General features: G+C 59.9%; 205 protein-coding genes, 5 tRNA genes, 3 rRNA genes, 9 pseudogenes and 1 riboswitch (2 of these 223 cut by a window edge). Of the genes and pseudogenes, 83 read left to right on the top strand and 139 right to left on the bottom strand.

The annotated features are described in order from the left end of the window. Positions 1-601, bottom strand: partial view of an efflux RND transporter periplasmic adaptor subunit gene (locus PSH91_RS05420; RefSeq protein WP_305467528.1) — the 5' portion only. Its footprint begins 500 nt before the window's first position; the window shows 601 of its 1,101 coding nt (coding positions 1-601); its start codon is at positions 599-601; the stop codon falls past the left edge of the window. Positions 602-695: 94 nt separating this feature from the next. Between PSH91_RS05420 and PSH91_RS05415 the strand changes: the two genes are divergently transcribed. After that, complete coding sequence (locus PSH91_RS05415; RefSeq protein ID WP_047227543.1) at positions 696-1,340, top strand: TetR/AcrR family transcriptional regulator; 645 nt, start codon at positions 696-698, stop codon at positions 1,338-1,340. A gap of 120 nt (positions 1,341-1,460) precedes the next feature. Here the strand turns inward: PSH91_RS05415 and PSH91_RS05410 are convergent. Further along, positions 1,461-2,245, bottom strand: a pseudogene (locus tag PSH91_RS05410) (class I SAM-dependent methyltransferase). Positions 2,246-2,353: 108 nt separating this feature from the next. On the opposite strand from PSH91_RS05410, the gene PSH91_RS05405 reads away from it, so the two are divergent. After that, positions 2,354-2,974: an energy transducer TonB gene (locus PSH91_RS05405; protein WP_107321564.1), complete on the top strand. Its 621-nt coding sequence runs from the start codon at positions 2,354-2,356 to the stop codon at positions 2,972-2,974. 1 nt (position 2,975) lies between these two features. Here the strand turns inward: PSH91_RS05405 and PSH91_RS05400 are convergent, their stop codons facing one another. The 7 genes and pseudogenes from PSH91_RS05400 to ppc all read right to left on the bottom strand — a co-directional run bounded on the left by PSH91_RS05400 (position 2,976) and on the right by ppc (position 10,323). Continuing rightward, a complete protein-coding gene (locus tag PSH91_RS05400; protein ID WP_047227540.1) occupies positions 2,976-3,674 on the bottom strand; it encodes an extensin family protein in 699 nt (232 codons plus the stop codon). Between the two features lie 16 nt (positions 3,675-3,690). Next, positions 3,691-4,512 (bottom strand): oxaloacetate decarboxylase, encoded by an 822-nt coding sequence (locus tag PSH91_RS05395; protein ID WP_305467526.1) that lies wholly within the window; start codon positions 4,510-4,512, stop codon positions 3,691-3,693. A 33-nt stretch (positions 4,513-4,545) separates the two neighbouring features. Continuing rightward, positions 4,546-5,406 (bottom strand): DUF72 domain-containing protein, encoded by an 861-nt coding sequence (locus tag PSH91_RS05390; protein ID WP_305467524.1) that lies wholly within the window; start codon positions 5,404-5,406, stop codon positions 4,546-4,548. Beyond that, entirely contained in the window at positions 5,406-5,714 is a 309-nt protein-coding gene (locus PSH91_RS05385) for a hypothetical protein (RefSeq protein ID WP_047227537.1), read from the bottom strand. The genes PSH91_RS05390 and PSH91_RS05385 overlap by 1 nt, the downstream gene beginning before the upstream one ends. Before the next feature lie 261 nt (positions 5,715-5,975). Then, positions 5,976-6,653 carry a tRNA (adenosine(37)-N6)-threonylcarbamoyltransferase complex dimerization subunit type 1 TsaB gene (gene tsaB, locus PSH91_RS05380; protein ID WP_047227536.1) on the bottom strand — a complete coding sequence of 226 codons (678 nt, stop codon included), beginning with the start codon at positions 6,651-6,653 and terminating at the stop codon, positions 5,976-5,978. A 94-nt stretch (positions 6,654-6,747) separates the two neighbouring features. Continuing rightward, on the bottom strand, positions 6,748-7,398 hold the full coding sequence (gene adk, locus PSH91_RS05375) for an adenylate kinase (protein ID WP_047227535.1): 651 nt from the start codon (positions 7,396-7,398) through the stop codon (positions 6,748-6,750). A gap of 290 nt (positions 7,399-7,688) precedes the next feature. Beyond that, positions 7,689-10,323, bottom strand: a pseudogene (gene ppc / locus PSH91_RS05370) (phosphoenolpyruvate carboxylase). Positions 10,324-10,512: 189 nt separating this feature from the next. Here ppc and PSH91_RS05365 point away from each other — a divergent pair. From PSH91_RS05365 to PSH91_RS05355, 3 genes are all read left to right on the top strand, one after another. Continuing rightward, positions 10,513-10,857 carry a hypothetical protein gene (locus tag PSH91_RS05365; RefSeq protein ID WP_047227533.1) on the top strand — a complete coding sequence of 115 codons (345 nt, stop codon included), beginning with the start codon at positions 10,513-10,515 and terminating at the stop codon, positions 10,855-10,857. 340 nt (positions 10,858-11,197) lie between these two features. Next, positions 11,198-11,611, top strand: a complete 414-nt coding sequence (locus tag PSH91_RS05360; RefSeq protein WP_047227532.1) for a DUF4398 domain-containing protein — start codon at positions 11,198-11,200, stop codon at positions 11,609-11,611. Between the two features lie 51 nt (positions 11,612-11,662). Next, a complete protein-coding gene (locus tag PSH91_RS05355; RefSeq protein ID WP_305468505.1) occupies positions 11,663-12,451 on the top strand; it encodes an OmpA family protein in 789 nt (262 codons plus the stop codon). Between the two features lie 179 nt (positions 12,452-12,630). Here the strand turns inward: PSH91_RS05355 and PSH91_RS05350 are convergent, their stop codons facing one another. The 15 genes from PSH91_RS05350 to PSH91_RS05280 form a co-directional block, all read right to left on the bottom strand. Further along, complete coding sequence (locus PSH91_RS05350; RefSeq protein WP_047227531.1) at positions 12,631-12,960, bottom strand: hypothetical protein; 330 nt, start codon at positions 12,958-12,960, stop codon at positions 12,631-12,633. Continuing rightward, positions 12,957-13,862, bottom strand: coding sequence for an alpha/beta hydrolase (locus PSH91_RS05345; protein ID WP_076386204.1), 906 nt, complete (start codon positions 13,860-13,862; stop codon positions 12,957-12,959). Before PSH91_RS05345 ends, PSH91_RS05350 begins: the two co-directional genes overlap by 4 nt. Positions 13,863-13,999: 137 nt before the next feature. After that, a complete protein-coding gene (locus tag PSH91_RS05340; RefSeq protein ID WP_047227529.1) occupies positions 14,000-15,277 on the bottom strand; it encodes a flavohemoglobin expression-modulating QEGLA motif protein in 1,278 nt (425 codons plus the stop codon). 36 nt (positions 15,278-15,313) lie between these two features. After that, positions 15,314-15,868: a hypothetical protein gene (locus tag PSH91_RS05335; protein ID WP_076386205.1), complete on the bottom strand. Its 555-nt coding sequence runs from the start codon at positions 15,866-15,868 to the stop codon at positions 15,314-15,316. A gap of 154 nt (positions 15,869-16,022) precedes the next feature. Continuing rightward, positions 16,023-16,739, bottom strand: coding sequence for a TetR/AcrR family transcriptional regulator (locus PSH91_RS05330; RefSeq protein WP_047227527.1), 717 nt, complete (start codon positions 16,737-16,739; stop codon positions 16,023-16,025). Positions 16,740-16,841: 102 nt separating this feature from the next. Beyond that, positions 16,842-18,344: a lysine--tRNA ligase gene (lysS, locus tag PSH91_RS05325; protein ID WP_107321556.1), complete on the bottom strand. Its 1,503-nt coding sequence runs from the start codon at positions 18,342-18,344 to the stop codon at positions 16,842-16,844. A 109-nt stretch (positions 18,345-18,453) separates the two neighbouring features. Beyond that, positions 18,454-19,549 (bottom strand): peptide chain release factor 2 gene (gene prfB / locus PSH91_RS05320; RefSeq protein ID WP_107321555.1). Its coding sequence is split into 2 segments (ribosomal slippage): positions 18,454-19,476 and positions 19,478-19,549, totalling 1,095 coding nucleotides; the frame shifts between segments, so codons are not numbered across the junction. Between the two features lie 256 nt (positions 19,550-19,805). Beyond that, complete coding sequence (locus PSH91_RS05315; RefSeq protein WP_047227524.1) at positions 19,806-20,807, bottom strand: diguanylate cyclase domain-containing protein; 1,002 nt, start codon at positions 20,805-20,807, stop codon at positions 19,806-19,808. Positions 20,808-20,853: 46 nt separating this feature from the next. Continuing rightward, complete coding sequence (locus PSH91_RS05310; RefSeq protein ID WP_107321553.1) at positions 20,854-21,864, bottom strand: chemotaxis response regulator protein-glutamate methylesterase; 1,011 nt, start codon at positions 21,862-21,864, stop codon at positions 20,854-20,856. Next, positions 21,861-24,122, bottom strand: coding sequence for a hybrid sensor histidine kinase/response regulator (locus PSH91_RS05305; RefSeq protein WP_305467518.1), 2,262 nt, complete (start codon positions 24,120-24,122; stop codon positions 21,861-21,863). The genes PSH91_RS05310 and PSH91_RS05305 overlap by 4 nt, the downstream gene beginning before the upstream one ends. Beyond that, positions 24,119-24,790 (bottom strand): chemotaxis protein CheW, encoded by a 672-nt coding sequence (locus tag PSH91_RS05300; RefSeq protein WP_047227521.1) that lies wholly within the window; start codon positions 24,788-24,790, stop codon positions 24,119-24,121. The genes PSH91_RS05305 and PSH91_RS05300 overlap by 4 nt, the downstream gene beginning before the upstream one ends. Next, positions 24,787-26,052, bottom strand: coding sequence for a protein-glutamate O-methyltransferase CheR (locus tag PSH91_RS05295; RefSeq protein ID WP_047227520.1), 1,266 nt, complete (start codon positions 26,050-26,052; stop codon positions 24,787-24,789). The genes PSH91_RS05300 and PSH91_RS05295 overlap by 4 nt, the downstream gene beginning before the upstream one ends. Further along, positions 26,049-26,585, bottom strand: coding sequence for a chemotaxis protein CheW (locus PSH91_RS05290; RefSeq protein ID WP_305467516.1), 537 nt, complete (start codon positions 26,583-26,585; stop codon positions 26,049-26,051). The genes PSH91_RS05295 and PSH91_RS05290 overlap by 4 nt, the downstream gene beginning before the upstream one ends. Beyond that, complete coding sequence (locus PSH91_RS05285) at positions 26,585-28,207, bottom strand: methyl-accepting chemotaxis protein (protein ID WP_076386211.1); 1,623 nt, start codon at positions 28,205-28,207, stop codon at positions 26,585-26,587. The genes PSH91_RS05290 and PSH91_RS05285 overlap by 1 nt, the downstream gene beginning before the upstream one ends. A 271-nt stretch (positions 28,208-28,478) precedes the next feature. Further along, positions 28,479-29,192 carry a tellurite resistance TerB family protein gene (locus tag PSH91_RS05280; protein WP_047227517.1) on the bottom strand — a complete coding sequence of 238 codons (714 nt, stop codon included), beginning with the start codon at positions 29,190-29,192 and terminating at the stop codon, positions 28,479-28,481. 196 nt (positions 29,193-29,388) lie between these two features. On the opposite strand from PSH91_RS05280, the gene PSH91_RS05275 reads away from it, so the two are divergent. Continuing rightward, positions 29,389-30,813 (top strand): gamma-aminobutyraldehyde dehydrogenase, encoded by a 1,425-nt coding sequence (locus PSH91_RS05275; protein WP_047227516.1) that lies wholly within the window; start codon positions 29,389-29,391, stop codon positions 30,811-30,813. 267 nt (positions 30,814-31,080) lie between these two features. Here PSH91_RS05275 and PSH91_RS05270 read toward each other — a convergent pair whose 3' ends face one another. Beyond that, complete coding sequence (locus PSH91_RS05270) at positions 31,081-31,266, bottom strand: hypothetical protein (RefSeq protein WP_047227515.1); 186 nt, start codon at positions 31,264-31,266, stop codon at positions 31,081-31,083. Between the two features lie 364 nt (positions 31,267-31,630). On the opposite strand from PSH91_RS05270, the gene PSH91_RS05265 reads away from it, so the two are divergent. Then, on the top strand, positions 31,631-33,256 hold the full coding sequence (locus tag PSH91_RS05265; RefSeq protein ID WP_047227514.1) for a glucan biosynthesis protein D: 1,626 nt from the start codon (positions 31,631-31,633) through the stop codon (positions 33,254-33,256). 202 nt (positions 33,257-33,458) lie between these two features. Here PSH91_RS05265 and PSH91_RS05260 read toward each other — a convergent pair whose 3' ends face one another. From PSH91_RS05260 to PSH91_RS05250, 3 genes are all read right to left on the bottom strand, one after another. Beyond that, positions 33,459-34,565 carry an NADH:flavin oxidoreductase/NADH oxidase gene (locus PSH91_RS05260; protein WP_047227513.1) on the bottom strand — a complete coding sequence of 369 codons (1,107 nt, stop codon included), beginning with the start codon at positions 34,563-34,565 and terminating at the stop codon, positions 33,459-33,461. Between the two features lie 346 nt (positions 34,566-34,911). Continuing rightward, positions 34,912-36,621, bottom strand: a complete 1,710-nt coding sequence (gene recJ / locus PSH91_RS05255; RefSeq protein WP_305467512.1) for a single-stranded-DNA-specific exonuclease RecJ — start codon at positions 36,619-36,621, stop codon at positions 34,912-34,914. Between the two features lie 171 nt (positions 36,622-36,792). Further along, positions 36,793-37,335, bottom strand: coding sequence for a YaeQ family protein (locus tag PSH91_RS05250; protein WP_305467510.1), 543 nt, complete (start codon positions 37,333-37,335; stop codon positions 36,793-36,795). A gap of 146 nt (positions 37,336-37,481) precedes the next feature. On the opposite strand from PSH91_RS05250, the gene PSH91_RS05245 reads away from it, so the two are divergent. Continuing rightward, a complete protein-coding gene (locus PSH91_RS05245; RefSeq protein ID WP_047227510.1) occupies positions 37,482-38,681 on the top strand; it encodes a CaiB/BaiF CoA-transferase family protein in 1,200 nt (399 codons plus the stop codon). A gap of 332 nt (positions 38,682-39,013) precedes the next feature. Here the strand turns inward: PSH91_RS05245 and PSH91_RS05240 are convergent, their stop codons facing one another. The 11 genes and pseudogenes from PSH91_RS05240 to ffh all read right to left on the bottom strand — a co-directional run bounded on the left by PSH91_RS05240 (position 39,014) and on the right by ffh (position 49,580). Beyond that, a complete protein-coding gene (locus tag PSH91_RS05240) occupies positions 39,014-39,301 on the bottom strand; it encodes a DUF3509 domain-containing protein (RefSeq protein WP_047227509.1) in 288 nt (95 codons plus the stop codon). A gap of 185 nt (positions 39,302-39,486) precedes the next feature. Continuing rightward, positions 39,487-40,857, bottom strand: a complete 1,371-nt coding sequence (locus tag PSH91_RS05235; RefSeq protein WP_305467507.1) for a transporter substrate-binding domain-containing protein — start codon at positions 40,855-40,857, stop codon at positions 39,487-39,489. A 120-nt stretch (positions 40,858-40,977) separates the two neighbouring features. Then, a complete protein-coding gene (thrC, locus tag PSH91_RS05230; RefSeq protein WP_047227507.1) occupies positions 40,978-42,387 on the bottom strand; it encodes a threonine synthase in 1,410 nt (469 codons plus the stop codon). 103 nt (positions 42,388-42,490) lie between these two features. After that, complete coding sequence (locus PSH91_RS05225) at positions 42,491-43,795, bottom strand: homoserine dehydrogenase (protein ID WP_305467504.1); 1,305 nt, start codon at positions 43,793-43,795, stop codon at positions 42,491-42,493. A 132-nt stretch (positions 43,796-43,927) separates the two neighbouring features. Beyond that, positions 43,928-44,659 (bottom strand): bifunctional protein-disulfide isomerase/oxidoreductase DsbC, encoded by a 732-nt coding sequence (dsbC, locus tag PSH91_RS05220; protein ID WP_076386216.1) that lies wholly within the window; start codon positions 44,657-44,659, stop codon positions 43,928-43,930. A 321-nt stretch (positions 44,660-44,980) separates the two neighbouring features. Next, complete coding sequence (gene xerD / locus PSH91_RS05215) at positions 44,981-45,877, bottom strand: site-specific tyrosine recombinase XerD (RefSeq protein ID WP_047227504.1); 897 nt, start codon at positions 45,875-45,877, stop codon at positions 44,981-44,983. A gap of 131 nt (positions 45,878-46,008) precedes the next feature. Continuing rightward, positions 46,009-46,359: a 50S ribosomal protein L19 gene (gene rplS / locus PSH91_RS05210; RefSeq protein ID WP_003175895.1), complete on the bottom strand. Its 351-nt coding sequence runs from the start codon at positions 46,357-46,359 to the stop codon at positions 46,009-46,011. 9 nt (positions 46,360-46,368) lie between these two features. After that, the gene (trmD, locus tag PSH91_RS05205; RefSeq protein ID WP_171061421.1) at positions 46,369-47,178 is read right to left on the bottom strand and encodes a tRNA (guanosine(37)-N1)-methyltransferase TrmD; all 810 of its coding nucleotides are present in this window, start codon (positions 47,176-47,178) and stop codon (positions 46,369-46,371) included. Beyond that, complete coding sequence (gene rimM, locus PSH91_RS05200; protein WP_047227502.1) at positions 47,160-47,696, bottom strand: ribosome maturation factor RimM; 537 nt, start codon at positions 47,694-47,696, stop codon at positions 47,160-47,162. Before rimM ends, trmD begins: the two co-directional genes overlap by 19 nt. A 5-nt stretch (positions 47,697-47,701) precedes the next feature. After that, positions 47,702-47,953 (bottom strand): 30S ribosomal protein S16, encoded by a 252-nt coding sequence (rpsP, locus tag PSH91_RS05195; protein WP_003198088.1) that lies wholly within the window; start codon positions 47,951-47,953, stop codon positions 47,702-47,704. Positions 47,954-48,202: 249 nt separating this feature from the next. Further along, a pseudogene (ffh, locus tag PSH91_RS05190) lies at positions 48,203-49,580 on the bottom strand (signal recognition particle protein). Positions 49,581-49,787: 207 nt separating this feature from the next. Here ffh and PSH91_RS05185 point away from each other — a divergent pair. The 8 genes from PSH91_RS05185 (at position 49,788) to cmoB (ending at position 58,937) form a co-directional block, all read left to right on the top strand. Continuing rightward, positions 49,788-50,600, top strand: a complete 813-nt coding sequence (locus tag PSH91_RS05185) for an inner membrane protein YpjD (protein ID WP_047227500.1) — start codon at positions 49,788-49,790, stop codon at positions 50,598-50,600. Positions 50,601-50,612: 12 nt separating this feature from the next. Beyond that, positions 50,613-51,854, top strand: coding sequence for an HlyC/CorC family transporter (locus PSH91_RS05180; protein ID WP_305467501.1), 1,242 nt, complete (start codon positions 50,613-50,615; stop codon positions 51,852-51,854). 172 nt (positions 51,855-52,026) lie between these two features. Continuing rightward, on the top strand, positions 52,027-53,340 hold the full coding sequence (locus PSH91_RS05175; RefSeq protein WP_047227498.1) for an MFS transporter: 1,314 nt from the start codon (positions 52,027-52,029) through the stop codon (positions 53,338-53,340). A 150-nt stretch (positions 53,341-53,490) separates the two neighbouring features. Next, a complete protein-coding gene (lon, locus tag PSH91_RS05170) occupies positions 53,491-55,905 on the top strand; it encodes an endopeptidase La (protein WP_047227497.1) in 2,415 nt (804 codons plus the stop codon). 209 nt (positions 55,906-56,114) lie between these two features. Next, positions 56,115-56,507, top strand: a complete 393-nt coding sequence (locus PSH91_RS05165; protein ID WP_107321546.1) for a protease inhibitor I42 family protein — start codon at positions 56,115-56,117, stop codon at positions 56,505-56,507. Positions 56,508-56,509: 2 nt separating this feature from the next. Next, on the top strand, positions 56,510-57,145 hold the full coding sequence (locus PSH91_RS05160) for a lysoplasmalogenase (RefSeq protein ID WP_047227495.1): 636 nt from the start codon (positions 56,510-56,512) through the stop codon (positions 57,143-57,145). Positions 57,146-57,240: 95 nt separating this feature from the next. After that, complete coding sequence (gene cmoA / locus PSH91_RS05155; RefSeq protein ID WP_139051087.1) at positions 57,241-57,984, top strand: carboxy-S-adenosyl-L-methionine synthase CmoA; 744 nt, start codon at positions 57,241-57,243, stop codon at positions 57,982-57,984. Beyond that, the gene (cmoB, locus tag PSH91_RS05150; RefSeq protein WP_305467498.1) at positions 57,981-58,937 is read left to right on the top strand and encodes a tRNA 5-methoxyuridine(34)/uridine 5-oxyacetic acid(34) synthase CmoB; all 957 of its coding nucleotides are present in this window, start codon (positions 57,981-57,983) and stop codon (positions 58,935-58,937) included. Before cmoA ends, cmoB begins: the two co-directional genes overlap by 4 nt. Before the next feature lie 235 nt (positions 58,938-59,172). On the opposite strand, the gene tadA is transcribed toward cmoB, so the two are convergent. The 4 genes and pseudogenes from tadA to PSH91_RS05130 form a co-directional block, all read right to left on the bottom strand. Next, positions 59,173-59,670 carry a tRNA adenosine(34) deaminase TadA gene (tadA, locus tag PSH91_RS05145; protein WP_047227492.1) on the bottom strand — a complete coding sequence of 166 codons (498 nt, stop codon included), beginning with the start codon at positions 59,668-59,670 and terminating at the stop codon, positions 59,173-59,175. Continuing rightward, positions 59,670-61,046: a multicopper oxidase family protein gene (locus tag PSH91_RS05140; protein ID WP_047227491.1), complete on the bottom strand. Its 1,377-nt coding sequence runs from the start codon at positions 61,044-61,046 to the stop codon at positions 59,670-59,672. The genes tadA and PSH91_RS05140 overlap by 1 nt, the downstream gene beginning before the upstream one ends. 168 nt (positions 61,047-61,214) lie before the next feature. Further along, complete coding sequence (locus PSH91_RS05135) at positions 61,215-61,739, bottom strand: AlpA family transcriptional regulator (protein WP_047227490.1); 525 nt, start codon at positions 61,737-61,739, stop codon at positions 61,215-61,217. Positions 61,740-61,742: 3 nt separating this feature from the next. Beyond that, positions 61,743-62,017, bottom strand: a pseudogene (locus tag PSH91_RS05130) (hypothetical protein). A gap of 494 nt (positions 62,018-62,511) precedes the next feature. On the opposite strand from PSH91_RS05130, the gene PSH91_RS05125 reads away from it, so the two are divergent. Together PSH91_RS05125 and PSH91_RS05120 are read left to right on the top strand one after the other, a co-directional pair. Continuing rightward, positions 62,512-63,411: an alpha/beta hydrolase family protein gene (locus PSH91_RS05125; RefSeq protein WP_047227594.1), complete on the top strand. Its 900-nt coding sequence runs from the start codon at positions 62,512-62,514 to the stop codon at positions 63,409-63,411. A gap of 268 nt (positions 63,412-63,679) precedes the next feature. Beyond that, entirely contained in the window at positions 63,680-65,977 is a 2,298-nt protein-coding gene (locus PSH91_RS05120; protein ID WP_173407358.1) for an autotransporter outer membrane beta-barrel domain-containing protein, read from the top strand. 183 nt (positions 65,978-66,160) lie between these two features. Here the strand turns inward: PSH91_RS05120 and guaA are convergent, their stop codons facing one another. From guaA to PSH91_RS05105, 3 genes are all read right to left on the bottom strand, one after another. Continuing rightward, on the bottom strand, positions 66,161-67,738 hold the full coding sequence (gene guaA / locus PSH91_RS05115; RefSeq protein WP_047227488.1) for a glutamine-hydrolyzing GMP synthase: 1,578 nt from the start codon (positions 67,736-67,738) through the stop codon (positions 66,161-66,163). Positions 67,739-67,817: 79 nt separating this feature from the next. Continuing rightward, on the bottom strand, positions 67,818-69,287 hold the full coding sequence (gene guaB / locus PSH91_RS05110) for an IMP dehydrogenase (RefSeq protein ID WP_047227487.1): 1,470 nt from the start codon (positions 69,285-69,287) through the stop codon (positions 67,818-67,820). 243 nt (positions 69,288-69,530) lie between these two features. Continuing rightward, on the bottom strand, positions 69,531-70,079 hold the full coding sequence (locus PSH91_RS05105; RefSeq protein WP_107321541.1) for a sugar ABC transporter ATPase: 549 nt from the start codon (positions 70,077-70,079) through the stop codon (positions 69,531-69,533). A 151-nt stretch (positions 70,080-70,230) separates the two neighbouring features. Here PSH91_RS05105 and xseA point away from each other — a divergent pair, with 151 nt between their 5' ends. From xseA to leuA, 3 genes are all read left to right on the top strand, one after another. After that, positions 70,231-71,610, top strand: coding sequence for an exodeoxyribonuclease VII large subunit (gene xseA / locus PSH91_RS05100; protein WP_107323227.1), 1,380 nt, complete (start codon positions 70,231-70,233; stop codon positions 71,608-71,610). A gap of 3 nt (positions 71,611-71,613) precedes the next feature. Continuing rightward, positions 71,614-72,435 carry a peptidoglycan DD-metalloendopeptidase family protein gene (locus PSH91_RS05095; protein ID WP_047227485.1) on the top strand — a complete coding sequence of 274 codons (822 nt, stop codon included), beginning with the start codon at positions 71,614-71,616 and terminating at the stop codon, positions 72,433-72,435. Positions 72,436-72,902: 467 nt separating this feature from the next. After that, the gene (gene leuA, locus PSH91_RS05090) at positions 72,903-74,582 is read left to right on the top strand and encodes a 2-isopropylmalate synthase (RefSeq protein WP_047227484.1); all 1,680 of its coding nucleotides are present in this window, start codon (positions 72,903-72,905) and stop codon (positions 74,580-74,582) included. Between the two features lie 206 nt (positions 74,583-74,788). Here leuA and PSH91_RS05085 read toward each other — a convergent pair whose 3' ends face one another. From PSH91_RS05085 to trmJ, 22 genes are all read right to left on the bottom strand, one after another. Then, the gene (locus PSH91_RS05085) at positions 74,789-75,205 is read right to left on the bottom strand and encodes a hypothetical protein (RefSeq protein WP_047227483.1); all 417 of its coding nucleotides are present in this window, start codon (positions 75,203-75,205) and stop codon (positions 74,789-74,791) included. 70 nt (positions 75,206-75,275) lie between these two features. Continuing rightward, entirely contained in the window at positions 75,276-76,067 is a 792-nt protein-coding gene (locus PSH91_RS05080; protein WP_076386229.1) for an amidohydrolase, read from the bottom strand. After that, positions 76,055-77,203, bottom strand: coding sequence for a pyridoxal phosphate-dependent aminotransferase (locus PSH91_RS05075; RefSeq protein WP_139051094.1), 1,149 nt, complete (start codon positions 77,201-77,203; stop codon positions 76,055-76,057). The genes PSH91_RS05080 and PSH91_RS05075 overlap by 13 nt, the downstream gene beginning before the upstream one ends. A gap of 151 nt (positions 77,204-77,354) precedes the next feature. Beyond that, the gene (der, locus tag PSH91_RS05070) at positions 77,355-78,827 is read right to left on the bottom strand and encodes a ribosome biogenesis GTPase Der (protein WP_076386232.1); all 1,473 of its coding nucleotides are present in this window, start codon (positions 78,825-78,827) and stop codon (positions 77,355-77,357) included. Between the two features lie 199 nt (positions 78,828-79,026). After that, entirely contained in the window at positions 79,027-80,178 is a 1,152-nt protein-coding gene (gene bamB, locus PSH91_RS05065; RefSeq protein WP_047227480.1) for an outer membrane protein assembly factor BamB, read from the bottom strand. Then, positions 80,171-80,812 (bottom strand): tetratricopeptide repeat protein, encoded by a 642-nt coding sequence (locus tag PSH91_RS05060; RefSeq protein WP_047227479.1) that lies wholly within the window; start codon positions 80,810-80,812, stop codon positions 80,171-80,173. The genes bamB and PSH91_RS05060 overlap by 8 nt, the downstream gene beginning before the upstream one ends. Positions 80,813-80,852: 40 nt before the next feature. Beyond that, positions 80,853-82,142, bottom strand: a complete 1,290-nt coding sequence (hisS, locus tag PSH91_RS05055) for a histidine--tRNA ligase (protein WP_047227478.1) — start codon at positions 82,140-82,142, stop codon at positions 80,853-80,855. Between the two features lie 24 nt (positions 82,143-82,166). Then, positions 82,167-83,276, bottom strand: coding sequence for a flavodoxin-dependent (E)-4-hydroxy-3-methylbut-2-enyl-diphosphate synthase (gene ispG, locus PSH91_RS05050; protein ID WP_003185136.1), 1,110 nt, complete (start codon positions 83,274-83,276; stop codon positions 82,167-82,169). Positions 83,277-83,279: 3 nt separating this feature from the next. Next, positions 83,280-84,314 carry a RodZ family helix-turn-helix domain-containing protein gene (locus tag PSH91_RS05045; protein ID WP_305467493.1) on the bottom strand — a complete coding sequence of 345 codons (1,035 nt, stop codon included), beginning with the start codon at positions 84,312-84,314 and terminating at the stop codon, positions 83,280-83,282. After that, positions 84,314-85,072, bottom strand: coding sequence for a type IV pilus biogenesis/stability protein PilW (pilW, locus tag PSH91_RS05040; RefSeq protein WP_047227476.1), 759 nt, complete (start codon positions 85,070-85,072; stop codon positions 84,314-84,316). The genes PSH91_RS05045 and pilW overlap by 1 nt, the downstream gene beginning before the upstream one ends. A gap of 12 nt (positions 85,073-85,084) precedes the next feature. Next, positions 85,085-86,233, bottom strand: coding sequence for a 23S rRNA (adenine(2503)-C(2))-methyltransferase RlmN (gene rlmN / locus PSH91_RS05035; protein WP_047227475.1), 1,149 nt, complete (start codon positions 86,231-86,233; stop codon positions 85,085-85,087). A gap of 28 nt (positions 86,234-86,261) precedes the next feature. Then, positions 86,262-86,687 carry a nucleoside-diphosphate kinase gene (gene ndk / locus PSH91_RS05030; protein ID WP_042727994.1) on the bottom strand — a complete coding sequence of 142 codons (426 nt, stop codon included), beginning with the start codon at positions 86,685-86,687 and terminating at the stop codon, positions 86,262-86,264. 88 nt (positions 86,688-86,775) lie between these two features. Then, positions 86,776-86,976, bottom strand: a complete 201-nt coding sequence (gene iscX / locus PSH91_RS05025; protein WP_274090881.1) for a Fe-S cluster assembly protein IscX — start codon at positions 86,974-86,976, stop codon at positions 86,776-86,778. Positions 86,977-86,989: 13 nt separating this feature from the next. Continuing rightward, positions 86,990-87,331 carry an ISC system 2Fe-2S type ferredoxin gene (fdx, locus tag PSH91_RS05020; RefSeq protein ID WP_046063912.1) on the bottom strand — a complete coding sequence of 114 codons (342 nt, stop codon included), beginning with the start codon at positions 87,329-87,331 and terminating at the stop codon, positions 86,990-86,992. Between the two features lie 3 nt (positions 87,332-87,334). Beyond that, positions 87,335-89,197 (bottom strand): Fe-S protein assembly chaperone HscA, encoded by a 1,863-nt coding sequence (hscA, locus tag PSH91_RS05015; protein ID WP_305467489.1) that lies wholly within the window; start codon positions 89,195-89,197, stop codon positions 87,335-87,337. A 50-nt stretch (positions 89,198-89,247) separates the two neighbouring features. Continuing rightward, positions 89,248-89,769: a co-chaperone HscB gene (gene hscB / locus PSH91_RS05010; protein WP_047227472.1), complete on the bottom strand. Its 522-nt coding sequence runs from the start codon at positions 89,767-89,769 to the stop codon at positions 89,248-89,250. A gap of 8 nt (positions 89,770-89,777) precedes the next feature. Then, positions 89,778-90,101, bottom strand: a complete 324-nt coding sequence (gene iscA / locus PSH91_RS05005; protein ID WP_047227471.1) for an iron-sulfur cluster assembly protein IscA — start codon at positions 90,099-90,101, stop codon at positions 89,778-89,780. Between the two features lie 24 nt (positions 90,102-90,125). Further along, on the bottom strand, positions 90,126-90,512 hold the full coding sequence (gene iscU / locus PSH91_RS05000) for a Fe-S cluster assembly scaffold IscU (protein ID WP_003185157.1): 387 nt from the start codon (positions 90,510-90,512) through the stop codon (positions 90,126-90,128). Positions 90,513-90,555: 43 nt separating this feature from the next. Next, entirely contained in the window at positions 90,556-91,770 is a 1,215-nt protein-coding gene (locus tag PSH91_RS04995) for an IscS subfamily cysteine desulfurase (RefSeq protein WP_305467486.1), read from the bottom strand. Positions 91,771-91,820: 50 nt separating this feature from the next. After that, positions 91,821-92,312, bottom strand: coding sequence for a Fe-S cluster assembly transcriptional regulator IscR (iscR, locus tag PSH91_RS04990; protein ID WP_047227469.1), 492 nt, complete (start codon positions 92,310-92,312; stop codon positions 91,821-91,823). Positions 92,313-92,579: 267 nt separating this feature from the next. Next, positions 92,580-93,356 carry a serine O-acetyltransferase gene (gene cysE, locus PSH91_RS04985; RefSeq protein WP_139051097.1) on the bottom strand — a complete coding sequence of 259 codons (777 nt, stop codon included), beginning with the start codon at positions 93,354-93,356 and terminating at the stop codon, positions 92,580-92,582. A gap of 2 nt (positions 93,357-93,358) precedes the next feature. Then, positions 93,359-94,129 carry a tRNA (cytosine(32)/uridine(32)-2'-O)-methyltransferase TrmJ gene (trmJ, locus tag PSH91_RS04980; RefSeq protein WP_047227467.1) on the bottom strand — a complete coding sequence of 257 codons (771 nt, stop codon included), beginning with the start codon at positions 94,127-94,129 and terminating at the stop codon, positions 93,359-93,361. A gap of 144 nt (positions 94,130-94,273) precedes the next feature. Between trmJ and suhB the strand changes: the two genes are divergently transcribed. Then, a complete protein-coding gene (gene suhB, locus PSH91_RS04975; protein ID WP_003185165.1) occupies positions 94,274-95,092 on the top strand; it encodes an inositol-phosphate phosphatase in 819 nt (272 codons plus the stop codon). Positions 95,093-95,382: 290 nt separating this feature from the next. On the opposite strand, the gene PSH91_RS04970 is transcribed toward suhB, so the two are convergent. The 6 genes from PSH91_RS04970 to queA form a co-directional block, all read right to left on the bottom strand. After that, entirely contained in the window at positions 95,383-95,931 is a 549-nt protein-coding gene (locus PSH91_RS04970; RefSeq protein WP_047227466.1) for a glycine zipper 2TM domain-containing protein, read from the bottom strand. A gap of 116 nt (positions 95,932-96,047) precedes the next feature. After that, complete coding sequence (gene secF, locus PSH91_RS04965) at positions 96,048-96,962, bottom strand: protein translocase subunit SecF (protein WP_305467484.1); 915 nt, start codon at positions 96,960-96,962, stop codon at positions 96,048-96,050. Between the two features lie 9 nt (positions 96,963-96,971). Next, positions 96,972-98,840: a protein translocase subunit SecD gene (secD, locus tag PSH91_RS04960; RefSeq protein WP_047227464.1), complete on the bottom strand. Its 1,869-nt coding sequence runs from the start codon at positions 98,838-98,840 to the stop codon at positions 96,972-96,974. Positions 98,841-98,903: 63 nt separating this feature from the next. After that, the gene (yajC, locus tag PSH91_RS04955) at positions 98,904-99,239 is read right to left on the bottom strand and encodes a preprotein translocase subunit YajC (RefSeq protein WP_007956696.1); all 336 of its coding nucleotides are present in this window, start codon (positions 99,237-99,239) and stop codon (positions 98,904-98,906) included. 43 nt (positions 99,240-99,282) lie between these two features. Beyond that, positions 99,283-100,398 carry a tRNA guanosine(34) transglycosylase Tgt gene (gene tgt / locus PSH91_RS04950; protein WP_160891620.1) on the bottom strand — a complete coding sequence of 372 codons (1,116 nt, stop codon included), beginning with the start codon at positions 100,396-100,398 and terminating at the stop codon, positions 99,283-99,285. 14 nt (positions 100,399-100,412) lie between these two features. After that, a complete protein-coding gene (gene queA, locus PSH91_RS04945; protein WP_027913127.1) occupies positions 100,413-101,462 on the bottom strand; it encodes a tRNA preQ1(34) S-adenosylmethionine ribosyltransferase-isomerase QueA in 1,050 nt (349 codons plus the stop codon). Positions 101,463-101,570: 108 nt separating this feature from the next. Here queA and PSH91_RS04940 point away from each other — a divergent pair. The 3 genes from PSH91_RS04940 to PSH91_RS04930 all read left to right on the top strand — a co-directional run bounded on the left by PSH91_RS04940 (position 101,571) and on the right by PSH91_RS04930 (position 103,448). Continuing rightward, positions 101,571-101,655, top strand: a tRNA-Leu gene (locus tag PSH91_RS04940). Between the two features lie 369 nt (positions 101,656-102,024). After that, complete coding sequence (locus PSH91_RS04935; protein ID WP_265072743.1) at positions 102,025-102,354, top strand: hypothetical protein; 330 nt, start codon at positions 102,025-102,027, stop codon at positions 102,352-102,354. Positions 102,355-102,398: 44 nt separating this feature from the next. Beyond that, entirely contained in the window at positions 102,399-103,448 is a 1,050-nt protein-coding gene (locus PSH91_RS04930) for a hypothetical protein (protein WP_305467480.1), read from the top strand. 33 nt (positions 103,449-103,481) lie between these two features. Here the strand turns inward: PSH91_RS04930 and PSH91_RS04925 are convergent, their stop codons facing one another. Beyond that, on the bottom strand, positions 103,482-103,808 hold the full coding sequence (locus tag PSH91_RS04925) for a low molecular weight protein tyrosine phosphatase family protein (RefSeq protein WP_305467478.1): 327 nt from the start codon (positions 103,806-103,808) through the stop codon (positions 103,482-103,484). Beyond that, on the bottom strand, positions 103,805-103,999 hold the full coding sequence (locus PSH91_RS04920; protein ID WP_116831511.1) for a hypothetical protein: 195 nt from the start codon (positions 103,997-103,999) through the stop codon (positions 103,805-103,807). The genes PSH91_RS04925 and PSH91_RS04920 overlap by 4 nt, the downstream gene beginning before the upstream one ends. 418 nt (positions 104,000-104,417) lie before the next feature. On the opposite strand from PSH91_RS04920, the gene PSH91_RS04915 reads away from it, so the two are divergent. From PSH91_RS04915 to yidD, 3 genes are all read left to right on the top strand, one after another. Beyond that, complete coding sequence (locus tag PSH91_RS04915; protein WP_305467477.1) at positions 104,418-106,247, top strand: AAA family ATPase; 1,830 nt, start codon at positions 104,418-104,420, stop codon at positions 106,245-106,247. Between the two features lie 260 nt (positions 106,248-106,507). Then, positions 106,508-106,750, top strand: coding sequence for a hypothetical protein (locus tag PSH91_RS04910; protein ID WP_010457973.1), 243 nt, complete (start codon positions 106,508-106,510; stop codon positions 106,748-106,750). After that, complete coding sequence (yidD, locus tag PSH91_RS04905) at positions 106,675-106,953, top strand: membrane protein insertion efficiency factor YidD (protein ID WP_370695175.1); 279 nt, start codon at positions 106,675-106,677, stop codon at positions 106,951-106,953. The genes PSH91_RS04910 and yidD overlap by 76 nt, the downstream gene beginning before the upstream one ends. Positions 106,954-107,934: 981 nt before the next feature. Here the strand turns inward: yidD and PSH91_RS04900 are convergent. Together PSH91_RS04900 and PSH91_RS04895 are read right to left on the bottom strand one after the other, a co-directional pair. After that, entirely contained in the window at positions 107,935-108,573 is a 639-nt protein-coding gene (locus PSH91_RS04900) for a hypothetical protein (RefSeq protein WP_305467474.1), read from the bottom strand. Positions 108,574-108,835: 262 nt separating this feature from the next. Beyond that, positions 108,836-109,195 carry a DUF6124 family protein gene (locus PSH91_RS04895; RefSeq protein WP_139051114.1) on the bottom strand — a complete coding sequence of 120 codons (360 nt, stop codon included), beginning with the start codon at positions 109,193-109,195 and terminating at the stop codon, positions 108,836-108,838. Positions 109,196-109,689: 494 nt separating this feature from the next. On the opposite strand from PSH91_RS04895, the gene PSH91_RS04890 reads away from it, so the two are divergent. Next, positions 109,690-110,880 carry a colicin E3/pyocin S6 family cytotoxin gene (locus tag PSH91_RS04890; protein ID WP_305467472.1) on the top strand — a complete coding sequence of 397 codons (1,191 nt, stop codon included), beginning with the start codon at positions 109,690-109,692 and terminating at the stop codon, positions 110,878-110,880. After that, positions 110,880-111,110, top strand: coding sequence for a hypothetical protein (locus PSH91_RS04885; protein ID WP_305467470.1), 231 nt, complete (start codon positions 110,880-110,882; stop codon positions 111,108-111,110). The genes PSH91_RS04890 and PSH91_RS04885 overlap by 1 nt, the downstream gene beginning before the upstream one ends. 41 nt (positions 111,111-111,151) lie before the next feature. On the opposite strand, the gene PSH91_RS04880 is transcribed toward PSH91_RS04885, so the two are convergent. Further along, positions 111,152-111,859 (bottom strand): class I SAM-dependent methyltransferase, encoded by a 708-nt coding sequence (locus PSH91_RS04880; RefSeq protein ID WP_305467469.1) that lies wholly within the window; start codon positions 111,857-111,859, stop codon positions 111,152-111,154. A 231-nt stretch (positions 111,860-112,090) separates the two neighbouring features. Between PSH91_RS04880 and PSH91_RS04875 the strand changes: the two genes are divergently transcribed. After that, entirely contained in the window at positions 112,091-112,489 is a 399-nt protein-coding gene (locus tag PSH91_RS04875; RefSeq protein ID WP_305467467.1) for a DUF488 domain-containing protein, read from the top strand. Positions 112,490-112,624: 135 nt separating this feature from the next. Further along, positions 112,625-114,133, top strand: coding sequence for a hypothetical protein (locus tag PSH91_RS04870; RefSeq protein ID WP_305468502.1), 1,509 nt, complete (start codon positions 112,625-112,627; stop codon positions 114,131-114,133). Positions 114,134-114,193: 60 nt separating this feature from the next. Here PSH91_RS04870 and PSH91_RS04865 read toward each other — a convergent pair whose 3' ends face one another. Together PSH91_RS04865 and PSH91_RS04860 are read right to left on the bottom strand one after the other, a co-directional pair. After that, positions 114,194-114,793: a hypothetical protein gene (locus PSH91_RS04865; protein ID WP_139051119.1), complete on the bottom strand. Its 600-nt coding sequence runs from the start codon at positions 114,791-114,793 to the stop codon at positions 114,194-114,196. Between the two features lie 319 nt (positions 114,794-115,112). Then, entirely contained in the window at positions 115,113-115,658 is a 546-nt protein-coding gene (locus tag PSH91_RS04860) for a DUF4256 domain-containing protein (protein ID WP_160891570.1), read from the bottom strand. Positions 115,659-115,846: 188 nt separating this feature from the next. Here PSH91_RS04860 and PSH91_RS04855 point away from each other — a divergent pair, with 188 nt between their 5' ends. From PSH91_RS04855 to PSH91_RS04845, 3 genes are all read left to right on the top strand, one after another. Next, positions 115,847-116,824: a hypothetical protein gene (locus tag PSH91_RS04855; RefSeq protein WP_305467464.1), complete on the top strand. Its 978-nt coding sequence runs from the start codon at positions 115,847-115,849 to the stop codon at positions 116,822-116,824. A 77-nt stretch (positions 116,825-116,901) separates the two neighbouring features. Beyond that, on the top strand, positions 116,902-117,318 hold the full coding sequence (locus PSH91_RS04850) for a VOC family protein (RefSeq protein WP_139051123.1): 417 nt from the start codon (positions 116,902-116,904) through the stop codon (positions 117,316-117,318). A 657-nt stretch (positions 117,319-117,975) separates the two neighbouring features. Continuing rightward, positions 117,976-118,287 carry a hypothetical protein gene (locus PSH91_RS04845; protein WP_160893502.1) on the top strand — a complete coding sequence of 104 codons (312 nt, stop codon included), beginning with the start codon at positions 117,976-117,978 and terminating at the stop codon, positions 118,285-118,287. A 129-nt stretch (positions 118,288-118,416) separates the two neighbouring features. Here the strand turns inward: PSH91_RS04845 and PSH91_RS04840 are convergent, their stop codons facing one another. After that, on the bottom strand, positions 118,417-118,788 hold the full coding sequence (locus PSH91_RS04840; RefSeq protein WP_047229441.1) for a PH domain-containing protein: 372 nt from the start codon (positions 118,786-118,788) through the stop codon (positions 118,417-118,419). A 449-nt stretch (positions 118,789-119,237) separates the two neighbouring features. Between PSH91_RS04840 and PSH91_RS04835 the strand changes: the two genes are divergently transcribed. From PSH91_RS04835 to PSH91_RS04815, 5 genes are all read left to right on the top strand, one after another. Beyond that, positions 119,238-120,233 carry a TRAP transporter substrate-binding protein gene (locus PSH91_RS04835; RefSeq protein WP_047229440.1) on the top strand — a complete coding sequence of 332 codons (996 nt, stop codon included), beginning with the start codon at positions 119,238-119,240 and terminating at the stop codon, positions 120,231-120,233. 66 nt (positions 120,234-120,299) lie between these two features. Continuing rightward, positions 120,300-120,932 carry a TRAP transporter small permease gene (locus PSH91_RS04830; RefSeq protein WP_107322914.1) on the top strand — a complete coding sequence of 211 codons (633 nt, stop codon included), beginning with the start codon at positions 120,300-120,302 and terminating at the stop codon, positions 120,930-120,932. Continuing rightward, a complete protein-coding gene (gene dctM, locus PSH91_RS04825; protein WP_047229438.1) occupies positions 120,929-122,212 on the top strand; it encodes a C4-dicarboxylate TRAP transporter large permease protein DctM in 1,284 nt (427 codons plus the stop codon). The genes PSH91_RS04830 and dctM overlap by 4 nt, the downstream gene beginning before the upstream one ends. Positions 122,213-122,320: 108 nt before the next feature. Further along, the gene (locus PSH91_RS04820; protein ID WP_160893504.1) at positions 122,321-123,316 is read left to right on the top strand and encodes a TRAP transporter substrate-binding protein; all 996 of its coding nucleotides are present in this window, start codon (positions 122,321-122,323) and stop codon (positions 123,314-123,316) included. A gap of 147 nt (positions 123,317-123,463) precedes the next feature. Further along, on the top strand, positions 123,464-125,371 hold the full coding sequence (locus PSH91_RS04815) for an alkaline phosphatase D family protein (protein ID WP_076386267.1): 1,908 nt from the start codon (positions 123,464-123,466) through the stop codon (positions 125,369-125,371). A gap of 147 nt (positions 125,372-125,518) precedes the next feature. On the opposite strand, the gene PSH91_RS04810 is transcribed toward PSH91_RS04815, so the two are convergent. The 5 genes from PSH91_RS04810 to PSH91_RS04790 all read right to left on the bottom strand — a co-directional run bounded on the left by PSH91_RS04810 (position 125,519) and on the right by PSH91_RS04790 (position 134,396). After that, a complete protein-coding gene (locus PSH91_RS04810) occupies positions 125,519-126,019 on the bottom strand; it encodes a methylated-DNA--[protein]-cysteine S-methyltransferase (RefSeq protein WP_281459537.1) in 501 nt (166 codons plus the stop codon). Between the two features lie 47 nt (positions 126,020-126,066). Continuing rightward, positions 126,067-128,796 (bottom strand): LuxR C-terminal-related transcriptional regulator, encoded by a 2,730-nt coding sequence (locus PSH91_RS04805; RefSeq protein WP_305467457.1) that lies wholly within the window; start codon positions 128,794-128,796, stop codon positions 126,067-126,069. A 326-nt stretch (positions 128,797-129,122) separates the two neighbouring features. Further along, positions 129,123-130,487, bottom strand: coding sequence for a DUF1329 domain-containing protein (locus PSH91_RS04800; RefSeq protein ID WP_047229433.1), 1,365 nt, complete (start codon positions 130,485-130,487; stop codon positions 129,123-129,125). A gap of 25 nt (positions 130,488-130,512) precedes the next feature. Further along, the gene (locus tag PSH91_RS04795; RefSeq protein ID WP_305467455.1) at positions 130,513-132,378 is read right to left on the bottom strand and encodes a DUF1302 domain-containing protein; all 1,866 of its coding nucleotides are present in this window, start codon (positions 132,376-132,378) and stop codon (positions 130,513-130,515) included. A 335-nt stretch (positions 132,379-132,713) separates the two neighbouring features. Then, positions 132,714-134,396, bottom strand: coding sequence for a fatty acid--CoA ligase (locus PSH91_RS04790; RefSeq protein WP_076386273.1), 1,683 nt, complete (start codon positions 134,394-134,396; stop codon positions 132,714-132,716). Positions 134,397-134,665: 269 nt separating this feature from the next. Between PSH91_RS04790 and PSH91_RS04785 the strand changes: the two genes are divergently transcribed. Further along, positions 134,666-135,580 carry a glycosyltransferase gene (locus PSH91_RS04785; protein ID WP_305467452.1) on the top strand — a complete coding sequence of 305 codons (915 nt, stop codon included), beginning with the start codon at positions 134,666-134,668 and terminating at the stop codon, positions 135,578-135,580. Then, positions 135,577-136,194 (top strand): CatB-related O-acetyltransferase, encoded by a 618-nt coding sequence (locus PSH91_RS04780; RefSeq protein ID WP_305467450.1) that lies wholly within the window; start codon positions 135,577-135,579, stop codon positions 136,192-136,194. Before PSH91_RS04785 ends, PSH91_RS04780 begins: the two co-directional genes overlap by 4 nt. Positions 136,195-136,240: 46 nt before the next feature. Here PSH91_RS04780 and PSH91_RS04775 read toward each other — a convergent pair whose 3' ends face one another. Continuing rightward, complete coding sequence (locus PSH91_RS04775; RefSeq protein WP_305467449.1) at positions 136,241-136,870, bottom strand: LysE family translocator; 630 nt, start codon at positions 136,868-136,870, stop codon at positions 136,241-136,243. Positions 136,871-137,010: 140 nt separating this feature from the next. On the opposite strand from PSH91_RS04775, the gene PSH91_RS04770 reads away from it, so the two are divergent. The 3 genes from PSH91_RS04770 (at position 137,011) to PSH91_RS04760 (ending at position 139,855) form a co-directional block, all read left to right on the top strand. Next, the gene (locus tag PSH91_RS04770) at positions 137,011-137,976 is read left to right on the top strand and encodes a 2-hydroxyacid dehydrogenase (protein ID WP_047229429.1); all 966 of its coding nucleotides are present in this window, start codon (positions 137,011-137,013) and stop codon (positions 137,974-137,976) included. A gap of 33 nt (positions 137,977-138,009) precedes the next feature. Beyond that, complete coding sequence (locus tag PSH91_RS04765) at positions 138,010-139,008, top strand: class I SAM-dependent methyltransferase (protein ID WP_305467448.1); 999 nt, start codon at positions 138,010-138,012, stop codon at positions 139,006-139,008. Positions 139,009-139,059: 51 nt separating this feature from the next. Next, positions 139,060-139,180: riboswitch (yybP-ykoY riboswitch) on the top strand. A gap of 90 nt (positions 139,181-139,270) precedes the next feature. Beyond that, complete coding sequence (locus tag PSH91_RS04760; RefSeq protein ID WP_047229427.1) at positions 139,271-139,855, top strand: TMEM165/GDT1 family protein; 585 nt, start codon at positions 139,271-139,273, stop codon at positions 139,853-139,855. A 195-nt stretch (positions 139,856-140,050) separates the two neighbouring features. Here the strand turns inward: PSH91_RS04760 and PSH91_RS04755 are convergent, their stop codons facing one another. After that, positions 140,051-140,866 carry a M48 family metallopeptidase gene (locus PSH91_RS04755; protein WP_305467446.1) on the bottom strand — a complete coding sequence of 272 codons (816 nt, stop codon included), beginning with the start codon at positions 140,864-140,866 and terminating at the stop codon, positions 140,051-140,053. Positions 140,867-141,083: 217 nt separating this feature from the next. On the opposite strand from PSH91_RS04755, the pseudogene PSH91_RS26685 reads away from it, so the two are divergent. Together PSH91_RS26685 and PSH91_RS26680 are read left to right on the top strand one after the other, a co-directional pair. Beyond that, positions 141,084-142,316, top strand: a pseudogene (locus tag PSH91_RS26685) (methyl-accepting chemotaxis protein); the annotation flags it as partial. Positions 142,317-142,379: 63 nt separating this feature from the next. Further along, entirely contained in the window at positions 142,380-143,222 is an 843-nt protein-coding gene (locus PSH91_RS26680) for a methyl-accepting chemotaxis protein (RefSeq protein WP_370695187.1), read from the top strand. Between the two features lie 113 nt (positions 143,223-143,335). On the opposite strand, the gene PSH91_RS04745 is transcribed toward PSH91_RS26680, so the two are convergent. From PSH91_RS04745 to PSH91_RS04735, 3 genes are read right to left on the bottom strand one after another with little or no spacing between them, the layout of a single operon-like run. Continuing rightward, positions 143,336-143,959, bottom strand: a complete 624-nt coding sequence (locus tag PSH91_RS04745) for an SOS response-associated peptidase (RefSeq protein WP_047229424.1) — start codon at positions 143,957-143,959, stop codon at positions 143,336-143,338. Between the two features lie 35 nt (positions 143,960-143,994). Then, complete coding sequence (locus tag PSH91_RS04740) at positions 143,995-144,255, bottom strand: putative signal transducing protein (protein ID WP_014340166.1); 261 nt, start codon at positions 144,253-144,255, stop codon at positions 143,995-143,997. Between the two features lie 12 nt (positions 144,256-144,267). Continuing rightward, positions 144,268-144,450: a CPXCG motif-containing cysteine-rich protein gene (locus PSH91_RS04735; RefSeq protein ID WP_047229423.1), complete on the bottom strand. Its 183-nt coding sequence runs from the start codon at positions 144,448-144,450 to the stop codon at positions 144,268-144,270. A 139-nt stretch (positions 144,451-144,589) separates the two neighbouring features. Here PSH91_RS04735 and PSH91_RS04730 point away from each other — a divergent pair, with 139 nt between their 5' ends. After that, positions 144,590-145,756 carry a 1-acyl-sn-glycerol-3-phosphate acyltransferase gene (locus tag PSH91_RS04730; protein WP_047229422.1) on the top strand — a complete coding sequence of 389 codons (1,167 nt, stop codon included), beginning with the start codon at positions 144,590-144,592 and terminating at the stop codon, positions 145,754-145,756. A 99-nt stretch (positions 145,757-145,855) separates the two neighbouring features. Here PSH91_RS04730 and PSH91_RS04725 read toward each other — a convergent pair whose 3' ends face one another. After that, on the bottom strand, positions 145,856-146,137 hold the full coding sequence (locus PSH91_RS04725) for a hypothetical protein (RefSeq protein ID WP_047229421.1): 282 nt from the start codon (positions 146,135-146,137) through the stop codon (positions 145,856-145,858). A 332-nt stretch (positions 146,138-146,469) separates the two neighbouring features. Here PSH91_RS04725 and PSH91_RS04720 point away from each other — a divergent pair, with 332 nt between their 5' ends. Next, complete coding sequence (locus PSH91_RS04720) at positions 146,470-146,676, top strand: hypothetical protein (protein ID WP_047229420.1); 207 nt, start codon at positions 146,470-146,472, stop codon at positions 146,674-146,676. 129 nt (positions 146,677-146,805) lie between these two features. Here the strand turns inward: PSH91_RS04720 and PSH91_RS04715 are convergent, their stop codons facing one another. Continuing rightward, positions 146,806-147,390: a YajG family lipoprotein gene (locus tag PSH91_RS04715; RefSeq protein WP_047229419.1), complete on the bottom strand. Its 585-nt coding sequence runs from the start codon at positions 147,388-147,390 to the stop codon at positions 146,806-146,808. A gap of 205 nt (positions 147,391-147,595) precedes the next feature. On the opposite strand from PSH91_RS04715, the gene PSH91_RS04710 reads away from it, so the two are divergent. The 3 genes from PSH91_RS04710 (at position 147,596) to PSH91_RS04700 (ending at position 151,221) form a co-directional block, all read left to right on the top strand. Beyond that, the gene (locus tag PSH91_RS04710) at positions 147,596-147,829 is read left to right on the top strand and encodes a hypothetical protein (RefSeq protein ID WP_092402475.1); all 234 of its coding nucleotides are present in this window, start codon (positions 147,596-147,598) and stop codon (positions 147,827-147,829) included. Positions 147,830-148,566: 737 nt separating this feature from the next. Then, positions 148,567-150,075, top strand: a complete 1,509-nt coding sequence (mqo, locus tag PSH91_RS04705) for a malate dehydrogenase (quinone) (RefSeq protein ID WP_047229417.1) — start codon at positions 148,567-148,569, stop codon at positions 150,073-150,075. Between the two features lie 120 nt (positions 150,076-150,195). Then, the gene (locus PSH91_RS04700; protein ID WP_047230568.1) at positions 150,196-151,221 is read left to right on the top strand and encodes an IS110 family transposase; all 1,026 of its coding nucleotides are present in this window, start codon (positions 150,196-150,198) and stop codon (positions 151,219-151,221) included. A gap of 327 nt (positions 151,222-151,548) precedes the next feature. Here the strand turns inward: PSH91_RS04700 and PSH91_RS04695 are convergent, their stop codons facing one another. Further along, positions 151,549-151,836: a PA4642 family protein gene (locus PSH91_RS04695; protein WP_047229416.1), complete on the bottom strand. Its 288-nt coding sequence runs from the start codon at positions 151,834-151,836 to the stop codon at positions 151,549-151,551. Positions 151,837-151,899: 63 nt separating this feature from the next. After that, positions 151,900-152,385 carry a hypothetical protein gene (locus PSH91_RS04690; protein ID WP_092402479.1) on the bottom strand — a complete coding sequence of 162 codons (486 nt, stop codon included), beginning with the start codon at positions 152,383-152,385 and terminating at the stop codon, positions 151,900-151,902. 319 nt (positions 152,386-152,704) lie between these two features. Between PSH91_RS04690 and dauA the strand changes: the two genes are divergently transcribed. Next, entirely contained in the window at positions 152,705-154,444 is a 1,740-nt protein-coding gene (gene dauA, locus PSH91_RS04685; protein ID WP_047229414.1) for a C4-dicarboxylic acid transporter DauA, read from the top strand. A gap of 128 nt (positions 154,445-154,572) precedes the next feature. Here dauA and PSH91_RS04680 read toward each other — a convergent pair whose 3' ends face one another. Next, positions 154,573-155,046: a WbuC family cupin fold metalloprotein gene (locus PSH91_RS04680; RefSeq protein WP_076386290.1), complete on the bottom strand. Its 474-nt coding sequence runs from the start codon at positions 155,044-155,046 to the stop codon at positions 154,573-154,575. Positions 155,047-155,049: 3 nt separating this feature from the next. Continuing rightward, positions 155,050-155,607, bottom strand: coding sequence for a hypoxanthine-guanine phosphoribosyltransferase (locus tag PSH91_RS04675; protein WP_047229412.1), 558 nt, complete (start codon positions 155,605-155,607; stop codon positions 155,050-155,052). Positions 155,608-155,782: 175 nt separating this feature from the next. Here PSH91_RS04675 and upp point away from each other — a divergent pair, with 175 nt between their 5' ends. Both upp and PSH91_RS04665 read left to right on the top strand, forming a co-directional pair. Then, on the top strand, positions 155,783-156,421 hold the full coding sequence (upp, locus tag PSH91_RS04670; protein WP_030138594.1) for a uracil phosphoribosyltransferase: 639 nt from the start codon (positions 155,783-155,785) through the stop codon (positions 156,419-156,421). 2 nt (positions 156,422-156,423) lie between these two features. Next, the gene (locus tag PSH91_RS04665; RefSeq protein WP_076386292.1) at positions 156,424-157,698 is read left to right on the top strand and encodes a uracil-xanthine permease family protein; all 1,275 of its coding nucleotides are present in this window, start codon (positions 156,424-156,426) and stop codon (positions 157,696-157,698) included. A 129-nt stretch (positions 157,699-157,827) separates the two neighbouring features. On the opposite strand, the gene hemH is transcribed toward PSH91_RS04665, so the two are convergent. Both hemH and PSH91_RS04655 read right to left on the bottom strand, forming a co-directional pair. Next, positions 157,828-158,853: a ferrochelatase gene (gene hemH, locus PSH91_RS04660; protein ID WP_107322925.1), complete on the bottom strand. Its 1,026-nt coding sequence runs from the start codon at positions 158,851-158,853 to the stop codon at positions 157,828-157,830. Between the two features lie 13 nt (positions 158,854-158,866). Beyond that, positions 158,867-159,766: a TIGR01777 family oxidoreductase gene (locus PSH91_RS04655; RefSeq protein WP_047229409.1), complete on the bottom strand. Its 900-nt coding sequence runs from the start codon at positions 159,764-159,766 to the stop codon at positions 158,867-158,869. A 196-nt stretch (positions 159,767-159,962) separates the two neighbouring features. Here PSH91_RS04655 and PSH91_RS04650 point away from each other — a divergent pair, with 196 nt between their 5' ends. From PSH91_RS04650 to PSH91_RS04625, 6 genes are all read left to right on the top strand, one after another. Beyond that, the gene (locus PSH91_RS04650; protein WP_305467434.1) at positions 159,963-160,949 is read left to right on the top strand and encodes an NAD(P)/FAD-dependent oxidoreductase; all 987 of its coding nucleotides are present in this window, start codon (positions 159,963-159,965) and stop codon (positions 160,947-160,949) included. A 171-nt stretch (positions 160,950-161,120) separates the two neighbouring features. After that, positions 161,121-162,083, top strand: coding sequence for a DUF523 and DUF1722 domain-containing protein (locus PSH91_RS04645; protein WP_305467432.1), 963 nt, complete (start codon positions 161,121-161,123; stop codon positions 162,081-162,083). Continuing rightward, positions 162,083-163,021, top strand: coding sequence for a MerR family transcriptional regulator (locus PSH91_RS04640; RefSeq protein WP_305467430.1), 939 nt, complete (start codon positions 162,083-162,085; stop codon positions 163,019-163,021). Before PSH91_RS04645 ends, PSH91_RS04640 begins: the two co-directional genes overlap by 1 nt. Beyond that, positions 163,022-164,455, top strand: coding sequence for a deoxyribodipyrimidine photo-lyase (phrB, locus tag PSH91_RS04635; RefSeq protein WP_305467428.1), 1,434 nt, complete (start codon positions 163,022-163,024; stop codon positions 164,453-164,455). Positions 164,456-164,582: 127 nt separating this feature from the next. Further along, positions 164,583-165,356 (top strand): SDR family oxidoreductase, encoded by a 774-nt coding sequence (locus tag PSH91_RS04630; RefSeq protein WP_173407382.1) that lies wholly within the window; start codon positions 164,583-164,585, stop codon positions 165,354-165,356. A 28-nt stretch (positions 165,357-165,384) separates the two neighbouring features. Beyond that, positions 165,385-165,690 (top strand): YkgJ family cysteine cluster protein, encoded by a 306-nt coding sequence (locus PSH91_RS04625; protein WP_047229403.1) that lies wholly within the window; start codon positions 165,385-165,387, stop codon positions 165,688-165,690. Between the two features lie 99 nt (positions 165,691-165,789). Here PSH91_RS04625 and PSH91_RS04620 read toward each other — a convergent pair whose 3' ends face one another. From PSH91_RS04620 to hemA, 6 genes and pseudogenes are all read right to left on the bottom strand, one after another. Then, complete coding sequence (locus PSH91_RS04620; protein ID WP_047229402.1) at positions 165,790-166,308, bottom strand: acyloxyacyl hydrolase; 519 nt, start codon at positions 166,306-166,308, stop codon at positions 165,790-165,792. Positions 166,309-166,421: 113 nt separating this feature from the next. After that, complete coding sequence (gene murI, locus PSH91_RS04615) at positions 166,422-167,213, bottom strand: glutamate racemase (RefSeq protein ID WP_047229401.1); 792 nt, start codon at positions 167,211-167,213, stop codon at positions 166,422-166,424. Further along, positions 167,206-167,964 (bottom strand): molybdopterin-synthase adenylyltransferase MoeB, encoded by a 759-nt coding sequence (locus PSH91_RS04610; protein WP_047229400.1) that lies wholly within the window; start codon positions 167,962-167,964, stop codon positions 167,206-167,208. The genes murI and PSH91_RS04610 overlap by 8 nt, the downstream gene beginning before the upstream one ends. Next, positions 167,958-168,788: a peptide chain release factor N(5)-glutamine methyltransferase gene (gene prmC / locus PSH91_RS04605; RefSeq protein WP_305468500.1), complete on the bottom strand. Its 831-nt coding sequence runs from the start codon at positions 168,786-168,788 to the stop codon at positions 167,958-167,960. The genes PSH91_RS04610 and prmC overlap by 7 nt, the downstream gene beginning before the upstream one ends. A 243-nt stretch (positions 168,789-169,031) precedes the next feature. Continuing rightward, positions 169,032-169,886: pseudogene (prfA, locus tag PSH91_RS04600) on the bottom strand (peptide chain release factor 1); the annotation flags it as partial. Further along, positions 169,883-171,172: a glutamyl-tRNA reductase gene (gene hemA / locus PSH91_RS04595; RefSeq protein WP_047229397.1), complete on the bottom strand. Its 1,290-nt coding sequence runs from the start codon at positions 171,170-171,172 to the stop codon at positions 169,883-169,885. The pseudogene prfA and the gene hemA, both read right to left, overlap by 4 nt. Before the next feature lie 171 nt (positions 171,173-171,343). Between hemA and PSH91_RS04590 the strand changes: the two genes are divergently transcribed. The 8 genes from PSH91_RS04590 (at position 171,344) to ychF (ending at position 178,264) form a co-directional block, all read left to right on the top strand. Continuing rightward, a complete protein-coding gene (locus PSH91_RS04590; protein WP_305467425.1) occupies positions 171,344-173,068 on the top strand; it encodes a tetratricopeptide repeat protein in 1,725 nt (574 codons plus the stop codon). Between the two features lie 4 nt (positions 173,069-173,072). Continuing rightward, the gene (gene lolB / locus PSH91_RS04585) at positions 173,073-173,690 is read left to right on the top strand and encodes a lipoprotein insertase outer membrane protein LolB (RefSeq protein ID WP_047229395.1); all 618 of its coding nucleotides are present in this window, start codon (positions 173,073-173,075) and stop codon (positions 173,688-173,690) included. A 1-nt stretch (position 173,691) separates the two neighbouring features. Continuing rightward, positions 173,692-174,543: a 4-(cytidine 5'-diphospho)-2-C-methyl-D-erythritol kinase gene (gene ispE, locus PSH91_RS04580; protein WP_047229394.1), complete on the top strand. Its 852-nt coding sequence runs from the start codon at positions 173,692-173,694 to the stop codon at positions 174,541-174,543. 36 nt (positions 174,544-174,579) lie between these two features. Next, positions 174,580-174,654 (top strand) — tRNA-Gln (locus tag PSH91_RS04575). Positions 174,655-174,701: 47 nt separating this feature from the next. Continuing rightward, positions 174,702-175,643: a ribose-phosphate pyrophosphokinase gene (locus PSH91_RS04570; protein ID WP_003171603.1), complete on the top strand. Its 942-nt coding sequence runs from the start codon at positions 174,702-174,704 to the stop codon at positions 175,641-175,643. 143 nt (positions 175,644-175,786) lie between these two features. Continuing rightward, on the top strand, positions 175,787-176,389 hold the full coding sequence (locus PSH91_RS04565; protein ID WP_047229393.1) for a 50S ribosomal protein L25/general stress protein Ctc: 603 nt from the start codon (positions 175,787-175,789) through the stop codon (positions 176,387-176,389). A gap of 167 nt (positions 176,390-176,556) precedes the next feature. After that, entirely contained in the window at positions 176,557-177,141 is a 585-nt protein-coding gene (gene pth / locus PSH91_RS04560; RefSeq protein ID WP_047229392.1) for an aminoacyl-tRNA hydrolase, read from the top strand. A 22-nt stretch (positions 177,142-177,163) separates the two neighbouring features. Further along, positions 177,164-178,264, top strand: a complete 1,101-nt coding sequence (gene ychF / locus PSH91_RS04555) for a redox-regulated ATPase YchF (protein ID WP_047229391.1) — start codon at positions 177,164-177,166, stop codon at positions 178,262-178,264. Between the two features lie 159 nt (positions 178,265-178,423). Here the strand turns inward: ychF and PSH91_RS04550 are convergent, their stop codons facing one another. The 7 genes and pseudogenes from PSH91_RS04550 to PSH91_RS04525 form a co-directional block, all read right to left on the bottom strand. Then, positions 178,424-179,971, bottom strand: a complete 1,548-nt coding sequence (locus tag PSH91_RS04550) for a TerC family protein (RefSeq protein ID WP_047229390.1) — start codon at positions 179,969-179,971, stop codon at positions 178,424-178,426. Between the two features lie 374 nt (positions 179,972-180,345). After that, entirely contained in the window at positions 180,346-181,371 is a 1,026-nt protein-coding gene (locus tag PSH91_RS04545; RefSeq protein ID WP_274091315.1) for a HAMP domain-containing sensor histidine kinase, read from the bottom strand. A gap of 9 nt (positions 181,372-181,380) precedes the next feature. Continuing rightward, entirely contained in the window at positions 181,381-182,841 is a 1,461-nt protein-coding gene (locus tag PSH91_RS04540) for an ATPase domain-containing protein (RefSeq protein WP_173407384.1), read from the bottom strand. Continuing rightward, positions 182,838-183,272: a hypothetical protein gene (locus PSH91_RS04535; RefSeq protein ID WP_047229387.1), complete on the bottom strand. Its 435-nt coding sequence runs from the start codon at positions 183,270-183,272 to the stop codon at positions 182,838-182,840. The genes PSH91_RS04540 and PSH91_RS04535 overlap by 4 nt, the downstream gene beginning before the upstream one ends. Before the next feature lie 173 nt (positions 183,273-183,445). Next, positions 183,446-184,234, bottom strand: coding sequence for a methyl-accepting chemotaxis protein (locus PSH91_RS26675; RefSeq protein WP_370695186.1), 789 nt, complete (start codon positions 184,232-184,234; stop codon positions 183,446-183,448). 159 nt (positions 184,235-184,393) lie between these two features. After that, positions 184,394-184,603: pseudogene (locus tag PSH91_RS26670) on the bottom strand (chemotaxis protein); the annotation flags it as partial. 1,538 nt (positions 184,604-186,141) lie between these two features. After that, positions 186,142-187,359 (bottom strand): MFS transporter, encoded by a 1,218-nt coding sequence (locus PSH91_RS04525; protein ID WP_139051150.1) that lies wholly within the window; start codon positions 187,357-187,359, stop codon positions 186,142-186,144. 327 nt (positions 187,360-187,686) lie between these two features. On the opposite strand from PSH91_RS04525, the gene PSH91_RS04520 reads away from it, so the two are divergent. The 3 genes from PSH91_RS04520 to ggt all read left to right on the top strand — a co-directional run bounded on the left by PSH91_RS04520 (position 187,687) and on the right by ggt (position 191,909). Further along, positions 187,687-189,744: a methyl-accepting chemotaxis protein gene (locus PSH91_RS04520; protein WP_274091314.1), complete on the top strand. Its 2,058-nt coding sequence runs from the start codon at positions 187,687-187,689 to the stop codon at positions 189,742-189,744. Between the two features lie 103 nt (positions 189,745-189,847). Continuing rightward, a tRNA-Met gene (locus PSH91_RS04515) sits at positions 189,848-189,924 on the top strand. A 143-nt stretch (positions 189,925-190,067) separates the two neighbouring features. Next, positions 190,068-191,909, top strand: a complete 1,842-nt coding sequence (ggt, locus tag PSH91_RS04510) for a gamma-glutamyltransferase (RefSeq protein ID WP_305467417.1) — start codon at positions 190,068-190,070, stop codon at positions 191,907-191,909. A gap of 73 nt (positions 191,910-191,982) precedes the next feature. Here the strand turns inward: ggt and PSH91_RS04505 are convergent, their stop codons facing one another. The 4 genes and pseudogenes from PSH91_RS04505 to PSH91_RS26660 form a co-directional block, all read right to left on the bottom strand. Beyond that, a complete protein-coding gene (locus PSH91_RS04505; RefSeq protein ID WP_047229383.1) occupies positions 191,983-192,207 on the bottom strand; it encodes a helix-turn-helix transcriptional regulator in 225 nt (74 codons plus the stop codon). 7 nt (positions 192,208-192,214) lie between these two features. Beyond that, a complete protein-coding gene (locus PSH91_RS04500) occupies positions 192,215-192,769 on the bottom strand; it encodes a DUF2975 domain-containing protein (protein ID WP_305467415.1) in 555 nt (184 codons plus the stop codon). Positions 192,770-192,860: 91 nt separating this feature from the next. Beyond that, positions 192,861-193,292 (bottom strand): annotated as a pseudogene (locus PSH91_RS26665) (methyl-accepting chemotaxis protein); the annotation flags it as partial. Between the two features lie 156 nt (positions 193,293-193,448). Then, positions 193,449-194,021, bottom strand: a pseudogene (locus tag PSH91_RS26660) (PAS domain-containing protein); the annotation flags it as partial. A 376-nt stretch (positions 194,022-194,397) separates the two neighbouring features. On the opposite strand from PSH91_RS26660, the gene PSH91_RS04490 reads away from it, so the two are divergent. The 3 genes from PSH91_RS04490 to PSH91_RS04480 all read left to right on the top strand — a co-directional run bounded on the left by PSH91_RS04490 (position 194,398) and on the right by PSH91_RS04480 (position 197,787). Continuing rightward, positions 194,398-195,816: a short-chain fatty acid transporter gene (locus PSH91_RS04490; protein WP_076386741.1), complete on the top strand. Its 1,419-nt coding sequence runs from the start codon at positions 194,398-194,400 to the stop codon at positions 195,814-195,816. Positions 195,817-195,927: 111 nt separating this feature from the next. After that, a complete protein-coding gene (locus PSH91_RS04485; protein WP_047229380.1) occupies positions 195,928-197,085 on the top strand; it encodes a hypothetical protein in 1,158 nt (385 codons plus the stop codon). 174 nt (positions 197,086-197,259) lie between these two features. Then, positions 197,260-197,787, top strand: coding sequence for a lysine methyltransferase (locus PSH91_RS04480; RefSeq protein ID WP_160893574.1), 528 nt, complete (start codon positions 197,260-197,262; stop codon positions 197,785-197,787). Between the two features lie 10 nt (positions 197,788-197,797). Here PSH91_RS04480 and can read toward each other — a convergent pair whose 3' ends face one another. Continuing rightward, positions 197,798-198,442, bottom strand: coding sequence for a carbonate dehydratase (can, locus tag PSH91_RS04475; protein ID WP_047229378.1), 645 nt, complete (start codon positions 198,440-198,442; stop codon positions 197,798-197,800). A 132-nt stretch (positions 198,443-198,574) separates the two neighbouring features. On the opposite strand from can, the gene PSH91_RS04470 reads away from it, so the two are divergent. After that, entirely contained in the window at positions 198,575-198,979 is a 405-nt protein-coding gene (locus PSH91_RS04470; RefSeq protein ID WP_076386330.1) for a serine kinase/phosphatase, read from the top strand. 280 nt (positions 198,980-199,259) lie between these two features. Here PSH91_RS04470 and rimI read toward each other — a convergent pair whose 3' ends face one another. Both rimI and PSH91_RS04460 read right to left on the bottom strand, forming a co-directional pair. Continuing rightward, positions 199,260-199,712 (bottom strand): ribosomal protein S18-alanine N-acetyltransferase, encoded by a 453-nt coding sequence (gene rimI / locus PSH91_RS04465; RefSeq protein WP_047229376.1) that lies wholly within the window; start codon positions 199,710-199,712, stop codon positions 199,260-199,262. Beyond that, entirely contained in the window at positions 199,705-200,490 is a 786-nt protein-coding gene (locus PSH91_RS04460; RefSeq protein WP_107322935.1) for an energy transducer TonB, read from the bottom strand. Before PSH91_RS04460 ends, rimI begins: the two co-directional genes overlap by 8 nt. Positions 200,491-200,670: 180 nt before the next feature. Here PSH91_RS04460 and mksB point away from each other — a divergent pair, with 180 nt between their 5' ends. From mksB to mksF, 3 genes are read left to right on the top strand one after another with little or no spacing between them, the layout of a single operon-like run. Next, complete coding sequence (gene mksB, locus PSH91_RS04455) at positions 200,671-201,951, top strand: Mks condensin complex protein MksB (protein ID WP_047229374.1); 1,281 nt, start codon at positions 200,671-200,673, stop codon at positions 201,949-201,951. Continuing rightward, entirely contained in the window at positions 201,941-202,642 is a 702-nt protein-coding gene (gene mksE / locus PSH91_RS04450; protein WP_047229373.1) for an Mks condensin complex protein MksE, read from the top strand. Before mksB ends, mksE begins: the two co-directional genes overlap by 11 nt. Next, positions 202,639-205,479: an Mks condensin complex protein MksF gene (gene mksF / locus PSH91_RS04445; RefSeq protein WP_047229372.1), complete on the top strand. Its 2,841-nt coding sequence runs from the start codon at positions 202,639-202,641 to the stop codon at positions 205,477-205,479. The genes mksE and mksF overlap by 4 nt, the downstream gene beginning before the upstream one ends. Positions 205,480-205,656: 177 nt before the next feature. On the opposite strand, the gene PSH91_RS04440 is transcribed toward mksF, so the two are convergent. From PSH91_RS04440 to PSH91_RS04375, 14 genes are all read right to left on the bottom strand, one after another. Beyond that, positions 205,657-207,960: a PqiB family protein gene (locus PSH91_RS04440; protein ID WP_047229443.1), complete on the bottom strand. Its 2,304-nt coding sequence runs from the start codon at positions 207,958-207,960 to the stop codon at positions 205,657-205,659. Further along, entirely contained in the window at positions 207,953-208,576 is a 624-nt protein-coding gene (locus PSH91_RS04435) for a paraquat-inducible protein A (protein WP_047229371.1), read from the bottom strand. Before PSH91_RS04435 ends, PSH91_RS04440 begins: the two co-directional genes overlap by 8 nt. After that, entirely contained in the window at positions 208,563-209,222 is a 660-nt protein-coding gene (locus PSH91_RS04430; RefSeq protein ID WP_047229370.1) for a paraquat-inducible protein A, read from the bottom strand. The genes PSH91_RS04435 and PSH91_RS04430 overlap by 14 nt, the downstream gene beginning before the upstream one ends. Positions 209,223-209,371: 149 nt before the next feature. After that, positions 209,372-209,487, bottom strand: a 5S ribosomal RNA gene (gene rrf / locus PSH91_RS04425). A 150-nt stretch (positions 209,488-209,637) separates the two neighbouring features. Next, a 23S ribosomal RNA gene (locus PSH91_RS04420) occupies positions 209,638-212,525 on the bottom strand. A gap of 247 nt (positions 212,526-212,772) precedes the next feature. Then, positions 212,773-212,847, bottom strand: a tRNA-Ala gene (locus PSH91_RS04415). Positions 212,848-212,874: 27 nt separating this feature from the next. Continuing rightward, positions 212,875-212,951: transfer RNA gene (locus tag PSH91_RS04410), tRNA-Ile, on the bottom strand. A 65-nt stretch (positions 212,952-213,016) separates the two neighbouring features. Beyond that, positions 213,017-214,552: ribosomal RNA gene (locus tag PSH91_RS04405) — 16S ribosomal RNA — on the bottom strand. The 16S, 23S and 5S rRNA genes sit together here with 2 tRNA genes alongside, the layout of an rRNA operon. Positions 214,553-215,092: 540 nt before the next feature. Then, complete coding sequence (msrQ, locus tag PSH91_RS04400) at positions 215,093-215,713, bottom strand: protein-methionine-sulfoxide reductase heme-binding subunit MsrQ (protein WP_047229828.1); 621 nt, start codon at positions 215,711-215,713, stop codon at positions 215,093-215,095. After that, entirely contained in the window at positions 215,713-216,726 is a 1,014-nt protein-coding gene (msrP, locus tag PSH91_RS04395) for a protein-methionine-sulfoxide reductase catalytic subunit MsrP (RefSeq protein ID WP_107322936.1), read from the bottom strand. Before msrP ends, msrQ begins: the two co-directional genes overlap by 1 nt. Before the next feature lie 63 nt (positions 216,727-216,789). Next, complete coding sequence (pssA, locus tag PSH91_RS04390; RefSeq protein ID WP_076386334.1) at positions 216,790-217,647, bottom strand: CDP-diacylglycerol--serine O-phosphatidyltransferase; 858 nt, start codon at positions 217,645-217,647, stop codon at positions 216,790-216,792. A 143-nt stretch (positions 217,648-217,790) separates the two neighbouring features. Continuing rightward, positions 217,791-218,807, bottom strand: a complete 1,017-nt coding sequence (gene ilvC, locus PSH91_RS04385; protein ID WP_003228216.1) for a ketol-acid reductoisomerase — start codon at positions 218,805-218,807, stop codon at positions 217,791-217,793. A 45-nt stretch (positions 218,808-218,852) separates the two neighbouring features. Beyond that, on the bottom strand, positions 218,853-219,344 hold the full coding sequence (ilvN, locus tag PSH91_RS04380; RefSeq protein WP_003205610.1) for an acetolactate synthase small subunit: 492 nt from the start codon (positions 219,342-219,344) through the stop codon (positions 218,853-218,855). A 2-nt stretch (positions 219,345-219,346) separates the two neighbouring features. Continuing rightward, on the bottom strand, positions 219,347-221,071 hold the full coding sequence (locus PSH91_RS04375; RefSeq protein WP_047229879.1) for an acetolactate synthase 3 large subunit: 1,725 nt from the start codon (positions 221,069-221,071) through the stop codon (positions 219,347-219,349). A 400-nt stretch (positions 221,072-221,471) separates the two neighbouring features. Here PSH91_RS04375 and PSH91_RS04370 point away from each other — a divergent pair, with 400 nt between their 5' ends. Further along, positions 221,472-221,894 (top strand): DUF4124 domain-containing protein, encoded by a 423-nt coding sequence (locus tag PSH91_RS04370; protein ID WP_047229831.1) that lies wholly within the window; start codon positions 221,472-221,474, stop codon positions 221,892-221,894. Between the two features lie 7 nt (positions 221,895-221,901). Here PSH91_RS04370 and PSH91_RS04365 read toward each other — a convergent pair whose 3' ends face one another. The 3 genes from PSH91_RS04365 to mrcB are packed head-to-tail and all read right to left on the bottom strand — an operon-like array spanning position 221,902 to position 225,285. Further along, a complete protein-coding gene (locus PSH91_RS04365) occupies positions 221,902-222,231 on the bottom strand; it encodes a YqcC family protein (protein WP_047229832.1) in 330 nt (109 codons plus the stop codon). Beyond that, positions 222,231-222,950, bottom strand: coding sequence for a M48 family metallopeptidase (locus PSH91_RS04360; RefSeq protein WP_047229833.1), 720 nt, complete (start codon positions 222,948-222,950; stop codon positions 222,231-222,233). The genes PSH91_RS04365 and PSH91_RS04360 overlap by 1 nt, the downstream gene beginning before the upstream one ends. A gap of 16 nt (positions 222,951-222,966) precedes the next feature. After that, complete coding sequence (gene mrcB, locus PSH91_RS04355; protein WP_047229834.1) at positions 222,967-225,285, bottom strand: penicillin-binding protein 1B; 2,319 nt, start codon at positions 225,283-225,285, stop codon at positions 222,967-222,969. A gap of 127 nt (positions 225,286-225,412) precedes the next feature. On the opposite strand from mrcB, the gene PSH91_RS04350 reads away from it, so the two are divergent. The 3 genes from PSH91_RS04350 (at position 225,413) to PSH91_RS04340 (ending at position 227,884) form a co-directional block, all read left to right on the top strand. Beyond that, entirely contained in the window at positions 225,413-226,969 is a 1,557-nt protein-coding gene (locus tag PSH91_RS04350) for a bifunctional aminoglycoside phosphotransferase/ATP-binding protein (protein ID WP_305467405.1), read from the top strand. A 91-nt stretch (positions 226,970-227,060) separates the two neighbouring features. Further along, positions 227,061-227,402, top strand: coding sequence for a pentapeptide repeat-containing protein (locus tag PSH91_RS04345; RefSeq protein ID WP_047229836.1), 342 nt, complete (start codon positions 227,061-227,063; stop codon positions 227,400-227,402). Between the two features lie 209 nt (positions 227,403-227,611). Then, a complete protein-coding gene (locus PSH91_RS04340; RefSeq protein WP_047229837.1) occupies positions 227,612-227,884 on the top strand; it encodes a TfoX/Sxy family protein in 273 nt (90 codons plus the stop codon). Positions 227,885-228,067: 183 nt separating this feature from the next. Here PSH91_RS04340 and PSH91_RS04335 read toward each other — a convergent pair whose 3' ends face one another. Continuing rightward, positions 228,068-228,955: a ChaN family lipoprotein gene (locus PSH91_RS04335; RefSeq protein WP_305467404.1), complete on the bottom strand. Its 888-nt coding sequence runs from the start codon at positions 228,953-228,955 to the stop codon at positions 228,068-228,070. Between the two features lie 21 nt (positions 228,956-228,976). After that, on the bottom strand, positions 228,977-229,208 hold the final stretch of the coding sequence (locus PSH91_RS04330) for a heme ABC transporter ATP-binding protein (RefSeq protein WP_305467402.1). 536 nt of this gene lie beyond the right edge of the window; the window shows 232 of its 768 coding nt (coding positions 537-768); its start codon lies beyond the right edge, outside the window — the gene reads right to left on this strand; its stop codon occupies positions 228,977-228,979.

Here is a 229,208-nt window from a genome sequence, read left to right as displayed (position 1 = left end):
CGTCAGTGGCGAGGGTGAAGACCGTTTGACCGGCCGATACCACCTGCCCGACCTCCACGGAACGCCGGGCAACCACGCCATCCTGTGGCGCACGCAGCACCGAGTAACTGGCCTGGTTGCTGGCGACATCGTATTCAGCCTTGATCTGCTTGAGCCGCGCGGCACCGGAGCGGTAGAGGTTTTCTGCGTTGTCGTACTGGGAGCGGCTGACCATCTGCCGCTCCATCAAGGTTTTGTAGCGATCACGTTCAGCGCGCACCAGGTTCAGGTTGGCTTCGGCGGCGGCGACTTGGGCACGGGTGGCTTCCAGCTGCAGGCGCACGTCCTGGGGATCGAGCTCGGCCAGGGGCTGGTTGGCCTTGACTCGCTGGCCCTCTTCGACCAGTCGTCGGCTTACTTTGCCGCCGATGCGAAAGGCCAGGTCGGGCTCGAATCGCGCCCTGACTTCCCCCGGATAACTTTCCATCGCCTGGCCCGAAGGCTCTGGCTGCACCACCATGGCGGGGCGCACGGCAAGGGACACGGGTTCGTCCTGACCACACGCAGACAATAAAAAAACCAGGCTCACTGGCAGGGCGAGGGGCAAGGCATAGCGGAACATGGCGAGTGACCTTTCGCTAATGGTGCTTGGAATAATTATACTGACGAGTATGTTATTAATAGCAAACTCACCAGTCCAGTATTAAAAGCGAATAATGTCGAACAATCTTTCACCTCCCAACGGCCCAGGCCGTCCGAAGGATCTGGCCAAGCGCCAGGCCATTCTCGACGCGGCAAAAAAACTCTTCGTCAGCCTGGGGTATGCCAACACCAGCATGGACGCGGTCGCCACCGAGGCCGGTGTGTCGAAGCTGACGGTCTACAGCCACTTCAACGACAAGGAAACGCTGTTTTCCGCTGCCGTGGTGGCTAAGTGTGAAGAGCAAGTGCCGCCGCTTTTCTTCGAATGGCCTGACGGCGTACCGATCGAACATGTGTTGCTGAACATTGCCCGTGGTTTTCACCAACTGATCAACAGCGACGAATCGGTGAACCTGCATCGGTTGATCATGGCCTTGGGCAGTCAGGACCCGCAGCTGTCGACGATCTTCTTTGAAGCAGGCCCGCAACGCATGCTCTCAGGCATGGAAAGGCTGCTGAACAAGGTCAACCAGAGCGGCGCCCTGAGCATCGACAAACCGCGCAATGCGGCGGAACACTTCTTCTGCCTGATCAAGGGTGCGGCGAATTTCCGCTTGCTGTATGGCTGCGGCGCACCGTTGGAAGCCGCAGCGGCCGAGGCTCATGTCGAGGAAGTGGTGGGGTTGTTTATGCGCGCTTATCGGCCGCAGATCATCTGATAGATTCTCGCCGGCTGGGCGGGCCTCATCGCGAGCAGGCTCGCTCCCACAGGGTAAGGTGTAGTTAACACAACACACATCTGTGGGAGCGAGCCTGCTCGCGATGGAGGCGACGCGGTCTCAGGCCTTGAGCGCCTTCTTGGGATAGATGTCGTAGCGGCTGGATTTACCCTCGAGCCCGTGGCTGGGTTTTGGCCCTTCGATGCACGGTGCCTTGCGCGGGCGCTTGACCACGACGCGGTGAGTCGCCAGGGCCAGGGCCGCGGCCAACAACGCCGGAGCGTCCAGGTCGTCGCCCACCAGCGGCCGGAACAGGCGCATTTCCTTCTTCACCAGGGCCGTTTTCTCACGATGAGGGAACATCGGGTCCAGGGTAGATCACCTGGGGCGGCTCGCCTTGCCAGTTGCGCATCACCTCGATGGAATTGCCCTTGAGCAACCGCATGCGGGCGACGATCGGCGCCACGTCGAAGTCCTCCGAGCCTCGGGCCAGGCCATCCTCGAGCAATGCGCCGATCAGCGGCTGGCGCTCGATCAGGCTCATTTCACAGCCCAGGCTGGCCAGCACAAACGCATCCTTGCCCAACCCGGCCGTGGCATCCAGCAACACGCGGACGTACGCCCTGGGCCACACCGACGGCTTTGGCGATCATCTGGCCGCTACCGCCGCCGTACAAGCGGCGATGGGCCGCGCCGCCTTCGACGAAGTCCACCCGCACCGGTCCCGGCGCATCCGGCCCCAGTTGCTGCAATTGCAACCCCTGCTCACCGACCTGCAAGGCAAACTCGCCATCGTCCACCTGCAACGGCAGGTCAAGGCGCTGTGCCCAGTGCTCGGCCTGCGGCTGGAAGGCCGGGGCCAGGGCCTCAACATGGATGCGGCAGGCCGCGGGTTGATCACTCATGGAAGTTGTTCATTCTTGGAAACATGCTCAAAAAATTAAGGATCGGCAAAAACGGCCGATAACAACGGTGAACGGCATTTTGCCAGAGCTGAGCGTCGACCGAGAAAAATGTCAGACATTCAATCCACATCGATAGGCGTCATCTCCCCTTACGGCGATTACAGCCTGCGCAACACCCAAGCCCTGAGCGGCGTCAGTCACCTGTGGCAGGATTTTTTTGCCCGGGCCCTGGCCGATCAACTGGGTGATAACGCACCGGCGCCTGGCAGCTACCAGCCAGTTGCCCTCGATGAGGCTGTTGAACCGACCCTCGGCGCCGAATTGCTCGAGCACATTGTCAGCCAGCGCAACTGCCAAGTGACAGAAACCCAAGTCAAACCGCCTGAGCCGCTGTTCCTGCCAATCGCTGAATTTGAACTCGACCTGCTGGACAAACCCTTCCCGCCGTTCCCGCCGGAAGAAATCGCCACCCAGCAAAAACAGCAGACCTTCGAAAGCAACTGGGTTCGCCCTCTGGTGCTTGCCGCCGGCCAACCGCTGCCAGAACCGGGACCTGCGCCTCAGCCACGTCCTCTGCACCTGCCGATTGCCGAATTCGAACTGGACCTGCTGGACAAGCCGTTCCCGCCGTTCCCGGAAGAGGAACTGGTGGCACAGCAGAAGCAACTGGACTTCGATACCCGCTGGGCACGCCCGATCGTGTTGCAGAACCTGCGCATCGCCGCCTGAATCAACGGCAAATCCACCACGGCCCGACATCCAGATGAAAATGGTTGCGGTGCGCCGCGTTGTAATCCGGACTCAAGACCACATTGAACACGTCACAGGCACCGTCGCGCACCTGGCGCAGGAATTGGGCGTGGGTGTTGTCCTTCGGCCAGTCCTTGAGCACGTTCACGCGACGGCCGTCCGCCAGGCGAAACCCGGCGATATCCAGCGCACTGGCCGTGGCATGCTGGCTGCGCGCCCCGCTCTCCCGACCGTACATATTGCGACAGGCGAAACTGCCCAGATGATCGACCTGCACCACTTCCTGCCCATAGGTCGCCAGCGCCGCCGGCTGCAGCGCGTGACGTTCAAACAAGGCGAACGCCACCGCCAGCGGGCAACTGGCCAGGAAGCTGCTGCTCAACGCCACCTCGCCGCCCTGCACCCTCAGCACATTGCTCAGCGGGCAACTGGCCTGGGGACTGCTGTCGGCCTGGCGGGTGGCCCGCAGCCCCGAGGTCGCGAGCGCCTGGTCGCATAACTGCGGATCGTTGCGCAGGGCCATGAGTTTGTAACGGGTCAGCAGGTTCGGCGGCGCATTGACGTCCAGGGGCGCCCAGGGATTCCATTGTGGCGGCACCGACAGCCAACCGCGCCATACCCCCAGCACTGCGACGCCAACAACCAGCACCAATAGCGTAAAACCTTTCAAAACCCGCACGACAATGCCTCGGGCCTCAACCCTTGAATAATTGGTTGGCCTGGTTGAAGGGCATCGAACGACGGGTGAAGGTGAACGAGCCCTGTTCGCGGATTTCCTCGGCGGCGCGGAAAAACTCGCCATACGCCGCCAGGGCCAGCGCGGACCCGACACTGATGCGCTTGACGCCCATCTCGCTCAGCTGCGCAACCGTCAGGTCCAGCGCCCCGGACATCAACACATTCACCGGTTTCGGCGCCAGCGCCCGGACCACCGCCAGCACCTGCTCGGCCGAGCGCAAGCCTGGGGCATAGAGCACGTCGGCACCGGCATCGGCGAACGCCTTCAGGCGGGCAAGGGTGTCATCCAGGTCGGGCTTGCCGTGCAGAAAATTCTCCGCCCGGGCGGTCAGCACAAAGGGATACGGCAGACTGCGCACCGCGTCAGCCGCAGCTTTAACCCGCGCCACGGCATGCTCGAAGCCATAGATCGGGCTGTCTTCGCGCCCTGTGGCATCTTCGATCGAGCCACCCACCGCGCCGGCCTGCGCCGCGCGGATCAGGCTGCTGGCGCACGCCTCGGGGGCATCGGCGAAGCCGTTCTCCAGATCGACCGCCACTGGCAAGTCAGTGGCCGCCACAATCGCCCGGACATTGGCCAGGGTGTCATCCAGCCCCGCCGCACCATCGGGCCGTCCCAGGGAAAAAGCGTAACCGGCACTGGTGGTGGCCAGGGCCTCGAAGCCGAGACTGGCAAGCATCTTTGCCGAACCGGCGTCCCACGGGTTGGGAATGACGAACGCGCCTTCGCGTTCATGCAAGGCTTTGAAGGCCTGGGCTCGACGGGTTTGCGCATCCATGGAAATCACTCCTGGGCAGAGGAAATTTTCGCCTCAGAGCAAACCCAGTTGCTCGGCGGCGGGCTCTCTGTATAGCTCAGGCAGGGCCGGCAAGCCAGGCAAACGGCTCATCAATCGGCGATGAAAGTGTCGCGCGAGTTTGGCCGCCAGCACGTTGTCGGCGGTGTGCAGAAAGATATAAGGCGTGCGCCCCTCTTCGATCCACCCGGCGATTTTTTCCACCCAGGGGGTCAGGAACGGTTCGTTGGCCTCCAGCACTGGATGGCCGATGAAACGCACCTGCGGGCAGTGGGTGAACGCGGTCGGCCGGGGCGGTACGCGCGGTTTCTTCGATTGAGCATGGAGCACGGCAGGATCGGTCGAGGTGCAACTGAACAATGCCCGGGGATCCAGACAGATGCGTTCTACCCCGCGATCAAGGAGCAGGCGGTTGAGCTGTCGTTCTGCATCGCCCTTGGCAAAGAAGTCACCGTGACGGACCTCCACGGCCAAGGGTCGCTCAAAGGCATCGATGAAGCCCGCCAGCTCCGGCAAGCGATTCGGGGTAAAGGCCTTGGATAGCTGCAACCAGAACGGTGAAACCCGTTCGCCCAGGGGGCTGAGCAATTGCACGAAGGTTTCGATGGCCGTCAGGTGCTCACGCAAATCGCCATTGTGGCTGATGTCACCGGGCAACTTGGCGGTGAAGCGAAACTGCTCGGGCATGGTCTGCGCCCAGCGCTGAACGATGGCCGCAGAGGGGCTGGCGTAGAAGGTCGTATTGCCTTCCACGGCATTGAACACTTGAGAATAGAGGTTCAGGAAATCGGAGCTTTTGGCGTCTTGCGGATAAAGATAATCGCGCCAGGCGTTTTCGCTCCAGGACGGGCAGCCCAGGTAGTAAGGCAACCCCATCAGATGTAGAGATCGAGTCCCAGCACTTCCATATCCCAGTCAACGAAACCGGCAGTGCTCAGGTAGCTGGCCAGGGCCGCGGATACACTGCGGCTCATCGCGCGGTGATACAGCATGTCTTGCTGACGGGCCGGAAGATTGCTCAGGCGTTGCGCCGAGGCTTTGGCAGCGCGAGCGGCCAACTGCTCTTCGGACGGAAATTCCAGTTCGCCATCGATGTCATCGAAGGACTCATCCGCAGCAACTTTGCCTGCACGAGGCCTGCGTTTGATGGGGTAGGACTGGGATGAAACGCCGTCTATACGCATAACAGAATGCTCGGTATCAATGATGGCAATTTAGCGGCACTTTCACAGCCGCGCAAATGCGCAAGTGATAACTAGAGCACATAAAGTCAAAAAGGTTTAAAACCGGCTCGAAAAAATGACGACTGGTAATATTGGGCGTGACTTTTGGGGGAGCAAATGACTTTGTAGGAGCAAGGCTTGCCCGCGATGAAGATGACGCGGTCCGCCGGAGAACCGGGGCCCCCGTATCGCGAGCAAGCTTTGCTCTCACAACGCCTGGGTCTACCGTTCGGATTTGGGTGTTGCAACCTTGTCCCGTAAGTACACCGGTTGTGCATCGTCGGCCGGGATGGCTTCGCCGCGCTCCCAGGCGAAGCGGGCCAGGGTCAGCAGGTCTTCGGCATGGGGCAGCATCGAGGCGTCCTGGCCGCTGAGGGGGACGGCAATCCGCTCGCCGTAGCCCCAACCGGTCCCGGCGCCGAACCAGTCGCCGCTGGCGTTGGCAGGCAACGCCGCCGCTTCGGGGGGGAGCACCGCTTCGGCGCCCACCAGGCGCATCTCACCCTCGGACTCGCGGTAGCAGCCCCAATACACCTCATCCATGCGCGCATCGATGGCCGCCGCGACCTGGCTGACGCCCTGTTCACGCAAGGCGCGCTGGGCGAGTACCGCCAGGTTGGACACCGGCAACACCGGCCGCTCCAGGGCAAACGCCAGGCCCTGCACCACGCCGACGGCAATGCGCACGCCAGTGAACGCTCCCGGCCCACGACCAAAGGCAATCGCATCCACCGCCTGCAAGGTGGTCCCTGCATCGCTGAGCAATTGCTGGATCATCGGCAGCAGCTTCTGGGCGTGCAAGCGCGGGATCACCTCGTAATGGCTCGTGACCTTGCCGTCGTGCAGCAAGGCAACGGAGCAAGCTTCAGTCGCGGTATCCAGGGCCAGCAAGGTGCTCATCGGTGTGTCCGTAAATCAGATGGGGAAAAGTGCGCCAGTATAAACAACTACGGCCCGCAAGCGGGCCGTTGTTATTTGCTGCACAGCAGACTTGTCAGCTCAGTGCTTCAAGCACCTTGCCGGTGATCGCTTCAACCGAACCAACGCCCGCGATGTAGCTGTACTTGGGCTTGCCCTGGGTCTTGGCGGACAGCTTCTGGTAGAACTCCACCAGCGGCTTGGTCTGGGAATGGTAGACCGACAGGCGATGGCGCACGGTTTCTTCGGTGTCGTCCTTGCGCTGCACCAGTGCTTCACCGGTGATGTCGTCCTTGCCGGCGAGTTTCGGCGGGTTATAGACGGTGTGGTAGACACGGCCGGACGGCTCGTGGACACGACGACCGGCAATGCGTTGAACGATCTCTTCGTCGTCGACGGCGATTTCGACAACGTGATCCAACTCCACGCCAGCCGTAACCAAGGCTTCGGCCTGCGGAATGGTGCGCGGGAAACCGTCGAACAGGAAGCCGTTGGCGCAATCGGCTTGAGCGATGCGATCCTGGACCAGCGCGATGATCAGGTCATCCGACACCAGGCCGCCGGCATCCATGATGCTCTTGGCCTTGACGCCCAGCTCGGTGCCGGCCTTGACCGCGGCACGCAGCATGTCGCCAGTGGAGATTTGCGGGATACCGAATTTTTCGGTGATGAACTTTGCCTGAGTACCTTTACCGGCCCCGGGAGCTCCCAGCAGAATGACGCGCATCGATGTGCTCCTCAATTTTTTTATGTAAACGCTCGGATTCGCCTCGTGGGGCCAATCTCGGAAAACAGGATCGTGACCGCCCAAACGGCCAAAGGCTGATCAAGATACACAGCAGGCCCGACCCACACAAGCCGCCGAAAGTCGAAGGAACCCGCGCCTGACGCGACCTTGGGAGGAGGTGGCGATCGTCGCAACCGGACAACAAACTGTCGCCCGACCGACCTCCTCCCTGCCCACCCGGCCTCCGCCCGGGGGATACCGGGCGGGCCGTTTCGGTACGCCGCTTAACCTTAGCCGGTGTTGCGCAAACCGGCGGCAATCCCCGCCACAGACACCAGAAGCGCCTGTTCCACGGGGCTGCCCTGGGCAACTTCCTGCTGCCGCGAACGGGCAAGCAGTTCAGCCTGCAACAGGTGCAACGGGTCGAGGTAGGTGTTGCGCAGGCGAATGAATTCCAGAGTGTCAGGGCTATGTGCCAGTAGCTGCGACTGACCGGTCAACCCCAGGACCACCGAGCACGCCTGCGACAATAGGTCGCGTAAATGCTCGCCCAACGGTAGCAACCCAGGTTCGACCAAACGCTCATCGTAGGAGCGCGCGATGTCCGCGTCGGCCTTGGCCAGCACCATCTCCAGCATGTCGATGCGGGTGCGGAAAAACGGCCATTGTTCGCGCATCTGCCCCAGCAACTCGCCCTCGCCGCGCTCCAGCGCCTTGCCCAGGGCGGTTTCCCAGCCGAGCCAGGCCGGCAGCATCAGGCGCGTCTGGGTCCAGCCGAAGATCCACGGGATCGCCCGCAGGCTTTCGATGCCTCCGGCCCGGCGCTTGGCCGGCCGGCTGCCCAGCGGCAGACGGCCCAGTTCCTGCTCCGGTGTGGACTGGCGGAAATACTCGACGAATTGCGGATTTTTCCCGCACCACGGCGCGGTAAGCCTTGACCCCGTCGGCCGCCAGTTCATCCATCAGATGACGCCACTGAGGAGTGGGCGGCGGCGGTGGCAGCAGTGTCGCTTCCAGCACGGCGGCGAGGTACAGATTGAGATTCTGTTCGGCGATGTCCGGCAGGCCAAATTTGAAACGAATCATTTCACCCTGCTCAGTGGTACGGAACCGCCCGGCCACCGAACCCGGCGGTTGCGACAGAATCGCCGCGTGAGCCGGACCGCCGCCACGCCCCACGGTGCCTCCGGCCCGGCCATGGAACAACAGCAGTTCGACTTGCTGTTCGCGACAAATGTCCACCAGCCGTTCCTGGGCTCGATACTGTGCCCAGGCCGCCGCTGTCGTGCCGGCATCCTTGGCCGAATCGGAATAGCCGATCATCACCTCCTGAGGCCCTTGCAGCCGCGAGCGATAGCCCGGCAGCAGCAACAATTGCTCGATCACCGGCCCGGCGTTGTCCAGGTCGGCCAGGGTCTCGAACAGCGGCACCACCCGCATGGGTCGCAACACGCCGGCCTCTTTCAACAAGAGCTGCACCGCGAGCACATCGGAAGCGGCGCCCGCCATCGAGATCACGTACGAGCCCAGGGACGCCGCCGGCGCCGCCGCCACTTCCCGGCACGTGGCCAGGACTTCCGCCGTATCGGCCGACGGTTTGAAATGAGCGGGCAAAAGCGGACGCCGGTTGTTCAGCTCCTCCAGCAGAAAGCTGATGCGCTGCTCCTCGCTCCAGTCCTCATAGCGGCCCAGGCCCAGGTAGTCAGTGATTTCAGTCATGGCTGCGCTGTGGCGCGTGGAGTCCTGGCGTACATCGAGGCGCACCAGGAACAACCCGAACGTCACCGCCCGGCGCAAGCAGTCGAGCAGCGGCCCGTCGGCGATCACGCCCATACCGCACTCGTGCAGGGACTGGTAGCAAAGCTCCAGCGGGTCCAGCAGTTCGCGGTTGTTCTGCAACACATCGGCAGAGGCTGGGGTGGTGACTTTCAGGGACGCGTGCGCCCAATTGCGCGTGGCGCGCAGGCGTTCACGCAATTGCTTGAGCACGGCACGGTAGGGTTCAGCGCTATCACCGGCCTGGGCGCGCAAAGCCTCGCTGGCTTTTTGCATGGACAGCTCAGCCGCCAGATGATCAACGTCGCGCAGGTACAGATCTGCCGCCATCCACCGCGCCAGCAACAGCACTTCGCGGGTTACCGCAGCGGTGACATTGGGGTTGCCATCCCGGTCGCCGCCCATCCACGAGGCAAAGCGGATCGGTGCAGCCTCCAGCGGCAGGCGCAAGCCGGTGGCGGCATGCAGGGCCTGATCGGCCTTGCGCAGGTAGTTGGGAATGGCTTGCCACAGCGAATGTTCGATCACCGCAAAGCCCCACTTGGCCTCGTCCACCGGGGTCGGCCGGGTGCGGCGTATTTCTTCGGTATGCCAGGCTTCGGCGATCAGCCGTTGCAGACGCTCGTGGATCTGCGCACGCTCGGCGCTGGTGAGATCGCGGTGGTCCTGGGCCGCCAGTTGCGCGGCGATGGCATCGTATTTCTGGATCAGCGTGCGCCGGGCCACTTCCGTGGGGTGGGCGGTGAGTACCAGCTCGATTTCCAGCCGTCCCAATTGCCGCGCCAGGGACTCGGCGCCATGGCCCTCGGCCCGCAACCGAGCAAGCAGTTCGGGCAGCACCCGCGCCTCGAACGGTGCCGGTTTGGACTCTTCGCGTCGGTGGATAAGTTGATACTGCTCGGCGATGTTGGCCAGGTTGAGGAACTGATTGAACGCCCGCGCCACCGGCAGCAGTTCGTCCTCGCCCAACTGATTGAGGCTGGCGCTCAGTTCGGCGTCCATGGAGCCGCGTCGATCGGCCTTGGCACCCTTGCGGATCTGCTCGATCTTGTCGAGAAACCTGTCCCCGTACTGTTCGCGGATGGTGTTGCCCAGCAGCTCGCCGAGCAGGTGAACATCCTCGCGCAAGCGTGCATCGATATCGGTCATCAGCAGTTCTCCAGCAAAAGGTCCGGACAGCTCTTGGGTTAGACGTTTTACAGAGAGTGCCGACGCAAGACGTTTATGACAAGCGACGAGGGGACATTAAACCTTGTCGGACAAAGCTAGTCTTAACAGTAAGCCACACAACGGCTTGTCACTCTGCGCGCCTGCCATCCGCGGGCTATTGAGGCCATCATGAAAATCCGTGAGCTCGCCCAACACTGGGAAGAAAACGCCAAGGGTTGCCTGACCCAGACCGGCTACACCATTCACCTGGACGTGGAGGCCGCCGCACGACTGGCGGCGATCTGCGAGATGTACCCCAAGCGCCAACCCGAGGAACTGCTCGGCGAATTGATCGGGGCGGCGCTGGAAGAACTGGAAGCCAGCTTCCCTTACATCAAGGGCTCGCAAGTGGTGGCCACCGATGAAGAGGGTGACCCGCTCTACGAAGACGTCGGCCCGACCCCGCGTTTTCTCGCTCTGTCGCGGCGTCATCTGCATCAACTCTCCTCGCAGAATGACAAGTCCAAGCACTAATTTTCTTTAGGAGCGGGGCTGCGATCTTTCCCAGACGCCAGGTCAAAAGATCGCAACCTTCGCCAGTTCCTACACGCGTCCCCCACAAAAAACGCACGGCTCCTACGCCGGGAATACCGCTACGCGCCTTGAAAGTTCAGCTTTTCTGGCGCTGACCAATCAGTCAGCAAAACTTTTGGCGATTGGCCATCCTCGCTGAACTTTTGAAAAACGCCTCAGGTCACACCGAGTAACCATACTGGAACGGTCGTTTAAATAAACGCGCCCCGGCGCCAGCGCCGAAACAGACGTCCCGGCTTCGGTCCCAGCATGGATCTGTAGTTTTTTCAGGAGTTTTCCAATGGAGTTGAAGCCTATGAATACCTGCACTGCCAAACCCTCATCCACTGGCCTGCGCGGCCTGAAGTTGGCTGCCCTGGCTATCGGTAGCAGCTTCATCCTCGCCGGTTGCGCCGGCAACCCGCCCTCGGAGCAGTACGCGGTGACCCAATCGGCGGTCAACAGCGCCGTCAGCGCCGGCGGTACCGAATTCGCCGCCGTGGAAATGAAGTCGGCCCAGGACAAGCTCAAGCAGGCCGAGATCGCGATGCACGACAAGAACTACGAAGAAGCCAAGCGTCTGGCCGAGCAGGCCGAGTGGGACGCCCGCGTCGCTGAGCGCAAGGCCCAGGCCGCCAAGGCCGAACAGGCTCTCAAGGACTCCCAGAAAGGGGTTCAGGAACTGCGTCAGGAAGGCATGAACAAGCTTCAGTAAGCCGTTCACGCCGCGACGTACTTCTCATTGATAAAAGGACGACAGACTATGATGCACAAACACTTGATGATCCCCGCCCTGCTGGCCGCCTGCGTCTCGCTGGCCGCGTGTTCCACAGATCCGAACGCTAATCTGGAACAGGCCCGTACCAACTACAACGGTCTGCAGGCTGACCCGGCGGCGACCAAGGTTGCGGCTCTGGAAACCAAGGACGCCGCCGACTTCCTGGCCAAAGCCGACAAGGCTTATATGGACAAGGAAGATGAAGCCAAGGTCGACCAGTTGGCCTATCTGACCAACCAGCGCGTGGAGGTGGCCAAGCAGACCATCGCCCTGCGCACCGCCGAAGCCGAGCTGAAAAACGCCGGTGATGAACGCGCCCGCGCATTGCTCGAGGCCCGTAACGCGCAGATCAAGCAACTGCAAGACAGCCTCAACGCCAAGCAGACCGAACGCGGCACGCTGGTGACCTTCGGTGACGTGCTGTTTGCCACCAACAAGTCCGAGCTGCGTTCCAGCGGCCTGGTCAACGTGAATAAACTGGCCCAGTTCCTCCAGGAAAATCCCGACCGCAAGGTGATTGTCGAAGGTTACACCGACAGCACCGGTTCGGACTCCTACAACCAGTCGCTGTCCGAGCGCCGCGCCAGCTCCGTGCGTATGGCTCTGGTGAAAATGGGCGTCGACCCGGCGCGCATCGTGACCCAGGGTTACGGCAAGGAATTCCCGGTAGCGGACAACACCAGCGTCTCGGGCCGTGCCATGAACCGTCGGGTCGAGGTGACCATCTCCAACGACAACCAGCCAGTCGCCCCGCGCTCGACCATTAGCGCCAACTGATCGGCTGACTGCAAGCAAAAGCCCCGCCTGACGTGATCAGGCGGGGCTTTTTTATCGGCCAACACATTTCCCTTGTGGGAGCGAGCTTGCTCGCGATAGCGGTGGGTCAGTCAATGCAGTTGCAACTGGTCCACCGCTATCGCGAGCAGGCTCGCTCCCACAGGGAAATTGAGGCTGGGTTATGGCTCAAGCTTCTGCGGCGTCTCCTGCCCCATGCAGCGCACCGCACGCTTCTTCTCATTGATCAGCACGCCGGTCAGGCCTTTCTGTTCGGTGTCGAACAGCACCAGTACGCCATCGATGCACTGGGCAACTTGTGGAGCCGGCTCCAGGGCGACTTTGTAGTCTTCGCCCGGCACGGTCTTGAGCATGGTGAACTCGTTGAGCAGCAACGCATCCTCGGGCTTGGCGAAGTGCAGGTAGCCGTAGTACCAGAGCACCGCGACGGTGCCGAGGATGCTGCAGATACCGGTGATGATCAGGGGGATGGCGTTACGTTCTTCGCTCATTGCGGGCTCTCTGAAGATTCAACGGATGATTTCGGATAATTCGGGATCTCGCCCAGGCGGCGCAGGCCGTCAAAGTGCCAGGGGTCGTCGAGATAGCGCAGCATCACCGTTCGCCAGACCGGGTCGGCGAATGTCTGCACATGCCCACCGCGAGTCAGTTGCAGGACCCGGGGCGGCGGCGCAGCTTGATACAGACGGATGCCGTTGGAAAGAGGCACGATGGGGTCATCGAGGCTGTGGTAGATCAATTTCGGTACGCCCTTCAATTGCGCCACCGAACCGATTGCACTGTCACCGTCGGGCACCAGCCAGGACAGCGGCACCTGCAATGCCCAGGTCAGCCATGAAGTACTCAGGGCGAAACGCCCTACGTCGCGATAACTGGCGGGCACGCCATCGAGCACCAAGGCCTTGAGTTGCGGCTGACGCTCGGGATGATCGGCCAGGTAATGCACCGCCAGCGCGCCGCCCAGGCTCTGGCCGAGCAGCACCAGAGGCTTGCCTTGAACCTGTGGCGCCTGGTCGAGCCATTTGAACGCCGCGTCGATGTCCTGATAGATCGCCGGCAGGCTCGGCTCGCCTTCGGAGCGGCCGTAACCGCGGTAATCCACCATCAATACCTGGTAACCCTGCTCGGGCAACCACCAGCTCCCCCCCAGATGCCAGGCCAGGTTGCCGCCGTTGCCGTGCAAGTGCAGTACCGTGCCCTTGACCTCCACCCCTGGTTTGACCGGCAGCCACCAGCCGTGGAGCCTGACACCGTCGGCGGTGGTCAGGGTGACGTCGCGGTAGTCGAGCTTGGCCCGTTCCGGGGTAAAAGGCAGGCCGCGTTCGGGGTAGAACAGCAGGGAACTGCAACCGCTCAGGGTCAGCAGCAGGCATAAGATGCCGAGGGTTCGCATCCGGTGAAACCTCGCAAGTCAGAAGTGAAACGCAGTCCCCCCTGTGGGAGCGAGCTTGCTCGCGATAGCGTCAGTACAGTCAATACGGCTGTGACTGGCCCGCCGCTATCGCGAGCAAGCTCGCTCCCACAGGGTGCTCAAAGGATATTGGAATAATCCGCTTCGATCCGGTCCAGGCTCAGGTGGTTGAGGAAGTTGGAGAAACACATCCAGGCCGACAGCGCGTTCATGTCGCGGAACTGTTCCGGCAGGTATTTGGGCGGCACGACCAGGCCTTCGTCCACGAGTTGGCGCATCGTGCGCATGTCTTCAAGGGTGGTTTTACCGCAGAACAACAGCGGCACCTGCTCCAGCTTGCCTTTGCGTACGGCCAGCTGAATGTAGTTGTAAACCATGATGAAGCCCTTGAGGTAGGACAAGTCTTTGGTGAATGGCAGACCCGTCGGCACCGAACCACGGAAAACCCGGCTGGCGTTGCCGTAGCTTTCGCCCATCTCAAAGCCCTGCTCACGGAAGAACTCGTATATCTGCAGAAAGTCCGCCCCCTCCTCCACCATGTGAATGGCCCGGGTGCGATTGGTCAGCTTGCGCAGGCGACTTGGGTAAGAGGCGAAGGTAATGATCTCCATCAGGATCGCCAGGCCTTCCTGGGTCACCGTGGACGAGGGTGGCCCCTTGGACAGGAAGGTGCAGATCGGCTGATTCAGGCCATTGAGGGTGGTGCCGACGTGCACCAGACCTTCATGGACTTCCAGGGCCCGAACGTCACGGTCGTTGAACATCGCATCGGTGCGAATCTTGATGTAATCGGCGCCAGCCGCCGCATCGGCCACGATCCCGTCGGACTCGAACACCCGGATGGTTTCCTCGGCCTCGCCAAAGACCCGGTTGAGGCGATGCTGCAGCAGGCTGACAGCGTCCTGGGCGGTCAGAATCTTCGGCTCATCCTTCAGATCGCCACGGCCGTCAATGTTGTTCAGGTAATCGGACAGCATCAAGCCCAGGTCAGCCAGGGTCGGGTCGCCGGCATGGAACGCATCGGAGGCGGCACCATACAACTCCTGGGAGATCAGCCCGAAATCCTCGGTGCCGCGTGCTTCGAGCATGCGCACCACCATGCGGTATTCCTTGCACATGCGACGCATGATCTGGCCGACCGGGTTGAACTGCCCGAGTTGACGGGTGATGTCGCGTTCGATGTTCTGGAATTCGAGTTTCACTTTGCTGGAATCGAACGACAGGGGCCGGTTGAGGTAATAGTCGCGGTCCACGGCGGGCATTTCCTTGCCCTTGGCCTTGAGGAAACCCTTGCGGATGCTTTCGTCCCACTTTACTGCGTCGAGAATGCGAATCGGCGTTTGCGCCAGCACAATGCGATCGGACAAGGTGCGTATCGTCTGCTGGTAATCGTCCACCCGGAACTCCTGTGAAAAAACGTCCGCTTGTTGCAATTATTGGGATTTGACCAGCCGCTGGTAGCGCACGGCCTCCGAGAACACATCGGAGTTGGCCGGGTCGTCGAGGTAACGGAAAACCGTCCCCATGTCGCTGTCCACCAGCACGCCGTCACCTTCTTCGCTCTGGTTCGGCTGGCCACTGAGGATCTTCTGGCTGATGGCCTGGTTGATCTGATCCATATCCAGGTTGTAGATCACCAGTTCCTGCTTGTCGGTCAGTTCAAAACCGGCGATCACGAAATGCCCTCCAAAGCGGGCCGGCACCTTGGCCGACAGATACCAGCGGCTGCCGTGACGGGAGACGGTCACCGGGATGGCTTCGCGCTCCAGAGGCCTGGCCCTGAAGTAGGTGACGGCTTGATAACGGCGGGGGCCCACTTCGACCAACTCCAGATTGAGCGGCTCGCCCCAGGCGTTGGTACTGGTCCAGTGGCCGACCAGCCCTTGGGGCGCGGCTTCGCTGTCGGGCAACGGCGCCTTGAAGGACACCAGGCAGCCACTGAGCAGCAGCAACGACACGGCCATTACAACGGCACGCCAGGCTTTCATTTGAACTCCCTATGGCATACGGCGCCTAGTCTTTGTGAGGAGCCTTTGTGGCGAGGGAGCTTGCTCCCGCTTGAGTGCGCAGCGCTCACAAAAGGGGCCGCTACGCAGCCCAGCGGGAGCAAGCTCCCTCGCCACATGTGGTGCTCCTGAAAAACTAAACCGACGCCAATACCAGATGCATGTAGCGGGTCAGGATGCCGAGCATTTCTTCTGCCGCTACCGGCTCGGCGCCATTGAGCAAGCCTTGATATTCCATCCGTCCGATAATCGCCGTCAACACTTTGGCATCCTGCTGGGGTTCACGCGAGCCCAAAACCTGGAAAAACTGACAAGTGCCGTGCAACAGGATCTGCTGGTGAGAGCGCACCAGCTCCGCCAGGCGCGGGTTGAGCAGCGCTTCCTGACGAAAAGCCTGTTCCGCCATCAGGTATTCGCGCCGGCTGTGCAATTGATGCTGCACGTAGTCGGCGGTCATCCGGGCGATGTCGTCCGCCAGCTGCGAGCGGGATTCGGCGCTGCCGTCTCCGTAGGCAACCATCTCCCGCAGCAGGCCTTCATTGTTGGTCCACAACTTGGCCATGAACGCCGCGCTGCGCTCCACGTACTGGGCGAAGGTATCGGTCAACAGGTCATCGATGTCCTTGAAATAATAAGTCGTGGCCGACAGCGGCACACCCGCTTCGGCGGCCACGGCGCGGTGGCGTACCGCCCGCACACCATCACGCACCACAATGCGCATGGCCGCATCGAGAATCTCCTGGCGACGCTGTTCACTGCCCTGCCGGCTGGCCTTGCGACCCTGGTACTGAACACTTTCAGCGACAGCAGTGGCGACGCCCGCCGCACCTTCTGGAGCCATTACACGATTCACGACAGGTCTTTCCTCGCTATTTCAAAATTAACCAATTGATACGTTTGTACCAGACAGGCAATAAAAAGCCGCCTGTTCGAGGCGGCTTTTTAATTGAAACACTTACGCTTGGGGCCGCATGTGCGGGAAAAGAATGACATCCCGGATCGACGGTGAGTTGGTCAGCAACATCACCAGGCGATCGATGCCGATGCCTTCGCCGGCCGTCGGCGGCATGCCGTACTCAAGGGCGCGAACGAAGTCGGCATCGTAGTGCATGGCCTCGTCGTCGCCGGCGTCCTTGTCGGCCACCTGGGCCATGAAACGCTCTGCCTGATCTTCTGCGTCGTTGAGCTCGGAGTAGGCGTTGGCGATTTCGCGACCACCGATGAACAGCTCGAAACGGTCGGTCACGCTTGGGTTCTCGTCATTGCGACGGGCCAGCGGCGACACTTCGAACGGGTACTGGGTGATGAAATGCGGCTGCTCCAGCTTGTGCTCGACCAACTCTTCGAAAATCATCACTTGCAGCTTGCCCAGACCCTCGAAGCCGAGCACCTTGGCGCCGGCCTTCTTGGCGATGGCGCGGGCCTTTTCGATGTCCTGCAGGTCGGCCGCGGTGATGTCCGGGTTGTACTTGAGGATCGAGTCGAACACCGACAGGCGCACGAACGGTTCGCCGAAATGGAACACCTTGTCGCCGTACGGCACGTCGGTGGTCCCGAGCACCAGCTGCGCCAGTTCGCGGAACAGCTCCTCGGTCAGGTCCATGTTGTCTTCGTAGTCGGCGTAGGCCTGGTAGAACTCGAGCATGGTGAACTCGGGGTTGTGCCGGGTCGAAACGCCTTCGTTACGGAAGTTGCGGTTGATCTCGAAGACTTTCTCGAAGCCACCCACCACCAGGCGCTTGAGGTACAGCTCTGGCGCGATACGCAGGAACATTTCCATGTCCAGGGCGTTGTGGTGGGTTTCGAACGGCTTGGCCGCCGCACCGCCGGGGATGGTCTGCAGCATCGGCGTTTCGACTTCAAGGAAGTCACGCTTCATCAGGAAGCTGCGGATGTGGGCGATGACCTGCGAGCGCACGCGGAAGGTCTGGCGCACGTCTTCGTTGACGATCAGGTCGACGTAACGCTGACGATAGCGTTGCTCGGTGTCGGTCAGGCCGTGGTGCTTGTCCGGCAGTGGGCGCAGGGACTTGGTCAGCAGGCGCACGTTGGTCATTTCGACGTACAGGTCGCCCTTGCCGGAACGGGCCAGGGTGCCTTCGGCGGCAATGATGTCGCCCAGGTCCCAGGTCTTGACGGCGGCCAGGGTTTCTTCCGGCAGGGTCTTGCGGTTGACGTAGACCTGGATGCGCCCGGTCATGTCCTGGATCACCATGAACGAACCACGGTTGAGCATGATACGACCGGCCACCTTGACTGGAATCGCCGCCTCGGCCAGCTCTTCCTTGGTCTTGTCCGCATACTGCTTCTGCAAGACGTCGCAGTAGGCGTCGCGGCGGAAGTCGTTGGGGAAGGCCTGGCCCTTGGCGCGCTCGGCAGCAAGCTTTTCCTTGCGCAGGGCGATCAGGGAGTTTTCTTCCTGTTGCAGGGCTTGCGGGTCGAGTTCTAGGTCGCTCATGTCTTTAAAGATTCCATCACAGGTTCGTTGCCCCCGGCCCCGGGCCGGAGTTTGCGGCCAGGCCTCGCTCCTGGTTGGAAGCGTGCCTGTCCGCCGCATGGGGGTCGCGTTACAGCCCTTGTTTGAGGCTGGCGATCAGGTATTCGTCGATGTCGCCGTCGAGCACCTTGTCACAGTCGCTGCGTTCGATGCTGGTGCGCAGGTCCTTGATCCGCGAGGCGTCAAGTACATACGAACGGATCTGGTGACCCCAGCCGATGTCCGACTTGGTGTCTTCCAGGGCCTGGGACGCCGCGTTGCGCTTCTGCACTTCCTGCTCGTACAAACGGGCCCGCAGCATTTTCATCGCGGTGTCTTTGTTCGCGTGCTGGGAGCGTTCGTTCTGGCAACTGACCACGGTGTTGGTCGGTACGTGGGTAATCCGTACGGCCGAGTCGGTGGTGTTAACGTGCTGGCCACCGGCCCCGGAGGAACGGTAAGTGTCGATGCGCAGGTCCGACGGGTTGATGTCGATTTCGATGTTGTCATCGATTTCCGGCGAAACGAACACCGCCGAGAACGACGTGTGACGACGGTTACCGGAGTCGAACGGACTTTTGCGCACCAGGCGATGGACGCCGATCTCGGTGCGCAGCCAGCCAAAGGCGTATTCGCCCTTGATGTGCACGGTGGCACCCTTGATTCCGGCGACTTCACCGGCCGACAGTTCCATGATGGTCGCGTCGAAGCCGCGTTTGTCGGCCCAGCGCAGGTACATGCGCAGCAGGATGTTGGCCCAGTCCTGGGCTTCGGTGCCGCCGGAACCGGCCTGGATGTCCAGGTAGGCGTTGTTGGCATCCATCTCGCCACTGAACATGCGCCGGAATTCCAGCTTGGCCAACGCCTCCTCGAGGCGTGTCAGCTCGGCGACGACATCGCCGACGGCACCTTCATCGTTTTCTTCGACAGCCATGTCCAACAGGTCGCGGCAGTCGGCCAGGCCGCTGGACATTTCATCCAGGGTCTCGACGATCTGCGCCAGCGCAGCGCGCTCGCGGCCCAGTTCCTGGGCGTACGACGGGTTGTTCCAGACATTCGGATCTTCAAGCTCGCGATTGACTTCGGTCAGACGCTCATGCTTTTGATCGTAGTCAAAGATACCCCCGAATAGTTTCGGAGCGCTCGGACAGGTCCTTGATGGTGTTCAGGATCGGGTTGATTTCCATGGCGGGCAGCACTCGTTGGCGAACTTTTGAAAGCCGGCGAGTATAACGTAATCAAGCGCCAGCGGCAGCCCGCCTGGCGGCTTTAGGGACACCAATTCTTGTGGCGAGGGAGCTTGCTCCCGCTGGGCTGCGCAGCAGCCCTAAAAAAACACAGCTCAGTCAACTGACTCACCGAGTTATCTGGTTTAGGGGCCGCTACGCGCCCCAGCGGGAGCAAGCTCCCTCGCCACAAGAACTCTCCAGCCGGCCGGACGCACTACTCGATACCCACCCGATTACGCCCATTGTGCTTGGCCGTGTACAGCCCTTTGTCCGCCGCCGAAATCAGCTGGCGGCAATCGCCACCTTGCTGTGGCGTGAAGGTCGAGACGCCAACGCTGACAGTCAGGTTCGCCCCCTCATGAGGCGTGATGTGGGGGATGTTCAGGGCAACGACGCTCTGGCGCAGCTTTTCGGCCATCAACCGCGCGCCGCCAGCCGAGGTGCTGGGCAAGACCAGGGCGAACTCCTCGCCGCCGTAACGGGCCGGCAGGTCGGACGGACGACTGCACGCATCACGGATCGCCGTGGCGACCTTGCGCAGGGCTTCGTCCCCCTCCAGGTGGCCGAAATTGTCGTTGAAGGACTTGAAGTAATCCACGTCGATCATCAACAGCGAGAGCTGGGACTGGTCCCGCAGCGCCCTTCTCCACTCCAGCTCCAGGTATTCATCGAAGTGCCGGCGGTTGGACAGCCCGGTCAGACCGTCGGAATTCATCAGCCGTTGCAGCACCAGATTGGTGTCGAGCAGTTGCTGCTGGCTGACCCGCAGGGCGCGATAGGCCGCATCGCGTTGCAGCAGCATCATGTAGGACCGCGAGTGGTAGCGAATGCGCGCCACCAGTTCGATGTTGTCCGGCAACTTGACCAGGTAATCGTTGGCCCCGGCGGCGAACGCCGCGCTTTTGACCAGCGGGTCCTCCTTGGTGGACAGGACAATGATCGGAATATCCCGGGTCGCCGGATGGTTACGGTATTCGCGCACCAGGCTCAAGCCATCAAGACCGGGCATCACCAGGTCCTGGAGGATCACCGTTGGCTTGATGCGGACCGCATGGGCGATGGCCTGGTGTGGGTCGGCGCAGAAGTGAACGTCGATGTTCTCTTCATTGGCCAGCCCGCGCCGCACCGCCTCGCCGATCATCGCCTGGTCGTCGACGAGCAAGACCATGGCCGCGTTCTCGTCACGCTTGAAATCGTCGAGCTGTAAATCACTCATGGGAACTCACCTGAATACGGCTGGTGGACAAGGCTGCCGGGGTTCTTCATTGGGTAAAAATCTCCACTAACCGTGGCGCTATATGGTCCAGCGCAAGAATCTGCGCAGCCGCGTCGATGGCCGCGGCCGCTTTGGGCATGCCGTACACCGCGCTGCTCTGCTGGTCCTGGGCGATGGTCAGATAGCCCTGCTGGCGCATGAGTTTAAGCCCTTGGGCACCGTCGCGGCCCATGCCAGTGAGCAAAACGCCTACCGCGTCACCGCTCCAGAAGTGGGCGACGCTCTCGAAAAATACGTCGATGGACGGCCGGTAGATCTCGTTGACCGGCTCGGCGGTGTAGGCCAGGGTGCCGTTTTTCAATAGGCGCAGATGGTGGTTGGTGCCGGCCAGCAGCACCGTACCGCTTTGCGGCGGCTCGCCGTGCCGGGCCAGGCGCACCTGGTGGCCTGACGCACTGCTCAGCCATTGGGCCATGCCCGCAGCAAACACCTCGTCCACATGCTGGACCAGCACAATGGCCGGGGCGAAATGACGGGGCAGGCCCTTGAGCAGGATCTCCAGCGCGGCCGGCCCACCCGCCGACGACCCGATGGCAATCAGGCTATTGCGTGACACCGACATCCGCTGCGCAGCCGGCGCAGCGCGCTCACCGTGATTGCGCTCACCGATCAGCCAACCGATGTTGGTGATCTTGCGCAGCAGCGGTGCCGCCGCATCCGCGGGGTTGCCCACCCCCAAGGTAGGGGTATCAACCACATCCAGCGCGCCATACCCCATGGCTTCGAACACCCGGTGAACGTTCTGCTGGCTGTCACCGGTGACAATCACAATGGCGCACGGGGTTTCGGCCATGATCCGCCGGGTCGCCTCCACGCCATCCATGATGGGCATGAGCAGGTCCATCAGAATCAGGTCCGGGGTGTATTCGGCGCAACGCTGAACCGCCTCGGCACCGTTGGCGGCCACCCAGACCAACTGGTGCGCCGGCTCGAAAGCCAGGGCACGGCGCAGGGCTTCGACCGCCAGGGGCATGTCATTGACGATGGCGATCTTCAAGCGCGTGCTCCTCCGATCAATTCGACGACGGCATCAAGCAAGGCGTCGTCATGGAAACTGGCCTTGGCTAGATAATAGTCAGCGCCGGCATCCAGGCCACGGCGACGATCTTCTTCACGATCCTTGTAAGACACCACCATCACCGGCAGCGACTGCAGACGGTTATCGCGCCGCAACAGCGACACCAGCTCGATGCCGTCCATGCGCGGCATGTCGATGTCGGTGATCAGCAGGTCGAAATCCTCCGCTCGCAGCGCGTTCCAGCCGTCCATGCCGTCCACGGCCACCGCCACGTCATACCCACGATTGAGCAACAGCTTGCGTTGCAGCTCGCGCACGGTCAGGGAGTCGTCCACCACCAGGATCCGCTTGCGCGGTGTCTGCGTCTGGTTCTGGCGGGCGATGCGTTCCAGGCGCCCGGTGTCGAGCAACTTGTCCACCGAGCGCAGCAGGTCTTCGACATCGACGATCAGCACCACCGAACCATCGTCCAGCAAGGCCCCGGCGGAGATGTCCTGGATCTTGCCCAGGCGTTCGTCCAGGGGCAGGACCACCAGCGTGCGCTCGCCGATGAACCGTTCGACCGCCACGCCGTAGATGGCCTCGCGCTCACGGATCACCACGACCTTGAGCGCCTGGCTGCTGTTCTGTGATGCCGGACGATTGAGCAACTGACTGACGGCGACCAGCCCGACATGCCGCCCTTCGTGCCAGAAGTGCTGGCGCCCTTCGACCTGCACAATGTCCTCAGGAGCGAGATCGCACATGCGCTCGATGTGAGCCAGGGGAAAGGCGTAGGCTTCACCGCCGACTTCCACCACCAGGCTGCGCACCACTGAGAGCGTCAGCGGCACCTCAAGATGGAAGCGGCTGCCCTCGCCCGCTGTCTGCTCCAGCACCACCGCGCCGCGCAACTGCCGGACCATATGCTGGACGGCGTCCAGGCCGACGCCGCGCCCGGACACTTCAGTGACGGTGTCGCGCAGGCTGAAGCCGGGCAGGAACAGGAACGTCAGCAGTTCCTCTTCGCTCAAATTGGCTGCGGTCTGCTCAGGGGAAAGCCCTCGTTCGACGACGCTGCGCCGCACCCGCTCCAGGTCCACACCGGCGCCGTCGTCCGCCAGTTCCAGCACCAGCAGGCCAGCCTGATGGGAGGCGCGCAAGCGGATCAGGCCTTCGGCGGGCTTGCCGGCCAGCACCCGTTGCTCCGGAGATTCGATGCCATGGTCCACGGCGTTGCGCAGCAGATGGGTCAGCGGCGCTTCGAGTCTTTCCAGCACGTCGCGGTCGACCTGGGTTTTATCGCCCTCAATCTCCAGGCGCACCTGCTTGCCCAGGCTGCGCCCCAGGTCACGGACCATCCGGGCCTGGCCGGATAGCACATCGGCAAACGGTCGCATGCGACAGGCCAGCGCCGTGTCGTACAACACCTGTGCTCGCTGACCGGCCTGCCAGGCGAACTCGTCCATCTCCGCGGTTTTCTGCGCCAGCAATTGCTGGGTTTCGGCCAGCAAGCGGCGGGCGTCGTTGAGCGCTTCCTCGGCCTGCAAGCTCAACGCGTGTTCCTTGAGGTGCACATTCAGCTCTTCCAAGGCCCGCAAGCCGTTGCTCTGCTGGCGCTTGAGCCGTTGCATCGTCGCCAGCCAGGGCTTGAGGCGCTGGGTTTCCACCAAGGATTTACTGGACAGGTCCAACAGGCTATTGAGGCGCTCGGCGGTGACCCGCAAGACCCGCTCGCCCCCTTCGGTGACCCGCTTACCCTTGGGCAGCGGTTCCGTTGCCGCGAGCGGTTCTGCCTCGGCCGGCTCAACGCGAAAAGCCTCCGCTTGCATCTCGATTCGCGGCGACCCGGCAGGCGTGCGCGCAGCGGCAGGATCGAGCAGTTGCCCCATCAACGCCACATACGCATCGACGTCCTGGGCTCCGATGCTGTTGCCTGGCGTGGCAATTCGCGTCAACAGGTCGGTGCCTTGCAGCAAGGCGTCGATGTGCTCGGCGCGCAGGACCAGACGGCGCTCCTGGGCGCTGACCAGGCAATCCTCCATGACATGGGCCACGCTGACCCCGGCGTTCACTCCAACGATCCGCGCCGCGCCCTTGAGGGAATGGGCCGCGCGCATGCACGATTCAAGATAATCGGCCTGGGTCGGGTCGCGTTCCAGGGCCAGCAGGCCGGCGCTGAGCACCTGAGTCTGGGCTTCGGCTTCCAGGCTGAACAACTCCAGCAACGAGGCGTCACGCATTTGATCAGGGGTCATGACAGGCTCCGGGTCATGGCGGACAACAACTGTTCTTCGTCCAGCCAGCGCAGGCTGCGGCCCTTGAACTTCAATACGCCACGGGTGTACTTGGCCGCCGATTGCGAGGCCGCGCCCAGGACGCGCTCATCAATGGCGTGAATGCCGTCCACCTCGTCCACCGGCACCACCACCGGACCGCCCTGGGCCGCGACGATCAACATGCGCGGCATGACCCGCGCGCCGGCAACCACTGCCCCGCCGGGTTCCAGGTCCAACAGTTCCACCAGCGACAGGCAGGCCACCAAGGCCCCGCGCACATTCGCCACGCCCAACAAGGCCCGCGAACGCTGGTGGGGCAGCGAGTGAATCGGCTGCAACGGCGCCACTTCCACCAGACTGCGGGTGGTCAGGCCCAGCCACTCTTCGCCCAGTCGGAACATCAACAGCGATCGTGTGACGATATCGGTGTCCAGCGGCGCGTGGGCCAAGTCCCGGTCGTCGTGCTGCAAGGTGTAGCGATCGAGCAAACGGGTGGCAGCCGCCGAATACACCGCGCAGTTGCGGCAGTGAATATGCTCGGCCAGCAACGGACAGGATTTATCGCCATGCACCCCGATGCGATTCCAGCAATCGTCGATGGCCTGGGCATCGTCATGGGTCAGGTTGTCATTAGCCGAACCACTCATTGTTTACGCTCACTGTCAGCCATGCGCCCGCTGCGAGCGGCGCGGTCCTGCAATCGACGGGCACCGGCCGCGTCTCCCTGGGAAGCCAGCAACGCCGCCAGATGCACCAGGGCCTCGGCGTGTTGCGGTTCAAGATAGAGCGCCTTGCGATAAAAACCCTGGGCCTCAAGCGCGCTACCGGCCATGTCACTGAGCAGCCCCAGCCAGTAGAACACTTGGGCCGCCGGCGCATGATTGCGCAGGTACTGCTGGCAGGCCGCACGGGCTTCGGCGCTTTTGCCAGCATTGGCCAGCGCCGCGATATTGGCCAGTAAGGTAGTGGCGTCGCTGTTTTTCGGCTCAGTGATCGGAGCCACGCTTGCTGCGAACGGCCGGGGCCGGACCACCGGTGGAATGACTCGAGGCGCGACCTGGCCAAGCGGCAGCGGAGTCGACATCAACGCGGGCACTGGCTGTGGCTGCGGGGCACCTTGGCGACTGAAAGCGAACGACTGGGCAATCCCGATTGAACGCATGCCCAACCGCCCCAGCAAACTGCCCTCGGCGGGGCCGATAAACAGCACGCCGTCCTGGTGGGTCAGGCGCTTGAGCACCTCGAACACCTGCTGCTGGGTCGGCTGGTCGAAATAGATCAGCAGATTGCGGCAGAACACAAAATCGTAAGGGGCCTCGTTCACCAGCAAGGTCGGATCCAGCAGGTTGCCCACTTGCAGACGCACCTGTTCACTCACCCGCTCGCTGAGGCGATACCCCTCTGCCTCGGCGCTGAAATATCGCTCGCGAAAGCCGAGGTCGGCGCCACGGAACGAGTTCCTGCCGTAAAGCGCTTGCCTGGCACGTTCTATCGACAGCGGACTGACGTCCAGCGCGTCCACCTTGAACTGATGCGGTCCCAGGCCCGCGTCGAGCAACGCCATGGCAATGGAGTAAGGCTCTTCGCCAGTGGAGCAGGGCAAGCTGAGGATGCGCAGCGCACGCAGGTGCTTGATCTCGGCCAGACGCTTGATGGCCAGCCTGGCGAGGGTGGCGAAGGACTCGGGATAACGGAAGAACCAGGTCTCCGGGACAATCACCGCTTCGATCAGCGCCTGTTGCTCCTGGGCAGAATGTTGCAGGCATTGCCAGTACTCATCTGCCGTACGCCCAGGCACGGCAATGATGCGCTGGCGCACGGCCCGCTCGATGATGGCGGTGCCGACGGAGGTGACATCCAGGCCGATGCGCACCTTGAGAAAATCGAAAAACCGCTGGTCGCTGTTCATGCCCGTCCCTCGAGGTTATCGAAGTTCAAGGGCGGCGTGGGAAACAGCACGGCACGGACCGACTCGTCGAGCAGGTCATTGACCCGCACCCATTGCAACAGGCCTTGCGCGTCTTCGCGCACCGGGCCCAGGTACGGCGCCTGTGGGTTATCCAAGCCATAAGGTCGGAAATCCGCCGGATCGCAACGCAAGGTGTCGGTGGCCTGTTCCAGAATCAGCCCCAGAACCTGCCCCGCCTGCTGCGCGTCGGGTCGGTAATGCACCAGCACCAGTCTCGTACTGGTACGCGTCTGGGCGCTCTGACCGAAGGTCAGCGTGCACAGATCGATCACGGGCACCACCGCGCCGCGCCAGGCAAACACCCCCGCCACCCAGGACGGTGCCTGGGCAATCGGTTTGAGGGGCAAGCGCGGCAGCACTTCCACCACATCGATGGCTTGCAGGGCGTAGCGTTCGTTGCCGATGCAAAACACCAGGAACAACGACTGACGGGCCGCCGACACGGCGCCACGTCTGGCCTCGAACTCGCTCATCAGACTTTGAAACGCGAGACGCCACTGCGCAGCCCCACGGCCACCTGGCTCAGTTCATCGATGGCAGAACTGGCCTGGCGCAGGGACTCCACCGTCTGACTGCTGGCATCGCCCAATTGCACCAGGGCATGGTTGATCTGCTCGGCGCCGGTGGCCTGGGCCTGCATACCTTCGTTGACCATCAACACCCGCGGCGCCAGCGCCTGTACCTGGTGGATGATCTGCGACAGTTGCTCGCCGACCTGCTGCACCTCGGCCATGCCACGGCGCACTTCTTCGGAAAACTTGTCCATGCCCATCACTCCAGCGGATACGGCGGACTGGATCTCGCGCACCATCTGCTCGATGTCGTAGGTCGCCACGGCTGTCTGATCCGCCAGGCGCCGAACCTCAGTGGCGACCACGGCAAAACCGCGGCCATACTCTCCCGCCTTCTCGGCCTCGATGGCGGCATTGAGGGACAACAGGTTGGTCTGGTCGGCCACCTTGACGATGGTCACCACCACCTGGTTGATGTTGCCGGCCTTCTCGTTGAGGATCGCCAGCTTCGCGTTCACCAGATCCGCCGCGCCCATCACCGAGTGCATGGTTTCTTCCATGCGTGCCAGGCCTTGCTGGCCGGAACCGGCCGCCACCGAGGCCTGGTCGGCGGCGCTGGAAACTTCGGTCATGGTGCGCACCAGATCCCGGGACGTGGCGGCAATTTCCCGAGAGGTCGCGCCGATCTCCGTAGTGGTAGCGGCGGTTTCGGTGGCCGTGGCCTGTTGCTCGCGGGAGGTGGCGGCGATCTCGGTGACCGAGGTGGTGACCTGCACCGAAGAGCGCTGGGCCTGGGACACCAGCGATGTCAGCTCGGCCATCATGTCGTTGAAGCCGGTTTCCACCGCACCGAACTCGTCTTTACGCGCAAGGTTCAGGCGCCCGCTCAGGTCGCCGCTGCGCATGATGCCGAGGATTTCCACAATGCGGTTCATCGGCGCCATGATCGCGCGCATCAACAACAGGCCACAGAGCATGGCAATGAGCACCGCCACGAGAAACGACAGCCCCATGGCAACTTCAGCGGCGGTTACCGACTGACTGATGGTCAGGGCGGCTTTTTCCGCCAGCTCCCGGTTGCGTTCGATGATCTGGTTCAAATGCCCGCGACCGTCGAGCCATGCCGGCGTCAGCTCCTTCTCCAGCGCCAGCTGTGCCCCTTCGAAATCCTTGCGTTCATACAGGTCCAGAACCTTCGCCAGGGCCTTGTTGAAGTCCTGATGATTGACCTCGAATTCGTCGAAGGAGACTTGGTCGGCAGGGTCCTGGATCAGCTTTTGATAGTGCTGGATTTCCTCGCGCAGATGCTGCTCGTAGCCCTGGTAGAGGGCCTTGTCCTCGGCAGTGATTTCCCGCTGGCCCGAGAGGCCGACGATCTGCTGGGTCTTGACGTAGCTGTCGACCCAGCCACCGCGAATCATGGAACTGTAATACACCCCCGGCACCGCGTAGACGCGTACTTTTTCTTCGCTGGCCTCGATCCTCAATAACCGCGAATACGTGACGACCACCATCAGCAGCATGATGGCGATGATCACCGCAAAACTCGCCAGGATGCGTTGGCGCAACGTCCAGTTCTTCACAGTACAACCTCGGGCATTTTGAAATGCTGGGGAGTATAGCCGAGGGCGACGTTGCGGCTGTATGGCGGTGAGGAAGGAGTTTGGTGATTCGCTCAGCTGTTCAAACAGCTCAAGCCAGGCATCAATGTGGCAGTCGATGCAAAAGTTCTATGGGAGCGAACCTGCTCGCGATTGCGGTGCATCGGTCAATAATAGTGTCGACTGACATACCGCTATCGCGAGCAGGCTCGCTCCCACAGGGGGTGATATTTACCTTGGGGTCAGGCCTGACTCAAAGAGACGCCTGACGTACCTGCTTCTCCAGCTCAGTCTTCAACCCCGGCTCCAGTTTGAGCTGGCGCGCCAGTTCATCGAGGTAGGATTTCTCCATGAAGTTTTCCTCATCCACCAGCATCACACTGGCGATGTACATCTCGGCGGCCATTTCCGGCGTGCTGGCGGCCCGGGCGACATCGGCGGGGTCCAGGGGTTTGTTGAGCTCGGCGTGCAGCCAGTGTTGCAGCTCCTGATCGTTGTCGAGCTTGGTGAACTCGCCTTCGATCAACTGCTTTTCACGCTCGTCGACGTGGCCATCGGCCTTAGCCGCTGCCACCAGGGCCGTGAGGATCGCCTGGCTGTGCTGCTCGACCTGGGCCGGGGGAAGACGATCCAGCGTCTGCGGTTCAGTTTTCGGCGCACTGCCCTGCTGGGCTTGCCAATTGCCATAGGCCTTGTAGGCGATCACGCCCAATGCCGCCAGACCACCATAGGTCAGGGCCTTGCCGCCAAACTGGCGAGCCTTCTTGTTGCCCAGCAACAGGCCCATGGCTCCGGCGGCCAGCGCCCCGCCACCCGCGCCGGAGAGCATCCCGCCCAAATTGCCAGCACCACCGCCGAGCAAACCGCCCAGGCCGCCGGATGACTTGCCTTGGGAGCCGCCAGCCTTGTTCTGCAACATTTCCTGACCGGACTTGAGAAGCTGATCGAGCAATCCACGGGTGTTCATTTGCTGCCTCCACGCATTCGGGTAACCGGATCATTAAGGCAATCAGCCTAGTTCGAAAGTGCCCGAGTCTGTCGGTGAGAGTGCTTCGAGATGTTGCTTGCCAATTTTCCTGTGGCTGCGGCGAACCCGATAAAACGATATAGACTCGAATCAACTGAAAAACCGCAGCAAAAACAGCTTTGACGAGGGCTTGGACATGCAAACCAAACTGCTGATCAATGGTCACCTGGTGAACGGCGACGGGCCCGGCCAGGCCGTGTTCAACCCCGCGCTCGGCCGGGTGCTGGTGGAAATCAACGAAGCCAGCGAAGCTCAGGTCGATGCCGCCGTGCGCGCGGCCGACAGTGCCTTCCAAAGCTGGTCCCAGGTATCGCCCAAGGACCGCTCCCTGCTCCTGCTCAAGCTGGCCGACACCATCGAAGCCCACGGCGAAGAACTGGCCAGGCTCGAATCGGACAATTGCGGCAAACCTTTGAACGCCGTGCTGAACGACGAGATCCCGGCAATTGCCGACGTGTTCCGTTTCTTTGCCGGCGCCAGCCGTTGCATGAGCGGCTCGGCGGGTGGCGAATACCTGCCGGGGCACACGTCGATGATCCGCCGCGATCCGGTGGGCGTGATCGCCTCCATCGCGCCGTGGAATTACCCGTTGATGATGGTCGCCTGGAAAATCGCCCCAGCCCTGGCCGCCGGTAACACCGTAGTGCTCAAACCCTCGGAGCAGACTCCACTGACGGCGTTGCGGCTGGCGGAACTGGCGTCGGAAATTTTCCCCGCGGGTGTACTCAACGTGCTGTTCGGTCGTGGTCAGACGGTCGGGCAACCGTTGGTCACTCACGCAAAGGTGCGCATGGTTTCGCTGACCGGCTCCATCGCCACAGGCGCGAACATCATTTCCAGCACCGCCGACAGCGTCAAACGCACCCACATGGAACTGGGCGGCAAGGCCCCGGTGATCATTTTCGACGATGCCGACATTGACGCAGCCGTGGAAGGCATCCGCACCTTCGGTTTCTACAATGCCGGCCAGGACTGCACCGCTGCCTGCCGCATTTACGCCCAACAAGGCATCTACGACAGGTTCGTCGAGAAACTCGGTGCGGCGGTGGCCAGCATCAAATACGGTCTGCAAACCGCCCCGGACACCGAGATGGGTCCGCTGATCACAGCCCAGCACCGCGACCGCGTTGCCGGCTTTGTCGAACGGGCCATCGCCCAGTCGCATATTCGCCTGATTACCGGTGGCAAGGCCGTGGACGGCAACGGATTCTTCTTTGAACCAACGGTATTGGCCGACGCCCAGCAGGACGACGAAATCGTGCGCCGCGAGGTTTTTGGGCCGGTGGTGTCCGTCACGCCGTTCATCGACGAAGCGCAGGTGCTGGCCTGGGCCAACGACTCGGACTACGGCCTGGCGTCTTCAGTCTGGACCGCCGACATCGGCCGCGCCCATCGCTTGGCGGCACGCCTGCAATATGGCTGCACCTGGGTGAACACCCACTTCATGCTCGTCAGCGAAATGCCCCATGGCGGTCAGAAACGTTCCGGTTATGGCAAGGACATGTCGATGTATGGACTGGAGGACTACACAGTAGTGCGGCATGTGATGTTCAAGCATTGAACCAAAGAACGACTACCACGGCCGGACGGCAGAGTCTGGTCGTGGCGGTTCAAGTGTCATGACGGCACTACCAACGCCACTGAGGGAAAATAACTTCGGTAGCGTTTGGCATCACGAGTGAGCAAAGGCAGGCCATTCACAGCCGCATGGGCACCGATAAAAAAATCGGCCAGCACGTTATTTTTTCCGCCTCCTACTGGCTGATGTGAAACCAGAAAGATGGATAAAGGCGCAATCCGAGCTCTCTACGAGCTGATCCGCACTCATTCAAAACCTCGAAACACTGCGCATCGCATCCATCAGGCAACGCATGGCGATCCGGTCGTTTTCCGACAGTTCGCGATAGCGTTCCACCAGTCTTAGTTCGTCCATGCTGAGCGGCCGGGTCCGGCGCGCGCTCGTCAAGCATGGAAGGATCCCCAGCAATTGGGTGATGCCCTGTATTTTTGTCATTGAGCCTTGTCCTTCTGTACGTCGAATTGACCGATAGCACCTGCTGAATCCGCGGGTTCAACCTCTATCACGCTAAAGGATAGGGAGGATTCACACCGTGAACAGGGAGTTTTAGAGTAATTAGTCAAAAAATGCAGAGTTACCCGTTAAAAAAGGAAATATCTGTAAGGAAATTTAACTAAACCACGCTTTCCTCTCTCTCCCGTGCCACGTATCCCCTATGATTTTGCGCCTCGGTGAACCGATCCAGCTCTCAGGTATCTGTTCTAACGTCCGTCGCGTTTGGCCAAAGGCATGTCCGAACTTCTTTACCAGTCTCTGTTGCCAGGAAAGGCTCGGGATTGTTTCCAGAAAGGTTGTATTTATGCACCGCAGGAATCTGCTCAAGGCGTCCATGGCTTTCGCTGCCTACACCGGGCTTTCGGCCTCAGGGCTTATGGCCGCACGCGCCTGGGCTGCTGACCGGACCGCCGACGGCGAGGCCCGTCCTTTCGATTTCAATGGGTTGAAAGAACAGGCCCGGGAACTGGCCAAGAGCCGTTACGTCGACACCAAGCAAGTTTTGCCGCCGACACTGGCGATGATGTCCCCGCTGCAATTCAACGCCATCCGCTACGACGCCAACCACTCGCTGTGGAAGGAGCTGGACGGTCAACTGGACGTGCAGTTTTTCCACGTCGGCATGGGCTTCAAGCAACCGGTGCGCATGTACAGTGTCGATGCCAAGACCCGCATGGCCCGTGAAGTGCACTTCCGCCCGGAGTTGTTCAACTATGAGAAAACCACGGTCAACACTTCGCAGTTGACCGGTGACCTGGGCTTCTCAGGGTTCAGGGTGTTCAAGGCGCCGGAGCTGGACCGGCACGATATCGTTTCGTTTCTGGGGGCCAGTTATTTCCGCGCCGTGGACAACACCGGCCAGTACGGATTGTCGGCCCGGGGCCTGGCCATCGACACTTACGCCAAGAAGCGTGAGGAATTCCCGGACTTCACCAAGTTCTGGTTCGAAATCCCGGACAAGAACAGTACCCGTTTCGTGGTCTACGCCCTGCTCGACTCGCCCAGCGCCACCGGCGCCTATCGTTTTGACATCGATTGTCAGCCCACCCGCGTCGTGATGGAAATCGATGCGCACATCAATGCCCGTACCGCCATCGAGCAATTGGGCATCGCGCCGATGACCAGCATGTTCAGCTGCGGCACCGTTGAGCGGCGCATGTGCGACACCATCCACCCGCAAATTCACGATTCCGACCGGCTGGCGATGTGGCGCGGCAATGGCGAGTGGGTTTGTCGCCCGCTGAACAACCCCGCCACCCTGCAGTTCAACGCCTTCGCCGACAACAACCCCAAAGGCTTCGGCCTGGTGCAGACCGATCACGACTTCGCCAGCTACCAGGACACCGTGGACTGGTACAGCAAGCGCCCGAGCCTGTGGGTCGAACCGACAACGGCCTGGGGCGAAGGCTCGGTCGACCTGCTGGAAATTCCTACGACCGGTGAAACCCTGGACAACATCGTCGCCTTCTGGACGCCGAAGAAGCCGGTCGCTGCCGGTGAATCGCTGAACTACGGTTACAAGCTCTATTGGAGCGCCTTGCCACCGGTGAGCACCGAGCTGGCCCAGGTCAACGCGACCCGTTCAGGCATGGGCGGCTTCATCGAAGGCTGGGCACCGGGCGAGCACTACCCCACCGTCTGGGCCCGACGTTTTGCCGTGGACTTCAACGGCGGCGGCCTCGATCAGCTCCCCCCAGGCACCGGTATCGAACCGGTAGTGACCTGCTCCCACGGCGAAGTGAAGGACTTCAACGTGCTGGTGCTCGATGCGATCAAGGGTTACCGGATCACCTTCGACTGGTACCCGACCGACGATCGCGTGGACCCGGTGGAGATGCGCCTGTTCCTGCGCACCAATGACCGGACCTTGAGCGAGACCTGGCTGTACCAGTACTTCCCGCCGGCGCCGGATAAGCGTAAATACCCTTGATCCTTGCGCGTCAGGGATGACGCCATTGCGAGCAGGCTCGCTCCCACAGGGTGGGGTGTGGATCACAAATTCTGTGAACAACACCAATCCACTGTGGGAGCGAGCCTGCTCGCGATGAGGCAAGTACAGACGCCGTACCATCCAGCCAAATAAACAAAAGCCCCGGCCAAAACGACCGGGGCTTTTTGTTTCAAGCTAACCCTTAATCGCGCAAATCCGACTCATGAATCGGCTGGTCCCGATGCGTGGCTCTCTGATACTGCGCTGGCCACGTGGCCTTGCGGCCCCCCAGGTCATCATCGGCATGCAACGCCCAGTACGGATCACGCAACAGTTCGCGGGCCAGGAAAATGATGTCGGCCTGGCAGGTCCGCAAGATGTGCTCGGCCTGGGCCGGTTCGGTAATCATGCCGACAGTGCCGGTGGCGATTTCCGACTCCTTGCGCACCCGTTCGGCAAAGCGCGTCTGATACCCCGGACCGGTGGGAATTTCCGCATTCACAGCGGTGCCGCCCGATGACACATCGATCAGGTCCACCCCCAGCGCCCTGAATCGCCGCGCCAGCTCCACGGTTTCATCCGGGTTCCAGCCATCCTCGACCCAGTCGGTGGCTGATACGCGCACGAACACCGGCAATTCCTCAGGCCATACCGCCCGGACCGCTTCGGTCACCTGCAGCACCAGCCGGATGCGATTCTCGAACGAGCCGCCGTATTGATCGCGCCGCTGATTGCTCAAGGGAGACAGGAATTGATGCAGCAGATAGCCGTGGGCTGCGTGGACTTCCACGACTTTGAATCCGGCCGTCAGGCTACGTTTGGCCGCCTCCACGAACGCCTGGATGACACCGGCAATCTGCCCCTCGTCCAGTTGGATCGGCTGGGTGTGCTGCGGATCGAAGGCAATCGGCGACGGGCCGACCGGAACCCAGCCGCCCTCCTCCGGTTTTACGCTGCCATGCTTACCGAGCCAGGGTCGCCAGGTGCTGGCCTTGCGTCCGGCGTGGGCCAGTTGAATGCCGGGCACGGCCCCTTGGGCGGTGATGAAGCGGGTGATGCGTTGCAGGGGGCCGATCTGTTCATCGTTCCACAACCCCAGGTCCTGATCAGTAATGCGACCGTCGGCAGTGACGGCAGTGGCTTCGGTGAACACTAGGCCGGCACCGCCCACGGCGCGGCTGCCGAGGTGTACCAGGTGCCAGTCATTGGCCAGGCCATCGGCACTCGAATACTGGCACATCGGCGACACCGCGATGCGATTGGGCAGGGTCAATTGACGAAGGGTATAGGGTTCCAGCAGCAGACTCATGGGGCACCTCTCGAATCAGTGGGCAGGCTCCAGGGTTCTGTTTGAAAAGTCGACGAGTGACAAAAGGTGCAACACCCGCCCCCGCGGGCAAAGAAATCCGACAAGACGTCACAAGGGCTATCAAGCAGTGCTTAGAGCCTAGTCGACAACCTGGGAGGCGGGAGGGTTCAGAACTTAAAAATCGACGGTGTGACGCAATGGTGTACCCCTGTGGCGAGGGAGCTTGCTCCCGCTGGGCTGCGAAGCAGCCCCGGCATTGCAGCCATCACATCGCAAGGGGACGCTGGCGCGTCCAGCGGGAGCAAGCTCCCTCGCCACAGAGTACGAACGCAAGATGGCGGCGTGTCTACCGCGGTTCGATATGGGCAATCATCAACTGCACCGTTTCCTGGCCGCGAAACTCGTTGAGGTCGAGTTTGTAGGCCAGTTCCACCCAGCGCACAGTGGGGTTTGGCCAGATATCGCGGTCGATGCCGAAGGCGATACCGTCCAGTTTCACCGAGCCGCATTCGCTTTTGAGGACGACCTTGAGGTGCCGTTCGCCCACCACGCGCTGTTCGACCAACTGGAACACACCGTGAAACATCGGCTCCGGGAAATGCTGGCCCCAGGGCCCGGCGTGACGCAGCGCCCGAGCCAGCTCCAGGTGAAACTCTTCCACCGCCAGGGTGCCGTCCGACAACAGGCGTCCGGTCAGGTCTTCTTCGCGCAATTGGCGGCGCACTTCAGCGTCGAACGCCTCGGCGAACAGTGGAAAATTCTCTTGCGCCAACGTCAGGCCCGCCGCCATGGCGTGGCCGCCATACTTGCTGATCAGCGTTGGATGTTGCGCCGCCACCACACTCAGGGCATCACGAATATGAAAACCCGGCACCGAGCGCCCCGAGCCCTTGAGCAGGCCGTCTCCGGCATCGGCAAAAGCAATGGTTGGGCGGAAATACCGCTCCTTCATCCGCGAGGCGAGGATCCCGATAACGCCCTGGTGCCACTGAGGATCGAACAGACATAAACCGAACGGCATGGACTCCAGCGGCAAGTCCTTGAGCTGGGCCAGCGCTTCACGCTGCATGCCCTGTTCGATGGATTTGCGATCCTGGTTCATGCCGTCCAGTTGCGCCGCCATCTCCCTCGCCAAGGCCGGATCGTCAGTGAGCAGGCATTCGATGCCCAGGCTCATGTCGTCCAGACGCCCGGCTGCGTTCAGGCGCGGGCCGAGGATAAACCCGAGGTCCGTGGAAGTGATACGAGAATGATCGCGCCTAGCCACTTCCAGGATCGCCTTGATGCCGGGTCGGGCGCGCCCTGCACGAATGCGTTCCAGGCCCTGATGCACCAGGATCCGGTTGTTGGCGTCCAGAGGCACCACATCCGCCACGCTGCCCAGTGCCACCAGATCCAGCAGTTCGCCGATGTTTGGCTGGGGGCTGCTGGCATACCGGCCCAGGCTGCGCAGACGCGCCCGCAAGGCCATCAGCACATAAAAGATCACACCGACACCGGCCAATGCCTTGCTCGGGAACTCACAGCCCGGCTGGTTCGGGTTGACGATGGCATCCGCCGCCGGCAGTTCGAGGCCCGGCAAATGGTGGTCGGTAACCAGCACCTTGAGCCCCGCCGCTTTCGCCGCTGCCACACCTTCGACACTGGAAATGCCGTTGTCCACGGTGATCAGCAACTGCGGCTCACGGGTCAGGGCGACCTCGACAATTTCCGGGGTCAGTCCGTAGCCATACTCGAAGCGATTGGGTACCAGATAATCGACATGGGCCGCACCGAGCAAACGCAGGCCCAACATGCCCACCGTGCTGGCTGTCGCCCCGTCGGCATCGAAGTCGCCGACGATCAGGATGCGCTGGCGCTGCTCCAGCGCCACCACCAACAGATCCACGGCCGCGTCGATACCCTTGAGTTGCTGATAAGGAATCAAGCGCACCAGGCTCTTGTCCAGTTCAGCCTCGGACTGCACGCCACGGGCCGCATACAGGCGCGTCAACAGGGGTGGCAGGTCACCGAGGAATGGCAGGGTGTCGGGTAGCTGGCGGGGTTCTATGCGCATGGGGTGACAAAGTTTTCTCTGGAAATCGTGAAGGTTGTGGCAAGGAAAGCTTGGGTGGGAGCGGGCTTGCTCGCGAAAGCGGCGGCACATTCAACATCAATGCAAACTGATCTGCCGCCTTCGCGAGCAAGCCCGCTCCCACAAGGGCTCACTCAATACCGGGTCAATGGCTCAGCCGCGCTCACCCAGCAACCATTGCAATTGGACTTCATGCTGGCCGCGATCATCGGTCACGAAAATCGTCCCCTCGCTGATCATCACATCCCACTTGATCACGCGGGGCATGTCCTTAGCGAGCGTATCCAGCACTTCCTGGGGCACGGCGGCGATGTTGACGTTCTTGAGGTTCTTTACCGCCGGGATCACCTTGCCTTCCCAGACTCGCAGGCTGCCGTAGGCCAGCAGGCTGGTGCGTTCGGTGCGGCGCGAGCACCAGGTCAGGCGGTCGGCGTCGGGCTGGCCCACTTCGATCCAGTGCAGCACACGGTCATCCAGGCTTTTTTCCCACAGCGCAGGTTCATCGACATCCGACAGACCTCGGCCAAATGCCAGCAGCTCGTTGTACCAGAAAGCGTAGGCCAACAGGCGCACGGTCATGCGTTCTTCGGTTTCCGAAGGATGACGGGCGATGGTCTGCTTCACGTTCTCGTACACACTGCGGTCGAGGTCGGTGAGATTCAGTTCAAACTTATAGGTCGTGGACGGCTGGGCCATGAACGGGCTTCTTGATACGAGGAAAGGCGGCAAGTCTAACCGATGAGGCGGGCATTCCACGAATTGCCGACCATCAACCTGCGGCGACTGACGCCGGCCTATGATAAAACGCTCTTTCGTTCTGCCTTTGTTCTACAGGATCCGTCATGTCGCTTACTGCCAAACCCCTTGCGGGCGTCAAAGTCATCGAACTCGGCACCTTGATCGCCGGACCTTTTGCCTCGCGGATCTGCGGTGAATTCGGTGCCGAGGTGATCAAGGTCGAATCGCCCGATGGCGGCGACCCGTTACGTAAATGGCGCAAGCTGTATGAAGGCACGTCCTTGTGGTGGTTCGTCCAGGCGCGGAACAAGAAATCCCTGACCCTGAACCTCAAGCACCCCGAAGGTCTGGCGATTCTGAAAAAGCTGATCGGCGAAGCCGACATCCTGATCGAGAACTTTCGCCCCGGCGTGTTGGAAAAGCTCGGCCTGGGCTGGGATGTATTGCATGCGCTGAACCCGAAGCTGGTCATGGTGCGGCTCTCCGGCTTCGGTCAGACCGGGCCGATGAAAGATCAGCCCGGGTTTGGCGCAGTGGGCGAGTCCATGGGCGGCCTGCGTTACATCACCGGGTTCGAAGACCGGCCACCGGTGCGCACCGGCATATCCATCGGCGATTCGATTGCCGCCCTCTGGGGCGTGATTGGCGCACTGATGGCGCTGCGTCATCGCGAGGTCAACGGCGGAACCGGGCAAGTGGTGGATGTGGCGCTGTACGAGGCGATTTTCGCCATGATGGAAAGCATGGTGCCGGAGTTCGATGTGTTCGGTTTCATCCGTGAGCGCACCGGCAACATCATGCCCGGCATCACCCCCTCGTCGATCCACACCAGTGCCGATGGCAAGCACGTGCAGATTGGCGCCAACGGCGACGCGATCTTCAAGCGCTTCATGCAGGTCATCGGTCGTGAGGATCTGGCCAATGACCCGCAACTGGCCAGCAATGACGGGCGCGACAGCCGCCGCGATGAGCTGTACGGGGTCATTGATCGCTGGGTCAATTCACTCCCGCTCGATACCGTTATCGAGCATTTGAACCAGGCGGGAGTGCCGGCCAGCCGGATTTTCAGCGCCGAAGATATGTTCAGCGATCCGCAGTTCCTGGCCCGGGAAATGTTTCTCCAGGCCAAGCTGCCGGACGGCAAGGCGTTCAAGATGCCGGGCATCGTCCCGAAACTCTCCGACACACCGGGCACCTCTGAATGGGTGGGACCGACGCTGGGTGAGCACAATGCCCAAGTGCTAGGCGAGCTTGGCTATGATGCACAGCAGATCGCCCAACTGCGCATCGACGGCGCCATTTGATGCGGTGAACGAAAGTCTGTGGCCACTGAAGATCAACTGTGGGAGCGAGCCTGCTCGCGATAGCGTCGGTTCAGTCGACTTGATATTGACTGACACACCGCAATCGCGAGCAGGCTCGCTCCCACAAGGGTTCGGCATCGCTCAGCGCCAGAGCACGCTAAAACCTTAAACGCCGGGCAAAAAGAAACCCCGAGAAGTGGGGAGACAACTCGGGGTTAAACGCGACCATTCAGGTCCGTACAACAAGCGACAAGCACCGGAGCACAATGCTTGATCTTGCTGGTAAAGGGTCTGACTCATCAGGACGTAGGAAGGTTCCCACGAAATAGTGTTCAATTTGGGAGAGCCATCACCTTGTCACGTGCCAGATTACGCAGCGCCGCGATCACACAGGGCTCAAGCCGGCCCTCGGCAATCAGCACGTCGCGGTGCAGGCCATCGACCACGTCCGTCAGTTGGCGTCTGTCGGTCAATTGCGCTTGGTTGAACATGCGTTCGACCATGATGGCCCCGGAGGCATTCTTCAGCGTTACCAGACACTCGCCCCTGGCGCCAGAGGGAGTCAGCGTCACCTGATACGGGCTCAAAGCCTCACCCAGCAATAGGCTGATACTTTCCATTCGCTCACCCTTCAATAGTCCGAAAACAACTGCTTGTTCACAGTAAATGACCGTGGGCCGCAGCAGAAAGTTCGTTCGCATACCGAGCCGGTACACCTCGACGTCGTTCAACCGAGCATGCGCGTCCAATATGACAGGCAAACAACAGCTACCGCTTGAAGACATTTCCTCACGAGCAGCCTGCATCAAGCCAGCAATGGCTCAGCGCGGTTCCACCGGCGCCCGACATCGATCCAGCCTCCCAGCAACCCGCGCAACTGCCCATCGGCCCCATAAAAAGGCACCGACCAATGATAGATTTTGCGTAATCCACTCCTGAACATCAGTTGACGATCAACGAACCGGGACTGGCCGGTTCGCAGTTGCTCCATGACCTCTCCGTGCAGCAGTTCGGCAGTCGCCGGCGGGAACACCGCGGAATCCGTCAGCCGGGTTCCCCGCAACTTTTCAAAGCGCGTCGCGAACTGCTCTTCGTAACTCTTGTTGCACATGATCAGGCGCCCTTCCAGGTCACGAATGAAGATCGGATCGGGAATGGCATCCATCAAGGCCCTCTGGAGCATCAACTGATCATTGAGGACAGCCTCGGCCTTGAGGCGCTGGTCGATTTGTATCTGGAGGCGGCGGTTCCAGAGCAGGGACAGCAGAGCGAACAACACGACCACCGTCACACACCAATAACCCCAGCGGGAAATCCGCAACCAGACCGATGGCGCCTGGCCAGGGGCGATACCGGCCATCCATTTGGAACGCAGCGCCCGCATTTCTTCGGCCGGAAAAGCTTCCAGCGCCTTGTTCAGAATACTCAGCAATGGGAGCAGATCCTGACGTACAGCCAGATAATCCGGTTCCCACTTGCCCTCCAGACTTCTTCCTACACGCAACTGTCCCGCCGGATAAAGGTGCACCCCGGTTTCGTTTTCAATGGTGGCGTGGGCCTCCCGGCTCTCCACCAGGGCCCTCGCTTCCCCGTAAGTCTTGACCGTGCGCAACTCGATGGCCGGGTAGTCGCGCCGGATCTGCGCCTCCAATGCATGCCGTGCCGGCAATGCCAGGATCTTGCCATTGAGCTGCTCCAGCGAATCGGGGACGGACTCCCCGTCGCGCCCTACGAATACCCAGCCGGAACCGCCAAAGGCGTGGCTGAAGCTCAGAAAATCCCTGCGTTCGTCGTTCATCGCCAGCGTGGTCGTCATGTCGGCCTCTGCGTTTTCCAACATCGCCAGCAATTGTTCAGGGGAGAACGACTCCCGATGCACAAACTCAAGGCCTGTCATGCGCGCAATACGCTGGAGAATGTCGTTGTTCAGGCCGTTCCACTGCCCATGCTCATTCTTGAACAGGTACAACGGAAACTGCATCGAGGCCACGATGACCTGCGGGTTTTGCTCGATCCATTTCAATTCCTGCGGATCCAGCACCAACCGTTCGCCGGGGCCGAACGGTGGCGTTTCGTAGGTCGCCAACTGTGCGGCGTCCACCCCCAGTGCCCAATACACCAGGACCAGGCCCATCATCCAGCCCAGGGCTGCTTTGCATCTGATAAAAAACAACATCTGCATATCCTTCGAGATTACTCGCCCGTCCCTCCAAGGGCGAAAACCCGATCAGTTTGGCATGCAGAAACAAGAAAGCCCGTCAGGAGACGGGCTTCAAAATGTGACAGGTTTCAGCGCTCAGAGAGGCTTGCCGCGGTTGCCATGCTGACTGACAAAGGCCTGCACGGCTTTCAAGTCATTGGGCAACACGGTGCAACGCTCATCTCGCTCAAACAAATCAGAAAGATGTGCAGGTAGTTCGAGCGCTTTTCCTACACCGGCCTTCTCCACCGCTTCCGGAAACTTGACCGGATGAGCAGTGCCCAGGATCACCATCGGAATGTCCAGACTGCGACGGCACTCACGAGCGGCTCTCACACCGATGGCCGTATGTGGATCGAGCAATTCACCGCTCTGCTCGAACACCTCGGCAATGGTCTCGCAGGTTTGCGCATCATCCACCGCCAGGGAGTCAAACAGCTTGCGCGCTTCGGTCCAGCGCTCAGGCTCGACGCTGAAACCACCGCCCTGCCGGAAGCTGTCCATCAGGCCGGCAATTGCCGCGCCATTGCGACCGTGCAGGTCGAACAGCAAGCGCTCGAAGTTCGACGACACCATGATGTCCATGGACGGCGACAGCGTAGCGTGCAGGGTTTCCTTGACGTACTGGTTGCCGCTCATGAAGCGGTGCAGGATGTCGTTGCGGTTGGTGGCGACGATCAACTGGTTGATCGGCAGCCCCATGTTGCGCGCCAGATAACCGGCAAAGATATCGCCGAAGTTACCCGTAGGCACCGAGAACGATACCGAACGGGCCGGGCCGCCCAGTTGCAGGGCCGCGTGGAAGTAATAAACGATCTGGGCCATGATCCGCGCCCAGTTGATCGAGTTCACTGCGACCAGCCGCGTACCTTTGAGGAAGCTCTGGTCGGCAAAACTGGCCTTGACCATTTCCTGGCAGTCATCGAAGTTGCCTTCGATGGCGATGTTATGGATGTTATCGCCGAAAATCGTCGTCATCTGCCGACGCTGCACTTCCGAGACACGGTTGTGCGGGTGCAGGATGAAGATGTCGACGTTCTCGCAATGCTTGCAGCCTTCGATGGCGGCCGAACCGGTATCGCCGGAAGTGGCACCGACAATCACGACACGCTCGCCACGCTTTTGCAGCACGTAGTCCAGCAGACGACCGAGCAATTGCAGGGCGAAGTCCTTGAAAGCCAGGGTCGGGCCGTGGAACAGCTCCATCACCCATTCGTTACCGTTGAGCTGACGCAACGGCGCGATGGCGTTGTGGGAAAAGACGCCATAGGTCTCTTCCAGGATTTTCTTGAAGTCGGCGTCCGGGATGCTGCCGGTGACAAACGGGCGCATGACCCGGAAGGCCAGCTCGTGATACGGCAAGCCGGCCCAGGAGGCGATCTCTTCCTGGGTGAAACGCGGCAGGTTTTCCGGCACATAGAGGCCGCCGTCCGTGGCCAGGCCGGCCAGCAGGACATCTTCGAAATTCAGGGCCGGTGCCTGGCCGCGGGTGCTGATATAGCGCATAGGGGCAAACCTTTGGTTTGAGCTGCAAGCTACGAGCTAAAAGCTACAAGTAAAGCGGGGTTGCTTTTAACTTGTAGCGTGCAGCTCGTCGCTTGTAGCTGCTTCAGTTCAAGTGTTCGACGCGGATACGGACCACCGGCCCGACGACGCCCTGGAGAGCCTCCAACGCGGTGATCGCGTCGTTGATGCGCTGCTCGACCACTCGGTGGGTCAGCAGGATCATCGGCACCAGGCCATCGTGTTCCTCGACTTCCTTCTGCATGATCGACTCGATGTTGATGCCGCGCTCCGAAAGGATGCTCGCCACCTGAGCCAGTACCCCTGGGTGGTCCTTGGCCTGGATACGCAGGTAGTAGGCACTTTCGCATGCTTCGATCGGAAGAATCGGATGATCCGACAGCGAGTCCGGCTGGAAAGCCAGGTGCGGCACACGGTTCTCCGGGTCGGAGGTCATCGCACGCACCACATCCACCAGGTCGGCCACCACCGAGGAAGCGGTCGGTTCCATGCCGGCGCCAGCGCCGTAGAACAGCGTGGAGCCCGCGGCGTCGCCGTTGACCATCACAGCGTTCATCACGCCGTTGACGTTGGCGATCAGGCGATCGGCCGGGATCAAGGTCGGGTGCACGCGCAGCTCAATGCCACTGGCCGTGCTACGGGCTACGCCCAGGTGCTTGATGCGGTAGCCCAAGGCTTCAGCGTAGTTCACGTCAGCGGTGGTCAGCTTGGTGATGCCTTCGGTGTAGGCCTTGTCGAATTGCAGCGGAATACCAAAGGCGATGGACGCCAGGATCGTCAGCTTGTGCGCCGCGTCGATGCCTTCCACGTCAAAGGCCGGATCGGCTTCTGCGTAACCCAGGGCCTGGGCCTCGGCGAGCACGTCTTCGAAGGTGCGACCCTTTTCGCGCATCTCGGTGAGAATGAAGTTCCCGGTGCCGTTGATGATCCCGGCGACCCAGTTGATACGGTTGGCCGAAAGGCCTTCACGGATCGCCTTGATCACCGGAATGCCACCGGCCACGGCGGCTTCGAACGCAACGATCACGCCCTTTTCCCGCGCCTTGGCGAAAATCTCATTACCGTGAACAGCGATAAGCGCCTTGTTCGCGGTGACCACATGCTTGCCATTCTCGATGGCCTTGAGTACCAGCTCGCGGGCAACGGTATAGCCGCCCATCAGCTCTATGACGATGTCGATCTCAGGGTTCGTGGCCACTTCGAAGACATCGTTGGTAATCGCAATACCGGTCGTCTGGAACTGAGGCTTTGGCGTGCGCATGGCAATTTGTGCCACTTCGATTCCACGCCCGGCACGACGAGCAATTTCCTCGGCGTTGCGCTGAAGTACGTTGAAGGTGCCGCCACCGACGGTACCTAACCCACAGATGCCTACTTTGACCGGATTCACTCTTGACTCCCCATGAAACGGCCGACGCAAGGTCGGCCGTGAAATACAGCCGCGCAGCAACGCGACTTTGTGTTTAACGGCCCGACGAAGGTTTTCGCCGAGCCGTGATCTTCATAAACGCACTGCCCATGATCATTTGGCGCCAAGGGCCAGTTTGGCGACTTGTGGCGCCGGCTGGTAGCCCGGAATCACCTGGCCGTCCGCCAAAACGATGGCCGGCGTACCGTTCACACCGATGGACTGACCGAGGGCGAACTGCTTGGAAACCGGGTTTTCGCACTTGGCGGCCTTGATCTCCTTGCCATCGACCATCTTGTCCATGGCCGCTTTTTTGTCCTTGGAGCACCAGACCGCCTGCAACTGCTCATCACCCGGCGAACCCAGGCCCTGGCGCGGAAACGCCACATAGCGCACTTCGATGCCGCGCTTGTTCAGCTCCGGCACTTCGGCGTGCAGCTTGTGGCAATACGGGCAGGTGGTGTCGGTGAACACGGTGATGTGGGACTTGGTTTCGCCGACCGCCGGGTAAACCACGGTTTCGGCAACAGGAATACCGTTGATCAGCTTGGAAATGCCCTGGCGTTCGGTCTTCTCGGTGAGGTTGACCGGCTTGCCATCCTTGAGCTCGAACAGGTTGCCCTGGACGATGTACTGACCGTCGGCGCTGGCGTAGAGCACGCGGCTGCCCTGGAGCTTGACTTCATACAGGCCGGACATGGGGCTGGCGGTGATGGTTTCGATCGGCACCTCCATCTGAAGGTTTTCCAGGCTCTTGCGGATAGCCTTGTCGGCCGCGTCGTCGGCGATGGCAACAGTACTGGCCAACGCAATGGCGGCGGCGGTGAACATCTGGATCAAACGCATGGGAGCTCCTGAGACGGACAAATGGGACGGGGAACGCCGACCGGCAGATTCGGGTTCCAACCGCCCACTGTGCAAACCGGCAAAGCCTACCACATAAGGCCCGCATGGCCGAATGCCGGTGATACAAGGCATATGGATGCCTTTTTTCTGTGTGCTGGCGTGGGTTCACCTATCTGGCGCTCACCACAACTCCCTGTGGGAGCGAGCCTGCTCGCGATAGCGGTGGGTCAGCTTGCATTGATTTTGAATGCGCCACCGTCATCGCGAGCAGGCTCGCTCCCACATGGGCTATCGGGTACTCATCAATCCAGGGATCTTCATTCAGCCTCGGGGGTGATGCTTGGCGTGCAGATCCTGCAACCGCGCCCGAGCCACATGGGTGTAGATCTGAGTGGTGGACAGGTCGCTGTGGCCCAGCAGCATCTGCACCACACGCAAGTCGGCGCCGTGGTTGAGCAGGTGCGTGGCGAAGGCATGGCGCAAGGTGTGTGGGGACAGTGACTTGCCGATCCCGGCCACCTTGGCCTGGTGCTTGATACGGTGCCAGAAGGTCTGGCGAGTCATCTGCTCGCCGCGCAGGCTGGGAAACAGCACGTCACTGGGACGCCCGCCCAGCAGTTCATGACGCGCATCGCGCATGTAGCGCTCAACCCAGACGATTGCCTCTTCGCCCATGGGCACCAGACGCTCCTTGCTGCCTTTGCCCATCACCCGCAGCACGCCCTGGCGCAGGTTGACCTGCTCCAGCGTGAGACTGATCAGCTCGGTGACCCGCAGGCCGCACGCGTACAAAACCTCCAGCATGGCCCGGTCGCGCTGACCGATGGCTTCGCTGAGATCCGGCGCCGCCAGCAGCGCCTCTACATCAGCTTCAGACAGGGACTTGGGTAACGGTCGCCCCAGCTGCGGCATCTCCACGCGCAAGGTCGGATCCACCGCAATCAGCTTTTCCCGCAGTAAATAACGATAAAACCCACGCAAACCCGAGAGAAAACGTGCGGTCGAGCGCGGCTTGTAGTTCTGCTCCAGACGCCACGCCAGGTGATCGAGGATCAACTCTCGCCCGGCATTGGCCAGCTCCAGGCCTTGTTCCTGCAACCAGCCATTGAACAGCGCCAAGTCGCTGCGATAGGCATCGCGGGTGTTGTCGGACAGCCCCTTCTCCAGCCACAGGGCGTCGAGAAACTGGTCTATCAGCGGGTGATCAATGGCTGGCATAAAAACTCATGAGGGATGCGTGCGTACGCGGCATCGAAATGGAAATGATGAGATGCAGGGTGCTCAAAGACCAAATCGCAGGCAACAAAAAAGCAGCCCGCAGGCTGCTTTTTTTGCATCGGAAGCTGGACTTAAGCCAGTTTTTCCTTGATGCGAGCTGCTTTACCGGACAGGTCACGCAGGTAGTACAGCTTGGCTTTACGCACGTCACCGCGACGCTTGACAGCCATGCTGTCGATTTGCGGGCTGTAGGTCTGGAAAGTACGCTCTACGCCAACACCGTTGGAGATTTTACGAACGGTGAATGCACTGTTTACGCCGCGGTTACGCTTGGCGATAACAACGCCTTCGAACGCTTGCAGACGCGAACGGTCGCCTTCCTTCACTTTCACCTGAACGACAATGGTGTCGCCCGGGGCAAAGGTAGGGATTTCTTTGGTCATCTGCTCTGCTTCGAGTGCAAGAATGATTTTGTTAGTCATGCTGTGCTCCTAAGGCAAGTCGTCGGACTTACCATCGATACGTTGTGAACTATCGTCCCGCTCGCGGATATATTCCTCGAGCAGCTTCTTCTCTTCTCCAGAAAGCGAGCGGCTTTCCAGAAGATCGGCGCGTCGTTCATAGGTCCGACCAAGGGACTGCTGTAAACGCCAACGCCGGATGTGCGCGTGGTTGCCACTTAGCAACACGTCGGGAACACGCTGATCCGCATACACCTCCGGTCGGGTGTAGTGCGGGCAATCCAGCAGACCATCCGTAAAGGAATCTTCCTCGGCGGAATCTGCATGCCCTAAAGCTCCAGGCAGCAGTCGTGTAACCGCATCGATCAGGACCATCGCCGGCAGCTCGCCGCCAGACAGTACATAGTCGCCAATCGACCACTCTTCATCGACATGAGCTTCAATAAAACGCTCGTCAATGCCTTCATAACGGCCGGCAATCAGGATCAATGCATCCGAATTTGCCAGCTCGCGTACCGCCGACTGAGTCAGCTGACGGCCTTGGGGCGACAGGTAAATCACCTTCGCGCCCTCCCCGGCTGCGGTTCTGGCCTGAACCAGAGCGTCTTCCAGGGGCTTGATCTTCATCACCATGCCCGGACCACCGCCAAACGGGCGATCGTCCACAGTGTGATGCCGATCCGTGGTGTAGTCCCGCGGATTCCAACAGGTAAGCTGCAACAGCTCCTGTTTCACCGCGCGGCTGGTTATGCCGTACTCGCTGATGGCGGAAAACATCTCGGGAAACAACGTGATGACTTCAACGCGCAAATTAGCCACGTTTAGAAATCCGCATCCCATTCCACCTTCATCTCGCCTGCTGCAAGGTCGACGGCCAACACGCATTGCTCGGTATAGGGCAACAGGCGTTCGCGATCATCCAGGCTGCCGACGCAAGGCTTGACCACCATGACATCGTTCGAACCGGTCTCGAGCAGGTGATCGATTTTCCCGAGCAATTGCCCGAGGTGGTCGATGACCTTCAGACCCACCAGCTGGTACCAGTAGTACTCGCCGTCGGTCAGTTCAGGGAACAGGTTGCGTGGCACGCAGATCTCAAAACCGGCCAGAAGACGCGCTTCTTCACGATCATCGAGATCCTTGAGCTTTGCGACCAGGAACTTGTCGTTCCCACGTCCGCTGACCAGCTCAACCTGTTTCACGCTACCTTCGCGCTTGAGCGTCCAGGTTTTGTAGTCCAACAGGTTTTTGATCGGATCAGTAAAGGAATACACCTTCACTTCGCCGCGAACGCCATGAACAGAATAGATTTTGCCGACAACGATCAAATCATCAGCATCTTTTGGCGTCGCGTTCATATTGCTCAGGCCGCAGCCTTAGCCGATTCCTTCAACAACTGAGCAACACGCTCAGAAGGTTGTGCACCAACGCTCAGCCAGTAGGCTACGCGCTCTTGGTTCACGGACAGACGAACTTCCTGACCACGGGCAACAGGGTTGAAGAAACCAACCTGCTCCTTGTGGGAACCGTCACGCGGGTTGCGGCTGTCGGTTACGGTCAGGTGGTAAAACGGGCGCTTTTTGGAGCCGCCAAGGGCAAGACGGATTGTTAGCATGTGAACATCGTTCCTGTAGTCGGTGCTGCAAATCTAAATGCACAGCGGGCATAGGTGCCCGAAAGGCCGCATATTCTAAGGAATATCCGGACTTTTGCAAATGTCTTTTTCCGGCGCCTGGCGCCATGCGATCAAGATTTGCCATAGAGCCGTCATGAAAAACGGCAGGTCAGCTCCCGTGCAGCACGGGTTCTGGAGATCCCCGCATCCGTGCGGGGCAACGCCGGCATGACAGCCGGCGCAGATTCTTTACATTTTCGGCATGCCGCCGCCGGGCAACATACCGCCCATGCCGCGGCATCATCTTGGCCATCCCGCCCTTGGCGGAGAATTTCTTCATCATCTTCTGCATCTGCTTGTGCTGCTTGATCAAGCGACCGATGTCCTGCACCTGGGTACCGGACCCCATGGCGATGCGGCGTTTGCGCGAACCGCTGATCAGCTCAGGGTCGCGGCGCTCGGCCGGGGTCATGGAGTTGATGATGGCTTCCATCTGCTTGAACTGCTTTTCAGCCGCGCCCTGGGCATTGCCCATCTGCGCCAGGTTCACGCCACCGATGCTCGGCAGTTTATCCATGAGGCCGCCGAGGCCGCCCATGTTCTTCATTTGTTGCAGCTGATCGCGGAAGTCTTCGAGGTCGAAGCCCTTGCCCTTCTTCAGCTTCTTGGCCAGTTTGTCGGCCTTGTCCTTGTCGAGGGTCTGCTCGGCCTGCTCGATCAGGCTGAGCACGTCGCCCATGCCGAGGATCCGCGAGGCAATACGCTCGGGATGGAACGGCTCGAGCGCTTCGCTCTTCTCGCCCATACCGATGAACTTGATCGGCTTGCCAGTGATGGCACGGACCGACAGCGCGGCACCGCCACGGGCATCACCGTCGACCTTGGTCAGGATCACGCCGGTCAGCGGCAGCGCATCACCGAACGCCTTGGCGGTGTTGGCCGCGTCCTGGCCGGTCATGGCATCGACCACGAACAGGGTTTCCACCGGGTTGATCGCGGCATGCAACGCCTTGATCTCGCCCATCATCTCTTCGTCGATGTGCAGGCGACCGGCGGTATCGACGATGACCACGTCGATGAATTTCAGTTTTGCTTCTTTAATAGCCGCCTGGGCGATGTCCACCGGCTTCTGGCTCAGGTCGGACGGGAAGAACGTCACGCCGATGTCGTTGGCCAGGGTTTCGAGCTGTTTGATCGCCGCCGGGCGATAGATGTCCGCGGACACCACCATCACCGACTTCTTCTTGCGCTCTTTAAGGAAGCGCGCCAGCTTGCCGGCCGTGGTGGTCTTGCCCGCGCCCTGCAGGCCGGCCATCAGCACCACCGCTGGCGGCACGGCGCTCAGGTTCAGGTCTTCGTTGGCGGCGCCCATCAGGCTTTCGAGTTCGGCCTGGACGATCTTCACGAACGCCTGGCCCGGCGTCAGGCTGCGCGACACCTCGGCGCCGACGGCGCGTTCCTTGACCGAATTGACGAAGTCCTTGACCACCGGCAGGGCGACGTCGGCTTCGAGCAACGCCATGCGCACTTCGCGCAGGGTGTCTTTGATATTGTCCTCGGTCAGCTTCGCCTTGCCGGTGACATGGCGCAGCGTCTGCGAGAGACGGTCGGTTAGGTTTTCAAACATGCGCGATCCTTTCAGGCCCAGATAAGACCGGGATAATGGCGGCCCAGACCGTAAAAAATGTGCTCGGCGAGCCTGCGGCGTGGGCAGGTCGCGGATTATAGCGAAGACTGCGCCCGGCGCACACCTCGCCGTCAGTTGCGCTGGTCTTTCGTGCGATGGGGATTCTATGCCAAACTCAGCGCCTTTCGGGCCTGCCTAACAGGATTTATGCTCCCCTTGTCACCCAGTTTGCTTGCCTCCCTCGCCGCCGCTTGTCTTTATGCCGCTGCGACCCTCTATCAAGGCTCCCGCCTGGCCACCGGCGCCAAGGCGAACAAACGCCTGCTGGTCATGCTTGGCGTGCTGGCGGTGCTCGGCCACGCGGCCAGCCTTTATACCCACCTGATGACGCCCATTGGCCTGGGCCTGGACTTCTTCAACGCCGCCAGCCTCATTGCCGTGGCCGTGATCGCCCTGACGCTGCTGGCCTGTTCACGCATCCCGGTGGAAAACCTGCTGGTGCTGCTTTTCCCGCTGGGCCTGGCCACGGTGCTGCTGGCGCAATTCGCGCCGTCGGGCACGGTACAGATCATCGATGAAGAACCGGGCATCCTGGCCCACATCCTGCTCTCGATCCTCGCTTACGGCCTGTTCACCATCGCGGTGTTCCAGGCCTTGCTGCTGCTGGTGCAGGATCACCAGCTCAAGCACAAGCACCCTTCCGGGCTGATCCGCAACTTCCCGCCCTTGCAGACCATGGAAAGCCTGTTGTTCGGCTTCCTCTGGGCCGGCTGGACGCTGCTGTCGCTGTCGCTGATCTCTGGCTGGCTGTTCGTCGAAAACCTGTTCGCCCAGCACCTGGTGCACAAAACCCTGCTGGCGTGCCTGGCGTGGGTGGTGTTCAGCGTACTGCTGTGGGGCCGAAATCGGCTGGGCTGGCGCGGCCATAAAGCCATTCGCTGGACCCTGGCCGGTTTCTGCCTGCTGATGCTGGCGTACTTCGGCAGCAAGCTGGTTCGTGAATACATTCTGCATGTCTGACGGACGCCTCTGATGGATATGTTGCCCGTGGGCCCGCTGTTCGCTGTACTGGTCGTGCTGATCCTCTGGTCCGCCCTGTTCACGGCCATCGAAGCCGCCCAGCAGCATTTGCTGGCCCAACGCAAGGCTTCGCGCGCCGGTGACAAACCGCTGGCGAAGCTGAGTTTCCCCCGGGACAGTCTGATTCTGTGCAATACCCTCTGCCGCGCCCTCGCGGTGGTGATCGGAACACTGCTGGCGATTTTTACCTGGCTGCAACACGGCCCCTTGATAGCCTGGCTCGGTACCAGCGCGGCTCTGCTGGTCTTTGCCGATTACCTGCCGCGCACCCTGGCCACCCGCCATCCCGATGCGGTACTGGCGTTGGGTAACGCCTTGCTTGGCGTGCCCTTGAAGATTCTTTATCCATTTGCCTGGCTATTGAATGGCATCAGTCAATTGCTGCTGCGTCCGTTTGCCCGCCAGGCAAGCGTGGTACAGCAAAACGACGATGAAATGCCCACACCCGCGCGCAACGATCACGAACCCGAACACAACAGCGGTCGGCCGCATCCGGTTTCCGGCATCCATGCCCTGGACAACATTACCGTCAACGATATTCTCGTGCCCCGCAGTGAGGTCGATGGCATCAACCTCGACGACCCCATCGGCGACATCATTGAACAGTTGCGCCTGAACCGCCGTACTCGCCTGCCGGTGTTTCACAGCGACATCAACCAGGTCGAAGCGGTGCTCAATACCCGCCAGATCCGCCACCTGCTCAAGGATGCGAGCCTGACCCAGGAAGCGCTGCTGGCTGCCTGCCACGAACCCTACTTCGTTCCCGAAAGCACGCCACTGCAGCTGCAATTGCTGAACTTCCACAAGCAGCAACGACGCCTGGGCATGGTGGTGGACGAATATGGCGAAGTGCTGGGCATTGTCACCCTGGAAGACATCCTTGAAGAAATCGTCGGGGAGTTCGAAAGCGAGCACAGCCTCGACAACCCCCACGTCCATCCCCAGCCTGATGGACGCCTCATGATCGATGGCGCCGCGTCGATCCGCGAACTGAACAGGACCCTGGGCTGGCACCTGCCTTGCGAAGGCCCCAAGACCCTCAACGGCCTGGTGACCGAAGCACTGGAGACCATTCCCGAAAGCCCGGTCTGCCTGAAGATCGGCCGCTATCGGCTGGAAATCATCGAAACCGTGGATAACCGCGTCAGCCAGGTGCTGGTGTGGCACAACAGTTCGGTGCCGCTGGCGTCCTAAGCCCTCGCCACAGGGTTGTGCGCAAGCGCCGCTATTGTGTACGGGCTCTCTTGTTGAATCGTTAGCCCCCTTCCTATACTCAACCCGCTTATCCAGCGCGCGCCAGCGAGCCGAGGGAGTTCGACCATAATAATTAGCTCCAACGGAGCACATGACTGTCAGGGATAACCGCATGACAACGACCACTTGCAACGAAGCTGTGTCTGCCCCGCCGACGAACTCCGCCACCCGCGTGGCGACCGCAAGCTTCATCGGCACGGCCATCGAGTTCTATGACTTCTACGTCTACGCCACGGCTGCGGCCCTGGTGATCGGGCCGGTGTTCTTCCCGCAAACCTCAGGCACGGCACAAATGCTCTCGTCCTTCCTGACGTTCGGCATCGCATTCCTCGCTCGCCCGCTGGGTTCGGCGCTGTTCGGCCACTTCGGCGACCGGATCGGGCGCAAGTCCACGCTGGTGGCGTCCCTGCTGCTGATGGGTGTGTGTACCACGCTGATCGGCGTACTGCCCGGTTACGCCAGTATTGGCGCCTGGGCGCCGATCCTGTTGTGCGTGCTGCGTTTTGGCCAGGGGTTGGGCCTGGGCGGTGAATGGGGTGGCGCAGCGTTGCTTGCCACCGAGAACGCGCCCAAGGGCAAACGCGCTTGGTTCGGTATGTTTCCCCAACTGGGGCCCTCGATCGGCTTTCTGGCGGCCAACGGGTTGTTCCTGACCCTGGCCATGACCCTGGACGACGAGCAGTTCCGTTCCTGGGGCTGGCGCATCCCGTTCCTGCTCAGTGCGGTGCTGGTGATCGTCGGCCTCTATGTGCGCCTCAAGCTTCATGAAACACCCGTCTTCGCCGATGCCATGGCCCGCCAGGAACGGGTGAAAGTTCCGCTGGTCGAGCTGTTCAGCCAGTACTGGGCGCCGACGTTGCTGGGTGCCGCGGCGATGGTGGTGTGTTATGCGCTGTTCTACATCTCGACCGTGTTTTCCCTGAGCTACGGTGTGTCCACCCTCGGCTACAGCCGCGAAACCTTCCTCGGCCTGCTGTGCTTTGCGGTGCTGTTCATGGCCGCCGCGACGCCGCTGTCGGCCTGGGCCAGCGACCGCTACGGCCGCAAACCGATATTGCTTATCGGGGGCGTACTGGCAATTGCCTCGGGCTTCCTCATGGAGCCCTTGCTGACCCAGGGCACAACCTTGGGCGTGGCGCTGTTCCTGTGCATCGAGCTGTTTCTGATGGGCGTGACCTTCGCCCCCATGGGCGCCCTGCTACCGGAGCTGTTTCCCACCCATGTGCGCTATACCGGCGCCTCGGCCGCCTACAACCTGGGCGGCATCGTCGGCGCTTCGGCCGCCCCGTTCTTTGCCCAGAAACTGGTGGCAATGGGCGGTTTGAGCTACGTCGGTGGTTATGTCTCGGGGGCCGCGGTGCTCAGCGTGATCGCGGTACTGTGCCTGAAAGAGACGCGCCATAACGATTTGAACAGGGTCGCCTGAACCCTCGGTGCGGGCCCGGCGACAGGCCCGCACCGAACCTGTCACAAGGCTGAATGCCTTGCAATGAAATAACAGCTAACAATCATCCACCATTGAAACCACCCCTCGCCTGCCCCATCTAAGACCCATACTCCATTGCGCAGGTGCCCCATGAGCGACCAGCACTCTACTGAAGCCACGAACGATTACGCCGACTCCGAACACATCGAACACACCTCCTCCGGCACCGGCCTGGCCCTGCCCGGCCAAAACCTGCCGGACAAGGTCTACATCATTCCAATCCACAATCGCCCGTTCTTCCCGGCCCAAGTGCTGCCGGTCATTGTCAATGAGGAACCTTGGGCTGAAACCCTGGAATTGGTCGCCAAATCCGAACACCATTCCCTGGCGCTGTTTTTCATGGATACGCCCCAGGAAGATCCGCGCCACTTCGACACCTCAGCGCTGCCGCTGTATGGCACGCTGGTCAAGGTGCACCACGCCAGTCGCGAAGGCGGCAAACTGCAGTTCGTTGCCCAGGGTCTGACCCGCGTGCGCATCCGCACCTGGCTCAAGCACCATCGCCCACCGTACCTGGTGGAAGTCGAATACCCGCACCAGCCAAGCGAGCCGACCGACGAGGTCAAGGCCTATGGCATGGCGTTGATCAATGCGATCAAGGAACTGCTTCCACTCAATCCGCTGTACAGCGAAGAGCTGAAGAATTACCTCAACCGCTTCAGCCCCAACGACCCGTCGCCCCTGACTGACTTTGCCGCCGCACTCACCTCGGCCACCGGCAGTGAGTTGCAGGAAGTGCTCGATTGCGTCCCCATGCTCAAGCGCATGGAAAAAGTGCTGCCGATGCTGCGCAAGGAAGTTGAAGTCGCGCGGCTGCAGAAGGAGATTTCTGCCGAGGTCAACAACAAGATTGGCGAGCATCAGCGCGAATTCTTCCTCAAGGAACAGTTGAAGGTCATCCAGCAGGAGCTGGGGCTGACCAAGGACGATCGCAGCGCCGATATCGAACAATTCGAGCAGCGGCTGGAGGGCAAGGACTTGCCGGCCCAGGCGCAAAAGCGCATCGAAGAGGAAATGAACAAGCTCTCGATCCTGGAAACCGGCTCGCCGGAATACGCGGTCACCCGCAATTACCTCGATTGGGCGACGTCGGTGCCGTGGGGCGTGTATGGCCAGGACAAGCTCGACCTCAAGCACGCGCGCAAGGTGCTCGACCAGCACCATGCCGGGCTGGGGGACATCAAGGACCGCATCCTCGAGTTTCTCGCCGTGGGTGCCTATAAAGGCGAAATCAGCGGCTCCATCGTGCTGCTGGTGGGGCCGCCGGGGGTGGGCAAGACCAGTGTTGGCAAGTCCATCGCCGAAACCCTGGGTCGGCCGTTCTACCGTTTCAGCGTCGGCGGCATGCGCGATGAAGCCGAAATCAAGGGCCATCGGCGCACCTACATCGGTGCTCAACCGGGCAAGCTGGTGCAGGCGCTTAAAGATGTCGAAGTGATGAACCCGGTGATCATGCTCGACGAGATCGACAAGATGGGTCAGAGCTACCAGGGCGATCCGGCCTCGGCCTTGCTGGAAACCCTCGACCCGGAGCAGAACGTCGAATTCCTCGATCACTACCTGGACCTGCGCCTGGACCTGTCGAAAGTGCTCTTCGTGTGCACCGCCAACACCCTGGACTCGATCCCTGGCCCGCTGCTAGACCGGATGGAAGTGATTCGCCTGTCGGGCTATATCACCGAAGAAAAGGTCGCCATCGCCAAGCGCCATTTGTGGCCCAAACAACTGGCCAAGGCCGGCGTGTCCAAAGGCAGCCTGAATATCACCGACAGCGCCCTCAAGGCCCTGATCGACGGTTATGCCCGTGAGGCCGGGGTGCGGCAGCTGGAGAAACAGCTGGGCAAGCTGGTGCGCAAGGCGGTGATGAAACTGATCGATGACCCGAAAGCCGTGATCAAGCTTGGGCCCAAGGACCTTGAGGCATCGCTGGGCAAGCCGGTGTTCCGCAACGAGCAAGTGCTGTCCGGCATCGGTGTGATTACCGGCCTGGCCTGGACCAGCATGGGCGGCGCGACGCTGCCGATCGAAGCGACGCGCATCCACACGCTCAATCGCGGCTTCAAGCTCACCGGGCAACTGGGGGAGGTGATGAAAGAGTCAGCGGAAATCGCCCACAGCTACGTCAGCTCGCATTTGAAGCAGTTTGGCGGCGATCCGAAGTTCTTCGACGAAGCCTTCGTTCACTTGCACGTACCGGAAGGCGCCACCCCCAAGGACGGTCCGAGTGCCGGGGTGACTATGGCCAGCGCCTTGCTGTCCCTGGCTCGCAACCAGGCGCCGAAAAAAGGCGTGGCCATGACCGGCGAACTGACCCTCACCGGGCACGTGCTGCCCATTGGTGGGGTGCGCGAGAAAGTGATCGCGGCGCGACGGCAGAAAATCAATGAGCTGATCCTGCCGGAAGCCAACCGGGGCAACTTCGAAGAACTGCCGGACTACCTCAAGGAAGGCGTCACCGTGCACTTCGCCAAGCGGTTTGCCGATGTGGCCAAGGTGTTGTTCTGATAGTCCTGTAGCGCTTGTGCGGGCCTCATCGCGAGCAGGCTCGCTCCCACAGTGGCTTTGTGTTGTTCACAACATGTGTGATCCACACCAAACCCTTGTGGGAGCGAGCCTGCTCGCGATAAGGCCATGAGATCCAACACATGCCCCGCTGACACACCCAGTAGCATCTTCGGTTATGCTCGCCGTTCGTCGTGAATGCCGGAGCCCTTATGTCCCTCACCCGCCTGCTCGTCCCTTTCAGCCTCGCCCTGCTGAGTGCCTGCGCCACGCAACCGAAACACAACGTGACCGTGGAAAAACTGAGCCAGTGCCCGGTGCAGCTCACTAACGGCCAGAACCTGATCCTGAATTTGCCCAGCAACCCCAGCACCGGTTATCGCTGGGCGGTCCAGGATTCGGCTGGCGGCGTGCTGAAGGCCTTGGGGCCTGAGGTTTACCGCAACCCGGAAGACGCCGGCATCGTCGGCGCGGCCGGAGTATCAACCTGGCGTTTCCAGGCATTTGCTGCCGGAACCGGTCGCTTGCGCCTGACTTATCAACAGCCCTGGGCACCTGAAGTGCCGCCGGTGGAAACCTTCGACTGCGCCATTTCGGTGAATTGACCATGGGTTGGCTGATCCTTGCATTGATGGGCGCGGCCACCTATGTGTACGGGCTCACTGTGCATGCCACCCTGCTGTGCCTGCTGGTCAAGCCGATGCCGGTGCTGGCCCTGCTCGGCTGGCTGCACGATGCGCCACCCAGCGAATATCGACGCTGGATCAGCCTGGGCCTGATTTTCTCGCTGGTGGGCGATGTGCTGCTGGCTTGGCCCGGGGATCTGTTCGTGTTCGGCCTTGGCGCGTTTCTGCTGGCGCACCTGGCCTATCTGAAAGCCTACCTCAGCGACTGTCGCCGTCCGGCGTTGCTATCGCTGGCTTTGGCATTGGGGCTTGGCGCAACGCTGCTGGGGATTCTGATATCGAGCGGTCTGGGGCCTTTGCTCGTCCCGGTGATTGTCTACGGCCTGGCCATCAGCGCCATGCTCTGGCGTGCGCTGGCGCGATTGGGCACTGAAGTCCCCGAGCGCTCGGCCTGGCTGGCCGCTGCCGGGGCTCTGGCGTTTGTGTTTTCCGACAGCGTCATTGGCATAAACCGGTTCGTGGCGCCCTTTCATGCCGCGCCTTACCTGATCATCATCAGTTATTGGCTGGGCCAGTGGGGCATTGCGGCGTCGGCCTTCACTCAAAAAAACCACTGAACCAGAGAGCAAGCCCGGCGCTCACAAAGGCTCGCTCCCAGAGGTTTTTTGGTTAAAATGCCGGCCTTTTCACCACCCATGCCGCTGGAACTGCCGTGAGCAAAGAACCCGATCGTCTATTCGCCCAGCCCCTGGCCCAGGTGCCTGACTTCGCCTTTAACGAGGACGTGGTGCGGGTGTTTCCGGACATGATCAAGCGTTCGGTGCCGGGTTACCCGACCATCGTCGAGAACCTGGGCGTGCTCGCCGCGCAATTTGCCCAGCCGGGCAGCGTCCTCTACGACCTGGGCTCGTCCCTGGGCGCGGTGACCCAGGCCCTGCGCCGCCATGTGCGCACCGACGGTTGCCGGGTGATTGCGGTGGATAACTCGGCGGCCATGGTCGAGCGCTGCCGCGAGTACCTTAACGGCCAGGACTCGATGTTCCAGGAGTTGCTGCCGGTTGAAGTGATCGAAGGCGACATCCTCGCCCTGACGTTCCAGCCGGCCTCGGTGGTAGCGCTGAACTTCACCCTGCAGTTCATTGCGCCGGATCAGCGTACCGCCTTGTTGAGCCGCATCCGCCAGTCCCTGCTGCCCGGCGGTGCGTTGATCCTCTCGGAGAAGCTGCGCTTTAACGATGAACAAGAGCACGCGCTGCTCAACGACCTGCATGTGGCGTTCAAGCGCGCCAACGGCTACAGCGAGCTGGAAATTGCCCAGAAACGCAGCGCCATCGAAAACGTCATGAAGCCCGACAGCCTCGAAGAACACCGCGAACGCCTGCTGGCGGCCGGGTTCTCGAAAGTCGTGCCGTGGTTCCAGTGTCTTAATTTTGCCTCGTTGATTGCCCTGCCATGATTGATCTGTCTCCCCTGGCCCGCCATCTGGCCGGCACCCCTCTGGCCGATTGGGCCGCGACGCTGCAAACGCAACTGGACGGCAAAATGGAAAAGGGTCATGGCGACCTGGAGCGTTGGCAAAGCGCCCTCGATGCCTTGCCGGTGCTGCAACCGACCCGGATCGACCTGCTGAACGGCCTGACCCTCGACACCGATTGCAGCGACGAAACCCGTGAACAGATGCGAACTGCGCTGATGGGCCTGTCGCCGTGGCGCAAAGGGCCTTTCGACCTGTTTGGCGTGCACGTTGACACCGAATGGCGTTCGGACTGGAAGTGGTCGCGGGTCGCCCCGCACCTGGACCTGGTGGGCAAGCGCATTCTCGATGTGGGCTGCGGCAATGGTTATTACATGTGGCGGATGCTCGGCGCCGGTGCCGACACGGTGATCGGCGTCGACCCCAACTGGCTGTTCTTCTGCCAGTTCCAGGCGGTGCAGCGCTACCTCTCGCAGCCCAACGCCTGGCACCTGCCTTTCCCATTCGAGGCGCTGCCGCCGGAGCTGGAAGGCTTCGACACAGTGTTTTCCATGGGTGTGTTCTACCATCGCCGCTCGCCAATCGAGCATTTGCTGGCGCTCAAGGATTGCCTGGTCAAGGGCGGAGAGCTGGTATTGGAAACATTGGTGATCGAGGGCGACGAACATCAGGTGCTGGTCCCCGAGGACCGTTACGCACAGATGCGCAACGTGTGGTTCCTGCCCTCGGTACCGGCCCTGGAACGCTGGCTGCGCCGCGCCGGCTTCAGCGATGTGCGCTGTGTGGACGTGAGCTTGACCACTGTGGAAGAACAGCGCAGCACCGAGTGGATGAAGTATCAGTCGCTTAGCGACTTTCTCGATCCCGCCGACCACAGCAAAACCATCGAAGGACTGCCGGCGCCAATGCGGGCGGTGATTGTGGCGCGGAAATAAATCGCCCAGGTACCACAACCCCCTCTGTGGGAGCGGGCTTGCTCGCGAAGGCGGCAGCACATTCAACATGAATGCAAGGCTCAGCTCCCACAGGGATTGTGGTGAACGCAGGATCTGTGGACACCCGGGACCCCATGTGGGAGCTGAGCTTGCTCGCGATGGCGGCGGACCATTCAACATCTATGTGACTGACACGCCGCTTTCGCGAGCAAGCCCGCTCCCACAGGGTACAGCGTCAGTCTTGGGATTTGGCTCTGCGGGCCTTGAAGAACTCGCTCAACACCGCACTGCACTCGTCAGCCAACACCCCGCCCTCGAACATCACCCGGTGATTCAGAAACCCCTGGCTGAAAAATTGCCCCTGGCTCTGCACAATGCCGGCCTTGGGCTCCAGGGCGCCGTAGACGACCCGGGCGATGCGCGAGTGAACGATGAGGCCGGCGCACATGCTGCACGGCTCCAGCGTCACATAGAGGGTGCTGCCGGGCAGGCGATAGTTGCTCACGGCCTGGGCGGCGGCGCGGATGGCGACCATTTCCGCATGGGCGCTGGGGTCGTGGCCGCTGATCGGGCAGTTGAAGCCGCGGCCGATGATCTCACCGTCCTGCACGAGCACCGCGCCCACCGGCACTTCACCCAAAGCCGCGCCTTGTGCGGCGAGGCTCAGGGCTTCGCGCATGAAATCCTGGTCACGGCTGCGGTCGATGATTTTGGCGGGGCGAATCTGGCGCATCACGCCACCTCGATGGCGGCCATCAGGCCGGTTTCCATGTGGTCGATCACATGGCAATGGAACATCCACACGCCTGGGTTATCCGCCACCAGCGCCACCTGCGCCCGCTCGTTCTTGCCCAGCAGATAGGTGTCGGTGAAATACGGGATGACCTTGTGCCGGTTGGATGCAATCACCTTGAAGCTCATGCCGTGCAAATGGATCGGATGCTGGTACTGAGTCATGTTCTTCAATTCGAAAATATAGCTCTGGCCTTTTTTCAACGTGGCGATTGGCCGGTCGGCGCAGGTCTTGTCGGTGATGTCCCAGGCCTTGCCGTTGATCTGCCACAAACTCGGTGGTTTGCCGTTGTCGACATTGACCGACACCGAACCGACCCACTCGAAATTGAAGTTGAGTTTCTCGGCATTGGCCAGGTCTGGCTCGGCCACCGGGTTAGGTGGCAACGCAGGCGGCCACTGGGCCGGCGCCTCGTTGTTGGGCACGGAGCGCAAAGTGCCCAGCCGCACCGGACCATTGCGCAATGACAACTCCTCCCCGGCCGCCGGCGCCTTGATCGCCAGACAAATGCGCATGCCCGGACCCAGCCAGTATTCCTTGCCCAGCGGGCGCGGTTCGATAGGGTTGCCGTCCAACGCATAGATCTGCGCTTCAACGCCGGGGATGTTGATGCGGTAAGTGAGAGTGTTGTCGAGATTGAGCAAACGCACCCGGGTGATCTGCCCGGCCGGCAGATCAATCACCGGCAGCGGCTCGCCGTTGATAGTCGACAGACGCCCGGCCGTCCCTCCACGCGCCGCTTCACGGGGAATGCTGAAGGCGACGAACTCGCCTTGCTCATCCACATGCCAGTTCTTGAGGCTGAGGGTTTGTTCGTATTTGAAGCCGGTGGGCTCACGCTCCTCGACAATCAAAGGCCCAACGAGCCCGCGACCGAGCTCCTCGCTGCTGTTGACGTGGGGGTGATACCAATAGCTGCCGGCGTCCGGCACGCGGAATTTGTAATCGAAGTATTCACCCGGCAGCACCGGCAATTGCGAGACATACGGCACGCCGTCCATCTCCAGCGGCAGACGGATACCGTGCCAGTGAATGGTGGTCGCAACCGGCAGGTGATTAATGAAGCGCACCCGCAACCATTCGCCCTGACGCACCCGCAATTCAGTACCCGGTGCCGACGGACCAAAAGCCCAGGCCTGGGTCTTGTGCCCGGCCACCAGCTCCACGTCCAGGGGCGCGGCGATCAACTCATAGTCGTGACCGGCCTCGGCATCGGCCATCTTGCCCAACCAATACCGCGACGCGCCCCCCGCCCCTACGCCCACGACAACAAGACCGGCCAGGCCACCGAGTATTTGGCGACGGGTAAAGGACATGAAGCGACCACCTCTTGAATCTGCGGCGGACCCTGGGGCCCGCAAAAGGCGAATACGATACACCTGCAATTGAGAAATATTAAGTGAAGGATTGTCGCGTCGCCCGGTCGAGCCATCATCGTCAGATGCGACAAGGGCGCCTAATGGCGCCCCAAACGGTTCAGACCGTCACCCAACCAAAACTTCCAACTCTCTGACAGCCAAGCCAGGTAACCGCCGCCCCTCTTTCGCAACGTTGACCTGCAAAGCCACCTGCGCCAGATCCAACACGTGCTTGGGAAGTGAATAGCTGCCCTTGGCCTGCAGCCAGGTCAGGATGTCTGCCAAGTGCCAGATAGACGAACTCCCTTCGTGCACAGGCGTCGGGAAGCTGCCAGGATGAGCCAACATCAGCTTGCGCATGTTCTGTCGAGATACGCCTACGATTTCGGCTACGTCGGTCAGCCCGACCCAATCAGGAGCAACCTCGATCAGTTTGGCCGACGGCACCGCGCGGCGGACATCGCCCAGGGCACTAAGCACGGCCTTGATCGCATCCTCAGCCTCGCGAGTGAACTCAAGCGCCAGCCGACCCGGTTGCCCAATGCCTACCAGAGCGTCGTCGCAGCCAGCCTCACCCAGCCGCTCGACCAGTTCATCCGCGGGACAGTCATCACCAGCGAGCTGATATTTCAAGGTAAAGGTGTATTCCATTTCCTAGTCCTCAGCACCGTCATCAGCTTCGCGCCAATTACGATGCGCAGTGCAATTGTCCACAACGCGCCGCAATGCTCGCGCGTGATTGCCAGGGTTCTTTGGCGTGCTCCATATCGACGTAATGCAGAACTCACCGCAGCGGCAGTCCTCATCGTTATAAGGACAATAAGCCGCCCCCAGGCGTGACTACCGCCAACTACTACACGCCAGCCCTGCGCTTCGGCATGCCTAAGCACTTCTTCGACCTCTTTCTTCGGGTGCGAGGGACGACTCATCCGTGATCTCCAGTATTCGCATGGCCCACTAGGTTGTCAATCGACAACCTTGGCCCGCTCTTCAATAGCTGCGATACCCGCAGGCCATACCGCCCGATGATAAGCGCCTCTCGGCCCCCGCTGAGACGGTAATCGTAGCGAAACGTGACGGGAAAACCGCCTGACAGAAGCTTTCCTCAGGAGACCCGCAGATGAGAAATAGTAAGGCCAGTCAAAATGAAAAAACCCTGGAGAGGTTATCCACAGGGTTTTCCTGTACACATCGATACGGTGGTCATTCGTGCAGCATGCGCAGATAAGAGACTCTTCGCGCATCTGCTGCGTTGAATCAGCAACTTGGGGATCGAAATCGGATCTATAAATGGCGCGCTTCGAACTGGGATAGGCTGGTCGCCACATCCTGCCATCGCCGCCCTAACTTAACCAAGAACTACACCGCCAATGCCGACTTCAATGCCGATGCTGCCAATTGCCAAGGTGTGTTACGACAGATGATGAGTAGATACTTTTCCTGTCGTGGGACATTGGCTGGCTTCTATAAAGCCTGGATGGTGATGGTCAGCGCGCTTCTCATCGCCTGCCAATCGCCGCGCGAGGCACTGCAACAACTGGCTGAAGAGCACGGCCGACAATGGGAGGTCTTGCCAGGCCACGCCTTCCCCCTCCTCATACTTGCGCCGCACACTGGGGAAAAGATGACTCGCCTGCGTGTCTACCTGGAAGGCGATGGCCATTCCTGGGCGACGGCCACTCAACCCAGCCTGGATCCGAGCCCGCACAATCTGTTAGTGCCACGACTGGCGGTCGATGATCCGACACCGAACGCGTACCTGGCACGCCCCTGCCAGTTCGTCATGGCCGCAGCCTGTCAATCAGCACTCTGGACCAATCGCCGCTTTTCTCAGGAAGTGGTCACCCGTCTCAGCCAGGCGCTGGACCAACTGAAACAGCGATATGGCAATAGGGAGTTCGAACTGGTGGGGTATTCAGGTGGAGCCGCTCTCGCATTATTGTTAGCGGCACAGCGCAATGATGTTACTCAGGTGCAAACCCTTGCTGGCAATCTCAGTCCACGTCTGTGGGCGACGATGAAAGGACTGTCGCCACTCGACGGTTCACTGGATCCGCTGGACTATCGTAGTCGACTCGCCTTATTGCCCCAGCGTCATCTCATCGGAGAAGCAGACCTGATTGTTCCAGGTCGTTTAGCTGATAGGTACCAACAGGCGCTGGGCTCGCCCCTTTCCCAATACGTCCATGTACCAGGAGCCAGCCATGATAGGGGGTGGGAAGCGACATGGAGCCGGTGGGCCAAAATTCCATTGGCACATGAGAATCCTGAGATTAAGGGTGGGCACGTCCGTTTAAAAACATCCGAACACCATTCCCCCTAGTGCCTGACCCGGGCGTGACCACAACGGCGACCTTAAGTTCCGCTTATTGCTGAATAACCCTATAAAGCCTCAAAAAATAACTGTAACGTCGCATTTTTTAGCTTTTTCTTCGTCATTTATTCTTTTTATGGTGATTTGCCCTACAAGCATCGTGTAAATTTCACCGCGCTTGAATCAGCACTTCACTGACAAGCTGGCAGGGAAGCCTAAAACAGACGCTGACGCGCAGGTTGTTCTCTGTCAGTTTCTACCCTGTAAGGATACTGTCTTGAACATCTCCCACCTGCGCCGCTCGTTGTTGGCGCTGTCCATCGCGGCTGCCACTGCCACGGTCCATGCCGCACCCGCACCCGACTTCAACCACGACCTGAGCACAGGGGCATACAGCAGCTCCGGTGACGTTTTCAATAACGCCACCTTCACCGGGACGTCGCAAAACGCTGGTGTAGAGCTGACCGACGTGACCCTGGCGGGCAACCTGGTCAACCAGGGCAACATCAACCTGACGGCCGCGAACCCCAGCGACATCCCGGCCGGCATCGCCATGACCCTCAATTCCACCGTCGCTGGCGATCTGGTAAATCATGGCGACATTACGGTGAGCGGCAATGGCGCCATGGGGCTGGACCTGTATCTGGCGAATATCGCTGGCGAAGTGAACAACAACGGCAACATCACTGTGACTGGCGAAGATGCCAACGGCATGATGATCACCTCGACCCAGGCGAACATCAATAACTCGGGCACTATCACCGCTCGTGGCATCGACTCTGCGGGTATCGAGATCGAGAACGCTCGCTTTACCGGTCAGATGACAGGCGCTCCCTTCAAGAGCGATATCAACAACAGCGGGACTATCTCCGCCGATGGAGTCGGTATCCATTTTCGCAGTCTCGACACCTCCGGCGGTTTCGACATCCTCACCATCAGGCAGACAGGTGGCCTGATCGAAGGCGGCACCGCAGCAATTCTGGCGGACGACAATGCCTCCCCTTCGTATTTCTACTGGCAAGGTGGTCAGGTCAAGGGTGACCTGCTGGGCCTGAGTGGTGTGCTGGTGCAAGGGGACGCGATGTTCGATGGCTCGACCATCCGCGCCGGTTTCGTCGATATCGACGGGGGCCGCCTGACTCTGCTTCGCCCGCAGACTACGATTGTGGGCGACCTCGACATGGACAGCGAGACTGCGCGTTTGCGCCTGCTGCTGGATAACAACACACTGCCCAACACGCCGATCCTGAAAGTCACCGGCAATACCTACTTCTCTCCAGGCAGCCAGATCGAACTGCAGGCTCGCTCCGACGACTTCCGCACGTCGGGCACCCGCTACACCCTCATCAACTCTGGCACTTGGGAAGACCCGCAGAACCTGTCCGTGGTTTCCTCCTCGGCGTTGCTTGAGGTGAGGAACTTCGGCATTGAAGGTCAGGACGTGAAAGCACTGGTTGCCACCCGCAGTGATGAGGCGATCACGCAAGACCTGCTGGGTGCCCGTGGTTCGCGCAACGCGGTGAACGCCATCAATCCGTTCAAGAACACGGTCATGGGCCAGTTGGACGAAAGTGACCCGGTATTCCAGCGTTTCGCCAACGCCGCCACCAGTGAAGATCTGGCCGAACTTGCCGAAACCCTGACCCCGGACGTCAGCCGCGGGGCGATCAACGCCGCCACCAACAGCCAGAACCTGGTCGCAAGTGCCATCAACCGCCGCGCCAGCAAAGCGCGTAGCGGTCTGTCCTCCGGTGACGTCCTGGCAGAACAAGGCGTATGGCTGCAAGCGCTGTCCAGCGATGCCAACCAGGACAGCCGCCACGGTATCGACGGCTACGACGCCAACACCAACGGCATCGCCGTGGGTGCCGACGGCAAGCTCAACGCCGATACCACCATGGGCCTGGCTTACAGCTACCTGACCAGCGACGTTAAATCCGACCTGGGCCACAAAACCGACGTCAGCGGCCATGCACTGACCCTGTACGGCAACTGGACCCATGACAACTTCTTTGTCGACACCTCGCTGATGTATGGCTGGAACGACAACGAGTCCAAACGCTACATCGCCGGTACCCGCGCCAAGGCCGACTACGACAGTGAGATCTTCGGCGTCAACGCACTGGCAGGCTACACTTTCCAGCTCGACAAGCAGTGGCTGCTGGAACCACAGATCGGTGCGCGTTATGCCAACGTGTCGATTGATTCGTACCGTGAAAAAGGTAGCTCAGCCGCCCTCAACGTCGGCAGCCAGCGTTATGAAATCGGCGAAATGGGCCTGGGCGCTCGTCTGGCGGCCGCTTTTGACGTAGGTGTGGGCAGCCTGGAACCGGAAGCCAAGCTGATGGCCTGGCACGATTTCATCGGCGACAAGGCCGGCACCACCTCCACCTTCGTACTCGGTGGTACCCCCTTCACCACCACAGGCGCGACACCGGCGCGCGACAGCTACGAGCTGGGACTGGGCGCGAACTACCGCGTGGGCGCGTGGAGCGTGGGAGGGACGTACAACTACCTGACCAGCAGTGGTTTCGACGCCGACACCTTCACTGCGAACGTGCGTTACGACTTCTGATCAACGTGTTCGTCTGAAACAACAAAACCCGCCAATGCGGGTTTTGTTGTTTGAGGCTGATGGTAAAGCCCGTAGCGTCTGGCGATGTCACCTGCCTGACTCAATATCACCCAGGTCGCAATTCTGTTTCGACCTGGGGCTCTCTAGTTTTTTACTTATAAAACAGAGAGCTGTGGATCAACCTTATTCCCACTCAATCGTCGCCGGCGGCTTGCTCGACACGTCATACGTCACTCGGGAGATGCCTTCGATTTCGTTGATGATCCGCCCGGAAACGGTTTCCAGCAGCTCGTACGGCAGGTGTGCCCAGCGAGCGGTCATGAAGTCGATGGTTTCCACGGCGCGCAGGGCCACGACCCAGGCGTAGCGACGGCCATCGCCGACCACGCCAACCGATTTCACCGGCTGGAACACCACGAACGCCTGGCTGACCTTGTGGTACCAGTCGGCCTTGCGCAGTTCTTCGATGAAGATATGGTCGGCGCGACGCAGCAGGTCGGCGTATTCCTTCTTCACTTCACCAAGGATCCGCACGCCCAGGCCCGGGCCTGGGAATGGGTGGCGGTAGACCATGTCGTACGGCAGGCCCAGCTCCAGGCCGAGGCGACGCACTTCATCCTTGAACAGCTCGCGCAGTGGCTCGACCAGCTTGAGGTTCATTTCTTCCGGCAGGCCACCGACGTTGTGGTGGGACTTGATCACGTGGGCCTTGCCGCTCTTGGCGCCGGCCGACTCGATCACGTCGGGGTAGATGGTGCCTTGGGCCAGGTACTTGATGTTGTCCAGCTTGCAGGATTCGGCATCGAATACGTCGATGAAGGTGCGACCGATGATCTTGCGCTTCTTCTCCGGGTCGGACTCGCCGGCCAGGTTGTTCAGGAACTGCTCTTCGGCGTTGGCGCGGATCACCTTGACGCCCATGTTCTCGGCAAACATGGCCATCACTTGCTCGCCTTCGTGCAGGCGCAGCAGGCCGTTGTCGACGAAGACGCAGGTCAACTGGTCGCCGATGGCCTTGTGCAGCAACGCGGCAACCACCGAGGAGTCCACGCCGCCGGACAAACCGAGCAGTACGTTGTCGGTGCCGACCTGGGCGCGAACCTGAGCGATGGCGTCTTCAGCGATTTTCGATGGTGTCCACAGGGCTTCGCACTCGCAGATATCGAGGATGAAGCGCGACAGGATGCGACCGCCTTGCTTGGTATGGGTCACTTCCGGGTGGAACTGCACGCCGTAGTAACGGCGATCATCGTTGAACATGCCGGCAATCGGGCAGCTCGGGGTGCTGGCCAGGATGTGGAAGTCTTCCGGCATCTTGGTGACCTTGTCACCGTGGCTCATCCACACGTCGAGGCCAAACAGGCCGTCGGCGTCGATGTGGTCTTCGATGCCATCCAGCAGGCGGCTCTTGCCGACCACGTCGACGCGGGCGTAACCGAACTCACGCAGGTCGGAGCCTTCTACCTTGCCGCCCAGCTGTTCAGCCATGGTCTGCATACCGTAGCAGATACCGAAGACCGGCACGCCCAGGTCGAACACCGCTTGCGGGCAACGCGGGCTGTCGGCTTCGTGCACAGACTCGGGGCCGCCGGCGAGGATGACGCCTTTAGGCGCGAATTCGCGAATCGCTTCGTCATCCATGTCGAACGGATGCAATTCGCAGTACACGCCGATTTCACGCACGCGGCGGGCGATCAGCTGGGTGTACTGGGAACCGAAGTCGAGGATCAGGATGCGGTGAGCGTGAATGTCGAGGGCCATGACTCATTCTCATGTAGTGAATCAGAAACAACTCGGGGCTGAATGAACAGCCCCGGTGATTAACGTTTTGCTGAAGGCCTTAACCTACGCGGTAGTTCGGCGCTTCCTTGGTGATCTGTACGTCGTGGACATGGGACTCGGCCATGCCTGCGCCGGTGATGCGCACGAACTCCGGCTTGGTGCGCATCTCTTCGATGTTGGCGCTGCCGGTGTAGCCCATGGAAGAACGCAGGCCGCCCATCAGTTGATGGATGATGGCGCTCAGGGTGCCTTTGTATGGCACGCGACCTTCGATGCCTTCGGGCACCAGCTTCTCGGCACCCGCAGAGGAGTCCTGGAAGTAACGGTCGGAAGAGCCTTGGGCCTGGGACATGGCACCCAGCGAGCCCATGCCGCGGTAAGCCTTGTAGCTGCGGCCCTGGAACAGTTCGATCTCGCCTGGCGCTTCTTCAGTACCGGCAAACATCGAACCCATCATCACGCAGGAGGCCCCGGCGACGATGGCCTTGGACAGGTCACCGGAGAAGCGGATGCCGCCGTCGGCGATCAACGGTACGCCAGTGCCTTCAAGGGCTGCGGCGACGTTGGCGATGGCGCTGATTTGCGGCACGCCGACACCGGCAACGATGCGGGTGGTGCAGATCGAGCCTGGGCCGATACCGACCTTGACCGCATCGGCGCCAGCTTCGGCCAGGGCCTTGGCGGCAGCGCCGGTGGCGATGTTGCCGCCGATCACCTGCACTTCAGGGAAGTTCTGCTTGACCCAGCGAACGCGGTCGATCACGCCTTTGGAGTGACCGTGGGCGGTGTCGACCACCACCACGTCGACGCCGGCATTGACCAGGGCCGCGACGCGGTCGCCAGTGTCCTTGCCGGTGCCGACCGCAGCGCCTACGCGCAGACGACCCTGGTCGTCCTTGCTGGCCAGCGGATAAGCCTTGGCTTTTTCGATGTCATTGACGGTCATCATGCCCTTGAGGGCGAACTTGTCGTCGACGATCAGCACGCGCTCGATGCGGTGCTTGTGCAGCAACTCGCGAACTTCGTCCTTGCCGATGCCTTCCTTGACCGTGACCAAACGCTCTTTAGGCGTCATCACCTGACGGACGGTGGCGTCCAGGCGGTTCTCGAAACGCACGTCGCGGGAGGTGACGATGCCGACCAGGTCGCCATCGTGCAGCACCGGAACGCCGGAGATGTTGTGCATGCGGGTCAGTTCGAACAGATCACGAACCGTGGCGTCAGCCTCGATGGTGATCGGGTCCTTGACCACGCCAGCCTCGAACCGCTTGACCTTGCGCACTTCGGCGGCCTGCTGTTCGATGGTCATGTTCTTGTGGATGATACCGATACCGCCTTCCTGGGCCATGGCAATGGCCAGACGGGCTTCGGTCACGGTGTCCATGGCGGCGGAAACCAACGGGATATTCAGTTCGATGCCACGGGTAAGACGGGTTTTGAGACTGACTTCGTTAGGCAGTACCTCGGAATAACCGGGCACTAGGAGAATGTCGTCGAAGGTCAGAGCTTCTTGGCTGATACGCAGCATCGCGGGGGCTCCCGAGCGGGAAAATGGAAGCGCGCCATTATATACATGCACCCCCTCTGGCTCAATGTAAAACTCTGTCTATTATTGTCGGGGTGATTGAAGGGGCTAAACACTGCCCGATTGCTACACATTCCCTTGTGGGAGCGAGCCTGCTCGCGATAGCGGTGTATCGGTCAACACCGTGCCAACTGACCCGACGCCAATCGCGAGCAGGCTCGCTCCCACAGGGGGGGAATCGCTCTCTTACAACTCCACCTTCACCCAACTCACCGGCTGATCCAGCCAGTCGGCGAACTCGTCGATAAAGTCCTGCTTGAACCCCGCCTCCAGCCAGTTGTTGAAGATAAACCCCAAATTGGAAAAGCCACACGGTTGCAGGAACAGAAACCCGTTGATGTCATCTTCATGCCCACACTCCGGGCAGGTGAAGTTGTCGGTGCGGGCCGGCATCCAGTCTTCCAGGCTTTCGAACAGCGCCTCGCCGATTTCCTTGCGGCATTCGGCGCAGCCCGCTTCCTCGAGAAAGCCTTTGGCCGGGGTATAGATGCAGCGCTTGGTGATGATTTCCAGGCCATTGACCGGTTCGCCAAACGGCAAGGCCTCAGGGTGCGTGACCACCTCGCGGGCGCCGGGGGCGATGGCGTGGGCCATGCGATTGCCGGTACGCCCGCAGGTGGTCAGTTGTTCTTCGACGATATTCTTGCGCACCAGCCAGCGCACAACCGCCCGGGCCCGAGGCTCGTGGACCGGCAAGGAGGAAATTTTCGGGACGATGATGCTTTGCGAATTCATGGGACATCCTGCGGCGAATCTACGGGTGGCGACGAGCAAGCCCGCGCCCACCTTGAACCTATGGGCAATGGTGCATTGTACCGTGCCAATTCCCGGAAGGTTTTTCGGTGAACATGGAGATTGAGCAGCGAATGCCCTTATCATGCTGCCCATGATTAAAGATCCCTTTGCCCGACTGGGCCTGGACCGCGAGGTCCTGACTGTCAGCCAGCTCAACGGCCGTGCGCGGGTGCTGCTTGAAGACGTGTTCAGCAACATCTGGGTCGAGGGCGAAATTTCCAACCTTGCCCGCCCTGCCTCCGGCCATGTGTATTTCACCCTCAAGGACAGCGGCGCCCAGGTGCGTTGCGCACTGTTCCGGCAAAATGCCGCGCGGGTGCGTCAAGCCCTCAAAGACGGACTGGCGGTGAAAGTACGCGGCAAGGTCTCACTGTTCGAGGGGCGCGGCGACTATCAGCTGATTCTCGACACCGTGGAACCGGCCGGCGATGGCGCCCTGCGCCTGGCCTTCGATGCGCTCAAGGAAAAGCTCAGCGCCGAAGGCCTGTTCAGCGCCGAGCGCAAGGTGCCGCTGCCGGCCCATCCGCAACGCATCGGCATCATCAGTTCGCCCACCGGCGCGGTGATCCGCGACATCATCAGCGTGTTCCGCCGCCGTGCGCCGCAGATTTCCCTGACGCTGATCCCCACCGCCGTACAGGGCCGCGAAGCCACCGCGCAAATCGTCCGTGCGCTGAAACTGGCGGATGCCCGGGGGTTCGATGCGCTGATCCTGGCCCGAGGCGGCGGCTCGCTGGAAGACTTGTGGTGCTTCAACGAAGAAGCCGTGGCCCGGGCGGTGGACGCCTGCGTCACGCCGATCGTCAGCGCCGTCGGCCATGAAACCGACGTATCCATCAGCGATTTCGTCGCTGACGTGCGCGCCCCGACCCCGTCCGCCGCTGCCGAACTGCTGGCCCCCGATGCCGGCGACCTGGTGCGCCGGGTCGAAAGCCTGCACCGGCGGCTGGTGATGCGCATGCGCGACCGCCTGATGCGCGATCAACTGCGCCTCGAAGGGCTGACCCGACGCCTGCGCCACCCCGGTGAGCGCCTACGCCAGCAAGCCCAGCGCCTCGACGACCTGGACATGCGCATGCGCCGGGCTTTCGAGCGCAGCCTCAATACCCGCCGCGAACGCCTGATCCGCCTGGAAACCCGCCTGGCCGCGCAACATCCGGGGCGGCACCTGGCACTGCTGCGCCAACGCCTGGACAGCCTCGCCGCGCGCCTGCCCCGGGCCATGCGCGAGGGCCTGAAGGCGCGACGCCTGCAACTGCAAAACCAGATGCAGACGCTGCACATCGTCAGCCCCCTGGCGACCCTCGGCCGCGGCTACAGTATTTTGCTCGACGAACGCGGCCAGGCGATCCGCAACGCCGCGCAGACCCAAACCGGCCAGCGCCTGACCGCGCGGCTCGGTGAAGGCGAACTGCTGGTGCGGGTCGAAGACAATCACCTGACGCCGGTCACCCTTTCTCTATTGGATTGATTCATGCCGCGATATCTCGCCCCATTGCTCTTGCTGTGCCTGACCTTCAACGCCAACGCCGACAGTTACATCACCCGCCTGCTGAACAAACCGGTGCCCGGCGGCGTGGCCGTGGTGGACCTGGGCAGCGCGGCCCAGGCGCCAAAAGCCAGTTACCAGGGCAAACCGGTGCTGGTGGTCAAGGAAAAGGACAACTGGCTGGCGATTGTCGGCATCCCGCTGACGGTCAAGCCCGGCACCCAGCAGATCAGCAGCGGCGGCAGCACCCAGCCGTTCGTGGTCGGCTATAAAAAGTACCCCGAGCAACACATCACCCTGAAGAACAAGCGCCAGGTCAATCCGAACCCGGCGGACCTCAAACGCATCAACGCCGAACTGGCCGTGCAACTGAAGGCCTATCGCAGCTTCAGCCCGAACATCCCCAGCAACCTGCTGCTGGACAAGCCGGTCAATGGTCCGATGTCGAGCAAGTTCGGCGTGCGGCGCTTCTTCAACGGCGAAGAACGCAACCCCCACGCCGGCCTGGACTTCGCCGTGCCCGCCGGCACACCCATCAAGACTCCGGCCGCTGGCAAGGTGATCCTCACCGGCAATTACTTCTTCAATGGCAACACCGTGTTTGTCGATCACGGCCAGGGTTTCATCAGCATGTTCTGCCACATGTCGAAGATCGACGTGAAGGTCGGCCAGCAGCTCAAGCGCGGCACGGTCGTCGGCAAAGTCGGCTCCACGGGCCGGGCAACTGGCCCGCACATGCACTGGAATATCAGCCTGAACGATGCGCGGGTGGATCCGGCGATTTTTATCGGGGCATTCCAGCCCTGAGTTTTTGCGGTGAAGCTGCCGGCCTGACCGCGAGCAGGCTCGTTCCCACATTTGGATCTCTTGTGAACACAACATTTGTGACCAACAGAAAATCCCTGTGGGAGCGAGCCTGCTCGCGATGACGGCAGCCACATCACCACCATCCAGCGAATTGCCAAGCTCAAAACATCGACGCAATTTCCAAGATCAACACTTCGAACCTGCGCGATTAAATCGCGCAAACCCGCCTAAAAACAGAACTTATCTCAATTTTTCCCGACTGCTTGCGATCCGCCCTCCGCGCGGTTAGGGTTGAAGGCATGAAAACCTCTCACACCCTCATTCAGCTTCGCCAGCACCGCAGCCTGTGCCTCGTCAGCGCACGACTGCCGGGCTGAATCGCGGCACCTCGTTCCGGCTGTAAAGCCACCCGTTCGAACCACCGGCAGGCCGCCTTTTCCCGGCCACGACAATAAAAGGATTCTGCGATGAGCATGCTCAAAGACCCGTCTTCCAAGTACCGCGCCTTCCCGACCATCAACCTGCCGGATCGCACCTGGCCGTCGAAGACCATCACCGCCGCGCCGATCTGGTGCAGCTCCGACCTGCGTGACGGCAATCAGTCGCTGATCGAGCCGATGGACGCCGCCAAGAAGCTGCGTTTCTGGAAAACCCTGGTCGCTGTGGGCGTGAAGGAAATCGAAGCGTCGTTCCCGGCGGCTTCGCAGACCGACTTCGACTTCGTGCGTACCCTCATCGAAGAAGGCCACATCCCGGACGACACCACCATCCAGGTGCTGACCCAGGCCCGTGAAGACCTGATCGCCCGCACGTTCGAATCCCTGCGCGGCGCGAAAAAAGCCATCGTCCACCTGTACAACGCCACCAGCCCTTCGTTCCGCCGCATCGTGTTCAACCAGGACAAGGAAGGCGTGAAGGAAATCGCGGTGAATGCGGCCAAGCTGTTCGTTAAATACGCCGCGCAGCAGCCAGAAACCCAGTGGCAGTTCGAATACTCGCCAGAAACCTTCAGCGCCACCGAGCTGGAATTCGCCAAGGAAGTCTGCGACGCAGTGATCGAGGTCTGGAACCCGACGCCTGAGCGCAAGGTCATCCTCAACCTGCCGGCCACCGTGGAAGTCGCGACTCCGAACGTCTACGCCGACCAGATCGAGTGGTTCGGTCGCAACATCACCCGTCGCGACAGCGTGCTCATCAGTCTGCACACCCATAACGACCGTGGCACCGGCGTAGCCGCCACAGAACTGGGCCTGATGGCCGGCGCCGACCGTGTCGAAGGCTGCCTGTTCGGCAACGGCGAACGCACCGGTAACGTCGACCTGGTGACCGTCGCGCTGAACCTCTACACCCAGGGCATCAACCCTGAGCTGGATTTCTCCGACATCGACGGCGTGCGCAAAGTGGTCGAAGAGTGCAACCAGATCCCGGTGCACCCGCGTCATCCGTACGTGGGCGACCTGGTTCACACCGCGTTCTCCGGCTCGCACCAGGATGCCATTCGCAAAGGTTTTGCCCAGCAGAAACCGGACACCCTGTGGGAAGTGCCGTACCTGCCGATCGACCCGGCCGACATCGGCCGCAGCTACGAGGCGGTGATCCGGGTCAACAGCCAGTCGGGCAAGGGCGGTATCGCCTACCTGCTGGAACAGGAATACGGCATCAGCCTGCCGCGTCGCATGCAGATCGAGTTCAGCCAAGTGGTTCAGCGCGAAACCGATCGCCTGGGCCTGGAAATGACCGCCCAGCAGATCCATGCCCTGCTCCACAGCGAATACCTGCAAGCCAACACCCCGTACGCGCTGGTCAGCCATCGTCTGCAGGAAGAAAACGGCAACAGCGCCGTGGAAGTCGAAGTGGCCAGCAAGGGCCAGGGCGAAACCAACCTGCACTGGCGCGGCAAGGGCAACGGCGCGCTGGAAGCGCTGGTGGCCGGGCTGCCTATTCCGGTGGAGATCATGGACTACAACGAACACGCCATCGGCGCCGGCACCAACGCCAAGGCTGCGGCGTACATCGAGCTGCGGGTCAACGGTGAGCGTGCGGTGCACGGCGTGGGCATCGACGAAAACATCACCACCGCCAGCTTCAAGGCCCTGTTCAGCGCGCTGAACCGCTCCCTGAGCCAGCCGGAAGCCAAAGCGGCCTGATGGTTTAGCTGAAATGCAAAAAGGCCCTGGGGTGTGAACCCTGGGGCCTTTTTGTTTGGCTGATGACTTGGGTGACTGTTCCGGCCTCATCGCGAGCAGGCTCGCTCCCACAGGGAATCTGAGGTGGGCACAGGATTTTGAACCCGCTGAAGATCAGTGTGGGAGCGAGCCTGCTCGCGATGGCGGCCTGTCAGGCAATACAAGTCTCAGGCATGGGTATCAATCGAAATAGTCATCGCCTGCAGCAAAGCGGCCTGCAAGGTCTGCAATGTGGCCTGGGTCGCCATGATCTGAGTCTGGATCGCCATGGCTTCCTGGGCTTTCTGCTCCTGGTTGGCCTGGCTTTTCTGCACGCGAGCCAACTGGGCTTGCTGCTCGGCCAGCAGTTTTTCAGTTTGCTCTATCTGTTTTTTCAGCTGCTCGATGACATCGCCGCTGCCGCTGGCTGGAGCACCGCCGATGTTCGCGCCACTGGTGTCAACTTTCAACTGGCGGTCTTTGTCTTCGCTGGCGTCAGTCGATACCGCAGGGCTGACTGCTGCTTCGTCTTCCGCACCCTTGATGGAAACCTTGGGTGCAGAGAGAGGGTATGGATTTACCGTGATTGCGCTGATGCTGGTCATAAGGGACTTCTCCTTGGCTGCCCCGGTTATCGGCAAACACCAGCGCTTCTGAAGGGCTGAAACGTTTCAATCAGATGAATTCAAAACGATCGGCATCCAGGTTCGCCGGAAAGCGTGCGCGGTAAGCCGCCAGCTCCGCCGCACTCAGACACACAGTGAATACCCCGTCGGCCTCACCGGTGCTGAGCAGGGTTTCGCCCTGAAAGTCCAGCACCTGACTGTCACCGGTATAGGCAAAGCCCTTGCCGTCGTGGCCGATGCGGTTTACCGCGGCCACGTAGCACAGGTTCTCGATTGCTCGGGCCGGCAGCAGACGGTTCCAGTGCTGGCGCCGCGCGCCGGGCCAGTTGGCGGTGTACAGCAACAGGTCGGTGTCCTCGGCGTCGCGGCTCCACACCGGGAAACGCAGGTCATAGCAAATCAGCGGGCGGATCCGCCAGCCGTTGAGTTCGAACAGCACCTGGCGCTCGCCCGGCGTGTAGTGATTATGCTCACCGGCCATGCGGAACAGATGACGCTTGTCGTAATGCAGCACTTCGCCGTCCGGTCGTGCCCAGAGCAGACGATTGCGATGACTGCCGTCGGCGGCCTGGATAATCACACTGCCGGTGATCACCGCTCCGAGCTTCGCAGCCTGAGCCTGGAGCCACTTGTGCGAAGGACCGTTTTCCGGCTCAGCCAGGGTCTCGGACTCCATGGAAAAACCCGTGGTGAACATTTCCGGCAGGATAATCAGGTCCGCCCCGCGCGCCTGCGCAAGCAAGCCCTCGAAATGTTCCAGATTGGCCTGGCGATCGTGCCAGGCCAGGGTGGTCTGGATCAGCGCAACATTGAGATTGGGCAAGGTACTCAGATCACGCATAGTTTTTCCGCCGCTTCGCGCAGCGTCTCCTCGCGTTTGGCAAAGCACAGGCGCACCAGGCGCTGGCCTTCGGGTGGGTTCTGGTAGAACACCGAGACAGGGATCGTCGCCACGCCGTGCTCACGGGTCATCCAGACTGCCATGTCGACGTCATTGAGGTCCGGGCGGATCTGCGAGTAATCCACCAGTTGGAAATAGGTGCCGGGTACTCGCTTGAAACTGAAGCGCGAGGGGGCCAGCAAATCGCAGAACAGGTCACGCTTGGCCTGGTAGAAGTCCGGCAGTTCTTCGACGTGCTCCGGGTGATCGGCCATGTAGTCGGCCAGGGCGTACTGCAACGGCGTCACGCCGCAGAAGCTGACGTACTGATGCACCTTGCGCAGTTCCGCCGTCAGGGCGGGTGGCGCCACCACATAGCCGGTTTTCCAGCCGGTGACGTGGTAGGTCTTACCGAAGGAACTGACCACAAAGGCCCGCCGGTACAGTTCTTCATGGGCCAGGACACTGGCGTGGGCGACGCCGTCGAACACCAGGTGTTCGTAGACTTCGTCACTGATCAGGTAAATATCGCGGTCACGAATCAGCGCCGCCAACTGGTCGAGTTCGGCGCGGCTGATCAGCGCGCCACTGGGATTGTGCGGTGTGTTGAGAATGATCATGCGCGTACGCGGGCTCAGGGCTTCAGCGAGCTTCTGGAAATCGATGGCGAAATCATCCAGGCCCAATTGCACATGCACACAACGGCCACCGGCCAACTCGACGGCGGGCTCATAGCTGTCGTAGCAAGGGTCGAACACGATCACTTCGTCGCCGCTGTGAACCACTGCCGCGATGGCGCAGAAAATCGCCTGGGTCGCACCGGGGGTCACGGTCACTTCCTGGTCGGCATCGACGGTGACGCCATAGCTGCGGGCGATCTTCGCCGCGATCTGCTGGCGCAGCGCCGGCAAACCGGTCATGGGCGAGTATTGGTTATGCCCTTGGGCGACATGCCGGCCGACTGCATCGCGCAGGGCCTGCGGACCATCGAAATCGGGAAACCCCTGGGACAGATTGAGCGCGCCGGTCTGCGCGGCGAGCTGGGACATCTGGGTGAAGATAGTGATGCCGACATTCGGCAACTTGCTGGTGATCATTGGGGGTTCCCTGCGTCTACACCCGGCTCTGGTGCGGCGCGGGAGAGGTCGAGGATAGCCCAATCGCCGGGCATGAAAAAGGGTGCCACCAAGGGCACCCTTCTTACGCTGACACAACTCGCTCCCACAGTGGAACTGCGGTGACTATCGATCAGCGTTTATCACGACGCTTCTTGTCAGCCTTCTTATGGTGCGACATCAAGCGGCGCTTCTTGTTGACCTGACGGTCGGTGAGCGTGTTCTTGTTGCCTTCGTACGGGTTCTCGCCGCCCTTGAACTCGATGCGGATCGGCGTGCCGACCAGCTTCAGGACGCGGCGATAAGTGTTTTCCAGATACCGGACGTACGACTTGGGCACCTTCTCGATCTGGTTACCGTGAATCACGATGATCGGCGGGTTGGCGCCACCCAGGTGAGCGTAACGCAGCTTGATCCGGCGGTTGTTGACCATCGGTGGCGCGTGCTCGCCGACGGCGTCTTCCAGGATCTGGGTCAGACGATTGGTCGGCCAGCGGGTGACCGCCGACTTGAACGAGTTCTGCACCGACGCGTAGAGGTTGCCCACGCCCGTGCCGTGCAAGGCCGAGATGAAGTGGATGTCGGCAAAGTCCACGAAGAACAAGCGACGCTGCAGTTCAACCTTGACAAAATCCCGTTCGCTAGGCGTCATGCCGTCCCACTTGTTGATCGCGATGACCAACGCACGGCCGGCTTCCAGGGCGAAGCCCAGCAGGTTCAGGTCGTGATCGACCACGCCTTCGCGGGCGTCCATCACGAAGATCACCACGTTGGCGTCTTTGATCGCCTGCAGGGTTTTGACCACGGAGAACTTTTCGACTTCTTCGTGGATCTTGCCGCGCTTGCGCACACCGGCCGTGTCGATCAGCGTGTACTTCTCTTCGTTACGCTCGAACGGGATGTAGATACTGTCGCGGGTGGTGCCGGGCTGGTCGTACACGATGACCCGGTCTTCGCCGAGCATGCGGTTGACCAATGTCGACTTGCCGACGTTCGGGCGGCCGATGATGGCGATCTTGATCCCGTCTTTTTCGCTAGGGCCAGGAATGCGCTTGGCTTCCTCGCCTTCGGCAACGATTTCTTCTTCACCGTCTTCCGGTTCGTCTTCGTCGTCTTTGGGGAAATCAGCCAGGGCGATTTCCAGCATCTGGGTGATGCCACGACCGTGGGCGCCGGCGATCGGGATCGCCTGGCCCATGCCCAACGGCGCGAATTCGGCGCGGGCCATGTCCGGGTCGATGTTGTCGACCTTGTTGGCCACCACATAGGAACGCTTGTTACGTTTGCGCAGATGCTCGGCGATCATCTGGTCGGCGGCGGTAAAACCGGCCTTGGCGTCTACCAGGAACAGCACCACATCCGCTTCTTCGATGGCGAGCAGCGACTGCTCGGCCATTTTTTCGTCCATGCCGTGTTCATCACCGGAGATGCCACCGGTGTCGACCAGAATATAGGTACGCCCTTGCCACTTGGCCTCACCGTATTGGCGATCACGGGTCAGACCGGACAAGTCGCCGACAATGGCGTCGCGAGTCCTGGTCAGGCGGTTGAACAAGGTGGACTTGCCGACGTTCGGTCGGCCCACCAGGGCGATTACGGGAACCATGCGGCTCTCCACTTCGTTATTTCAGAAAATACAAAAGCCGCTGCGAGGCAGCGGCTGGTGCTCGGGGGCCATCCTGTGGGAGCGAGCCTGCTCGCGAAAGCGTTGGATCAGTCGACATCCATGCCACTGGACCACCGCATTCGCGAGCAGGCTCGCGCCCACAAAAATGAAGCCGCTTGGGATTAACCCAAGCATAGTCTTACTTGATGGTCAGGGCTTCCAGTTTGCCGCTGTTGCCATACACATAAATCATGTTGCCCACCACCAGCGGACGGGCACGCAGGCCGTCGCTGTCGATGCGCTCACGGCCGACGAAGCGACCGTCCACCTGGCTGAGCAGGTGCAGGTAACCTTCCAGGTCACCGACTGCAACGTAGCTGGAGAACACTTCCGGGGCCGACAGTTGACGACGGGCCAGGGAGTCGTTGCTCCACAATGCGGTGGTGGAACGCTCGTCGACGCCTTCAACCGTGCCCGAGGACAGGCTCACGTAGACGCTGCCCAAACCCTCGGCGACGCCGGCGTAGCTGGACGCATCGCGCTGCCACAGCGGGCGACCGCTTTCCAGGTCCAGCGCCGCAACGCGTCCCTGGTAGCTGGCAACGTACAGCGTACTGCCAGACAACAGCAGGCCGCCGTCGATGTCGACCACGCGCTCCAGTTCCGAACGGCCCTGCGGGATGGCCACGCGCTGTTCCCAGACCGGCACGCCGTTGGAAATATCCAGGGCAACCACTTTACCGGTCGACAACCCGGCCACCGCGAGACGGTTGGTGACGATCGGCGCACTGGTGCCGCGCAGGGTCAGTACCGCCGGGGTGCTGTCGTACAACCAGCGCTGCTCGCCAGTGGCGGCATCCAGACCGATCAGGCTGTCATCCTGGGTCTGTACCACGACCACGTCACCGTTGGTGGCCGGCGGTGCGAGGACTTCACTGGTCACGCGAGCGCGCCATTTCTCTTCACCGCTGCTGGCGTCCAGGGCCACGATTTCGCCCTTGAGCGTGCCGATCATGACCAACCCGTAACCCACGCCAACGGCGCCGGAAACGGGCAGTTCGAGATCCTGCTCCCACTTGACGTCGCCATTGGTGCGATCCATCGCCATCACCACGCCAGTGACGTCGGAGGCATAGATAGTGTCGCCATCGATGGCTGGCACCAGCATGTTGTAGGTTTCACCCTGGCCGTCACCGATGGAGCGACTCCATTGCTTCTGCAGCACGACTTCTTCTTTGAAGTCGGTCAGTTCGGCCGGTGGCAGTTCTTTCTTGCTGTTGCTGCTGCAACCCGCGGCCAGAATGGCCAGAGCCAGCAATGCTGCATGTTTCCAACGGATCACGTCACGCATCCCCTTTGGCCAGGTCGTCCAGCTTGATTTGCAGGCCACCGACCGCAGCTTCATCCGACAGCGCAGCCTTGGCTTTTTGGTAGGCCGCATGGGCCTCATCAGCACGACCAAGCTGTACCAGCAGGTCGCCCTTGAGTTCTTCGCGGGTCGCCAGGAACGCCTTGTCGGCATCACCGTCGAGCAGCTTCAACGCATCTTCGGCCTTGTTCTGCGCCGCCAGCACCTGCGCCAGGCGCTGACGCGCCACTTCGCCCAGGGTCGGGTTGACCGGCTTGTCGACAATGGCCTTCAGCTCGGTGGCGGCGTCGTCCAGCTTGCCGGTGTCTACCGCGACCTTGGCCACGAACAGACGGCCATATTGCGCGTAGGCCGTGCCGCCGAATTCGTTGTCGAGCTTGCCGGCCAACTCCGCCACGCGGGCAGCGTCAGGCTTGCCGTCCGGGGTCAGGGTGGTTTCCAGCAACTGCTGATAGAGCATCGAAGCGCCTTGCGCCTGGTTGCTCTGGTATTTCTGCCAGGCCTGCCAGCCGAACACGATGACCAGCGCCAACAGGCCGCCAGTGACCAGCGGCTTGCCGTTGCGCGTCCACCAGTCCTTCAAATCCGCCAGCTGTTCATCTTCGGTACTCGACACCCCAATACTCCTTAATCGCTAAATCGGCTGTTTGACAGCTTCAACCCTGCACGACGCAGGTGGCCAGGTGTGCGGCAAGCGCATCCCAGGCAATGCTTTGTTGTTCGCCCTGGCCACGCAGGGGTTTGAAACCTACCACTTGCTGGGCCAATTCGTCGTCACCGAGAATCAGTGCATACAGCGCACCACTCTTGTCGGCCTTCTTGAATTGGCTCTTGAAGCTGCCGCCGCCGGCGTTGATCTGCAGGCGCAGGTTGGGCAACTGGTCGCGGACCCGCTCGCTCAGCGCCAGGGCCGCCAGTTCGGCTGCTTCGCCGAAGGCGCACAGGTAAACGTCGACCTGACGGGCGATTTCCTGCGGGATCTTGTCCAGCGTCTCAAGCATCAACACCAGACGTTCGATGCCCATGGCAAAACCCACGCCCGAGGTCGGCTTTCCGCCCATCTGTTCCACCAGCCCGTCGTAACGGCCGCCGGCACACACAGTTCCCTGGGCGCCCAACTTGTCGGTGACCCATTCAAAGACGGTCTTGCTGTAGTAATCCAGCCCGCGGACCAGCTTCGGGTTGATGACATAGGGAATACCGACTGCATCCAGACGCGCCTTCAGCCCCTCGAAGTGCGCACGGGATTCATCGTCGAGGTAGTCAGCCATTTTCGGCGCATCGACCAGGATCGCCTGCGTGTCGGCGTTCTTGGTATCCAACACCCGCAGCGGATTGGTCTTGAGACGGCGCTGACTGTCTTCGTCCAGCTTGTCCAGGTGAGCGGACAGGAACTCCACCAGCGCTTCGCGGTAGCGCCCACGGGACTCGCTGGTGCCCAGGCTGTTGAGTTCGAGCTTGACCGCATCACGAATGCCCAGCTCGCCCCACAGGCGCCAGGTCAATACGATCAGCTCGGCGTCGATGTCCGGACCGTCGAGGTTGAATACCTCCAGGCCTATCTGGTGGAACTGGCGATAACGACCTTTCTGTGGACGCTCGTGGCGAAACATCGGGCCGATGTACCAGAGTTTCTGCACCTGGCCACCACCGGTAATGCCGTGCTCGAGCACTGCACGCACGCACGCCGCCGTGCCTTCGGGGCGCAAGGTCAGCGAATCGCCGTTGCGGTCTTCGAAGGTGTACATCTCTTTTTCGACGATGTCGGTCACTTCGCCGATGGAACGCTTGAACAGCTCGGTGAACTCGACGATCGGCATGCGGATCTGCCGGTAACCGTAGTTATCCAGCAAACGCGCCACGGTGCCCTCGAAATAGCGCCACAGGGGCGTCTGCTCGGGCAGGATGTCGTTCATGCCACGAATGGCTTGCAGGGACTTGCTCACAGGTAATCCTTAAATTCGTTCGACTCAACCACGCGCGATTACAGCAGCGTCGGCCTCGACCTTTTCGGCCGCTTTCTGGCGGATCAGCCGTTCCAGTTCATCCACCAGATTGTCATTCGTCAGTTTCTGCGACGGCTTGCCGTCGATGTAAATCAGGTTCGGTGTACCGCCGGTGAGGCCGATATGGGCCTCCTTGGCTTCACCCGGCCCGTTGACCACGCAACCAATCACCGCGACATCCAGCGGCACCAGCAGGTCTTCCAGGCGCCCTTCCAGCTCGTTCATGGTCTTGACCACATCGAAGTTCTGCCGCGAGCAGCTTGGGCAGGCGATGAAGTTGATGCCACGGGAACGCAGGTGCAGGGACTTGAGAATGTCGTAGCCGACTTTCACTTCCTCCACCGGATCGGCCGCCAACGAGATGCGGATGGTATCGCCAATTCCTTCGGCGAGCAGCATACCGAGGCCGACGGCGGATTTCACCGTGCCCGAACGCAACCCACCGGCTTCGGTGATGCCCAGGTGCAGCGGCTGGACGATTTCCTTGGCCAGCAAGCGATAGGCTTCGACGGCCATGAACACGTCGGAAGCCTTCACGCTGACCTTGAAGTCCTGGAAGTTCAGGCGCTCCAGGTGCTCGACATGGCGCAGGGCCGACTCCACCAGTGCAGCCGGGGTCGGTTCGCCGTATTTCTTTTGCAGGTCTTTTTCCAGGGAACCGGCGTTGACGCCGATGCGGATCGGAATACCACGGTCGCGGGCGGCATCCACCACCGCACGCACGCGGTCTTCGCGACCAATGTTGCCCGGGTTGATGCGCAGGCAGTCCACACCCAGCTCGGCCACGCGCAGGGCGATGCGGTAGTCGAAGTGAATGTCGGCCACCAGCGGCACTTTGACCAACTGCTTGATTTTGCCGAACGCCTCGGCGGCGTCCATGTCCGGCACGGAAACCCGCACGATGTCGACACCGGCGGCTTCCAGTCGGTTGATCTGCGCAACGGTGGCGGCCACGTCGTTGGTGTCGCTGTTGGTCATGCTTTGCACAGCGATGGGCGCATCGCCGCCAACAGGAACGTTGCCGACCCAGATCTTTCGCGATTCGCGACGTTTGATTGGAGATTCGCCGTGCATGACTTATTGACCCAACTTCAGGCGAGCGGTCTCGCCACTGGTGAACGGAGCCACGTCGACCGGTTGGCCGTTGTAGCTGACCTGCGCGCCACGGGCATAACCCAGGCGCACGGCAAACGGCGGCGTGCCGTTGACGGAAGTGCTGTCGCCCTTGCGCTTGAGGCCACTGAACAGCACCTTGCCGGTGCCATCGGTGATCTGCGTCCAGCAGTCGGCGGTAAATTGAATCTGTACCTGGCCTTGACCGGCTGCGGGAGCGACGGGCGCTACCGCAGTGGTGGAGGCTGTCGGAGTTGCCGGCGCTGCGGCGGGCGCAGCCGGAGTCTCGACGACAGGGGCTGGCGTGCTCGGTACAGCCGGCGCTTGAGTAGCGGCGGTCGGGGCTGGCGTGGCGGGTGCAGCAGGCGCGTCTGCCGGAGCGGCCGGCACACTCGGTTCAGCACCGACGGCCGGATCTGCGCCATCCTGCCCCTGAGGCAACACCAGGTTGGTCTCCCCTGCGCTCTGGCCTTCCACCACAGCCTGATCTTCCGGCTCATCCAGCGGATGTATGCGGGTGGTGCCGTCGGCGCCTTCGACCTCGACATGCTCAGGGTTCATGGCGATGGGATCCTTGGCGCGCAAGGCGGCCTGGTCCTGCCACCAGAGGAAACCGCCACCAATCACCGCGATCAACAGCAACAAACTGACGATTCGCAAAATGGTGTGGGAAACGCGAACCGGCTCTTCGATGCGGCCCAGGCTGTGCACGCTGCTGCCCTGGGCGTCGGAACCGGTGTATTGATCGAATTGCTGGACCAGTTCGGTCTGGTCCATGCCGAGCAATTTGGCGTAGGCACGGATGTAGCCCCGAGCGAAAGTATGCCCAGGCAATTTATCGAACGCGCCGGCTTCCAGGTTGCCCAGGGAAGCCACGGTGAGATTGAGCTTGAGGGCCACCTCTGCCAGCGACCAACCATTGCTTTCGCGAGCTTGGCGCAGGGTCTCACCGGGATTTACGCGAGTCGCTGCTACAACTTCAGGATGCGCCGCTTTCATCATTGCTCCGACAGGTATTGCTGATATTCCGGCGTACCGGGATAGAGTCTTTTTAGTTGCAGGCCAAAACTGGCGGCCTTGTCACGATCTTCGAACACGTGGGCCAGCCGAACACCGAGCAATAGACTACGTGCATTTTGCTCGCTCAGCAGGCTAAAACGTTCGTAATAATCGCGCGCGGGCACATAATGCCTGTCTTCGTAAGACAACTCAGCCATTTCCAGCAATGCCCGTGGCTGCTGGCGGTTGAGCCGCAGCGCTTTTTCAAGCTGCTGGCGAGCCAGATCACGCTGGCCGAGTTTCGAGGCCGTCATGCCCAGGTTTTCAAACACCCGCGAACGCTCGGGGTAAAGGGTATCGGCGGTCGCCTGCTCGAAGCGCTCGTAGGCCTCTTTGTAACGCTTCTGCTCGAAAAGGAAGCTGCCGTAGTTGTTCAGGATCCGCGCATCCTGCGGCACAGCGGAGAGCGCCTTGCGAAAATGCGCGTCGGCCAGTTCAGGTTCCATCTCGGCCTGGAATACCAACGCCAGGGCCGCGTTGGCATCAGCATCTGAATCGTCCAGCTCCAGGGCTTTCTTGAGCGGCACCTTGGCCCGCTCGGTCATGCCCTGTTGCAGATAGCCTATGCCCAATTGCACATAGGCTTCACGCGCCTCATCGCGCCCCTTGCTGGTTTTCATGGGGTTGTAGTCACCCGACAGAACACAGCCGGTGCAAAGACCGGCCAACAGCAACAGCAGCGCGAAGCGCAGGGACATAGAGTTCCTCTCTTAGTGACTGTTCGCAGCGTTTTGCGCGACATCGTCGGCGGCGTTCAACTCACGCACGGCAATGTAGCGTTCACTGCGACGGGTGCGATCCAGCACCTGTCCTACCAATTGGCCACACGCGGCATCGATGTCTTCGCCGCGGGTGGTACGCACGGTGACGTTGAAGCCCGCGTGATGAAGCTGGTCCTGGAAGCGACGAATCGCGTTGTTGCTCGGACGCTCGTAACCGGAATGCGGGAACGGGTTGAACGGGATCAGGTTGATCTTGCAAGGGATGTTCTTGAGCAGCTCGATCATCTCGACCGCGTGTTCAACCTTGTCGTTCACGTCCTTGAGCAGCGTGTACTCGATGGTCAGCACGCGCTTTTCGCCCAGGGACGACATGTAGCGCTGACACGATTCCAGCAGCATCTTAAGCGGATATTTCTTGTTGATCGGCACCAATTGGTTACGCAATGCGTCATTGGGTGCGTGCAGCGACAACGCCAAGGAGACGTCGATGTGCTTGGCCAGCTCATCGATCATCGGCACCACGCCGGAGGTGGACAGGGTCACCCGGCGCTTGGAGATGCCATAACCCAGATCATCCATCATCAGGTGCATGGCAGCGATGACGTTGTCGAAGTTCAGCAGCGGCTCACCCATGCCCATCATCACCACGTTGGTGATGGCACGGTCGACGGTCGCCGGGACGCTGCCAAAGGATTTGTTGGCAATCCACACCTGGCCGATCACTTCGGCGGCGGTGAGGTTGCTATTGAAGCCTTGCTTGCCGGTGGAGCAGAAACTGCAATCCAGGGCACAGCCTGCCTGGGACGAAACGCACAAGGTGCCGCGTTTGCCCTGGGGAATGTAGACGGTCTCGACGCAGCTGCCGGACGCCACGCGCACCACCCACTTACGGGTGCCGTCGCTGGAGATGTCCTCGCTGACCACTTCCGGACCGCGAATTTCAGCAACGGCCTTGAGCTTTTCGCGCAGGGCCTTGCTGACATTCGTCATGGCGTCGAAGTCGTCGACGCCAAAGTGGTGAATCCATTTCATCACCTGGCCGGCACGGAAACGCTTCTCCCCGATCGAGTCGAAGAATTTCTCCATTTCCGGCTGGGTCAGGCCCAACAGGTTGGTTTTGCCGTTCGATGTAGTCATGGATTCACCTTCACTCAAAAGCCTGGGCTTAGCGAGTGGTTACTTCAGTAGCGGAGAAAAAGTAAGCGATTTCGCGAGCAGCAGCGGCTTCGGAGTCCGAACCGTGAACGGCGTTGGCGTCGATCGACTCAGCGAAGTCAGCACGGATGGTGCCGGCAGCAGCTTCTTTAGGGTTGGTGGCGCCCATCAGCTCACGGTTGCGAGCAATGGCGTTTTCGCCTTCCAGCACCTGAACGACAACCGGACCGGAAGTCATGAAGGCAACCAGCTCACCGAAGAAGCCGCGCTCGCTGTGCTCAGCGTAGAAGCCTTCGGCTTCGGCTTTGGACAGTTGCTTCATTTTCGAAGCTACAACGCGCAGGCCAGCGTCTTCGAAGCGGGTAACGATCTTGCCGATCACGTTTTTAGCAACGGCGTCAGGCTTGATGATGGAGAAAGTACGTTGAACAGCCATGGTGTAACTCCAGAAACGGTAATTTGCGAAAAATTAAACCCGCGAATTATACGCGGGTTCAGGGGTATTGCCTAACCTGCCAGGTGGATCAGTCGATTTCATCGATCCAGAGCTGTTGGACGGCCTCCAACACCTTCTCGCCACAACGGCCAGAGGTATTGTCAAAATCGGGAAGCTCCATGATCCAGCGCTGCAGATCGACAAAATTCACAGTCAACGGATTCACGTCCGGCTTGGCTTCGGCCAGTTCTTCTGCGATGCGTTGTACATCATTCCAACCATAGCTCATGACAGTGTCACCATCAGTGCGGCGCTTCGGCCGCATGGTTAAGCGAATATTTCGGAATTTCGACGGTCAGGTCTTCGGTGCCGACAATGGCTTGGCAGCCCAGACGCGATTGGGCTTCCAGGCCCCAGGCCTTATCGAGGAAATCTTCTTCCAACTCGTCCGCTTCTTCCAGCGAATCGAAGCCCTCGCGAATAATGCAATGGCAAGTCGTGCACGCACAGACGCCGCCACAGGCACTTTCCATCTCGATATGGTGCTCATGGGCCAGCTCGAGAATGGAAATTCCGGGCTCACACTCCACGACCATGCCCTCGGGACAGAACTTCTCGTGGGGCAGAAAAATCACCTGCGGCATCAGTTATTCCTCAATTTCATTCAGGTTGCGCCCCGCCAGGGCGGCTTTGACCGTCGAGTCCAGGCGGCGGGCAGCAAAGGCATCGGTGACTTGCGACAGACGCTTGGTCTGCTGCTCGATGGCATAACCATCGGTGCCTTTGATCAATTCAGACAATTCCTGCATTTGCAGCTCGATCACCATGCGTTCCTCTGCGTCCAGCAGACGGTCACCATCGGCCTCAAGAGCGGCCTGCACGGCTTCGACCAGACGCTGGCCGTCGACCTGCTGCTCGCGCAACACCCGAGCGACCTTGTCGTCGCTGGCATGCTGGAACGAATCCTTGAGCATTTTGGCGATTTCGCCGTCGGTCAGGCCGTAGGACGGCTTGACCTGGATGCTCGCCTCGACGCCTGAACCCAGCTCGCGGGCGGAAACATTGAGCAAACCGTCGGCGTCGACCTGGAAGGTCACGCGGATCTTCGCCGCACCGGCCACCATCGCCGGGATGCCGCGCAATTCGAAGCGAGCCAGGGAACGGCAGTCGCTGATCAGTTCACGCTCGCCTTGCAGCACATGAATCATCATGGCCGACTGGCCGTCTTTATAAGTGGTGAAGTCCTGGGCGCGGGCAACGGGGATGGTGGTGTTGCGCGGAATCACCTTTTCCATGAGGCCGCCCATGGTTTCCAGCCCCAGGGACAATGGAATCACGTCGAGCAACAGCAGCTCGCCGCCGTCGCGCTTGTTGCCGGCCAGTGTATCGGCCTGGATCGCGGCGCCGATGGCAACCACCTGGTCCGGGTCGATTTCAGTCAGCGGCTGGCGGCCAAAGGCCTCGGCAACGGCTTCGCGAACCCGAGGCACACGGGTCGAACCACCAACCATGACCACGGCCTTGACGTCTTCGAGCTCCACGCCGGAATCACGCACGGCGCGGCGGCAAGCCTTGAGGCTGCGGGCAACCATGGGCTCGATCAGCGCATCAAAGGCCTCACGGCTCAGTGCAGCCTTCCAGTCGCCGTACGCCACTTCGACACTTGCAGCGTCGGTCAGGGCTTCCTTGGCGGCGCAGGCCGTTTGCAGCAGGTGACGTTGCGCGCCCGGATCAAGGTCGGCGGACAGGCCCGCTTGCTCGATGATCCAGCCGGCGATGGCGTGATCGAAGTCATCGCCGCCCAGGGCGCTGTCGCCGCCGGTGGCCAGGACTTCGAATACACCGCCGGTCAGGCGCAGAATGGAGATATCAAAGGTGCCGCCGCCCAAGTCATAGATCGCGACGAGGCCTTCGGCGTGCTGGTCCAGACCGTAGGCCACCGCAGCGGCGGTCGGCTCGTTGAGCAGGCGCAGCACGTTCAGACCGGCCAGCTTGGCCGCGTCCTTGGTGGCTTGACGCTGGGCGTCGTCGAAATAGGCCGGGACAGTGATGACCGCACCGACCAATTCGCCGCCCAATGCCGCTTCGGCGCGCTGGCGCAGCACCTTGAGAATGTCAGCGGAAACTTCCACCGGGCTTTTCGGGCCCTGCACCGTTTCAATGAACGGCATGTGGGATTCGCCGTCGACGAAACGGTACGGCAGCTGATCACCCAATTGCTTGACGTCGGACAGACCACGCCCCATCAGGCGCTTGACCGACACAATGGTATTGAACGGATCGGTCGCGGCGGCCAGCTTGGCTGACTCGCCCACTTCCACATGATCGGCGTGATAGCGCACGGCGGACGGCAGGATCACTTGCCCCCGCTCATCGGCCAGCGGTTCGGAAAGACCGCTGCGCAACGCAGCGACCAGGGAATTGGTAGTACCCAAGTCAATTCCCACAGCCAGGCGACGCTGGTGCGGTTGTGGACTTTGGCCGGGTTCGGCGATCTGCAGTAGGGCCATCGTAATCAGGACTTATCTGTAATCAGGCGTGCGACCGGAGCGGCACTGGGTTAATCGTCGAGGCGCTCTTCGAGCTGGCGCACTTCGTAGGTGAGCTTGTCGAGGAACTGCATGCGCCGCATCAGGCGTTCGGCCTGTTCGCGTTGCGCGGCATCGTCCCAACAGGCTGCGAAGCTTTCATTCAAGGTGTGCTGGGCGTCCTTCAAGCGGCGCTTGAACACCGCGACACCGGCCAGATCGGCGCTGTCCTGCAGATCTTCGAGCTCTTCGCGCCACTGCATCTGCTGCAACAGAAACTCGGGATCATGCACGGTGACTTCCAGAGGCAACTCATGACCACTGATGGCCAGCAGATAACGCGCGCGCTTGGCCGGGTTCTTGAGCGTCTGGTAAGCGTCGTTGAGGTTCGCCGACTGTTCCAGCGCGCGCCGCTGCTCTGCCTCCGAGGCATCAGCGAAGCGGTCGGGATGGACGCCGCGGGCCAGCTCCAGATAACGAGCGGACAACTGCTCGAGATCCAGGGAAAAGCCCGGCTGCAACTGGAACAAAGCAAAATGACAAGGAGTACCCACAAGCCGCCTCAGATGTTGAAGCTTTCGCCGCAGCCACATTCACCGCGCACGTTGGGGTTGTTGAACTTGAAGCCTTCGTTCAACCCTTCCTTGACGAAATCCAGCTCAGTGCCGTCCAGGTACGTCAGGCTTTTCGGGTCGATGATCACTTTCTGACCATGACTCTCGAACACCTGATCGTCTTCGCCCACTTCGTCGACGAATTCGAGCACGTAGGCAAGACCAGAGCAGCCCGTGGTGCGAACACCCAGGCGGATACCCTCGCCCTTGCCGCGCCCCTCAAGAGAGCGCTGCACATGCTTAGCTGCCGCTTCTGTCATCTGGATAGCCATGAAAACTCCTTACCTGTGCGCGGATCAGATCAAGCCTTTCTTCTGCTTGTAATCGCGAACGGCAGCCTTGATGGCGTCCTCGGCGAGTACCGAGCAGTGGATCTTCACTGGCGGCAGGGCCAGTTCTTCGGCCAACTGAGTGTTCTTGATGGTTTCAGCCTCATCAAGGGTCTTGCCCTTCATCCACTCGGTGGCCAGGGAGCTGGACGCAATGGCCGAACCGCAGCCGTAGGTCTTGAACTTGGCGTCTTCGATGATGCCTTGCTCGTTGACCTTGATCTGCAGACGCATGACGTCGCCGCACGCTGGGGCGCCGACCATGCCGGTGCCAACATCAGGATCCTGCGCGTCCATCTTGCCGACGTTGCGCGGGTTTTCGTAGTGGTCGATGACCTTTTCGCTATATGCCATTTGCTTCAATCCTCATCAGTGAGCCGCTCTGGTGGCGACTTCTTCAGTGCGCCGCCCACTCGATTTTCGAGATGTCGACGCCGTCTTTGTACATGTCCCACAGCGGCGAAAGAGCACGCAGCTTGGTAACGGCCTCGCAGACTTTCTGCGCGGCGTAATCGATTTCTTCTTCGGTGGTGAAGCGGCCGAAGGTGAAGCGGATCGAGCTGTGGGCCAGTTCGTCGTTGCGGCCCAGGGCGCGCAGTACGTACGAAGGCTCGAGGGACGCCGAGGTGCATGCCGAACCGGACGACACGGCCAGATCCTTGAGCGCCATGATCAGCGACTCGCCTTCAACGTAGTTGAAGCTCAAGTTCAGGTTGTGCGGTACGCGGGCGATCATGCTGCCGTTGACGTAAAGCTCCTCGAGGTGCTCGACCTGCTTGAAGAAGCGGTCGCTCAGGGCCTTGATGCGTACGTTCTCGGCGGCCATGTCTTCCTTGGCCACACGGAAGGCTTCGCCCATGCCGACAATCTGGTGGGTCGCCAGGGTGCCGGAACGCATGCCACGCTCGTGACCGCCGCCGTGCATGGTCGCTTCGAGGCGAACACGCGGCTTGCGGCTCACGTACAGCGCGCCGATGCCTTTAGGGCCGTAGGTCTTGTGGGCAGAGAACGACATCAGGTCGACTTTGAGCTTCGACAGGTCAATGTCGACCTTGCCGGTGGACTGCGCGCCGTCGACGTGGAACAGGACGCCCTTGGAGCGGGTCAGCTCGCCGATGGCCTCGATGTCGTTGACGGTGCCGATTTCGTTGTTCACATGCATGATCGAAACCAGGATGGTGTCGTCGCGCAGTGCGGCTTCCACCATGGCCGGGGTGATGATGCCGTCTTCACCCGGCTCGATGTAGGTGACTTCGAAGCCTTCACGCTCCAGTTGGCGCATGGTGTCCAGGACAGCCTTGTGCTCGATCTTGGAGGTGATCAGGTGCTTGCCCTTGGTGTGATAGAAGTGCGCGACACCCTTGATTGCCAGGTTGTCGGACTCAGTAGCACCAGAGGTCCAGACGATTTCACGCGGGTCGGCATTGACCAGGTCAGCGACCTGGCGGCGGGCGTTTTCGACCGACTCTTCAGCTTTCCAGCCGAACACGTGGGAGCGGGACGCCGGGTTACCGAAGTTTCCGTCGACCAGCAGGCATTCACTCATCTTTTGCGCGACACGCGGATCAACCGGGGTGGTCGCAGAGTAATCAAGGTAAATCGGCAATTTCATGGACTTTCTCCTAAATCAGGCTGGCTGGCGTTCCGCTTGCTCTGCGGCGGTCATTCGACGGCGGACGCTTCAATCTTGTCCAGGTGCGGCGTCTTGCCATTGCAACGACGCTGGTCCTGACGCTGGGCTACTTCCTGCACCTCACGACGAGTTACAAGGTCAGCCAAGCTGATACCGCTAAGAAATTCGTGGATCTGCAGGCTCAAGTCACACCACAAGTGGTGGGTCAGGCAAGTATCGCCGCCATGGCAGTCGCCAAGGCCCTGGCATTTGGTCGCATCGACCGATTCGTTCACCGCGTCGATCACCTGGGCAACCTGGATGCCCTGCATGTCGCGTGACAGCTGATAACCGCCGCCGGGGCCGCGCACACTGGAAACCAGGTTACTGCGGCGCAGCTTGGCGAACAGCTGTTCAAGGTAAGACAGGGAAATGCCCTGGCGCTCGGAGATATCGGCCAGGGACACCGGCCCGTGCTGCGCATGCAATGCCAAATCCAGCATCGCGGTCACGGCGTATCGGCCTTTTGTAGTCAGTCGCATGGACAATTACCACGGAGTTCGGAATGGGGCGAGTATGCAATTCCCGAGTATTTAAGTCAAGTATAAGACCTAGTGCTTTACTCAGGTTTACCCGCAAAAGAGCGCGCGCATCATAGCAAAGGCTGGTCGGCGGCGACCAGTGATACCGCGTTATCGTTCATCGCGAGCAAGCTCGCTCCCACATTGGATCTGCGGCGGCCTTCGATTTTGTGGCCATTGCAAATCCCCTGTGGGAGCGAGCCTGCTCGCGATGAGGCCAGCAGGGTTTCAGCTGGCCTGGCTTTCATCCTTGTCCTTCACACACGCAAAATCTTCCTCGCGCAGTTCAGGCAGGTCCTTGGCGCAGTAATTACTGCCCAGGTCCTTCAGGGCGCCGCACATGCCCTCCAGGCGCCCATCGACGGCCTGCAGGTGATCGAGCAGTTGATTGATGGCACGGGCGACCGGGTCGGGCATGTCTTCGCCAACACCGTAGGCATCGAAGCCGATCTTCTCGGCCATGGCCTTGCGGCGGGCGTCCTGCTCGTCATCGGTCTTGACGATGATCCGCCCCGGAATGCCCACTACGGTTGCACCGGCCGGCACAGCCTTGGTCACCACCGCATTGGAGCCGACTTTCGCCCCCGCTCCCACCGTGAACGGCCCGAGCACCTTGGCGCCGGCACCGACCACCACGCCGTCTTCCAGCGTCGGGTGGCGCTTGCCTTTGTTCCAGCTGGTGCCGCCGAGGGTCACGCCCTGGTAGAGCGTCACGTCATCGCCGATCTCGGCGGTTTCACCAATGACAATGCCCATGCCGTGGTCGATGAAGAACCGGCGACCGACCTTGGCGCCCGGGTGGATCTCGATCCCGGTCAACCAGCGTCCGAAGTTGGAGACAACTCGAGCCAACCACTTCCAGCCCATGCCCCACAAGGCACTCGACAGGCGATGGATCCAGATGGCGTGCATGCCCGGGTAGCAGGTCAGCACTTCAAAGGCATTGCGCGCCGCCGGGTCACGATGGAAAACGCTTTGGATATCTTCACGCAAACGATCGAACATCTTTATTCCTTCCGCTTAATCAGCTCGCCACGGGCCGCTTTCTGGGTTTCCGTGAGGATGCCGCGCAATATATTCATCTCCGCCCGGCTGACCGAGCTTCGTCCGTACAACCGACGCAGGCGCGCCATCAAGTGCCGGGGCTTGTCCGGGTCAAGAAACTCGATGTCCACCAGGGTCTGCTCCAGGTGCTCATAGAGCCGCTCCAGCTCGTCCATGGTCGCCAGTGTCTCACTGCGCGGCGACGTGGCCTCGAATTTTTCCACCTTGCTGGGCTTGCCTTCGGCTGCCAGCCAGGCCATGCGCACTTCATAACTCAACACCTGCACCGCCGCCCCGAGGTTCAGGGAACTGAACTGTGGGTCGGAAGGGATATGCACGTGAAAGTGACATCGCTGCAGCTCTTCGTTGGTCAGGCCGGAATCTTCACGACCAAACACAAGAGCGATCTCAGCGCCCTGCCCGGCTTCCTCGACCACTTTCGTTCCGCATTCGCGGGGATCGAGCAGCGGCCAGGGGATACGGCGGTCGCGGGCGCTGGTGCCAAGCACCAGGTTGCAGCCCACCAGGGCGTCTTCCAGGGTGGCGACCACTTGGGCGGCTGCCAGGATGTCACCGGCGCCGGAAGCCCGGGCGTCGGCTTCGTGATGGGGAAACGAGCGTGGCTCGACCAGCACCAGCCGCGACAGGCCCATGTTCTTCATGGCCCGCGCAGCCCCGCCGATATTTCCCGGATGGCTGGTATTGACCAGGACGACACGAATGTTCTGCAACAAGGGAGGCGCTCTCGAACACGATAAAGGGAGCAAATCTTACCTAAGCACCTACCGTTAAGCTATGAAAGCGAACACCAACCTTCTCCTGGGAAAACTTTCTGATAGAATGCGCGGCTTTCTTTAACAACCTTAGGTGACACATCCATGCAGCCCATGCTGAATATCGCGCTGCGCGCCGCCCGCAGCGCCAGTGAACTGATCTTCCGCTCCATCGAGCGCCTGGATACCATCAAGGTCGATGAAAAAGACGCCAAGGACTACGTGTCCGAGGTTGATCGCGCCGCCGAACAGAAAATCGTCGACGCACTGCGCAAGGCTTACCCGAACCACTCGATCCTGGGTGAAGAGACCGGCATGCACGCCGGCACCGGCATCGAAGGCGAAGAGTACCTGTGGATCATCGATCCGCTGGACGGCACCACCAACTTCCTGCGCGGCATCCCTCATTTCGCTGTCAGCATCGCCTGCAAATACCGTGGTCGCCTGGAACACGCCGTCGTGCTGGACCCGGTTCGCCAGGAAGAATTCACCGCCAGCCGTGGCCGTGGCGCCCAGTTGAACGGTCGTCGCCTGCGCGTCAGCGGTCGCACCAGCCTGGACGGCGCCCTGCTGGGTACCGGCTTCCCGTTCCGCGATGACCAGATGGACAACCTGGACAACTACCTGGGCATGTTCCGCGCCCTGGTCGGCCAGACCGCCGGCATCCGCCGCGCTGGCGCCGCGAGCCTGGACCTGGCATATGTCGCCGCCGGTCGTTTCGATGCATTCTGGGAGTCGGGCCTGTCCGAATGGGACATGGCAGCAGGCGCCCTGCTGATCCAGGAAGCCGGTGGTTTGGTGAGCGACTTCACCGGCGGCCACGACTTCCTTGAAAAAGGCCACATCGTTGCCGGCAACACCAAATGCTTCAAGGCCGTACTCACCGCTATCCAGCCACACCTGCCGGCTTCGCTGAAGCGCTAAGCAGCTCGGCTACAGAAAAAGCACCTTTCGGGGTGCTTTTTTTATGCCTGTCTCACACCACTCACTGATCGTTCCCACGCTCTGCGTGGGAATGCATCCGGTGACGCTCTGCGTCACCTCTAGAAGCGGAACGCGGAGCGTCCCTGGCGGCATTCCCACGCAGAGCGTGGGAACGATCAACATTCAACCGCTATCGCGAGCAGGCTCGCTCCCACAGGGGATGGGTGGCGGGCCATAAAATGCGGGCGTAAAAAAAGCACCCCGAAGGGTGCTTCTTCATAACCGCTGGATCACTGAGCCGGTTCGTTCTGCCCCAGGATCAGTTGGCCTTCCTTGTTCACCGGGATCTGGTTGCCCGGGTCGCGGTCCATGCGGACTTTGCCTTCCTTGCCATCGAGCATGTAGCGAACGTCATAACCTACAACCTTATCGCTGATGTCGTTGACCGTGTTGCAGCGAGTTTGGGTGGTGGTGTAGGTGTCTCGCTCCTGCATGCCTTCCTGAATCTTGTTACCGGCATAACCGCCGCCGGCCGCACCCGCCACGGTGGCGATTTTCTTGCCGGTGCCGCCGCCGATCTGGTTGCCCAACAGGCCACCGGCCACGGCGCCCAATACGGTACCGGCGATCTGGTGTTGATCCTGGACCGGCTTCTGCCGGGTCACGGTGACGTCCTTGCACACTTCACGGGGGGTCTTGATTTGTGTTTTAACCGGGTCCACGGCCAATACTTGCGCATACTCAGGGCCGCTTTTGACCAAGCTGTAGGTGGCTACCGCACCACCGGCAGTCACACCGACAGCACCCAATACCGCACCAACCAGCATCGATTTGTTCACTTGAACCTCCTGACCATCACATGCGGATTTATCCGCGCTTCTCCCAGCCTTGGAGCACAAAAAAAGGCGCGAGTTCAACTCGCGCCTTTCAGGCCGTGACGGGCGGAGACCAAACCTTATGGTCGGTCGTCCACTTCCGTGTCGGAGGCCACCGGAGGAATCAAATCCTCGGTGCTCAGGTTCAGCCAGATCAACACCACGTTGGCGATGTAGATCGACGAGTAAGTACCCGCCAATACACCAATGAACAGCGCAATGGAGAAGCCGAACAGGTTGTCGCCACCGAAAATCAGCAGCGCGCCGATCGCCAGCAACGTGGAGATCGACGTCGCCATGGTCCGCAGCAGGGTCTGGGTGGTCGAGATGTTGATGTTCTCGATCAGCGTCGCCTTGCGCAGCACACGGAAGTTTTCACGCACCCGGTCGAACACCACGATGGTGTCGTTGAGCGAGTAACCGATGATCGCCAGCACCGCCGCCAACACCGTCAAATCGAAGGTGATCTGGAAGAACGACAGGATGCCCACAGTCACGATCACGTCGTGGATCAGCGAGACAATCGCGCCCACCGCGAACTTCCACTGAAAGCGGAAAGCCAGGTACAGCAGGATCCCGCCCAGCGCCATCAGCATGCCGAGGCCGCCCTGGTCGCGCAGCTCTTCACCCACCTGCGGGCCGACATACTCGACACGCTTGACCTGCGCCGGGTTGTCGCCACCAGCCTTCTGCAAGGCCTCGGCCACTTGCTGACCCAGTTGCGGGTCTTCACCCGGCATCCGCACCAGCAGATCGGTGGTCGCGCCAAAGCTCTGCACCACAGCGTCGGTGTAACCCGAGGTCATCAGTTGCTCGCGCACCTTGGTGACATCGGCCGGACGCTCGTAGGTCAGCTCGATCAGCGTACCGCCGGTGAAATCCAGGCCGTAGTTCAGGCCCTTGCTGAACCAGCTGAACAACGCCAGTAAGGTCAGCAATACAGTGACGCCGAACGCAACGTTGCGAACGCCCATGAAGTTGATTGTACGTAACATGGCAGCCCCTTAAATCCACAACTTCTTGAAGTCACGGCCACCATAAATCAGGTTGACCATTGCACGGGTCACCAGAATGGCTGTGAACATCGAGGTAAAGATCCCGAGGGACATGGTCACTGCGAAGCCCTTCACCGGGCCGGTGCCCATGGCGAAGAGAATCCCGCCCACCAGCAAGGTGGTCAGGTTGGCGTCGATAATCGCAGTAAATGCCCGGCCGAAGCCTTCGTTGATTGCACGCTGGACCGACATGCCCGCGGCGATCTCTTCACGAATCCGCGAGAAGATCAGCACGTTGGCGTCCACCGCCATACCCATGGTCAACACGATACCGGCAATACCCGGCAGGGTCAGCGTAGCCCCCAGCAGCGACATCAGCGCCAGCAGCAGCACCATGTTCACCGCCAGCGCAACCGTGGCGATCAGGCCGAAGAAGCGGTAGATGGCGATGATGAACAGAGAGACAAACAGCATGCCCCACAGCGATGCATCGACACCCTTGGCAATGTTGTCGGCACCCAGGCTCGGGCCAATGGTGCGCTCTTCAGCGAAGTACATCGGCGCAGCCAGACCACCGGCACGCAGCAGCAGGGCCAGTTCCGAGGATTCACCCTGGCCATTGAGGCCGGTGATGCGGAACTGGCTGCCCAGTGGCGACTGGATGGTCGCCAGGCTGATGATCTTTTTCTCTTCCTTGAACGTCTGGACCGGTACGTCTTTCTCGACGCCGTTGACCACTTGCTTGGTGTAAGTGGTGGTCGGCTTCTGCTCGATGAAGATCACCGCCATGCTGCGACCGACGTTGCTGCGCGTGGCGCGGCTCATCAGTTCGCCGCCGTGGCCATCCAGGCGAATGTTCACCTGTGGGCGACCCTGCTCGTCGAAGCCCGCCTGGGCGTCGGTCACCTGGTCACCGGTGATGATCAGGCCGCGCTCGATCTGCGCCGCCGGACGACCGCCTTCACGGAACTCGAAGCTCTCGGTAGTGGCGCGGGAAGCACCCGGTTCGGCCGCGAGACGGAATTCCAGGTTGGCGGTCTTGCCGAGGATACGCTTGGCTTCGGCAGTGTCCTGCACGCCCGGCAGCTCAACCACGATGCGGTTGGCGCCCTGGCGCTGCACGATCGGCTCGGCCACACCCAGCTCGTTGACCCGGTTACGCACCGTGGTCAAGTTCTGCTTGATGGAGTATTCGCGGATTTCCGCCAGCTTGGCCGGGGTCATCGCCAGACGCAGCACCGGCTGACCATTGAGGTCGGCTGGCACAATGTCGAAATCGTTGAAGTTCTTGCGGATCAGCGCACGGGCCTTCTCGCGTACATCTTCGTCAGTGAAACCCAGCTGAATGGCACCGTCGAGCTGCGGCAGGCTGCGATAGCGCAGACGCTCTTTACGCAACAGGCTCTTGACGTCGCCTTCGTAGACTTTCAAGCGTGCATCCAGCGCTTTGTCCATGTCCACTTCCAGCAGGAAGTGCACACCACCGGACAAGTCCAGACCCAGCTTCATCGGATGCGCGCCGAGGTTGCGCAGCCATTGCGGGGTGGTCTGGGCCAGGTTCAGGGCCACGACATAGTCGTCACCGAGGGCCTTGCGCACCACGTCCTTGGCCGGCAGCTGGTCTTCAGCCTTGAGCAGACGCAACAAACCGCCCTTGCCGCCTTCGGCAATGGTCGCGGCCTTCACGTCGATACCGGAGGCCTTGAGCGCAGCGCTCGCACGGTCCAGATCGGCCTGAGTGACCTGCAAGGCAGTGCTTGCGCCACTGACCTGAATGGCCGGGTCATCAGGATAAAGATTGGGAGCGGAATAAATCAGACCGACCGCCAGCACCGCCAGGATCAGTAAATATTTCCACAGAGGGTATTTGTTCAGCATCACGCCGCCCGCTTATGACGCGGGGCGCCTTGCGCGCCCCGTCGATTGAATAGAAGTTGTTACTTAGATCGCTTTCAGCGTGCCTTTTGGCAGCGTGGCCGCGATGGCGCCCTTCTGGAATTTCATTTCAACGGTGTCGGACACTTCCAGTACCACGAAGTCATCGGCCACTTTGGTGATCTTGCCAGCGATGCCGCCGGTGGTGACCACTTCATCGCCCTTTTGCAGGCTGCTGAGCAGGTTCTTCTGCTCTTTGGCACGCTTGGCCTGTGGACGCCAGATCATCAGGTAGAAGATGACCAGAAAGCCAACCAGGAAAATCCACTCGAAACCGCCACCCATTGGCGCTGCTGCAGGGGCAGCGGCATCAGCCATGGCATTAGAGATAAAAAAGCTCATTTAGCACTCCAGTTGCAAGTATTGAATCTTAGGATCGGAAAACTCAGTCCAAGGGCGGAACAGGCAACCCGCGCTTGGCATAGAAGGCATCGACAAAGGCGGCCAATGTACCCTGTTGAATAGCCTCGCGCAAACCAGCCATAAGCACCTGGTAATGGCGCAAATTGTGGATGGTATTCAACATGCTACCCAGCATTTCGCCGCACTTGTCCAAATGGTGCAGATAAGCACGGGAGAAGTTCTGGCAGGTGTAGCAATCGCAGGTCGGATCCAGCGGCGATTCATCATGGCGATGGAACGCGTTACGGATCTTCAGCACGCCTGTATCAATGAACAGATGCCCATTGCGGGCATTACGGGTTGGCATCACGCAATCGAACATGTCCACACCGCGGCGCACACCCTCAACCAGATCTTCCGGTTTGCCAACGCCCATAAGGTAACGAGGTTTGTCAGCCGGCATCTGGCCCGGCAGGTAATCGAGCACCTTGATCATTTCATGCTTGGGTTCACCCACCGACAGACCGCCGATGGCCAGGCCGTCGAAGCCGATCTTGTCGAGGCCTTCGAGCGAGCGCATACGCAAATCCTGGTGCATGCCGCCCTGGACGATGCCGAACAGCGCCGCCGTGTTCTCGCCATGGGCGTTCTTGGAGCGCTGGGCCCAGCGCAACGACAGCTCCATGGACACCCGCGCCACATCTTCATCGGCCGGGTACGGCGTGCATTCGTCAAAGATCATCACGATGTCCGAGCCCAGGTCGCGCTGGACCTGCATCGACTCTTCCGGCCCCATGAACACCTTGGCGCCATCCACCGGAGAAGCGAAGGTCACGCCCTCCTCCTTGATCTTGCGCATCGCGCCCAGGCTGAACACCTGGAAACCGCCGGAGTCGGTCAGAATCGGGCCTTTCCACTGCATGAAATCGTGCAAGTCACCGTGGGCCTTGATCACTTCCATGCCCGGGCGCAACCACAGGTGGAACGTGTTGCCGAGGATGATCTCCGCGCCCGTGGCCACAATATCCCGTGGCAGCATGCCCTTGACCGTGCCGTAAGTGCCCACCGGCATGAACGCGGGGGTTTCCACCGTACCGCGGGGGAAGGTCAGACGACCGCGACGAGCCTTGCCATCGGTAGCAAGCAACTCGAAGGACATGCGACAGGTGCGACTCATACTGTTTCCTCGGGTCCGCGTGGCGCGGGGTTACGGGTGATGAACATCGCATCACCGTAGCTGAAAAAGCGGTATCCATGCTCGACGGCGGCCTTGTAGGCGGCCATGGCTTCGGGATAACCGGCGAACGCCGAAACCAGCATCAACAGCGTGGATTCGGGCAAATGAAAATTGGTGACCAGGGCATCGACCACATGAAACGGCCGGCCCGGGTAGATAAAGATGTCAGTGTCGCCACTGAACGGCTTGAGCACGCCATCACGCGCAGCGCTTTCCAGAGACCGCACACTGGTGGTCCCCACCGCCACCACCCGCCCACCGCGCGCGCGACAGGCCGCCACGGCATCGACCACTTCCTGGCTCACTTCCAGCCATTCATTGTGCATGTGGTGATCTTCGATGCGCTCCACCCGCACCGGCTGAAACGTGCCGGCACCGACGTGCAGCGTCACAAACGCCGTCTCCACGCCCTTGGCGGCAATCGCCTCCAGCAACGGCTGATCAAAATGCAGCCCCGCCGTCGGCGCCGCCACCGCCCCCAAGCGCTCGGCGTACACGGTCTGATAACGCTCGCGGTCCGAACCTTCGTCCGGGCGGTCTATATAAGGAGGCAACGGCATGTGCCCGACACGGTCGAGCAGCGGCAACACCTCTTCGGCAAACGCCAGCTCGAACAACGCATCATGCCGCGCCACCATCACCGCCTCACCGCCGCCGTCGATCAAAATCGACGAACCCGGCTTGGGCGACTTGCTCGACCGCACATGGGCCAGCACCCGATGACTGTCCAGCACCCGCTCCACCAGAATCTCCAGCTTGCCACCGGAGGCCTTCTGGCCAAACAAACGCGCCGGAATCACCCGGGTATTGTTGAACACCATCAAATCGCCCGGGCGCAAATGCTCAAGCAAATCAGTGAATTGACGGTGAGCCATGGCACCGCTGACCCCATCCAGGGTCAACAGTCGACTGGCGCGACGCTCGGCCAGAGGGTGGCGAGCGATCAGCGAATCAGGGAGTTCGAAGGTAAAGTCAGCAACACGCATGATGGGGTTCGTCTAGCAGGGCCGGAAAGTCTAGCGGAATTATCAAAAATTCACCATGAAACGTGATTGACCAACGGTAGGCACCTCTCTATACTTCGCCGCCATTGAGCCCTGATGGCGGAATTGGTAGACGCGGCGGATTCAAAATCCGTTTTCGAAAGGAGTGGGAGTTCGAGTCTCCCTCGGGGCACCATCTTAAAGAAAGACCTTGAAATTCAAGGTCTTTTTTTTCGCCTGCAGGAAAGTGGTATTTCGCGACTAACGCAGATCCCAAGCAATCCCCCACCCGCTTTTGTGGTGGATGGATAAATCACCGCTCCCCTTTGTGGCGAGGGGATTTATCCCCGCTGGGCCGCGAAGCGGCCCCAAATACCAACCCCATGGTGAGGAAGAACCAGTGGTAGAGAAGAACCGGTGGGGGGGAAACCTGTGGCGAGGGAGCTTGCTCCCGCTTGAGCGCGAAGCGCTTACAAAAGTGTCACAGCCCCCACCGATGCTCCGCCTTGCGACGCCCTGTTGATCCACCGCCCCCCCCTCACCCGCTGACAAAGGATTTCACCTCATGGAATTGCTGCTGGAAACGGTCGCTCTTTACTCGCTGAAGCTGGCTTATGAGACAGAGGGGCATAGTCCGATTTTGCGGGATGATCCGTTGATGGGCGGGTGTGATCGGGAGGTTTTTGGGTTGTTGGTGCGCAGAGAAGACATCCAAGCTATCCAGGCGAAAGTACAGCACTGCCTGGACTTGGCACTGGAGGCAATTGGGGGAAGTAACACAGCTTTGGGGCGGGAACTCGGACGGTTAGCGACTGACTTCGGCGCTTCCCGAACGGTAGAGGAGCTTCAGGATCCGCTTCTAATTCTTAGGGATTACCTGAAAGATATCCAGTAAACCTGCGGGACCTGGCGCAACCGAACATCTTGGAGAAATACGTTTTGCTGAAATGGATCTCTGCATTTTTTCTTAGAAGTCGCGAAAACGACACGCTGGGCGAGTTAGTGATGGAGAACCGGCGCTGGCGCATGTTCGCCAAGGTCGGCTTCACGGTATTGATCTTCATGCCCATCCTCACCTACTGCTCATGGATAGCCCCAAGGTTTGAGGACCCGGGACTTACCAATCCCGCAGTGCTTGAGGTGATCAATAGCGAAGAGTATCGACAGGCAACCCGGGAGGCCGTTGCTCTGCTCGACCTCTATAACCGAGGGGAGATTGGCCTGGATTCGCTGCATGGTATACAGGGGGTTCACCGAATTGGCGGGGTGACGGTCACTTTCAACCTGCAACTGGTTCCACGAGACGAGCCCAGACAAGGAGGAGGCAACAAATACAAGCTTGATGGCCAGTACAAAGTGACAGTCGTCATAGGCTATCTGGTTATGTTTCTGACCATCGAATTGTTTCTGGTTGGGATAGCAACCTGCGTCATTTTCCAAAGGCCACCAAAAGCGCAGCGCAGGTTTGAGGAACAGATTCTACAAGAGCATTTCTCCTTTGATATGCCCGTGCTCCCCGCCCCCCAAGAGCGAGCCGACCAGATCATCGAGCGCATGCTGCTGCGTTTTCATCGTTTTGCGAAAGACCTGGAACACCGCCCGCGCGGCCGAAAGGGAGTTCAGCTCGACGATGAATACGACGTCCAGTTTCTGGTCAACGCGTTGCTAAGATTGCAGTTCGATAACGTAAAACCTGAAGAGCCGTCCCCGAGCATGGCAGCAGGCGGCACCCGCGCAGACTTCCTCCTGCCTGAACATGGGCTCTTTATTGAACTCAAGATGACGCGCGACGGTATGACCGCAAGATCGCTAGCCGACGAGCTGATCCTGGATATCGCACGCTATCGGGCCCATCCCGAATGCCATGCAATCACTTTTTTCGTTTATGACCCTCGCGGCCTTGTTAAAAACCCTGTGGCATTGCAAACGGAGTTATCGGAAATTGCAGGCGAGTTACCTGTAAGCCTGATCGTTTCGCCTAGCCATTAGGAGAGGGCAGCTCGTGGAGACTGCCCTAAATGCTCAAATACACAGGTACGACGTCACCGCCCGCTCAAGCATGTCTACCAGCTCAGGATCCATGAAGCGATAGTCATCGGGAATATCCAGAACATGCAGCCGCTTGTGTTCAAGCAACCGAGCGTACTCTGCCCGTAGACGATGCTCGTGCTTGCGCTCCATTACAAAAATGACATCGGCCCAACGGATATCCGCTGGCCCGATAGGTTTGCGTGCATTGGGGCTGGTGCCTGCCGAACGAGCCCCGAAACCAGGACGCCGACGCCAGATCGCCTCCCCGGTAGGGCTACGCCATTGGTTACGACTGCAAACGAACAGGAGATTGGTCACTCTTGATCCAACAGTTGGCGAGTGGTGCGAATGGGATAACTCATACCGAGCTGACGCGCCCGGTGCAGCTTATCGGCACGGGTGTACATCAGCTTCCAGTTCTTTTCTGGTTTGAAGTCCTGTGGGCCAATCGCTTCATGCCCTTTGTGCTTGCGGGACTGCGCACGTCTCCAGCTACGGGTTCTTTCCATGGTCATTTCCTCGTGAGTACCGGGTTCAGCAGCCGCGGTAATACGAGGTGGCAAGATGGTAAGCGTGAATCGAGTTTGTAGCTAGTGTGGGGCTCTGAATCATCTCTATTCTCGTAAGCATCTTAGAAGGGTCCGATGCTGTCCGTATGCGGTCGCATGCAACCGTCCGCCTCTTGCCGATTGCTTCATTTCACCGACGACGCCTCAACAGGGGCGACGTTGATCTGTAGCCACATCAGTAACGACTCACAACTCGGAAAGCTGTGAGAAACCGAGGGCGATTAATGATCCACTGCCCCCCCGCCGATCAGCGTTGTTGCGAATTCTTCCATATGCAAGTTGCGCGCAGTTGGGCATTCTCTGTCTAGACTGGCTCTAGTTCGCCCTTGTTGATTTAACTTCAGATAGGGAAATCACGATGCGCCTCAGGTCCGTCAAACTCAAACATTTCCGCGGTTATCGCACCGTTACGGTGATCCCTGCCAATCAAGCCATGACTGGCATCGTCGGTCGTAACGACTATGGCAAATCCAGCATTCTCGAAGCCTTGGCCATCTTCTTTGAGACGGAAGGGTTCAAGCCTGATAAGAGTGACATGAACTGCTTCAGCCTGGCGGAAGGCGCCGACCAATTTGAAATCGCGTGCGAGTTCGATGGGCTTCCCGAGCGAATGGTTCTGGACGAGGTTGCTGAGACGACCTTGGCAGATGAGTACCTTCTCAACGCAGAGGGCGCTCTGGAGATTGTCAAAACTTACAAAGCAAGTACCGGAAAACTCGAGCGAATAGCCCTTCGTTGCCAGCATCCTGCGGACCCGGAATTGGCAATGTTGCTCAGTCTGAAGATGGCCGATCTTAAAAAGCTTGGTGAGCAGCGCGGGATAGCCGAACAGGTTGCTGACAAGCGAGTAGCCTCACTGTGGCGCCAGGCCATTCGCCGTGCGGCCGGGCAGATAGCCTGTCAGGACACCATTCTAGATATCAGCAAAGCACTTTCGACTGACAACAAGTCCATCTGGGAAAAAATCGAATCACAGTTACCTGTCTTTGCTCTCTTCAAATCGGACAGAGAGAGCAGTGATGGCGATGCCGAAGCAAAAAACCCGCTGCAGCAAGCGGTCAAGGAGGCTCAGGCCGAACTTCAAGGCCAAATCACTGAATTGGAGCGTCAAATCGAAGCCAGCGTATTGGAAGTGGCTGCTCGCACCCTCGACAAGTTGCGAGAGATGGCGCCTGAGTTGGCCAACGAGTTGACTCCGCGCTTCAAGGATAAGCCGAAGTGGGTATTCAACTTCACGTTAGATGGTGAGAACGGCATACCTATCAACAAACGCGGGAGCGGCGTACGTCGCCTCATCCTTCTCAACTTCTTCCGCGCTGAGGCGGAGAAAGCCGTAGTGGGCACCCAGCGCGACGTCATCTACGCCATCGAGGAACCAGAAACCTCTCAGCATCCGAACTACCAAGTGATGCTGATGCGGGCGTTACTTGAACTGTCTCAGCATCCCGCCCGGCAGATCATCGTTACCACGCATGTGCCAGCCCTGGCTGGTCTGGTGCCCATAGAGGGAATCCGTTACGTAACCAAGGACGAAAACGGCTACCCGATCGTCAAAATGCCTGGTAACGACGTGCTGAAGGAAGCTGCTGAAAGCCTCGGCGTGCTTCCGGAAACAGGTCTGGAGCGCGCGCGTGCGGTCGTATTGGTAGAAGGCAAATCAGACGTAATCTTCCTTAGACATGCAGCCAATACGCTCAAGGCTGCAGGTCAGCTTGCCTCTAGCTTGGAGGATCTAGGAATTGTCCCAATTCTGATAGGTGGTTGCGGCAGCGTAAAACATTGGGTCACCCTCAATCTCGCAAATGATCTTGGACTTCCGTGGTGTGTTTTTTTGGATTCGGACATCGGGGGTACCGCCGAGCAAATAGCTGCGATTGCCAAGCGTAAGGGAGAGGTCGAGGCCCAGGGCCGATCGTTCTACTCGACGCGCAAACGGGAAATCGAAAACTACCTTTGCCCAGACTTGATCGAAGCCCAACTCGGAATAAGGGTGGCTTTCTCCGATACCTGCGACGCCAAGAAGTTAATCGGATCGGCAGCCCGTATTAACCCTAATGACGTCATTGACCGATTCTGGACGTTGATGACTGCTGATCAAATCCTCCAGCGCTCCAGTTACCGAGAGAACGATTTGGATCGCTCGGAGCTTAAAGAGTTGATAGAAAGCCTGCAGACCTTAGTCGCTTGAAGGCTGGGTGCCAGAAGCAGCATGTTTGAGGCCATTACTTTTACCGAAGCCTGGCTGATCTGATTGGCGTCTGGCCGCTATAGGCCGCAAGCTGCCTTCCACGATTGGCAGCCGATGGCCCGAAGGCTCCCTGGAGAGAGCTTGCTTTTCTGGCCGATCCGGGAGCGTGCGATTCGGGTTGTTCATCCGACTCGGAACCAGATATAAAGCGAATGCGCTTTGTATTCAGGGGAATACGAGCATTCATAAGGTGATCACGGATGTACATCTACAAAATGGTTCAAGTGCCGCCAAACATTGAAGTTCGTGCGAAGGAGCACCGGGGGAACGAGGCCGCTGTTTATCTACAAAATGTGGTCAACACTCATGCAGAGGATGGGTGGGAGTTCTATCGGATTGACACGATTGGCGTTTCAGTCAAACCGGGATGCTTCGACGCGTTAATGGGGAAGAAAAACGTGCTGAACCACTATTACGTGATTTCATTGCGCAAGCCCCGATGATCAAGCTTTGCGCCGTCTCAGCAATTCGCTGCTATCAGCGAGTTGCTCCCTCTCGATTGCGAGATGCCTGCCGATTTGAGCCTTCCTGTTCAAACTATGCGATACAAGCCATCGAAAAGTATGGTGTTCTAAACGGCTGCCGCATGGCTGTGGGCCGCATCTGCAGGTGTCGGTACCCGAACGGCGGGAAAGATTTTCCCTGAATAAGTCGGACAGTAAGCCCCGACGCCTTAACTATTCAGCAGTGCTTGCCATGATCCTGACGGGCTGCTTTTGGCCGGTAGCGCCCTGCCACACCAGCGGGCTAATCGCTGATAGCTTGCTGAAACCTAGCAAAGTGTTCATACCTAACTGCCAATCGTTGCTGATGGGCAGGCGAGAGTTCGACGAGAGCTTCTTTCCTGTTTTATGGGTCTACTTCAGACGCTCGGAAGCGTTACACCAGTTGGCTTAGTAACACTCCTAAAAATACATGCTCATACACAGTGTTATGCCGACAATATCCAATAAATACAGTCAGTTATCGACAACCGTTACACCAGTAACGTTCGTAACACTGCTTTTCAGAAGGATGCGTATTCCCCGCTCCCCGGAAGCATCAACGCCGCCAGCGAACGTCAGGAGCAGTTCCAAATTTTGCCGGGGACCCTGAGGTTTCTTTAAGACACGGGGTCGGAAACCCGCGTGATTTTGTTAGCGAAATAGTGCACAGCTTAGTGAACAGGTGAACCTGGTTCACCTGTGCTTTTGCCCTATCGCTTGGTGGCTCGCCGGGACCCTGGGCCTTTCGAATGGGTATGGGGCAAAGAACCCGCAGCATCTTGTTAGCGACTGAGTTTTCTACGTCGGTTGACAGGTTGACTTGGTTGACTTGGTTGACACCATCCCCAAGGTTGACCGGGTTCAACCGTTCGCTATCAGCAACACAATGGCTCACCTTTACCGTAGCGGTAACGATGCCCTTTTTTCGTCAGGATCCTTTCAATTTCAACGTTGAAATTTCAGTAAGGTGCAATCTCTGTCGCTACCAAGATCCCGCGGGTTTCCGACCCCGTGTCTAATGGAAAAGCTCAGGGTCCCCCGCAGTCTTGAGCATTCAAGATCGATGAACAACCTGGACGCCCGAAGAGATTGCGTTGCTTGCCCCTCTTGTTTTAGCCCGGGCAGCTAACATCCCTGGTCAGCTACTCAGTCCCCTGAGGGCAAGCAAACGAGAAAGACGCCCTGTCGTATTTCGTTTTGAGAAGAGCGAGCCGACAGTCATTGCCGAGCACCCGGACTGTGACGGCCTCACCTACATTCATCGATAGAGGTTCATTCCTCAAACGTCCACTGATGCTGCTCGTAAAGACTGATCCAACTCCTAGTGTGAGATTGTTCTTCACCAAATCTGCAGCACTTCCGGCCTCAAGCTCAATTCGCTGGCTAGGGACAAGCATTTTTTCAATGCTGACTCTAAGAGCCGCGTTCTGCCCGGATAAATCCTTGAGCTTTAGGGCTTGGTCCTCATTCACTTTTTCGAGGGAGGTGTTCCGCAGACGCAGTGCCTCACTATCCTTTCGCAGTGAATTAAGCTCATCGACGGAAGCAAATTGTGTTTGAAGCTTCTGGCTGACGTCCTTCAACTTTTCTATCGTATCTGGGACGTTCCATGCTTTGGCCTCCTTCAATGACGCAATCTCCTTGTCGCGAACCTCAAGGTCACGATCACGATCAGCAACTCGAGCTTGCTGAATTTGGTACGTGCCGCCTATCGCTAAGACAACTGCGCTGATTGCAGCTACGGTCAGTTTTTCATGCGTGATCCATTGCGGCCAGTTCACTCGTATTCCTTCTGCTTCACTGTGTTTATGTTAAAAAACCAAGAAAGGCGCTGCCCAGCTGCCAGCTTATCCATCAACACCTCCTTCCGTCAGTAGCAGAAACCGCAATAGCGAATGGAACGGTGTATCCCTACGTGTATCCCTAACCGTATAATTCGACTACAGAGCACGATTTATATGGCATGCACGAGTCTCCCTCGGAATAAAAAAGGTCTTGCTAGCAAGACCTTTTTTATTCCGGACGGCACGTAGCACTGCCGCCCTACCTCACCTCAACAATATCCAACGCCCGATTCGCCAACAGCTCACTCACCTCAATCACCTGCAAAATCCCCAACGCAACACGCCGCCGAGACCCATCCAGATCAAACGCCAAATCACTGATCATGGCATTCGCCGAAGCCAGGTTCTCACTCAGATTCGCCAGCAAACACTCAGAATCCACCCCCGGATCAATCCGTAAAATGGAGTCGGACTTGTCAGACGTTTCGTTCTCAGGCTTGGGCTTCAGATAAAAATCCAACGCTCGCGTGGCAGCGTCGTCGATTTTCTTGTTGCGGGCGGACTGGGCGCGGGACGTAGGTTCGTTTGTCGCAGGAGGATTCGGAGTAACTTTTGCCATCGTCTTGCTTCCTGTAGTTGGAGCCATCACCCGCTCGCTGCTAAACGATGGGAGGCAGCTGTACGCAGGTTAGCAGACCGGGGAAACAAGAAACCGGCGCGTCCGGGGACGCCCTGCGCACAGCCACCATCAAGTGCAGGATGGAGATTCCTGACTGGATGACGCCTTGCACAACCTGTTTCACCGCGAGCTGCTAAACCCGATCACTGATGAGCAGTGACAGGTCCCAAACTACCGACGCAACCCAAGGCGAACAAGCCGGCGGATTCTGGCGTAGTTGTAGGCAAAGGCGCAAGGCGAGGTCGGTTGGCGAGTTGCGGGCGCCCAATGTCTGACAGCCTGATCTGACGCTGCAGATTGTTTCGAGCCTCGAATAGCCAGCCCTACCGGTATTGAGGAAACCAGAACAACGACTTCAAGAAAGCTCCTACATCGCGCCCCTCTGTTCCCGCGTTAGCGTCTGTCCTGCATTTTTTCCGGACGAGACTCACTACGTGGCGGCACGCAAAAAAGACATCCCCCAGGTCCGAAACCCGCCCAGCGGCGATGGGCATCACGTCACCTATCGGGACATGACCGCCAGCGAACTGGCCGAGCACGAAACCCGGCAGCAGGCTTACGAAGCCATGCTTGCCCGGCAAGCTGCCTATGAACACGCGCGCTGGGCCGCGGTGGATAACAAGCCGTTGTCCACCGCTACCGGTTGCGTGTTTGCCAAGAGCTGCAAGCTCCCCAACGGCATCATCGATTACAGCAACCCCAGCGGCTACGTGCCGGCAGATCTGGTCAAGCAGTACGGCGATCTCATGTGGCTCGGCGGCCGGAGCGCCGACCCGTCCGGCACGATTCCCCTCAGGCGGATCGGCGCAGGCACGCTGCCCGTTACCTTGGGCAGGCTCGCGCTGGGCGGTTCGGCAACTTCCACGGCTGCGGCTGCCGGCGGCACCGTCGGCGCAGCGCTGCTGACCGGCATCGTCGCCCTGCTCTGGCCGTCCAATCTGGGTGACAGCGCGCTCTACAGCGAAGACCAGTTGCGCAACCTCAAACAGGCTCGCAGTCGCATGCGCTTGAGCATCGAGCAGCAGGCCGATGGCAGCCTCAAGGGCTACGGCTTTTACACCGGTCAGAACCGCGATTGGGAAATGGTCGACGTTGTTCAGTTCACCCCACGAGCCGACCAGTTCATCGCCGACCTGGGGGATGGCATCGAACTGATCTGGACGCCGGCTACCAATCCGGCTGACTCCCTTGGCATTCCCGCTCTGGAAGCGGCGCCCCAGGCACCACCTATTTGGATCTACCCACCGACGCCGATGGCCGACAACGTCATCGTAGACCCGATCTATCCGCCGGAGTACAGGGATTTCATTCTGGTGTTTCCGGCGGATTCGGGGGTTCGGCCGGTCTATGTGGTTTTGAGTGTTCCGGGGGATCATAAGTACTACAAGCCCCCGTCGCTGCTTCCAGCGTTTCCAGAAGCTACGATTGCTCCATCCAAAACGTTTGTACGTGGCGGCGGCGTAAAGCGTCGAAGATGGAAGGATCGTAAAGGCAAAATTTATGAATGGGACTCACAGCATGGCGCTGTAGAGCTGTACACAAAACAAGGTCAACACCTTGGCGAATTCGATCCGATAACCGGCGAACAAACCAAACCTGCCGATCCGACAAGGAAAGTAGAATAATGAAGCCCATGGTTGAAATTTTCGACATGACCACTGAAGAGTTAATTCAGACCGTAGAAGTCCCATGCGCGTACTTGGACCAGTTGGCCGCGCTTATGGACTGGACCAAACCTGAAGATTTTTGCTTCGTCTACGACCTGTCACCACAGCAGATAAAGACGATAGAAGAGTGGACGCATACAACGATTCATGGCGACAACCGCATCATTCAAATCGTCTGTCTTGAATAAAGCCAAGGAGTACTCTGGCGGCTTCGCCCAACACTTCTAACTCACTCCACATCTGCCTGCCGCGTACAGACCCATCCGTGCATCAATCCCGCCTGAAAGAACTGCACAGGAGCGTCAAACCCGGCGGCCTTGATAAGGCTCGCGACCTGTTGCGCAGGCAGGATCGCAACATCTCTGGCGTAAGCAATACGCGCTCGCTCCAGCACTTCTGGCTGAAGACCATCGGAGGACATCAATGTCATCCAACTGCGTAACAGCACCTCATAGGCAGGCGATTCGGTATCAGAGGCGAGGTCGGCGTTCGCCAATATTCCGTGGGGTTTAAGGCGCTGGGCTATTTCGCGAAAGAACCTGGTGCGGGCATCTTCTTCCAACAAGAATTGGGAGACCAGCAAGCAGGTAGCCGCGTTGTAGCTGGCCTCGGCGACGAGCGTATCCAGGTAGCCTTCGTGAAAATGGCAGCGCGCGAGAAAGCCATGCTGAACGGCCCTCTGACGACAGACATCAAGCATAGCGCCCGAAGGGTCGACAGCAGTGAAATGCCAGCCGGGGAAGCGCTCCGCCAGATGGGCAAGTTCCGTCCCCGTGCCAACACCGACGCAGAGTATCCGGGCATTTTCCGGCAGGCCGGCGAACTGAGATTCGAGCAGCAAATAGAGGGCGGCGCGAATCGGCGCCATCCTTTCCCATTGCTTGTCGTAGCTGACAGCTTGCTGGTCGAACAATATCTTGAGGTCTTCACTGCGCATAGGGCACCTTGTGTCGTGATAGACGCATCGCGTAACCGCGGTACTGCTTTCAGTATCCCAGACCTGTCAAGCCCCACACCTTTGCGGCCGCCATGCTGTGGATCAGCACTTCCCAGGACCCCAGTCGAGCATTGATATTAGGATTATCTCAGCAGGTTGCGAGGGGGGACTCAACCCGATCACTGACCTCGGCCTATTCTGACGCTGTCCCCTCTCCCACAGGCAGGCCCCATGATCCACTGCAAACGAGCCTACGAAGCAGCCAGCACCGAGGACGGCGTACGGGTGCTGGTGGACCGTCTATGGCCGCGTAATTGTCGCAAGGACGAACTCCCCATCGCGCAGTGGTTGCCAGAGGTGGCGCCTTCTCATGAGTTGCGCAAGGCGTTCAAAGCGGGGGCGGTTTCGTTCGAGCAGTTCAAGGTGGCCTATCGCAAGGAGTTGGCTGCGCGGCCGGAGGGTTGGTGGCGGTTGGTGGATGTTGCGCGGGGCGGCAATCTCACTCTGGTGTATGCCGCCAAGTCCACGGTCGAGAACAATGCCGTGGTGTTGGCTGAATGGTTGGAGGATGAGGTGGAGAAGCAGGCGGAGGGGAGTTCGCCGGTTTGTTATTTGGGTGGGGAGTTCTGATGGGCGGCAGGATGGTTTTGGGGCCGCTGCGCAGCCCAGCGGGAGCAAGCTCCCTCGCCACGGTGGTAGTTATTCTTTTCAGGCGGTGTGCGGCTAAGATGGCGCGCAGGCGAGGTCACAAGGAAGGCTGGCGTGATGCAATCCCGTTTTGATCCCTTGGTTCATATCGATTGGAAAACACCGGGCGCTGAGTTGCTTGGGCTGCTGCAGCATTACTATCCCGACATCGGTGTGTTTTCCGGGCCGAAATTCGAGACGCTGTTGGATGAGCTTTCCAACGAAATGGCCGAGGTCTGTTTCGAGGCGTTGGCACCTGTGCTGGCGCGTCAGGGCTTTGACCTGTGGAACCTGGACGCCGGCGGTGATGATTACCGACCGGTGATTGTCCCGGCCGATCAACGCGGGGCCTTTGCACAACACTGGCAAGGCCAAAGCGCAGAACCGAGGTTCACGCCAAGGCTGATCGAACCGCAAAAGCCTGCCGCCCCCGACCGTAAATCCAGCAAGCCCAAGCGCAGCAAGCTGAACTGGCTACAGGACGTCCACGACTATCCCGGCCCCACTTACGTGCATGACTACAACTACCGCAACGGCTGGGCCGCCATCACCGAGCAGGACGAAGACCAGTGGCTGTGTTTTCTGATCGATTACAACCCATGGCCGCCCGCTGAGCAGGACATGCTCGAACACCGCACCGATGGGGTGGACGGCGCAGACTTGCAGCTCATCGATGCCAATGCCCAACGCAGCCTGTGGAAGCGCCGGGTGAAAAGCGGCGCTTACAGTTCAGATGACCGCTACCAATACGAGATTCGCCAGGGCGATGACATCCAAAGTTTCGGACCTGTCGGGATGCAATGGTCGGAGTTTGAAGATCCCTGTGTCGTGGTCGACTCGGAGATATTCGAACGTCAGCGTATTTACGAACCCGAGCATTTGACGCGAATCTGGCGGATCACGGCTGACTCCAGCGAGGTCATTTTCGAGTACGCGGATGAACTGACGATCCTGCCCATCGGCCCGCGCCGTTTGCTGTTCATGCAGCACAACGGCCCGCGGTGTTGGGTCTGGAATCAAGACCCGCCGCACCAGGCCATTGCCGCCAAGCCGATGCCGGCTGACGCCTATAAATTGCGGGCGGCGACCGCGTACCTGGGCGGTGACGAGGTCCTGCTGTTCAGCGAAGGCGAGCGGCAGAATCTTGAGCACTCGGGCTATCAGGAGACGGTGCTGCTGGCGTGGCGCTTCAACTTCGTGACCGGCGCTACGACGAAGGCGCTGTTGGACGGCTTTGGCAGTGAGCTGCGCCAGGACACGCGCCTGCTGGTTACGCAGCCCAAGCAGGTCATCACGTTGCGCACGTTTCATGGGCAACTGCATGTTGCCCGGGGGCATGGGGATTGGTGGGTGTGGAATTACCGGACGAATACGTTTGGCACGCAGACCTTGGCGTGGTTTTGGAATCAGCGCAGCGATGAGGTGGTGAAGCTGTCGTCCAAGGATATTGCGCGGGTCAAGCCGGAGATTCGTTACCTGGCGGCGCAGGATCGGTATCTGGCGTTTGAGGCGGAGTTTGTGGCGCGGTTGCCGGGGTTTGCGCAGATGGTTGAGGCTAAGGGGTGTGAGGTTTTGGTCTTTGAGTGAGGCGGCTTTGCTGCGTGCGGGGAACAAGAAAGGGCTCCTGAGAGCCCTTTCCAGCTCGGGTTATTCTATAACTGGATACCACGTTGCATAGTTATCGCTAAAGTCGTCCAGCAGGGGAAACTCCTCATTGCGGGGACCTTTCACCACAGCCTTTTTTCGCTCAAACGCTTCTTTCATGTGCTCTTTGCAGAGCTCAGCGGAGATGTAACACAGCCCGTGCCAGCGATGGCGCCATGCGATTAACTGACGGTCCGTTTCTACGATAAAGACGGTTTTATCAAGCGACTTGCGCAGACGGGGAGCCGACTCGCCATGCAACGACCTGGGCACCCTGACTTCCTGCCCAAATTTGTCCCAGCCAGCCCATTGGCTATAGAACCTTAGCCGGGTGTCGTTGTTGACCGAGAGGAATTCATAGTAAGCGACGTTTGGCTTGGGCTGAGCCACCTCGCAATATCGGCGCATCAGCGTGGTGGAGATATTGCCGATCAGGTCTTCGGGGAGACGCTCAACGACCTTACGCAAGTGATGGAAATTATTGAAACCGAACTCTTTGCTGATGTGGGTCAATCGCTGGCAATACGTGTATTCACCAATGACAGACACGCGGGCCAACTCTTTGAGGTCGTCGATACACTCAGCAGCACTTGAACGGGACATAGCTCACTCCTTTAGCCAAATCGAAGACGTACTTCGACTAGCATGCTGCTTGCAGTGGCTAAATAAGTGGGTAAGTTCACTTAGATTTTTCGTATTTCCCATCGCAGCAGGGAGGCTACTTGTGCCTGCCCGTATAAAAACACAGGGACGCCTGCGGCGTAAACCATCTGGTGAAAACCTGTGGCGAGGGAGCTTGCTCCCGCTCGGCTGCGCAGCAGTCGTAAACCTGCAGATGCCGTTTTTCCTGGTACATCGCGTTGAATGGCTTTGGGGCTGCTGCGCAGCCCAACGGGAGCAAGCTCCCTCGCCACAGGTTTGCTTAAATGCACAGCACGCCGCGAAACCCTCGCGCCGCGTAATACGACTGCACACCATTGTGATAAACGAACACCCGTTCATAACGATAGTCACCGAACAGCGCCCCGCCGAGGGCGCGAAGTTCAGGGGGGGTTGCCAGCCAACTGGACGTTTTGGCATCAAACTCGCCAAGCTGCTGCAAGGCTCGGTACTGGTCTTCAGTCAGCAAGGCGATGCCCATTTCTTCGGCCACTTCTACCGCACTGCCTTTGGGTTTGTTCTCCTTGCGTGCGTCCAGGGCGGCGCGGTCGTAGCAGAGGCTTCGGCGACCGGTTGGGCTTTCTTTGGCGCAATCGCAGAAGGTGATGAGACCGGTCTCTTTGTTCTGGTCGATGACGTCGGGTTCGCCGCCGGTGGTTTCCATTGCCTGAAGGGATTTCAGGGCGTTGGGGTTGGCTTCGAGCCGGATTTGGACGTCGGCCCAGGGGATGTTTGAGTGGCGGTGGGGGTGTTGGTCGAAGCGGGTTTTGAGTGTGTGGACCAGCGTTTCTTGCTCTTGTTTTCTCATGGTCATTACCTCTATTGCTGGCGTGCCGACTTTCCAGCATAGCCGGCCTGATACCACTGCGAATTAATCCGGTCGCGGCTACTTGTCCGAAGGAAGACCAAAAAGATAGCATTGAGCCATCAACCCCAAGGAAGCCCGAAGATGCCTGGAACGCCCGCCCCTCTGAGCGTCACAACGAAGATCTGCTCATGACCCTCCTCACCGCCGACGCCATCGGGCAACGTGCTACGTTTTTCATCATCGTTTTATCCTGCTTGCTTGTCCTGGGCATCACGAAGACCTTGAGTAAAGCCCATCAAAAATCGAATCAAGACTCTCAGTTGTTCATGTACGGCACCATTGCCACGTCCTTCATCATAATCATGTCTGCGGTACTGATTTGGGGCAGCAAGGATCTTCCCGCGTGGCTTCAAGGCATCGGCAGCATCTACGCAATCATCGTGGCAATACTCGTATCCCGGCATGAAGGCCGAAATGCCCAGGAAAGAAGCAGACGGGAACGAGCAGAAGATCACAGACGTGAAGCCCAAAGAGTCAACCAAGAGAAGATAGAAACCACCAGGGCGATCTACCAGATCGTGCTTCGCGCGTTCATGAGCTTCAGCTACGTGCGTGAGAATGCCTATGACAAGAGTCTGTCAGCCAAGGATATCGGCCCGCGCAAGGGCGAGCCCGACCTGAAAATAACAGGCGGCAAACAATGGCGGTCACTGGGTTTCAAGGCTGCCGACATTCGCGTACAGCTTCGGCAACTGGAAGCATTTGTAGAGCAACTGGAAAAAATTTCCCCCTTTGAGCATAGGGATGCAGTTCTCGCCCTGCTGACATCCGAATTCTGCGCCTCGATCAAAGTGTTATTGGCTGATTTGAAGACAGGCTGGAATATCGAAAGTCAACGAACGGCGCCCGGCTCCGGCGCAAAATCGACGATCAAGTACCCTCCTTGCGTAAAAAACGCCACCTACACAGAAACTGAAAAACTCATTGGCGTCACCGAGTATCTGGCCCATGGGATTTTTCATATGTATCTGGATGAGCCGGAGTGCAATCGTATCGAGGAGGTTTTCCTGAGTTGGTCCCAAAGGGCAAACAAAATTTTTTTAAGTCATGGGCCCCAGGCATCATCCGGTGCGCAAGAGGATGTTAATCAGGCACAGCAGAGCTGACTTTTACGACGACATTCCTGCATGGGTAGCTAAGGTGAAGTAACCCGTTAGCGGCTAGCACTGAACAGGAGGCCCGCATGAGGAACTTCACGATCCAACACATCGACCACATCGTCCTGCGCGTAAAAGACATCGAGCGCAGCCTCGCTTTCTATACGTCCGTGCTCGGTTGCGAGCTGAAGAAGCGCCGGGACGATCTTGGAATGCTCCACCTCAGCACCGGTGTTTCGATGATTGATCTGGTGGCTGTCGACGGGCCGCTGGGGCGCGAGGGTGGGCCGGCGGCTGGCAAGCAAGGGCACAACGTCGACCACCTCTGCCTGCGCATCGAACCGTTTGATGAACAAGCCCTCATCGCTCATTTGGCCTCAGCCGGCCTGAGTGTTGAGAAAGCGCAGATGCGCTATGGCGCGGAGGGGAAAGGCTGGTCGATCTACTGCTTCGATCCGGATGGCAATCAGATTGAGCTGAAGGGGCCCGCGCTGGAGCCCTGAGCTTCTTGGTCTGTCTGGGCCAGTGATGTTGGATGGGCCGCCGTCATCGCGAGCAGGCTCGCTCCCACAGGGGATGTGTGACGGGCACAAAATTCGTGAACACCACCAATCAAAACTGTGGGAGCGAGCCTGCTCGCGATAGCGGTCTGTCTGAACCGGTGATGTTTGATGGGCCGCCGTCATCGCGAGCAGGCTCGCTCCCACAGGGGATCTGTGGCGGGCACAAAATTCGTGAACACCACCAACCAAAACTGTGGGAGCGAGCTTGCTCGCGATGGCGGTCTGTCTGAAACGGTGATGTTGGATGGGCCGCCGTCATCGCGAGCAGGCTCGCTCCCACAGGGGGATGTGTGACGGGCACAAAATTCGTGAACACCACCAACCAAAACTGTGGGAGCGAGCCTGCTCGCGAAAGCGGTCTGTCTGAACCGGTGATGTTTGATGGGCCGCCGTCATCGCGAGCAGGCTCGCTCCCACAGGGGATGTGGGGCGGGCTTTCGCTTATAGCGTTCCAATACAAAATCCGTATTCACTTACTTCCATCAGGTCTTGGCTACTGTCAGATATGACAGTGGTCCTCACTGCGGCTCACTTCTAACCTGATCCAGCCTCGCAAGTATGCGAAGCCAATCTTCGATGACCCGCAAGGAGTTCATGATGAACACAAGATACTGTGCCACTAAACCGACCCTACTGGCTCTTTCCCTATTATTGAGCGGCATGACTTTTCAAGCTTTCGCGGCAGGACGCGAGCCTTGCAGCGCGGACAAGGTCGCGCAAGCCAAGGAGTTGAAACCAGGGGGGATGGGTGAAACGGCTCTGTCCGAAGAAGAGTACGTATCGCAACTGAACCTGGAAGCGGTCAGGGTCACCGGAGTCGTCATGACCAAGGACTTGAGAAATGATCGTCTCACTGTGGTTACCGACAACTCCAGCAGCAAAATAGTGACCGACATGTACTGCAAATGAACGGTCCCAAAGAACTCGCCACATGCCCCTCATTGAAGTGGCATGTGGCTGTCCCTGCGCTTGAACGCTCAACGTAACAGGCGCCACTTCACCCCCTGAGTTTTCGTATTCACTCAGGGTCCGCTGACATCAGGCCAAAAGATGCCTGGAGATCAGCTTCGATATTTCGACGATGCCTGTCTTGCCGGTGAATTCGAACTTCACCTTGCCCAGGGATGAAAAGTAAATCTCCAGTTCCGAATCCAGGTCGAAGGTGCCGGAGGTTTCTACCGAGTAGGCCACGATGTTTTTATAAGGCAGAGAAGTGAAGTCTTTTTTGCTGCCGGTGATGCCTTGCACGTTCACCGCGATGATGCGTTTGTTGGTGAAGACTACGCCGTCGCGCATGGACTTATAGGCGTCGATGACCTGTTCGCCATCCAGCAGCAGGGCTGTTACGCGTTCGGCATACTCATCGTTCTGCTTGAGCTTGAAGAAGCCTTTGTTGTTGAAATCGATCATCGGTAAATCCTTGTGGGGTTGAAAAGCGTTCCAGGCTTCCTGGGCCCATATCGAGACGGGCGCGGGGATTCTGGCGCAGCCAGGAGTAACATCACAAGGCCATGACCGAGCATTTCGCCGTCTCACCAGGCTAAATCCCCCGACACCCGATGCGTGGCCAGCGAACAGGCCAGTAGCCATTATTTCGCTTTTATGGTTTCCTGACCCCCGTTACGGTTGCAGGCTGAAACCTTTCGCCCTGTTTCGGTCCCGATGGTTGTCGTCCCAGCCCTGGAAGGCTCTAACGCACCCTTTTGAGGCGTTAGCCAATACTCGCGATTTTTCCCGCACTGACCGTCACAATCCCCCGGCAAACTGTTTTTCTGCCTAGACTTGCAACTGTCCCGCCGTGCGCTGCGTTTTGAATGAGCCCGCACGATAAATACAAAAACAAAAGAGGAAACCCCACAATGTTCAAACCTATCTGGAAAGCGCTCGCCTGTACGCTGGCACTCAGTGCGTTGAGCACGGCCATGGCGGCGGATCCTGTCGTCATCAAGTTCTCCCACGTAGTAGCCGAACAAACGCCCAAGGGCCAGGGCGCACTGATGTTCAAGAAGCTCGTGGAAGAGCGTCTGCCAGGCAAAGTGAAGGTCGAGGTGTACCCCAACTCCTCGCTGTTCGGCGATGGCAAGGAAATGGAAGCCCTGCTGCTGGGCGACGTGCAGATGATTGCGCCGTCGCTGGCCAAGTTCGAGCACTACACCAAGTCCGTGCAGTTGTTCGACCTGCCGTTTCTGTTCGATGACATCTCCGCCGTGGACCGCTTCCAGTTGAGCCCTGAAGGCCAGAAGCTGCTCAAGTCCATGGAAAGCAAGAACATCACCGGCCTGGCCTATTGGCACAACGGCATGAAGCAGTTGTCGGCGAACAAGCCACTGCGTGAACCCAAGGATGCCCGTGGCCTGAAGTTCCGCGTGCAGGCCTCGGCCGTGCTGGAAGAGCAGTTCAAGGCGGTGAACGCCAACCCGCGCAAAATGAGTTTCGCCGAGGTCTACCAAGGCCTGCAGACTGGCGTGGTCAACGGTGCGGAAAACCCGTACTCGAACATCTACAGCCAGAAAATGCATGAAGTACAGAAGTACATCACCGAGTCCAACCACGGTGTACTCGACTACATGCTGATCACCAACACCAAGTTCTGGAACGGCCTGCAACCTGACATCCGTACCGAACTGGACAAGATTCTGGTTGAAGTCACCACCCACGTGAACAACGAGGCGGCGCAACTGAACCAGAAAGACAAGCAGCGCATCCTGGACGCCAAGACCACCGAAATCATCACTCTCACGCCTGAAGAGCGCGGCGAGTGGCGCGACAAGATGAAGCCGGTGTGGAAGAAGTTTGAAGGTGACATCGGTGCTGATCTGATCAAAGCCGCCGAAGCCTCCAACAAGGCTCAGTAATGGGTTGGCCGGTGCTGCCGCCCTGGCAGCGCCGGCCGGTCGTCCCCCCTGCAGGAGATGTCATCCATGAACGCCCTTCGGCGCATCTGGGAACACTTCGAGGAAGGTTTCATTGCCTTTCTTCTGGCCGCCATGACGCTGGTTACTTTCGTCTATGTGGTGCTCAACAACCTCTACACCGTTTTTTACAGCCTCGGCGACAACTGGCCAGCCGCCAGCGAGCCGGCGTTCGCCATTGGTGACGGCATCATGGGCATGGCCCAGGCGATGACCTGGAGCAGCTCGCTGACCAAGGCCCTGTTTGGCTGGCTGATCTTTTTCGGGTTGTCCTACGGCGTGCGCACGGCCGGGCATATCGGCGTGGATGCGCTGGTGAAACTGGCGAGCAAACCGGTACAACGCTTTATCGGCGTGATCGCTTGCCTGTGCTGCCTGACTTACGCCGGGCTGCTGGCCGTCGCCAGTTACGAGTGGATCAATACCCTGATGATCGCGCAGATCGGCGCAGAGGACCTGGGCCACTTCGGCATCATGCAATGGCACATCGGCCTGATCGTGCCGGTGGGTTTTGCGTTGGTGTTTATCCGTTTCGCGGAAATCCTCGTGCGCATCCTGATGAATCGTCAGACCGGCTTGGGCCTGGCCGATGAAGCGGCCGAAGCCATCAAATTGACTGAACACGAGGAAGACAAGCCATGACCATTGCCTTCCTGTTCGTGGCGCTGTTCGTGCTGATGTTTATCGGCGTGCCCATCGCCATTTCGTTGGGGCTGGCCGGTTCGCTGACCATCATTTTCTTCAGCCCGGACTCAGTGCGCTCCCTGGCGATCAAGCTGTTCGAAACCTCTGAGCACTACACACTGCTGGCGATTCCGTTCTTCCTGCTGGCCGGTGCGTTCATGACCACCGGTGGCGTGGCGCGACGCCTGATCGACTTTGCCAACGCCTGCGTCGGGCATATCCGTGGCGGTCTGGCGATTGCGGCGGTACTGGCGTGCATGCTGTTTGCCGCGTTGTCGGGTTCAAGCCCTGCGACGGTGGCGGCGGTCGGTTCCATCGCCATTGCCGGTATGGTGCGCTCGGGTTATCCACAGGCGTTCGGCGCCGGCATCGTCTGCAACGCCGGCACCTTGGGCATCCTGATTCCGCCGTCGATCGTGATGGTGGTGTACGCCGCCGCGACCGAAACCTCGGTGGGCAAGCTGTTCATGGCCGGGGTGATCCCGGGCCTGCTGCTGGGTTTATCGTTGATGGTGGCGATCTATATCGTCGCTGTGAAGAAAAACCTGCCGGCCCTGCCTCGGGCAACGTTGCGCGAATGGCTGTCCACGGCGCGCAAGGCCCTCTGGGGTCTGCTGCTGATGGTGATCATCCTCGGCGGGATCTATTCCGGGATGTTCACACCCACCGAAGCGGCTGCGGTGGCGGCGGTGTATTCGGCCTTCATCGCACTGTTCGTCTACAAGGACCTCACGTTCCGTGAGACGCCCAAAGTGCTGCTCGAATCGGCCAAGCTGAGCATCATGCTGATGTTCATCATTGCCAACGCCATGCTCTTCGCCCATGTGCTGACCACCGAGCAACTGCCGCAGCAAATCACCGCTTGGGTGATCGATGCCGGGCTGACGCCGGTGACCTTCCTGCTGGTGGTGAACATCGTGCTGTTGATTGCCGGTGCGTTCATGGAGCCTTCGGCGATCATCCTGATCCTGGCGCCGATCCTGTTCCCTATCGCCATGCAACTGGGCATCGACCCAATCCACCTGGGCATCATCATGGTGGTGAACCTGGAGATCGGCCTGATCACGCCTCCGGTGGGGCTGAACCTGTTCGTCACCTCGGCGGTGACCGGCATGTCGCTGCCCGCCACCATCCGCGCAGCTATGCCATGGCTGATGATCCTGCTGGCGTTCCTGATGCTGATTACCTATGTGCCATGGATCTCGCTGGCCTTGCCGAACTGGTTGGGGATGAGCTAGCCCCGACTCAAGACAGGCGCAGCGGCGAGGGCATTTGCTCCCTCGCCACTGCGCTGTCGGGCTAAGCCTGCGTGTCGCACCGTCGACCAATAAAAGGGAAGCCTCACCATGCTAAAACCTCTTTGCAAAGCGCTCGTCTGTACCTTGAGTTTCAGCCTGCTGGGCTCAGCCATGGCGGCTGAACCGATCGTGATCAAGTTTTCCCATGTCGTGGCCGAGCAAACGCCCAAGGGCCAGGGCGCGTTGATGTTCAAGAAACTGGCGGATGAACGATTGCCAGGCCGGGTGAAGGTCGAGGTGTATCCCAACTCCACGTTGTTTGGCGATGACAAGGAGATGGAAGCGCTGCTGCTGGGTGACGTGCAGATCATTGCGCGCTCGCTGGCCAAGTTCGATCAGTACACCCGATCCGTGCAGTTGTTCGACTTGCCGTTTCTGTTCAACGACATTGCCGCGGTGGACCGCTTCCAGCAGAGCCCGGAAGGCCAGAAACTGCTCAAGTCCATGGAAAGCAAGAACGTCACTGGCCTGGCCTATTGGCACAACGGCATGAAGCAGTTGTCGGCCAACAAACCACTGCGTGTACCCGAGGATGCCCGTGGCTTGAAGTTCCGGGTGCAGAGTTCGGCCGTGCTGGAAGAACAATTCAAGGCCGTGAGCGCCATCCCCCAACCGATGATTTTCTCTGTGGTGTACCAGGGCCTGCGCACCGGTTTGGTCAACGGCACGGAGAACACCTACTCAAACTTCTACAACCAGAAACAGCATCAAGTGCAGAAGTACATCACCGAATCCAACCACGGCATTCTCGACTACATGCTGATCGCCTCGTCCGACTTCTGGAACGGCCTGCCGCCGGATATCCGCACCGAACTGGACAAGATCGTGGTCGAGGCCACCGCCTATGCAAACAGTGAGGCGGACCGACTGAACCAGCAGGACAAGCAGTTCATCCTCGACGCCGGGACCACCGAGATCATCAGCCTCACCCCCCAGCAGCGCAACGCCTGGCGCGAGAAGATGAAACCGGTGTGGGCAAAGTTTGAAAAAGAGATTGGGCCGGATTTGATTAAAGCCGCTGAAGCTTCCAATCAGGCGCAGTGAGGCAGCAAAGCCCAGTGCAGCCTGTGGCGAGGGAGCTTGCTCCCTCGCCACAAGAGCTGGAGCACGTCGCCTTTTCACCGAGTCCCAGTTCTCCAGCGCATTGCGTTATGATCCCCGCCTCCATCGGAGCCAGAGCTTTACCCGCGAATGTTGCCGTCCTCATCTGACATCTCCCCTGCCCTGCCCCCTGTCCTGGTCGGCCCGCTGCTGCGGCGACTGGAGCCCACACGGCTGGTGATGTGGCTGGTGGGTACACGCCCCCTCACGTTGACGCTGCGTGTGGACGGTGTGGGCGATCTCACCCTGGATGCCCCGCGCTGCACCGTAGTGCCGGTGGGGCAGCAGGCTTTTGTGCACCTGATCGATGTACGACTCGACACCGCCCTGCCCCAGGACGTGGCAATTGACTACGACCTGCTGGTGGACGGCGCGCCCATTGCCGAATGGGCGCCCCATCTGTTGTATGGCCAGGCGCAGCGCCCGAACTTCGTCCTGCATTCGCGTATCGATCAACTGGTCCATGGTTCCTGCCGCAAACCCCACTATCCGACCCACGACGGCTTGCTCTGCGTCGACCGGCTGTTGGCACAAGCCCCACAGCAGCGTCCGGCGTTGTTGATGATGAGCGGCGATCAGGTCTATGCCGATGACGTCGCCGGGCCCATGCTGCGGGCGATTCATGCGTTGATCGAGCGGCTGGGGCTGTTCGAGGAATGCCTGGACGGCGCGGTGGTTGAAGACAGCGCCAAGCTCTATGAACACCCGGCCAGCTACTACCACCGCGCCGATTTACTACCGGCGCTGGAAAGCAATGAAACCCTGCGCGAGCGTTTTTTCGGCGGGGCCCGCAAGCCGATATTCACCAGCAGCAGCGCCGACAATCATCTGGTGACCTTCGCTGAAGTGATGGCGATGTACTTGCTGGTGTGGTCACCCGTGCCGTGGACCCTGATCGACCCGCAACCGCCGGAACTGACCGCCGAGCGGCGCCAGCGCTACGCGCTGGAACAGCAGCGCATCGAGGGTTTCAAGACCGGTCTTGGGGACGCGGCGCGGGTGTTTGCACACCTGTCGTGCCTGATGATTTTCGACGATCACGACATCACCGATGACTGGAATCTATCCGCGCAGTGGGAAGAAACGGCCTACGGCCACCCGTTCTCCAAGCGCATCATCGGCAACGCACTGATCGCCTACATGCTCTGCCAGGGCTGGGGCAACAACCCCGACGCGTTCGATGACGTGATCCAGCAAACCCTGGCCCTGAGCGACACCGCCCGGGACCGCTACCTGGACAGCGGCCCACAGGACAAACTGATCGACACGCTGCTGGGTTTCCAGCAATGGCACTACGTGTTGCCGACCACCCCGGCCCTGGTGGTGCTCGACACCCGCACCCGCCGCTGGCGCAGCGAGCGCAACCTCAAGCAGCCTTCGGGACTGCTCGATTGGGAAGCCCTGAGCGAACTTCAGCAGGAACTGCTGGATCATCCCTCGGCGATTATCGTTTCACCGGCGCCGATCTTCGGTGTGAAGCTAATCGAAACCGTGCAACGGGTGTTCAGTTGGTGCGGTTATCCGCTGCTGGTGGACGCGGAAAATTGGATGGCCCATCGCGGCGCGGCGCAAGTAATCCTGAACATTTTCCGGCACTCACGCACGCCCGGTAATTACGTGGTGCTGTCCGGGGATGTGCATTATTCCTTCGTCTATGAGGTGCTGATCCCACACCGTAAGGGCGGCCCGCGCATCTGGCAGATCACCAGCAGCGGCATCAAGAATGAGTTCCCGCCGGCGCTGCTGGAATGGTTCGATCGCCTGAACCGTTGGCTCTACTCTCCCCGCTCGCCCCTGAACTGGTTCACCAAGCGCCGCAGCATGCGCATCATTCCTCACACCCCCGAACACGCCGAGGCGGGAGAGCGGTTGTGGAACTCGGCGGGGATCGGGCAGGTGTTCTTCAATGAACAGGGGCAGCCGACGCAGATATTCCAGCACAACGCCAACGGCCAACCGCCGACGCGCATGCTGGCGCCGCAAGAGCCTTCGGCCTGAACCGAGAGAGTCCTGTGTGGGAGCGAGCCTGCTCGCGATAGCGCAGGCCCATCCAACATCCTTGCAAGCTGACCTTCCGCTATCGCGAGCAGGCTCGCTCCCACAAGGGATTTGCAGTGTTATGGGCTTGCGGCCAAATGAAATAACTCAAAACGCCAACTGCAGCGTCTGCTGACCCTCCAGGCTCAGCAGGAACTGTTTGGCCGCAAGGCCGCCCGCAAAGCCGGTAAGGCTGCCGGAGGTGCCGATGACGCGGTGGCAGGGGGCGATGATGGAGATGGGATTGCGGCCGTTGGCGGCGCCTACCGCCCGCACCGCCGTGGGTTGGCCGATCTGGATGGCAATGTCGCGGTAGCTGCGGGTTTCACCGAACGGAATGCTCAGCAGCGCCTGCCAGACCCGGACTTGGAAGTCGGTGCCGGCAAAGTCCAGCGCCAGGTCGAAACGGCGGCGCTGGCCGGCGAAATACTCCATGAGCTGGCGCTCTGTTTCCTTGAGGACCGGATGCTGGCTGTCCTCTTCCAAAGGCCCCAGGCGCACGCGGTTGAGACGTTCGTTTTCCCAGAGGATGGCCGCCAGTTTTGTATCCCGGGCGACGAGGATCAGTTGGCCTACGGGGGATGGGATGGTTTTGTACAGGGGTAACATCAAGCATTCCTTATCGCTGGCCAACCGCTTGGCACAAGTAACCAGTCCTAGCCCAACAACCCCAGCACCTTCGCCCGCGCCACGGCCTGGGTGCGGCGCTCCACGCCGAGTTTGCTGTTGATGTGGCTGGCGTGGGTCTTGACCGTGTGCAGTGAGATGAACAACTGCTCGCTGATTTCCTGGTTCGAACAGCCCTGGGCAATCAATTGCAGCACCGCCCGCTCGCGACTGCTGAGGGTTTCAACGGGGGCCGGTGAATCGGCAGCCACCGTCGACGGCAAGCGCTCAAGCAGGTTCTGGCGCAAGGGACTGGGGGGTGCGCGCAACAATTGCTCGCGCAGCCACTCCCGATGTTCGCCCAGCAACCATTCGAACGGCTGCAGCACCCCGCCAGCGGCGGCTTCGAGGGCTTGGGCCAGGGTACTGCGGGCTTCGGGTTCGCGGCCGACGCTCAGCAGCAAGGCGACCTTCTGGTTGAGCGCCATCACACTGAGCATCTGCCGGCCGGTTTGCTGGCCGTGTTCAAGCAAGGCATTGAGCCGTCCTTCGGCCAACATGGGCTGGCCGCGGATGGACTCCAGCACTGCCTGTTGCAGTTCGACGTGCAGCGGCAGTTGCGGGTGGAATTCCGGCGGCGCGGCGGCCCGCTCACCGGTGTAGGTCTGCCCCAGTCGCGCCAGCCAGGCTTCGGCCAGGTCCGTACGCCCCTGGGCCAGCCAGAGTTCGCATTTGACCAGGGTGATCATCGCCAGGTAATAAATCGGCGGAACGTCCCAGATATGCATCAGGCGTTCGGCTTCGGCCAGTTCGGCAAAGGCCCGGGAGAATTCACGAGCGTGGCCTTCAACCCGCGCGATCACGCAGTGGCCGATCAACACGCTGATGTCGCGACACGCCCGCGCTTCGGTAAGACCGGCCTGCAACCGCGCCAAGCCGGCCTGGGGCTGCATGCGCAAGGTCAGCAGGAATCCTTCGTACAGAATCAATCGCGCCCGCACGGCATACAGCCGTTGCGGCGAGAGTGCATGCAGGCGTTGCAGGCCCTGGCGCACTTCATCGAGCGCCCGCAGGATCTCCCCTCGCGCTTGCAACACCCGGGCGCGGTCGTAATGGGCCAGGGCCTCGAACAACGGGTTACCGACGCGCTGCGCCAGCTCCAGGGAGTCACGGTTCAAGGCCCGGGCGCGCCACAGGTCACCGTCGGCAATCGCCAGGTTCGACAGCGTGGACAGGCACATCAGACGTTGGCCATAGCGCTTTTGCGGCAGGCTCTCCAGGGCTTCGGTGCAGTAACGCACAGTGGCCTCGCGGTCCCCACGGCCACGGGCAATAATCCCGCTCAGGGCCAGCCATTGGGCAAGCATGGATTTTTGCGCAGTGGCCGAAGGCGCCGGCAGGAACCGGCTCAGGTGGGCGGCCAGTTCTTCAGCGGCGTCCAACTGGCAGGCCAGCCCCAGCGCCCAGCTGTACAGCACGATCAAGCGCGGTGTGCTGATGAGCAGGCTGTCGGGCAAGTCCATTTTCCAGCGCAGCAACATGCCGACGTTCTGCTCGGCCAGCAATTGCTCCTCCGAGAGGTTCTGCACCAGGTTCGCCGCCACATCCAGGTGCCCGGCCCGCAGCGCCTGTTCCACGGCCTCGTCGATCTGGCCCTGGGCATTGAACCAGCGGCAGGCCCGCAGGTGCAGGGTCGCAGCCGGCACCATGGCCGGCGCACTGGGACGGCTGCGCAGCAAATCGGAAAACAGATGGTGGTAACGGTACCAGTGGCCATGCTCGTCCAGCGGCACCAGGAACACCTGGTGCGCCGCCAGATACTCCAGGATTTCGGCGCTGTCATGGGCTTCGCGCACGGCATCACACAGTTCGCTGCAGAAACGTTCCTGGGACGCGGTGTCGTAGAGAAACGCCTGCACTTCGGCGGGCAGACAGTCGATGACTTCCTCAAGCAGGTAATCGCGAATCAGCCCTTCGCCGCCATGCAGAGCCTGGGGCATTCGGCCCTCAGTCCCGGCCTCGGAAGCGGCCAGCAACCAGAAACGCAGCCCGGCCACCCAGCCTTCGCTGCGCTGGATCAGGCTCTCCAGGGCTTCCCCGCGCAACGAACTGCTGTGGTGCTGCAGCAGGGTCAGGGCTTCTTCATGGGTCAGACGCAAGTCCTGCTCGTTCAGTTCGAGCAATTGGCGTGACAGACGCAGGCGCGCCAGATGCCAGTCCGGGCGCTGCCGACTGGTGACCAGCACCAGCAAACCTTCGGGCAGGTGATTAAGGAAAAATTGCAGGCAACGATCCAGTACCGGGCTTTGGGCCAGGTGGTAGTCGTCGAGCACTAGCAGCAAGGGTGTATCCGGCGACAGATGCGCGGACAGTTCATCCAGCAGGCCGTCGAGCCATTCTTCGAAGGCGAAAGGTTGGTGGCGCTGGCGCATTTTCAGCAGCCCCAACGCCCGACCTCCCACCTGCGGGAAGAACGCCTGGAGCCCTTCGAGCAGCCGTTCCAGAAAGCGTCCCGGGTCGTTGTCCCGGGCACTGAGCCCCAGCCAGAGGCTTTGCCAATAGGCCGGCAGGCTCTGGCAGAACTCCACCGCCAGTGAGCTTTTGCCGAACCCCGCCGGTGCGCTCACCAACAGCAACCGACCTCCAAGCCCCGCACTCAAGCGCTCGCACAACCGCGGCCGCACGACATGGCCGTCAGGCAAAGGCGGGCGGTAGAAGCGCCCGTCCTGGACCGCGACGGCGGTGCGGGCAGAACCCGGGAGTGAAGACAGATCAGTCATGGCCGGCTCTTGTTGAAATGCGGGTGGCGGCGTTGCAGATGTCCGCAGACTAGCGGTAAACGAGGAGGTATTGAAGGGAGTTGCTACAAATGGCTACAAAAAGGCTACAAGCCGACCGATTCGAAAAACTCAGGCAGCCACCGCTCTTGTGGCGAGGGAGTTTTGATCATTCCCACGCAGGAGCGAGGGAATGCTAGAGCTTTTTGGGGCTGCTTCGCAGCCCAGCGGGGATAAATCCCCTCGCCACAGGGGTTTTGTGTTGGGCAAAAAAAAGCCCCGAACCAGTCGGGGCGTTTTTTCGAGGATGCGGCCTCGGGTGAAGCTGTTTAGCGGATACCCTCCTGGCGCAATGCGTTGGGAGTGAACTCGGCGGTGCTGGCGGTGAAGCCGAAGTCGTAGGCCGATTTCTCTTCGTTCTTCATGCCCAGCGCCAGATAGCGGCCGGACTGCAGGTCGTAGAGGGTTTCCAGGGCGTACCACGGCACTTGCTTGTCGTAGTAGTTCTCGGCATGGGCCTCGGCAACGCGCCACAGTTGGCCACGACCGTCGTAATGGTCGATCACCGCGGCTTGCCAGGTGTCTTCGTCGATGTAGAAGTCACGCTTGGCGTAGATGTGGCGTTGGCCTTCCTTCAGGGTCGCGGTCACATGCCAGACCCGACGCAGCTCGTAGCGAGCCAGGTCCTGGTTGATATGGCCGGCCTTGATGATGTCGGCGTACTTGAGCTGAGGCGAATCGATCTTGTAGCTGTTGGAGGCAATGTACAGTTCTTTCTTGCCCACCAGCTTCCAGTCGTAGCGATCCGGCGCACCGTTGTACATGTCCAGGTTGTCGGAGGTACGCAGGCCGTCGGCAGCGGTGCCCGGGCCGTCATAGGAGACCTGTGGCGCACGGCGCACACGGCGCTGGCCGGCGTTGTAGACCCACGCAGAACGCGGTTCCTTCACCTGGTCGAGGGTTTCGTGCACCAGCAGTACACCACCGGCCAGACGCGCCGGCGCGGTGACTTGCTGCTTGAAGTAGAACAGGATGTTGCCAGGGTTGGCCGGATCGAAATCCTTCATCTTGTCGCGGAACACGAACTGGTCCCTGAAGTACACCAGGCTGTAGGAGCCGTTGGGCTGCGGCGTGGCCTGGGTCACCAGGCGGGTCACGCTGCCGCCGCGATAGCGGGTGATGTGGTTCCAGATCACTTCCACACCGCTCTGGGGAATCGGGAACGGCACAGCCGTCTCGAAGTTCTCCAGACCGTTACCGCCGGACACCAGCTTGGTGTTCACCGCGTTTTTCTTGATGGAGGCATACACGTCATCCGGCACGGTGGCGCCGCGATGGGATGGGTAGACCGGCATCTTGAAGGATTCCGGGTAACGCTTGAACATCGCGTACTGGCCCGGCGCGAGCTTGTCTTTGTACTGGTCGACGTTCTGCGCAGTGATGGTGAACAGCGGCTTTTCACTGGCGTACGGGTCGGAAAGGAAACCCTTGCTGTCCACGCTGCCGGCGTTCTTGGCCATGGGTTTCCAGGCCGGGATCGAACCGTCGGCATTGCCGGCCATTTCGGCGCCCATCGGCGTCAGGCTTTTGCCCAGTTTGTCGGCTTCGGCGGCAGGCACAGCCGCCATGACGCTGGCGGCCAGCAGGGATAGCCCCAAAACACCGACCTGCAACAGACTCTTTGTTATTTTCATAGTGTGTCGTCCTGAAATACTGTGCTTAGAAGGTCACGCCGACGCTGAGCGCCAGGAAATCGCGATCGTCCACGGTGCTGAAGTCGCCACCAAAGAAGTTGGTGTAGGCCAGGCTCGCGTTGTAGGTGTTCTGATACTCGGCATCCAGTCCGAGGCTGACGGCTTTGCGGCCTTCTTCAAAGTTGGCGCCCGGGCCTGGCGAGTAGCCTTTGACGTCATGGGACCAGGCCACGTTGGGCTTGAGGTTCACACCGGCGAACACGTCCGGGTATTCCCAGATGGCGCGGGCACGGTAGCCCCAGGAAGTGGAGGTGGTGAAGCCGTCGTTGTTGCAGTTGCTGTTCACATCGGCACTGGTCTGGCCACCACCGGCCGCAGTCGAGCCATTGAGCAGGTTACAGAAACCGTTGGGCAGTTCCCCCGGACCAAACACCGGGTCACGGCCGTAACGAGCGTCGGACCTGCTTTCCAGGCCGCCCACGTAGGTCACGCCGACTTCGCCCACCAGGGTCAGACGGCTGGCGCCCATGACCTGATCCAGGAAGTGGGTGAACGTGGTCTGGAACTGAGTGATTTCCTTACGGTTATAGCCATGCAGGTCCTGACCCGGCGAGCCAGGGAGGATCGAAGCATTGCCAAGACCGGGAAGCGGGGTCACACCGGCGAAAAGAATGTCCGTGGTGCTCAGTTGCACCGGGGCGTTCGGACGATAGCTCAGTTCACCGCTCCACGCCGTACCGGTAGGCAAGGTGGTGGAGAAACTCAAACCGGAGAGACGGATATCTTCAGGGTACTCGATGAAATAGTTCGAGTTACCCGCCACCAGCAGAGGCGACAGCGCGGCGAACGCAGGCGGCAGTCCTGCTGCCAGGTCAAAGACGGACTGTGGAGCACCGGTGGCACTGAAAATCGGCGCACGGCTGTGGTAGTTCATGAAGTAGGCACCAAACTCGGTGTCCAGCGGCTCGAACATGTACTTGAACGACACGCCCCACTGGCCACTGTCACGAGCATCACGATCCGGACCGCGACGCACCAGCACGCCTTCTTCGTTGACGTTGACGCCAAGCGCCTCCGCTGGGCCCAGGGCGGCCGCCGGGAGCGTAGAGCGTTTGTTCAGCACTCGCAGGTTGTCGGTGCAACCATCGGCAACCACGTCCGGCTGCGAGAAGAACGTACCGCAGTTGTCCACCACGGTCTGGTCCCACTCCAACTGGTAGAACGCCTCGGCCGACAGGTTGTCGGTCAGGCTCTGGGACACATAGAACATGTTGACCGGAATCAGGCCTTCCTTGACCTCGGCACCAGGACGACGGAACGCCGACACGTCGACCGGGTTGATCGAGTTGATCCCGCCCTGGATGAAGGTACTTTCACCCCAGCTGACCACCTGTTTACCCAGACGAACCGAACCCGGCTGATCGCCAATGGCGTAGTTGTGGTAGATGAAGGCATCGAGGATCTGCCCGCCGGAAGACTGGGCGCCTTCCTTGCGGTTAGTGTCGCTGATGTCCTTGTACAGGCGATGTTCGTCCTTGAGTTCGAAGTCGTACCAGTACTTGCCGCGCACAAACACGCCGGTATCGCCGTACTTGAGTTCCAGATCGTGGATACCCTTGAAGATCTTCGAAAAGGTTTCCCCGCGCTTGAAGTTCAGGTGACCGTCGTCGGAGGTCTGGGACAGGCCCTTGCCGCCGTTGTTGACGCCGATCAGGTCCCTGTTGGCCTTGGCCGTGGACCAGCTTGCGCCGACCGACAGGGACGAGTCGAACTGGCCCTCGATTTCACCGATGTTGAAACTGACGCCGAATGCTGGCCCGGCGAGCGAAGAGGCGAGACTGACCGCCAGAGGCAGTTTTGCCCGGCGCCAGAACGTGTTTGCTGAGGTCATCGACGCTACTCCATGTGCTTTTATTTTTATGGCAGTCAGTATTTTCCAAGAACACTTTCAACGGCTGGGAATGGCAACGTTCCACCCCGTTCAAAGTCGCATCGCCCGTTTAGTGCGTGCGCCCCGTTCTTGAAAATCCTTAAACGGACTATAGCCAGCAGGTAGTACGGCTTGATCCCTCTAAAGTGTGATTTGCAGCCCGCGACCACTCTGGAACAGTCCTTTCGCCAGGCCGACAGATGTCGGCACGGCAAGGATGGCTGAAATTTTCGGTTTGACAAGGCAAGCGCTTGCTTGGTGGGGCTGCCGTGCCCTTTTGGACACGGCAAAAACGTTTAAAGCGTCGACAGGAAGGTGCTGTTATTGCTCTGCCATTCGGTGACGTCGATGCGGATACGCTTCTTGTCGAGCTTGCCGACGCTGGTCTTGGGAATTTCCGTAACAAGGGCGATCTGGCTCGGGATCGCCCACTTGCTCAGGTGCCCCAATTCGACGAACGGCTTGAGATGTTCCTTGAGCTCGCGAGCCCCGATCTGATGCCCTTCGCGGATGACCAGCAAGGCAAATGGGCGCTCGCCCCACTGCGGATCGGGAATCCCCACCACTGCTACTTCGCGTACCGCCACGTGACGGCTGATGAGGTCTTCCAGGTCCAGGGACGAGATCCATTCACCGCCAGTCTTGATCACGTCCTTGATGCGGTCGCGAATATCGATCACGCCCATGCTGTCCAGCGTGGCGACATCGCCGGTGTGCAGCCAGCCGCCGGCCCAGAGCTCGGCGCCCTTCTGCGGCTCGTTGAAATAACCCTCGGTGAGCCACGGTGCGCGCAGCACCAGCTCGCCCTGGGTCTCGCCGTCAGCGGGCAGGAAATGCCCCTCGGCGTCGACAATCGCCGCTTCCACCAATGGCCCTGGTACGCCGGCCTTGATCCGGTAGGTGATGCGTTCGTCTTCGCTGCCGGCCATCAATTCGTCGTTGAGGTGGGCGCAGGACACCAGCGGGCCGGTTTCCGACATGCCATAGGCGGCGGTGAGCTGGATGCCCCTGGCCTTGGCCGCTTCATACAGGCTGCGGTTCAGGGCGCTGCCGCCGATGACGATTTTCCAGCCAGCGAAATCGGTGTCCTGGGCGCCCTTGGCATTGAGGACCATTTGCAGAATGGTCGGCACGCAGTGGGAAAAGGTGACTTTCTCCTTGCGCCACAACTGGACCAGGAATTCAGGGTCATAACGGCCGGGGTAGACCTGCTTGAGCCCGAGCATGGTCGCCACGTACGGCAGGCCCCAGGCATGGACATGGAACATCGGCGTAATCGGCATGTACACGTCGTTGGTGCCCAGCAACCGCACACTGTCGATGGCGCCCATGATGGTCGACACGCCCATGGTGTGCAGCACCAGTTGCCGATGGGTGAAATACACGCCCTTGGGGTTGCCGGTGGTGCCGGTGGTATAGAACGTGGTGGCGACCGAGTTTTCGTCGAAGTCCTGGAAATCGTAGGCGGGGCTGGCGGCGGCGAGCAGTTGTTCGTATTCGCCCACCAGGTTCGGCAGGTCGGCGGTTTTTTCAGGCAGGTCGGTCAGCAGGAGGGTTTTTTCTACGGTCGTCAGGTGTCCGGCAATCGCCTGGTACAAACCGACGAACTCGCTGTTGACCAGCACGAAGCGGTCTTCAGCGTGATTCATGGTGTAGAGGATCTGTTCCGGTGACAGGCGCACGTTGATGGTGTGGATCACCGCGCCGATCATCGGGATCGCAAACATGCATTCCAGGTAGCGATGGCTGTCCCAGTCCATCACCGCCACGGTATCACCGGCCTTGACCCCGGCCTCGGTCAGCACATTGGCCAGCCGCGCGACGCGTTCGATCAGGGTCGGATAGCTGTAGCGCAACTGGTCGCGGTAAATGATCTCGCGGGTTTTCTCGTAACGCGCACCGGACATCAGCAGCCGCTTGATCAGCAGCGGGTATTGATAAGCGCCTTCGGCTGGAGGAATAACGCGAGTCTGCAACATAAGAGTCCCTTTTCTGACTGCACGGTCTTGGCTGGAAGTAAGCACTGTAGAGCGCCGGTACGCGGATCAAATCAGCCAAAGGAATGATTTGATCCGCCCGCAAATACTGGCCTTGAGCCACTTAAGCGCACGTTTTGCACGCATTATGTTGGTTAAACCTTGTCAGAGCTGGATCCAGCAGCGAGCATAGGTGTCAACGTTGTTACAAAAGCCTGTAGGGAAGTACTCTCGCAGGCTCACCCGATACCACCCGCCTTTTGCAGAGAACAATGAGCACCGACCTGACTTCTTCCCCGGCCATCGCGCCACAGAGTGAGCCGCTCGTGTCGATCGTGGCCCCTTGCTACAACGCCGAGAAATACCTGGAAGAAGCGATCCACAGCATCTTTGCCCAGGATTATCCGAACGTTGAGGTCATCGTGGTCGATGACGGCTCCACCGACAATAGCCTCGCCATGCTCCGGCAGTTGCAACAGACCTACAACTTCCAGTTGTACTCCCAGGAAAATCAGGGTGTCAGCGCGGCGCTCAATCACGGGCTGAAATACGCCAAGGGCGTTTACATCTCGACCCCGGACCTTGACGACATCATGTTGCCCCACTCGGTCGGGCTCCGTGCCCGATACCTGGACGAGCATCCGCAGGTCGGTTGTGTCGGCGCGCTGATCATCTACATGGACAGCGAAGGCCACACCATCAAGGCGCAACAACGCGACCACATCCAGGTGCATACCTTCGACGACCTTCTACGCAGCGCTGCGGTAATCGGCGCGCCAACAGCGCTGTATCGCATGAGCGCACTTCGCGACGCCGGCTTTTATGATCCGCTGCTGCGGGTCCAGGATTTCCAGATCACTTTGCGGATCGCCCACAAGGGTTATGAAATTCATGAATTGCCGGTTTGTGTGACGCGCTATCGACGCCACCCCAATAACCTGTCGAGAAAGTACCGGTTGATGCTCAAGGCCGACCTGCAGGCTATCGAGCCCTATCGGGCCCATCACGCCTACGGTGCGGCTCGTACTGTGCTGGTTCACAAAGCGCTGAAGTACGCGGTGGTCGAAGACCGCAAAGAAGCCTGGCGGCTACTGCGCAGCATCCCGTGGCGCCACCTGAACGCAACCAGCCTGAAACGCTTCAAGCGACTGGTCTTGCGACGCCCGACAGCGAGGCCTCGACCTTGAATTTTTTGAAAAAGCTCAAAGAGCGCAAAGTACGCAAGCATCTCAAGCGCCTGGAGAAACTCGAGAGAGCGCCGGAAAAAATCCGTTTGCGCTATCCGAAATACCAGATTGGGGTGGGCACGTATGGCATTCCCGAAGTCATGGAGTTCGGCGACGACACGATCCTCAAAGTCGGGTCTTATACGTCGATCGCTCAAGGCGTGAAAATCCTTCTGGGTGGCGGGCATCGCACCGACTGGGTCAGCACCTTTCCGTTCCCGCTGATGATCGAAGAGGCCCAGGGTATCCCCGGCTGCAACCCGACCAAGGGCGATGTGGTGATTGGCAGCGACTGCTGGATCTGCGCCGAAGCGATGATTCTGTCCGGTGTGACCATTGGTCATGGCGCCGTGGTCGCAGCCGGCGCCGTGGTGACGCGCGATGTCGAGCCATACGCCATCGTCGGCGGCAACCCATGCCGGTTCATTCGCTGGCGCTTTGAGGAACCGGTGCGTCAAGCCTTGCTTGAGTCAGCCTGGTGGGACTGGCCGATGGAAGAGGTCAAGGCGGTGTCGCCATTGCTGTGCAGTGACAACATCGACGCCTTTCTGGAGTACGTTCGTCAACGCCCCTGACCGTCCCCTCCCTGGTGTGGGGACGATCAGAAGTAGGATCAAACGATCAACGCATCTCGGTAAACGCCAATTTGACGCCAATGGCAACGAGTACCGCGCCCATGGTCCGGTCGAACCAGTGGCCCATGCGGGCGAACCCGGCGCGCACTCGCTGCTGGCTGAACAGCATGGCCACCAGGCAGAACCACACTGCCGTCGCCACCGCCAGGTAAACGCCGTAACCGGCCTGGATTGCCAGGGGGGTATGAGGGTTGATGACCACGGTGAACAGCGACAGGAAAAACAGCGTCGCCTTGGGGTTCAGGCCGTTGGTGACGAAGCCCGAGGTGAACGCGCCACGGGCGGTACGTTGGCCGGCCTCCTCGTGCAGGTTGTCCGCCGTCGGCTTGACCGGTTGCGCCCGCAACGCCTTGAAGCCGATGTACAGCAGGTAGGCGGCGGCGGCCCATTTCAGCGCGTTGAACAGCACGATCGATTGCGACACGATCAGGCCAATGCCCAGCAGCGAATACCCCACATGCAGGAAAATCGCCGTGCCCACGCCCAGCGCAGTCCAGGTTCCGGCGCGGCGACCATGGGTCACGCTCTCGCGCACCACCACGGCAAAATCCGGCCCGGGGCTGGCCACGGCCAACAGGTGGATCAGGGCGACGGTGAGGAATTCGGTGAGGTACATGGGGACTCCTTGGCTAGCTCAATCTCAAGACAAACATCAACTGTGAGTGAGGGGCTGTGTGGGAGCAAAGCTTGCTCCCACACACATCTGATAGGCTCGCCACATTACGCCTTCGATTCCTGCGATAAAAGGTACAGCTGATGACGAACAACGGCCGCGCAGTTTTCCTCGACCACCCTTCCCTGGACCTCGGCGATCTGGACCTGGGACCACTGCGCAACTGCTTCAGTGAACTGCAACTGTTCGCCCGCACGAGCCGGGATGAAGTGAGCGAGCGGCTCAAGGGCGCCACGGTGGCGATCACCAACAAGGTCGTGATCGATGCGACCGCCATGGCCGCCAACCCCGAGCTGAAGCTGATCCTGATCAGCGCCACCGGCACCAATAACGTCGACCTGGACGCCGCGCGCCAACACGGCATAACAGTGTGCAACTGTCAGGGCTACGGCACGCCGTCGGTGGCCCAGCACACGATCATGCTGCTCTTGAATCTGGCGACGCGCCTGGGTGATTACCAAAAAGCAGTCGGCGCAGGTCGGTGGCAGCAGGCTTCGCAGTTTTGCTTGCTGGACTATCCCATTGTCGAACTGGAAGGCAAAACCCTCGGGCTGTTGGGTCATGGTGAACTGGGCAGCGCCGTCGGACGACTGGCCGAGGCCTTTGGCATGCGCGTGCTGTTGGGGCAGATCCCCGGACGCCCTGCTCGTCCCGACCGCTTGCCTCTGGATCAACTGTTGCCGCAGATCGATGCCCTGACCTTGCACTGTCCTCTCAACGAACACACGCGCAACTTCATCGGCGCCCGGCAACTGGCGCAGCTCAAACCCGGCGCCTTTGTGCTCAACACCGCCCGCGGCGGCCTGATCGACGAACAGGCCCTGGCCGATGCCTTGCGCAGCGGCCATTTGGGCGGCGCGGCCACCGATGTACTGAGCGTGGAGCCACCGACCCAGGGCAATCCGCTGCTGGCCGCCGACATTCCGCGGTTGATCGTCACGCCCCACAACGCCTGGGGCAGCCGCGAGGCGCGGCAACGGATCGTTGGCCAACTGACGGAAAACGCCCAAGGTTTTTTCAGCGGTACAGCGCTACGAGTCGTCAGTTGATAAACTGCCGCACTTTTTTTCAAGGAGCAGACCATGGATCCGCGCAGTGAAGTACTGCTTCGTCAGGCCGAGTTGTTTCAGGGTTCGGTCCTGCTGGCCGGCCTGCCCGCCGACGATCTGCTCGGCCGCTTGCCCCAAGCCCATGGCTGGTGCTGGCACGCTGGTGATCAGGCCGCGCTGGATGCCCGTTTCCCCGAGCGCAGCCACTTTGGCGTGAACGTGCCGACCCGTGAGTTCGAGACCGCCGTGGTGTTCCTGCCCAAGGCCAAGGACCTGACCGACTACATCCTCAACGCCGTGGCCTCGCGCCTGGCCGGTCGCGAGGTGTATCTGGTGGGGGAAAAGCGCAGCGGCATCGAAGGCGCGTCCAAGCAGCTCAATGCCTTCGGCAAGCCGCGCAAGCTCGACAGCGCGCGCCATTGTCAGCTATGGCAGGTCACCGTGGCCGACGCCCCCGCGGCCAAGCCTTTGGAAAGCCTCGCCCAGACCTACGAGCTGCCCCTGGCCGAAGGCGCACTGAAGGTCATCAGCCTGCCGGGGGTGTTCAGCCACGGTCGCCTGGATCGCGGCAGTGCGCTGTTGCTGGAACACCTGGATAAACTGCCCAGCGGCCACCTGCTGGACTTCGGTTGTGGCGCCGGGGTGCTGGGGGCAGTGGTCAAGCGTCGCTATCCGCACAACACCGTCACGCTGCTGGACGTGGATGCGTTCGCTGCCGCCAGCAGCCGCCTGACCCTGGCCGCCAATGGTCTGGAGGCCGAGGTGCTGACCGGCGACGGTATCGACGCCGCGCCCATGGGATTAAGCGCGATTCTAAGCAACCCGCCGTTCCATGTCGGCGTGCACACCGACTACCACGCCACGGAAAACCTGCTGCGAAAAGCAGCGAAACATCTGAAAAACGGCGGCGAACTGCGCTTGGTGGCAAACAGTTTCCTCAAGTATCAGCCGCTGATCGAAGAGCATCTGGGCGTGTGCGCGATCAAGGCCGAAGGCCAGGGTTTTCGCATCTACCGGGCCAAGCGCGGCTGAAGCAAATTTAAGAAACAGCACTTGCCCAATCGGATTTGCCTAGGCAGAATCCGCTCCGTCCTAGGGGAGTAGTCTCCCGCGAGCGCCACGCTCGCCCGGCATACGTCAACATACTTGGTCAGCAGACCATGGCGTATGCGGCCCAAGCGTCCACGCAGATGGTCGCTGGGTTTGACAAGACCTATGACACGCACACCTTACCCGGGGCGGGAAGGCTGTACGTGTCATAGCCGTGTCGACCCGCCCCTCTAGGAATCACCTGATGCTGGACTCTTTCCTCGTACCTACCGCTATCGTTGCGCTGGCCGAAATCGGCGACAAGACGCAACTGCTCGCGCTTATTCTCGCGGCTCGCTTTCGCAAACCCTGGCCCATCATTGCCGGCATCGTTGCCGCGACCTTGGCCAACCATGCGGCAGCCGGCGCGGTGGGGGCCTGGGTCGGTAGTATTTTCTCGGACGCGGTGCTGCACTGGATCTTGGCGGTGAGCTTTGCCGCCACGGCGCTGTGGACGTTGGTGCCGGACAAACTGGACGATGACGAAGCCAGTACGGCCCGCAAGTTCGGGCCATTCCTGACCACGCTGATCGCGTTCTTCCTGGCGGAAATCGGCGACAAGACCCAGATCGCCACAGTGATGCTCGCCGCGCAGTACCCGGAACTGTGGCTGGTGATCATCGGCACCACCGTGGGCATGCTGATTGCCAACGTGCCGGTGGTATTGGCCGGTAACTTCGCCGCTGAAAAGCTCCCCCTGACGCTGATCCGCCGCCTGGCCGCCTCGGCGTTCTTGGTCCTGGCGATCGTGGCGGTGTACAAGGCGATGCAGAGCAGTGGGTGGGTTTGATCGGGTAGGTGAGTAATACCGCGTTATCGTTCATCGCGAGCAGGCTCGCTCCCACACTGGCTGCGGGTGTTCACAAGAATATCGAACACGGCCAATCTCTTGTGGGAGCGAGCCCGCTCGCGATAAACGATGACGCGGTCTGATTGAAGTCTGCGTCGCCTCTGTCGCGAGCAAGCTTTGCTCCCAAAACGATGGTTACTTTCTGGCCTGCTGATACAGCGGCATCACCTTCGGAATCGCCGCCTGCAGCGACGCGATCCGGCTGCTGGAGGACGGGTGGGTGCTCATGAATTCCGGCGGCGCGCCTTCCGAAGCCTTGGCCATCTTGTTCCACAACGTGATCGCGGCATTCGGGTCGTAGCCGGCGCGAGCGGCCAGTTCCAGGCCGATCAGGTCGGCTTCGTTCTCATTGCCGCGACTGTTGGGCAGGGTCATGCCGTAGTTGGCCACGGTATCGGCCAACGCCAGGCTGTCCTGGCCCAGACCGAACAATGCACCGGCGCCCTGCTTGGCCATTTCGATGCCGTAGGCCTTGGACATCGCTTCGCGACCGTGCTCGCGCAAGGCATGGGCGATTTCGTGGCCGATGATCGCGGCGATTTCATCGTCAGAGAGCTTGAGCTTGTTGATCAAGCCGGTATAGAAAATGATTTTGCCGCCGGGGCCGCAACTGGCGTTGAGCTCATCGCTCTTGATCAGGTTCACTTCCCAGTTCCATTGCGCCGAATCCGGGCGGAACACAGGTGCCTGAGCGATCAGCCGACTGGAGATGGCCTGGACGCGCTTGGCATCGCTACTCGTCTTGTCCAATACACCCTTGGCGCTCGCTTCGCCCATGGTCTTTTGGTAGGACTGGGCATACATCTGATTGACCTGGTCGGTGGACAGCATGCTGAACATGTATTGCTTGCGCTCCACGCCCACGGCTCCGCCGCTGGTAGTGTTGACCGACTGGCAACCGGCAAGCAGCAAGCCCACACTCAGTGCACTCACCATCAATATCTTGTTCATGTAAGAAGCTCCCTGGAAACGTGGGCGTATCCTAGGCGCTGATTTGTATCGGCGCCAGATACATAGCGTGGGATTACAGTTTTTTCAGACAGACCCTACTCCAGTCCATTTACGACACCCACAAAGCCAAAACAGTCATCCGACGAACAGCGCCTCATGCTGGGCCAAAGAATCGCCGATACAGGCTTCAGACGTCATTCCCGCGTCCGGAGCCTTTATGAAATTCAAATCGATCCAGTTTTCCGTGGCCGCTCTGGCCGGCGCCATCATCCTCAGTGTGGTCGGTGCCCTGGTGCTGTACGCGCTGTTTGCCGGCGCCCGCACCCAGGACATGGTGCAACAGCGGACCAAGGCGCAGTTCGAGCATCTGATCGAACAACGCCTCGACGCGCTCGCCCGCACCCAGGCCAGCCTGATCCAGCGAGAACTGGAGGCACCGCTGTTGCTTGCCCGGGGCCTGGCGACCACCAATGCCTTGATGGGCATGAACGGCCCGGACGGCAACGCGCAATTGAAGGTGCCCCGCGAGCAGATGATCAGCCTGCTGCGCGAAACCGTGGTGCGCAACCCGAAGATTCTCGGCGCCTACATCGCCTGGGAACCGAACGCCATTGACCACGACGACGCCAATTACGTGAACAGCCCGGTGCTGGGCATGGAAACCGACGGGCGCTTCCTGCCGTGGTGGTTTCGCAACCAGGACGGCACCCTGGGCCTGGAAAAGCTCGCCGATGTGACGGACCAGAAACTGCTGTCCACCGGTATTCGCGCCAGTGAGTACTACCTGTGCTCCCGGGACAGCAAGAAAGCCTGCGTGATCGACCCGGCGCCTTATCGCGTTGGCAACACCATGACCATGCTCGCCTCGTTCATCGAGCCGATCATGGTCGATGGCAAGTTCCAGGGCATCGTCGGCGCCGACCTGTCGGTGAACTTCATCCAGGACATGCTCGTCGCTGCCGACCGCGAGCTGTATGAGGGCGCCGGGGAAATGGCGTTGCTCTCCAGCAACAACCGCTTGGTGGCCTTCACGAAGGACCCGTCCAAACTGGGAGAAAAGGCCAGCGACCTGCTGGACGCCAATGAACTGGACAACCTGTCCAAGCTCAGCGTCGGCCAGGTACGTTACGACGTCGATGAAGCCCATGGGCATATCGAGGTGTACATGCCGTTCGGCATCGGTGAAACCCAAGCCCGTTGGACGCTGATGCTGCAACTGCCACTGGATGCGGTGATGGCCGAACTGCAAGCGTTGCAAAAAGACCTGGATGCGCAACGCCAGACCGACATCTTCGGCATGGCCATGGTGGGCCTGGTGATTGCCGGCATCGGCCTGCTGGTGATCTGGCTGGTGGCCCACGGCATCGCCCGTCCCCTCAAGCAAATGGTGGCGATGCTCGATGACATCGCCCAGGGCGAAGGCGACCTGACCCGTCGGCTGGTGAGCGACCGCGCGGATGAACTGGGTGCGATCGCCAAGGGCTTCAATACCTTCCTGAGCAAGTTGCAAGGGATGATCACCCAGGTCGTCACCTCGGTGCAGAGCGTCAGCGATTCCTCGGAGCACACTGCCGACATCGCCATCCGCACCAACCAGGGCGTGCACAAGCAAATGGTGGAGATCGATCAGGTCGCCACCGCCGTGCACGAGATGACCGCCACCGCCCAGGACGTGGCCCGCAACGCGACCCAGGCCGCCCAAGCCGCTGGTCACGCAGACCAGGCTGCCAGCCAGGGCATGCAGATCGTGCGGGACACTTCCACCTCCATCGGCGCCCTGGCCGTGGAAATCGGCAAGGCCGTGGGCGTGGTGCAGGCTCTGGCCAAGGACAGTGAGAACATCAACGCGATTCTCATCGCCATCCGCGGGATCGCCGAACAGACCAACCTGCTGGCCCTCAACGCGGCCATCGAAGCAGCTCGCGCCGGTGAACAGGGGCGTGGATTTGCGGTGGTGGCCGATGAGGTGCGCAACCTCGCGCAGAAAACGCAGCAGGCCACTGAAGAAATCCAGACGATGATCCAACAGTTGCAACAAGGCACCCGGGATGTGGTGCGGGTGATGGAAGACAGCCAGCACCGCACCGATGAAAGCGTGCAACACGCAGCGAAAGCGGCCCAGGCCCTGGAGACCATCACCCAGGCGGTGTCGGTGATCAACGACATGAACACCCAGATCGCCAGCGCCGCCGAGGAACAAAGCGCGGTGGCCGATGACATCAACCGTAACGTGATCAACATCGGGCAAGTGGCAAATGAAGTGGCGGGCGGCGCGGACGAATCCAGCGCGGCCAGTGCGGATCTGACCAAACTGGCGGAGCAGCAGCGGCGGTTGATCAATCAGTTCAAGGTTTGATCCTAGGGCCCCATCGCGAGCAGGCTCGCTCCCACAAAGGGTTGGTGGCGAACACTCTCTCTAATGTGGGAGCGAGCCTGCTCGCGATGGGGCCAGCACAGGCGCCTCAACACTCAAGCCGGAGTCAGGCACTCCGGCCCGTTGAGCTTCGGATCATTGACCATGTTGGCCAGTACCCGCTCGCGCAGTGCCGCCGGCTCACTGGCCAGCAAGCCTTGCAATACATGCAAGGGCGTCTCGGGATCGAGCCACAGGCGCTGGCCCTCTTCATCCAGGATCAACGGCCGACGCTGCCCTGCCGCCGGCTGGGTGATGACTGCGGTGCTCAGCCACACCTGTTCCTGCACGGGATAGGCTTCCCAGATCGCGGCGAAAAACAACGAAGAGCCCTCACCCGGCGTCAACCAGTAAGGGCGTTTGCGCGTGCCACCGCGCCATTCATAGAAGCCGTTGGCCGGCAGCAGGCAACGGCGCAGGCGCAGGGCCTCACGAAACATCGGCTGCTCGGCCACGGTTTCGGCCCGGGCGTGGGCCGGGGTACGGGACAGGTCGGTCAGCCAGGGCGGCGTGAGGCCCCAGCGGGCCCGGGCCAGTTCGCGCTGCCCCTCAGCGCCGGCGCGCAGCATCAGCACCGAATCGTTGGGCGAAATATTCCACTGGGCCTTCTGGTCGGCGGGGAAGCCGGGCAAGGCCGCAAAGGCGGGGTTCCAGCGAAACAGGGCATAACGTCCACACATGGGGCAACACGACTCTTGATCAAACGGTCGCCAGCCTAACAGACCAATGTGCCGGGGTAACTGTCCGGCTCATCGCCGGGCAATGGCAACGCGGCATTGTAGGCGGCGATCAGCTCCCGGGCGTATTGCGCCTGGTCGTCCTCCACCGCCAGTCCCAGCAGGCCATACATCGGCAACTCGCCGGCGCCGCCCACCAGGTCACGGCCCACCAGGTGGGCGGTGATGCCTTCGCTGGCGAGCATGCCCTGGAGCAGTTCGCCTTCCATCAGGTTTTCCAGCTCGTAGATTCGCTGCATGGACGTCCCCCATCATTCGTTTTCACTGAAGACTTCCAGATGCCATTCTTCATCGTGGACCTGCAGGACAAATGTTATCGGTCGGCAACAGACCTGACAGTCCTCGATATAGGTCTGATCACCGCCGGACAGGTCCACCAGCGTTTCCACTTCCTCACCACAATACGGACATTCATACGGAGCGGTTTCCAGCATCGCGGTCTCCCAGGTGACTTGTGCGTATAATCGCCGGTCTATTTGCAGGGCTATTTTTGTCTGGCGGATCTTCCAGGCCGTGCCCTGTCGGTTTTTCGATCGAACCTTTACTTACCCTAGCCGTTTCCTACAAGAGAGCATGATGGGCGAATTCGATGCCATCCGACCTTACGACGACAGCGAAGTCCCAGCGGTGCTGGCACGGCTGCTCGGCGACAAGGCGTTTCTAGATATCCTCACCCACTTCCGCTTCCCACGCCTGGCCGGGGCTTTCGGCTGGATGCTCAAGCCTCTTATAGCGCAAAGGTTGCGTCGTGAGTTCGCCGGCGTGACATCGGTCGCCACTTTGCAGGACAAAGTGGAGTTCTATGTCGACCACACGATCGAGCGTGCCACCGATGGCGTGACCTACACCGGGGTGGAGCAATTCAAATCCGGTAGCGCGTACCTGTTCATCGCCAACCACCGCGACATCGTGATGGACCCGGCCTTCGTCAACTACGCCGTGTACCACGCCGGCTTGCCGACGCCACGCATCGCCATCGGCGACAACCTGCTGCAGAAGCCCTTTGTCAGCGATCTGATGCGTCTGAACAAAAGCTTCATCGTGCACCGCTCCATCACCGGACGGCGGGAAAAAATGGCCGCGTACCAGTTGCTCTCGGCCTATATCAATCACTCGATCCGCAACGACTGCGCCTCGATCTGGATTGCCCAGGCCGAGGGCCGGGCCAAGGACGGTGACGACCGCACCGAATCGGCGATCCTCAAGATGTTCCACATGAGCCGCAAGGACGAACCCTTCGGCGAGGTCATCCAGTCGCTGAACCTCACGCCGGTGTCCATCAGCTACGAATACGACCCGTGCGACCAGGCCAAGGCCCGCGAGCTGTACATCCGCGCCACCACCGGCACCTACACCAAGGCACCGGGCGAAGACGACGTGAGCATCGCCAAGGGCATTACCGGCTACAAGGGGCGGGTCCACGTGAACTTCGCCGCGCCGATCACCGAGCTGTTCGAGGACACCAAGCAACTGGCCCAGGAAATGGACCGGCAGATTCTCGGCGGCTACCGCCTGTTCCCGGTGCATTACCTGGCTTACGCCCAATGGGCCGACGCCGACCCGCAGTTGCAGGTGCCGACAGCGGCCGAGGTGTTTGGCGCCGATGAACTGGCCAAGGCCCAGGAAGAATGGCAGCGCCGGCTGGACGCTTGCCCGCCGGAGCACCGCCCATTCCTGGTGCTGCAATACGCGACACCGGTGCGTAATCAGTATCGGGTCAAGGCGGGATTGGCGCTTTAAGCGACGCCTGTCAAAAAGATCGCAGCCTTCGCCAGCGCCTACATGAATCGATTGTTCATCTTGTAGGCGCTGGCGAAGGCTGCGATCTTTTTTTATCCATCAGAACTGTGTGCTGACCCACGACACCAGCAGTGCCAGGCCCAGGCAGGCAAAGCCGAAACGGTAGAAAAACCGGTTCATGCGCTGGGTCGCCAGGTCCAGCAAGGCTTCGAATCGCTCGTCGCCGTCGCTCTTACGCGCCTCAAGGCAGGCCCGCGCCCGTTGTTCACGGCGACGCGTGGCATGCAGCACCCAACCGCCCGGGCAGGCAAACAACAATGCGAGCAGGTTGATCAGTTTGGCGGGGTGAGCAGCGAACAACGAAAACAAATGCAGCGACATCACAAACCTCAAGCAATAAACGGACAGGACGCGCCCGGGACCTACGAACGGCGTGAATTCTACCGAAAGCGCCCTCGCCTACTGCACTTTTTCCGACCAATAACGATCAGTTGGGGCGATGGCGCGCAGACTTTGTGGCGGGGGGATTTATCCCCGCTCGAGTGCGCAGCGCTCGCAAACGCTTAAGCAAGGCAGACGTCCCAGGGGCCGCTTCGCGACCCAGCGGGGATAAATCCCCTCGCCACAGGTTCAATCCGGCTAATTCCAGGCGTCACGGTTTCGTCATCTGAATAGGCCACCCTGTCGCCCTTCAAACCTGCCCGGAACCCACCATGCTCCACGCCGAAAACCAGGATCGTCTCTATCTCATCAGCCCGAGCGACGAACAACAGAACCTCGTCGGCAGCCTGTCCTTCAACGTACAGGATCGGCATTGGCTGGTGTATTGCGCCCTTGGTGGCCATCAACATGCCGACCTGCCCGAGACCGATCTGCTGACCGGTATCAGTGTGTTGGAACTGTATTCCCAGGCTGCATGAAGGTTTCTTGCTTGCAAAAAAACTGTGGGAGCGAGCCTGCTCGCGATAGCGGAGTGTCAGTCACCTCAATGTTGACTGATCCGCCATCGCGAGCAGGCTCGCTCCCACAGGGGTTACGGAACGTCCTACTTACTCAGCCAGCACCTGACCAATGGTCGGGTCCTTGAACAGGCGTGTCAGGGCGTCGCTCAACACGTCGCTGACCAGCTTGGTGTTGGTGTCCTGGTTAGGCGCCATGCCGAAGCGCTGGTCCAGCGAGGCACCGTAACGACCGCTGTAACGACGATTGGCGTTCTGCACCTCGGAGCGGAAGGTCGCGCCGATGGTGGCTTCGGTCACATACATACCTTCCTTGGGCGACTGGTACTTCAACTCGGCCAGGGTGACGGTCAGTTGCGGTGCATTCATCGCATTGGCGGTAGGGGTGAAGCCCAGCAAACGTACCGCCGCTTCGGCCTGGGCCTGCAGCTTGGGCAAAATCTGCGCGCCCTGCACCGTGATCACACTGGTTTCCGGGTACAGCCCGCCGCGGGTGCCGAGGGTCGGCGACGGACGACCGTCCACCACCCGTACCACCACCGGCTGGCCGCGGCCCACGGGCGCCAGCTGGGCGTTGAGCTTGGGCTCCGGGTTAAGTTGTTGCGGGCTGTGGGCGCAGCCGACGAGGGCCAGACTGGTCACAGCGATCAAACCGAACAACAGGCGTTGCAACATGCTCTTCTCTCCAGAATCGGGCACAAACAGGCCCGCAGTATAGCGGTGCGCTATGGCGGTGAACTAGCGCTGCACGATGAATACTCAAATGTCTGACACCCCATGGGAAAACCGGTTCGTGTCATGCCATTGTCATGATCCTTACACCGGCATGTCATGGCCTCCTGTCAGCCTTGGCACAAGCTCCCCGACACGGTGTCCGACCATGCGTTTTCTCATTTCCCTGTTCACCCCGCGCCCACAGCACCGCTGCTTCGCCCTGCTGGACCGCAACGGCCGTTGCCAGGCATTCAAGCAATGCAGCCTGCAGCCCATGGGTGAAGGTTGGGTGGAAATCGAAGAGATTCGCTTGAACTGGCTGCACCAGCCATTGCCCGCCAGCGCCCGCGTGCAAACCCTTGGCGCTCGCCCACGCAACCGTCAACTGTTGGCCGTCTGACCGGATGGCTAATAAAAGTCATTAAACACGACCATTTCCCTGCGTTTCTTCGATACAATCTGCCCCCGATTATAAGGACGTCTCCTGATCGGGCCTCGCAACACCGCTAATGCGCTTGTATTGGCACCCCGCACCGCCCACAGAGAGCCGCCCACACAGATCGAGTGAAGCTGGCGCGCTTGCTGTTCTTCAAGCAAATCACCACTTTTCGCGAATCTGCAGAGCTGTCATTACGCTCGGTCACTGAGCTGTCTGCCCGTTTTGCCTGTCATGTATTACATGGGGGCAAACCAAACCGGGCGCGGTGCCAGGCTGGGACAGCCCTTTTTTGAGGTTCACGTCTTCAAAAGAGCGTGAAAAAACGGGTTTTCACAACTTCACGAGAGTGTGGCGAGCAAATGAATAGTTTTGCGTCTGAACAAGCACCATTAGCGTCTGAAACAGCCCAACGACACAGGACCGCCTATCGTTCAAGAACCGGCGCCTGAAGCCTGTCCGCTACGGATTTGGTTGCACGAACGGATGTCTCGGCCATAAGTCGAATTGCCTGCCCGGCGCTTAAATGAGTTCATGGGACTCTGAGGCCAGGCTGCATGCATCCGCAGTAGTTGCGAAAAATTGCGAAGATTCGGACATGGCGATCCTGGCCATGGATACCTGGGGCGCAACTGACCTGCCCCGCCACTCCTGGCCGCCATGCCGACAATTTGGTGCTGCAGATTTTGGAGACGCGTTAAATGGCGCATAACGAAGCAGTCGATGTAGTTCTGGTAGGGGCCGGCATCATGAGTGCCACCCTGGCCGTGCTGCTCAAGGAACTCGACCCCGCGATCTCGCTGGAAGTCGTCGAGTTGATGGATTCCGGTGCCGCGGAGAGTTCCAACCCGTGGAACAACGCCGGCACCGGCCACGCCGGGCTGTGTGAGCTGAACTACACGCCCCAGGCGGCCGATGGCAGTGTCGACATCAAGAAAGCCGTGCACATCAACACCCAGTTCGAGGTGTCGAAGCAGTTCTGGACGTACCTGACCAAAAAAGGCACGTTCGGCTCATCCAAATCCTTCATTGCCCCCGTCCCGCACCTGAGCTTCGTGCAGGGTGAAAAAGGCGTGTCGTTCCTGAAAAAGCGCTTTGAACTGATGCGCCAGCATCACGCCTTCGCTGACATGGAATACACCGAGGACAAGGCCGTGATGGCCGAGTGGATGCCGCTGATGATGCCGGGCCGGCCAGCTGACGAAGTCATCGCCGCCACCCGCGTCATGAACGGCACCGACGTCAACTTCGGCGCCCTGACCAACCAGTTGCTCAAGCACCTGACCAGCGCCCCGGACACCCAGGTCAAATATTGCAAGCGCGTCACCGGCCTCAAGCGCAACGGCGCGGGCTGGACCGTCAGCATCAAGGACGTCAATTCCGGCAGCAGCCGTGACGTCGATGCCAAGTTTGTCTTCCTGGGCGCCGGTGGGGCGGCATTGCCGCTGCTGCAAGCGTCGGGCATCGAAGAAAGCAAAGGCTTCGGTGGCTTCCCGGTCAGCGGCCAGTGGCTGCGTTGCGACAACCCGGAAGTGGTCAAACATCACCAGGCCAAAGTCTACAGCCAGGCCGCCGTGGGCTCGCCACCGATGTCCGTGCCGCATCTGGACACCCGCGTAGTCGATGGCAAGAAATCCCTGCTGTTCGGGCCATACGCCGGTTTCACCACCAAGTTCCTCAAGCATGGTTCGCTCATGGATCTGCCGCTGTCGGTACGTGCCGGCAACATCGGCCCGATGCTGGCCGTGGCCCGGGACAACATGGACCTGACCAAGTACCTGATAAGCGAAGTGATGCAGTCCATGGAGCAGCGCCTGGAATCCCTGCGTCGCTTCTATCCCGAGGCGAAAGCCGAGGATTGGCGCCTGGAAGTGGCCGGCCAACGGGTTCAGATCATCAAGAAAGACCCGAAGAAAGGCGGTGTCCTGCAGTTCGGCACCGAACTGGTAGCGGCCAAGGACGGCACCCTCGCCGCCTTGCTCGGCGCCTCGCCCGGTGCTTCGGTGACCGTCTCGATCATGCTGGACCTGATCGAGCGCTGCTTCCCGGACAAAGCCAAGGGAGAATGGGCGAGCAAACTCGCTGAGATCTTCCCGGCGCGGGAAAAAGTGCTGGAAACCGACGCAGCGCTGTATCGCAAGGTCAATGCGCAGAACAACGTCGCCCTGGAACTGGTTGAAGAAAGCAGCGAGACACCCAGCTTCGCTTGATTCTGCCGGATAAAAAAACGCCCCGTTCTTTCTGAGAGCGGGGCGTTAATGAGATGGTCACCCCCACACCCTGCGAGGGCTACGCTTTCGCAGGGTGTTTTGTTTTCGGAGGCCATCATTATGAGCGAGTCAGCGCTGATCGGGATCGATCTCGGTAAACACAGTTTCCACCTGCACGGCCAAGACAAATTGGGCCGAGAGGTGTTTCGCAAGAAGTTCTCGCGTCAACAGATGATGACGCTCTTCGGCAATCTGCCGGCCTGTACCGTGGTGATGGAAGCTTGTGCCGGGGCGCATTTCGTCGCTCGCCAGCTGATGGCCATGGGGCATGAAGCCAAACTGATTTCCCCGCAATTCGTCCGCCCCTTCGTCAAAGGCAACAAAAATGACTTCGTGGATGCCGAAGCCATTTGCGAGGCGGCTTCGCGTCCATCGATGCGCTTCGTTTCGCCTAAAACCGAGGCACAGCAGACGCTTTCCGTTCTGCATCGCCTGCGCGAGTCGCTGGTACGCGATCGCACCAAAACCGCCAATCAAATGCATGGTTTCCTACTGGAGTTCGGCATCAGCCTGCCCAAGGGCCTGGCGATCATGAAGCGGTTGGCGAGTATTTTGGCTGAGCATGAGTTGCCCGTTCGGTTGACAGTGCTGTTACAGCGCTTGCATGAGCATTTCTGTTATCTGGATGAACAGATCAAGGCGCTGGATAAAGAGCTGGCAAGCCAACTGGCCGACGATGATCTCGGCAGCCGCTTGCTGAGCTTGCCGTGTGTCGGGCCGATCACCGCCAGCCTGCTGGCTGTAGAGATGGGGGACGGCAGGCAGTACCGATGCAGCCGTGACTTCGCCGCCTCCGTGGGCTTGGTGCCCAGGCAGTACAGCACCGGCGGCAGGGCTAATTTGCTGGGTATCAGCAAGCGCGGCGACAAGCACCTCAGGCAGTTGCTGGTTCAATGTGCTCGGGTCTATATGCAGAGGCTAGAACACCAGAAAGGGGCTCTGGCCGACTGGGTGCGCTCATTGCTTGGGCGACGACACTCGAACGTGGTGGCCTGCGCCCTGGCTAACAAGCTGGCGCGGATCGCGTGGGCGCTAGCGGCTCACCATACGCAATATGAAGCAGGGCCAGACGCGCTGAACGCCTGACCCTGCGGTTGTTGCAGTACCACGAATCACCCTTCAGGTTTTGCGATAGCTGAACAACGGATGACGTGAACGGCCCACCGGCCTGACGAAGAACCTGACATAAAAATCGGCTTCAGAAGCCGCGGCATTTTTCAGGATCGTCAGGCGCGACTCTCATCGTGGCGCGGGGCATGCCCTGGATCGACGCCGGATAGATTTAAGCAAGCCAACCACTTCACCCATTAATCAGTATTGCAAAAATGGGGGTGACCATAGATTTTTTATGGGAGAAGCTGTCGTGGCGAGGGGGCTTTCTCCCGCTAGCCAGCGAAGCAGGCCGCTTAGTAATCAGCCACGAGCCTTGTTGATCAACTCGATGTATTCCTCGGCATTGCGCTGGTCCTGGATCAGCGCCACGAAATCGTTGCCATGCTCATCCTTACCGTTGAGGTCGTAGCCGGCCTCGACGAAAAACGTCAGAAAGCGCTCGAAGTCGTCGACCCGCAGGCCACGGTAGGCCTTGATCAGTTTGTGCAGCGACGGCGAAGTGGCATCGACCGGATCGAAATTGAGGAACAGCTTGATCTGTTCATCGCCAATCTCGTCACCAATCACTTGTTTCTTGTCTTTACGCATTGCCGGGCTCCAGCTCGCACAGTTCACGGGGGCGGGCAGTTTACCCCCGGCAGGCCTCGGGGCTCAACGCGGGCGTACAGCACCGGTGTGCAGGTCGGCCCAGATATGGCCATTGGCGTAGCTGAGGAACTGCACGTACACCGTGTCGTTGCGCAGCAGATCGATCACCACTTGATACTGGGCCTGTGGATAAGACAGGGTCAGGGTCTTGCTCGCCTCGTCGAAGGCAGGCTTTTTCAGGCTTTTGCTTTCGCCATCGAAGTTCAGGATCACCTGGTTGAGGGTGGCGCCTTTGTTCAGGGGTTTACCTTTGAGGCGCACCAGCAACGGCGATGTAACCGGTATCGGTTGCTGGTTGGACTGACGCTGATTGCCCAGCACCACCGAATACTCGGTGACCTGAAGCAATTGCTGGTGTTCGGGTTGTTCCTGACGTACCGCCAGATCGTCGGGGGGCAGAAATTGACTGTGCATCGGCGCGCCAACGGCCGCCCACGACAGGCTGGACATCAGCAGCAGAGCGGCGCAGCGGCGGGTCAGTACACTCATGACAGGCTCCAGGATCTTGGCCCGGCACTCTAGCATGAGCCCAGGCGGTAAAAATAACGATCCAGGTCAATACATCCGCGCCACGAGCACGGCATACTCAAGGAGCCATCAGCCCTCGCATCACATGATGCCCCTTGTGGCGAGGGGATTTATCCCCGCTGGGCTGCGAAGCAGACCTAAACCGGATACTCGGTGAATCAGACAGATCACCCAACCCGACGGGGGCTGCTATGCAGCCCAACGGGGATAAATCCCCTCGCCACTGGTTAGGTGTTTGCCGGGTATTTGGTATTTACCCCGCTCATTTCGTGGAGTGCCCATGTCCTTCTCCGCCCCACCGATATTCGCCGCTTGGCGCCAAACCTGGCGCGCCGGTTACACCCTTGAGCGCCTGCGCGGCGATCTGGTGGCCGGGCTGACCGTCGGCATCATTGCCATCCCCTTGGCCATGGCCCTGGCAATCGCCGTCGGCGTGCCGCCGCAGCATGGCTTGTACACGGTGCTAGTGGCCGCCCCCCTGATCGCCCTCACCGGCGGCTCGCGCTTCAACGTGAGCGGGCCGACAGCGGCGTTCGTGGTGATCCTGCTGCCCATTACCCAGCAATACGGCCTGGGCGGCCTGCTGCTGTGCACGATGCTGGCGGGCATGATCCTGATAGCGCTGGGCCTGATGCGGGCCGGGCGGCTGATCCAGTACATTCCTTATCCGGTCGTTCTCGGTTTTACCGCTGGGATCGGCGTGGTCATTGCCACCCTGCAACTCAAAGACCTGTTGGGCCTGACCACTGTCGGCAACGCCGAGCATTACATCGAGCAATTGGGCGCCTTGATCACGGCGCTGCCCAGCGCCCGGCTCGGCGACGGCCTTATCGGCCTCATCTGCCTGGCGGTATTGATTGTCTGGCCGCGCTGGGTGCCGCGTGTTCCGGGACATCTGGTCGCCCTGTTGGTGGGTGCGCTGTTGGGGCTGGCGCTGGAAAGCGGCGGCTGGCAAATCGCGACATTGGGCGAACGTTTCAGCTACGTGGTCGACGGCATCAGTTACCCCGGCATCCCGCCATTTTTGCCGAGTTTCGACTGGCCTTGGAATCTCCCGGACAATCAGGGCCGCTCCTTGGAACTGTCCTACGATCTGATCCGCCAATTGCTCGGGCCTGCCTTTGCCATCGCCATGCTCGGTGCCATTGAGTCGCTGTTGTGCGCGGTGGTGGCCGACGGCATGACCGGCAGTAAACACGACCCCAACGCCGAACTGATCGGCCAGGGCCTGGGCAATCTGGTGGCGCCACTGTTCGGCGGCATCACTGCCACGGCGGCGATTGCCCGCAGCGCCACCAATGTGCGCAGCGGCGCGTTTTCGCCATTGGCCGCGATCATTCACAGCCTCGTGGTATTGGGGGCGATTGTGCTGCTGGCGCCGTTGTTCAGCTATCTGCCCATGGCAGCGCTGGCGGCATTGCTGGTGATGGTGGCCTGGAACATGAGCGAAGCCGGACACGTGCTGCACACCTTGCGTATCGCCCCACGCAGTGACGTGCTGGTGCTACTGACCTGCCTGAGCCTGACCGTACTGTTCGACATGGTCCTGGCCGTCGCCGTCGGCCTGCTGCTGGCCGCCGGGCTGTTCATCAAACGCATGAGCGAGCTGACGGACACCGCCGAACTGCCGCGCCATTTCCATCAGGCCCTGCTGGAGATGCCCGAGCACGTTCGCTGCTACGCCATTCGCGGACCGCTGTTTTTTGGCGCGGCAGAAAAGGCCCTGGATGTGCTGCGCAAATTCGATCCGGGGATTCGGGTGATGGTGGTGGAAATGAGCGCCGTGCCGATGTTGGACATGACTGCGCTGGCGGCTTTTGAAAGTATCCTCAAGGACTACCGCAAGCAGGGCATCGGCCTGATTCTGGTGGCAACCGCGCCACGGGTACGCCTGAAGTTGCGCCGCGCCGGCATCCATCGCGAGCAGCGCCAACTGGCGTATGTGCAGACCCTGGAGCAGGCACGGGCCAAAAGCGAAAAATGGCTCGCCGGTAGCGCTGCACACTCGAGCCCGGCCTGATTGATCTGTTGCCACGCAGCTGTTTGTGGCGAGGGAGCTTGCTCCCGCTTGGGTGCGTAGCATCCACCTGCAATTGGGGCTGCTGCGCAGCCCAGCGGGAGCAAGCTCCCTCGCCACAGAAGCAACGCTCAGTCGAACTGAGCGCGCATCCAGGCCTGGTACTGCGCCACCCCCGCCTCGCCTTCGCGGGGCGCCCAGGGGGCCAGTTCGCCATCGCCCACCGGGCGGTAAGGCCCGGCCTTGCACTCGAACATCAGGCTGTCGGCTTCCAGCACCACTAAACCGTGGTAAACGCCGGCCGGTAGGTCGACACCGAGGCAATCGCCACCGGCCTGCAGGATTCGCTTGTCCACCACCGTCCCGGTTTCATCAAAGATCAACACACCGAGCCGGCCCTTGAGCACCAGCAGGGTTTCAGCCTTGTCGGCGCTCAGGTGGCGATGCGGCGGGATGTAAGTGGACGGCTGCAAGCCAACCGCCATGCGATGGCAAGGCTCGTCCATCTGATGAAAATTGTGGTGTTGGCGCCCGCGAGGACTGGCCGTGGCTTTCTCGGCCAGTTCGTTGAACAGCGCTTGATCCAGAAAGCCCGGCCGGTTCATCGATTACATTCCTTTGACGGCGAAAATACCGTTGGCATTGCGCCAGTAACCTTTGTAGTCCATGCCGTAGCCGAAGATGTAGCGGTCAATGCACGGCAGGCCGACGAAATCGGCTTTCAGGTCCGGACGAGCCTTGCGGTCATGGTCCTTGTCGATCAGCACGGCGGTGTGCACGGCGCGGGCACCGGCGTGTTTGCAGAAGTCGATGATGGCGCCCAGGGTGTGACCTTCGTCGAGGATGTCGTCGATGATCAGCACGTCACGGTCGATGAACGAAACTTCCGGCTTGGCTTTCCAGAACAGGTCGCCACCGCTGGTTTCGTTGCGGTAACGGGTGGCGTGCAGATAGGACGCTTCCAGCGGGAAGTTCAGGTAGGTCAGCAGTTTGCCGGAGAAAATCAGCCCACCGTTCATGACGCAGAACACCACCGGGTTGGAATCGGCCAACTGGTCGTTGATTTGCGCGCCGACACGGGCGATGGCCGCTTCGACTTCGGCTTCGGTGTACAGGCAGTCAGCCTCTCGCATGATTTGACGGATATGCTCGAGATCAGCGGACATGGCGCTCTCCAGGGGAGGTTGGGGGAGGGACGGGTTCGGAAAAGCGGGCAAAGGTACGCATCCCGCCCGGCCAGATCAAGCGTTTGTGGACTAACGTTCTGTATTGTCTATAGGACAACACCCTCGGATAGATTAATCTAGGCCGGTTTTTTTGCCCGCCGCCGGAGCTTTCCCCATGCCCATCCTCGAGATCCGCCACCCGCTGATCAGACATAAACTCGGCCTGATGCGCCGCGCCGACATTAGCACGAAGAACTTCCGCGAACTTGCCCAGGAAGTCGGTGCACTGCTCACCTATGAAGCCACCAAGGACCTGCCGCTGGAGTCCTATGAAATCGACGGTTGGGCCGGTACGGTCCAGGTGGAAAAAATCGCCGGCAAGAAAATCACCGTGGTGCCGATCCTGCGTGCCGGCATCGGCATGCTCGAAGGCGTGCTGAGCCTGATCCCGGGCGCCAAAGTCAGCGCCGTGGGCGTGGCCCGCAACGAGCAGACCCTGCAGGCTCACACCTACCTGGAAAAACTGGTGCCGGAAATCGACGAGCGCCTGGCAATGATCATCGATCCGATGCTCGCCACCGGCAGCTCCATGGTCGCCACCATCGACCTGCTGAAAAAAGCCGGTTGCCGTGACATCCGCGCCATGGTGCTGGTGGCGGCCCCCGAAGGCATCAAGGCCGTGGAAGACGCTCACCCCGACGTCACCATCTACACCGCTTCCATCGACCAGAAACTCAACGAACATGGCTACATCATCCCGGGCCTGGGCGATGCCGGCGACAAGATCTTCGGTACCAAGCAGAAGGACGCTTGAGCATGCAGGATGAGTTCAACGATCCGCTCTGGCGCCAGGTATTGTCTGGCGCGCAGATGCTGTTCGTCGCCTTCGGCGCGCTGGTACTGATGCCGCTGATCACCGGGCTGGACCCGAACGTAGCGCTGTTCACCGCAGGCCTGGGAACAATCCTGTTCCAGATCGTCACCGGGCGTCAGGTGCCGGTGTTTCTGGCATCGAGCTTTGCCTTCATCACCCCGATCATTCTCGCCAAGGGCCAGTTCGGCCTGGCCGCGACCATGGGCGGGGTGATGGCGGCCGGTTTCGTCTACACCTTCCTGGGCCTGGCGGTGAAGGTCAAGGGCACCGGATTTATCGACCGCTTGCTGCCGCCGGTGGTGATTGGGCCGGTGATCATTTCCATCGGCCTGGCCATGGCACCGATTGCCGCCAACATGGCCATGGGCAAGGCCGGCGACGGCACCGAGCTGATTGCCTACCAGACGGCGATGCTGATCTCGATGCCGGCGCTGCTCACCACCCTGATCGTCGCGGTGTTCGGCAAAGGCATTTTCCGCCTGGTGCCGATCATTTCCGGCGTGCTGGTGGGCTTTGCCATGGCGTTTTATTTTGGTGTAGTGGACACCGCCAAAATCGCCGCCGCGCCATGGTTCGCCCTGCCGAATTTCACCGCGCCGGAGTTCAACTGGCAAGCGATCCTGTTCATCGTGCCGGTGGCTTTGGCGCCAGCCATCGAGCACATCGGTGGGGTCATCGCGGTGGGCAGCGTGACCGGTCGCGACTACCTGAAAAAACCCGGCCTGCACCGCACCCTGCTCGGCGATGGCATCGCCACCACGGCAGCCGGCCTGTTCGGCGGCCCGCCCAACACCACCTACGCCGAAGTCACTGGTGCGGTGATGCTGACTAAAAACTACAACCCGAAAATCATGACCTGGGCGGCGATCTTCGCCATCAGCCTGGCGTTCATCGGCAAGTTCGGCGCGCTGCTGCAAAGCATCCCGGTGCCGGTGATGGGCGGGATCCTGTGCCTGTTGTTCGGTTCGATCGCGGCGGTGGGCATGAACACGCTGATCCGCCACAAGATCGACCTGAGCGAAGCGCGCAACCTGGTGATCGTTTCGGTGACGCTGGTGTTTGGTATCGGCGGTGTGCTGGTAGGCACCGGCACCGGCCCGGACGACTTCGGCCTCAAAGGCATCGCATTGTGCGCGGTAGTGGCGATCGCCCTGAACCTGATCCTGCCGGGCAATGACGGCTGGAAGCAGAAGAAGGCGGATGAGCCGCTGATCTGACTCAAGCTTGAAGTTTTGTGCTGCCAGTCAGATAGCTATCGCGAGCAGGCTCGCTCCCACATCAGCGGATCTTTGAACACTCGAGATCCATTGTGGGAGCGAGCCTGCTCGCGATTGGGCCCTTGATTTTTACAAAGCGATCGGTGCCCGCTCGCACAGGGTGCTCAACGCCTGCGCCCATTGCACATCATCATTGAGACACGGCACCAGCACCAACTCCTCCCCGCCCGCCTCACGAAATTGCTCGCGCCCGCGATCACCGATTTCTTCCAGGGTTTCGATGCAGTCGGCCACAAACGCCGGGCACATCACCAACACTTTTTTCACGCCACTTTTAGCCAGTTCATCCAGGCGCGCTTCGGTGTAGGGTTCGATCCACTTGGCACGCCCCAGTCGCGACTGGAACGACACCGACCATTGGCCATCCTTGAGCCCCATGCGCTGGGCGAACAGGTCGGCGGTGCGAATGCATTGCGCGCGGTAACACGTAGCCATGACCTCAGGCGGCGCATTTTTGCAGCAGTCGGCGTCCTTGAAGCAATGGAAACCCGTGGGGTCGAGCTTGGTCAGGTGCCGCTCGGGCAAACCATGGAAGCTCAACAGCAGGTGGTCGTAATCCTGCATCAGATATGGCTTGGCGCTGGCAACCAGGGCGTCGAGGTATTCCGGCTGATCGTAGAACGGCTGGAGAATCGAGAACTGCACATCGAGCTTCTTCTCGCGCACCACCCGCTTGGCTTCTTCGATCACCGTGGTGACTGTGCTGTCGGCAAATTGCGGATACAACGGCGCCAGCGTGATCTTCTTGTGGCCCTGGCTTGTCAGGCGCACCAGGGTCGACTCAATGGACGGCTCGCCATAACGCATCGCCAACTCAACCGGCCCCTGGGTCCATTGCGCAGTCATGGCTTGTTGCAAGCGACGGCTGAGCACCACCAGCGGCGAGCCCTCGTCCCACCAGATCGACGCATAGGCATGGGCCGATTGCTCGGGGCGCTTGATCAGGATCAGCGACACCAGCAAGCGCCGCACCGGCCACGGCAGGTCGATGACGTAGGGATCCATCAAAAACTGATTGAGGTAGCGGCGCACATCGGCCACCGAAGTAGAAGCAGGCGAACCCAGATTCACCAGAAGCAACGCGTGATCGGTCATGCAACGTCCTATTTCAAAGGCGGTCCGACAAATCGTCGAGAGCCGCATGCAAATCAGTGAACCGGAAAGTGAAACCCGCCGCCTGCAATCGGGCCGGCGTTGCGCGCTGGCCGCCCAGCAACAGCAATGACAATTCTCCCAATGCGACCTTCAGCGCCAGTTCCGGCATCGGCACCACGGCCGGCCGATGCAGCACGTGCCCCAGGGCCTTGGCAAAATCGCGGTTGCGCACCGGGTTCGGCGCGCAGGCATTATAAGGACCGCTGGCCTCATCGCGGTGCAGAAGAAAATCAATCAGAGCGATTTGATCGGCAATGTGAATCCACGGCATCCACTGCCGGCCATTGCCAATACGCCCGCCCAACCCCAGTTTGAACGGCAGCAGCAGCCGCGACAAAAAGCCGCCCTCGGCCGACAGGACCAGACCGGTGCGAACCAGTACCACCCGTATGCCCATGGCCTCGGCGCGCTGCGCGGTTTCCTCCCAGGCGATGCACAACTGGCTGGCGAAGTCCTCGCTCACCGGTCCCGAGTCCTCGGTCAGCTCACGCTCGCCGCCGTCGCCGTACCACCCCACCGCGGAACCGGAAATCAATACCCCGGGTTTGTGTTCGCTACGCTCCAGCCAAGCCAACAACGCTTCTGTCAGGGTGATGCGACTGCTCCACAACAACTTCTTGCGTTTATGGCTCCAGGGTCGATCCGCAATCGGTGCCCCCGCGAGGTTGACCACCGCATCCACGGGCTCGGCAATCTCCTCGAGCCGGGCGACACCCCGCACTTGCGCGCCGCAGATCTTCGCCACGTCTTCGGGGCGACGACTCCACACCGTCAAGCGATGGCCCTGCGCCAACCAGTGGCGGCAGAGCTGACGTCCGATCAAACCAGTACCGCCGGTCAGCAATATGTGCATGAAGTGTTCCTCGCATCGCGTTTTACCCAGCCCATTAGTCTATTTTTATAAGCAGGGATTTTTCGTATCAGGCAGGGTCTGTGTTTAACAATAGGTCACCCTGTCAAAACGCGAACGGTAAAACTTATACCAAAAACCCCAATTGTACAGGTTTAAACGACGGCGTAGTCTGTACAGAAAGGTAAACGAGGCCCTCATGACTGTACCTATCGCAATCATCGGCACCGGCATCGCCGGACTTTCAGCCGCCCAGGCCCTGACGGAGGTCGGGCATGTCGTTCAACTCTTCGATAAAAGCCATGGCAGTGGCGGACGCATGTCCAGCAAGCGCAGTGATGCCGGCGCACTGGACATGGGCGCACAGTATTTCACCGCCCGCGATCGCCGCTTCGTGATGGAAGTCCAGCGTTGGCAAGCCCAGGGCTGGGCGGCGGAATGGACACCTCAGCTTTATCATTTCAAGGATGGGCAACTGAGCCCGTCGCCGGATGAGCAGACCCGCTGGGTCGGCACTCCGCGCATGAGCGCCATCACCCGCGCCTTGCTTGGCGAGTTGCAGGTGCAGTTCTCCTGCCGCATCACCGAGGTGTACCGCGGTCAGGAACATTGGCACTTGCAGGACGCGGAAGGCTTCACCCACGGCCCCTTCGGCCAGGTGGTGATTGCCACGCCCGCGCCCCAGGCCACGGCATTGCTGGCGGCCGTGCCAAAGCTGGCCGCAGTGGCGGCGGGCGTGAAGATGGACCCCACCTGGGCCGTGGCCCTGGCCTTCGAAACTCCGCTGGATACCTCCATGGAAGGCTGCTTCGTCCAGGACAGCCCCCTCGACTGGCTGGCTCGCAACCGCAGCAAACCGGGGCGCGACAGCACGCTCGACACCTGGGTGCTGCACGCCACCAGCGACTGGAGTCGCCAACACATCGACATGGCCAAGGAAGCGGTGATCGAACACCTGCACGGCGCGTTCGCCGAGTTGCTGCACAGTGCAATGCCTGCGCCCAGCTTCAGCGTGGCCCATCGCTGGCTTTACGCGCGCCCCGCCGGCAACCATGAATGGGGCGCCTTGGCCGATGCCGACCTGGGTATGTATGTCTGTGGCGACTGGTGCCTGTCCGGTCGTGTCGAAGGTGCTTGGCTAAGCGGTCAGGAAGCCGCACGCCGTCTGCACGCCAGCCTGCAATAGAACGCGCCAGCCTAGGTCACCCGCTGCTGTCGAAACAGGCAGCAGCCCGTCTGCGCAAAAACCACATCGCCCCCACATGCAAAAGCGGTTGACTTGTGCGCGTTCGGATCTATGATGAAAATATTGTACACAAATGTTATTTTGTACAAGATTTGAAATCAGAGGTCGCCCATGCCCCATGATGCCGTCGTCAAACCGAAAATCGCTATCAGCGCCTGCCTGATGGGCGCTGAAGTTCGCTTCAACGGCGGACACAAGCAATCGCAGCTATGCAGCCGTACCTTGGTCGACTACTTCGACTTCGTGCCGGTCTGCCCTGAAGTCGCCATTGGCCTGGGCATCCCTCGCGAGCCGATCCGGCTGGTGGGTAATCCCGAACGGCCCGACGCGGTTGGTACGGTCAGGCACGACCTCAATGTAACCCGGCCATTGGCCGCTTACGGAGAGCAGATGGCCGAGGAACTGGATGACATCTGCGGCTACATCTTCATGCAGAAGTCGCCGTCCTGCGGACTGGAGCGGGTCAAGGTCTACGATCACAACAGCGTGCCACAGGACGGCGGCGGACGCGGCATCTATGCCCAGGCGTTTTGCGAGCGCCACCCCGACTTGCCGGTGGAGGAAGACGGTCGCCTGAACGACCCGGTGCTGCGGGAAAATTTCCTGACCCGGGTATTTGCCTACGCGGCCTGGCAACCGCTGCGCCGCAAAGGCCTGACACGCCGTGAACTGATCCACTTTCACTCGCGCTACAAATATCTGTTGATGGCCCATAACCCGGTGCAATACAAGGCCTTGGGCAATCTGTTGGGCAACATGGGCAAGGCCGATCCTGACGAGCTGGGCGCACGCTACTTCAGCGCCTTGATGGCTGCTTTGAAGAAATGCGCCACCCGCCGCACTCACACCAATGTGCTGCAACACCTGAGCGGTTACCTCAAACGCGCCATCAACGCCGAAGACAAGCAGGAAGTGCAACACCTCATCGGGCAATACCGCCTCGGCATCGTCCCCCTGGTAGTTCCGCTGACCTTGCTCAAGCATCACTTGCGCCTGCATCCCGATCCCTATCTGGCGCAGCAGGTCTACCTGCAACCACACCCGGAAAACCTCAGTCTGCGAAATGCCATTTGATGAAAAGCGAACCTGATTCCAGCGCCAGCGAAGACCTGGGGGCCGACTTCGCCAAAGCCCTGGCACAGGGCTGGCTGCCCATACGCGAAGTCGCCCGCCAAACCGGGGTCAATGCCGTCACGCTAAGAGCCTGGGAGCGCCGTTATGGCCTGATCGTGCCGCACCGCACCCCCAAGGGTCACCGACTGTTCAATGCCGATCATGTGCAACGTATCTTGAGCATCCTCACCTGGATCGATCGGGGGGTGGCGGTGAGCAAGATAAAACCGCTGCTCGACACACCGCAGCCGCCCAGTGAACCGTTGGAAAACGACTGGCAGCGTCAGCGCCACGCCCTGGTGCTGGCGGTCACGCAACTGGCCGAGCGTCAGGTCGATGATCTGGTCAACCAGGCTATGGCGCTTTATCCGCCCTGGACGGTGTGCGAGCAGTTGTTGTTGCCTTTGCTGGCCGAACTGCAATTGCGCTGGCAAGGCCAGTTCGGTGCGCAGTTGGAGCGGGTGTTTCTGTACTCCTGGCTGCGCAGCAAATTCGGCAGTCGGATCTACCACAACAATCGTCAGTTGCGCGGTGCGCCATTGCTGCTGGTCAACCATTCGGACCTGCCCCTGGAGCCCCAATTGTGGCTTAGCGCCTGGCTGGCCAGCAGCGCCGATTGCCCCGTGGAAGTGTTCGATGGGCCGATACCCGCAGGCGAACTGGCCTTGGCCGTCGAACGCCTCAAAGCCCGTGGAGTGCTGCTGTACTCCAGCAACGCGCTGAACCTGTCCCAACTGCCCAAGCTGATCAGTGGGGTGGATTGCCCGATCATCATCGCCGGCCCGGCCGCATCGATCCATCACGCCCGGTTATCCACAGGCATTTCGACCGACAACCTTACGTGGGCCGAAGATCCGTTATCGGCTTACCGCGAACTGAGTCGCAGAGCACTTATTTGAATGAAAAACCCCACGCAACTGATCTGGCTGCGCAGCGACCTGCGCCTGCACGACAACACCGCCCTCGCCACCGCAGCAGCCCGGGGACCTTGTGTGGCGGTGTACCTGCCGAGCCCGGAACAATGGCGCGCGCATGACGATGCACCGTGCAAGATCGACTTTTGGCTGCGTAACCTCGCCTCGTTGAGCACTGCCCTGGAGGCGTTGAACATCCCGCTGCTGATCCGCCACGCTGCACGCTGGGATCAGGCACCGCAGATTCTGCTCTCGCTGTGCCACGAACTGGCAATCGACGCCGTCCATGTCAATGAAGAATACGGCTTGAACGAAACCCACCGAGATGCCGAAGTTGCCCGAACGTTGCAGGGCCAGGGCATCGAATTTCACAGCCACCTCGACCAGTTGCTGTTCAAGCCCGGCAGTGTGCTGACCAAGACCGGCACCTATTTCCAGGTGTTCAGCCAGTTCCGCAAGGTCTGTTACAGCCGCCTGCACTTTTCGCTGCCAAGCCTGGTCGCCAAACCGGCCCGGCAGGCACCCACCGGCATTGTCAGCGACCCGGTGCCCACGCAAGTCGAAGGCTTCTCGCCTGCGAGTGAAACGCTGCGCGCCCTCTGGCCAGCCGGTGAAAACGAAGCCCGGCGGCGTCTGGACACCTTCGCTGAGCAACACCTCGATTATTACCAGAGCGAACGGGACTTCCCCGCCAGGCCAGGCACCAGCCAGCTCTCGGCGTACCTGGTGGCGGGTGTGATCTCGCCACGCCAATGCCTGCATGCGGCGCTGCAGGCCAACCAGGGTGAATTCGAGAGCGGAAATGTCGGTGTTGTGACATGGATCAATGAATTGCTCTGGCGTGAGTTCTATAAACACATTCTAGTGGGCTATCCACGGGTGTCTCGCCATCGCGCGTTCCGTCCGGAAACCGAAGCGCTGGCCTGGCGCAACGCCCCTGAAGAGCTGGAGGCCTGGAAACAGGCACGCACTGGCTTGCCGATCATCGACGCGGCCATGCGCCAGTTGCTGGAAACCGGGTGGATGCACAACCGTTTGCGGATGGTGGTGGCGATGTTTCTGACCAAGAACCTGCTGATCGACTGGCGCGAGGGTGAGCGCTTTTTCATGCAACACCTGATCGACGGCGACCTGGCCGCCAACAACGGCGGCTGGCAGTGGAGCGCCTCGACCGGGACGGATGCTGCGCCCTGGTTCCGGATCTTCAACCCCTTGAGTCAATCGGAAAAATTCGACCGTGAAGGATTGTTCATCAAACGCTGGTTACCTGAACTGAACGATCTCGATAAGCAACAGGTCCATAATCCAAACATGCAGGGCCGATTGTTTGGCGTGACGGATTATCCTCCTGCGATTGTCGACCTGAGTCAGTCCCGGGCTCGTGCATTGCAGGCGTTCAGAAACCTGCCAACTCGATAAGTGAAAAATCAAGAAACCGGGCGCTCAGCGAACAGAAAAAAACTGACCGTAAGATGCAATTTCAACCCTGCGGCCATACAGTCTTACATCAAACTTGCGCACTCTGCTCGGTCGAAGGAAGTATGGAATGGGCCTAGAAACTCGAAAGCGATATTGGCTGACCGGTGCGGGCAACGGAATCGGTGTTTCGTTGGCCGAAGCGATACTCAAAACCGGCGCGCACCTGGCCGTTAGCTCGCGCTCGTCGCGCTCGAGTGAAGACCTTTCGGCACGTTATCCGGGACAAGTACTGGCGGTGCCCGGCAACTTGACCGACAGCCAGACCGTGCGCGAGATCGGCGAACAGATTGCCCGGCAGTGGGGCTCGCTGGACACCGTGATTCTCAATGCAGGAACTGCCGAATACATCGACGGCCAACCCGCCGATCCTTTGATCATCGAACACATTGTGCGCAGCAATCTGATAGCGGCCAGCTTCTGCATTCACACTGCCCTGCCATTGCTGCGTGCAGGCAACCGGTCCCATCTGGTGGGCATCGCCAGCCCGGCGACTTACCTGCCACCGTCATATAGCGAGGCCGACGGCAAAGGCATGCGTTTTCTGTTTGAGTCGGCTCGCGTCGAACTGGTGGCCGAGGGCATCGACGTGACGCTGGTTCATCCGGGCTTCGACAGCCCTTCGCTCAGTCTCGACGACTGTTTTCCGGCCCCAGTCCAGTGGACGGCCGAAACGGCGGCACATCACGTGCTGAAACAACTGGCCGAGCGCCCCCATGAAGTGGCGCTCCCCGTTTCGTCCATGACCGTACTCTGGCCGCTACCTTCATCGACCGAATCGATGCTCACTGACGTCAACTCAGATAAAGCGGGGAATGGGTGCCCGATCAAGGGCCAACCCTGAGGGGCGCGGTTGCCTTACACTGCGCGCCATGAAAACCATCCCTGTCCATCAGATCCCCCAGCCTGCCGTCACTTGTTCGACGTGCGCGGCGTGCTGTTGCCAACTGGAAGTGATGCTGATCACTGACACTGGCGTGCCCGAACGCTTTATCGACACGGACGAATGGGGTGGAGAAGTGATGTTGCGGCTCGATGACGGTTGGTGCGCGGCGCTGGATCGCGACAGCATGATGTGCACGATCTACGAAAAACGCCCACTGATCTGCCGCGAGTTCGAGATGGGCGCGCCGGAATGTATTGAAGAACGCAAAGGGATTGCGACTGCATATCGGTAGCCCGTGGGAGCGAGCCTGCTCGCGATAGCGGTAGACCAGTCAATATGAGGTTGTCTGATACTTCGCTATCGCGAGCAGGCTCGCTCCCACGGGTTTGGGTTACAGCGGCATCGTGTAGTGCAAGGCGTAACTTTCGACACCGTCGTTGGTCGACTTGATGCCGGCGTTGGAGTAATGAGTGGCGCGAATACCCACTTCATGTCCACCGTTGAAGCGCAGGCCGAAACCAATGCGGTCCTCGAACTGAAAAGCCGTACCGAGCTGGTTGTTTTCCACTTGGGTATTTTCAAACAACGCAACACCGATACCCGCCTCGATGTAGGGTTTTACGTTTTGACCGGCAAACTCATACACAAAGACAGGCGAGAACGACAGGCTATGGTTGCTGGAGGCCTCATCCCCCTCCCAATACGTGTATGCGCCGCTCCAATAGCCGGTCAGGCGACCGACATCACTCTGCAACCAGCTCTTGTCCCAATCGAACTGCATGCCCAAGCGGTAAGTCATGGTCGACTCGCCGGTCTGGCCCACCCCAAACTCCACACCTGCCGCTTGTGCGGAGTAAGTGTGCCCCAACAATGCAGCCGCAAGTGCGGCCAAGCAGAATAAACGCTTCATTAGAAACATCCTTTTCCGAACAGACTTAGTTAGTTTTGTTACAAACAGACAAAGCTATAGAAATCCGCGTTAAAACAGAAGTTCAGCCTGATTTAGGTATTTTTCAGGTTTTTTTACAGACTGAAGCTTCGCACAACGCCGGACGAATTCCATAGCGTTGGTAGGATTTTTCTTAAATGTATCGGATCTGCGCTACTCCAGAATCGCGTTTCGCTGGCGGGACCGGCGGCCAGGAGGCCGCGTTCAGCGAGCAGGCGCTGAAGTTGCCGGGCAACGGCGGCCCCCGTGTCGATCAGGCTGATGTGCGCGGGGACCATGTGCTTGAGCAATGGCTTGAGGAAGGGATAGTGCGTGCAACCCAGGATCAGCGTGTCGCAGCCGGCGGCCAGCAAAGGTTCGACATAGCCCTGCAGCAATTGACGCAAAGCCGGGCTCTGGAGATCGCCTGCTTCAATCAGCTCTACCAGCCCGGGGCATGGCTGGGTGATCACCTGCACATCGGTGGCGAACCGATCAAGTAACGCGGCGAATTTGGCGCTTTGTAATGTGCCAGTGGTTGCCAGCACACCGACAATGCCACTTCGAGTGGCAGCCGCCGCCGGTTTGACCGCCGGCTCCATGCCGACAATGGGCCAGTGGGGATAATCACGACGCAAATCGGCGACCCCGGCAACCGTCGCGGTATTGCAAGCCACCACCAGCGCCTTGGCGCCCTGGTGATGGAGAAAGTTGGCGATGATTGCGCAGCGCTGCCGGATGAATTCCGGGGTTTTCTCGCCGTAGGGAATATGCCCACAGTCTGCAACGTAGAGCAGTGACTCATTGGGCAACAGCCGACGAATCTCCCCCAGCACCGACAGCCCGCCGACACCCGAATCGAACACACCGACCGGCGCTTCACTCATGCTGGCTGCCACCGCAGACGCTGCACCCCGGATCACGCTTGACCCTCAGCTCACGAAAACGGCTGCCCAAGGCGTCGATCAACAGCAGGCGCCCCACCAGTGGCTCGCCGAAGCCGGCCAACAGTTTCAAGGCTTCAAGGGCTTGCAGACTGCCTACCAACCCCACCAGCGGCCCGAGCACACCGGCTTCGCTGCAGGTCAACTCGGCTTCACTGCCGTGGCCGTAGAGGCAGTGATAGCAGGGGCTTTCCGGGCGGCGTGGATCAAACACCGACAACTGCCCTTCCAGACGAATCGCCGCACCGCTGACCAGCGGTTTGCCTGCTGCGACACACGCCGCATTCACCGCTTCGCGGGTGGAGAAATTGTCGGAACAGTCCAGCACCACATCCACCGCCGCGACGGCAGCAGACAGGCTGTCTTCGTCCATGGCCTGTGGGTGAGGCACCAGGCTGATTTCAGGGTTGAGCGCCGTCAGGCGACGCATCGCCGAATCGACCTTGCTCAGGCCCACACTGTCGGTGTCGTGGATGATCTGGCGTTGCAGGTTGGTCAGGTCGACCGTGTCAAAATCCGCCAGGTGCAACTCACCGACGCCAGCAGCGGCCAGGTACAACGCCACCGGAGCGCCGAGTCCGCCGAGGCCGACGATCAATACGCGGCTGTGCTTGAGTCGCAGTTGCCCGTCGATGTCGACGTGCTGCAACAGAATCTGCCGGCTATAGCGCAACAGCTCCTGATCGTTCAGCACGGCAGGCGCCCCAGGCTGATGCGCTCATGCCCGCCCAGGTCCTTGCGACTGTGGACTTCAGTAAACCCTTGGGTTTGCAGAAGATCACGCACCGCGTCAGCCTGATCGTAACCGTGCTCGAGCATCAACCAGCCACCCGCTCCAAGATGATCGGGGGCCTGGGCGATGATTGTGCGCAAATCATCAAGTCCGTCGTGCCCTGCCACCAGGGCACTGGCCGGCTCGAACCGCACGTCGCCCTCCGCCAAGTGAGGATCGGTGGCAGCTATATAAGGTGGGTTGCTGATGATCAGCTCAAAACGCTCACCGTCCAAAGCGCTGAACCAGTGGCTGCTCAGCACCGTGACGTTGCGCAGGTCCAGGCACTGGCGATTGCGTTCGGCCAGGGCCACCGCCTCCAGCACACGGTCGACCGCGGTGACTGTCCAGGCCGGGCGCTCGCTGGCCAATGCCAGGGCAATCGCGCCGCTGCCGGTGCCCAGATCCAGAACCCTCGCCGGTGCGGCCGGCAGCAAGGCCAGCGCGGTTTCCACCAGCAGTTCGGTGTCGGGACGCGGAATCAAGGTGTGGGGCGCCACTTCCAGGTCCAGGTTCCAGAAGCCTTGCTGCCCGAGGATATAAGCCACTGGCTCGCCAGAACGACGGCGGCGCAGGTATTCAGAGAACAACAGCGCCGCTTCGCTTGGCACGATTCGCTCGGGCCAGGTGTGCAGGAAGCTGCGGGACTTGCCCAGTGCCGCGGCCAGCAGCAATTCGGCATCCAGTCGGGACGTGGGCGAATCCGGCAGCTCGGCGGCGCGTAACAAACTGGCGATGATGGTCATATGTTCACCTGTGCTTACTCGCCAATCGCGGCCAACTGGTCGGCCTGGTATTCGGCCAGCAACGGTTCGATCACTGCATCGACGCCGCCGGCGAGAATTTCGTCGAGCGAATACAACGTCAGGTTGACTCGATGGTCGGTGACCCGCCCCTGGGCAAAGTTGTAGGTACGAATCCGCTCCGAGCGATCTCCAGAGCCCACCAACAGCTTGCGTTCGCTGGCGATGGCGTTGGCCGCAGCACTGGTCTGTTGATCGTTGAGCTTGGCCGACAACCACGACATGGCAACGCGCACGGTTCTTGTGCTGGGAACGCTCCTCCTGGCACTCGACCACAATGCCCGAAGGCAGGTGAGTGATACGGATCGCCGAATCGGTCTTGTTGACGTGCTGACCGCCCGCCCCCGAGGAGCGGTAGGTGTCGACCCGCAGGTCCGCCGGGTTGATCTCGATGGCTTCCTGCTCGTCCGGCTCGGGCAAAACCGCCACGGTACAGGCCGAAGTGTGGATACGCCCCTGGGATTCGGTGGCCGGGACACGCTGCACGCGGTGGGCGCCGGATTCGAATTTCAGCTTGCCGTAGACGTTGTCACCTTCGACCCGGGCGATGACCTCTTTATAGCCACCGTGTTCGCCTTCGTTCTCCGAGAGGATCTCCACCCGCCAGCCGCGACGCTCGGCGTAACGCGAATACATGCGGAACAGGTCCCCGGAGAATATCGCCGCTTCGTCGCCGCCGGTGCCGGCACGGATCTCGAGAAACACATTGCGACCGTCATTCGGATCCTTGGGCAACAACATGCGTTGCAGGTTGCTTTCAAGCTCGAGCAACTGCTCCTTGGCTTCACGGACTTCCTCGACCGCCATTTCGCGCATGTCCGGATCGCTGTCCTTGAGCAACGCCTGGGCGCCTTCAAGGTCGCCCTGCACTTTGAGCAACTGTTTATAGGTGGCGACGATCGGCTCGACTTCGGCGTATTCCTTGGAATACGTGCGAAACTTGTTCTGGTCGGAAATGACTTCACCATCGCCCAGCAGGGCGGTCAGTTCCTCGAAACGGTCCTGGAGAATGTCCAGCTTATTGAGCAGTGACGCTTTCATTGCGATTTTTTATCCGAAAAACTATCCGGTGAACCCTCACCGAGGGCAAAGAGTTCCTGGGCCATGGCCAACGCATCGAGGCGGCCTTCGGCGGTCAGCTTCTTGAGCTGGACACTGGGCGCGTGAAGCAATTTATTGGTCAGGCCGCGAGCCAGTTGCACCAGCACCTCTTCGGCGCTGCCACCGTTGGCCAGCAGGCGCTGGGCCTTTTGCAGCTCTTCGTCGCGCAGGCGTTCGCTCTGCTGACGATAAGCCTTGAGCACATCCACCGCCGCCAGCTCGCGCAGGCGGACCATGAAGTCCTCGGCGCCAATGGTGATCATTTCTTCGGCCGCCTGGGCCGCCCCTTGCCGGCTCTTGAGGTTCTCGGCGACCACTTCGTGCAGGTCGTCGACGCTGTACAGATAAACGTCGTCGAGCTCGCCCACTTCCGGCTCGATGTCCCGGGGAACGGCAATATCCACCATGAAAATCGGCTTGTGCTTGCGCAGTTTCAGGGCGCTTTCCACCGCGCCTTTGCCCAGGATCGGCAACTGGCTGGCGGTGGAGCTGATGACGATGTCACTGTGCACCAGCTCGGCCGGGATGTCCGACAGCAGCACAGCATGGGCGCCGAACTGCTCGGCCAGGGTACTGGCGCGCTCCAGGGTACGGTTGGCAACCACGATACGCTTGACCCCCAGGTCGTGCAGATGGCGCGCGACCAGGGTGATGGTCTCCCCCGCGCCGATCAGCAGCGCCTGGCTGCGTTGCAGATCGCTGAAAATCTGTTTCGCCAGGCTGACCGCGGCAAATGCCACGGACACCGGGTTTTCGCCGATGGCCGTGTCGGTGCGCACCTGTTTGGCGGCATTGAACGTGGCCTGGAACAAGCGCCCCAGCAGAGGCCCGACCGTGCCGGCCTCACGGGCCACGGCATAGGCCGACTTCATCTGGCCGAGAATCTGCGGTTCGCCCAGCACCAGCGAATCGAGCCCGGAGGCAACTCGCATCATGTGACGAACGGCCGCATCGTCTTCATGCACATAGGCACTGGCGCGCAGCTCTTCAAGACTCAGATCGTGATATTCGGCCAGCCAGCGCAGCACGGTATCGGCCGAAATGTGATCCTGCTCTATATAAAGCTCGCTGCGATTGCAGGTGGAGAGGATGGCAGCCTCGCGGCTCTCGGTGAGTCGGCAAAGCTGCTGCAGGGCCTCAACCAGTTGCTCAGGCGTAAAGGCCACGCGCTCGCGGACGTCTACGGAAGCAGTCTTGTGGTTAATACCAAGTGCAAGGAAGGCCATTCAAGGTCGCTGATAGTGACGTGAAGCCGGCAATTGTCCTACTTCGCCAGATTCAGAACAACCACTCGATATCTATCGCCCTGCCCCGTGCCGTAAATCGACGGGCCGGTTATGTTTGACCGAAGGCTGTGTCATGATGATCCGACCGCAGGTTAGTCGTCCTTTTCCTATATGAATAGATCTTCCGCGTTGCTCCTCGCTTTTGCCTTGCTCGGCGGCTGTCAGTCCATGGCTCCCGTGTCGACAGACGGTACGCCGCCGGTCGAAGACAGCACCCAGGCCCCTGAAAAGCCCAAGGTCTATAGCTCATTCAGCGAAGAAACCATTTTCAGCCTGTTGAGCGCCGAACTGGCAGGCCAGCGCAATCGCTTCGACATTGCGCTGGACAACTACGTCACCCAGGCCATCAACACACAGGACCCGGGCATCTCCGAGCGGGCGTTTCGCATTGCCGAATACCTGGGTGCCGACCAGCCCGCCCTGGATACCGCACTGATCTGGGCCAAAAACGCACCGCAAGACCTCGAAGCGCAACGCGCCGCCGCCGTGCAACTGGCCCGGGCCGGACGCTACGACGACTCCATGGTGTATATGGAGAAAGTCCTGCTGGGCAAGGGCGAAACCCATTTCGACTTCCTTGCGCTATCAGCAGCCGATACCGACCAGGAAACCCGCGACGGCCTGACTAAAAGCTTCGACCGACTGCTGCAGCGCCATCCCGATAACGGTCAGCTGATTTTCGGCAAGGCCCTGCTGCTGCAACAGGATGGTGACATCCAGGGCGCCCTTTCCCTGCTGGAAGACAACCCGCCGCAAGCGGGCGAAGTGGCGCCGATTCTGCTGCGCGCTCGCTTGCTGCAAGGCGCGAACCGCGGCGACGAAGCCCTGCCGTTGCTGGAAAAAGCCATCAGGCAATACCCGGACGACAAGCGCCTGCGTCTCACCTACGCGCGCATGCTGGTGGAAAACGACCGCATGGACGACGCCAAGGTGGAGTTTTCCAGCCTGGTCCAGCAGTACCCTGAAGACGATGAATTGCGCTATTCCCTGGCGTTGGTCTGCCTGGAAGCCAAAGCGTGGGAAGAAGCCAAGGGTCACCTGGAAGACCTGATTGCGCGGGGAACGCATGTCGACTCCGCCCACTTGAACCTGGGCCGCATCGCGGAAGAGCGCAACGATCCCGAGAGTGCACTGCTCGAGTACGCCCAGGTCGGCCCAGGCAACGATTATCTGCCGGCCCAGTTGCGCCAGGCCGATATCCTGATGAGCAACGGCAAAACGGCCGAGGCCCAGAGTCGCCTCGCCGTGCAGCGGGACACCCAGCCGGACTACGGCATCCAGTTGTATCTGATCGAGGCTGAAACCCTGTCGGCCAATAATCAGGGCGACAAAGCCTGGACTGTGCTCGATCGGGCGTTGAAGCAGTACCCGGACGACCTGAACCTGTTGTATACCCGCGCCATGCTGGCGGAGAAACGCAATGACCTGGCGCAGATGGAGAAAGACCTGCGCCTGATCATCCAGCGCGACCCCGACAATGCCATGGCCCTCAATGCCCTGGGCTACACCTTGTCCGATCGCACCACCCGATACGCCGAAGCCAAGGTGCTGATCGAACAGGCGCACCAGCTCAACCCGGAAGACCCGGCGGTGCTCGACAGTCTTGGCTGGGTGCATTTCCGCCTGGGCAACCTCGACGAGGCCGAACGCCTGCTGCGCCAGGCCCTGGAGCGCTTTCCCGACCAGGAAGTCGCCGCGCACCTGGGCGAAGTCCTGTGGGCCAACGGCAAACAGCGCGAAGCCCGGCAGATCTGGAGCAAGTTCCTCAAGGAACAGCCCGACAGCCCCATCCTGCGCAGCACCATCAAACGCCTGACCGGATCAGAGACCCTTTAAAATTATGCTTTTGCGCCACTTCATCGTTTTCAGCTTTATCGCCCTGCTCGCCGGTTGCGCCGGCTTCGGCGCCCGAGAATCCGTCCAGGGCCACGGCAACACGGCCCAATGGCGAGAGCACAAGGAACAACTGAGCGGTCTCGACGGCTGGCAGATCGATGGCAAGATCGGCATACGCGCACCGAAAGACTCGGGCAGCGGCACACTGTTCTGGCTGCAACGCCAGGACTACTACGACATTCGCCTGTCCGGTCCGCTGGGTCGTGGCGCGGCGCGCCTGACCGGCCGACCAGGCCAGGTTTCGCTGGAAGTGGCCAATCAGGGTCGCTACGAATCACCCTCGCCGGAAGCCTTGCTGGAAGAACAACTGGGCTGGAAGCTGCCCGTATCCCACCTGACCTGGTGGGTTCGCGGCCTGCCGGCACCGGACAGCAAAAGCCGCCTGACCCTCGATGCCGACAGTCGCCTGTCCAACCTGGAGCAGGACGACTGGCAGATCGAATACTTGAGCTACGCCGAGCAAAACGGTTACTGGTTGCCCGAGCGCATCAAACTGCACGGCAGCAACCTGGACGTCACGCTGGTGATCAAGCAATGGCAGCCGCGCAAGCTGGGGCAATGACATGACCGCTGCGCGCCTGACCCTGCCCTCCCCGGCCAAGCTCAACCTGATGTTGCACATCCTGGGCCGTCGCCCGGACGGCTATCACGAGTTGCAGACGATTTTTCAGTTTCTCGACTACGGCGATGAAATCACCTTTGCCGTGCGTGACGACGGCGTGATTCACCTGCACACCGAATTCGAAGGCGTTCCTCACGACAGCAACCTGATCGTCAAAGCCGCGAAAAAACTTCAGGAGCAATCCGGGTGTTCGCTGGGCATTGATATCTGGATCGAAAAAATCCTGCCCATGGGCGGCGGCATCGGCGGCGGCAGCTCAAACGCGGCAACGACTTTGCTGGGGCTCAACCACCTGTGGCAGCTGGGTTGGGACGCTGATCGCCTGGCCGCATTGGGCCTGACGCTGGGCGCCGACGTGCCGGTTTTCGTACGGGGCCACGCGGCTTTTGCCGAGGGCGTCGGGGAAAAACTCACACCGGTAGAGCCCGAGGAACCTTGGTACTTGGTGCTGGTGCCGCAAGTATCTGTAAGTACAGCAGAAATTTTTTCAGATCCACTGTTGACACGTAACTCTCCTCCCATTAAAGTGCGCCCCGTTCCCAAGGGAAACAGTCGAAATGACTGCTTACCGGTGGTAGCAAGGCGTTATCCAGATGTTCGTAACGCTTTGAATTTGTTAGGTAAATTTACCGAAGCAAAACTCACCGGAACTGGAAGTTGTGTGTTTGGGGGCTTCCCAAGCAAAGCTGAAGCTGATAAAGTCTCGGCCCTTCTGACAGAGACCCTTACAGGGTTTGTAGCAAAAGGAAGCAACGTTTCGATGTTGCATCGCAAGCTGCAAAGTCTGCTCTAACGGAATCGAGTGCTGGGCACTCGAAGCAACAGATACAGGGGCGTCGCCAAGCGGTAAGGCAGCAGGTTTTGATCCTGCCATGCGTTGGTTCGAATCCAGCCGCCCCTGCCATTTTCCTATACTCATCCAGGTATACCCTCAGCCTTCAGGTACTGCGCGTGTCCAAGATGATGGTCTTTACGGGGAACGCTAACCCCGATCTGGCTCGGCGTGTTGTACGTCAGCTGCATATCCCTCTCGGTGACATTTCTGTCGGTAAGTTCTCCGACGGCGAAATCACTGCCGAGATCAATGAAAACGTTCGCGGTAAAGACGTCTTCATTATTCAGCCGACTTGCGCTCCGACCAACGATAACCTGATGGAACTCGTCGTGATGGCTGATGCCTTCCGCCGCTCCTCGGCTACTCGTATTACTGCTGTTATTCCTTACTTTGGTTATGCCCGTCAGGATCGCCGTCCGCGTTCCGCACGTGTGGCAATCAGCGCGAAAGTCGTGGCTGACATGCTTACCGTAGTCGGCATCGATCGTGTGCTCACGGTCGATCTGCATGCTGACCAGATTCAAGGCTTCTTCGATATTCCCGTGGATAACATCTACGGCTCCCCGGTTCTGGTGGATGACATTGAAGATCAGCGCTTCGAAAACCTGATGATCGTGTCCCCGGACATTGGCGGCGTCGTGCGTGCACGGGCCGTTGCCAAATCCCTGGGCGTTGATCTGGGTATCATCGACAAACGCCGTGAGAAAGCCAATCACTCCGAAGTGATGCATATCATCGGCGACGTCGAAGGGCGTACCTGTATTCTGGTCGACGACATGGTCGATACCGCCGGCACCCTGTGCCACGCGGCCAAGGCCCTGAAAGAGCATGGCGCTGCCAAGGTCTTTGCCTACTGCACACACCCTGTGCTGTCGGGTCGAGCGATCGAAAACATTGAAAATTCCGTGCTGGACGAGCTGGTGGTCACTAACACCATCCCGCTGTCCGCTGCAGCACAAGCCTGTGCGCGTATTCGCCAACTGGATATCGCACCGGTTGTTGCCGAGGCGGTTCGCCGCATCAGCAATGAAGAATCGATCAGTGCGATGTTCCGTTAAGGGCCCTGCCCTTTCCATTACATCTCGTTGACGAAAAGCGCCCCGCCCCGACATTACCTGCCGGGGCGGGGCTTTTTTGCCCATATCGCCTTTAGCGCTGGTCGCAAGCGCTGGGGTGAATGTGGTTACTTTGGAGATACAACATGAACGAATTTACCCTGAATGCTGAAGTGCGTTCCGACCTGGGGAAAGGTGCGAGCCGCCGCCTGCGTCGTCTCGCAAGCCTGGTTCCAGCTGTAGTCTACGGTGGCGACAAAGCCCCTGAGTCCATCAGCATGCTGGCCAAAGAAGTTGCCAAACTGCTCGAAAACGAAGCGGCCTACAGCCACATCATCGAGCTGAACGTTGGCGGCACCAAGCAAAACGTCGTGATCAAAGCCCTTCAGCGTCACCCGGCCAAAGGCCACGTGATGCACGCTGACTTCGTACGCGTTATTGCCGGTCAGAAGCTGACTGCGGTTGTTCCAGTGCACTTCATCAACGAAGCTGCTCCGGTCAAGAAAGGCGGCGAAATCTCGCACGTAACTTCCGAGCTGGAAGTTTCCTGCCTGCCGAAAGACCTGCCTGAATTCATCGAAGTCGACCTGGCTGACGCCGAAATCGGCACGATCATTCACCTGTCCGACCTCAAGGCTCCTAAAGGCGTTGAGTTTGTTGCCCTGGCGCACGGCGATGACAAGGCTGTTGCCAACGTCCACGCTCCACGTGTTGCTCCAGAAGCGACTGAAGAAGAAGCTGCAGAGTAATTTCACTCTGTCGCCGGAGTGACCGGAAACATCGCGGACTGGAACGTAGCGAGACAGCGGGCGAGAACGCGAAGTTTACTTAACGGTAGATCCGCCATTTTCGTCCCACTGTCGCAACACCGTTTGAGCGCGACGTTGTTATCCACACTCCAGGAAGGGCCCCTATCGTGACTGCCATTAAACTGATCGTTGGCCTGGGAAATCCAGGCGCTGAATACGAACAGACCCGGCATAACGCAGGGGCCCTTTTTGTTGAGCGCATCGCGCACGCACAAGGCGTCAGCCTGGCGGCCGATCGCAAATATTTCGGCCTGACCGGGCGTTTCTCACACCAGGGTCAGGATGTTCGTCTGTTGATTCCCACCACCTACATGAACCGCAGCGGCCAGGCCGTGGCGACATTGGCCGGTTTCTTTCGCATCAAACCTGAAGAAATCCTGGTGGCCCACGACGAACTCGACCTGCCTCCGGGCGTCGCCAAACTCAAGCAGGGCGGCGGCCATGGCGGTCACAACGGGTTGCGCGACATCATCGCGCAACTGGGTAATCAGAATACCTTTCACCGCCTGCGGCTCGGCATCGGCCACCCGGGCGTTGCCAGCATGGTTTCAAATTTTGTCCTGGGTCGTGCGCCTCGCGCCGAACAGGAAAAACTCGATGCCAGCATCGACTTTGCCCTCGGCGTGCTGCCGGATATCCTCGCCGGTGAATGGAACCGCGCGATGAAAAACCTGCACAGCCAGAAGGCCTGACTCTACTCCGAGGGGAAACACCATGGGATTCAATTGCGGCATCGTCGGCCTGCCTAACGTCGGCAAGTCCACCCTGTTCAACGCCCTGACCAAGTCCGGTATCGCGGCCGAAAACTTCCCCTTCTGCACCATCGAGCCTAACAGCGGCATCGTGCCGATGCCCGATCCACGCCTGGAAGCGCTGGCGGCCATCGTCAATCCCAAGCGCATCCTGCCGACCACCATGGAATTCGTCGACATCGCCGGTCTCGTCGCCGGTGCCTCGAAAGGTGAAGGCCTGGGTAACAAGTTCCTGGCCAACATTCGTGAAACCGATGCAATCGCCCACGTGGTGCGCTGCTTTGAAGATGAGAACGTCATTCACGTCTCCAACAGCGTCGACCCCAAGCGTGACATCGAGATCATTGACCTTGAGCTGATCTTCGCCGACCTCGACAGCTGCGAGAAGCAACTGCAGAAAGTCGCTCGCAACGCCAAGGGTGGCGACAAGGACGCAGTGGTCCAGAAGGGCCTGCTGGAGCAGTTGATCGCCCACTTCACCGAAGGCAAGCCCGCGCGCAGCCTGATGAAGAACATGAGCACCGATGAGAAGCTGGTGATCAAGGGCTTCCACCTGCTGACAACCAAGCCGGTCATGTACATCGCCAACGTCGCTGAAGACGGTTTCGAGAACAACCCGCACCTGGACGTGGTCCGGGCCATTGCCGAAGAAGAAGGCGCCATGGTCGTTCCGGTCTGCAACAAGATCGAAGCGGAAATCGCCGAGCTGGACGATGGTGAAGAGAAAGACATGTTCCTCGAGGCCCTGGGCCTGGAAGAGCCCGGCCTGAACCGCGTGATCCGCGCCGGTTACGAAATGCTCCACCTGCAGACTTACTTCACTGCCGGTGTCGAAGAGGTCCGCGCCTGGACCGTACGCGTCGGCGCCACTGCCCCGCAAGCCGCTGGCGTGATCCACACCGACTTCGAAAAAGGCTTCATTCGCGCCGAAGTCATCGCCTACGCAGACTTCATCCAGTACAAAGGTGAAGCCGGCGCCAAGGAAGCTGGTAAATGGCGCCTGGAAGGCAAGGAATACATCGTCAAGGATGGCGACGTGATGCACTTCCGCTTCAACGTTTAAGAGAGCCCGTGGAATCACACGGACTTCCCTGGACGAAAAAATCCCCGTAATCATGACTGATACGGGGATTTTTTTCGTCTCGGGATTTCCACCGGTGACAGAGACTCGCCATACGCTTCAAACAAACGAGGCCGCGGATGCGGCCCCAATTCTTCCACGTTAGCTTTTACGCAACAGCACCCTCGTCACCCGACGCTCTTCAACCTCGACAACGGTCATGCTCCACTCTTGCCAATCGAGTTTGTCTCCGATGATGGGCAAGCGGTCCAGCAAGCTCATGACCAACCCGGCGAGCGTCTGATAGTCATCCGTCGCTTTTGCCTGGAAGCCGATGTGTTCGCGAACCTGGCTGAGATTCAGCGCACCGCTGACCAGAAATCCGTCATCCTGGGCCACGATGTTCGGACCTTCTATTTCACTGGCATCGGGCAGTTCACCGGCGATGGATTCGAGAATATCGGTCATGGTGAGAAGACCAATGAAATCACCGAACTCGTTCACCACGAAGGCGATGTGGGTCGACTCTTTGCGCATCTGTTCCAGCGCGTTGAGAATCGTGAAGTTGTCCAGCAGGTTGATGGCCTTGCGAGCCATGGCTTCCAGATTCGGCTCGTTGCCCGCCAACAGCTCCTTGAGCAACTCCTTCTTGTGGATGAACCCCAGAGGCTCATCCACACGGCCTTCGCGGATCAACGGCAACCTGGAATACGACGAGTGCATCAGCCTGGTGCGGATCTCGTCTGGGGAATCGGCCAGGTCGAGGTGGTCGATTTCCGCCCGATGCGTCATGACACTGCGTATTGGGCGCTCCGCCAACTGCAGCACACCACTGATCATGACCCGCTCACGTCGGTGGAAGACCTGTTCGGCTTCATCGCCTGACAGCATGTCAGCGATCTCTTCACCGACTTCATCAGCCCCCAACTTGTGCCCACCCAGTAAACGCATGACCGCATGGGCAGTGCGTTCGCGCATAGGGCGATGCCCCTGCATGCTCTTCTTGCGACGAGAGCGAGCCAACTGGTTGAACAGTTCGATCAGGATCGAAAAACCGATCGCGGCATAGAGGTAGCCTTTCGGAATGTGGAAGCCCAGGCCCTCAGCCGTGAGGCTGAAGCCGATCATCATCAGAAAGCCCAGGCAGAGCATGATGACGGTTGGGTGGCTGTTGACGAACTGGGTCAGGGGCTTACTTGCGATGATCATCAGGCCGATGGAGAAAATCACCGCGATCATCATGACCGACAGGTGTTCCACCATGCCCACGGCCGTGATCACGGCGTCCAGGGAGAAGACCGCGTCCAGCACCACAATCTGCGCAACGATAGGCCAGAACATCGCATAGGCGGCGTTACCTGTACGCTCGGTGACATGCCCCTCAAGTCGTTCATGCAACTCCATGGTGGCCTTGAACAACAGGAATACACCACCGAACAGCATGATCAGGTCCCGGCCCGAGAACGTCTTGTCGAAGACCTCGAACAACGGCTCGGTCAGGGTCACCATCCAGGAGATGCTGGCCAGCAGGCCAAGGCGCATCAACAATGCCAGCGACAGGCCAATGATACGGGCACGATCGCGCTGCTCCGGCGGCAGCTTGTCAGCCAGGATGGCAATAAACACAAGGTTATCAATGCCGAGCACCAGCTCCAGCACGATCAGGGTCAGCAGGCCAAGCCATGCCGTCGGATCAGCAATCCATTCCATAAGGGTTATTCAACCTCTCGTAGAGTCGGGGCGAAAGGTGCCAGGGAAAGAAGCTTTATCGAGCGGATAGAGCAAGGCATGACTTGGGAGGCGACACCGTTGGTCTCACTGGGAGAAATCGATGAGAAGCCTACGGATGGGATTTGGATAGCCAGCGATCCAGAAAAACCGGATAAACGCTGGGTAACGCAGAGCGGACTTGTAGAGGGCGCGGATTGAAAAAAACGACTGGGAGGCTCCAGAAGGGTGTTCATATAGACCTGAAAATAATTGGGGAGGTGATCCTATAATGTTTCCGAACGCGTCATACGCATCGAATTATTACAGAATCTGACATCCACGCACGCGGCGGCAGATGGGACGACTGCGCAGCTTCATGGATTTGCCAACGGCAACCTCACCACGAACTCGCTCCCCTTGCCATCCCCCTCACTCTTGCCGACCACTGTGCCACCGTGGCTTTCGACCAACTCGCGCACCACCGTCAAACCAATGCCCAGGCCAACGCCGTTGAAGCCGATGGCGTGAACATCCTGCACAAAGGGTTCAAAAATAAACGGCAGCGCCTTGGCCGAAATACCTATGCCGGTATCACGGATGCTGACCTGCAAGACACTCCCTTCGACGGTAACCGACAATTCGACGGTGCCGCCCACAGGGGTGTATTTGACCGCATTACCCAGCAGGTTGCCGAGAATCTGAGCAAGCCGTACCGGATCGCCGTACACCAGCTGGGCACACTCGGGCAGTGTGGCGCTGAACATCAACTTGCCGCTGACCATGGCCGGTTTACAGATATCGATGGCCTCGCGAACGATCTGCACCATATCGACAATCTGGCAATCGAGGCGAAACTTGCCGGTGCTGACGCGGGAGACATCGAGCAAGTCCTCCACTAATCGAGACATGTGCCGGACCTGACCTTCGATCAGCTTCTGCATGCGCGGCAACTCCTCACTCGGCACCCGCACCAGTCGGCCGGCAATCATGCTGATGGGCGTCAGCGGATGACGCAGTTCGTGGGCAACCAAAGCGAGAACGCTACGCTGGCGCTCCAGCGCCCGTTCGGCCGCGTCTTGCAGATGCTGCGCGCTGAGGGCGGCAATGACCAATTGCTCATTGGCCTCGCGCATCTGCCGATACAGTTGTTGTTCTGCCTGCGTGGAAGGTGGCTTTTCAGCCTCGGACTGGGCCGACAGGATCGCCAGGACCAGTTGCTGATTGGCCTCGATCAGTTGCTCGACATGTTGCTTGTCGGCAAGTTGGGTGTTGGCGTCGTTCAGCTCCTTGCGCAGCGCGGCCAGCACCGCACGCGCCTCGACGGTTTTCTGGCCGAGCAGGAACAGCTCGCGAGCGGCCATCGCCTTCGCCTGCTCATTCCCGCCATTGGCCTCATTCATGATGATGCCTCATCCAGTACCTTTGCCAGACATCTGCCGGGTAGGCCGGCCTCCGAGCAAACCTTCCTGATCCGGCAACATGTCACCGATCTGCAAACCGCTATCGTCAATGCTGTAAAGGCGTAACTCATCGGAGTGAGCGCTGGCCCGCACCTTGACCACGGCCATGATGCGCAATAAACGGCTTTGCACTTCAATGTAGCGCTGAACGATGATTGCATCGGTGAGAAAAGCCGTGCCGTAAGGACTGAATCGCAGATCCGTGTAGCGATCCTCCAACTCCGAGGTCAGCAATACACTGACACCGGCGCTGGTCAACGCGGTGACCATGCGCGACAGCGACTCGCGAAAGTCTTCGCGAAAGGTCGGCGCCAGGGCCAGTTCGAACCCCGACAGCGAGTCAATCACCACCCGCGTGGCGTTCAGGCGAGCAATCTCGCTCAACAGCAACTGCACGATCTCGTCGATGGACAGATCTGGAGCACGGCTATCCACCAGCCCGACTTTGCCGCTTTTAATCAAGTTTGAGAGGGTGGCGTTCTGGGAGTGATTCGGGCGCTGCTCGAACACGGCGATCACGCCGTTTTCACCGTTTCGCGCGCCTTCAGCGAGAAACGATGCCGCGAGAATGCTTTTTCCAGAACCCGACGGGCCAGCAACCAACAGGGAGTAACCGCGCGGCAGGCCACCACCGAGCATTTCGTCGAGCTGTGGCACACCCATTCCCAAGCGTTTGATGGGGAACTCCAGCGGAGCTTCGATCGGATTGTAGGGCGCAGGGGCAAATACCTTGATTCCCGATGGGGCGATACGGAAAGTGTGCAGACCCGGCAGCGTTGGCTGGCCACGCATCTTCATGATTTCCATCTTGCGCACCATGGAATTGCGCTGAACGCTCTGGCGCAGCCAGATCAGTCCGTCGGCCACGGTGAAAATCGGGTTGGTATCGGTTTCGGTAAAGTACTCACCAATCAGGAAAGTCGTGGCCTGCCAGGTGGTCATCAACATGCCCAGTTGCTGGACGAACTGCGGCAAGTTGTTATTCGGGTTGTCCTGGGTCTGGCTGGCCAGCACCACCGAGCGGAACGAGTCAACGAACACCAGTGCCGGGGAGTGCGCCTCCACCTCGCTGACAATGCGCCGCAGCACTTCGTCCAGATCCCCAGCCAGGGTGTCGTCAGCCAGGTTGACGTAGCGGATCGAATGATTGATCGCGTCGCTGTCGAAGAAATCGAACTGCTGCTGATAGCGCAGCATCTTCAGTGGTGGCTCACCCAGCACGGTAAAAAACAGCGCCGGACGTGCGGGGGTCGCCAGGGCAAACATCATCTGGTGCGCGAGGGTGGTCTTGCCGCAACCGGGTGGGCCGGCGATCAGATTGAACGAAAACTCCGGCAATCCTCCGCCCAAGACCTCGTCCAGTCCTGGCACGCCGGTGGCCAAGCGGTTGATAGTCACTTTGCTGCTCATGGCGAATTTTCCTGCGAAGGGGTGTCGCTCAAAGAAGAATCCCACACGTCACGAAGCAAACGTGCGGTAAGCGAGGGTCCGATCAGCGTGGTCAGCAACTCATAGAAAGTGGTCAGCAACATTTCACCGAAAAACCGCGCATCGGCTTCGCTTTGCTCAACAAGCACTGAATTCAGGGCGGTCAGAACCATGCCGGACGGCACCTTGTTGCAGGTGCTGGTCAGGCGCGGATGAGCGGAGCCACACAGATGCAGGCTACGGCGATACAACGCGACAACCCCTTGCTGACCAATGACGGGCGTCAGGGTCGCCTCTATATCCTGCAAGATGGAAACGATCGCGTGGGCGGTCTTTGCAATGTCAGCGTTGGGGCCAACGCGGTGCGCCAGAGAAGCTACGATCTGACGGCTCTCTTCGCTTAGCGTGGACATGGCTAACTGGTATCCGATGGGCGAGTATCGATAGTACACCCTCAAGGGCGTTACCGAGACCCTATTGGATAACGCAATGCAATTGCGCTCATTCAAGAACTGGATTGAACTGTGGCGAGGGAGCTTGGTCCCTCGCACAATAAATCTTGAGTCACGCGTGGCCAGAAAACCCACTACCCCCTTTTGACTTTGAAGCGCCCCAGCACGCGCTGCATCAAAGATGCTCGCTCCGAAAGATCCTTGGCCGCCACCGCGCACTCTTGTGAGTTGGACTGGTTTTTCTGCGTCACTTCATCGATCTGCTCCAACCCGATGCTGGCCTGTTGCAGGCCTGAGGCTTGCTCGCTGGAAGCTTGATAGATCAATGAAACCAGGTTGGAAACAGCACTGGTTCCGCTGACGATGTTTTTCAGCGATTCGGCGGTCCGGCCTGCGATGATCATGCCGCGTTGCGTTTTGCTCGAGGAGTCAGCAATCAATGCAGCCGTCTGCTGGGCGGCCTCGGCGCTGCGGGCGGCCAGGCTACGCACCTCATCCGCCACCACAGCAAAACCACGCCCCAACTCACCTGCCCTGGCGGCTTCGATAGCCGCGTTCAACGCCAACAGGTTGGTTTGCGCGGCGATGTTGTCGATGGTGGTGATGATCGCGGTAATGTCTTTGCCCGAATTGTCGATTTCGGCCATGGCGGCAATCAGCTCACTCATCAATTTGTCGCTTTCCCCGGCATCGGCCCGTGATGCCTGGGACTGCTCATCGGCCTTTTTGGCATTGGCGGCGTTGTCCCGGGTCTGTGCGGCCATTTGTGTCATCACCGCGCTGATTTCAGTGATGGACGACGCGGAATTGGACGCCCCATCGGACAATGACTGGCTCAGGTCGGTAACCTGCGCCGAGCTGCCGGTGATCTGGGTGGCGCTGGCCTGAACTTCGCCAATCAGTTGGTTCAGATTACCCACCATCTTCTCCAGTGACCTGCCAAGGGTATCGTGGGGCGAAGACAACCGGACCTCCAGGTCCAGATCACCTTCGCTAATGCGCTCGGCCACCCTGACCTGCCGTTGCAGGCTTTCAGACATATCGTTGAGCGCGACAGACAACTGGCCCACTTCGTCCTCGGTTTTTTGCACCAGGCGACGCGAGAAATCCCCCAGGCTGATGTTGGCTGCCAAGGCGGCGGCTTCGCGAATCGGCCCAACGATTTTTGCGGCGGCAAACCACAGGGCGACCAGCGCCAACAGCGAAACGCCCAGGCCAACCGACACCTGCCAGATGCTGTTGCTGATACTGCGCGCCTGTAGCTCCTGCTCCAGGGCAATGGCCTGAGTCATGACCACTGCCTTTGGCAGGCGAATCAGCACCGCCCAGGGTTTACCTGTGCGCCCCAGCTCAATGGGCATCAGCACTTCGATATGCTGGGTGTGCGGATTGAGCAGACCGTCACCACGACCACTCTGGATATCGCGCAGCACTTTCTCCCAAGAGTCAGGCAACAAGGCCTTGATGGGCTGGCCAATCAGGTCGGTACGCTGACTGTCCGCGACTACCAGCCCCTGGTTACTCAGAATCGACACCGTGCCCTTGCCACCGTAGAGATCGGCCGACATCTGCTCGCTGAGTTTCTGGATAAAGTCGATATCGAAGTCAGCGCCGACCACGCCGTAGAACTTGCCATCGGATACGATCGGCACCGACAAAGTGGTCAGCCATACGTTTTTGCCCTGAACCACATAAGGAATGGGGTCCAGCACGCTTTCCTTCAGAGTGTCGCGTGGGCCGCTGTACCAACCCCCTTTGGGTACACCGTTCGGGTGGCGATCCGGGGAGTCATACTCGACCAATGGCTGTACTGCCACATGTCCGCCAGCGCTGCGCGTCCAGTAAGGCGTGAAGCGCCCGGTCAACGGATTACTGCCGTCCTGTGCGTTGCGCAACACAAGATCCTGACCATCCAACGCGTCCGGTTCCCAGCAGGAGTAAGTGCCATTGAAGTCCGGGTTATCTTTTAGAACACTGAGCAATACCGTGTTGATCTGCTCACGTCCCAACGCCAAAGGGCTCTGCGAAGCCTTGCTGGAGGCAAAGGTATTGGCCATGGTACGGGCCGCATCCAGAGCATTTTGCAACTTGGCCTGAATGGCATTGGCACGGGACTCGGCCAGGTTCTGAATTTCCCGGATCGTTGATTTTTCAACCAGCGCCGAGACTTCGGTCGCCACGTATTGTTCATTAGCCCTGGCGGTAAAGAGCCCGTAAATAACCAGGCTAATTGATGAAACAAACAGACATACGCCTGCCGTGACACAAATGCGTGCCTGCAACGACTTGAACTTCATATCATCCCCTGCCTGATTATTTTTATTGCCAACGTTTAAGACGACAGCCTCAAACTTGTGCACAACACGGCAAATAACAATCGCTCACGGCTGTTTACGCTGTCCACGAGGCAATCGCCTTGAACGGACGCGGCGATACAGCTGCTTTATAAGTATTTGAAGCGTGGCAGGTAGGGGCGTGAGTCACCTCACCCGAGGGGTGAAGGTATTCAGATCAAGAGCCGAAGGCCTTATGTCCGAAGACAATAAGAGCGGCGGGTGGAAAGAATGTGGAAAGCTGCTTTCCGGTCACCCCAGCGGACTCCCTTGAAGATTGCCGCTGCGTCCATTCAATCCATCAACCACAGCAGCAAATTAACATGACCGACCTTTATACAAAATCAAACTTAAGACTTATACAAAACGGTACTTTAGTAGCGACTCCAAGCAACTAATCAAATCGCTCTGGTTGGCGGGTATTTTTTCAACGTTTTGCAATTCAGTTGTTTGCAAGGCCCGGCGGGGCCCACTCGCCTCCGCCGGTTGAGTACACGTCAGTTTTTTCTGCTTTTGGGCAGAAAAATCGCCAGGGCTCCAAACAACGGCAAAAACGAGCACAACCAATACACATACTCGATGCCACGGATGTCCGCCAGATGCCCCAGCAGCGCGGCGCCAATCCCGCCGAAGCCAAACATCAAGCCAAAGAACACGCCGGCAATCATGCCGACGTTACCCGGCACCAGTTCCTGGGCATACACCACGATGGCCGAGAATGCCGAAGCCAGGATGAAGCCGATGACCACGCTGAGAATGCTGGTCCACAGCAGATCAACGTAAGGCAGGATCAGCGTGAACGGTGCCACGCCAAGGATCGAGAACCAGATCACCGCCTTACGTCCGATCCTGTCGCCTATCGGACCGCCAAAGAAGGTCCCCGCCGCCACAGCGCCGAGGAACAGGAACAGATACAACTGCGACGACGCCACCGACAGGTCGAACTTCTCGATCAGGTAGAAGGTGAAGTAGCTGGTGAAACTGGCCATGTAGAAATACTTGGAGAACACCAGCAAACCCAGCACCGCCAATGCACTCAAGACCCGGCCCCTGGACAGACCATGAGTAGCCGCCTGGCCTTGCTTGAGCTTGAACAGGTTGAGGTGATTGGCGTACCAGCGGCTGATGCGGTACAGCACGAACAGCGCAAACAGTGCGAACAGGCCGAACCAGGCCACATTACCTTGCCCGTAAGGAACGATGATCGCCGCCGCCAGCAACGGGCCGAAAGCAGAGCCGGCGTTACCGCCGACCTGGAACGTCGACTGCGCCAACCCATAACGCCCGCCCGACGCCAGGCGTGCGACTCGCGAGGCTTCAGGGTGAAAGGTCGAGGAGCCAATACCGATCAGACCGGCGGCCAGCAGGATCATGGCAAAACTGCCAACCATGGACATCATCACGATCCCGATCAGCGTGCAGACCGTACCGGCGGGCAGCAGCCAGGGCTTGGGGTGCCGGTCCGTGTGATAACCCACCCAGGGCTGCAGCAGCGATGCCGTCAACTGGAAGGTCAGCGTAATCAAGCCAACCTGGGTGAAGGTCAGCCCATAACTGGCCTTGAGCATCGGGTAAATAGACGGTAGTACCGCCTGGATCAGGTCGTTGATCAAATGCGCCAACGCCACGGCACCGATGATGCGCATGACCAAAGGGCTGCTTTGAGGTGTGGCAGGGATAGACGCGGTATCGACCTGGGTATCGCTGATAGCCATGGGAGTTTCCATACGGGGTTTGCACAGGAAGCGGATTCATCAATGTGCCATTTTTCGGTGCAGCAAGGCTATCCCCTTAGCTTGCTATCGACTTGAAATATTGTCAGCGAGCTCGGTAATAGCGCAAAGCCATGGTCTGAATCTTGCCTTGTTAACGGTCTACAACGCGGCCCCTTACAAAGGGGACCGAGAATGGGAAGTTTCGCTACAGAGCCAGCCTACAGAGCGGGCCTGGACAAACTTTCGAGGCCTTTTAAAAGGGCACCTGTTTCGGCACTGTGTCGAAACGCACAAAAATAGTGCAAAGGTGTTCAGGGGAGTATGGGCATGCAGGCTTTTCTATCACCGGGAATCAGGTTGCTGGGGCGTTTCGGCTTTGCCCGCAAATTTCAGTTGCTGTTCCTGCTTTTCATCCTGCCACTCATGGGCAGCCTGTGGATCATCGGCCAGGACTATCGCGACAAACTCAGCCTGATTTCCGAAGAACGCGCCGGGGTTCGCCAGTTGCTGGCCCTGGATAACCTGGACAACCTGCTCGCCGCCCAGCGCAACCGCGCGGCCCGTTGGCGAGCCACGGAAACCAATCGCCAGGCAACACCCGCAACGCTTGCCGCGATGGCTGCTTTCGATGCCGTGCAGCCGGCCCTCAACCAGGCCGCCAATGATCTGGGCAGCACCTTGCAAACCGAAGGTGCCGAAGCCGACACCCTGGCTCGCTTCCAAACGTTGCAAACCAGTCTCAATGGTCTTGATTCGAAAAGCCTGGGCACCGTCGGTTGGTGGCCGGACGGCTATGACCGCTTCACTGCGGCCTTGAGTGCCCTGCAAGCCTTGCGCGAGCAGATCGTCATGGACAATCGCCTGACCCTCGCCTCCTGGCTGGAAACCTACCTGCTGATCCAGATCTCGACCCAGCAGACACCGGACCTGATCGAGCGGGTCGGTCGCCTGGCCAGCGTTGGCCAGGCCTCCGTTGTGTCGGGTCAGTTCACCCTGCAAAGCCGCCTGCAATTGCGCGACCTGCGCAGCCGGATCGGCGATGCCCGGGATCAACTGGTCAAAACCGGTGGAGTACTGCAAGCGCGCCTGCCCAACGAACTGCAAGCCTGGGCCGGACAATTCCAAGACAGCCTCAAGCATCTGGATTCCGGCCTGAAAGTCCTGGATGAAGGGGTCTTCGCCGGCTCCATCAGCCTCAAGCCGGAAGAATTCGAGAAACACATGGATGCGCTCCTGGCGGACTTGGCGACCTTGCGCCAGCAGTCTCTGATGGCTCTGGATGCGCGACTGGACCACTACCACTCCTCGGCCATCCGCCAATTCACCCTGGTGGCCACGGTGCTGGGTTGTCTGCTGTTGGCCGCGCTTTACCTCTTCATCTGCCTGCAAGCGTCCATCCGCCGCAGCGCCAGTGGCATCACATTACTGGCCGAAGCCCTGCGTGACGGCAACCTCAGTCTGCAAGTGCCGGTACAAGGACGCGACGAACTGGCGGCCATCAGTACCGCTCTCAACGTTGCAGTGGTGCAGTTGCGCAACAGCCTGTTGGGTGTGGACCACGAAACGTTGCAGTTGAGCAATGCCGTTCGCACCCTCAACACGCACTCCAGCGGCGCCCTGGGCGAAGTCGAAGCCCAACAGATGCAGATCAGCCAGATCGCCGCGGCCGCCACGCAACTGGCCGCCACCTCTCAAGGGGTCGCCAGAAGCTGTGAGCAGGCCTCCGACAGCGCCCAGCAGACCCGGCGTATCGCCGCCGACAGCAGCCGCGACAGTCAACGCACTACGGCGAGCATCCAGCAACTCAACCAGCGCCTCAACGAAACCGCCGCCGCATTGGGCCGGGTCAGCGAACAGGGGCAACAGATCCAGATGGTGGTCGACACCATCCGCGGCGTGGCCGAGCAGACCAACCTGCTGGCCCTCAATGCCGCCATCGAAGCCGCTCGCGCTGGGGAACAGGGCCGTGGTTTCGCGGTGGTGGCCGATGAGGTACGCAGCCTGTCGCAACGCACCCAGTCCTCCACCCAACAGATTGCTGGCACCGTCGACAGCCTGCGCGCTACGGTCAACGAAGCGGTCAGCCTGATGGAAGCCGCATGCGGCCAGGCCCAGACCGACGCGCAAGCCGTTACCGGCCTTGGCGAGCGCCTGGGAGAAATTGCCAGCGCCGTGCAGAGCGTCACCGATACCCTGGCGCAAATCGCCACCGCGGTGGACGAACAAGCCAGCACCGCCGACGAGGTCAGCGGCAATATCCAGCAGGTCGACCAGGCGGCCATGCGATTGCTTGAAGGGGCACGCGCCGTGAACCTCGCGGCGGATACTTTGAGCCAGGGCAGCCAGGCCCTGAGCGCCAACACAGGGAGATTTCAACTCGGTTGACGGGTATTTGCGGCGAGGATTGATAAGCGGTTGAAAGCGCTGAGAAATATTTCAGATTTACGCTTGACACATCTTCGTTACCGGCGAATAATGCGCGCCACTTGGCTACATAGCTCAGTTGGTTAGAGCATAGCATTCATAATGCTGGGGTCCGGGGTTCAAGTCCCTGTGTAGCCACCAAGTACTAAAAACGGCTTATCGAAAGATAAGCCGTTTTTTTATGCCTCGATAAAAGCCGTCCCCCAAGTCCGCGCTGATTTGCGCCCGACGCCTCGCATCGCTACAGTCGATCCCTATCCCCTGGCCCACGGATGGAGCGACACATGCTTGCAGATCTGAAACCGAATCTTCATCGCCTGTCAGCCGTTTCGCTGCTGGCTGTAGCCCTGGCACTCGTTGCCTGTAAGGCCCCGTCCTCCTCCACAACCCCAGCATTGCCCGTCGCACCGGAGATCGCCTCCGGCTATCGCACCGACCTGCAGACCCGCCACGCTGACAAGCACATGGCCGCGGCGGCCAACCCGCTGGCGGCCGAAGCCGGGCGGCAGATGTTGCGGCGCGGCGGCTCGGCCATCGACGCGGCGATTGCCATGCAGGCGGTGCTGACCCTCGTGGAGCCGCAGTCCTCCGGGATCGGTGGCGGTGCATTCATCGTGTTGTGGGACGGCAAGGCAGTACGTACTTACGACGGTCGCGAAACGGCACCGGCCGGCGCCACCGAGAGACTTTTCCTGCAAGCAGATGGCAAACCCATGCCGTTTACCGCCGCGCAGATAGGCGGCCGTTCCGTGGGCACACCGGGCGTGTTGCGGGCACTGGAACTGGCCCATCGCAAACATGGCCGACTTGAATGGGGCACGCTGTTCGAGCCGGCCATCGCGTTGGCCGAACAGGGTTTTGCGATCTCGCCCAGGTTGCACTCGATGATTGCGGCCGATGCGTCCCTGCCGGGGTCGCCGGACATGGCCGCCTATTTCCTGAACGCCGACGGCAGCCCGAAGGCGGTCGGCACGCTGCTGAAAAACCCCGCTTTGGCCGACGTGCTCAAGCGCATCGCCCGCGAAGGTCCCGACGCCTTGTACAAAGGGCCGATTGCCGAAGAAATCGTCGCCAAGGTGCAGAAGCATGCCAACCCCGGCAGCCTGTCATTGAATGACCTCCAGGGCTACGCCGCCCGGGAACGTGCGCCGCTTTGCACTGACTACAAGCGCTGGCAAGTCTGTGGCATGGCGCCCCCGTCTTCGGGCGGGATCGCCGTGGCACAGATTCTCGGAACCTTGCAGGCATTGGAACAGCGCGACCGCCGCACGGCCCTGGCCCCCATGAAACCCGTCAAGACCGATAAACCCGCCGGCATTGAGCCGACGCCCGAAGCAGTGCACCTGATCGCCGAAGCCGAACGCCTGACCTACGCCGACCGCGCCCTGTATGTCGCTGACTCGGACTTCGTCCCCGTGCCGGTCAAAGGCCTGGTCGATCCCGGTTATCTGGCCAGCCGCGCGAGCCTGATCGGTCCACGCAGCATGGGCATCGCCAAACCCGGCACACCACCGGGCGTCCAGGTGGCCTACGCCCCGGACCGTTCGCCCCTGCGCATCTCCACCTCGCAAGTGGTGGCAGTGGATGATCAGGGTGGCGCCGTGTCGATGACCACCACGGTGGAGTCGGCGTTCGGCTCACACCTGATGGTCTGGGGTTTCATGCTCAACAACCAGATGACCGACTTCTCGTTCATACCCGAAGAAAATGGGCAAAAGGTCGCCAACCGCGTCGAACCCGGCAAACGCCCCCGCTCGTCCATGGCGCCGACCCTGATCTTCGATCGCCAGAGCGGTGAACTGCTGGCCGCTGTTGGCTCACCGGGAGGCTCCCAAATCATCGAATACGTCGCCAAGTCAGTGATCGGCCTGCTGGACTGGGACCTCGACGCGCAAGCCGCCATCAATCTTCCCAACTTCGGCAGCCGCAACGGCCCCACCGAACTGGAACAAGGTCAGTTCAGCCCGACGCTGATCCAGGCGTTGAAAAACAAAGGCCATGCCGTGAGTGAAATCGACATGACCAGTGGAACCCAGGCGATCGTCCGAGTCCGTGATGCCCAGGGCAAAATCTCACTGGCCGGTGGGGCGGACCCGCGGCGTGAGGGTCAAGCGCTGGGGGATTGAGCGTCGCGGCCATCCGACCGGTCTGCGAAGTCGCGTCGCCACCCATCGCGGGCAGACTCGCTCCCCCAAGGGGTCAGGCCTTGGGGGGATCGCTCTGCGGTTGGTAAATCAGCAAATCGGCGGGCTGACATTGCAGATGGCTGCAAATGGCTTCGAGGGTAGCCAGGCGAATACCCTTGACCTTTCCTTGCTTCAACAAGGAAAGGTTGGCTTCCGTAATGCCTATCGCGGCGGCAAGGTCCTTGGATTTAACCTTGCGCGTCGCCAGCATCACATCAAGTTGAATAACGATAGGCATAGGGCTCTCAAACAAAAGTCCGGTTTTCTGAATCGACTTCACTGGCCCGGGACAATATCCGGGCAATGATTGCAATGCAGGCTGCAAGAAACAACGCGACAAACGACGGGGCGGTAACGCTGAGGGTAAGCAGACGCTGACCGACCGGTGCGTTGATCGTCACCAGCAGGCTGAGAAACGGCTCACACAGGAAATCCAGCAGCACCCACAGCGCCACAGCGCGACCTACCTTCCCCAGGCAAACGGCTGCTTCGCTGGAAAAGTACTCGCCTTGGGCATATCGCTGGAACAACTGCCGCAAATGGCCCAGCCCGAACGCCAGGGCCAGCAGCGGTATGCTCGACAACAGCATTGCGCCAAGGCATTGCCAGCCAGTCAAGTGCATAGCCTCTGCTGACAAGCTCGACAGCTGTCGCTCGGTCAGGGCAAAGCCCAGACCGTATTCTGAAGCAACGTCAGGAAACAGCCAGACCCCGGCGTTGAGGACCATCATCGTGATAATGAAGACAAGTGTGATGACAGCCATGCGCTGGCTGTACAGGGCGAGACGATTCGAGGACATGGAAGGCTCCACAGAACAAAGGAAGCGCAAACCATAGCGGTGAAATTATCGCAGAACAATAATTAATACGTAAAAAACGATAACATCAAACTCAAGTCGACAACTGATTGGCAAACTGGCTCACGGCATCGACCACCTTCTTCGCGCCATCCTGAATCTCGACGATCACCGTCCCCGCCTCCGCTGCCAGGGCCAGACCCTGTTCGGCCTGGTGCTGGCCGTCGGTCATCAGTGCCACGGCGTTGCGGGCCATGTCCTGGTTCTGGCGAACCACGCCGACGATCTCATCAGTGGCCTGACTGGTACGCGACGCCAGTTGCCGCACTTCATCGGCCACCACCGCAAAGCCCCGGCCCTGCTCACCCGCCCGGGCGGCTTCGATGGCCGCGTTGAGCGCCAGCAGGTTGGTCTGTTCGGCAATGCCGCTGATGGTCTTGACGATGGTGCCGATCACCAGGGATTGCTCATTCAGGGCCTCGATGCCTTCGCCGGCGGTTTGCATGTGCCGGGCCAGGTCACGCATCACGCCCACGGCCTGGGTCACCACGGCGGTGCCGCGCTGGGCGCTGTTGTCGGTTTGCAACGAGGTGCTGTAGGCAATGCCGGCCGCCTCGGAGACGGCTTTTTCCTGGTTGACCTGATCAGTGATGTTCGTGGCGAACTTGACCACTTTGTACAGTCGCTCGTTGGCATCAAGCACCGGGTTGTAAGAGGCTTCCAGCCAGACTTCACGGCCGTTGCTGTCCAAGCGTTTGAAGCGACCGGCGACGAACTCGCCGCTGTTGAGACGCTGCCAGAACTGCTGGTAGGTGGCGCTGTTGTACTCCTCCGGTTCGCAAAACATGCGGTGATGCTTGCCCTTGATCTGCGCCAGGCTGTAACCCATGGCATTGAGGAAGCGATCATTGGCTGTCAGTACGTGACCGCCCAGGTCGAATTCGATCACCGCCGTTGAGCGCACCAGCGCACCAATGAGGTTTTCATGCTCGCGCGACGCCTCGATGGTACGGGTCAGGTCGCTGGAATACATCGAGAAATAGCGGATTCGGCCATCAGCCGCCCGAACCGGTTGGAGAATCGAACGCAACCAGGCTTCCTTACCGTTGCCCCGGAGCAGCCGTACGGCGCCGGAGAAATGCTCGCCTCTAGTCAGCGCCGTCTTGAAACGCAACTGGAACTCATTGGATTTCAGGTAAGCCGGCACCAGCTCTTCGACAGACCGGCCGATGAGGTCCTGGGACTTGTAGTGCATTTCGTCGAGAAAATTCTGATTGACCGTCTGCACCCGCCCTTCGGCATCCAGAGTGAGGGCCAGCATCTCGCGGTCCAAACTCTCCTTCACCTGCACAAGGCTGGACAGTTCCTGGCGAAGAGCCGAAAGCTCCTGCTTCAAGCGTTTATTGAACATGGCATGCTCCGAGAGCAGGAGAGTTAGGTGGCCTGTTCTCTTGCCATCGGCTCGCCGATTTTTTTCTAAAGAGCGCCCCGGGCCGCTTCTGAAAATAATCCTGCGCGCTCGCGAACCCCGATTAGCCTCCCATGGTCACTGGAATGTTCCAGTGTTGGCGCCTGACGCCAAGACCCTGCCGCACCCAATACCCATAACCATAAAAATCGAGGTAATTGCCGTGACCACCGACATACAAGACAGCCGTTCCGCCCGCTTCGCCTTGCGCTGTTCCAGTTTTGCCGAGCGCTGGTTCCCTGACTCCTGGGTATTTGCCGCCCTGGCAGTATTGGTAGTCGCGGTGGCGACACTGTTCATCGGCGCCAAACCCACAGCCGCCGCCATGGCGTTCGGCGATGGCTTCTGGAGCCTGATACCGTTCACCATGCAGATGGCCTTCGTGGTGATCGGCGGTTACGTGGTCGCCAGCTCGCCGCCCGCCGTCAAACTGATCGATCGCCTGGCACGCATCCCGAAAAACGGTCGCTCCGCGGTGGCCTGGGTCGCATTGATCTCCATGGTCGCGTCGCTGCTCAACTGGGGGCTTTCCCTGGTATTTGGCGGTTTATTGGTACGTGCCCTGGCCCGTCGCACCGATCTGAAAATGGACTACCGCGCCGCGGGCGCCGCCGCTTACCTGGGCCTGGGCGCGGTTTGGGCACTGGGTTTGTCTTCGTCGGCGGCGCAATTGCAGGCCAACCCGGCCAGCCTGCCACCGTCGATCCTGTCGATCACCGGGGTCATTCCGTTCACCCAGACCATTTTTCTCTGGCAATCGGGAGTGATGTTGCTGGCGTTGATCGTGATCTCGCTGATCGTGGCCTATGCCACCGCTCCCGGCCCGAACAGTGCCCGTGACGCCGCCGCCTGCGGGATTGATCCCAGCTTCAGCATGCCGGCATTGCAGCCTCGCACCCGCCCGGGAGAATGGCTGGAACATAGCCCGCTGCTGACCATTGCCCTGGCGCTACTGGCCGCCGGCTGGCTGTTCCACGAGTTCTCGACCAAACCTGCGATAAGCGCCATCTCCGGGCTCAACACCTATAACTTCCTGTTCCTGATGCTTGGCGCGTTGCTGCACTGGCGGCCGCGCAGCTTTCTCGATGCCGTGGCGCGCGCGGTGCCGACCACCACCGGCGTGCTGATCCAGTTCCCGCTGTACGGCTCGATTGCCGCGCTGCTGACCACGGTCAAGGGTAGCGACGCCCAGACGCTCGCCCATCACATATCCACCTTTTTCGTACAGATCGCGTCCCACGATACCTACGCCGTGTTGATGGGCGCCTACTCGGCGGTGCTGGGCTTTTTCATTCCTTCGGGAGGCGGCAAATGGATCATCGAAGCCCCCTATGTCATGCAGGTGGCCAATGATCTGAACTATCACCTGGGGTGGGCGGTGCAGATCTATAACGCCGCCGAAGCGCTGCCAAACCTGATCAATCCGTTCTACATGCTGCCGCTGCTGGGAGTGTTGGGGCTCAAGGCCCGGGACCTGATCGGTTTCTCCTTCGTGCAATTACTGGTTCACACGCCATTGGTGCTGGTGCTGCTGTGGGCGCTGGGGACGACATTGTCTTATCTGCCGCCCGTGATGCCATAAAGCCATAAAAAAGGGCCGATATTTTCGTCGGCCCACTTTTTCTTCGCTCCGGTCTGTTTCAGTATGGCTACACCCTGTTCGAGGGGTCCACACGCTGAAAAGGATCTGAGCATGTCCAAACTCGCCGTACTTTCTCTTGCCACCCTGGCCTTCAGTGCCGCCGCCCATGCCGACATCGATGTTCAGTTGGGCAGTACCGAACGCGTCACCCGTCTCTTCGCCTATCCCAACAACTGCAACGTCATTTGTTTTCGCAACTGGACGCTGGAGCAGACCGTTGAGCATTACCTGACCCAAAGCGTGCAGCGTGACGGCTACAGCGCGGCCAAGGTCAGCGTCAAAAGCGACAACGATAAGGTCTACGCCAGTATTAGCGGCGTGCCGCAAGACTACGGCAAACCGTTGACTGCGCTGCTGGATGCCGGTGACCTGGCATACAAGGGCGCCACCAAACTCAACAGCGATAACAAGTGGGCCTACGACTGGTACCTGTTCCTGCCGCTGGGCATGGCCCTGGAGAACCGCAAGAGCATTGAGTTGCTGCACTTCCCGCCGGATTACTCCCTGACCCAGGCGCAGGACTACCTGGAATCGGCCACCACCGATCGCTGGGCCACGCTGCTGACCGCCAACGGCATCGCCGCCGAACAGACCCCGGCCTTCCAGACCATTGTCGACATCGCACCGATTGCGGCGCCATCCAATGCCGGCCAGGCGCTGGGCGGGGTCTACGACTATTTCAATGACTACCAGACCACCATGGTCAAGCAAGTCAGCCAGAACGCCAGCGGCGACGCCCTGCCGATGGTGGCCTTCGGTGCTCCCGTGCGGAACTGGATCAAGACACAGTACGGCCAGACCGTGGACGTGCTGGGTCTGGCGACCATTACGCCGACTGCGGGTGTCAAGGTTCCGGTCCTGGGCTCCAACCACCCGAGCTACATCTGGTATGCCGCCGACCCTGACAGCTACAACGGTGATCAGGCCAAGGCGGATGCGGCAGGTTTGAAAGTCATGGGGCAGGACCTCAGCGCTGCATGCTGGCAAGCCGGCATGGGCAGCAAACCGGGCACCGATCCGAGTGCGCAATTGAATCAATGCACACAGACCTGGCAGGTCACGCAAAAGGAAGAAACCTGTGAGCTGTTCTATACCTCGATCCGCAAGCTGTCTGCGGACGAAGCGGCGAAAAAATGCGCGGAGCCGGCAATCAAATCACAACTTCCACAATTGAAAGTCCCCATGCCAGCGCTGCCTGACGCGGTTTAAACCCCAAGGACTTTCCTGCGTAAGCCTGGGCTCACGCGGGAAAGCGCCTTTGGCTCCTGTCAGAGTCGACAGTAGATGGCGTTTCAAGGTTGCGCGAAGCTAGGCAGGTTTCAATGATCGCTGGCAGGATCGCCAGCGCCAGAAGGCCGAGCGTCCTACGCGACAGGGACCGTCATGACCACCTTCCTTGCAGACAGCGCATCCTCACCGAACGGGGACGGCATCTACCCCGAGAAACAACTCAGCACGCGCATGGGTTATCCATCCAGGCGCGATTTCGAAGTGCGCCAGACGACTAACGGCCGCGGCAATGGCATCGTCGCCCGCAAGCGGTTTGCGCCGTTGGAAAGGATGTGCAGGGTATCGGGGCTGATCGTCAGCCGACGACGCCTGCATACACTGCAGATCCTGCCGGACATCCACATGTATGACCCGCGCTTCGCCGGATTGCTGCAGCACTCCTGCAGCCCGAACGTTTTCCTGGACATGAGCGAACTGTGGTTATGGGCGTTGACCATCATCGAGGAAGGTGACTGCCTGACGATGGATTACGCCAGTACCGAACAGAAATTGTATCGACAGTTCGCCTGCCGGTGCGGTTCGTCCAACTGTCATGGCTGGATCACAGGCTATGACGAACCGCCCAACGAGCGAGGGATGAAATTTCTACGGCACTGGCGTCGCCGCTGTCATCGCGACTGAATGAGCCGAATCAGGGCGCGCCGACCGGACGTAGCCGATACTGCGGCGGCAACTGCTCGAAACCGCTGATCGTCGTGTCCAGGCTTTTCCAGCGGCCGTCCTTGATCCCGTAGATACAGCCGTGAATCGACAGCTTCTGCCCGCGATGCCAAGCGTTCTGCACAATGCTGGTGTGGCCGACGTTGGCCACCTGCTGGATCACATTGAGCTCGCACAAACGATCCACGCGCTCTTCTTCGGTCGGCAATTGGGCCAACGTTTCGCGGTGCTCGTAGTACAGGTCGCGAATCGAACGCAGCCAGCCGTCGATCAGACCCAGTTGACGATCCTGCATCGAGGCACGCACGCCGCCACAGCCGTAATGCCCGGTGACCAGGATATGTTTGACCTTGAGCACGTCCACCGCGTACTGGATCACCGACAGGCAGTTGAGGTCGGTGTGCAGCACCACGTTGGCCACGTTACGGTGCACAAACAGATCGCCGGGCAGCATGCCGACGATCTCGTTGGCCGGCACCCGCGCATCGGAACAGCCGATCCACAGGTACTCAGGGGTTTGCTGACGGGCCAGCTTGGAAAAGAAATCAGGATCTTCCTGCTTGATCGCATCGGCCCAGCGCGCGTTGTTATCAATCAGATCTTGTAATTCGTTCATGCTATCTAGCCCTCGAGAATAGTGCGCAACTTTGACAGACGACCGCCCGTCGAGGTCACGTCCAGAATGCCGTTGGAATTCTCGCCACGGCTGTGGGTCCACCCAGTAAGCCCCACAGTATGAGGAATTGCCATGAATGATTCACGACGTCCTTTCGACGCGGTCCAGCCGGAACCCATCGACGATAACGAAGACCGCATGGGCTCGATGCATGAACTGGAATTCGACGAACAAGAGCCCAGCGCGAAAATCGGCGACGAACTGCCGGAAAATGAACGCGAACAGTTGATGCCGCGTGAACGCGTGCGTGAAGCCGGGCTGACAGGGGCTTCAACGGATGATCACGAACCCACCGACGACGACATGAGCCCGGAAACACTGATCCGCGAAGACGGTGCCCGGGACGCCCATGAAGCCGGTGACGACAAACGGGCGGACTGGGACCTGAGCGTAGTGGATGAAAATGACATTGGCGGGGGTGACGGGCTCGACGAAGCGGAAATGGCCGATATCGATCCGTTGGATGGCAAGCGGTAAGTGTCGATCGAGCTGACGCCATCGCGAGCAGGCTCGCTCCCACAGGTTCTGCGTCATAACCCAATGTCTTGAGCGATGCAGATCCAATGTGGGAGCGAGCCTGCTCGCGATAGCGGTGGATCAGTTTGCACTGGGGTTGAATGTGCCGCCGTCATCGCGAGCAAGCTCGCTCCCACAGGGTTTTGTGTTCGAGCGCAAATTTGATGCACACCGCCAAGCTCTCTGTGGGAGCGAGCTTGCTCGCGATGACGGCGTTGCGGTTAACCTCGATGTGGCAAGTTCAGTCCACCAAGGTACACGCCATGACCACCGCATCTTCGCGTCCGCCCACCGCAGGGTAGTAATCGCGGCGACGGCCGACTTCATTGAAGCCATAGCGCTCATACAGCCGGAACGCTGTGCGGTTGCTGTCACGCACTTCCAGGAAGCACTCCCGAGCCTCGGCCTTGTAGGCAATGGACATAAGATGCTCCAGCAGCCGCAAACCCAAGCCGCGCCCCTGGTTTTCCGGTTTGACGGTGATGTTGAGCAAGTGCGCTTCATCCAGGATGATCTGCACCACGCCGTGGCCCACTTGCTGCTGGCCTTCGAACATCAGCCAGATCTGGTACTTGCCCAGCCCGTCGAGAAAGATCCCTCGGGTCCAGGGGTGGCTGTAGGCCGCATATTCGATTTTCAGCACAGCGTCGAGGTCCGCCTCGGTCATCGGGCGGAACGATACAGCGTCACTCATTCGATTCTTTCCAACGCGCCATCAGCCGGCGCATGGCTTGCCAGACATCAGCCTTGCGCTGTGGCGTTTCCATTAACAATTCCAGGCCGGGCAACGCCCAGGCCGAGCCCAGGCCTTCGACCTGCAGTTCGCGATTGAATGCTTGAGCATCCACCTCACCCGCAAATTTCACCGCCGGCAGGCCGATCAGCCACAGGCACACGCAGGGCTCATCCTCAAGCCGCGCCGAGACAAAACCCTGGACAAAATCCCGCGCCGCTTCTGGTCCCTGGTCCATGGTCCCGCGAGACAACAACGGCCAGCGCACCGGCTCGCCAATGATCTGTGGGCTGTCCGGCAGACCGGCGGCGCGCAGCATGTCCTTGAGCAGCAGATACGCCGGATCGCGGCTTTGAAACGGTTCGCCCGTGGGCAGTTCCACCAGTAGCAGGCAACGTCCTGCCCGTAGCAGTTGCAGCGCGAAACGCGGCGGTGCGACGTAAGGGGCCTTGACCGGGGCCGGGGTCTCATCGGCGGCCTCTACCGGTTTGGCGTTGGTGCGGGTCGATGCCAGGCTCGGGCGCGGAACCTCGATCTTCGGCCGTTCGACCACGGGCGCCACCGGCTCGGCAACCGTCCTGGCCACGGGCGCGCTCACGACCGGCTCGATATCCAGCGGCTCGGGCGTTTCCAGCAGCTCGGGCCGCGACGGGGCGGCAAACGGCAATTCGGTACGCGGCAGCCAGTTGACCACCTGCATGGCGGTCAGATAGGCGCGGCGGCGGGACTCGATAAGCAAGGGTCGGCCACTTGTGGATAACTGAAAGTGGAAGGGATTCTACCGCCCTTCGAGACAGATCGCTTCCCTGTTGAATCAATAGTTGAGCGATTCAACCGACAGTCCGTCTCAGGGGTGAATCGCAACCGGCCTGATGCAGTACAATCGCCCCTTTTAATTGCCAACCCGACGGCCATTGCGATGATCGAACCCAAGCGCGTCTTGCGCGCCCTCGCTGAACACTGGGCATTGCTGGAACCTTTGTGCGAGCACTTCGACCAGGGCACCCTGAGCCTCAACGAATTGCGTTCACAATTGGCCGCCCAACAACTGGACAGCACGCCCCAGGACATCACCAACCTGTTGGACGTGTGGATCCGCCTGGACATCCTCGTACCGGTGGCGAAAAGCCCGAACCGTTTCGAGCTCAACGCCCAGATCCATGACTTCCTCGCCTACCTGCGCCGCGAACACCGTCTGGGCCTGTGCCTGGAGATCGAAGCCTACCTGCGCCACCTCGAGCGCCTGGCCGGCTACATCCAGGACGCGTTCGACATTCGCGACGGCAACGACCTGGCCCGCCAGTTGCGCCTGCTGGACATGCGCGTGCGCGACGTACTCAAGAAACTCGCCAACGACGAACAGGCCCTGGTAGCGGTGGCCGAACGGGCCAAGACCAGCGACCGGCAGATTCCGTTGCGCCAGCGCTACGCCGAAGTACTGGCGACCTGGGATGAATACGTCGAACCGATGATCCAGTTGGTGAACGCCGACGGTGCGTTCGAGCAAGGCGTGCGCAAGGTCGAGAATGTGCTGTTGCGCATGCTCACCGAACAGCAGCGCCTCGGCCACCTGGTGGACGATGACATGCTGCTGCGCACCCACGCGCGCATCCTCGAGATGCAGACCAGCGCCCAGTTGACCCTGCGCCATGCCCGCGAATTGCTCCTGCCGCTACGCGAAGAGGCCCGCCGTCACAACGCGGTGACCCGTGGCGCCGCCCTGGCCCTGGCCGCCATTCGGCGCAAAGGCCTCGATGCCGTGCCCCAAGCCGCCATGCCGCTGTTCACCCGCCCGCAAAGCACCTTCCTGGGCAGCGCCAGTCAGGTCGAAGCCTACGTGTACGCCCTGGCCCGTTTCGAACCGAAACCGGCGCGCTTCCCCAAGTCCCACAAGACCCACAAGGGCGGCGAGGCTCCTCGCGCGCCGCGCACCGTACGCGAGATGGTCGAGCGTTGCGAAGACGCGCTGCCAATGCCGGACCTGATGACCTGGTTGCTGGAGCAGGAGCCGGACGGCGCCACCGACGAATTACTGTACTGGTTCTCGCGCCTGTCGCGGGAAAAACGTTTCAAGCGCGAGCGTCTGGAACGCCGCGACTACCACACTCACGAGCATCAGGTCAGCCTGCGCTCCTTCGCCCTGCTCTCGGCCCGCGACACCGCCGCCGAGGATTCTGCGAGCATCCCCCATGCATCTTGATCTATCCGAACTGTCCCAACTGGCGCCGATTTTTCGCGAGCTGTTCAAGGGTTACCACGTCAGCCGCCGCGACCCGGAGCTGTACGCACAACTGTCGAACTTCCAGGACCAGTACCGCACGCTGTTCAAGGCCCTGGGTTTCGAACTGGTGTGCGACACCCGTGGTTTCTACTACTTCGTGCCGGACCTCGCCGCCGCTGCGGTGAACAAGACCGCCCAACGCCTGGCGCTGTTCACCTTCATCCTCGTCGAGCACCTGGCCGACCAGGGCCGCGACCCGATTGCCGTGCTCGACGGTGGGAGCCTGGGCCGCGATGAGCTGCCCTCGCTTCTGGAAAAGTACCGCGACCTGTTCCTTCAGGCCGAAGTGCAGACCCAGGAAGAGCTGGAAGAAAAAATCATGCGCCGCATGACCCAACTGGGTTTTGCCGGCGAAGAGAACGGTGTCTACCGCTTCCTGCCACCGATGCACCGTTTCCTCGACGTCTGCCTGTCGGTCCAGCAGGACCGCGACCTGGCCGCCAGCCTGCACAGCGTGCTGCCGTTGCCGGCGCCGGTACTGATCGACGAAGACAGCGACGAAAAGTTGCTGCAAACCGATGATCCGCTGGATCTGAGCGAATTCGAAGGTGAAAGCGAAGAAGACGCACTGGCCCGTGCCATTGCCGAAGAACAGGAGACCGACGCATGAGCAAGGAACGCTACGGCATCCGCCGCTTTGCCCTTTTGAACACCGCCGGCTACAGCCTGGGCCTGTTCCCGCTGGAAGAACCTCTGTCGGTGTACGGCGCGAACAACCTCGGTAAATCCGCGTCGATCAACGCCTTGCAGTTCCCGATCCTGGCGCGCATGTCGGACATGAGCTTCGGCAAGTACAGCCTGGAGCAATCCCGGCGGTTCTACTTTGCCTCGGACACCAGCTACATCCTGGTGGAAGTCGCCCTGCCCCACGGCCCGCACGTGATCGGTGTGGTCGGGCGCGGCCCCGGCGGCGGTTTCGGCCACCAGTTCTTTGCCTACGCCGGCAAGCTGGACCTGGCCCATTATCAGAAAGACGACACCTGCCTGCGTCAGAAAGAGCTGTTCACCAACCTGGAGCGCGAAGGCCTCAAAGCCTACGAACTCAAGCCTGATGAACTGCGACGCCTGCTGGTGGGCGGTCATACCTCGATTCCGCTGGACCTGACGCTGATCCCGCTGCGCTCCACCAGCGAGCAAAGCCTCAAGACCTTCCGCGCGCTGTTCATCAACCTGTTGCACATGCGCGAAATTACTGCGGCCAAGCTCAAGCAACTGTTCCTCGACGCGTTCGAGCACAGCCTGCGTTCCGGTAGCGTGGATTACATCGCCGCGTGTGAAGAGGCCTTCCGTGATGTACGACGCATGGAACAGGACTACAACTCCCTGGTGGCTGCCGGTCCGCTGGTGGAGGCCCTGGCCAATGGCGTGAAGCAGCGCGATGTACTGCGCGGCAAACTGCATCGCCTGTCACCGTTGCTCGACTCGCTGCTGGGCACCTGGTCGGACTACGCCAGTGCGCGCAAGGAAGAGCTGACCATCCAGGCCGAACACTACCGCAACGAGCAGGATTCGCTGCAGAACGACCAGCGCGGCGGCACTCAGGAGTTGATGCGCCTGGAACGGGAAATCAGCGGTATCCAGCGCTGGATTGGCGAACTGTCGGTGCTCAAGAACCGCTTTGCCCTGGTGGATGACGTCAAGGTCCTCGAGCAACAACTGCTCGCGGCCAAGGATGCCCACGACGAACTGGCCGGTGCCCTGGCCCAGTCCCGGCAGTTCAGCGCCGAAGACCTGGATGAGCGCCTGCGGGATCTGGAAAAACGCCTGAAGTCGGTCAAGCAGCAACTCGATCACGCCGATAACAACAGCTACGCCCGCCTGCGGGAAGAATTCTCGCAACAGGACGTTGAACGCCTGATGCGCCTGTTCAACAGTGCGCTGTTCAGCCTGCCGCTGGGCGAGCACGGTATCGCGCTGGACGAGAACGGCGAGTGGGTCAAATCCATGGAGCTGATCCTCGACGGCTTCAAAGGTGAGCGTTTCGAAGTACCGGGCCTGTCCATCGACCTGTCCCACATCGAACCGCCTGCCCTGCAAGCCCTGGCCGATCGCGCCGCACTGCGGGACCAGAAAGAACGCCTGGAAAAAGAACTCAAGCAGCTCAAGACCCAGCAAGCGGTGGCCGCCGACCGCGCCGCGAGCAAGACCCAGACCGAGGCGCTGTACCAGCAGGTTCTGGATGCGCAGAAAGCCCTGGAAGACTTCCGCCGCACCCAGACCCTGAGTGCCGAGGAAGGCGAAAAGCTTGAGCAACTGGCGCAGATGGAAGCCGCCCAGGACGAACTCAAGCGCTCCAGCGATGCCTTCACCGAACGTGTCCAGCAGTTGTCCGCCAAGTTGCAACTGGTGGGCCGGCAGATCGCCGACATGGAAGCCAAGCAACGTACCCTCGACGACGCCCTGCGCCGTCGTCAATTGTTGCCAGCAGACCTGCCGTTTGGCACGCCGTTCATGGACCCAGTCGACGACTCCATGGACAACCTGCTGCCACTGCTCAATGACTACCAGGACAGCTGGCAGGGTCTGTTGCGGGTCGATGGCCAGATCGAAGCGCTGTACGCCCAGGTGCGGCTCAAGGGCGTGGCCAAGTTCGACAGCGAAGACGACATGGAGCGCCGCCTGCAACTGTTGATCAACGCCTATGCCCACCGTACCGACGAAGCCCTGACCCTGGGCAAGGCACGGCGTGCGGCGGTGACTGACATTGCCCGGACCCTGCGCAACATCCGCAGCGACTACGACAGCCTCGAGCATCAACTGGCGTTGTTCAACCGCGAGATCAACAAGCGTCAGGTGTCCAACCTGCAGAGCTTCCGGATCGTCCTGGCGCCGAACAAGGAAGCGCTCAAGCACATCGACCAGATCATCCACAGCGCCGGCCAGTACGAGGAAGGCGAGACCCTGTCGGTGTTCGACCTCAGCCAGAGCGCCGAGCAGGACAACAAGAACGAAGAGGCCAAGGAATACCTGGCCCGCCTGGTGGCGGCCAACCACAACCAGCTCGGCCTCAAGGACCTGTTCGAACTCGCCTTCGAGATCACCAAGGTCAACGGCCAGCCAGTGATCCACACCGATATCGATGGTGCGGCGTCCAACGGCACCACGATGACCATCAAGGCGCTGACCAACATGTATTTGTTGCTGCACCTGATGGACCGCGAACAGGCCGGTCGCGTGCGTCTGCCGTACTACCTTGACGAAGCGGCAGACATCGACGAGAAAAACCAGGCCGCGCTGCTGGAAACCAGCTTGCAGCTGGGTTTTGTGCCGATCCTGGCCAGTGTGAAACCGCAAGTCTGCGCCAGCGTCGCCATCGACCTGGAAGGCGGCAGCGGCCCCAACGGCATCTACATCGACGAGGCGGACTGGAAGTACATCCGCCGTCACGATGCGGTGAAAGCCACGGTGAACGTGCAGGCCGACGAGCCGGAGCTGGATCCGGTTTGAGGTAAATAGCCGGACACAAAAAAGGCCGCGATCCAATGGATCGCGGCCTTTTTCATTGGGCTTTTTAGGATTGTCGCGAGCAGGCTCGCTCCCACAGGTTTAGCGTCGCAATCAGATGACACTTCGTGGGAGCGAGCCTGCTCGCGATGGCGTCAGAACAGACTGATTGCCCCCTGATCACTTACCCAGCTTGATCTTCGGCGCCCAGGTCAGCCACTCCTCTTCAAACTGATCGAACAAGGGGAAGGTCTGCTCCGGTCGCGCCGGGTTGCCCATCCGCTCGCCATCCGGGGTGGCAAAAGCGATGCCGCCCTGGATCAGCGTCTCCAGCGACTCAGTCCGCACTGTCGCGCCTTTGAACAACCCGAAGTCCATGCCGAAGCCACTGGTATTCCAGAATCGCGTGCCGCTGCGCACCAATGGCGCGTACTTGGGCTCGATCAGGATATGGACCAGCACACGGTCCGCCGTCTGGCCCAATTCATAGCCGGTGACCTTGCCCACGGTAATCTCGCGATACGTCACCGGCACGCCGGTCTTCAACGAACCACGGCGAGCGGCGCTCAACACCAGGCTCAGACCGGCTTCAGGGACGGCGTTTTGCGGTGGGCTGGCGAGGGCCACGAAGTTTTTCTGCGGCCCCAGGTTTTTCACCGGTGGCTGTACTTCGATGTACTGCCCGGTCACCAGCGTCTCCAGGTTCGAGGTCTTCATCAGCCCCAGTTCGGGCTTGACCACCCAGAACTGGGAGCCGACCCGAGCAATACGCTCCGGCACTTCGGTGATACGTGCGGTGAGCAGGATAGATTGCATGTCGGCGCTGAGGTCCACGTCCTCGATCTTGCCCACATCCAGCCCTTTGAAACGAATCGGCGTGCCGCTGCGCAAACCGTCGGCGCGATCGACCTTGATCGTCACCATTGTGCCTTTCTGTTGCGCGGCTTCGCGGTCTGCATGCAGGCGGAACCGTGGGATGCGCCTTTTCAACGGCACATTGGGTTCCGGCGTCTCGAAAGAAATGCCGCCGGCCATCAGGCTTTGCAAGGATTCGCTCTTGACCTGGATCCCCCCCGTCAAACCACCCGTGAGCGTAATCCCGCTGGCATTCCAGAACCGGGTCGATCCGTTGACCAGACCTTCGTATTCCTTCTCGATGTGCACACCAATGATCAACTGCTTTTTCTTGCGGGAGAACTGGTAGCTCTGCACCGATCCAACCTTGACCTGTTTGTAGAGAATCGGACTGCCGACCTCCAGCGAACCTAGGTTTTCAGTGAGCAGGACCAGGTGCAGCCCGGGCGAACGCAAGTCCAGAGGTGGCGCCTTCGGCCTGGCTTCAAACTCGCGCTGCGGCGCGCCTCCCTTGTCGCCGGGACGTATGGCGATGTAGTTACCTTTGACCAATGCCTCAAGGCCCGTAATCCCCGCCAGCGAGATCGACGGCTTGACCACCCAGAACTGGGTGCCGGTCACCAGGTAATCTTCGGCCAGTGGGTCTAGGGTCAATTCAGCGGTAGCGCTGGACAGATCCGGATCGACCTTGAGGTTCTTCAGGCTGCCGACCTGAATGCCTTTGTACATCACCGGAGTACGACCGGACTGTAACCCTTCGAAGTCGCTGAGCTTGACCTTCACGCGGATGCCGGCAGCGGCAGCGTCGAAGTCTTCATAAAGACGAAACGGCAGGCTCGGGTCTGTGGGCGGACTGTCTTTGCGACTCTCCGGCGTGGCGAACGCGATACCACCGGCCACGATGCTCGCCAGGGATTCGCTGCGCACTTTGACGCCCGACAGATTGGCATCGATGCTGATGCCGCTGGCATTCCAGAAACGCGTATGTTTACGCACCAGGCCGGCATAAGTCGGTTCGATATAGATTTTGATTTCGACCGTGCTCTGATCCTCCGATAGCAGGTAGCTTTTCACCTGCCCGACCTGAATCTGTTTATAGAACACCGGGCTGCCACGGTTCAGCGAGCCCAGGCGCTCGGCCTTGAGGGTCAGGTGCAAACCAGGCTTGGCGTCCGAGAGCGGCGGCTCTTCGGCCAGGGCCTTGAATTTACGGATCGGCTCCCCTTCCCCCGGGCTGATAGCCACGTAGTTACCGGAAACCAGGGTTTCCAGGCCGGTGATGCCGGCCAGGGTCACGCTCGGCTTGACCAACCAGAAGCGTGTCCCGGTCTTGAGGTATTGCTCGACGTCCTTGTTCATCTCAATGGTCGCGACCACGCCTTTCGAGCTGCCTTCGTCATCGAGCTTGAGGGACTTCACTTTGCCAACCGGCATACCCTTGTAGACGACTTCAGTCTTGTTGACCTGAATACCCTCGCCGCTTTCAAAGCGCACGTTGATCTCGATGCCGGTTTCGTTATAGGCCCGCCAGCCGAGCCAGCCGCCGATAATCAAGGCAATCAGCGGCAAGACCCAAATTGCGGACCAGTTCGAAGCCGGTCGGGTTTTAGCGGTAGGCAAATCAGTCATGGTCGTCATCCGACTCCGTGTTATCCCAAATCAGTCGGGGATCGAAGGTTACTGCGGCAATCATTGTCAAAATCACTACGCTGGCAAAAGCAATTGCACCAAGACCGGCTTCGACACTGGCGAGTCGACCGAAATTCACTACCGCCACCAATATGGCGATCACAAAAATATCCAGCATCGACCAGCGCCCAATGAACTCGATAAAACGGTACATAAGGATGCGTTGCCGCGCAGACATGGGCTGGTGCCGTTGCACGGAAAACAGCAGCAAGGCGATGCCTACCAACTTGAAAGTCGGAACGACGATACTGGCGATGAACACCACGGCGGCAATCGGAATCATCCCGTGCTGAACCAGCTCGATGACCCCGGCCATGATGGTGCTCGGAGCCCCTTGCCCCAACGAGTTGATGGTCATGATCGGTAGCATGTTGGCCGGAATGTAGAGAATCGCGGCAGTGACCAATAACGCCCAGGTCCGCATCAAGCTGTTTGGGCGACGAGGATGAACCAGGGCGCCGCAGCGGGTACAGGTTTGTGTATCGACGTCAGCTTCCTGCCGGTTTAGCTCGTGGCATTCTGTGCAGATCAAAATACCCGCATCAATCGCCCGCATGAGCGTCCTCTCCTGATAACGCTTGCCAGATCTGATGCGGCGACATCACCACCTCCAGCCAGACCTGGACGAGCAACAAACTGATAAAACACGCCAGACCAAGCCCCACGGTAATGGCCGCCATGTCTGCCAACTTGACGATGGCCACCAGCACACCCATGAGGTAAACCTCCAGCATGCCCCAGTCGCGTAAATGGTGATAAATGCGATAGAGCAATAAGCCGTAGCTACGGCCGATATTCCAGCGAATGGTCAGTAGCACGGCCAATTGGCAAAGCAGTTTAAGCAGCGGAATACCCATGCTGCACAGGAAAACCACCACCGATACACCCTGCATGCCGGTATTGAACAGGCCGACCACACCACTCCAAACGGTGTCCTGGGAGGATTGGCCGAGCAAATTGAGCTGCATGATGGGTAAAAAGTTCGCAGGCACATACAACAGCAGAGCGGCAATGACCAATGCAAGGCTGCGTTCGACCACATTGTGTCGGTGAGCGTAGAGCTCATACCCACAGCGAGGGCATTCGGCTTTTTCGCCATGGGCCAGCTGGGGCTTGCGCATCAACAGGTCGCACTCATGGCACGCCACCAAGTCATCCAACGGCAGATCTGACAACCGAGGGGCGTCAAACGGATCGGGCATAAAGAGCTCTGGCTCAACTAAGGTGGAGGCTATTCTAGTTCGCTGGCTTGAAAATAACTGTGCAAATTTATTCCGAGCCTCGGCGCAATTTTATTGCGGGCAAAACAAAACCCCTACCTGCGTCAGCAGATAGGGGTTTCGGAATTTAATCTTGACGATGACCTACTCTCACATGGGGAAACCCCACACTACCATCGGCGATGCATCGTTTCACTACTGAGTTCGGGATGGGATCAGGTGGTTCCAATGCTCTATGGTCGTCAAGAAATTCGGTAGCCAGCGCGTGCCTTGCGGTCACGTTCCAGCGAATGGGTATGCGATAGATTTGTGTGTTGTGCGAACTTTCGGTTCATAGCGTCTTCACACACCGCAATCTGGTGCCCTGTATCGGGTCAGCAAATTGCTTGGGTGTTATATGGTCAAGCCTCACGGGCAATTAGTATGGGTTAGCTCAACGCCTCACAGCGCTTACACACCCCACCTATCAACGTCGTAGTCTTCGACGGCCCTTCAGGGGACTCAAGGTCCCAGTGAGATCTCATCTTGAGGCAAGTTTCCCGCTTAGATGCTTTCAGCGGTTATCTTTTCCGAACATAGCTACCCGGCAATGCCACTGGCGTGACAACCGGAACACCAGAGGTTCGTCCACTCCGGTCCTCTCGTACTAGGAGCAGCCCCTCTCAAATCTCAAACGTCCACGGCAGATAGGGACCGAACTGTCTCACGACGTTCTAAACCCAGCTCGCGTACCACTTTAAATGGCGAACAGCCATACCCTTGGGACCGGCTTCAGCCCCAGGATGTGATGAGCCGACATCGAGGTGCCAAACACCGCCGTCGATATGAACTCTTGGGCGGTATCAGCCTGTTATCCCCGGAGTACCTTTTATCCGTTGAGCGATGGCCCTTCCATACAGAACCACCGGATCACTAAGACCTACTTTCGTACCTGCTCGACGTGTCTGTCTCGCAGTCAAGCGCGCTTTTGCCTTTATACTCTACGACCGATTTCCGACCGGTCTGAGCGCACCTTCGTACTCCTCCGTTACTCTTTAGGAGGAGACCGCCCCAGTCAAACTACCCACCATACACTGTCCTCGATCCGGATAACGGACCTGAGTTAGAACCTCAAAGTTGCCAGGGTGGTATTTCAAGGATGGCTCCACGCGAACTGGCGTCCACGCTTCAAAGCCTCCCACCTATCCTACACAAGCAAATTCAAAGTCCAGTGCAAAGCTATAGTAAAGGTTCACGGGGTCTTTCCGTCTAGCCGCGGATACACTGCATCTTCACAGCGATTTCAATTTCACTGAGTCTCGGGTGGAGACAGCGCCGCCATCGTTACGCCATTCGTGCAGGTCGGAACTTACCCGACAAGGAATTTCGCTACCTTAGGACCGTTATAGTTACGGCCGCCGTTTACCGGGGCTTCGATCAAGAGCTTCGCGTTAGCTAACCCCATCAATTAACCTTCCGGCACCGGGCAGGCGTCACACCCTATACGTCCACTTTCGTGTTTGCAGAGTGCTGTGTTTTTAATAAACAGTCGCAGCGGCCTGGTATCTTCGACCGGCGTGGGCTTACGCAGCAAGTGCTTCACCCTCACCGGCGCACCTTCTCCCGAAGTTACGGTGCCATTTTGCCTAGTTCCTTCACCCGAGTTCTCTCAAGCGCCTTGGTATTCTCTACCCAACCACCTGTGTCGGTTTGGGGTACGGTTCCTGGTTACCTGAAGCTTAGAAGCTTTTCTTGGAAGCATGGCATCAACCACTTCGTCACCCAAAGGGTAACTCGTCATCAGCTCTCGGCCTTAAGATCCCGGATTTACCTAAGATCTCAGCCTACCACCTTAAACTTGGACAACCAACGCCAAGCTGGCCTAGCCTTCTCCGTCCCTCCATCGCAATAACCAGAAGTACAGGAATATTAACCTGTTTTCCATCGACTACGCTTTTCAGCCTCGCCTTAGGGACCGACTAACCCTGCGTCGATTAACGTTGCGCAGGAAACCTTGGTCTTTCGGCGTGGGTGTTTTTCACACCCATTGTCGTTACTCATGTCAGCATTCGCACTTCTGATACCTCCAGCAAGCTTCTCAACTCACCTTCACAGGCTTACAGAACGCTCCTCTACCGCATCACCTAAGTGATACCCGTAGCTTCGGTGTATGGTTTGAGCCCCGTTACATCTTCCGCGCAGGCCGACTCGACTAGTGAGCTATTACGCTTTCTTTAAAGGGTGGCTGCTTCTAAGCCAACCTCCTAGCTGTCTAAGCCTTCCCACATCGTTTCCCACTTAACCATAACTTTGGGACCTTAGCTGACGGTCTGGGTTGTTTCCCTTTTCACGACGGACGTTAGCACCCGCCGTGTGTCTCCCATGCTCGGCACTTGTAGGTATTCGGAGTTTGCATCGGTTTGGTAAGTCGGGATGACCCCCTAGCCGAAACAGTGCTCTACCCCCTACAGTGATACATGAGGCGCTACCTAAATAGCTTTCGAGGAGAACCAGCTATCTCCGAGCTTGATTAGCCTTTCACTCCGATCCACAGGTCATCCGCTAACTTTTCAACGGTAGTCGGTTCGGTCCTCCAGTTAGTGTTACCCAACCTTCAACCTGCCCATGGATAGATCGCCCGGTTTCGGGTCTATTCCCAGCGACTAGACGCCCTATTAAGACTCGCTTTCGCTACGCCTCCCCTATTCGGTTAAGCTCGCCACTGAAAATAAGTCGCTGACCCATTATACAAAAGGTACGCAGTCACCCAACAAAGTGGGCTCCCACTGCTTGTACGCATACGGTTTCAGGATCTATTTCACCCCTCTCCGGGGTTCTTTTCGCCTTTCCCTCACGGTACTAGTTCACTATCGGTCAGTCAGTAGTATTTAGCCTTGGAGGATGGTCCCCCCATATTCAGACAAAGTTTCTCGTGCTCCGTCCTACTCGATTTCATGACTAAGAGATTTTCGCGTACAGGGCTATCACCCACTATGGCCGCACTTTCCAGAGCGTTCCGCTAATCTCAAAGCCACTTAAGGGCTAGTCCCCGTTCGCTCGCCACTACTAAGGGAATCTCGGTTGATTTCTTTTCCTCAGGGTACTTAGATGTTTCAGTTCCCCTGGTTCGCCTCTTGCACCTATGTATTCAGTACAAGATAACCATCTTATGATGGCTGGGTTCCCCCATTCAGACATCTCCGGATCAAAGTCTGTTTGCCGACTCCCCGAAGCTTTTCGCAGGCTACCACGTCTTTCATCGCCTGACTGCCAAGGCATCCACCGTATGCGCTTCTTCACTTGACCATATAACCCCAAGCAATCTGGTTATACTGTGAAGACGACATTCGCCGAAAATTCGCATGCTCTAAGAGCAACTCACAAATTTTACCTTAGCCTGATCCGTTACCAGTGAAAGTAACGTCCAGTCTATCTTTCTATCACATACCCAAATTTTTAAAGAACGATCTAATCAAAAGACTAGAAATCAACATTCACACCGTCTTGGTGGAATGCTCATTTCTAAGCTTTAAACGTTGGTGCCAATCTGTAATGGTGGAGCCAAGCGGGATCGAACCGCTGACCTCCTGCGTGCAAGGCAGCGCTCTCCCAGCTGAGCTATGGCCCCGTATTTCTACAGGGAACACCATGAAATTGGTGGGTCTGGGCAGATTCGAACTGCCGACCTCACCCTTATCAGGGGTGCGCTCTAACCAACTGAGCTACAGACCCAATCGTCTTCTTCAATGAATCAAGCAATTCGTGTGGGAGCTCATGAAGCAGCTGCGGTCGTCGATTAAGGAGGTGATCCAGCCGCAGGTTCCCCTACGGCTACCTTGTTACGACTTCACCCCAGTCATGAATCACACCGTGGTAACCGTCCCCCCGAAGGTTAGACTAGCTACTTCTGGTGCAACCCACTCCCATGGTGTGACGGGCGGTGTGTACAAGGCCCGGGAACGTATTCACCGCGACATTCTGATTCGCGATTACTAGCGATTCCGACTTCACGCAGTCGAGTTGCAGACTGCGATCCGGACTACGATCGGTTTTGTGGGATTAGCTCCACCTCGCGGCTTGGCAACCCTCTGTACCGACCATTGTAGCACGTGTGTAGCCCAGGCCGTAAGGGCCATGATGACTTGACGTCATCCCCACCTTCCTCCGGTTTGTCACCGGCAGTCTCCTTAGAGTGCCCACCATACGTGCTGGTAACTAAGGACAAGGGTTGCGCTCGTTACGGGACTTAACCCAACATCTCACGACACGAGCTGACGACAGCCATGCAGCACCTGTCTCAATGTTCCCGAAGGCACCAATCCATCTCTGGAAAGTTCATTGGATGTCAAGGCCTGGTAAGGTTCTTCGCGTTGCTTCGAATTAAACCACATGCTCCACCGCTTGTGCGGGCCCCCGTCAATTCATTTGAGTTTTAACCTTGCGGCCGTACTCCCCAGGCGGTCAACTTAATGCGTTAGCTGCGCCACTAAGAGCTCAAGGCTCCCAACGGCTAGTTGACATCGTTTACGGCGTGGACTACCAGGGTATCTAATCCTGTTTGCTCCCCACGCTTTCGCACCTCAGTGTCAGTATCAGTCCAGGTGGTCGCCTTCGCCACTGGTGTTCCTTCCTATATCTACGCATTTCACCGCTACACAGGAAATTCCACCACCCTCTACCATACTCTAGCTCGACAGTTTTGAATGCAGTTCCCAGGTTGAGCCCGGGGATTTCACATCCAACTTAACGAACCACCTACGCGCGCTTTACGCCCAGTAATTCCGATTAACGCTTGCACCCTCTGTATTACCGCGGCTGCTGGCACAGAGTTAGCCGGTGCTTATTCTGTCGGTAACGTCAAAACACTAACGTATTAGGTTAATGCCCTTCCTCCCAACTTAAAGTGCTTTACAATCCGAAGACCTTCTTCACACACGCGGCATGGCTGGATCAGGCTTTCGCCCATTGTCCAATATTCCCCACTGCTGCCTCCCGTAGGAGTCTGGACCGTGTCTCAGTTCCAGTGTGACTGATCATCCTCTCAGACCAGTTACGGATCGTCGCCTTGGTGAGCCATTACCTCACCAACTAGCTAATCCGACCTAGGCTCATCTGATAGCGCAAGGCCCGAAGGTCCCCTGCTTTCTCCCGTAGGACGTATGCGGTATTAGCGTCCGTTTCCGAGCGTTATCCCCCACTACCAGGCAGATTCCTAGGCTTTACTCACCCGTCCGCCGCTCTCAAGAGGTGCAAGCACCTCTCTACCGCTCGACTTGCATGTGTTAGGCCTGCCGCCAGCGTTCAATCTGAGCCATGATCAAACTCTTCAGTTCAAACATCTTTGGGTTTTGAGAAAACCCTAAACTTGGCTCAGCAATCGTTGGTTACATCTTTGATTTCTCGCGGAGTAACTTGTGATGCTGATAATCTGTTGACTAGCAGTCTGACTCCACAAGCACCCACACGAATTGCTTGATTCAGTTGTTAAAGAGCGGTGGGTTGAGCCTTTCGTCTCAACCGAGGCGCGCATTCTACAGCGCCCGGTGTATCTGTCAAGCGGTTATTTAAGAAGTTTTCAAAATTTCCTCTGCAACTTCAACCACTTGCGCTTCCGATCTCTCGTTAGCGGGAGGCGAATTCTACAGCGTTACTCGCTGCTGTCAACACCTCTTTTTGACGCTTTCGATCGAGAAGATCGAACCGTTAACGGAGCCAGGAAAACCGCCCCACTAACCGCTTCCCAAGCTTCGATGACCTGAAGCCCTGCGCTGCCTAAAATCGTTTAACTCATTGAAACTCAAGGAGTTTTTCGTTTCGACTGCGCCGGAAGTGGGGCGAATTATAGACGTCCAGAATTTGCCGTCAAGCGTTAATTACGCTTTTGTTGCAGAAGGTGCTTTGCGTCCAATTAAACGCGGTATCCGGCGCGTAACCACAGGAATTCGAAGCATCAAAAGCACAGCACCTATAAAGGCGTAAATCGACCACTCCTTAAGATCGGCCCGCACAATCCACAACATATGCAGCAATCCAAGGCCCAAGATCGGATAAACCAGGCGATGCAGTTTTTTCCAGCGCGCGCCCAGTCGCCGCTGACTGTAGCGATTGGAAGTAATCGCCAGCGCCAAGAGCCCCAGAAACCCGAGCGCTCCGACGATAATATAAGGTCGCTTGCTCAGCTCGACGCCCAGTTGCGACCAATCGAACCCCAGGATGAACGCCGTATACCCACTCAAATGCAGCACCACATAAGCAAAACACCACAATCCCAGCTGACGCCTGACCGCGATCCACCCTGCCCACCCCGTGAGTTTCTGCAACGGCGTCATGCTCAAGGTGATCAACAACAAAATAAGCGTGCCCAACCCGAGCCGATCCACCAGCACCTTGCCTGGGTCAGGCCCCAACTTATTCATCAACGCTTCGTAGAGCCAGAGCAACGGCCAAACCGCCGCCGCGACAAAGACGCCGATTCGCCAGACTGGAAAACGCATCAGTAGTCCTTCCTCAAGTCCATCCCTGCATATAAAGAAGCGACTTCATCCTGATAGCCGTTGAACATCAACGTATCGCGCACGTTAGGACTGAACAGCCCGCTCGGCAGACGGCGCTCCCGTGCCTGGGTCCAACGCGGGTGATCGACCGTCGGATTGACGTTGGCGTAAAAGCCGTACTCGTCGGACGCAATGCTCTGCCAGGTGGTCTTGGGCTGCTCGCTGACCAGACTGATGCGCACAATGGACTTCACACTTTTGAACCCGTACTTCCAGGGCACCACCAAGCGCAACGGTGCACCGTTCTGATTCGGCAACTCTCGCCCATACATCCCAACCGCCATGATTGCCAGCGGATTCATCGCTTCATCCAGTCGCAAGCCCTCGACATAAGGCCAGTCGATCAAAGCAAACCCTGAGCGCTGCCCTGGCATAGTCTTGGGATCCTGCAGGGTTTCGAAACGAATGTACTTGGCCTTGGAGGTCGGCTCGACCTGCTTGAGCAACGCCGAAATGGGAAAGCCAATCCATGGGATAACCATGGACCAGGCCTCCACGCACCGCAGGCGATAGATTCGCTCCTCCAACTGGTAAGGCTTCATGAAGTCTTCCAAGGCATAGCGCCCCGGCCTGCCCACCTCTCCATCCACCACCACACTCCAGGGCTCGGTTTTCAAGGATCCGGCATTGGCCGCCGGATCACCTTTGCCGGTTCCGAACTCATAGAAATTGTTGTAATGGGTGGCGTCTTTAAAAGGAGTGATGGACTCATCCTTGACCGTAACCGCGCCCCATTGGGTGGACGGCAGCTTCTCGGCAAACCAGGACGGCGCCTTGCCGGGCTCGACATCCGCATAACGCGCAACATCGGCAGCACTGGCCCAACGCGGAAGACCGCTGACGGCAAGCCCCGCCATGGCGGCCCCAAGCATTTGGCGACGGGATAAATAGAGGGATTCTGGCGTGACGTCCGACTCAAGGCAGTCGGACGACTTGGGGATCTTGATCAGCATGACAACTCCGCAGCATTGGAGGGCAGATGCACCAATAGACTGCGGAGTATGAGGGAAATTACATCACTCGGCTTTTTTGTGTCGGCGCAGGCGCAACAGGTATTGAACCGGGCCGGAAGCGGCATAGGCGAGGAATACCAGCAACAAGATACGTGGCGGATCACTGAAGACCACCGCGAACACCAGCACCACCGCCAGAATCGCAACGAACGGCACCCGCCCTTTGAGATCCAGCTCCTTGAAGCTGTTGTACTTGATGTTGCTGACCATCAGCATACCGGCCGCCGCTACCAGCAGCGCCACAAGGAACGACATCTTCGATCCCTGGATACCGTAGTCGCTGAAAGCCCAAACAACACCGGCTACGACACCCGCAGCGGCAGGACTCGCCAAGCCGATGAAGTAGCGCTTGTCAGCCGTACCGACCTGGGTATTGAAACGTGCCAGACGCAACGCGGCACCGGCGACATAGATGAAAGCGACCATCCAGCCAACCTTGCCCATGTCCCCCAGCGCCCAACCGAACGCCAGCAAGGCCGGGGCCACGCCGAAAGCGACCATGTCCGACAGCGAATCGTACTCGGCACCGAACGCGCTCTGGGTATTGGTCATGCGGGCCACACGCCCGTCCAGGCCATCGAGCACCATGGCGACAAAGATCGCGATGGCAGCGAAGGCAAAGTAACGACTCGCCCCGGCGCTATCGCCGGCGCTCAAGGCCGCTTGGGCGCTCATGGAGCTGATGATGGAATAGAAACCGGCGAACAGGTTCGCGGTGGTGAACAGATTCGGCAGCAGATAGATGCCACGGTGCCGGACCTTACGGCCTTCAGCGTCATGTCCTTCTTCGACGTGCTCATCGATGGGCAGCAGGCTTTCGGCGTCAGGAGCCTGGTTGGGCTCGTCGGGGCGTTCGCTCATGGACAGTACCTTGCAACGGTGTGAAAAATTCGACAGGTGTCTGGGACGAGGGTTCGGCCGCAAACGATGCAGCTTTATACCAGAAGCCACCGCCCAAACGAAAAAACGCGGCCAGGGCCGCGTTTTCCGATCAAGCTCGCGACTTAGTTCTTGGCTTTGTCGACGATCTTGTTGGCACCGATCCACGGCATCATCGAGCGCAGCTGCTCGCCAATGATTTCGATACCGTGAGCGGCGTTGTTGCGACGCTTAGCGGTCATCGAAGGATAGCCGGTAGCGCCTTCGCTGATGAACATCTTGGCGTATTCGCCGTCCTGAATACGTTTCAGGGCGTTACGCATGGCCTGGCGGGATTCGGCGTTGATCACTTCCGGACCCGTCACGTACTCGCCGTATTCAGCGTTGTTGGAGATCGAGTAGTTCATGTTGGCGATACCGCCTTCGTACATGAGGTCAACGATCAGCTTCAGTTCGTGCAGGCATTCGAAGTAGGCCATTTCCGGCGCGTAGCCAGCTTCAACCAGGGTTTCGAAACCGGCCTTGACCAGCTCGACAGTACCGCCGCACAGAACGGCTTGTTCGCCGAACAGGTCGGTTTCGGTTTCGTCCTTGAAGGTGGTTTCGATGATGCCGGTACGGCCGCCGCCAACACCGGCAGCGTAGGACAGAGCGACGTTCTTGGCGTTGCCGGAGGCGTCCTGATAGATCGCGATCAGGTCAGGGATACCGCCGCCCTTCACGAATTCGGAACGAACGGTGTGGCCCGGGGCCTTCGGCGCGATCATGATCACGTCGAGGTCGGCGCGTGGCACTACCTGGTTGTAGTGAATCGCGAAACCGTGGGAGAAGGCCAGGGTGGCGCCTTTCTTGATGTTCGGTTCGATTTCGTTCTTGTACAGCGAAGACTGGAACTCGTCCGGGGTCAGGATCATGACCAGGTCGGCGGCGGCAACGGCAGAAGCCACGTCGGTGACTTTCAGACCATGGGCCTCGGCCTTGGCAACGGTGGCCGAGCCTTTACGCAGGCCGACGGTCACGTCAACACCGGAGTCCTTGAGGTTGCACGCCTGGGCGTGGCCTTGGGAACCGTAACCGATGATGGCGACTTTCTTGCCCTGGATGATCGACAGGTCGCAGTCTTTATCGTAGAAAACTTTCATGAATTACCCCTATTTCCGGCCATTCAGGCCATTCGCTAATTTGGTTTAGATGCTCAGTACTTTGTCGCCACGGGCAATCCCGGTGACGCCACTGCGTACGGTTTCCAGAATCGAGGCAGTGCCGATCGATTGAATGAAGCTGTCGAGCTTGTCGCTGGTACCGGTCAACTGAACGGTATAGACGCTGGCGCTGACATCGACGATCTGCCCACGATAAATATCGGTAGTGCGTTTGATCTCGGCGCGCTGGGCACCGGTGGCCTTGACCTTGACCAGCATCAGCTCGCGCTCGATGTGCGCGCTTTCCGACAGGTCCACCAGCTTGACCACCTCGATCAGCTTGTTCAGGTTCTTGGTGATCTGCTCGATGATTTCATCGTGCCCCACAGTGGTCAGCGTCAGACGCGACAGGGTCGGGTCTTCGGTTGGCGCCACGGTCAGGCTTTCGATGTTGTAGTTGCGCTGCGAAAACAGGCCCACTACGCGAGACAGAGCACCCGGTTCGTTTTCCAGAAGCAGGGAAATAATATGTCGCATGATTAGGTACGCTCCGTCTTGCTCAGCCACATATCGCGCATGGAGCCGTCTTTGATCTGCATCGGGTAGACGTGCTCGCTGGTATCGACCTTGATATCGAGGAACACCAGGCGATCCTTCATGGCGAAAGCTTCTTCGAGCCCGGACTTCAAGTCCTTCAGGTCAGTGATGCGGATGCCCACGTGACCATAGGCTTCGACCAGCTTGACGAAGTCCGGCAACGACTCCATGTAGGAGTGCGAGTGACGGCTGCCGTAGCTCATGTCCTGCCACTGGCGAACCATGCCCAGTACGCCGTTGTTCAGGTTGACGATTTTCACCGGCAAACCGTACTGCAGGCAGGTCGACAGCTCCTGGATGTTCATCTGGATACTGCCCTCGCCCGTGACACAGGCGACGTCGCTATCCGGAAAGCTCAACTTGACGCCCATGGCCGCCGGGAAACCGAAGCCCATGGTGCCCAGACCACCGGAGTTGATCCAGCGGTTGGGCTTGTTGAACTTGTAGTACTGCGCGGCGAACATCTGGTGCTGGCCCACGTCGGAGGTCACAAAGGCATCGCCCTTGGTCACTTCGCACAGGGTTTCGATTACGGTCTGCGGCTTGATCACGCTGCCGTCGCCCTTGTCGTAAGGGAACAGGCCACGATCACCGCGCCACTCATCAACCTGCTTCCACCAGCTGGCCACGGACTCCTTGTTCGGAGCCTCGCCGATTTCCTTGAGGATGGCGACCATTTCGCTCAGCACGCTCTCCACAGGACCGACAATCGGCACGTCTGCCTTGATGGTCTTGGAGATCGACGCCGGGTCGATGTCGATATGGATGATCTTGGCGTTCGGGCAGAATTTCGCCGGGCCGTTGATGACACGGTCGTCGAAACGCGCGCCGACCGCCAGAATCACATCGGCATGGTGCATCGCCAGGTTGGCGGTATAGCTGCCGTGCATGCCGAGCATGCCGATGAACTGACGGTCAGTGCCCGGGTAGGCGCCCAACCCCATCAGCGTATTGGTGACCGGCAGGTTGAGCATTTTCGCCAATTCGGTCAGCGGCGCGGAGCCACCACCGAGGATGACGCCGCCACCCGAGTACAGCACCGGACGCTTGGCCGCCAGCAGCATTTCGGCTGCCTTGCGGATTTGCCCGGAGTGACCGCGCACAGCCGGGCTGTAGGAACGCAGCTTGGCTTTCTTGGGGAAAATGTATTCGAACTTCTCGGCCGGGTTGGTCATGTCTTTCGGGACATCGACCACAACCGGGCCCGGACGACCGGATTCAGCCAGGTAGAACGCCTTCTTCATGACCTCCGGGATCTCCGAAGCGTGCTTGATCATGAAGCTGTGCTTCACGATCGGCCGGGAAATACCGATCATGTCGGTTTCCTGGAACGCGTCGGTGCCGACCATGGTGCTGGGCACCTGACCGGAGATGATCACCATCGGGATAGAGTCCATGTACGCCGTGGCGATACCGGTGATGGCGTTCGTGGCGCCAGGGCCGGAAGTCACCAGGACCACGCCGGCTTTACCGGTGGCACGGGCATAACCGTCAGCCATGTGGGTCGCCGCTTGCTCATGACGAACCAGGATGTGGGTCACTTCCGGTTCTTTGAACAGGGCATCATAGACATGAAGAAGAGCACCACCGGGGTACCCGTAGATATATTTGACGCCTTCGTCACGCAAAAAGCGGACGAGCATCTCACCGCCAGATAAAAGCTCCACGTTGTTCACCTCTAAAACGCCAGAATACCGGCCCACAAAAAGGGACGGGTCTTAATAGGTTTACTTCTCGGCAGAGCATGAGCGACGGTGGTCGCCGACTACGTCAGCACTGACTGAGCAAGTATTGGGATCGTCCCAAGTGTTGCGGGCCTTTCCCACCCAGCGCGAGGTAACGCGTTGCGGGTGTAACAGGTCGGCGCGGATGTGCGCCTCATGATCTGCCGAGTGGGCCTGCTTCTGGCAGTCCCTCTACAGCGGACTTTGGATTCTTCTGTTTCGCCCTCTGCAAGTCAAGCCGTCAATGTGCTTTATTCGAAGTAAGCGCATGAGAACGCAAGAAAAAACCTTTAAACAGCAACTGTGTTAGCTTCAATTGCGCAACCCATGACAAGGAAACAGCATGCGAATGTTCTTCTTGACGGCCAGCCTGCTGGTTGGCCTGAGCCCGATGTGCATGGCCGGTCAGGTCTATAAATGGGTGGACGCCCAAGGGGTTACCCACTTTGGCTCCCAGCCACCGCCTGGAGGACAGGCCACAACGGTGATCAAGTCCTCCCCTTCCGCCGCCAAGCCAGCAGCCCCCCCGCCTGCCGGGGTCATTGGTGACCAGAAGGCGATTGACCAACAGGTCAAGCAACAGATTGCCGAGCAGCAAGCCCAGCTCAAGGCCTTCTGCGAACAGACTCGGACCAATCTGGCGCAACTGCAGAACAACCCGCGGGTACGCGAGGATGTGGAAGGGGAAATGCGCCGCCTCACAGAAGAGGAGCGGCGCCAGCGCATCGACGAAACCCGCAAGCAGATCGAGGAGCACTGCCAATAAATGGCGGTCAGTTAACGTCGCTGATCAATTGGTCGAACTGCGCCAACAGTCGCTGCAACTCGACGCCTTGCCCCGGCCGCTGGGCATAGACCATTTGAGCCATCTCCAGGATGCCCGAGGCGTTGGGCAGCGGCAGGTCATTTTCCAGGATGGCTTTCATGCGCGGCAGGAAAATCCATTGCAGCCATTGCTCGAAGTCCAGCGTGTCGACCGCGAACGGCTCGACACTGGCCAACGCCTCGGCCGACGGCGAAACGCTGCTCCACCAGCCCTGGACCCGCAACTCGCGCTCAATCAGCAGCAACTGATCGGCGATCTTGGGAAAACGCGTATCCATCAGAGCGAAACCTTGGCCTTCTGACGGGCCAATGCCGCGCCGGCGGAGTCGCCTTGTTTCTCACGGGCCTGAGCGATCAATTCCCACAGGCTGGCCTGAAGCGCCGGACGACCGTTGGCGAATGTCAGGCCACGGCGGGCCAGTTGCTCGGCTTGCGGCGCATCGCCCTGGGCCATGCGCACCTGGGCCAGGCGATAGAGAACCTGGGGTTCACGCGGCGCAACACGCTGGGCTCGCTCAAGGCTGGAGGACGCACCATTGAGGTCACCACCGGCCTGTTGCTGTTGGGCTGTGGTGAGCAATGCCAGTACTGGACCGTCCAATTGTTCATCAGCGGACAGACCTCCCGAACTGGTCGAGGGAATGCTGCTCGGTGCAGAAGGCATGTTGAAGCTGCCCTGGTCGATTGGTGAAGTATCGATAGGGCCCGGCGTGATCGGCCCTGGCGTGATCGGTGTGCTGCTGATCGGTGCCGACGTCGTGGCGCCGCCACCGGGCACCATCACGACGACACCGGTATCGCCCTGGGGAATCGCCTGGACCTGTCCCTGCACCGGCCGCTGCACCGTCGTTTGACGGAAGCCGCCATTGGCCGAGACCCGCTCGCTATTGGAAACGGCAGTGCCGGAATCGACAACCGGAATCGAACCGCGTTGTACGGTAGAGCAACCGCTGAGCAATGCCACGGCCGTAACCGCTGGAATCAACCACTTGTTCACTTGAAACCCTCTTTGCTTAATTCATCCAGTCCTTGACCCAATCCATGACCGATTCGGCGGGGTTTGGAATGCCACAGGCTGCACCGGGTGGTGGTTCGCTGCCGCGAATATACGGCATCTGCACCGCGCCCGGGCAACTGGCGTCGGAGCCTTGACCGGTGCGCGAATCCACCCAGGCCTGAACGATATTGTCTGGTTGCGGCATGTCCAGCGGCAACGGATCGGCCTTGCGCATGAAACTGGTCCAGACCTGCAATGCCCCGGTGGCGCCAGTGAACGGGGTCTTGCCATTGTCGTCACGGCCGAGCCAGACCACTGCCAGCAGGTCCTGGCTGAAACCGGCAAACCAGCTGTCGCGCGAGTCGTTGCTGGTACCGGTCTTGCCCGCCAGGGTCAGGTTACGCGGTAGTACGTTATAAACCGAACTGCCGGTGCCTTCACGCATGACCCGTTGCATGGCGCTCTGGATCAGATAAATGGACGCGGGATCAAAACGCTGTTGGATCTGGAACGGATAGCGCTTGAGCGGCTCGCCGTCGGCGGTAAGCACGCTGCGAATGCCGCGCATCGGCGTGTTGAAGCCACCGTTGGCCAGTGTCTGGTACATGGCTGCCACTTCAATCGGCGTGAGGCCACCGGCTCCCAGCAGCATCGATGGGAATGCCGGGAATTCGCGACTGACACCCAGGCGGGCCAAGGTCTTGAGGACATTCGGCACGCCGATTTCAAGCCCGAGGCGAGCCGTCGACAGGTTGTAGGAATGCGCAAGCCCCTGGTACAGGAACACCGTACCGTGGGAGCGGCGATCATAATTTTGCGGCTTCCACACCTGGCCGTCCGCGCCCTTGACCGAGAACGCCTCGTCGGACAGCCAACTGGTCAGGGTGTACTGGCTCGGTTTTTCCAGGGCGGTGAGGTAGACCGCCGGCTTGATCAGGGAGCCGATCGGGCGGACCGCATCGAGCGCCCGGTTGAAACCGGCAAAACTGGCCTGCCGACTGCCGATCATGGCCTGGACTTCGCCGGTTTCCGGGTTGGTCACCACCATCGCGGCTTCCACTTCATCAGAGCCCTTGCGCCCGGCCAGTCGCTTGAAGGTGTCATTGACCGATGCTTCGGCCTTCATCTGCAGGATCGGGTCGAAACTGGTGAAGATCCGCAGGCCTTCTTCGGTCAAGTCTTCGTCGCGGTAGTCCTCACGCAGTTGACGCTTGACCAGGTCCATGAAACCAGGGAACGAGCTGTCTGCCAGACTGCCACGCTTGGTCACACCCAAAGGCATCTTCTTCGCCGCTTCGACTTGCTCGGCCGTTGCCACGCCTTGCTGTTGCAGTAAGTCGAGTACCAGATTGCGCCGCTCGAGGGCACGCTCCGGATTACGCCGCGGGTTGTAGGAGGACGGCCCTTTCACCATCCCCACCAGCAATGCCACTTGATGCAGCTTGAGCTCGGACAGCGGCTGGCTGAAGAAGAACTGGCTGGCTAGGCCGAAACCGTGAACCGCCCGCTGGCCGTCCTGGCCGACAAAGACTTCGTTGAGATACGCCTCGAGAATCTCCCGCTTGTCGTAGTGCAGTTCCAGCAACAGCGCCATCATGGCTTCGGTAAGCTTGCGGCTGAGGCTGCGCTCGTTGGTCAAATAGAAGTTCTTGACCAATTGCTGGGTCAGGGTACTGCCGCCCTGGCGCATACGGCCCGAGGAGGTGTTGACCCAGATGGCCCGGGCAATCGACTTGGGCGAGACGCCGAAGTGATGGTAGAAATCGCGGTCCTCGACAGCGATCAGCGTATCGAGCAGGAACGGCGGCACCTGGTCGATCTTGATCAGGATCCGGTCTTCAAGGTTCTTGGGGTAGAGGCCACCGATCAGCAGCGGTTCAAGGCGCACCACTGACAGCTTCGCATTGTTGGCACCGGTCAGCGCAGCCACGTAGTCGCCGGAGAAACGCACTCGCACCGCCTGCGCCTGCTCCATGCCTTCATAAAATTGGAAACCGCGGGTATTGAGGTCGACGGTATTGCCGTTGACGGACGCAGCACCCGGGCCATTGGCAACGCTTTCACGGCGATAGCCGAGGGCATCGAGCTCGGTCAGGAAATCGTCCCGACTCAGCTTTTGTCCGACGAACAGCTCCAGGGGCCTGGCGTAGACCTTGGCCGGGATGGTCCAGCGCTTGCCGGAGAACTTCTCCTGGACCACGGCATCGAGGTAGACCGCAAAGCCAGCGAGCACGACGAGGCCCACCAGGCTGAGTTTAAGGGCCCAGCCCAGCCAGGGCCGCAAGCGACTGGCGGGTGGTTTCTTGGGGGTACGGGGGGATCGGGTACGAGTCATGGCGGCGGATTATACGCACTTTGCCGCGGTTCAACATGACCACACAACGGCCCCCTCCTGTTTGCGTTAACGCGGCTTGCCGCCATAATGACGGCCTTGAATTTTCCCAGTCTCTGAAGGATCGCCCGTGAGCCAGTCCCTGATCGCTGCCCTGCAAAACCCGGCCCTCTATCCGCATCCCGTTGAAGGGTTCCAGGTCATCGAGACCCACATTTCCTGGGTATTGCTCACCGGGCCGTATGCCTACAAATTCAAAAAACCGGTCAATTTCGGCTTCCTTGATTTCACCAGCCTCGAGGCACGCAAGCATTTCTGCGGGGAAGAACTGCGCTTGAACCAGCGCCTGACCCAGGATCTGTACCTGGAAGTCATGCCGATTACCGGCACCCCGCAAGTGCCGCAACTGGGTGGCGAAGGTCCGGCCATCGAATACGCCCTGAAGATGCGTCAGTTTCCCCAGAGCCAACTGCTCAGCACGCTCCAGGCCAACGGCGAACTGACCACCGCGCACGTTGACGAAATGGCCGCGCAGATCGCCCGCTTCCATCTCTCTACGCCCACCGTGCCTGCCGAAAACGCCGCCGGCACCCCCGACAGCGTTATGGCACCGGTGCGGCAGAACTTCGAACAGATTCGTCCGTTCCTCAGTGACAAGGCTGACCTGTTGCAGCTCGAAGCCCTGCAAGCCTGGGCCGAAAGCAGCTTCGAACGCCTCAAACCGCTGTTCACTCAACGCAAGACTGAAGGTTTCATCCGCGAATGCCACGGTGACATCCACTTGGGCAATGCCACGGTGATCGATGGCAAGGTAGTGATTTTCGACTGCATCGAGTTCAACGAGCCGTTCCGCTTCACCGATGTCTATGCCGACACTGCATTCCTGGCGATGGACCTGGAAGACCGCGGCCTCAAGTCGCTGGCGCGACGTTTCGTCAGCCAATATCTGGAGCTGACCGGCGACTATCAAGGCCTGGAGCTGCTGAACTTCTACAAAGCCTACCGCGCCCTGGTCCGCGCCAAGGTCGCGCTGTTCAGCATGCCGGCCGAAGCCGACCCGGTGCAGCGCGCCACAACCCTGCGCCAATACCGCAACTACGCGAACCTGGCCGAAAGCTACAGCACCATTCCCTCGCGCTTTCTGGCCATCACCCACGGCGTTTCGGCCGTTGGCAAAAGCCATGTCGCGATGCGCCTGGTGGAAGCCCTGGGCGCCATTCGCTTGCGCTCGGACGTTGAGCGCAAGCGTCTGTTTGGTGAGCAGCAAGTGCCCAATGATCCACAAGCCGGCATCTATAGCAGCGGCGCCAGCGACGCCACTTATGCCCGCTTGCATGAAATCGCCAGTGTCATCCTGCATGCCGGCTTCCCAGCAGTGATCGACGCCACGTACCTCAAACACGATCAGCGCAATGCTGCGGCGAAAGTTGCCGAGGCCACGGGCGCTCCGTTCCTGATCCTCGATTGCAATGCGCCACAAGCGGTTATCGAGAGCAGGCTGGCGCAGCGTCAGGCCGATCAGACAGATCCGTCCGACGCAAATCTGGCCGTTATCGCCGCCCAACAGGCCAGCCGCGAAGCACTCACCCCTGCGGAAATCCTTTGCAGCAAACGGGTCCAGACCAATGAAAGCGGCACGCTCGACATCGTGGTCGCGCAGATTCGTCAACGCTTGCCAGGCCTGTAAAAAACTATTTCGGCCGTGGAGTCTGCCCACCCTTCACGGCCGCCAAACAGTGGCACTATACTGGCGTCATAAAACCAACAGGTGATATGAAATGAGCCTACCCAAGCTTCTCAGTACCCCGCTTTATGCTTTGCTGCGCGAAGACGACATTGCCGGTTTCAACAACGAACGGCCACAAGGCCCGGTTGATATGCGTGGCGGCGATTTTCGCGGTCTGGATCTGCGAGAGCTCAATGCCGACGACGTGGATTTCACCGACGCTTACTTCCGCTCCGCGGATTTGCGCGGCATCGATTTTCGCAAGTCGTCCCTGGAAGGTGCCAGCCTGGCCCATGCGCAAATATCGGGCGCCTATTTCCCGGCAGAACTGTCTGCCGACGAAATTCTGATGTCGATGAACTTTGGCACCCGGCTGCGCTACCGCACCCGCTGAATCGGGCCGAATCTGCCGTCAACCCAATTGATCTCCAGCGCCCCCGCCTGCGCTGGACGCTGCATCTTGCCGCGCGCCCCCACCTATCGTGCGTAATGCATTAGAAGCTTTTGCTTCAAATCCCACCAAAGAATCACGTTTTTCCTACTGACCGCTACACTCCTGAGAAGCTTGCCCACTGCACCAGTCGGCCGTCGCAAGGAGGTTCGATGAATGATGAACTGCAACACCTGAAGAACCTGGGCAAGACATCAGCCCAGTGGCTGCATGCCGTGGGCATCCACAGCGCCTCGGATCTGCGTCGCCTCGGAGCGGTTGATGCCTATCGCGCAGTACGCACTCGCGGGTTCCGGGCTTCGAAGGTGTTGCTCTATGCCATTGAGGGCGCATTGATGGATGTGCACTGGAATGACATCCCCGCCGAACGCAAGGAAGCCTTGAACAAACAATTGGACGCCGTTTCGACGCGCCACAAAGCCTGACCATTCTCCTTGTTTGTCGCCACACGGCCTTCGCTTTGAAAGTTATTTAGGCAAATCCCAAAAACAACGTTTGACATGGTAATGAGAATCGCTATGATTAGCGCATCCGGTCGCGAGACTGGTCGATATTTGAAAAGCCCTTGGTTCGGACTCTCAGATATCTCCTCATCAGGCTAATCACGGTTATTTGACCCGACTTTTGTCGGGTCTTTTTTTGTCTGGAGGAAATGCGCTGTGTTCACGCATCTGCGCGCAGTAATCCTGAGGGGGAGCGGCCTTGGTGTACCACACGTAATCTGCCATGACCGATGTCATCTCGCTGCCCTCCTCGGCCAGCATCAGGACGGTGGGCGCCTCACTGGCCCCCAAGTCCAGCACATGCAGCGGCACCCCGACGTCTTTTCGTCCATGCCAGGCACCGGCGAACAACAACGCAGGCAATGGCGCAGCCAGCAGACGTTCGGCCATGCGTCGGTCACGTTGTTGCTGGACAGCCAGCATCGCCGGCATCTGAGATTCGGGCAGCAGGCCGCAATGGGATTGGCGAATCTGCTCCAGCAACTGATCCTTCACACTTGCCGCATTCGCACGGGCGCCTCGCAAGTCCGGCGCCTGCCGGTAGACGCGCTGGATCTCGGCGGCGTCCAGATTGGCGGCCAACAACGGATAGCGTTGCGTCAGGGCGAACTCCACGACCGGACCATACAGGCTCCAGTCCCATCCCGGCGACCAATCCAGGGCACCGGGAAGATCAGTTGGCAAGGCAGGTAACTGGCGGACCGCGTCAACGCGAGGCTGCTGGTGGGGTGTCAGCATTTCCAGCAGGAGGCTGCCCTGGGCCCGTTGCGCGGCCAGGGCCTGAAGCAGCCATAGCTGCAGCGCGTGGTGATCCGGATTGTCGTGCTGCTCGCCTACCACCACTCGCGGCGCCCGTGCCAGACGCTCGATCAACGCTTGAGGCGTGATGGCCCGGCCACTGTGCAAATCAAGGATCTGCCCGTCGACCGGGGGCGGCGCGGTGCTCTGACAGGCCGTCAGCACACTCAATGCCAGAATCAGGATCAGGCGCACGTCTACATCCTCAGGCAACCCTCAGCGGGCGATGATCAATGGATGTCCGCGCTCCGGATGGGGTTGCACCAGCACTTCCAGGCCAAACACCGCTTTGAGCGGTTCCGGGCGCAGCACTTGCTGCGGCGTGTCCAGGGCCACCGGCCGGCCAGACGCGAGAAACAACAGGCGATCACAATAACGCGCCGCCAGGTTCAGGTCATGCAGGATCACCAATACGGCCGCGCCGCGATCGGCAAACTCACGCACCGCT

It is taken from the genome of Pseudomonas sp. FP1154, assembly GCF_030687245.1.
In the GTDB taxonomy this organism is placed as follows: domain Bacteria; phylum Pseudomonadota; class Gammaproteobacteria; order Pseudomonadales; family Pseudomonadaceae; genus Aquipseudomonas; species Aquipseudomonas rhizophila.
This window is presented reverse-complemented; position numbering and strand designations above follow the sequence as displayed.

What these genes read in the sequence shown, in the direction of transcription:
- pssA (WP_076386334.1), bottom strand. Translation starts at nt 217,647, where the DNA reads ATGAGCGAACGCCCCGACGAGCCCAACCAGGCTCCTGACGCCGAAAGC.
- iscU (WP_003185157.1), bottom strand. Translation starts at nt 90,512, where the DNA reads ATGGCATATAGCGAAAAGGTCATCGACCACTACGAAAACCCGCGCAAC.
- PSH91_RS04435 (WP_047229371.1), bottom strand. Translation starts at nt 208,576, where the DNA reads ATGCGGGCGATTGATGCGGGTATTTTGATCTGCACAGAATGCCACGAG.
- PSH91_RS04740 (WP_014340166.1), bottom strand. Translation starts at nt 144,255, where the DNA reads ATGCAGCGAATCTACGAGCTGGAAAACCTGATGGAAGGCGAACTGCTC.
- ispE (WP_047229394.1), top strand. Translation starts at nt 173,692, where the DNA reads ATGACCGCTGCGCGCCTGACCCTGCCCTCCCCGGCCAAGCTCAACCTG.
- iscR (WP_047227469.1), bottom strand. Translation starts at nt 92,312, where the DNA reads ATGCGACTGACTACAAAAGGCCGATACGCCGTGACCGCGATGCTGGAT.
- PSH91_RS05260 (WP_047227513.1), bottom strand. Translation starts at nt 34,565, where the DNA reads ATGAGTCTGCTGCTGGAACCCTATACCCTTCGTCAATTGACCCTGCCC.
- PSH91_RS04500 (WP_305467415.1), bottom strand. Translation starts at nt 192,769, where the DNA reads ATGTCCTCGAATCGTCTCGCCCTGTACAGCCAGCGCATGGCTGTCATC.
- PSH91_RS04785 (WP_305467452.1), top strand. Translation starts at nt 134,666, where the DNA reads ATGAGCACCGACCTGACTTCTTCCCCGGCCATCGCGCCACAGAGTGAG.
- dctM (WP_047229438.1), top strand. Translation starts at nt 120,929, where the DNA reads ATGACCATTGCCTTCCTGTTCGTGGCGCTGTTCGTGCTGATGTTTATC.
- PSH91_RS04340 (WP_047229837.1), top strand. Translation starts at nt 227,612, where the DNA reads ATGAATGATGAACTGCAACACCTGAAGAACCTGGGCAAGACATCAGCC.
- PSH91_RS05385 (WP_047227537.1), bottom strand. Translation starts at nt 5,714, where the DNA reads ATGCGTATAGACGGCGTTTCATCCCAGTCCTACCCCATCAAACGCAGG.
- PSH91_RS04795 (WP_305467455.1), bottom strand. Translation starts at nt 132,378, where the DNA reads ATGACCTCAGCAAACACGTTCTGGCGCCGGGCAAAACTGCCTCTGGCG.
- rimM (WP_047227502.1), bottom strand. Translation starts at nt 47,696, where the DNA reads ATGAACGCGACGCCAAAAGATGCTGATGATTTGATCGTTGTCGGCAAA.
- PSH91_RS04760 (WP_047229427.1), top strand. Translation starts at nt 139,271, where the DNA reads ATGCTGGACTCTTTCCTCGTACCTACCGCTATCGTTGCGCTGGCCGAA.
- cmoB (WP_305467498.1), top strand. Translation starts at nt 57,981, where the DNA reads ATGATTGATCTGTCTCCCCTGGCCCGCCATCTGGCCGGCACCCCTCTG.
- PSH91_RS04860 (WP_160891570.1), bottom strand. Translation starts at nt 115,658, where the DNA reads ATGAGAAAACAAGAGCAAGAAACGCTGGTCCACACACTCAAAACCCGC.
- PSH91_RS04485 (WP_047229380.1), top strand. Translation starts at nt 195,928, where the DNA reads ATGTCCAAACTCGCCGTACTTTCTCTTGCCACCCTGGCCTTCAGTGCC.
- fdx (WP_046063912.1), bottom strand. Translation starts at nt 87,331, where the DNA reads ATGCCGCAGGTGATTTTTCTGCCCCACGAGAAGTTCTGTCCCGAGGGC.
- PSH91_RS04995 (WP_305467486.1), bottom strand. Translation starts at nt 91,770, where the DNA reads ATGAAATTGCCGATTTACCTTGATTACTCTGCGACCACCCCGGTTGAT.
- PSH91_RS05240 (WP_047227509.1), bottom strand. Translation starts at nt 39,301, where the DNA reads ATGGAAAGTATCAGCCTATTGCTGGGTGAGGCTTTGAGCCCGTATCAG.
- mksB (WP_047229374.1), top strand. Translation starts at nt 200,671, where the DNA reads ATGATCGAACCCAAGCGCGTCTTGCGCGCCCTCGCTGAACACTGGGCA.
- ggt (WP_305467417.1), top strand. Translation starts at nt 190,068, where the DNA reads ATGCTTGCAGATCTGAAACCGAATCTTCATCGCCTGTCAGCCGTTTCG.
- PSH91_RS04710 (WP_092402475.1), top strand. Translation starts at nt 147,596, where the DNA reads ATGCGTTTTCTCATTTCCCTGTTCACCCCGCGCCCACAGCACCGCTGC.
- prmC (WP_305468500.1), bottom strand. Translation starts at nt 168,788, where the DNA reads ATGACCATCATCGCCAGTTTGTTACGCGCCGCCGAGCTGCCGGATTCG.
- PSH91_RS04840 (WP_047229441.1), bottom strand. Translation starts at nt 118,788, where the DNA reads ATGATCGATTTCAACAACAAAGGCTTCTTCAAGCTCAAGCAGAACGAT.
- PSH91_RS05315 (WP_047227524.1), bottom strand. Translation starts at nt 20,807, where the DNA reads ATGAGTGATTTACAGCTCGACGATTTCAAGCGTGACGAGAACGCGGCC.
- lolB (WP_047229395.1), top strand. Translation starts at nt 173,073, where the DNA reads ATGCTTTTGCGCCACTTCATCGTTTTCAGCTTTATCGCCCTGCTCGCC.
- PSH91_RS05390 (WP_305467524.1), bottom strand. Translation starts at nt 5,406, where the DNA reads ATGGGGTTGCCTTACTACCTGGGCTGCCCGTCCTGGAGCGAAAACGCC.
- yajC (WP_007956696.1), bottom strand. Translation starts at nt 99,239, where the DNA reads ATGAGCTTTTTTATCTCTAATGCCATGGCTGATGCCGCTGCCCCTGCA.
- PSH91_RS04440 (WP_047229443.1), bottom strand. Translation starts at nt 207,960, where the DNA reads ATGACTGATTTGCCTACCGCTAAAACCCGACCGGCTTCGAACTGGTCC.
- tgt (WP_160891620.1), bottom strand. Translation starts at nt 100,398, where the DNA reads ATGTCCTTCGAGTTGCTTGCTACCGATGGCAAGGCTCGTCGCGGTCGT.
- dsbC (WP_076386216.1), bottom strand. Translation starts at nt 44,659, where the DNA reads ATGCGTTTGATCCAGATGTTCACCGCCGCCGCCATTGCGTTGGCCAGT.
- PSH91_RS05300 (WP_047227521.1), bottom strand. Translation starts at nt 24,790, where the DNA reads ATGAGTGGTTCGGCTAATGACAACCTGACCCATGACGATGCCCAGGCC.
- PSH91_RS05080 (WP_076386229.1), bottom strand. Translation starts at nt 76,067, where the DNA reads ATGCGTGATCTGAGTACCTTGCCCAATCTCAATGTTGCGCTGATCCAG.
- PSH91_RS04700 (WP_047230568.1), top strand. Translation starts at nt 150,196, where the DNA reads ATGAGCGAGTCAGCGCTGATCGGGATCGATCTCGGTAAACACAGTTTC.
- msrQ (WP_047229828.1), bottom strand. Translation starts at nt 215,713, where the DNA reads ATGCGTTTTCCAGTCTGGCGAATCGGCGTCTTTGTCGCGGCGGCGGTT.
- PSH91_RS05365 (WP_047227533.1), top strand. Translation starts at nt 10,513, where the DNA reads ATGAAAATCCGTGAGCTCGCCCAACACTGGGAAGAAAACGCCAAGGGT.
- rimI (WP_047229376.1), bottom strand. Translation starts at nt 199,712, where the DNA reads ATGAGTGACGCTGTATCGTTCCGCCCGATGACCGAGGCGGACCTCGAC.
- PSH91_RS26680 (WP_370695187.1), top strand. Translation starts at nt 142,380, where the DNA reads ATGATCACCCAGGTCGTCACCTCGGTGCAGAGCGTCAGCGATTCCTCG.
- PSH91_RS04815 (WP_076386267.1), top strand. Translation starts at nt 123,464, where the DNA reads ATGTTGCCGTCCTCATCTGACATCTCCCCTGCCCTGCCCCCTGTCCTG.
- PSH91_RS05185 (WP_047227500.1), top strand. Translation starts at nt 49,788, where the DNA reads ATGCTCCCCTTGTCACCCAGTTTGCTTGCCTCCCTCGCCGCCGCTTGT.
- can (WP_047229378.1), bottom strand. Translation starts at nt 198,442, where the DNA reads ATGAACGAATTACAAGATCTGATTGATAACAACGCGCGCTGGGCCGAT.
- ispG (WP_003185136.1), bottom strand. Translation starts at nt 83,276, where the DNA reads ATGCACGGCGAATCTCCAATCAAACGTCGCGAATCGCGAAAGATCTGG.
- PSH91_RS04480 (WP_160893574.1), top strand. Translation starts at nt 197,260, where the DNA reads ATGACCACCTTCCTTGCAGACAGCGCATCCTCACCGAACGGGGACGGC.
- mqo (WP_047229417.1), top strand. Translation starts at nt 148,567, where the DNA reads ATGGCGCATAACGAAGCAGTCGATGTAGTTCTGGTAGGGGCCGGCATC.
- queA (WP_027913127.1), bottom strand. Translation starts at nt 101,462, where the DNA reads ATGCGTGTTGCTGACTTTACCTTCGAACTCCCTGATTCGCTGATCGCT.
- der (WP_076386232.1), bottom strand. Translation starts at nt 78,827, where the DNA reads ATGGTTCCCGTAATCGCCCTGGTGGGCCGACCGAACGTCGGCAAGTCC.
- PSH91_RS05175 (WP_047227498.1), top strand. Translation starts at nt 52,027, where the DNA reads ATGACAACGACCACTTGCAACGAAGCTGTGTCTGCCCCGCCGACGAAC.
- PSH91_RS04725 (WP_047229421.1), bottom strand. Translation starts at nt 146,137, where the DNA reads ATGTCGCTGCATTTGTTTTCGTTGTTCGCTGCTCACCCCGCCAAACTG.
- murI (WP_047229401.1), bottom strand. Translation starts at nt 167,213, where the DNA reads ATGAGTGAAGCGCCGGTCGGTGTGTTCGATTCGGGTGTCGGCGGGCTG.
- PSH91_RS04715 (WP_047229419.1), bottom strand. Translation starts at nt 147,390, where the DNA reads ATGTTGCAACGCCTGTTGTTCGGTTTGATCGCTGTGACCAGTCTGGCC.
- adk (WP_047227535.1), bottom strand. Translation starts at nt 7,398, where the DNA reads ATGCGCGTCATTCTGCTGGGAGCTCCCGGGGCCGGTAAAGGTACTCAG.
- PSH91_RS04830 (WP_107322914.1), top strand. Translation starts at nt 120,300, where the DNA reads ATGAACGCCCTTCGGCGCATCTGGGAACACTTCGAGGAAGGTTTCATT.
- bamB (WP_047227480.1), bottom strand. Translation starts at nt 80,178, where the DNA reads ATGCGTGACGTGATCCGTTGGAAACATGCAGCATTGCTGGCTCTGGCC.
- PSH91_RS04565 (WP_047229393.1), top strand. Translation starts at nt 175,787, where the DNA reads ATGAACGAATTTACCCTGAATGCTGAAGTGCGTTCCGACCTGGGGAAA.
- trmD (WP_171061421.1), bottom strand. Translation starts at nt 47,178, where the DNA reads ATGGGATGCGGATTTCTAAACGTGGCTAATTTGCGCGTTGAAGTCATC.
- PSH91_RS05245 (WP_047227510.1), top strand. Translation starts at nt 37,482, where the DNA reads ATGTCGCTTACTGCCAAACCCCTTGCGGGCGTCAAAGTCATCGAACTC.
- PSH91_RS04535 (WP_047229387.1), bottom strand. Translation starts at nt 183,272, where the DNA reads ATGTCCACGCTAAGCGAAGAGAGCCGTCAGATCGTAGCTTCTCTGGCG.
- PSH91_RS04525 (WP_139051150.1), bottom strand. Translation starts at nt 187,359, where the DNA reads ATGGCTATCAGCGATACCCAGGTCGATACCGCGTCTATCCCTGCCACA.
- PSH91_RS04665 (WP_076386292.1), top strand. Translation starts at nt 156,424, where the DNA reads ATGCAGGATGAGTTCAACGATCCGCTCTGGCGCCAGGTATTGTCTGGC.
- PSH91_RS04370 (WP_047229831.1), top strand. Translation starts at nt 221,472, where the DNA reads ATGCGAATGTTCTTCTTGACGGCCAGCCTGCTGGTTGGCCTGAGCCCG.
- PSH91_RS04650 (WP_305467434.1), top strand. Translation starts at nt 159,963, where the DNA reads ATGACTGTACCTATCGCAATCATCGGCACCGGCATCGCCGGACTTTCA.
- PSH91_RS05165 (WP_107321546.1), top strand. Translation starts at nt 56,115, where the DNA reads ATGTCCCTCACCCGCCTGCTCGTCCCTTTCAGCCTCGCCCTGCTGAGT.
- leuA (WP_047227484.1), top strand. Translation starts at nt 72,903, where the DNA reads ATGAGCATGCTCAAAGACCCGTCTTCCAAGTACCGCGCCTTCCCGACC.
- hemH (WP_107322925.1), bottom strand. Translation starts at nt 158,853, where the DNA reads ATGACCGATCACGCGTTGCTTCTGGTGAATCTGGGTTCGCCTGCTTCT.
- PSH91_RS04550 (WP_047229390.1), bottom strand. Translation starts at nt 179,971, where the DNA reads ATGGAATGGATTGCTGATCCGACGGCATGGCTTGGCCTGCTGACCCTG.
- msrP (WP_107322936.1), bottom strand. Translation starts at nt 216,726, where the DNA reads ATGCTGATCAAGATCCCCAAGTCGTCCGACTGCCTTGAGTCGGACGTC.
- ilvC (WP_003228216.1), bottom strand. Translation starts at nt 218,807, where the DNA reads ATGAAAGTTTTCTACGATAAAGACTGCGACCTGTCGATCATCCAGGGC.
- PSH91_RS04775 (WP_305467449.1), bottom strand. Translation starts at nt 136,870, where the DNA reads ATGTACCTCACCGAATTCCTCACCGTCGCCCTGATCCACCTGTTGGCC.
- PSH91_RS04935 (WP_265072743.1), top strand. Translation starts at nt 102,025, where the DNA reads ATGGAATTGCTGCTGGAAACGGTCGCTCTTTACTCGCTGAAGCTGGCT.
- cysE (WP_139051097.1), bottom strand. Translation starts at nt 93,356, where the DNA reads ATGTTCGATCGTTTGCGTGAAGATATCCAAAGCGTTTTCCATCGTGAC.
- PSH91_RS04820 (WP_160893504.1), top strand. Translation starts at nt 122,321, where the DNA reads ATGCTAAAACCTCTTTGCAAAGCGCTCGTCTGTACCTTGAGTTTCAGC.
- pilW (WP_047227476.1), bottom strand. Translation starts at nt 85,072, where the DNA reads ATGTCCCTGCGCTTCGCGCTGCTGTTGCTGTTGGCCGGTCTTTGCACC.
- PSH91_RS04765 (WP_305467448.1), top strand. Translation starts at nt 138,010, where the DNA reads ATGGATCCGCGCAGTGAAGTACTGCTTCGTCAGGCCGAGTTGTTTCAG.
- PSH91_RS05160 (WP_047227495.1), top strand. Translation starts at nt 56,510, where the DNA reads ATGGGTTGGCTGATCCTTGCATTGATGGGCGCGGCCACCTATGTGTAC.
- hscA (WP_305467489.1), bottom strand. Translation starts at nt 89,197, where the DNA reads ATGGCCCTACTGCAGATCGCCGAACCCGGCCAAAGTCCACAACCGCAC.
- PSH91_RS04850 (WP_139051123.1), top strand. Translation starts at nt 116,902, where the DNA reads ATGAGGAACTTCACGATCCAACACATCGACCACATCGTCCTGCGCGTA.
- PSH91_RS05395 (WP_305467526.1), bottom strand. Translation starts at nt 4,512, where the DNA reads ATGGATGCGCAAACCCGTCGAGCCCAGGCCTTCAAAGCCTTGCATGAA.
- PSH91_RS04720 (WP_047229420.1), top strand. Translation starts at nt 146,470, where the DNA reads ATGCTCCACGCCGAAAACCAGGATCGTCTCTATCTCATCAGCCCGAGC.
- PSH91_RS05335 (WP_076386205.1), bottom strand. Translation starts at nt 15,868, where the DNA reads ATGAAAGCCTGGCGTGCCGTTGTAATGGCCGTGTCGTTGCTGCTGCTC.
- PSH91_RS05350 (WP_047227531.1), bottom strand. Translation starts at nt 12,960, where the DNA reads ATGAGCGAAGAACGTAACGCCATCCCCCTGATCATCACCGGTATCTGC.
- guaA (WP_047227488.1), bottom strand. Translation starts at nt 67,738, where the DNA reads ATGGCCCTCGACATTCACGCTCACCGCATCCTGATCCTCGACTTCGGT.
- mksE (WP_047229373.1), top strand. Translation starts at nt 201,941, where the DNA reads ATGCATCTTGATCTATCCGAACTGTCCCAACTGGCGCCGATTTTTCGC.
- PSH91_RS04835 (WP_047229440.1), top strand. Translation starts at nt 119,238, where the DNA reads ATGTTCAAACCTATCTGGAAAGCGCTCGCCTGTACGCTGGCACTCAGT.
- PSH91_RS05180 (WP_305467501.1), top strand. Translation starts at nt 50,613, where the DNA reads ATGGATATGTTGCCCGTGGGCCCGCTGTTCGCTGTACTGGTCGTGCTG.
- PSH91_RS04885 (WP_305467470.1), top strand. Translation starts at nt 110,880, where the DNA reads ATGAAGCCCATGGTTGAAATTTTCGACATGACCACTGAAGAGTTAATT.
- PSH91_RS04880 (WP_305467469.1), bottom strand. Translation starts at nt 111,859, where the DNA reads ATGCGCAGTGAAGACCTCAAGATATTGTTCGACCAGCAAGCTGTCAGC.
- mrcB (WP_047229834.1), bottom strand. Translation starts at nt 225,285, where the DNA reads ATGACTCGTACCCGATCCCCCCGTACCCCCAAGAAACCACCCGCCAGT.
- PSH91_RS05135 (WP_047227490.1), bottom strand. Translation starts at nt 61,739, where the DNA reads ATGGAATACACCTTTACCTTGAAATATCAGCTCGCTGGTGATGACTGT.
- phrB (WP_305467428.1), top strand. Translation starts at nt 163,022, where the DNA reads ATGAAAAACCCCACGCAACTGATCTGGCTGCGCAGCGACCTGCGCCTG.
- PSH91_RS04540 (WP_173407384.1), bottom strand. Translation starts at nt 182,841, where the DNA reads ATGAGCAGCAAAGTGACTATCAACCGCTTGGCCACCGGCGTGCCAGGA.
- yidD (WP_370695175.1), top strand. Translation starts at nt 106,675, where the DNA reads ATGCTTCGACGCGTTAATGGGGAAGAAAAACGTGCTGAACCACTATTA.
- rpsP (WP_003198088.1), bottom strand. Translation starts at nt 47,953, where the DNA reads ATGCTAACAATCCGTCTTGCCCTTGGCGGCTCCAAAAAGCGCCCGTTT.
- PSH91_RS04675 (WP_047229412.1), bottom strand. Translation starts at nt 155,607, where the DNA reads ATGTCCGCTGATCTCGAGCATATCCGTCAAATCATGCGAGAGGCTGAC.
- PSH91_RS04430 (WP_047229370.1), bottom strand. Translation starts at nt 209,222, where the DNA reads ATGCCCGATCCGTTTGACGCCCCTCGGTTGTCAGATCTGCCGTTGGAT.
- PSH91_RS05045 (WP_305467493.1), bottom strand. Translation starts at nt 84,314, where the DNA reads ATGAAAGCGGCGCATCCTGAAGTTGTAGCAGCGACTCGCGTAAATCCC.
- PSH91_RS05095 (WP_047227485.1), top strand. Translation starts at nt 71,614, where the DNA reads ATGCCGCGATATCTCGCCCCATTGCTCTTGCTGTGCCTGACCTTCAAC.
- PSH91_RS04865 (WP_139051119.1), bottom strand. Translation starts at nt 114,793, where the DNA reads ATGTCCCGTTCAAGTGCTGCTGAGTGTATCGACGACCTCAAAGAGTTG.
- PSH91_RS05125 (WP_047227594.1), top strand. Translation starts at nt 62,512, where the DNA reads ATGAGTAGATACTTTTCCTGTCGTGGGACATTGGCTGGCTTCTATAAA.
- PSH91_RS04625 (WP_047229403.1), top strand. Translation starts at nt 165,385, where the DNA reads ATGAAAACCATCCCTGTCCATCAGATCCCCCAGCCTGCCGTCACTTGT.
- lon (WP_047227497.1), top strand. Translation starts at nt 53,491, where the DNA reads ATGAGCGACCAGCACTCTACTGAAGCCACGAACGATTACGCCGACTCC.
- PSH91_RS04505 (WP_047229383.1), bottom strand. Translation starts at nt 192,207, where the DNA reads ATGCCTATCGTTATTCAACTTGATGTGATGCTGGCGACGCGCAAGGTT.
- PSH91_RS05345 (WP_076386204.1), bottom strand. Translation starts at nt 13,862, where the DNA reads ATGCGAACCCTCGGCATCTTATGCCTGCTGCTGACCCTGAGCGGTTGC.
- PSH91_RS04520 (WP_274091314.1), top strand. Translation starts at nt 187,687, where the DNA reads ATGCAGGCTTTTCTATCACCGGGAATCAGGTTGCTGGGGCGTTTCGGC.
- PSH91_RS04745 (WP_047229424.1), bottom strand. Translation starts at nt 143,959, where the DNA reads ATGTGTGGACGTTATGCCCTGTTTCGCTGGAACCCCGCCTTTGCGGCC.
- ilvN (WP_003205610.1), bottom strand. Translation starts at nt 219,344, where the DNA reads ATGCGACATATTATTTCCCTGCTTCTGGAAAACGAACCGGGTGCTCTG.
- PSH91_RS04870 (WP_305468502.1), top strand. Translation starts at nt 112,625, where the DNA reads ATGCAATCCCGTTTTGATCCCTTGGTTCATATCGATTGGAAAACACCG.
- upp (WP_030138594.1), top strand. Translation starts at nt 155,783, where the DNA reads ATGCCCATCCTCGAGATCCGCCACCCGCTGATCAGACATAAACTCGGC.
- PSH91_RS05250 (WP_305467510.1), bottom strand. Translation starts at nt 37,335, where the DNA reads ATGGCCCAGCCGTCCACGACCTATAAGTTTGAACTGAATCTCACCGAC.
- PSH91_RS04910 (WP_010457973.1), top strand. Translation starts at nt 106,508, where the DNA reads ATGTACATCTACAAAATGGTTCAAGTGCCGCCAAACATTGAAGTTCGT.
- PSH91_RS04470 (WP_076386330.1), top strand. Translation starts at nt 198,575, where the DNA reads ATGAATGATTCACGACGTCCTTTCGACGCGGTCCAGCCGGAACCCATC.
- PSH91_RS04655 (WP_047229409.1), bottom strand. Translation starts at nt 159,766, where the DNA reads ATGCACATATTGCTGACCGGCGGTACTGGTTTGATCGGACGTCAGCTC.
- iscA (WP_047227471.1), bottom strand. Translation starts at nt 90,101, where the DNA reads ATGGCTATCCAGATGACAGAAGCGGCAGCTAAGCATGTGCAGCGCTCT.
- PSH91_RS04690 (WP_092402479.1), bottom strand. Translation starts at nt 152,385, where the DNA reads ATGAGTGTACTGACCCGCCGCTGCGCCGCTCTGCTGCTGATGTCCAGC.
- secD (WP_047227464.1), bottom strand. Translation starts at nt 98,840, where the DNA reads ATGCTGAACAAATACCCTCTGTGGAAATATTTACTGATCCTGGCGGTG.
- PSH91_RS04680 (WP_076386290.1), bottom strand. Translation starts at nt 155,046, where the DNA reads ATGAACCGGCCGGGCTTTCTGGATCAAGCGCTGTTCAACGAACTGGCC.
- PSH91_RS05360 (WP_047227532.1), top strand. Translation starts at nt 11,198, where the DNA reads ATGGAGTTGAAGCCTATGAATACCTGCACTGCCAAACCCTCATCCACT.
- iscX (WP_274090881.1), bottom strand. Translation starts at nt 86,976, where the DNA reads ATGAGCTATGGTTGGAATGATGTACAACGCATCGCAGAAGAACTGGCC.
- hemA (WP_047229397.1), bottom strand. Translation starts at nt 171,172, where the DNA reads ATGGCCTTCCTTGCACTTGGTATTAACCACAAGACTGCTTCCGTAGAC.
- PSH91_RS04545 (WP_274091315.1), bottom strand. Translation starts at nt 181,371, where the DNA reads ATGAATGAGGCCAATGGCGGGAATGAGCAGGCGAAGGCGATGGCCGCT.
- rlmN (WP_047227475.1), bottom strand. Translation starts at nt 86,233, where the DNA reads ATGACTACATCGAACGGCAAAACCAACCTGTTGGGCCTGACCCAGCCG.
- PSH91_RS04695 (WP_047229416.1), bottom strand. Translation starts at nt 151,836, where the DNA reads ATGCGTAAAGACAAGAAACAAGTGATTGGTGACGAGATTGGCGATGAA.
- tadA (WP_047227492.1), bottom strand. Translation starts at nt 59,670, where the DNA reads ATGCGCCAGATTCGCCCCGCCAAAATCATCGACCGCAGCCGTGACCAG.
- ychF (WP_047229391.1), top strand. Translation starts at nt 177,164, where the DNA reads ATGGGATTCAATTGCGGCATCGTCGGCCTGCCTAACGTCGGCAAGTCC.
- PSH91_RS04590 (WP_305467425.1), top strand. Translation starts at nt 171,344, where the DNA reads ATGAATAGATCTTCCGCGTTGCTCCTCGCTTTTGCCTTGCTCGGCGGC.
- PSH91_RS05265 (WP_047227514.1), top strand. Translation starts at nt 31,631, where the DNA reads ATGCACCGCAGGAATCTGCTCAAGGCGTCCATGGCTTTCGCTGCCTAC.
- PSH91_RS04620 (WP_047229402.1), bottom strand. Translation starts at nt 166,308, where the DNA reads ATGAAGCGTTTATTCTGCTTGGCCGCACTTGCGGCTGCATTGTTGGGG.
- PSH91_RS04800 (WP_047229433.1), bottom strand. Translation starts at nt 130,487, where the DNA reads ATGAAAATAACAAAGAGTCTGTTGCAGGTCGGTGTTTTGGGGCTATCC.
- tsaB (WP_047227536.1), bottom strand. Translation starts at nt 6,653, where the DNA reads ATGAGCACCTTGCTGGCCCTGGATACCGCGACTGAAGCTTGCTCCGTT.
- ndk (WP_042727994.1), bottom strand. Translation starts at nt 86,687, where the DNA reads ATGGCTGTTCAACGTACTTTCTCCATCATCAAGCCTGACGCCGTTGCT.
- secF (WP_305467484.1), bottom strand. Translation starts at nt 96,962, where the DNA reads ATGTTACGTACAATCAACTTCATGGGCGTTCGCAACGTTGCGTTCGGC.
- lysS (WP_107321556.1), bottom strand. Translation starts at nt 18,344, where the DNA reads ATGAGCGACCTAGAACTCGACCCGCAAGCCCTGCAACAGGAAGAAAAC.
- mksF (WP_047229372.1), top strand. Translation starts at nt 202,639, where the DNA reads ATGAGCAAGGAACGCTACGGCATCCGCCGCTTTGCCCTTTTGAACACC.
- PSH91_RS04845 (WP_160893502.1), top strand. Translation starts at nt 117,976, where the DNA reads ATGAACACAAGATACTGTGCCACTAAACCGACCCTACTGGCTCTTTCC.
- dauA (WP_047229414.1), top strand. Translation starts at nt 152,705, where the DNA reads ATGTCCTTCTCCGCCCCACCGATATTCGCCGCTTGGCGCCAAACCTGG.
- PSH91_RS04875 (WP_305467467.1), top strand. Translation starts at nt 112,091, where the DNA reads ATGATCCACTGCAAACGAGCCTACGAAGCAGCCAGCACCGAGGACGGC.
- xerD (WP_047227504.1), bottom strand. Translation starts at nt 45,877, where the DNA reads ATGCCAGCCATTGATCACCCGCTGATAGACCAGTTTCTCGACGCCCTG.
- PSH91_RS04810 (WP_281459537.1), bottom strand. Translation starts at nt 126,019, where the DNA reads ATGTTACCCCTGTACAAAACCATCCCATCCCCCGTAGGCCAACTGATC.
- PSH91_RS04730 (WP_047229422.1), top strand. Translation starts at nt 144,590, where the DNA reads ATGATGGGCGAATTCGATGCCATCCGACCTTACGACGACAGCGAAGTC.
- PSH91_RS05295 (WP_047227520.1), bottom strand. Translation starts at nt 26,052, where the DNA reads ATGAACAGCGACCAGCGGTTTTTCGATTTTCTCAAGGTGCGCATCGGC.
- PSH91_RS05275 (WP_047227516.1), top strand. Translation starts at nt 29,389, where the DNA reads ATGCAAACCAAACTGCTGATCAATGGTCACCTGGTGAACGGCGACGGG.
- PSH91_RS04770 (WP_047229429.1), top strand. Translation starts at nt 137,011, where the DNA reads ATGACGAACAACGGCCGCGCAGTTTTCCTCGACCACCCTTCCCTGGAC.
- guaB (WP_047227487.1), bottom strand. Translation starts at nt 69,287, where the DNA reads ATGCTGCGTATCAGCCAAGAAGCTCTGACCTTCGACGACATTCTCCTA.
- PSH91_RS05235 (WP_305467507.1), bottom strand. Translation starts at nt 40,857, where the DNA reads ATGTTGTTTTTTATCAGATGCAAAGCAGCCCTGGGCTGGATGATGGGC.
- PSH91_RS05270 (WP_047227515.1), bottom strand. Translation starts at nt 31,266, where the DNA reads ATGACAAAAATACAGGGCATCACCCAATTGCTGGGGATCCTTCCATGC.
- PSH91_RS05290 (WP_305467516.1), bottom strand. Translation starts at nt 26,585, where the DNA reads ATGAGCGAGTTCGAGGCCAGACGTGGCGCCGTGTCGGCGGCCCGTCAG.
- PSH91_RS04640 (WP_305467430.1), top strand. Translation starts at nt 162,083, where the DNA reads ATGAAAAGCGAACCTGATTCCAGCGCCAGCGAAGACCTGGGGGCCGAC.
- recJ (WP_305467512.1), bottom strand. Translation starts at nt 36,621, where the DNA reads ATGCGCATAGAACCCCGCCAGCTACCCGACACCCTGCCATTCCTCGGT.
- PSH91_RS05280 (WP_047227517.1), bottom strand. Translation starts at nt 29,192, where the DNA reads ATGAACACCCGTGGATTGCTCGATCAGCTTCTCAAGTCCGGTCAGGAA.
- PSH91_RS05355 (WP_305468505.1), top strand. Translation starts at nt 11,663, where the DNA reads ATGCACAAACACTTGATGATCCCCGCCCTGCTGGCCGCCTGCGTCTCG.
- PSH91_RS04630 (WP_173407382.1), top strand. Translation starts at nt 164,583, where the DNA reads ATGGGCCTAGAAACTCGAAAGCGATATTGGCTGACCGGTGCGGGCAAC.
- PSH91_RS04920 (WP_116831511.1), bottom strand. Translation starts at nt 103,999, where the DNA reads ATGGAAAGAACCCGTAGCTGGAGACGTGCGCAGTCCCGCAAGCACAAA.
- PSH91_RS04755 (WP_305467446.1), bottom strand. Translation starts at nt 140,866, where the DNA reads ATGAACAAGATATTGATGGTGAGTGCACTGAGTGTGGGCTTGCTGCTT.
- PSH91_RS05405 (WP_107321564.1), top strand. Translation starts at nt 2,354, where the DNA reads ATGTCAGACATTCAATCCACATCGATAGGCGTCATCTCCCCTTACGGC.
- xseA (WP_107323227.1), top strand. Translation starts at nt 70,231, where the DNA reads ATGATTAAAGATCCCTTTGCCCGACTGGGCCTGGACCGCGAGGTCCTG.
- PSH91_RS04365 (WP_047229832.1), bottom strand. Translation starts at nt 222,231, where the DNA reads ATGGATACGCGTTTTCCCAAGATCGCCGATCAGTTGCTGCTGATTGAG.
- PSH91_RS04345 (WP_047229836.1), top strand. Translation starts at nt 227,061, where the DNA reads ATGAGCCTACCCAAGCTTCTCAGTACCCCGCTTTATGCTTTGCTGCGC.
- PSH91_RS05105 (WP_107321541.1), bottom strand. Translation starts at nt 70,079, where the DNA reads ATGAATTCGCAAAGCATCATCGTCCCGAAAATTTCCTCCTTGCCGGTC.
- rplS (WP_003175895.1), bottom strand. Translation starts at nt 46,359, where the DNA reads ATGACTAACAAAATCATTCTTGCACTCGAAGCAGAGCAGATGACCAAA.
- suhB (WP_003185165.1), top strand. Translation starts at nt 94,274, where the DNA reads ATGCAGCCCATGCTGAATATCGCGCTGCGCGCCGCCCGCAGCGCCAGT.
- PSH91_RS04855 (WP_305467464.1), top strand. Translation starts at nt 115,847, where the DNA reads ATGACCCTCCTCACCGCCGACGCCATCGGGCAACGTGCTACGTTTTTC.
- PSH91_RS04805 (WP_305467457.1), bottom strand. Translation starts at nt 128,796, where the DNA reads ATGACTGATCTGTCTTCACTCCCGGGTTCTGCCCGCACCGCCGTCGCG.
- PSH91_RS04790 (WP_076386273.1), bottom strand. Translation starts at nt 134,396, where the DNA reads ATGTTGCAGACTCGCGTTATTCCTCCAGCCGAAGGCGCTTATCAATAC.
- PSH91_RS04895 (WP_139051114.1), bottom strand. Translation starts at nt 109,195, where the DNA reads ATGGCAAAAGTTACTCCGAATCCTCCTGCGACAAACGAACCTACGTCC.
- PSH91_RS05075 (WP_139051094.1), bottom strand. Translation starts at nt 77,203, where the DNA reads ATGATCACCAGCAAGTTGCCGAATGTCGGCATCACTATCTTCACCCAG.
- PSH91_RS04735 (WP_047229423.1), bottom strand. Translation starts at nt 144,450, where the DNA reads ATGCTGGAAACCGCTCCGTATGAATGTCCGTATTGTGGTGAGGAAGTG.
- PSH91_RS05085 (WP_047227483.1), bottom strand. Translation starts at nt 75,205, where the DNA reads ATGACCAGCATCAGCGCAATCACGGTAAATCCATACCCTCTCTCTGCA.
- PSH91_RS05305 (WP_305467518.1), bottom strand. Translation starts at nt 24,122, where the DNA reads ATGACCCCTGATCAAATGCGTGACGCCTCGTTGCTGGAGTTGTTCAGC.
- PSH91_RS04915 (WP_305467477.1), top strand. Translation starts at nt 104,418, where the DNA reads ATGCGCCTCAGGTCCGTCAAACTCAAACATTTCCGCGGTTATCGCACC.
- PSH91_RS05415 (WP_047227543.1), top strand. Translation starts at nt 696, where the DNA reads ATGTCGAACAATCTTTCACCTCCCAACGGCCCAGGCCGTCCGAAGGAT.
- PSH91_RS05140 (WP_047227491.1), bottom strand. Translation starts at nt 61,046, where the DNA reads ATGTCCTTTACCCGTCGCCAAATACTCGGTGGCCTGGCCGGTCTTGTT.
- PSH91_RS26675 (WP_370695186.1), bottom strand. Translation starts at nt 184,234, where the DNA reads ATGGTGGGTAATCTGAACCAACTGATTGGCGAAGTTCAGGCCAGCGCC.
- PSH91_RS04645 (WP_305467432.1), top strand. Translation starts at nt 161,121, where the DNA reads ATGCCCCATGATGCCGTCGTCAAACCGAAAATCGCTATCAGCGCCTGC.
- thrC (WP_047227507.1), bottom strand. Translation starts at nt 42,387, where the DNA reads ATGCGCTATATCAGCACCCGCGGCCAGGCACCGGCCCTGAATTTCGAA.